The following is a 219,066-nucleotide window of genomic DNA, read 5'->3' as shown; positions in this document are numbered from 1 at the left end:
CTCCATCTTCTTGAGGAGGAAGGGCTTGAAGAGCTCCAGGGCCATGCGCTTGGGCAGGCCGCACTGGTGGAGCTTGAGCTGGGGCCCCACCACGATCACCGAGCGGCCCGAGTAGTCCACCCGCTTGCCCAGGAGGTTCTGGCGGAAGCGGCCCTGCTTGCCGGAGAGGATGTCCGTGAGGCTACGGAGAGGCCGGTCGGAGCCGGGGTTCGTCACCGGGCTTCCCCGGCGGCCGTTGTCCAGGAGGGCGTCCACCGCCTCCTGGAGCATGCGCTTCTCGTTGCGGATGATGATCTCCGGCGCCCCCTGGGCCAGGAGCTTCTTCAGGCGGTTGTTGCGGTTGATGAGGCGGCGGTAGAGGTCGTTGAGGTCGGAGGTGGCGAACCGGCCCCCGTCCACCTGGACCATGGGGCGGAGGTCGGGGGGCAGGACGGGGACGGCCTCGAGGACCATCCATTCCGGCCGGTTGCCGGAGTCCAGGAAGGCCCGGACGACCTCGAGGCGCTTCCTGGCCTTGGCCCGGCGGGCGCGGGAGGGGTGCTTCATCTCCTCCAGTAGCTCCGCCTCCAGCTTCTCCAGGTCCAGCTCCTTCAGAAGGACCTGGATGGCCTCAGCCCCCATGCGGGCGTCGATGTCGTAGGACTCCACCACCCGCACCACGTTGCGCACCAGGTCCACCTCCACCCGGCCGTGGATCTCGCTCTTCACCCGCCCGCCGTCGGCCAGGATGTCCCCGGGGGCCACCCGGTCCCCGGTGGTGACCTCCACGTCGTCCTCGAAGGGGTAGAGGCGGGCCTTCATCACCACGATGCTGGCGGGCTCGTGGAGGTGGACGATGCCCTCCGCCTCGGCGATGACCTCCTCCTCGGGGTCAATGGCCGCCACCACCCTTTCGCCGGGCATCACCCGCGCCCCCTCGGGGACGATGACGTTCATGTGGGGCTCTATGCGGTAGTCCTTGGGCTCCGTCCACTCCAGGAAGAAGGTGAGGTAGACCGTTTCCCCTTCCTCCTCCGCCTCCACCTCCTTAGCGGTCACGTGGCGGGGCATGCGCAGGAGGCCCTTGGCCTCCGCCAGGGGCTGGCCCCGCTCCACCACCTCCCCCTGGACCACCAGGGGCTCGGCCCCCACGGGGAGGAAGTAGCGGGCCACCACCGCATCCTCCTGGCGCAGGAGGAGGAGGTGCCCCTCCTCGCCCAAAGGCAGGACCTCCACCACCCCCTCCTCCTCCGCGCGGAAGAGGTAGGGCTCGGCAAGCTCCGCCAGCACCTCCCCGGGGCGGTAGGCCTCCTTGTCCACCCAGGCGGCCAGGGGAACGCGCAGGCCCGCCCGCTCCTTCTTCAGGTACTCGATGCGCACCCGGCGGGGGAAGCGGTAGAGGGCCACCCCGTCCATGCGGCTCACCACCCCGGGGGCCAGCTCCTGGCCCTTCACCACCTCCTCCCCGTCCTTCACCAGGGCGTCCACCCCGGCGGGGATGGGGTAGGTCTCCTGCTTGCCGTAGCGGAGCTCCCGGTACTCCTCGTCGGTGAGGAGCTGCTTCTTGGCCACGGGGACCCCACCCAGCACGGCCCCCTTGGGGTCTAAGACGATGTACTTGCTGAAGTAGAGGACCTGCTCCAGCTCCGTGGCCGAGAGGTCCAGGAGGGTGCCGATCTTGGAGGGCACGTCCTTCACGTACCAGATGTGGGCCGCAGGGGTGGCGAGCTCAATGTGGCCCATGCGGTAGCGGCGGACGATGCTCTTCGTCACCTCCACCCCGCAGCGCTCGCAGACCTTGCCCTCAAAGCGCTGGCGCTTGTACTTGCCGCAGGCGCACTCGTAGTCCTTGGTGGGCCCGAAGATGCGCTCGTCAAAAAGCCCGTCCCGCTCGGGCTTGAGGGTGCGGTAGTTGATGGTTTCGGGCTTCTCCACCTCCCCGTAGCTCCAGGAACGGATCCTCTCGGGGGAGGCCAGGGCAATGCGGACCTTGCGAACTTCCTTTTTCATCCTTCCTCCTAAGTCCCGCGCCGTTAGCGCTTGGAGGCCAAGCCTTCAAAGATGTCCACGGGGTTGTCCCGTTCGTCCAGGGTTTCCACGTCCAGGGCCAGGGCCTGGAGCTCCTTCACCAGCACGCGGAAGGACTCGGGCACCGAGGGCTCGGGCACGTCCTCGCCCTTGATGATGGCCTCGTAGGCGGCATTGCGGCCCTCGATGTCGTCGGACTTCAGGGTGAGCATCTCCTGGAGGGTGTGGGCCGCCCCGTAGGCCTCGAGGGCCCAGACCTCCATCTCCCCGAAGCGCTGCCCGCCGAACTGGGCCTTCCCCCCCAGGGGCTGCTGGGTGATGAGGGAGTAGGGGCCGGTGGAGCGGGCGTGCATCTTGTCCTCCACCATGTGGTAGAGCTTCATGATGAACATCTGCCCCACCACGATGGGGCCCTCGATGGGCTCCCCGGTGCGGCCGTCGTAGAGGACCACCTTGCCCTGGGTGAAAAGCTCCTTAAGCTGCTCCTCCGGGGAGGCCCCCGCGGTCACCAGGCCGAGCTTCTCCGCCCGGGCCAGGACCTCCTTCTCCCGCTTGTCCACCCCAAAGCCCGCCTCCTTGCGGCGCTGGAAGTAGAGGTCAAAGGCCTCGGCCAGGAGGGCCTTGATCTCCGGCTCCGTGGCCCCGTCAAAGACCGGGGAGATGTAGCGCTGGCCCAGGAAGTAGCCCGCCAGGCCCAGGTGGGTTTCCAGGATCTGCCCCAGGTTCATCCGGCTGGGCACGCCCAGGGGGTTCAGGATGATGTCCACGGGGGTGCCGTCGGGCAGGTGGGGCATGTCCTCCACCGGGAGGATCTTGGCCACCACGCCCTTGTTCCCGTGGCGGTTGGCCAGCTTGTCCCCCACCTGGAGCTTGCGCTTCTGGGCCACATAGACCCGCACCACCTCCCGCACCCCGGGCTTCAGCTCCACCCCGGGGTCGCCCCGGCGCAGGCGCACGGTGCGCACCACGATCCCCCCCTCCCCCGGGGGCACCCGCAGGGAGGTGTCCTTCACGTCCCGGGCCTTCTCGCCGAAGATGGAGCGGAGGAGGCGCTCCTCAGGGCTAGGCTCCTGCTCCCCCTTGAAGCTGGTGCGGCCCACCAGGATGTCCCCGGGCTTCACCTCCGCCCCGATGCGCACCACGCCCTCCTCGTCCAGGTCGCGCAGGGCGGCCTCGGAGAGGTGGGGGATGTCCCGGGTAATGCGCTCGGGGCCCAGCTTGGTGTCCCGGGCCTCGATCTCGTAGCGCTCGATGTGGATGGAGGTGTAGAAATCGCGCTTTAGGAGCTCCTCGCTGATGACGATGGCGTCCTCAAAGTTGTACCCGTCAAAGGGCATGATGGCCACCAGGACGTTCTGCCCCAGGGCCAGGAAGCCCTCCTCGGAGGCGGGGCCGTCCGCCAGGAGGTCCCCCTTCCGCACCCGCTGCCCCACCACCACCCGGGGGCGCTGGTCCAGGGCGGTGCCCTGGTTGGAGCGGACGTAGCGGCGCAAGGGGTACTCCAGGAGGCGGCCATCCTCGTAGCGCACGGCGATGCGGGTGCCGTCCACGGCCACCACCTCCCCGTCCCCTTCCGCGTAGAGGGCGGCCAGGCTGTCCCGCACCACCCGCTCCTCGAGGCCGGTCATCACCACCGGGGCCTGGGCCCGGATGAGGGGCACGGCCTGGGTCTGCATGTTGGACCCCATGAGGGCCCGGTTGGCGTCGTCGTGCTCCAGGAAGGGGATGAGGTTGGTGTTCACGGAGAAGACCTGCTTGGGGGAGACGTCCATGAACTCCACCTCGTCCGGGGAGACGATGACGGGCTCCCCCCGGCGCCGGGCCACCACCCGCTCGGTGGCGATGCGGTCCCCCTCCAGGGGGGTGTTGGCCTGGGCGATGGTGTAGCGGTCCTCCTCCGTGGCGGTCATGTAGACCACCTCGTCCGTGACCACCCCGTCCTTCACCCGGCGGTAGGGGGTGCGGATGAAGCCCAGCTCGTCCACCCGGGCGTAGGCCGCCAGGGAGGTGATGAGGCCGATGTTGGCCCCTTCCGGGGTCTCCACCGGGCAGATGCGGCCGTAGTGGGTGCGGTGGACGTCGCGCACGTCAAACCCCGCCCGCTCCCGGGTGAGGCCCCCGGGGCCCAGGGCGGAGATCCTCCGCTTATGCCGCAGGGAGGAGAGGGGGTTGGTCTCGTCCTTGAACTGGGAAAGCTGGCTCCGGCTGAAGAACTCCCGCAGGGCGGCCTCGAGGGGGCGGCTATTCACCAGCTTGGCGGGGGTCAGGGTATCAGAGGAGCCCATGACCATCCGCTCCTTCACCCCCCGGGCCAGGCGGGAAAGCCCCACCCGGAACTGGTCGGCCATGAGCTCGCCCACGGTGCGGATGCGCCGGTTGCCCAGGTGGTCGATGTCGTCCACCTCGTGCCCCGGCACCCCGGCGGTGAGGGCGAAGAGGTAGCGCAGGGTGGGGAGGAAGACCTCGTCCTTGAACTCCCCGTCCTCAAACCGGGCCAGGGTCCGGCCGGAAAGCCGCACCCCCAGCTTCTCCTCCGCCTTGTACCGGCCCGCCTCCCCCAGGTCGTAGCGCCTGGGGTCGGCCAGGAGGCCGAAGAGGTAGGCCACGGCCTTGTCCTTCTTGGGGGGGTCGCCGGGGCGGAGGAGGGTGAAGAGGCGCACCAGGGCCTCCTCCGGGCGCATGGCCAGGATGGACTCGTCCATGAGGCCCTGGACCAGCTCCCCGTAGGCCCCAAGCTCCCGCCCCAAGGTCTCGGCGTCGTAGCCCAGGACCCGAAGGAGGAGGACCAAGGGGAACTTCCGCTTGTTGATCTTGACGGAGACCACCCCGCCCGTCTCCACCTCCAGGTCAATCCAGGGCCCCCGCTTGGGCAGGGGGATGATGCTGGCCACGTAGCGCCCGGGGCGGGCGGGGTCGGGGGTGAAGTAGACCCCGGGGGAGCGGTGGATCTGGGAGACGATGACCCGGTCGGCCCCGTTGATGATGAAGGAGCCGTCCTCGGTCATCAGGGGGATGTGCCCCAGGAACACCTCATCTTCCTTGATGAGGCCGGTGTCCTTGTGGATGAGCTGGAGGCGGGCGTAGAGGGGGGCTTGGTAGGTGAGGTCCTTCTCCCGGCACTCGTCCTGGGGAAAGGGGGGCTCCCCGATGCGGTACTCCAGGAAGTCCAGGACCATCCCGCCCCGGCCCTTGTCCCCCTCCTCGATGGGGAAGGTCTCCTTGAAGGCCGCCTGGATGCCCACATTCTCCCGCTTGTCCGGGGGAACGTCCATCTGCAGGGCCTTCCTGTAGGATTCCACCTGGATCTCGGTGAGGGGGGGTAGGGGAATAACCTCTCGGATGCGACCGAACCGCTTAATCTCCATGCGTCACCTCAAGGGAAAGCGGGCCGCCCGAGGTAAGCTAACAGGGTTCTTCCGCAAGGGGGCCTCCCCCTTGCGGCGGCTGGCTCTTACCGTGCTCCCTTGGCCCGACCAAAGAGCACAAAGCTTAGCCTAAGGGGTGGCGGGCCCTTTCGTCAATGGGCGCACCACCTCCACCTTGATTTTATAGTTCCCCTTGCGGGTTTCGCCAAGCACCTCCAGGAGTTTCAGGGTCCCGAGGCCTTCGGCCTCGAGGGTGTCCCCCGGGGCCATCTCCGCCTTGGGGGAGGCGGGTTTCCCCTTTAGGCGCACCTTCCCCGCCTTTACCCCTTGGGCGAAGTAGGTGCGGGAAACCCCAAACCCCTTGGCCCCCACCGCGTCCACCCTTAAGGAGGGGACCACCAGGGTGCGCACCCTTTCCTGGGCCGCGCCCAAGGCCCCTTCGGGCGCCGGGAGAACCCGTTCCCCCAGGGCCTTCTTCCCCTCAGGGAGGAGGGCCACCAAAAAGCCCTCCTCCCAGGGCACCACGTCCCCCACGGCCTCCCCCAGCTCCGGGGGCTCCTCCTTGAGGAAGACCACCTCCACGGGGTCGGAAACCTGGGGGATCTCCTCCGGGTACAGCACGGCCACCTTGCGCTCGGCCAGGGGGAAGCCCCCGAAGAAGGCCACCCTGAGCCCCTCCCCCCGGGCCCTTTCCTCCAAAAGGGCCTGGTCCTCGGGGTCTAGGAACCCCGTGCGCACCACCCGCCCCCCCCGGGCCCGCTTCAGGTAGGCGGTGAGGTCGGCCATCAGGCCTCCCCTAGGGCGAAGGTGAGGACCGCCTTCGCCCGCTCCTCCCCTTCCACCAGGGCCCGCACGGCCACCTTGCCGATGCCCCTCCGGAAGAGGAGGAGCTCCCCCTCCAGGATGAGGGTGTCCCCGGGGACCACAGGCTTCCTAAACCGCGCCTCCTCCACCCCGGCCAGGAAGGCCAGGCCCCCCGGCTTGAACCCCGGCTGGCGGGCCACCACGGCCACCGCGGCCTGGGCCATGGCCTCCAGGATCAGCACCCCGGGCATGATGGGCCTCCCCGGGAAGTGCCCCTGGAAGTGGGGCTCGTTGAAGGTGACGTTTTTCAGGACGCGGAAGGTCTTCTCGTCCGCGTGGAGGACGCGGTCGATGAGGAGAAAGGGGTAGCGGTGGGGCAGGAGGGCCAGGATCTCCCCGATCTCCATCCTTTACCTCCTTAAGACGTCGTCGGAGGAGAGGACGGCGTTTTCCAGGACGTGGAGCATCTCCAGGGCCTTCCCCGTGCCCAGGGCCACGGCCTCAATGGGGTTCTCCGCCACCACCACCGGCACCCCCGTGGCCTCCTGCAGGGCGAGGTCCAGGTTCTTGAGGAGGGCCCCGCCCCCCGTGAGGAGGATGCCCCGCTCGTAGATGTCCGCGGCCAGTTCCGGGGGCGTGGTCTCGAGGACGGCCTTCACCCCCTCAAAGATCTTCTCCAGGGGCTCCTTCAGGGCCTCGGCCACGTCCTCCGCGGGGATCTCCGCGGTGCGGGGCAGGCCGGAGACCAGGTCGCGGCCCCGGACCTCGGCCACCTCTTTTTCCTCCCCCGGGAGGACCTTGGCCCGGCCCAGCTGGATCTTGAGCTCCTCCGCGGTGCGCTCGCCGATGAGGAGGTTGTACTTGGTGCGGATGTGGCGGATGATGGCCTGGTCCATCTCGTTCCCCGCGATCCTCAGGCTTTCCGAGCGCACGATGCCCCCTAAGGAGATCACCGCGATGTCCGTGGAGCCCCCGCCGATGTCCACCACCATGCTCCCCGTGGGCTCGGCCACGTTGATCCCCGCCCCGATGGCCGCGGCCAGGGGTTCTTCAATGAGGTAGACCTTCTGGGCCATGGTGGAGACCGCCTGGACCACCGCCCGCCGCTCCACGTCCGTGACCCCCGAGGGCACCCCCACCATGACCCGGGGCTTGAAGAAGCGGCTCATGGGGGAGAGGACCTTCTGCAGGAAGAGGAGGAGCATCCGCTCGGTGAGGGCGTAGTCGGCGATGACCCCGTCTTTGAGGGGCCGCACGGCCACGATGTTCCCCGGGGTGCGGCCCAGCATGCGGTAGGCCTCCGCCCCCACGGCCTTCACCTCCTTCTTCCCCTGGACCACGGCGATCACGGAGGGCTCTTTTAGGACGATGCCCTTCCCCCGCACGTAGATGAGGACGCTGGCCGTCCCCAGGTCAATCCCGATGTCCTCGCCCCTAAACATATCGCCCCATTCTAGCCTACCGGGCGAAGTCCACCGCCCGGGTCTCCCGGACCACCGTGACCTGGACCTGGCCGGGGTAGTTCATCTCCCGCTCAATCCGGCTCGCGATCTCCCGGGCCAGGAGGGTGGCCTTGGCGTCGGTGATCTTGTCCGGCTTGACGATGACCCGGACCTCCCGCCCCGCCTGCACCGCAAAGGCCGTCTCCACCCCGGGGAAGGAGAGGGCGATGCGCTCCAGGGCCTCGAGGCGCTGGAGGTACTCCTCCAAGGACTCCCGCCTGGCCCCCGGGCGGGCGGCGGAAAGGGCGTCCGCCGCGGCCACCAAGACGGCGTAGAGGGTCTCGGCGTTCTCGGGGTCGTGGTGGTGGGCGATGGCGTCGATGACCTCCGGAGGCTCCCCGAAGCGCCGGGCCAGGGCGATGCCGATCTCCACGTGGCTCCCCTCCACCTCCCGGTCCACGCTCTTGCCGATGTCGTGGAGAAGCCCAGCCCTTCTGGCCAGCCCCGCGTCCAGGCCCAGCTCCGCGGCCATGATCCCCGTGAGGTGGGCCACCTGGACGGAGTGCTTGAGGACGTTCTGGCCGTAGCTGGAACGGAAGTGGAGGCGGCCTAGGAGCTGGATGAGGCCGGGCTTTAGCCCCACCACCCCGGCCTCCAGGGCGGCCTCCTCCCCCCGTTCGTAGATGAAGGTCTTCATCTCGTTCTTGGCCTTCTCCACCACCTCCTCGATGCGGCTTGGGTGGATGCGGCCGTCCTTCAAGAGCTCCTCCAGGGCCATGCGGGCGATCTCCCGGCGGATGGGGTTGAAGCTGGAGAGGAGCACCGCCTCCGGGGTGTCGTCGATGATGAGGTCCACCCCCGTGAGGGCCTCAAAGGTGCGGATGTTCCGCCCCTCGCGCCCGATGATCCGGCCCTTCATGGCGTCCGAGGGGAGGGGCACCACGGAAACGGCAAGCTGGGCCGCGGTCTCCGAGGCCTGGCGCTGCATGGCCTGGGCCAGGATCTTCTGGGCCTCCCGCTTGGCCTCGAGGCGGGCCCGCTCCAGGGCAGCCCGCACCCTCTGGGCCTTCTCCTCCTCCAGCTCCTGGTCCAGCTTCTCCAAAACCACGCGCCGGGCCTCCTCGGGGGTGAGGCCCGCCACCTCAAAGAGGCGCCGCTCCACCTCCTTCTCCCGTTCCAGGAGGAGGGATTCCTTCTCCTTGAGGGCCTCCTCCCGCTTGGCCAGGGCCTCCTCCAAGGCGTCCAGGCGGAGGGCCCGGGCATCTAGGGCCTCGCCCCGTTTGGAAAGGCGCTCCGCTTCCCGGCGAAGCTCCTCCCTTTCCTCCTTAAGCCGCTCCCGCTCCCCCTTAAGCTCCGCCTGGAGGGCCAGGAGGCGCTCCCTCTCCCCCCTAAGCTCCTCCCGTTCCGCCCTAAGCCGGGCCTCGGCCTCCTCCAGGCGCCTTCTTGCCTCCTTAGACTCCTCCTCCAGGCGGCGCCTCAGGTCCGCCTCCAGCTCCCGGGCCTTGGCCTCCGCCCCCTCCTTAAGGGCCCGGGCCTCGGCCCGGGCGGCTTCCAGAAGGTCCCTGGCCTCCTTGCGGGCGGCCTCCAGGGCCAGGCGGGCCTCCTCCCGGGCGGCCTCGAGGAGGCGCCTGGCCTCCCCATCCTCCCCCTTGCGGCGGAGGAAAAGGGCCCCGGAGAGGACCAGGACCAAAAGCAAAAGGACCAGGTCCAGAAGGCTCATCTACGCCCCCTCGTCCTCCGAGGCCACCAGGACCACCTCGTTCGCCCGCTCCAGCACCTTGGCCCGGATCTCCTCCAGAAGCTCGGGGCGCTCCCGGAGGTAGTCCGCGGCCTTCTCCTTGCCCTGGCCTAAGCGGCTTTCCCCGTAGGAGAACCAGGAGCCCGCCTTCTCTATGACCCCCGCGGCCACGGCCACGTTCACCAGGTCCATCACCGGGTCCAGGCCCCGGCCGAAGTAGATCTCCAGCTCCGTCTCCCTAAAGGGCGGGGCCAGCTTGTTCTTCACCACCTTCACCTTCACCCGGATGCCCACGGCCTCGTTGCCCACCTTGATGGGCTGGCCGCTTTTGCGCACGTCCAGGCGGACGCTGGAGTAAAACTTGAGCGCCCGGCCCCCGGGGGTGGTCTCGGGGTTGCCGTACATCACCCCCACCTTCTCCCGCACCTGGTTGATGAAGATGGCCGCGGTGTTGCTCTTGGAGAGCACCGCGGTGAGCTTCCTCAGGGCCTGGCTCATGAGCCTTGCCTGGAGGCCCACGTGCTGGTCCCCCATCTCCCCCTCGATCTCCGCCCGGGGCACCAGGGCGGCCACGGAGTCCACCACGATGACGTCCACCGCCCCCGAACGGGCCAGGAGCTCCACGATCTCCAGGGCCTGCTCCCCGGTGTCCGGCTGGGAGACCAGGAGGTCTTCCAGGTTCACCCCGAGCTTGGCGGCGTAAAGGGGATCCAGGGCGTGCTCCGCGTCCACGAAGGCCGCCACCCCTCCCTGCTTCTGGGCCTGGGCGATGATGGTGAGGGCCAAGGTGGTCTTGCCCCCGGACTCGGGGCCGTAGATCTCGATGATCCGCCCCCGGGGAATCCCCCCGATCCCTAGGGCCAGGTCCAGGCCCAAGGAGCCCGTGGGGATCACGTCCACCTGGAGCTTGGGCACCTCCCCCAGGCGCATGACGGCGCCCTTGCCAAAGGTCTTTTCTATGGTCCTAAGCGCGTTCTCTAGGGCCTTCTTCTTCTCCTCGTTCATGGTCACCTCTTAGGGGAAATCTTTCCAGAATGGTGTAGACGGGCCCCTTGCGCCTGAGCTCCGAGCGCACCAGGGCGAACTCCTCCACCGGCCAGGAAAGGGCGAAGACCACGGGGGGCACCCGGGGGGCGGGGCCCTTCTTGCGCGCCAGGGTGATGTGGGGCTTGAAGGGCTTGGGGTCAGGGTCCCCAAGCTCCGCCCTTAGGGCCTCCGCCAGCCAGGTGAAGCCCTCCCCCTCGGCCTTGGCGAACCAGACCCGGGGGGAGCCCTCGTTGGGGAAGTAGCCCGTGCCCCTAAGGTGGGCGGTGAAGGGCGGAGTGGTGCGCCCGAGGCGGTGCCCCAGGGCCAGGAGGTCGTCCAGCTCCCCTTCCGGCCTCTCCCCCAGAAAGAGGAGGGTCAGGTGGAGCTGGTGGGGGGGTGTGGGCTTCCAGCCCTTGAAGGGGGCCACCTTGGCCTGGGCCTCCTTGAGGGCCTCTTGGATCTCTTGGGGTAGGAAGACCGCGTAGAAGAGCCTCATGTCAGGAAGAGGGCCAAGGCGGCGTAGACCGCGCGGAGCCTTACGGTCTCCCGGTCCCCCAGGAAGCGGTAGCGGCGGGCCTCCGTACCCTTGGGCCCCGCCAGGGCCACGTAGACCGTGCCCACGGGCTCGTCCTCCAGGGGGTCCGGCCCCGCCACGCCCGTGGTGGAGAGGGCGTAGGTGGCCCCGAAAAGACCCCGGGCCGCCTCCGCCATGGCCTTGGCGGTTTCCGCGGAGACCGTCTTCTTAAGGAGCTCCTCGGGCACACCGAAGCGGGCCTTGGCCCCTACGGAATAGGATACCACGCCCCCCAGGTACACCCGGCTCGCCCCCGGCACCCGGGTGATCTCCGCGCCCAAAAGCCCCCCGGTGAGGCTTTCCATGGTGGCCAAAGTGGCCCCCTCCAGCTCCAGGCGGCGCTTCACCGCCTCGGCCAAGGTGAGCTCCCCCTCGCCCCAGATCTCCTTTAGGAGTTTTTTCTTCACCTTTTCCGCAAGCTCCACCACCCGGGCCTCCTCCCCCCTTAGGACCACCTCCACCCCGTGGGCCTTGGGGTAGGTGCCCACCTCCAGCCCCTCTTCCCTCACAAAGAGCTCGCCCAGCCGTTCCACGATCTCCGACTCCCCGATGCCCCAGGTCTTGAAAACCCGCTCCGCGTAGGGGCGGCGGGGGATGCCGAGGGCGGGAAGGACCTCCGCCCACATGGGCCGCCACTCGGAAGGGGGCCCGGGCAGGAGGACGAGGTCCTTCCCCTCCTTCCTCACCCACCACCCGGGGGCGGTGCCCCGGGGGTTTTTCAGCCAGCGGGCGGAAGGGATCTTAAGGGCCTGCTTGCGGTTGGCCTCGGGCATGGGGCGGCCCCGGGCCTGGAAAAGGGCCCGGATCTCCGAAAGCACCTCCTCGTCCAGCTCCAAAGGCTCCCCCAGGGCCAGGGCCACCGCCTCCCGGGTCACGTCGTCCGGGGTGGGGCCTAAGCCCCCGGAGAGGACCAAAAGCCGAGCCCTCCCCCAGGCCTCCCGCACCGCCTCCGCCAGGGGGCCCACCTCGTCCACGATCCGCAGCGTCCTTTCCACCTTTAGGGCGTAGGGCTTGAGGGCGCGGGCGATCTCCGCGGTGTTGGTGTCCAGGGTCTCCCCGTAGATGAGCTCCGTGCCCACGCCTAGGATCTCTGCTCGCTCCATGCTTCCCCCCCGAAGGGCCAGGGGAGGAGCCTAAACCGCCCCTCGTCCCCTTCCACCTCCGCCCCGAAGGGCACCTCCTGCCGCACCACCCCCAGGCCCAGAAGGCCGAAGGGCGTGGGGAGGAGGAGCTTGGCCTCCCCCACCGCCCGCCCCTCAAAGGAAAGGGGGCCCAAAGCGGCGGAAGGGCTTAGGGCCTGAAGCCCCACCAGACGGCGGTGCACCGCCTTCCCTTCCGTGCGGGCCATGATCTCCTGGCCCACGTAGCACCCCTTGCCCCGGTCCACCAGGCCCTCGAGGCCCACCGCCTGGGGGAGCTCCCCCCGGATGGCCTCCAAAAGGGGCAGGCCCTTGAGGAGGGCGAAAGGGGGGTAAAGCTCGGAAGGCCAGGCCCCTTCCCCGCTTTCCCCTAGGGCCTCCCGCCTGTCCGCGTAGACCAGGCGGTAAAGGGGAAGCTCCACGAGCTCCACCTGGTCGAACACGATGTAGCGCTTCAGCCGGGCCTTGAGGTCCTCCAGCCTCCCCCAAGGGGCGAGGAGAAAGCCCTCCGTGTGGGGAAAAAGGGTCGCCGCTTCCTCAATCTGGCCCTTGTGGTTCAGGAAAAGGGTCCCCGTGGGCCCCTTTAGGCGGCGCACGTCCCGGGTGGTCTGGCCCTGGAGAAAGGAGGGGGCGTCGGGCCCCCGCACCCAGAGGACCCCGGGGAAGGCGAACACCCCTTCCCCCTTCAGCGCCCTCTCCAAGGCTCCCTCCATGCCTCCCATTATTGACCAAAGGGTCAGCGGGGGGAAGAATGGGGGGCGTGCGCTTTTTCGCTGGCGCCTTCCTGGCCCTTTTCCTGGTGGGGGTCATCGTGGCCCTCCCGGGGGCGGCCCTCCCCCACTGGCGGGCGGCCTACGGGGTGGGGGAGGAGGTTTCGGGCTTTTTCCTAGCCCTCCTTGCGGGCCTCCTCCTCGGCGTGCGCCTGGCCAGGGGGGAAAGGCGGCACCCCCTCCTTCCCGGAGCGCTCCTCCTGGTGGCCCTGGCCTTCTTCGGCCTGGCCCTGGCCCCCTCCTTCCCCGGGGTGGTGGGCCTGGCCTTCTTCCTGGGCCTGGGGGAAGGGGTGATGAACGTCCACGGCAACAGCCTGGTGGGGGAGCTGGACCCCAAGCGGCGGGTGGAGCTCCTAAACCGGGTGAACGTGGGCTTCGGTCTGGGGGCGGTGGCCACCCCCCTCCTCCTCACCTACCTCCCCTACCCCCTGGCCCTGGCCTTAGCGGGCTTTTTGGCCTTGGGGGCGGGCCTCCTCCTCTGGGGCGCCCCCCAGGTGGCGGGCCGGCGGGCGGAAGGGGGCGGGCGGGTCCTCCCCTTTCTCCTCCTGGTGGGGCTCTACACGGGGCTGGAAGGGGCCTTGGCCGCCTGGAACCGGGTCTGGCTGGAGCACCTGGGCCGCCCCACCGCCTTAGGGGGGGTGCTCCTCGGGCTTTACTGGCTGGGCCTCTCCCTGGGGCGGCTCCTTTTGGCCCGGCGGGTGGCGGAGGCGCCCTTGAAGGCCCTAAGGCGCCTCCTCCTCTTGGTGGCCCTCCTCCTCGGCCTAAACCTCCTCCCCCCGGGGGCCTACCTCTTCCCCCTGGTGGGCTTCTTCCTGGGGCCCTTCTTCTCCACCCTCTTCGCGGTGGTGCAGGCCCGCTTCGGCCATCAAGCCCTAGGAGGGCTCTTCTACGCGGGGGCCCTGGGGAGCACCCTGGTCCCCGCCCTCTTCGCCTTCCTACCCCCGTCCGGGATCCCCTTGGGGTTTCTGGCCCTGGTCCTGGCCCTCCTCTCCCTCATCCCCCTGGCGGAGGAACAGCGTGCTTAAGGCCCTCCTCTTTGACCTGGACGGCACCCTGGCGGACACCGACCCCCTGCACCTCCTGGCCTGGCGGGAGGTCCTAAAGCCCTTTGGCCTCGAGGTGGACCCCCTCTTCTACCGAAAGCGGATCTCCGGCCGCCTGAACCCCGAAATCGTGAAAGACCTCCTGGGATGGGAAGGGGAAAGGGCGGAGGCGATCATCGCCCGGAAGGAGGCCCTTTTCCGCACCCTGGCCCAGGGGCTAAGGCCCACCCCCGGGCTCCCGGAACTTCTGGAAAAGGCGAAGGCCAAGGGCCTCCTCTGGGCCGTGGTGACCAACGCCCCTAAGGAGAACGCCCGCCACGTGCTGGAGGCCCTGGGGCTGGAGCCTCCCCTGCTCGTGCTGGCGGAGGAGGTGGGCCGGGGCAAGCCCGACCCCCTCCCCTACCGGGTGGCCCTAAAGCGCCTCGGGGTGGGGCCGGAGGAGGCCCTGGCCTTTGAGGACTCCCCCGCAGGGGTAAGGAGCGCGGTGGGGGCCGGCATCCCCACCTACGCCCTCCTCACGGGCCACCCCAAGGAGGCCCTCCTCGAGGCCGGGGCCAAGGGGGTGCTTAGGGATTTCCGGGAGGTTTCCTTCTAGTACGCGTCCTCCGGGGCCTTGTACACCTCGCCGGTAAGCCAGTAGATCACCCGCTCGGCCACGTTCTCCAGGTGGTCCCCAAGCCGCTCGTAGCTCCGGGCCACCCGCATGAGGGTGAGGGCCTTGGTGATGGTGCGGGGGTCTTCCATCATGTAGGTGATGAGCTCCCGGGTGACCTCCTCGTAAAGCCCGTCCACCGCGTCGTCCAGCTCCAGAACCTTCCGGGCCAGGGCCACGTCCCGCTCGGCCACCGCCTTGGAGAGGACGTCCATCATCTCCTGGAGCCTGCGCCCCATCTCCGGTAGGGTCACGTAGCGCTTCAGGGGAGGCTCCTTGGAGAGGAGAAGGGCGTCCTCCGCCACGTGCATGGCGTAGTCCCCCGCCCGCTCCAGGTCCGTGAGGCTTTTGATCACGGTGAAGATGAGCCTAAGGTCCCGGGCCACGGGCTGGTGGCGGGCGATGACCTTGATGGCCTCATCCTCCACCTTGAGCTCCAGGGCGTCCACCTCCTTGTCCTGTGCGATGACCGCCTGGGCCTTGGCCGCGTCCCCTTCCACCAGGGCCTCCGTGGCCTTCTCGGTCATCTCCCGCACCAGGGAAAGCATCCTGAGGGTTTCCGAAATCAACCCCTCCAGCGCCCGATCCAAGCTCTCGCGCATCTCGCCTCCTCACGTTCAGTCTAGGGGAAAGACCACCCCGAACACGTTCTCCCCGCCCTCCCTCCTGGCGTAGGCCTCCCCCCCCTGGGCCCGGGCCAGGCGGCGCACCAAATAGAGCCCAAGCCCGCTCCCCGCCCCCCCCTGGAAGCCCCGGTGCCGTGGGCGGAAGAGGGCCTCGTAGTCGGAAAGGGGTGGCCCCGCGTCCCGCACCTCCAGGAAGACCCTTCCCCCCTCCTCCCGGCTCCTTAGGCGGATGGGGTCCCGGCCGTACTTGAGGGCGTTGTCCAGAAGGTTCAGGAGGATCTGGAAGGTCCTTTCGGGGTCGGCCCGCACGGGATGGGCCAGGTCCACCTCCACCCGCCGCCCCTCCAAGGGGAGGAGCCGGGCCAGCCTGGGCCAAAGCTCGGAAGGGAAGAAGGTGCGCTTGGGCCCTGGGGCGGTGAGGGAGAGGTCCTGGACCAGGCGGGAGAGGCGCGCCACCTCCCCTTTCAGGAGGGAAAGGACCTCCTCCTCCTGCCGGGTCCTGGGGGTGAGGGCCTCCAGGAGAGGCCCGATGCCCGCCAGGGGGGTGCGGAGCTCGTGGGCCAGGAGGAGGGTGGTCTCCTCCAGCTCGGAAAGCCTCTTCTGGACCTCCGTCTCGTCCAGAAGGTAAAGCCTTCCCGGCAGGGCCTTGGCCCAAAGGTGGCGGCCCCGTACCTCAAAGCGCCGCTCCCCCCCGTGGAGGGCCAAGGCCTCCAGGCGGTGGTCCCTAAGGGCCAGGAGGAGGGGCCCCCCCAGGACCTTCCCCCGGTCCACCCCGAGGAGCTCCGCCGCCCTTGGGTTTAGGTAGACCACCCGCCGGTCTTGGTGGAGGAGAAGGCCTTCCCGCGCCTCCTCCCAGGCCTCCGCCAGGGCCTCCTTCACCCTTCCTCCTTGAAGCGGTACCCCACCCCCCGCACGGTTTCCAAAAAGCGGGGGGCCCTGGGGTCTTCCCCCAGCTTCTCCCGAAGCTGCAGGATGTGCTGGTCCACGGTCCTGGGGGTGCCCAAAAAGTCCTCCCCCCAGACCGCCTCCAAAAGCGCCTCCCGGGTGTAGACCCGGCCCGGATGCTGGGCCAGGAAGGCGAGGAGGTCAAACTCCCGCCGGCTGAGGTCCAGGGGCCTGCCCTCCAGCCGGGCCTCCCGCCTTTCCAGGTCCAAGGCCAAGGGCCCCCGCTTGAGCACCTTGGCGCGCCCGGAGCGGCGGAGGAGGGCCTCGAGGCGGGCCAAAAGCTCCTCCGTGGCGAAGGGCTTGGGGAGGTAGTCGTCCGCCCCCCGCCTCAGGCCCTCCACCCGGTCCCGCACCTCTGCCCGGGCGGTGAGGAGGAGGACGGGAAGCCCCGCGTGAGGCCCCTCCCGGATCCTCTCCAAAAGCCTTATCCCAGGCTCGTCGGGGAGCATCCAGTCCAGCACCACCGCCTCCGCCTCCCCAAGAAGGGGCCAGGCGGAGGCGGCGTCCCCGGCCTCCAGCACCCGGTGCCCCGCCCGCTCCAGGGCCAGGCGCACCCCAAGCCGCACGGCAGGCTCGTCCTCCACCAGGAGCACGGTGGCCACAAGCCCAGTTTAGGGCGGGGCCTGTCAGGGGAGTGTCATTCCACGGTCACGCTCTTGGCCAGGTTCCGGGGCTGGTCCACGTCCCGCCCCAGGAGGACGGCCACCTCGTAGGCCAGGAGCTGGAGGGGCACCACGCTCACGATGGGGGAAAGAAGGGGGTGGACCTCCGGCACGTAGACCACGTCCTGGGCGAGCTTTCGGATCTCCTCGTCCCCCTCGGTGGCGATGGCGATCACCTTCCCCCCCCGGGCCCGCACCTCCTGGATGTTGGAAAGGGTCTTCTCGTAAAGGGGCCCCTTGGTGGCCAGGACCACCACGGGCAGGTGCTCGTCGATGAGGGCGATGGGCCCGTGCTTCATCTCCCCCGCGGGGTAGGCCTCCGCGTGGATGTAGCTGATCTCCTTGAGCTTAAGCGCCCCCTCGTAGGCCGTGGGGGCCTGGACGTGCCGGCCCAGGAAGAGGAAGTCCTGGGCCTGGTGGTACTTCTCGGCGATGTGGGCCACGATGGGCCTTTTCTCCAGGGCCTCCTCCACCAGGCGGGGGAGCTTCTTCATCTCCCGGATGAGGGTCCGGGCCTCCTCCAAGGGGAGGACCCCCCGGGCCCGGGCGAACCACAGGGCCAGGAGGGCCATGGCCGCCAGCATGGCGGTGTAGGCCTTGGTGGAGGCCACCCCGATCTCCGGCCCGGCGTGGATGTAGAGCACCTCCTCCACCTCCCGGGTGATGGAGGAGCCCTTGGCGTTCACCACCCCAAGGGCGCGGGCCCCCTTGCGCCGGGCCTCCCGCAGGGCCTCGAGGGTGTCTATGGTCTCCCCAGACTGGCTGATGGCCACCGCCAGGGTGCGCCCATCCACCACGGGGTCGCGGTAGCGGTACTCGCTGGCCACCTCCCAGTCCGCGGGGAGCTTAGCCAGGCCCTCCAGGAGGTACTTCCCGTACCAGCCGGCGTAGGCCGCGGTGCCGCAGGCGATGAGGTGCACCCGGTCCACCGAAAGGGGGTCCAGCCCTAGGCCCAGCTCCGCCTCCCCCCGCTCCTCCGAAAGCCGCCCCCCCAGGGTGTTCTCCAGGACCCAGGGCTGCTCGTAGATCTCCTTCAGCATGTAGTGGGGAAAGCCCCCCTTCTCCGCGGCCTCCAGGCTCCAGTCCACCTCCTCCACGGGCCGGTCCAGGGGGCGGCCCTCGAGGTCCGTCACCTCCACCCCCTCCCGGGTGAGGCGCACCAGGTCCCCGTCCTGCAGGAAGATCACCCGCCGGGTGTAGGGGAGGAGGGCGGGCACATCCGAGGCCAGGAAGTTCTCCCCTTCCCCTAACCCCACCACCAGGGGGCTCACCGTGCGGGCGGCCACCAGCTCCTCGTGGTCCTGGTGGACCGCCACCACCGCGTAGGCCCCCCGCACCTCCCTCAGGGCCTCCCTAAGGGCCTGGAAGAGGTCCCCCCGGTACTTCTCCTCTATCAGGTGGGCCAGGACCTCGCTGTCCGTCTCCGAACTGAAGCGGTGCCCCCGGGCGAGGAGGGCCTCCTTGAGCTCCAGGTAGTTCTCAATGATGCCGTTGTGGATCACGGCGATCCGCCCGTCCTCCGTGGTGTGGGGGTGGGCGTTGGGGTCCGTGGGGGCCCCGTGGGTGGCCCAGCGGGTGTGGCCGATGCCCAAAGCCCCTTGAAGCCCCTCCCCCTCCAGGACCTCCTCCAGGGCGGAAAGCTTCCCTGAGCGCTTCACCACCCTAAGGCCCCAAGGCGTCCGCACCGCCACCCCCGCGGAGTCGTACCCCCGGTACTCCAGCCGCTTCAGGCCATCCAAAAGCACGTCCGTGGCGTTCCTAAACCCTACGTAGCCCACGATCCCGCACATAACACCCCTTTCCCGGAAGGCCCATGCCTTCCCCAAAGGCCCTCCTCCTAAGGTTGTCCCCCCCTCGCGGGGCTGGCTTTCCCTTGGAGGTCTTCAGGCGGGCGGGGCGGGTCCACCCCGGGCGGCATCCGCGGATCTCCTCGACCTTTCCCAAAAGGCCCTTTGGGCCCCTTGGTTATCCCCTTTCGGGGTCCGCCACCTCGTGAGGCCAATGGCCCCCTGCGCTTCCCGCCTAGAGGGGCAAGCGCCCCAGGGGGAGTATAGAGGAGCCTTCTGGGCTTGACAAGACGTGGATGAGCCTTTTATGATACCTGCGGATGCAAGGTCAAAGTTCTTCCGAGCTCTCTTGACCTTGCGCCCGGGGTTTAAGCGGGGAGGAAACGCGGAAACTCACCCGCCAAAACCCCCGGAGACCTCCAAAGGAGGTGTAGGGGAATATGAAGAAAAGGCTAGTCATGCTTTTGGCCGGGCTTTTGACCGTCCTCTCCATGGGGTTCGGTCTAGCCCAGTTCTCCGACGTGCCCGCTGGGCACTGGGCCAAGGAGGCCGTGGAGGCCCTGGCGGCCAAGGGGCTCGTGGTCGGCTTCCCGGACGGCACCTTCCGGGGCAACGAGACCCTCACCCGCTACCAGGCCGCCCTCATCATCTACCGCCTCCTGCAGCAGATTGAGGCGGAGATGAAGCAGCAGGGCGAGTCCCCCACCATGGAGGCCATGTCCGCTGAGGACCTCGAGGCCCTGAAGAACGCCGTCCAGGAGTTGGCCGCCGAGCTGGCCGCCCTTGGCGTTCGGGTCTCCGCCCTGGAGGACAGCGCCGCCACCAAGGAGGACATCGCCCGCCTCGAGGCCCTCATTGAGGAGCTCAAGGCCCAGCCCGCCCCCGAGCCCGGTATGGACGAGGCCGCCCTCCAGGACCTCGCCGACCGGGTGGAGGCCGCCTCCATCGCCGCGGACACTGCCCTGGCCCAAGCCCAGCAGCTGGCCGAGCAGCTGGAGGCCCTGGCCCAGGACCTGGAAGGCGTGAAGGGCGACGTGGCCGGCCTCCAGACCCAGGTGGAGGCCAACGCCCAGGCCATCCAGGCCCTGAACGAGCTGGCCGTCCTCCTGAACCAGGACGTGCTGGCCCTCCAGGACCGGGTGACCGCCCTGGAGAAGGGCCTCGCCGACCTGCAGGGCGTGGACTTCGAGCAGTTCGCCAGCAAGGAGGACGTGGCCGCGGTCCAGGAGTTCGCCGCCGCCCTGCGTTCCGACCTGGTGGGCCTCTCCGAGAAGGTATCCGCTCTGGAGGGCAAGACCGCTACCCTGGAGGGTAAGCTGGCCGACCTCTCCAAGGTGCAGTACTCCATCTCGGGTAGCCTCTCCGCCACCTACGGCACCGTGGTGACCCAGGGTGGGACCGCCTTTGACATCGACCGCCTCTTCCCGGGGAACGTCTTCTCCAGTGGGGTGTACGGCGCCACAGGCTCCAACGTCCAGAACCCCGACTCCACCCGCGGGAACATCTCCTACGGTGGGGCTTCCCTCACCTTTGGTCTCAAGAACACCGCCCCCTCGGCCCAAGGGGTAGCGGTGAGCGAGGCTAGCGCCACCGTTACCGCAGACGCCTTCACCAGCTCTTTTGCTGTGCCCACCATCCGCTTCAACAACGCCACCGTAAAGGGGACGGTGGATGGCCAAGCCTTCAGCGTAACCTACCACCGGAACACCAGCCTCTTCAAGTTCAACGACTACCTCTTCGCTAACGACCAGGACCAGGGTGATGCTCAAATCGGCCGGGCTAACCCTCGCCAGGGCCTGGTGGCCACCTTCTCCGGCACCAAGTTCCCCTTGGCTCCGGAGGTGACCTTGGTGGCGGGCGTTGCGGGCACCACCGCCTCGGATCCCAATCCTGCTCTCAGTGGGCAATACTTCGGCATCCGTAGCAACTTTAAGCCCCTGAAGGACGTGAACCTGGCCCTGAACTACGCTGACAGCTTAGGCCAAAACCGCTCTGCTGTAGGTGCGGATGGTGGCCTCAACCTGGGCCCCCTTAGCCTGAAAGGCCTGTGGGTTTCCTCTCAGCCCCTCACCAGTCCTGTGTCCGGCTTCTTCGACAACACGCTTTCCGACTGGGCCTACTACGTCCAAGGCGAAGTCAACCTGGGTCCCGTCAAGCTGAGTGCTAACTACCACGCCGTGGACCCAGACTACGCCGATGGGCAGGCGGGGATGTCTGAAAACGAGGACACCAACTGGTACGGTGGGTTTAAATCCTCCGCCCCTTACGGTTCCGACACCCGCGGGCTCGGCGTGGAAGCCAGCGCCGCCTTCGGCCCGGTAAGCGTGAAGGGCTACGCGGAGAGCGAGGGCAACTACGCTTTAGGCGCCGGTACGGTTTACGATGCCCTGGGCGCCGCTGTAACCCTAGGCAACTTCCGGGGCTTCAGCCTGACCGGCTTCTACAATGCTGCCTACACAGGTGGGAGCAACTACTTTGACCTTGCTACCCAGGTAGATGCCATTGCCCCTGGAGGGCTCTTTGTCTACGTAAACGAAAACTTCAAGTACTCCTCCAGCTTCGGGGTGCGGGTCAGCCACGACGGCAAGGCTCAGGATGCCCTGGTGCCTAGCCTCAACCTCACCGCCCAGTACGCCAACTTCTACGTCTCCGGCTACACGGACATCCAGGCCTACGCCACCCTGGCCCAGCCTTTCAAGCTGGCCTTCATCAACCTCAAGCCCGGCTTCCGCTACCACACCTTCCTCCAGGGGGGCACTACCGCCCCCACCGGGGACTACACCACCCTCAAGGGAGGGGTAGAGGTCTCCACCGACCCCATCGCCTTCGGCCTGAGCCTGGATGGGGCCGCCTCCTACCGGCAGACCCAGTACCAGGGCAACGGCTCTGGGGTGACCTCCGCCACCACCGCCTACGAGTTCTACTGGCGGGCCGGGGTCAAGCTCCAGGACTTCCTGGTGCCCAAGCTGAACTTCAGCGTGGCCTACGCTAACTACGAAGGCGACTTGCTTGCCGGGTCGGGTCTTCCCACGGTGGGCTCGGGTAACCAGGCCTTCAACTTCGCCCGCGACCGGATCTACCGGAGCCCCGACCCCATCGCCGCGCCCTGGCTGGCCACGCCCAGCTCCCAGTCGGGCCGGGTGGCGGGCTTCTACGGTGAGATCAAGTACTACGACCTCACCGTGGCCTACGGGGAGTTCGCCATCGGCACCCTCACCAGCTTCACGGACTACGGCCGCGGCTTCAGCATCTCCTACAGCGTGAAGTTCTAAGAAGCTGGTAGCTCAACCCCCGCCCCCCGTGGGCGGGGGTTTCCTTTTCCGGCTACACTAAAGGAGATGTTCCGCTACCACGGCCCCGAGCCCAAGGGGGACCAGCCCAAGGCCATCCGCGAGCTGGTGGAGGCCCTACGGGACGGGGAGCGCTTCGTCACCCTTCTCGGGGCCACGGGTACGGGGAAGACCGTCACCATGGCCAAGGTCATTGAGGCCTTGGGAAGGCCCGCCCTGGTCCTGGCCCCCAACAAGATCCTGGCCGCCCAGCTCGCCGCGGAGTTCCGGGAGCTTTTCCCCGAGAACGCGGTGGAGTACTTCATCAGCTACTACGACTACTACCAGCCCGAGGCCTACGTGCCGGGCCGGGACCTCTACATTGAGAAGGACGCCAGCATCAACCCGGAAATAGAGCGCCTGCGCCACTCCACCACCCGAAGCCTCCTCACCCGCCGGGACGTGATCGTGGTGGCCTCGGTCTCCGCCATCTACGGCCTGGGGGACCCAAGGGAGTACCGGGCGCGGAACCTGGTGGTCCAAAGGGGGGAGCGCCACCCAAGGGAGGCCCTCCTGGAAAGGCTTCTGGACCTGGGCTACCAGCGGAACGACCTGGACCTCACCCCGGGCCGCTTCCGGGCCAAGGGGGAGGTCCTGGAGATCTTCCCCGCCTACGACACGGAGCCCATCCGGGTGGAGCTCTTCGGGGACGAGGTGGAGCGGATCCTCCAGGTGCACCCCCTCACGGGGGAGCGGCTTAGGGAGCTTCCTGGCTTCGTCCTTTTCCCCGCCACCCACTACCTCTCCCCGGAGGGGCTGGAGGAGATCCTGGAGGAGATCAAGAAGGAGCTGGAGGAGCGGGTGCGCTACTTCGAGGAAAGGGGGGAACTCCTCTACGCGCAAAGGCTCAAGGAGCGCACGCTTTACGACCTGGAGATGCTCCGGGTCATGGGCACCTGCCCGGGGGTGGAGAACTACGCCCGCTACTTCACGGGGAAGGCCCCGGGAGAACCCCCCTACACCCTCCTGGACTACTTCCCCGAGGACCTCCTGGTCTTCCTGGACGAGTCCCACGTGACCGTGCCCCAGCTCCAGGGGATGTACCGGGGGGACTACGTGCGCAAGAAGACCCTGGTGGACTACGGCTTCCGCCTGCCCTCCGCCCTGGACAACCGCCCCTTGCGCTTTGAGGAGTTCCTAGAGCACGCCCCCCAGGTGGTCTTCGTCTCCGCCACCCCGGGGGAGTTTGAACTCGGCCACTCGGGTAGGGTGGTGGAGCAGATCATCCGCCCCACGGGGCTTCTGGACCCCCTGGTGCGGGTGAAGCCCACGGAGAACCAGATCCTGGACCTCATGGAGGGGATCCGGGAGCGCGCCAAAAGGGGGGAAAGAACTCTGGTCACCGTGCTCACCGTGCGCATGGCGGAAGAGCTCACGGACTTCCTGGTGGAGCAGGGCATCCGGGCCCGCTACCTGCACCACGAGCTGGACGCCTTTGAACGCCAGGCCCTCATCCGGGACCTGCGGCTTGGGCACTTTGACTGCCTGGTGGGGATCAACCTCCTTCGCGAGGGCCTGGACCTTCCCGAGGTCTCCCTGGTGGCCATCCTGGACGCGGACAAGACGGGCTTCTTGAGGAGCGAGCGGAGCCTCATCCAGACCATCGGCCGGGCGGCCCGGAACGCCAAGGGGGAGGTCTGGCTCTACGCGGACCAGGTGTCGGAGGCCATGGAGAGGGCCATCCGGGAAACCAACCGGAGAAGGGCCATCCAGGAGGCCTACAACCGGGCGCACGGCATCGTGCCCGAAACGGTGCGCAAAGGGGTGCGGGCTGTCATCCGGCCCGAGGGGTACGAGGGGCCTGCCCTGGAGGAGGTGGCCCGGGAGGACCTGAAGGAGCGCATCGCCGAGCTGGAGCTCGCCATGTGGCAGGCGGCGGAGGCCTTGGACTTTGAGCGGGCGGCCCGGATCCGGGACGAGCTTAGGGCCCTCGAGGCCCGCCTGGAGGGCCTTGCCCCCCCGGAGCCCGTGCCGGGCAAGCGGAGGAGGAAGCGGCGTTAGGCCAGGAGCAGGACGGGGTGTTCCAGGTACAGGGCCACCCGCTCCAGAAGCTTCTTGGCCACCTCCCCTTCCATCCCGGAAAGGGCGAGGAGCCCCTCGGGGAGGAGGAAAAGGCTTGGCCGGCCGGTGTGGACCTCCTCTTCCCCGAAGAAGCAGAGGAGGCCCTCCCCCTCCTCCCGCCCTTCCCCCCGGAAGAGGGCCAGGAAGGGGCCTTCGGGCTTGAGGCCCAGGGGGGTTTCCCCCTGCAGGCGGCCCAGGAGGGGCCTTAGGGGAAGCCCCAGCTCCGCCAAGGCCCTCTCCGCCGCCTTGAGGAGGAAGGGCAGGGGGGTTTTGGGCACGCCGAACGCCCGGGCGAAGGCCTCCTCCGCCTCCTCCACCGCCTTCAGGTCCACAGAGCGGCGGAAGACCCTTAGGGCCCTAAACGCCTCCACCGGGGGCAGGGGGACTGGGGCCACGGCCCCCAGGGCGGGGGTCACCTCCTGTTGCAGGTCCTCCTCCAAGGACCCCAGGTCCTCAAGCTCCTCCAGAAGGGGTTCAGGCAGGGCCTCTTCCTCCAAGGAGGCCAGGACAGGCGCTAGGTCTTCCTCCAGCCCCTCTTCCCGCGCCTCCTGGGCGGCCTGGGCCAGGAGGTCCTCCTCCCACTCCTCCAAAACGGGCTCCGGCTGGGCGTCCAAAACGGGCTCGGGCTCCGGCTCTTCCAGGGCCAGGTCCTCCAGGTCGTCCAGGAGGATGGGCTCGAGGTCCAGCTCCTCCTCCCGGATCTCCACCGTGAGGGGCCGGGTGGGGAGGACCTCGGAAAGGTCCACCCCCTCCCGGCCCAGGACCTCCTGGGCCCGCCGCAGGTCGGCCTCCGGCACAGGAGGGGGCGGGGCAGGCTCGGGGGCCGGGGGCAGGTCCACCTCCCCCGCCATCACCTTGGCCAAAAAGGCCAGGACGTCCCGCTCCACGATGGTGCCGTCGGGGCCCGTACCCTTGAGGAGGCGCCAGTCTATCCCGTTCTCTTCCGCGAGGCGCCGGGCCAGGGGCGTAATCTTGGGTTCTTCCATCTTGGTCTTATGATAGCAGGAGTGGAAGCGCGCTTTGCCAGGCTCCTCGCGGACTACTGCCTCGAGGCCCAGGAAGGGGAAACCGTCCTCATAGAGGCGGAAACCCCCGCCCTCCCCCTCCTCCCCCACCTGAAGCGGGCCCTCCTGGAGCGGGGGGCCTACCCCCTCATCCGCCTGGGCTATCCTGGGGAGGCCAAAGACCTCCTCCTCCACGGGGGCAGGTGGCGGACGGAGATCCCCGAGGCCGAACGGGCCCTCTACGAAAGGGCGGATAAGTTCCTGCGCATCCTCTCCCAGGAAAACCCCCTAGAGGGCGCGGAGGTGGACCCGGCCCTCGCCGTGGAGCACGCCCGGGCCTGGCGGCCCCTGGCCGAAGCCCGGCTCAGGAAGCGCTGGACCCTCACCCTCTACCCCACGGTGGGCTACGCGGTGGGGGCGGGGATGGGCACGGAGGCCTTCCGGCGCTACCTGGAACGGGCCCTCTTCCTGGACCAAGAGGACCCGGTGGCGGCCTGGCGGGCCCTCTCCCGCTTCCAGGAAGGCCTCATCGCCAAGCTTAGCCAGGCCAAAACCCTGAGGATCCAGGCCCCGGGCACGGACCTCACCCTCAGCGTGGCGGGGCGCACCTGGATCAACTCCGACGGGAAGCGGAACATGCCCTCGGGGGAGGTCTTCACCGGGCCCCTCGAGGACTCCGCGGAAGGGGAGGTGCGCTTCAACCTCCCGGCCTTCGTGGGGGGGAGGCGGGTGGAGGGGACTTACCTCCGCTTCCAGGGCGGGGCGGTGGTGGAGGCAAGGGCGGAAGCCGGAGAAGACTACCTCCTTTCCGCCCTGGCCACGGACGCGGGGGCCAGAAGGCTGGGGGAAATCGGCATCGGCACCAACTTCGCCCTGGACCGGCCCACGGGCCTCATCCTCCTGGACGAGAAGATGGGGGGCACGGTGCACCTGGCCCTGGGCCGGAGCTACCCGGAAACCGGAGGGAAAAACGAAAGCGCCCTCCACCTGGACCTGGTGCTCTCCCTCAAGGAAGGAAGGCTCCTGGTGGACGGCGAGCCCATCCTGGAGGGGGGACGGTTCAAAGGTCCTTTCGCTCAAAGGTAAGGAGGGCGAGCCCCCCAAACCCCAGGGTGTAGAGGAGGAGGAGGGGAAGCCCGATGGCGGCCGCCTCTGGGCGCAGGTGCAGGTCCAGGTAGGTGGTGAGGAGGAAGGGCGTGAGGGCGGGGAAGGCGACAAGGAGGCGCATGAGGAGGAGGGTGGCCACCGCGGCCAGGGCGCTGGCCGTGGTGGAGAGGAAGACCGTGGCGTAGAGGAGGGCGAGCGCCGCCAAAGGAAGGAGCACCATCCCCGCCAGGAGGTGGGCCTCGAGGAGCTCCCCCAAGGCCGCCCCAGGGGAAAGGTACCCCACCCCGGCAAACCCCCCAGGCCCAAGCCCCGTGCCCCCGAAAAAGCCCCCAAGGCCATGGGGCAGGCCCGCGAGGAGCCCCCCTAGGAAGCTTGCCGAAAGGAGGAGGAAGGGGTAGAGGAGCACCGCGAGGAGCTTGGCGAGGAGGAGGCTATAACGGGGAAAAGGCCTGAGGAGGAGGGTTTTCAGGGTCCCCTGGGCCACCTCCCCCCCCAGGGCCTCGCTGGCGGCCATGACCACCAGGAAGGGGAAGAGGAACTCCATCCCCGCAAGGAGGCTTAAGGCCACCACCTGCCAGCCCGAGGCCAGGACCAGGCCGTAGACCTCCTTCAGCCCGGGGGCCAAAGCCCAGAGAAAAGGGAGCAGGAAGGCCACCACAAGGCCGATCCGCACCGAGCGAAGGTGGAATAGCTTGGACAGCTCCCAGAAGAAAACCCTAAGCATGGTGCACCCTTTCCTGGTAGTAGGCCAGGAGGTCAAAGCGGTGGGGGTGGAAGGCCAGGACCCGGTACCCGTCCTGGAGGAGGGCCCTAAGGGCGGCCTCCGGCTCGCCCTCCAGGAGGATGGCCCTCCCTTGGAGCCTGGCCTCCTTCACCTGGGGCAGGGTCTTGAGGAGGGCCAAGGCCCCTTCCAGGGGCTCCGCCTCCAGGCGGAACAGGCGCCTTTCCCCAAGCCCCACCTCGTCCAGAAGGCGCCCGCCCCCCAGGATCCCCACCCGGTGGGCGTAGGCGGCCACCTCCTGCAGGTGGTGGGTGGAGAGGAAAACCGCCACCCCCTCCTTGGCGAGTTCCCGGAGAAGGGTGTGGACCAGCTCCACCCCCTCGGGGTCCAGGCCGCTGGTGGGCTCGTCCAGCACCAGGACCTTGGGGCGGTGGAGGATGGCCGCGGCCAGGCCGAGCCTTTGGCGCTGGCCCAGGGAGTAAAGGGCCACCTTCTGGTCCGCCACCGAGAGGAGCTTAAGCCGGGCCAGGACCTCCCCTATGCGGGCCTCGTCCTTAAGCCCGGAGAGGTAGGCCTGCATCCGCAGGTTCTCCCGCCCCGTGAGGTGGGGGTAGAAGGCTGCGGGGGCCTCCACCACCGCCCCCAGGTGGCGCCGGGCCCTCGGGTTCTGGTGGACGTCCTCCCCCAGGAGGAAGGCCTTCCCCGCGGTGGGGAAGGCGAGCCCGGTGAGGAGGCGGATGAGGGTGGTCTTGCCGGAACCGTTGGGGCCCGCCAGGGCGTAGACCTCCCCCGGACGCACGGAAAGGGACACGCCCTCCAGGATGGGCTTCCGCCCGTAGCGCTTGCTCAGGCCCTCCACCTTTAAGGCCTCCATGGGTGCTATACTACAAAAGCCCCCGGTCCAGCGCGGCGGTCCGGGCGTGAACCGGGTCAGGTCCGGAAGGAAGCAGCCCTAAGCGCCTCGGGTCGGGCGCCGCTGGGAAGCCGGGGGTGTTTTTTTCCCGTCGCGGCTTGCGCCGCGACGGGGGCCCCTAAAAGGGCTCTTCCCCAACCCATTACGGCCCCTTGACCACCCCTTCCCGAAGGAGCCCCTCCACCTCCTCTTGGGAAAAGCCCGCCTCGAGGAGCACCTCCCGGCTGTGCTGGCCCAGGAGGGGCGGGGGGAGGGTGGGCCTCGCAGGGGTGCGGGAGAGGAAGCGCAAGGGGTTGGCCAGGGTAGGGAGGGCCCCAAGGAGGGGGTGCTCCAGGGTCCAGACCGCCCCCCGGGCCTGGGCCTGGGGGTCAGCGAAGGCCTCGGCGAGGTCGTTCACGGGGGCGGCGGGGATCCCTTCTTTCTGAAAAAGTTCCAACCAGTAAGCCCTGGGGCGGGTCTTGAGGACCTCGGAAAGCGTCCTTTCCACCTCCTCCCGGGCCTCCACCCTCCCCGCGTTTTGGGGGAAGCGCGCATAGAGCCCAGGAAGCCCCAGGAGGCCGCAGAGCCTCCTAAACTGCTCGTCGTTCCCCACCGCGAGCACGAGAAAGCCGTCCGCCGCGGGGAAGGCCCCGTAGGGCACGATCTGGGCGTGGGCGTTCCCAAGCCTTCTTGGGGGCTTGCCCGTGAGGAGGTAGCTTTCCCCAAGGTTGGCCAGGGCGAAGAGGCCCACGTCAAAGAGGGAGAGGTCGATGTGCTGGCCGAGGCCGCTCCTTTCCCGTTCCCACAGGGCGGCGAGGACCGCTAAGGCCCCCATCATCCCCGTCATCACGTCAATCCAGGCCACACCCACCTTCATGGGGGGGCCATGGGGGTCCCCGGTCACGGACATGATGCCGGTGTAGCCCTGGAGGGCAGCGTCGTAGCCTGGCTCCTTGGCCCGGGGGCCGGTCTGGCCGAAGCCGGTGATGGAGAGGTACACGAGCCTGGGGTTAAGGGCCTGGAGGCTTTCGTAGTCCAGCCCGTAGCGGGCCAGGTCCCCGGTCTTGAAGTTCTCCACCAGGACGTCCGCCCGCTCCGCCAGGCGGCGCACCGCCTTCTGGCCCTCGGGGTGCTTGAGGTCCAGGGCGAGGCTCTTTTTCCCGCGGTTCACCGAGAGGAAGTAGGCGCTTTCGCCCTCCACGAAAGGGGGGCCCCAGCCCCGGGTCTCGTCCCCCCAGGGGGGTTCCACCTTCACCACCTCCGCCCCGAGGTCGGCCAGGATCATGGTGCAAAGGGGGCCCGCCAGGACGCGGGAGAGGTCTAAAACCTTAACGCCCGAAAGGGAAGCCACGAGCCCATTCTAAAAGTCGGCTAAGGACTCGTGTCCCTGGACAGGCCCCTTAAGCGCCGGTACCCTTGACGTAGGAGGATAGGGGGTATGAGCTTTCTGCGCAGCGCCCCTTGGCTGGCCGGTCTGGGGTTTATCCTCGGCCTAGCCGGGTACGCGTTCTATCAAGGAAAGGGGTGGTCGTATCTCAGCAACGATCCCCGGGCGTGCGTCAACTGCCACATCATGCGGGATCAGTACGAATCCTGGCAACACTCCAGCCATCGCAACTGGGCCACGTGTAACGATTGCCACATGCCCCACACCTTCTTGGGCAAATGGACCACCAAAGCCGTCAGCGGTCTCCGTCACAGCGTGGCCTTCACCACGGGGCGTTTTCCTGAACCCATCGTCATTACCCCCTGGAACAAGGCCATAGCCCTGGACAACTGCGTGGCCTGCCACCGCCCGGTGGTGGAACAGATGCTCCTCCGGCCGGGGGTTCATGGACCGGAAGATCTCAACTGCACCGCCTGCCACGGCAACGTAGGGCACAGGGCCCTGAAGTGAGGTGAAAGCATGCCGAAAAGGGGATGGAAGGGGTTAGGCATCCTGGTGCTTTTCGGGGTACTAGGGATAGGTGTAGGGTACGTTCTCAGCGTTATCGTCAAACGGCAGGCCGAAGCGAAGCAGTACCCCTTGCGGCTGGTGGAGATCGGGGAGCTGGAGGTGGACCCTGCCGTTTGGGGCCAAAACTTTCCCCTCCACTATGACCGCTTCCTGCGGACCAGGGAGGAGTATGGGCGGACGGCCTATGGGGGTGGGGTCCGCTACGACAAGCTAGCAGAAAAGCCTTTCCTAAAGCTGGCCTGGGCCGGCCACCCCTTCTCCGTAGATTACAAGGAGGACCGGGGCCACCACTACGCCCAGCTGGACCAATACCAAACCAAGCGGACCACGGAATTCAAGCAGCCGGGCGCTTGCTTAAACTGCCACACCGGCGAGTTTGTGAAGCTGGTGGCGGAAATAGGGTGGGACACCCTCAACCGCACCCCTTACAACGAGTTCCGGGAGCGGTTGGCGGCGGGCGGGCACCTCGGGGTTACCTGCGCGGATTGTCACGATCCCAAAACCATGGCCCTACGCATCACCCGGCCCGCTTTGGAAAACGCGCTCAAAGCCCAGGGTAAGGACTGGAGGCAGGCCTCGAGGCAGGAGATGCGCTCCCTGGTCTGCGCCCAGTGCCACGTGGAGTACTACTTCCTAGGTGAAGGGAAAACCCTCACCTTCCCTTGGTCGCGCGGCACCAGCGTGGAGGCCATAGAAGCCCACTACGACGCTTACGGGTTTAAGGACTGGACCCACGCCATCACCCAAGCCCCCATGATCAAGATGCAACACCCGGAGTACGAGCTCTACACCACCAGCGTGCACCACCAGGCGGGCGTGGCCTGCGCGGACTGCCACATGCCCTACATCCGGGTGGGGGGGATGAAGATCAGCGATCACTGGATCCGGAGCCCCCTGACCCAAGTGGCCCAAAGCTGCCAGACCTGCCACCGGGTACCCGAAGCGGAGCTCTTAAACCGGGTCAAGACCATCCAGGACCGGACCAAGGAGCTCGCCACCACCACCGAAAAAGCCTTGGAGGACGCTATCCTAGCCATCCAAAAGGCCATGGAGGCGGGGGTACCGGACGAGGCGCTAGAGGAGGCGCGGAAGCTCCATCGGGCAGCCCAGCTCCGCTGGGACTTCGTTGACGCGGAAAACAGCATGGGGTTCCACAGCCCTCAGGAAGCTGCCCGCATCCTCCTCCACGCCACCGATCTAGCCCGGCAGGCCCAGCTGGCGGCAGAGCGCGCCTTGGCCAAGCGGTAACCTCCCCACACCCAAGCCCCCTCGAGGGGGCTTGGGTGTAAGCCTTTTTGTCCCCAAGCGGTGTAAGGGTTACACGGGTACACTTTTCCACGCTTCCACGGAAACCCCTATCCTCGGGGCATGGTCCAGGTGTACCTGCTTTCGGAGGCCCGGGGGCTCGGCAAGGAGGTCCTAGGGGGGAAGGGGTTTGGCCTGGTGGAGATGGCCCAGGCAGGCTTCCCCGTACCCCCCGCCTTCATCGTCCCCACGGAGGCCTGCCGGGCCTACCTCAAGGAGGGGGCCGTGCCCGGCCTGGAGGAGGCGGTGGCGGCCAAGATGGCGGCCCTCGAGGGCCTAGTAGGGAAGCGCTTCGGCCGGGGGGAGGGGGCCACCCCTCCCCTCCTCGTTTCCGTGCGCAGCGGGGCCCCGGTCTCCATGCCCGGGATGATGGACACCATCCTCAACCTCGGCCTCACCCTGGAGGGGGTAGGGGCCTTGGCCCGGGCCACGGGGAACCCCCGCTTCGCCTGGGACACCTTCCGCCGCCTGGTGCAGATGTACGGGGAGGTGGTCCTGGGGGTGGAGGCCCAGGCCTTTGAGGCCCTTTTGGAGGAGGCCAAGCGGAGAAGGGGCGTGGGGGCGGACAGCGCCCTGGGAGCAGAAGACCTGGAGGAGCTTTCCTTCCGCTTCCTCCGCCTTTTGGAAGAGCGGGGCACCCCCTTCCCCATGGACCCCTGGGCCCAGCTCCAGGGGGCCATAGAGGCGGTCTTCAAGAGCTGGCAGAACCCCCGGGCCAGGGCCTACCGCCGCATCTACGGCATCCCCGAGGAGATGGGCACCGCGGTGGTGGTCCAGGCCATGGTCTTCGGCAACCTGGGGGAGGATTCGGGCACCGGGGTGGGCTTCACCCGCAACCCGGCCACGGGGGAGAAGGGCCTTTACGGGGAGTACCTTCGGAACGCCCAAGGGGAGGACGTGGTGGCGGGGGTGCGCACCCCCGAGCCCCTCGAGGCCCTGAAGGCCTACGCCCCCGGGGTCTACGAGGAGCTAAGGGGGGTGGCCGAGCGCCTGGAGCGCCACTTCCGGGACATGCAGGACTTTGAGTTCACCGTGGAGCGGGGAAGGCTCTTTCTCCTCCAGACCCGAAGCGGCAAGCGCACGGCCAAAGCCGCGGTGCGCATCGCGGTGGAGATGGCGGAAGAGGGCCTCATCTCCCGGGAGGAGGCCCTCCTAAGGGTGGAGGCCAACGCCCTCCCCGGCCTCCTCCGCCCCGAGGTGGACCGGGAAAAGGCCCCCAAACCTCTCCTGAAAGGCCTTCCCGCAAGCCCCGGGGCGGCCATAGGCCACGCGGTCTTCAGCAACGAGGCCGCGGAGCGCTTGAGCGCCCAGGGCCTTCCCACCATCCTGGTGCGGCCCGAGACCACCCCGGAGGACATCACCGGGATGTACCTCTCCCGGGGCATCCTCACCGCCCGGGGCGGCCTCACCTCCCACGCGGCGGTGGTGGCCCGGGGCCTGGGGGTGCCCGCGGTGGTGGGGGCGGAGGCCCTAAGGGTCTTCCCCGAGGCGGGGCGGGCCCTGGTGGACGGGGTGGAGATCCGGGAAGGGGACCTCCTCACCCTGGACGGGGGCACGGGGGAGGTCTTTCTCGGGGCGGTGCCGCTTCTGGAGGAGGGAGACACGGCGCTTTTGGAAAAGCTCCTCGCCTGGGCCGAGCCCCACCGGCGCCTGGGGGTGCGGGCCAACGCGGACACCCCCGAGGACGCCAAGAGGGCCCGGGCCCTGGGGGCGGAGGGGATCGGGCTTTGCCGCACGGAGCACATGTTCTTCGCCCAAGAGCGCCTGCCCTACGTGCAGAGGCTTATCCTGGCGAAGGATGAAGCGGAGGAGGAAGAGGCTTTAAAGCACCTCTTCGCCTTCCAGAAGGAGGACTTCAAGGGGATCCTAAAGGCCATGGACGGCCTCCCCGTCACCGTGCGCCTCCTGGACCCGCCCCTGCACGAGTTCCTGCCCTCGGAGGAGGAGCTTAGGAAGCGGGGGGACGAGGAGGCCAAGGCCCTCTTGGAGCGGGTGGAGGCCCTAAAGGAGGTGAACCCCATGCTGGGCTTCCGGGGGGTCAGGCTCCTCCTCCTCAGGCCCAAGATCTTCCGCATGCAGCTTAGGGCCCTCCTGGAGGCCGCCCGGGAGCTCCGGGAAGAGGGCCTGGACCCCAGGCCTGAGGTCATGGTCCCCCTGGTGGCCGACCCCAAGGAGGTGGAAAGGGCGAGGGCTCTGGCGGAGGAGCTCTTCCAGGAATACGGCCCCATCCCCTTCGGCACCATGCTGGAAACCCCCAGGGCCTGCCTCCTCGCGGGGGAGATCGCCCCTTTGGTGGACTTCTTCAGCTTCGGCACCAACGACCTCACCCAGATGACCTTCGGCCTCTCCCGGGACGACGCGGGCCGCTTCCTGCCCCGCTACCTGGAGGAGGGGCTCTTCCCCTTTGACCCCACGGAGCGCCTGGACGAGAAGGGGGTGGGGCGGCTCCTCCAGCTTGCGGTGGAGGAGGGGCGGCGGGCGAACCCCAGGCTCAAGCTCGGCCTCTGCGGGGAGCACGGGGGGGAGGCGGGGAGCGTGCGCTTCGTGGAACCCCTCCTGGACTACGTCTCCGCCAGCCCCTACCGGGTCCTCACCGCCCGGCTGGCCGCGGCCCAGGCGGGCCTGGAGCGGCCCAGGGTGCCCGTGGGTGTAGAGTAGGGGGGATGGGGTTCCTGCGGCACCTCTTCGTGGCCTTCATCCTCTTCTTTATCCTCCTCCCCTTCCTCTGGATGGCCTACGCCGCCTTCCTCCCCAAGGAGGCGGTCTATAGCGGAGAGCTCTTCCGCCATCTCGGTTTCAGCCTGGAAAACCTCACGGCCCTAAGGGGGGAGGGGTTTTGGGAAAGGCTCCTCTTCTCCTTGGGGCTTTCCGGGGGGGTGGTGGCCCTCCAGCTCCTCACCGCCCTCCTCGCCGCCTACGCCCTTAGGGCTGGGCTTGGCCTTCTGCCCTTTTACCTGGTCCTCATGGCCGTCCCCGCGGAGCTCCTCCTGGTGCCCCTTTACGGGATTCTGAAGGGCCTGGGGCTTCTGGAGACCGTCTGGGCCCTGGTCCTCCCCTTCGCCGCAAGCCCCTTCATCGTCTACCTGGTCTACCAGGCCATGCGCGGGGTGCCGGAGGAGCTCTTGGAGGCGGCCCGGCTGGACGGGGCGGGGCATAGGGTCCTCCTCTTCCGAATCCTCTTCCCCCTGGTGCGGCCCACCCTGGTGGCCGCGGGGGTCCTGGCCTTCGCCGCCCACTGGAACCTGGTCCTCTACCCCCGGGTGGTGGTCTCGGACCCGAGGCTCTGGACGGTGCAGACCTGGCTCACGGACCTCCAGCGCAAGTACCCCACGGACTGGGGCCTCCTCTCCGCGGCGGCCCTCCTCTCCGTCCTCCCCCTGGCCCTCCTCTACCTCCTCTTCGAGCGACGGGTGGTGGCCACCTTTGAGGAGGGGCTTAAGGGGTAAACTAGGGCTAAAGGGGGTGAAAGGATGAGGAGGTGGATCGTCCTGGTCCTTCTCCTTTCGGGGTGCGTGCCCGTGGCCACCCTGAGGACCCCGGAGGCGGCCAGGGGCCCAAGCTTCACCGTGGGGGCCTCCTTGGTGACCAACCCCTTCGCCAACCAGGACCAGTACCCCGTGGCGCCCCTCCCCTACCTGGCCTACGCGGAAGGGGACGGAACCTTGGAGTGGAACCTGAACCTCCAGTGGGGCCTGAGGGGCGGGGCCAAGTGGGCCCTGGCCCCGGGGGCGGCCCTGGACTTCGGCCTCACCCTGCCGCCCCCAAGCCCGGACGCGGACTGGAGCCAGGGGGTACCGGTGGCGGCGGACCTGGGGCTTCTGCTGGGAGGAGGCGGGGTTTACCTCTCCCCCCGGATCCACTTTATAGCGATTCCGGGATGGGGGAGCAGGGCAGGCTGGCTTTTCGGCCTATCCGCAGGGGTCTACGAAAAGGCGTGGATCCTGGAGCTAGGGGCCCTGGCTATAGGGGAAGGGGTTATCCTGAATCTTTCCGGGGCCTGGCGCTTCGGAAACGCGCCCTGAGGGCCTTCAGCCTTTCCCGCACCCGCTCCTCAAAGCCCTCCCCCGTGGCCTCAAAGAGGGTGAGGCCCTCGAGGCCCTCCGGCAGGTAGGCCTGGGCGAAGCTCCCCTCCCGGTCCTCGTGGTAGTAGGCGTACCCCGCCCCGTGGCCCAAGGCCTTCTGGAGGGCGGTGGGCGCGTTCCTAAGGTGGAGGGGCACGGAGGCGCTGGGGTGGGCCTTCAGGGCCTCCTCCGCCCGCTTCCAGGCGGCGTAGAGGCTGTTGGCCTTGGGGGCTAGGGCCAGGTACACCGCGGCCTCCACCAGGGCCAGCTCCCCTTCCGGGCTCCCCAGGGCCTCGTAGGCCGCCTTGGCCGCCACCGCAAGCCGGAGGGCCTGGGGGTCGGCCAGGCCCACGTCCTCCGCGGCGATGCGGATGAGCCGCCGGGCCACATAGAGAGGGTCGGCCCCGCCCAAAAGGAGCCGGGCCAGGTAGTAGAGCGCGGCGTCCACGTGGCTGGCCCGGATGCTCTTGTGCAGGGCCGAGACCAGGTCGTAGAAGAGGTCCCCGCCCCGGTCCAAGGCGGGGAGGAGGGCCCCCAGGGCCTCCCTGGCGCTTTCCTCCGTGACCTGCCCCGCGAGGGCGGCAAGCTCCAAGGCGTTCAGGGCCCGGCGGGCGTCCCCCTGGGCGGCCTGGGCCAGGAGGCGGAGGGCCCCTTCCTCCGCCTCCACCCCGGGCAGGTGGGCCAGGGCCCTTTGGAGGAGGGCAAGGAGGTCCTCCTCCAAAAGGGGCTTCACCGGGAAGAAGCGCAGGCGGGAGCGCAAGGGGGGGGTGAGGGCGAAGGAGGGGTTTTCCGTGGTGGCGCCCACCAGGGTGAGGAGGCCCGATTCCAGGTGGGGGAGGAGGGCGTCCTGCTGGGCCTTGTTGAAGCGGTGGATCTCGTCCAGGAATAGCACCAGCCCCCCCGCCCGCCTGGCCTCCGCCACCGCCTCCCGCACCTCCTTAAGCCCCGCCTCCACCGCGGAGAGGTGGCGGAAGGGACGGCCGAGGCCTTGGGCGAGGAGCCGGGCCAGGGTGGTCTTGCCGCTTCCGGGGGGCCCGAAGAGGACCAGGGAGGGGAGATACCCCCGTTCCAAAAAGCGCCTTAGGGGGCCCTTCGGCCCCACCAGGTGGTCCTGGCCCAGGACCTCGTCCAGGCTTTTCGGGCGGAGGCGCTCGGCCAAAGGACCCATCCCCCTCATCCTACGTGGTAGCCTGGAAGGGCATGCGGGGGCTTTTCCTCCTCCCCTGGCTCTTCTTCCTCCTGGGGCTTTTGCCCCTTACCCTCTTCGCCCCCGAGGGGGAGGTGGGGGAGGGCCTGGGGTTCCTGACGGCGGCCCTCCTCCTGGCGGGGACGGCGAGCCTCTTTTCCCGCTTTCCCCTGGCCCCCCGGGTCCAGTTCGCCCTGGTCCTGGCCCTGGCCCTCTGGACCCTGGACCTGGCCCTGAGAGCCGCCTTCGCCTTTGTGGGCGGGGTGGCCTTCCCGGCCTACCTGGTGCCCATCCTGGGGAGCCTGGCCCTTTTCGCCGCCTTCCTCCTGGGCACCGGGCAGGAGGCCCCCCTCCTCCCGCCCCCCCAGGGGATGGGAGGGCCCGAGGAGCTTAAGCGGATGGCGGGGGCCTTGGAGGGGCTCGCCCTCAGGCGTCCTTTGGTCCTGGTCTACCTCGAGGCCCCCCTGAACCCCGAGCGCCTCCTTTCCGAGCTGAGGCGGGGGGATCTGGCCTTCCGGCTTGGGGAGGGCTTTCTTCTGGTCCTCCAGGGCAGCCGGCCCGAGGACGCGGCGGGCCTCCTCAAGCGCCTCAAGGAGCGCTTCCCCTTAGGGGCCTACGCGGTGGAGCGGTGGCAAGGGGGCAGTTTGGAGGCGGTCCTGGCCCGGCTCAAGGCGGAGGCCATCCTCACGGGGTAGTGTAGCCTCTTCTGGCCTACACCGCCTTTTGGTGTACGGCTTCCCGGCCTAACCCGCTCCCTCCAGCGTGCCCCACCCCTACCCTTAGGCTTAAGGAGGGCACCATGGAGCAGGCCAAGGAAGTAAGCCAGGCGTGGCAGGAAGCCCTGGAAACCTACGGGGAGCGGGAAGAGGAGTAAGGCCTAAAAAGGCGGGTGGGGGGCGGAATGCCCCCCACGCTTTTTTTACCGGGCCACGGCCCGCTTGCGGGCGCTGGGGTCCAGGATCTTCTTGCGCAGGCGGAGGCTTTTCGGGGTCACCTCCAAAAGCTCGTCCTCGGCTAGGAACTCCAGGGCCTCCTCCAGGGAGAGGGGCTTCGGGGGGATGAGGCGGATGTTCTCGTCCGAGCCCGCGGCCCGGATGTTGGTGAGCTTCTTGGCGGTGGTGACGTTCACCTCCAGGTCGTTCTCCCGCACGTGCTCCCCCACGATCATGCCCACGTAGACCTCCGTCCCCGGCTGGATGAAAAACCGCACCCGCTCCTGGAGGCGGTGGAGGCTGTAGGCGGTGGCCACCCCGGCCTCCATGGCCACCGCGCTCCCCGTGGTGCGGGTCTCTATGGGCCCCGCGGGGGGGCCGTAGCCGTGGAAGGTGTGGCCCAGGAGGCCCTCCCCCCCGGTGAGGGAGAGGAAGAGGCTCCGGAAGCCAAAAAGGGCCCGGGCGGGCAGGAGGAACTCCGCCCGCACCCGGCTCCCCACCTCCATGTGCACCATCTCCGCCCGCCGGCGGCCCAGGGCCTCCATCACCGGCCCCAGGCGCTCCTCGGGGACCTCCACCGTGAGGCGCTCGTAGGGCTCGAGGCCGTCTTTGAAGAGGACCCGGGGCTGGCCCACGCTGAACTCGTACCCCTCCCGGCGCATGGTCTCCAGGAGCACCGCCAGGTGGAGCTCCCCCCGGCCCCGAAGCTCAAAGGTCTCCGGGGAAAGCTCCAGCACCTGCAGGGCCACGTTGGTGCGGAGCTCCTTCTCCAGGCGCTCCTTTAGCTTCTGCCCGGTCACGTACCGCCCCTCGCGGCCGGCGAAGGGGGAGGTGTTGGGGGTGAGGGTGAGGGCCACGGTGGGCTCGTCCACCCGCAGGGGGGGCAGGGCCTCGGGGGCCTCGAGGTCCGCCACCGTGTCCCCGATCTCCGCCCCCTCCAGCCCCGCCAGGGCCACGATGTCCCCGGGGGTGGCCTCCTCCACCTCCAGGCGCTCCAGGCCCTGGTGGGTGTAGACCGCGGCCACCTTGGCCTGGAGCTGGCCCTCTGCCTTCAGGATGGCCACCGTCTCCCCCTTGCGCACCCGGCCCCGGGCCACCCGGCCCACCACCACCCGGCCCAGGTAGGGGGAGTGGTCCAGGTTGGCCACCCGGAGCTGGAAAGGGCCCTCCGCCGCCTGGGGCGGGGGGATGTGCTCCAGGATGGCCTGGAAGAGCTCGGACAGGTCCTCCCGGGGGGCCTCCCGCCAGGCCCGCCCCTCCCGGCCCACCGCGTAGAGGTAGGGGAAGTCCAGCTGCTCGTCCGTGGCCCCAAGCTCCACCATGAGGTCAAAGGTGAGGGAGAGGACCTCGTCGGGGCGGGCGTCCTTTTTGTCCACCTTGTTCAGGACCACGATGGGCTTGAGCCCCGCCTCCAGGGCCTTCCGCAGGACGAAGCGGGTCTGGGGCATGGGGCCCTCCGCGGCGTCCACCAGGAGGAGGACCCCCTCCACCAGGGAAAGGGCCCGCTCCACCTCCCCGCCGAAGTCCGCGTGGCCCGGGGTGTCCACGATGTTGATCTTCACGCCCTTCCAGACCACCGCGGTGTTCTTGGCCAGGATGGTGATGCCCCGCTCCCTTTCCAGGTCAAAGGAGTCCAGGATGCGCTCCCCCTCCTCCTTCCCCAGGGCCTTGGCCTGGCGAAGCATGGCGTCCACCAGCGTGGTCTTGCCGTGGTCCACGTGGGCAATGATGGCAATGTTTCTAATCTCCATGGGCACACCCAATCCCCCCACTCTACCACGAACGGGTAGGATAAGGGCATGGAAGGAGCGGTTCGGGGGGCGGGCGGCGTGGTCTTCAACCCCAAAGGCGAGGTCCTCCTCCTCCGGGACCGCATGGGCTTCTGGGTCTTCCCCAAGGGGCACCCGGAACCGGGGGAGGGCCTGGAGGAGGCCGCCGTGCGGGAGGTTCTGGAGGAAACGGGCATCCGGGCCACGGTCCTCCTCCCCCTCTTCCCCACCCGCTACGTGAACCCCAAGGGGGTGGAGCGGGAGGTGCACTGGTTCCTGATGCGGGGGGAGGGGGAGCCCCGCCTCGAGGCCGGCATGGCGGGGGCGGGTTGGTTCAGCCCCGAGGAGGCGCGGGCCCTCCTCGCCTTCCCCGAGGACCTGAGGCTCTTGGAGGTGGCCCTTGAGCGCCTTCCGCTTTGAGGACAAGGCCCCCCGGATCCACCCCACGGCCTTCATCGCCCCCGGGGCCTACGTGGTGGGCCAGGTGGAGGTGGGGGAAGGGGCCTCGGTTTGGTTTGGGGCCGTGGTGCGGGGGGATCTGGAAAAGGTGGTGATCGGCCCCGGCACCAACGTCCAGGACGGGGCGGTGCTGCACGCGGACCCCGGCTTCCCCTGCCTCCTCGGGCCAGAGGTCACCGTGGGGCACCGGGCGGTGGTCCACGGGGCGGTGGTGGAGGAAGGGGCCCTCATCGGCATGGGGGCCGTCGTCCTGAACGGGGCCCGCATCGGGCGGAACGCGGTGGTGGGGGCGGGGGCGGTGGTGCCCCCGGGGATGGAGGTCCCCGAGGGGCAGCTGGCCTTGGGGGTCCCGGCCCGGGTGGTAAAGGCCGTCCCGCCCCCGGAAAACGCCCCCCGCTACCGGGCCCTGGCGGAGCGCTACGCCCGGGGGCTTTTCCCCGTGGAGGCCCCCCGGCGCTACCGCCTCACCCTAAGGGGGCAGGACGCCCTGAACCCCTTCAGCGAGCTCCACCTCCGCCTGAAGCGGCAAAAGGGGCTCCTGGAGACCCTAAAGCGGGCGGCCCAGGGCTTCCCCTTGGCCGAGGAGGAGGCCAAGGGCCTTCTGGAAGAGGGCCTCCTCACCCCCGAGTGAGCCCCCCGCTACACAGGGAAGGGACGGGATAGGGCAGTATGGAACGCAGAATGGTGGAGATTGAAGAAACCGGCCTGAGCTTCGTCACGGAAGTGGACCTGGAGCGCCTGCAGGCCCTTTCCGAGGAGTGGCTCAGGCTCATCGGCGAGGACCCGGAGCGGGAAGGCCTTAAGAAAACCCCGGAGCGGGTGGCCAAGGCCTGGGCCTTCCTCACCCGGGGCTACCGGCAGAGCCTGGAGGAGATCGTCAACGGCGCCATTTTCCAGGCGGAGGGGAGCGAGATGGTGGTGGTCAAGGGGATTGAGTTCTACTCCCTCTGCGAGCACCACATGCTCCCCTTCTTCGGCCAGGTGCACATCGGCTACATCCCCAACCGGAAGATCCTGGGGCTTTCCAAGTTCGCCCGCATCGTGGACATGTTCGCCCGCCGCCTCCAGGTGCAAGAGCGCCTGGCGGTGCAGATCGCGGAGGCCATCCAGGAGGTCCTGGAGCCCCAGGGGGTGGGGGTGGTGGTGGAGGGGGTGCACCTCTGCATGATGATGCGGGGGGTGGAGAAGCAGCACTCCCGCACCGTCACCAGCGCCATGCTGGGGGTGTTCCGGGAAAGCGCCAAAACCCGGGAGGAGTTCCTGGACCACCTCAAGTAAACCCCCGCCGGGAAAGCCCGGCGGGGGTCTTCCCAAAGGCCTATTGGGGCTCGGAAGGCGGCGTGGGGGCCTCGCACCCGGGCACGGCCATCTGCACCGAGAGGGCAGGCTCCACCCGCACGGGGATCCAGGCCTCCCCCACCCCTTCCACGTGGACCCGGATCTCGCCGCTTTCCGCCTCGAGGGGCACCCGGAAGAAGAGGGTGGCCGGGTTTTCGCTTTGGGTGAGCTCCACGGGCTCGGCCTTCACCCCAGGGGGAAAGAGGACGTAGTTCACCCCCGCGTCCCACTCCGCCTGGGTCCCGAAGGCGTTCCCCTTAAGGGCCATCCAGTCCCCCGCCCGCACGGTGCAGCCCGCCACCACGTCCGGGGCCACGGAGAGGATGCGGAGAGCCCCGCTGGTGCGGATGGCCGCGCCGCAGGCCGAAAGCACGCCCGCCAAGACCAAGAGGAGAAGGTGCCTCACCTCCCACCCCCTATTCCGAGCAGTGCCCGGGGCCGACGAGGCCGTTGTTGTAGCTGTCCAGGAGGCTGGCCCAGGCCAGGGCCTGGCTCCTTTGGGTGGAGGTCAAGGCGGTGCTCCCCGCGGGGAGGCCACCGAAGAGGATCTCGGCCCCGCTCAGGGCGTTCATGACCTCAGCTGGCGCAGAAGCCCCGTCCAGAACGTTCAGCTTGGCGGCCATGTACTGGTGGGCCAGGATGTAGTAGGCGTTCCCCCGGGGCGCGGTCCAGAAGACGGCGTACCAGGTCTGGCCCAGGGTGAAGAAGGGGGTGTCCTCCTCCTGGGAGCCCAGGTTCTGCCACGCGGCGTCGTAGGGCGCCGGGCCCTCCCGGGAGTGGGTCTTCCAGTAGCCCTGGGTCAGGGTGCAGCCCTGGCAGGGGACCCGCACCGTCACGCTGGCCTCGGCGTGGGCCTCGGCGCCGGTGTCCGTGGTCTGGAGGTGGGCCCGGTTGTCCACCCGGTAGTTCCCGCACTGGTCGTAGCGGACCTGGTGGGTGTACTCAAAGGCCTGCTGGAAGGCGATGCCGCTGGCGGTGACCGTCCCCAAAGCCCCGCCCAGGGTGTCGTTCAGCTGGGCGGTCTCGTCCACCACCTCCGTGGGGTTGGTAAAGGCGAAGCTGGCCTGGGTCTGGGCGGTATTGGGGAAGCTCGTCCCGTCCGTACCCCAGGCCACCTGGACGGTGTTGGTGCGGTCTTGCCCGTCCGGCAGGTCCTGGGCGTAGGTGCAGGTGAGGCTAGCCCCTGTCGCCAGGGCGTAGGGGAAGCTCACGCCGCAGTCCAGGGCCACGGATTCCCCGGTGGAAAGGGTGTCCGTGGGGGTTTGCAGGTACACGGTGCTGGTGCCGGTGTTCCGGAAGACCACCTGGCCCGTCACCCGGTACCCGCTGTCTTCCGCCTGGGCCCTGGCCACCACCCGGTAGCGGAGGGTGTAGGGCTGGCCCGGGCTCAGGGTGAGTTCGCCGCTTGCGGGGTCCAGCACCCGCTTCTCCAGGGTCCAGCGGTAGGTGCGCCGGAAGTGGGGGACCGCGGTCTTCTCCACCGTGAGGGCCGGCCCCACGGCCACCTGGGGCTTCAGGTCCCCAGAGGGCTGGGAGCAGGCGGCAAGGAGCGCCGCCGCAAACGCTATAGGCCAAATCTTCCTCATGATCGTCTCCTTCTTTTTTAAGGGGCGCCCTCCTGGGCGCTTTCCTTGGGCAGGCGCAGGAGGAGGGGCCCGAGCTCCTCCCCGTCCGCCACCACCTTGAGGGTGTGCTCCCCGGTGAGGGGCAAGGTCCCCTCCCAGGTGTACCCGTCCTTGCTCTTAAGCTCGTAAACCCCTCCCTCCCCCAGAAGGCGCAAAGCCCGGGCCCGGAAACGGAGGACCAAGCGGAGGGGTTGGCTTTCCGCGGTCTGGGGGCTGTAAAGAGGCCCCTGGGCCAGGAGGAGGCCCAAGGGGCTTTCCACCCGTTCCTCGCCCTTCACCGCCCGGAGGGTAAGGGTGTGGTAGCCGGGGGGGAGCCGGAGGCGGAGGCGGCGGGCGAAGTACCCCTCCCCCTGGGGCTCCAGGGCCACGGGGCCTTCGGGGAGGAGGAGGTAGACCGCCTCGGGGGCCCCCTGGGCCAGGGCCCGCACCTCCACCTCCTCCCCGGCCACGGGGGTCAAGGGGGCCACGCTCCCCACCAGGGCCAGGTCCCCCGCCCGGTAGGTGATCTCCACTTCCCGCTTAGGGGGCAAGGCGGTGACCCGCAGGGGGATGGGGGCCGCGGGGGGGGTGACCTGGAGGGTGGCCTCGAGGCCCGGCCCGTACCCCGGGGGCAGGTAGCGGGCGTCGGCCTTCAGGCGGTAGGTGCCCTGGAAAAGGCCAGGGATCAGAGCGCGGCCGCTTTCGTCCGCCCGGGCGCACCGGGTCACAGGCCCCTCGGCGCACACCCCCGCGTAGGCGATGCCGTGTTCCCCCGGGTCTTCCTGTCCGTTGCCGTTCTTGTCGTCCAGAACCCACACCTCCAGGGCCACCGCCGGGGCCACGGGGAGGTCTTGGGCCAGGCGGGCGTTCAGCTCCACCTGGACCGGGGCCTCGGAGAGGAGGGCCAAGGTGGCGGGAAGGCCCTGGAAGGTCCAGGCGTAGCGGCCCACGGGCACCAGGAGGCGGAACCGCCCCTCCCCGTCCGTGGCCTCGCAAACGGAGCCCAGGCAGACCCGAACCCCCGGAAGCCCCTCCTCCCCCGGGTCCGGCTGGCCGTTCAGGTTCCCATCCCGGAAAAGCCGCCCCGCCACCTCCCCGCCCTTCCGGCCCCCGAAGAGGTCCACCACCGGCCTGGGGGTGGGGAAGGTGAGGGCTTGGGTGTAGCCCAGGCTCAGGCTGAAGGCGTGGCGGGGGCCCTCGGGCAGGAGGAGGAGGGCGTACCCCCCGCCCAGGCTCAGGCCCGGAAGGAGGAAGTCCCGCTGGCTTAAGGTTAAGCCGAAGCGGTGCCCCCCCTGGCCCTCCTTCACCTCTCGGCGGTAGAGGAGTTCGCTCACAAGCCCCCCTTCCCAGAGCTGGCTCCAGCTCCCCCCGTAGAGGAGGCTCTGCCCTTCGGGGCTTTCCTTTTGCTGGTAGAGGGCCTGCAGGTAGCCCAGGGCCCCAAGGCTGTAGCGGAGGCCCAAGGAGGCCTCGAGGCTCCTCGCCCCCAGGTCCTTCAGGAGAACCCCCCCGGAGAGGGAGAGCTCCCCCGCGGTTAGGGAAAGGCCCGCCTGGAAGGTCTCGCCCTCCAGCCCCTGGCCCTCCAGGAGGCGGGTCAGGCCGTAGGCCAGGTAGAGGCTGCCCGCGTAGACCCCAGGCTCGGCGAAGGCGGCGGAAAGCCCGGGGGCGAGGCCGAAGGAGCGGCCTTCGGGGGCCTGGCGGTAGGTGCCCCCCAGGCTCAGAAAGGCCCCGGGGACGGGCTGCAGGTAAAGGGTCAGGCCCGACTGCCAAAGCCCCCCCTGGCCGGAAAGCTGGAGGCTGGTCTGGCCCCGGAGGCCCAGGGGGTAGAGGGAGCGGGTTCCCCCGGAAAGGCCAAAGGCGTGGAGCCCCGCGGCGGGCACCCCGGCGTAGGTCTGGGTGAGGTCCAGGTCCTGGGTCTGCCAGGAAAGGCTCTCCTGCAGGGCCAGGGCAAGGGCGTACCCTTCCGCCATCCGCCCCGCCAGGTCCAGCCCCGCCCCCAGGAGGAACCCGCCCCCCAGGGGCAGGCGGTAGCGCACCCCCAGGGCGTCCTGGCGGCCATCGGGCTTGATCTGGGTGGAAAGGCTCCCCTGGAGGTCCAGCCCCGGGTCCTGGCTCACCGCCCCCAGGGCCAGGCTCCAGACCCCCCCCGGCTGGTGGCCCAGGTCCAGGCTGCTCCGCACCGCCCCGGCCCGGAGGGCGCTTTGGAGGCGGTAGCTTCCTCCCCCGTAGGTGCCCCGCACCTCCAGGCCCTCCCCCTTGAGGCTGAACCCCGCGCTCTGGGGGGGGTTCCAGGGGTCCTGCCAGGTGCCGGAAAGGGGGGCGGTCTCCAGGGTGGCCGTGTAGTAGTCGGAAAGGGCGCCGCTCAGGGTGGGGGCCAGGGTGTAGCCCAGGGAGAAGGCGGGGGCGGCCCCCGGGGTTAGGGCCAGGCCCAGGCCCACCCCCATGCGCAGGGCCAGGGTGAGCTCGGGGTCCTTGCCCCGGCCCGAGGCCATCAGGGGATCCATGAAGAGGATGAGGGCCCCCACCTCCCGGGCGGCCTGGGGGGCGGAGCGGGGCTCGGCCCGCAGCTTGAGGTAAAAGGGGTAGCCCGAGCTCACCTCCCCCTGGGGGACCACCGTGACCCGGACGCTCCGGGCCTCCCCCGGGTCCAGGTCCAGGCTCTGGGGGTTCAGGTAGATCTGAAAAACCGCCCCTTCCGCCCGCAGGAATACGGTCTCCTTGTGGTTGGAGGCGTTCACCAGGTAAAGGGGAAACTCAAAGGGGGCCCCCAGGGGGGCCTCGAGGCGCTCCGGAACGGAAAGGCGGAGCTCGGTGCGGGCCAGAACCTCCACCACCCCCTGGCTCCTGGCCACCTCCACCCCGCCCTGGTGGGCCACCACCGCCACCGGGGCCCGGATGCCCGCGGGGGCCTCGGGCACCCTCAGGGTGAAGGCCACCACCCCCTTCCCCTCCAGGAGGGCCTCCCGGGTGTCGGAAAGGGCCTGCCAGCCCTCGGGGAGGAGGAGCCGGAAGCGGACCTCCCCCTGGCCCTCGGCCTCCACGCTCAGGCTGAGGTAGGCCCCCGGGGGGCCTTGGAGGGGGGGCAGGGGGCCCAGGCGCACCTGGGCCAGGGCCAGACCGAGGAGGAGGAGGAGGAGGACGAGGCTTCGCATCTTAAGGCTGCCTTAGGGCGGTGATCAGGGCCTGGACGGCGTAGCGCCCGGCCCGCTCGGTTCCCAAAAGCTCCAGGGCGAACTCCAGCCTGAGTTCCAGCCAGCCCGGGGTGGGCCCCGCTTGGGTGTAGAGGATCTGGGGCGTGCCATCCGCCCGCAGCCAAAGCCCCCCGTTCACCCGGTAGAGGATCTGGCGCGCGGGCAGGACCACCTCCCCGGTGGGGTCCTTGAGGTCGGGGATCTGCAGGAGCAGGCTCCAGACCCCGGGGGCGTTGGCGTAGACCTGGACGGGGAACACCCCTTCAGGGAAGCTCGCCGGGTACTGGGCGGGGAAGCTTTTGGGGGGGTAGTCCTTCAGGTCAAAGGCGATCTCCACCGTGGGGGTGCGGATGGCGATGGTCTCTGGGATCAGGGTCTGGACGATCCAGGTGGCCTGGGCCCAGGCGGAAGAAAGGAGAAGGAGAAGGGCTGGTAGCCTCATGGGGCACCTCCTTGCCCCTCCTGGGGCGCCTTGGGGGCGGCCAGGGGGGTCTTCAGGGTAAAGGGCTGGTCCGCGGCCACGTCCTTGGCGGGGTCGCCGTAGTTCAAGACCACGAGGGCGGTGTAGCTCCCGGGAGGCAGAGGGCCCACTAGGGTCACGGGAAGGACCCGCACCGCCCCGGGGAGGACCACCACCTCCTCTATCTCCACCTGGGCCACGGTGCGCCCCCCCTGGTCCCGGACCTCAAAGCGGCCGGAGAGCTTCTGGGCCGCGTTCCCCGTGTTCTGGTACTGGACGGCGAAGCGGTAGGGGTCCTCCGGGGCCTTGGGGGGGGTGGGCAGGAGGCCCAGGATCCGCCCCCCCTGGCGAATGGGGGGGATGTTCACGTAGAAGACGTGGGCCATGCGCACCTTGAAGACGGCCAGGGGCACCCCGGGCGGGGGGTTGGGGTCCTCCCCTTCCAGGAAGAGCACGCCCCAGTAGGAGCCGGGGGCCATCTCCCTGGGGAGGGTGAGGGTGTAGGTGAGGGTCCCCGAGGCCTTGGCCGCCAGGCTGAGCTCCCCGGGGCTGAAGGCGGCGAAGCGGCTGGCGCTTTCCTTGAGGGTGCCCGGGGGAAGGAACTGGATGTTCCCCAAGGGGTCGTAGGTCCAGTCCCCCAGGCTCACCCGCACCCGCACCGGCCGCACCCCCACGTTGTGCACCTTGAGGTCCAGGGTCAGGGTCTGGCCGGGGGCCGCCTCCCTCAGGGAGACGGGGGGTTCCACCCCTAAGGTGCTCTGGCCCAGGACGGGCCAGGGGAGGAGGAGGAGGGTAAAGAGGATTCGCTTCATGGCGCTTAGGGGTGGGGCCTGGCCCTTTAGGGCCAGGCCCCCCTCGGCCTACCAGGCGGTGGTGGCCAGGGTGTAGGTCAAGTTCGCGGTGCTCTTGCCCCAGAGATCGCTGTTGACCTTGACCGCCACCACGACCAGGTCATCCAGCCAGCTCTTGTAGCCGCACCGCTGGGGGTTGTTGCCGCTCCTTGAGCCCGTGGGGCCCGCCTGCAGGTTCTTGGGCACCAGCTGGAGGCTCGCCCCGTTGGGGAGCTCGTAAAGCCCCGTGGCCGCGCCGAAGGTGTCGCAGGGGTTGTCCTGGATGTAGAGGTGCTGGATCCCTTGCGCGCCCTGGGGGTCGTTGCGGCTCACCTGGAGTTCCCACCTCTTGCCGTTGGAGAACTTCTGCAGGATGAAGGTGCGGTAGCAGACGAAGTGGTTCTTGCTTCCCGGGACCAGCTGTCCGTCCTTGTCCAGCTTGATGGGGGGGTAGGCCGTGACCGGACCGCCGCCGTTGATGGCGATGTAGGGCCACTGGGCCGCAGAGTAGCTGGTGCCCAGGGGGAGGGTCTGGACCTGGTTGTAGAAGTTGTCCCCCAGCTGGGTCTTGACGTCCTGGTCGGTGAGGCCGTAGACGCACACCATCTGGTTGCCGAAGTCCGGCGTGGAGTTGGGCCACTGCGCCCCGTCCAGGCTGGTCAGGTCAAAGGTCAAGGTGGTGACGTCCAGGTGGAGGGCCGTGGCCTTGGGGAGGATGAGCTCAATGACCTGGTTCACCGCCGCGGAGTTCTCGCCCTTCGCGTAGGCGTCGGGGCCGTTCCCCGTGGTGGGGCTCACCTGCTGGGCCAAGGCCAGGGGGGCCAGGGCCAATGCCGCTACCAAAATCTTCCGCATAAATCTCCTCCTTAATCCGCCTTCATGGGGTGGTGGCCCCTGAAGGCGAGATGAGAGTACCCAAAAGGGCGTTACCCGGCCGTTACCGGTGCCCAGACCCTTATGGAAGCACCCCGGGGGTTCTGTGCTAAGATGAGCCCTAAGGCCGTAATGCCTTTTTATTCATGAGTAACACCTGCCTTTACACCCTGCCCCTTTTCGGCCCGCCCCGGCTTTTAAAAGGAGGGCGGCCGGTGCGGGTGCCCCTAAAGGGCCTGGCCCTCCTCTACTACCTGGCCCTGGAAGGCCCCACCACCCGGGTCCTCCTGGCGGACCTCCTTTACGGCCACCCCCAGGGCCTGAACAACCTGCGGGTGGAGCTCCACCGCCTGAAAGCCGCCCTGGGCCGCCCCCTCTTCCCCGAGGGGCAGGACCCCCTGGTCCTTCCGGAGTGGATCGCCCTGGAAACGAAGGGGGAGGGGGAGATCCTGGAGGGCCTCGAGGCCATCCCGGGGTTCGCGGACTGGGTGCTGGAGCGCCGCTTCACCCCCCCGCCCCCGCCCCCCGACCGGGCGGGGCTCCTGAAGGCCCTCTCTGCCCTCCGCCCCCCGGCCCTCTTGGTCCTCCTGGGCTCCCAGGCCTCGGGGCGGAAGGAGTTGGCCCAGGCCCTGGCGGAGGCCCTACGTCTGCCCTTCCACCTGGGGGTGGGGCGGGGGGGCGTGCGCTACCTGGAGGCCCCCTTTCCCGAAGGGGCCGAGGCCATCCTGGGGGACACCAAGACCCTCTACGTCCTGGGGGTGGACCCCGGGGAGGACCCCCGCCTCCTTCTGGAGTTGCGGGCCCGCTACCCCGCGGAGAGGATGCGGGTGGTGGCCCTGAAGCCCCTCACGTTCCAAGAAGCCCAGCAGGGGGTCCTGAGGGGGCTTTCCTTCTCCCAGGCGGGGCGGATCTACCTGGAAGGGGGCGGGGAGCCCGAGGCCCTGCGGGAGCTCCTCCAGGCCCCGGGCATCCCCCAGCGCACCCTGGCCCAGCTCCGGTTCCGGGCCCGCTACCTGAGCCGGCCCGCCCGGGAGGCCCTGGAAAGGCTTGCCATCCAGCCCGGGCCCATCCCCGAACCCCTTCTCCAGGCCCTGGAGGCCCTGCCCCATCTGGAGGAGCTGGAGCGGAAGGGCTGGCTCTGCTACCGGGAGGGGTGGCGCTTCGCCCGGGAGTGGGAGCGGCACCTCCTCTACCAGATCCTCCCCTCCGGCCAGCGGGTCAAGCTCCACGCCCTGGCCGCCCTAACCCTGGCCCTGGCGGGGCTGACCCTTTTGGAGCTCTACCACCGGCAAAGGGGTGGGGGGGAGGTGGGAGACCTCCTCCCCCACCTGCCCAAGGAGGCCCGGCTGGCCCTGGCCCCCGGGCCTCCCCCCCTTGAGCGCCGGGTGGGGCTGGGCCCCGAACGGGCCCTCTGCCCCGAGGGGGAGGAGGGCCTCGAGGCGGAAGGGGAGGGCTGGGTGGCCCCCCTTTTGGAGCCTGGGGAAACCGCCTACCTGGACCTGGGCCTCCTGGAGGAGGGGGTGCTGGTCCTCTCCGGCCAGGCGGCCTTCTTTCAGGAAGGCCCCAAGCCCCGGCTCCGGCTGGAAACCCCCCACGCCCAGGCCCTCCTCTGGGTGGGGGCAGAGGCCACCTCTGAGGGGGGGCTTTTCCTCCTCCCCCTCCTCCCCACCTTCCTCTACCGCTTCCTCCTCCCCCGGGGGCGGGTGCGGCTTAAGGTGGAAGGCCCCGGGGTGGTGGCCTTCCGCCTGGCCCTCCACGCCTTGCGCCCCGGGACCCTTCCCGCCTACCCCCTAGCGGCGGCCCAGGAGGTAGAGGAGGAGGGAAAGGAAAAGGGAGAGGAGGAGGGAGGAGGTTAGGGGGATGTACACCCTTACCCCCTCCCGCTCAATGCGGATATCCCCCGGAAGGTGGCCGAACCAGGCGAAGAGCTTGGGGAAGTAGAGGAGGATAACCCCAAGAAGGGCGAGGAAAAGCCCAAGGACCAAAAGGGCCTTACCGAGCTCCATCCCCCTCAAGATACGCCGTGAGGGCCGCCCCCAGAAGCCCCGCCCGGGCTCCCAAAAGGGCCTTCCGGAGGGGGGGCACCTCCCAGCCCTGAAGGTAATGGCGGTAGGCCCCCTCCAGGGCCTGCCAGTAGCCCTCGGGGGCGTTCAGGGCCACCCCCCCGCCCACCACCACCGCCCCGGGGTCAAAGGCCTTCACCAGGCTGGCCAGGCCCAGGCCTACGTAGCGGGCGGCCTGGAGGAGGATGCGCTCCGCCTTGGGGTCCCCCGCCCCATAGCGGCGGAAGAGCTCGCGGGTGTCCACCAGAAGCCCGTAGGCGTAGCCCGCCTCCCGCTCCAGGGCCCGGCCCGCGGCCAGGGCCTCGAGGCAGCCCTCGAGGCCGCACCCGCAGGCGGGCCCCCCGGGGAGGAGGGTGATGTGGCCGAGCTCCCCCCCCTGCCCCCGCACCCCCCGGAGGACCCGCCCCCCCAGGACCACCCCGCCCCCGATCCCCGTGGACACGGTGAGGTAGAGGGAGCTCTCCTCCCCCCGGGCCGCCCCCAGGTGGTGCTCGGCGAGGGCGGCGGCGTTGGCGTCGTTTTCCAAGTGGACGGGGCGGCCAAGCCTTTCCCTCAGGAGGTCCCGGATGGGGAAGTCCTTAAGGCCCGGGATGTTGGGGGTGAAGCGGATGAGGCCCCTAGCGAAGTCCAAAGGCCCCGGGGTGCCAAGCCCAAAGGCCTCCGCCCGCACCCCGGCCTCGGCCTCCGCCCGTAGGGCGGCCTCCGCCAGAGCCTCCACCACCCGCATCCCCCCCTCCTTGGGGGTGGGGAGGACCACCTCCGAAAGGAGCCTTTCCCCGTCAAAGGCCCCCGCGGCGATCTTGGTCCCCCCCAGGTCCAGCCCCACCACCGTCATGGGATCCCCTCCTCCAAAAGGGCCTCCGCCTCCGCCAAAAGCCCCTCGGGCACCCACAGGGTCACGTCCCCCATGTAGGTGCCCAGGTAGCTTTCGGGGAGGTCGGAAAAGGGGGTTTCCAGGAGCACGGGGATGCCCCCCGCCTCCAGCCTGGCCCTAAGCCCCTCGGCCACGGGCCTGGGGGCGGTGAGGAGCCTGCGGTAAGGGGTACCGGCCACTACGCGGCGTTCCATAAAGCCTCCACCAGGCGGGCGTAGGCCCCCGCGGCCTCCTCCACCGCCTTTAGGGGAATGTGCTCCCTCGGGGTGTGGGCCAGGGCGGGGTCCCCGGGGCCCAAGCCCAAGACGGGGGCCCTGGCCCCCAGGTAGGGGGCGTCGGTGGTGAAGGGCCAAAGCCCCGCCTCCTCCTGGCCGAGAGCCTTGAGAGCCAAAAGGAGGAGGGGGTGGTCCTCCGGCAGGCGGTAGGGGGGCCAGAGGGCGGGGAGGGTAAGGCGCACCTCCCCCGAGGCCCGCTCCTCCTCGGGGATGTAGACGGAGGCCGGGCCCAGGGCCTGGAGGCGGGGGAGGAGGGCCTGGGGGTCGGCCTCGGGCTCGTAGCGCACGTCCAGGTAGAGGCGCACCACCCCCGGGGTCTGGTTGCGGGCCCCGGGGTAGGCCGCCACCCCCGTGGGGGTGAGCTTGAGGCCAGGGGGAAGGGGGAGGTCCTTCAGGGCCAGGAGGTAGTCCGCCAGGTCAAAGAGGGGGTTTTCCGGGCCCGCCAGGGCCGCGTGGGCCTCCTCCCCCTCAAAGTCCACCCAGATCTCCGCCCGCCCCCGGTGGCCCCGCATGAGCCGCCCCATGGAGGGCTCCCCCAGGATGAAGGCCAAGGGGGAAAGCCTTTCTGCGGCGAAGCGGCTCCCCAGGCCCCCCACCTCCTCCTGGACGGTGGCCAGAAAGCGCACCCGCCCCTTAAGGGGCCTCCCCTGGAGGGCCTTCAGGGCCAGGAGCATGGCCACCAGGGCCCCCTTCATGTCCACCGCCCCCCGGCCCCAAAGGGCCTCCCCCACCACGGCCCCCTGGGGGTGGGGCCAGTGGAGGGGGTCCCCCACGGGGACCACGTCCATGTGCCCGGTGAGGACCACCTCGGGCTCCCTTTCCCCAAGAAGGGCCTCCACGTTCCCCGCCTCGTCCAGATGGGCCTCGAGGCCCAGGCCCTTCAGGGCCTCCAGGAGGAGGCCCGCCGCCTCCCCCTCCCCCCCCGGGAGGCTTTCCGCCTGCACCAGGCGGGAGAGAAGCCGCACCCAGTCCATGGGGTTATCCTACACCCCGGGCCTGGCCCACCCCGTAAAGGGCGATGCCCAACGCCACCCCCACGTTCAAGGACTCCGCCTCGGGGCGGATGGGGATGCGGAAGAGCTCGTCGCAACGCTCCCGCACCAGCCGCCGCATCCCCTCCCCCTCCGACCCCGCCACCAGGACCAGGGGCCGGGCGAGGTCCAGCGCCCCCAGGGTCTTCTCCCCCCCCACGTCCAGGCCGTAGACCCAAAGGCCCCGCTCCTTGAGGAGGCCCAGGGCCCGGGGCAGGTTCTTCACCCGGACGATGGGGAGCTTGAAGGCCGCCCCCGCGCTGGCCTTCAGGGCCAGGGGGGAAAGGGGGGCCGAGCGCCGCTCTTCCGAAACCACCCCGTGGGCCCCCAGGGCCAAGGCGGTGCGCAGGATGGCCCCGTAGTTGCGGGGGTCGGTGACCCCATCCAGGGCCACCAGGAGGGGGACCTCCCCCCGGGCCTCGGCGAAGCCCAACGCCTCCTCCAGGGTGGCGTAGCGGGGCTCCTCCACCTCCGCGGCCACCCCCTGGTGGTGGGTGGTCTTGAGGAGCACGTCCAGCTCGATGCGGGGGACCAGGGTGTACTCCGCCCCCAGCCGCGAAAGCTCCTGTAGGAGCCAGCCCTCCACCCCCCTCGCCACCAGGACCCGCCGCGCCCGGCCCTCCTTGAGGGCCTCGAGGACCGGGTTGCGCCCGTAGATCCACATAGGCCCCAGTCTACGCCTTGGGGTATGATGCCCTTAGGAGGAAGCCATGTACGGAAGGATCCTCATGCCCATTGACGGCAGCCCCTGCAGCTTCCAGGCGGTGGGCCACGGCCTGGACCTGGCCAAGGCCTTGGGGGCCAAGGTGCACTTCCTCTACGTCCTGGAAAACCCCGCCCAGGCCATCTGGATCACCCCGGAGAGCGTCCCCTACGGCCTGGAGCTCCTGGAGGACCTCAAGCGGGCGGGGGAGGAGGCCCTGAAGAAGGCGGAGGCCATGGCCGCGGAAAAGGGGGTGGAGGCCACGAGCGAGCTCAAAGAGGGGGTGCCCATCCCCACCATCGTGGAGGCGGCCAAGGGGTTTGACCTAGTGGTCATGGGCACCCACGGGCGCACGGGGCTGGACAAGCTCCTCCTGGGCTCGGTGACGGAGGGGGTCCTCCACCGGGTCTCCGTGCCCGTCTTGGTGGTGCGCTGCCGCTAAATGCGCCTCATCGCCGCCTTCGCCTCCTCCCGCCTCCTGCCGGAAGACCCCCTCTACCGGAAGCTCCACCGCTACGGGGAGGTGCTGGCGGAGGAGGGGTTTGGCCTGGCCTGTGGAGGCTACCAGGGGGGGATGGAGGCCCTGGCCCGGGGCGTGAAGGCCCAGGGGGGGCTGGTGGTGGGGGTCACCGCCCCCGCCCTTTTCCCCGAGCGGAAGGGGCCGAGCGCCTACGTGGACCTGGAGTTCCCCGCGGCCACCCTCCCCCAAAGGATCGCCCGGCTTCTGGACCTGGGCCAAGGCTACCTGGCCTTTCCCGGAGGGGTGGGCACCCTGGCGGAGCTCACCCTGGCCTGGAACCTCCTCTACCTCAGGCGGGGCCTGGGGCGGCCCCTGGGGGTGGACCCCTACTGGCTTTCCCTCCTAAGGCCCCACGGGGAGATCGCCCCCGAGGACCTGGCCCTTCTAAGGCCCATCGGGGACGAGAATGACCTCCGCGCCTTCCTGAGGAGCCTATGACGGAGACCGTGGTGGCGCACGTGCCCGAGATCGCCGAGGCGGTGGGCTTTTACCAGGCCCTGGGCCTGGCCTTGGAGGAGCTCCTCCCCAAAGAGGCCCTCCTCGCCCCCAAGGAAGGCCCCCTCCTCCTCCTGAGGCCGGGGGAGGGGGGCGTGGAGGCGGGCCCCCCCCGGCCCCGGCCCGAGGGGGAGGGGTTCGCCCGGCTTAGGGTGGAGGAGGGGCGGCTCGTCCTCCTGGTGGAAAGCCTCGAGCACGAGAAGGTGCGCCTTTCCAAGTACGGCCTCCCCTTCCAGGAGGCCCCGGGCCAGCTCCTCCTCTTTGACCCCGGGGGGAACCCCGTTCTGGTGCGGGAAGGATGAGGCTCTGGATCCTGGACCTGGACGACACCCTTCTCCAGGACCACGCGGTGAGCCGGGAGGTCCTGGAGGCCTTGGGGGAGGAGGTGGGGGTACATGGCCTCTTCCCCGCGGTGAAGGAAAAGGCGGAGGCCCTCTTCCGCGAAAGCCCCTTCCACCCCTGGGCGGAGGCCATCGGCCACTCGGCTTTGGAAGCCCTTTGGGCCCGCTACAGCACCCCGGGCCTCGAGGCCCTGGCGGCGTGGGCCCCCCGCTTCCGAAAAGGGGTTTTCGCCGAGGCCCTAAAGGCTCTAGGGGGCCCCGTGGAGCGGGCGGAGGAGGTGGCGGAGGCCTTCTTCCAGAGGAGGCGGCGCTACCCCCTCTTCCCGGAGACGGAGGCCTTCCTGAAGGCCCTAAAGGCGCGGGGGGCCCACCTCGCCCTCCTCACCAACGGCGTCCCCGACCTCCAGCGGGAGAAGCTCGTAGGGGCGGGACTTCAGGAAGCCTTTGACCTGGTGTTGGTCTCGGGGGAGATCGGCCTGGGCAAGCCCGACCCCAGGCCCTTCCGCATGGCCCTCTGCGCCTTCGGGGTGGGGCCGGAGGAGGCGGTCATGGTGGGGGATAACCCCGAACGGGACATCCAGGGGGCCCTAAGGGCGGGGGTGCGGGCGGTCTGGGTGGACCGGGGGTATAGGCCTTTTGACCCCCGCTTTCCCCCCCACCAAAGGGTAGAAAACCTCCTGGAGGCCCTCAGCGGAGCCGTTTAAGGGCCTCCTTGATGAGCTCCTGGGCCTTGGCGGAAGGGGCCTTGGAAAGGGCCTCCAGCACCGCCGCCCGGGCCGCCCCCTCGCGGAAGCCCAGGGCCAGGAGGGCGAGGACGGCCTCCTCCACCGCCGCCCCCTGGACCGCCGGGGCGGCCACCGGGGGCACCTTCCCCTTGAGCTCCAAGGCGATCCTTTCCGCCAGCCTCTTCCCCACCCCGCTGGCGGAGGTGAGGAGCTTCACGTCCCCCTCGGAAAGGGCCTGGGCCAAAAGCCTCGGCCCCAGGGCGGAGAGGAGGGCCAGGGCCACCTTGGGCCCCACGCCGGAGACGGAAAGGAGAAGCCCGAAGAGGCGGTGGCTCTCCCCGTCGGGGAAGGCGTAGAGGAAAAGGCCCTCCTCCTTGGCGAGGAGGTGGGTGTGGACGGAAACCTCCTCCCCCTCCCTCACCTCCCGCAGGAAGGGCTCGGGGGCCTGGAGGAAAAACCCCACCCCCCCCACCTCCAGGACGAACCCCCCCTCCTCCTTGAAGAGGACCTTCCCCTTAAGGTGGCGGATCATCGGCCCTGGAAACGGGGCGGGCGCTTCTCCCTAAAGGCCCGCACCCCCTCCTCGTGGTCCAGGGTGCGCCCCGCCTCCCCCTGGAGGACGGCCTCGAGGCCCAAGGCCTCCTCCAGGGAGAGCCGGAAGCTTTCCAGGAGGAGCTTCTTGGTGAGGCCGAGCGCCCGGGTGGGGCCCTCCGCGAGCTCCCGGGCCATCCTAAGGGCCTCCTCCAAGAGGCGCTCCGCAGGCACCACCCGGTGGACGAGGCCCAAGGCCAAAGCCTCCTCCGCGGAGAGCCTGGGGGAGAGGTAGAGGAGCTCCTGGGCCTTGGAAAGCCCCACCAGGCGGGGCAGGAGGAAGCTTAGGCCCGAGTCCGGCACCAGGCCGATGCGCACGAAGGCGGTGGAAAAGGTGGCCCCCGCCGCGGCCAGGCGCAGGTCCCCCCAGAGGGCGAGGCTCATCCCCGCCCCCGCCGCCGCCCCGTTCACCGCCACCACCACGGGCTTCTCCAGGGTGGCGAGGGCCAGGACCACCCGGTTGTATCGGCGGAGGTGGCCCTCGTAGTCGGGCTTCTCCTCCCCAAACTCCCCGAGGTCCTGCCCCGCGGAGAAGGCCCGGCCCGCCCCCGTGAGGAGGAGGGCCCGCACCGCGCCGTCCTCCCGGGCCTCTTCCAGGGCGGCGTAGAGCTCGTCCAGAAGGGCCCCGGTAAGGGCGTTCAGCTTCTCGGGCCGGTTCAGGGTGAGGAGGAGGACCCCCTCGTGCCGCGCTCTCTCCACCATGCCCCCATTGTAAAGGGGCGGGGCCCCTACACCGGTTTTTGGTGTAGTTTAGTGAAGGGGGTATCCCCCCTTGGGAGGCAAGATGGAGCTCACGCTGGAAAGCCAAGGTTACCTGGAGGCCCTCTACCGGGCCTACCTGGAGGACCCCTTCGCCCTTCCGGAAGAGTGGCGGCGGTACTTCTCCAGCCTCACCCTGGAGGACGGACGACGAAGAGAAGCCCCCTCCCCCACCCTGGCGCCGGAGGAGGGGGCCTTCCTCCTAAAGGTGGCCCGCCTGGTGGAGGCCTACCGCACCCAGGGCCACCTGGCGGCCCAGATTGACCCCTTGGGGCGGCCCCGGCCCAGGCCCCGGGCCCTAAGCCTCGAGGCCCACGGCCTGGGCCCCGCCGACCTGGACCGCCCCCTCCCCCCCACCTTCGGCGCCCCCACCCTAAGGGCCCTTCTGGAGAGGCTGGAGGCGGTCTACCTGGGCCCCGTGGGCATAGAGCTCGCCCACGTGGAGCCCGAGGAGGCCGAGTGGCTCCGGGAGGCCCTGGAGGCCCCCTGGCCCAAGCCGGACCCCGAAACCCGGCGCCGCCTCCTGGAGGCCCTCCTCCAGGCCAGCCTCTTTGAGGAGTTCCTGCAGAAGAAGTACCTGGGGGCCAAGACCTTCAGCGCCGAGGGCCTGGAAAGCCTCATCCCCCTCCTCAAGGAAGCGGTCTTGGAGGCCGCCCGGCTTGGGGTGCGGGAGGTGGTCTTAGGGATGGCCCACCGGGGGCGGCTCAACGTCCTGGCCCACGTGGCGGGCAAGCCCCTGGAGCGCATCTTCCGCGAGTTTGAGGAGATCTTCCCCGAGGGCTACGCGGGGGACGTGAAGTACCACCTGGGCTTCTCCTCGGACCAGGAAACCCCCTACGGCCCGGTGCACGTCTCCCTGGCCTTCAACCCCAGCCACCTGGAGTTCGTGAACCCCGTGACCCTGGGAAGGCTTCGCGCCAAGCAGGACCGCTTCGGGGACCGGGAAAGGAAAAAGGGCCTCGCCATCCTGGTCCACGGGGACTCGGCCTTCATCGGGGAGGGGATCGTCCAGGAAACCCTCAACCTCTCCGGCCTGCCCGGCTACCGGGTGGGGGGGACCCTGCACGTGGTGGCCAACAACCAGCTGGGCTTCACCACCCTCCCCTCGGAGTACACCTCCGGCCGCTACCCCACGGACATCGCCAAGATGATCGGGGCCCCCATCTTCCACGTGAACGCCGAGGCCCTGGACGCCCTCTGGTTCATCCTCAGGCTGGCCCTGGCCTACCGCCAGCGCTTCGGCAAGGACGTGGTCCTGGACCTCGTGGGCTACCGCCGCCGGGGGCACAACGAGACGGACGAGCCCACCTTCACCCAGGCCCCCATGTACGCCCTCATCGCCAAAAAGCCCGAACCCTGGAAGGTCTACGCGGAGGTCCTTAAGGGTGAGGGGGTGGTCACGGAGGAGGCCCTAAAGGCCATGCGGGAAGGGTACCTGGAGCGCCTCGAGGCGGAGTTCGCCCGGGTCAAGGCCGAGCCCGGCCCCGTGATCCCCCACGGGCTTTCCGGCATCTGGAAGGGCTACGTAGGGGGGCCGGACCGCCTGGTGCCCGAGGCGGACACCGGGGTGCCCAAGGAAAGGCTGAAGGACCTCTTAAGGCGCCTCACCGCCCTGCCGGAGGGCTTCCGCCTGCACCCCAAGCTCAAGCGCTTCCTGGAGGCCCGCCTGGAGATGGCCGAGGAGAAGCGCCCCCTGGACTGGGCCACGGCGGAGGCCCTGGCCTTCGCCTCCTTGGCGGTGGAGGGGCACCGGGTGCGCCTCACGGGCCAGGACGCCCTAAGGGGCACCTTCACCCAGCGCCACGCCGCCCTCTTTGACTACGAGACCGGCGCCCCCTACCTCCCCCTCCAGCACCTAGAGGCGGGCCAGGCGGAGGTGGAGATCCACAACTCCCCCCTCTCCGAGGCCGGGGTCTTGGGCTTTGAGTACGGCTACAGCCTGGACTACCCCGAGGGCCTCATCCTCTGGGAGGCCCAGTTCGGGGACTTCGTCAACGTGGCCCAGGTGTACATAGACCAGTTCCTGGCCAGCGCGGAGGCCAAGTGGAACCGGCTTTCGGGGCTGGTGCTCCTCCTCCCCCACGGCCTCGAGGGCCAAGGCCCCGAGCACTCCTCCGCCCGCCTGGAGCGCTTCCTCCAGCTTGGGGCCCAGGACAACCTCCAGGTGGCCTACCCCACCACCCCCGCCCAGTACTTCCACCTCCTCCGCCGCCAGGTGAAGCGCCCCCTGCGCAAGCCCCTCATCGTCATGACCCCCAAGGGCCTCCTCCGCCACCCCGAGGCGGTCTCCCCCCTGGAGGAGCTCGCCTCGGGCCGCTTCCAGAAGGTCATCGGGGAGAAGGTGAAGGGGGCGCGGAAGGTCCTCCTCACCTCGGGCAAGGTCTACTACGAACTCCTCGCCAAGCGCCGGGAGCTTGGGGCGGAGGACGTGGCCATCCTCCGGCTGGAGCTCCTCTACCCCTTCCCGGAGGAGGAGCTTAAGGAAGCCCTTTCGCCCTACCCCAAGAAAACCCCCGTAGTCTATGTCCAGGAGGAGCCGGTAAACCAGGGGGCCTGGTGGTACCTCCAGGCCCGCTTCTGCGGGGAGATCTTCGGCCACCCCTTCCGCGTGGTGGCCCGGCCCGAGTCCCCAAGCCCCGCGGTGGGCTCCTCCAAGGTGCACAAGAAGGAGCAGGAAGCCCTCTTGGAAGAGGCCTTTAGGTAAGGAGGTCCTAAGTGAAAGAGCTCGTGGTGCCCTCTGTGGGCGAGTCCATCGTGGAAGTGGAGATCGGCGCTTGGCTCAAGAAGGAGGGCGAGGCCTTCCGGCAGGATGAGCCCTTGGTGGAGCTCATCACCGACAAGGCCACCTTGGAGCTTCCCGCCCCCTTCGCGGGCACGCTGAAGCGGATCTTGAAGCGCACCGGGGAGACGGCCCGGGTGGGGGAGGCCATCGCCCTCCTGGAGGAGGGGGCAGCCCAAAGCGCCCCCGCGCCCAAGCCTGAGGAGGCCCGGGAGGCGGAAGGCCCCCTGGCCATGCCCGCGGCCGAGAGGCTCATGGCGGAAAAGGGCGTGGCCCCCGAGGCGGTCCCCGGCACGGGCCTCGGCGGGCGGATCCTGAAGGAGGACGTCCTCCGCCACCTGGAAACCGCCCCCAGGCCCGAACCCGCCCCGCCCCCGCCACCCCCTGTCCAGACCCCGCCGCCCCCCACCGCACCCCCTGCGGAGAAGCCCTGGCGGGTGGACGAGGCCGTGCCCATGACCCCCCTGCGCCGCCGCATCGCGGAAAGGCTCCTCCAGGCCCGCCAGACCACGGCCATGCTCACCACCTTCAACGAGGCGGACATGTCCGCGGTCATCGCCTTGAGGAAGGAGCTCGGGGAGGCCTTCCAGAAGAAGCACGGGGTGAAGCTGGGCTTCATGAGCTTCTTCGTGAAGGCGGTGGTCCAGGCCCTGAAGGAGATCCCCGAGCTCAACGCGGAGATCCGGGACGGGTACATCGTCTACCACCGCTACTACGACATCGGCATCGCCGTGGGGGGCGGCGAGGGCCTGGTGGTGCCCGTCCTAAGGGACGCGGACCGGCTTTCCTTCGCGGAGATTGAACGGCAGATCGCGGACTTCGCCGAACGGGCCCGCACCAAGAAGCTCAAGCCCGAGGAGCTCATGGGGGGCACCTTCACCATCACCAACGGGGGGATCTACGGCTCCCTCAACTCCACCCCCCTCCTGAACCCGCCCCAGGTGGGCATCCTGGGCATGCACGCCATCCAGGAGCGCCCCGTGGCCCGGGAGGGGCAGGTGGTGATAAGGCCCATGATGTACCTGGCCCTCTCCTACGACCACCGCATCGTGGACGGTCGGGAGGCGGTGACCTTCCTCCGCCGGGTGAAGGAGCTCATCGAAAACCCCGTGCGGCTCCTCCTGGAGGTGTGAGGTGTACGACCTCCTGGTCATCGGGGCCGGCCCCGGGGGGTACGTGGCGGCCATCCGGGCGGCCCAGCTGGGGATGAAGGTGGGGGTGGTGGAGAAGGAGAAGGCCCTGGGGGGGACCTGCCTAAGGGTGGGGTGCATCCCCTCCAAGGCCCTCCTGGAGACCACCGAGCGCATCTACGAGGTGAAAAAGGGCCTTCTTGGGCTCAAGGTGGAGGGCTTCAGCCTAGACCTAGGGGCCCTTCTCGCCCACAAGGACAAGGTGGTCCAGGCCAACACCCAGGGGATTGAGTTCCTCTTCAAGAAAAACGGCATCGCCCGCCACCTGGGCACGGCCCGCTTCCTTTCCGAGAAGAAGGTGGAGGTGGCGGAGACGGGGGAGGTCCTGGAAGGGCGGTACCTCCTCATCGCCACGGGGAGCGCCCCCCTCATCCCCCCCTGGGCGGAGGTGGACTACGAGCGGGTGGTGACCTCCACCGAGGCCCTGAGCTTCCCGGAGGTGCCCGAGCGGTTCGTCGTGGTGGGGGGCGGGGTGATCGGCCTCGAGCTCGGGGTGGTTTGGCACCGGCTCGGGGCCAAGGTCACCGTGCTGGAGTACATGGACCGCATCCTCCCCACCATGGACGCCGAGCTTTCCCGGGCGGCGGAAAAGATCTTCAAGAAGGAGGGCCTGGAGATCCGCACCGGGGTGCGGGTGGTGCGGGTGGCCCCTGAGGGGAAAGGGGCCCGGGTGGAGCTCGAGGGGGGCGAGGCCCTTTGGGCCGACCGGGTCCTCGTGGCCGTGGGGCGGCGGCCCTACACGGACGGCCTTGGCCTGGAGGCGGCGGGGCTTTCCACGGACGAGCGGGGCCGCATCCCCGTGGACGGGCACCTGAGGACCAAACACCCCCACATCTACGCCATCGGGGACGTGATCCGGGGGCCCATGCTGGCCCACAAGGCCAGCGAGGAGGGCATCGCCGCGGTGGAGCACATGGCCACGGGGGTGGGCCACGTGGACTACCTGGCCATCCCCAGCGTGGTCTACACCCACCCCGAGGTGGCGGGGGTGGGGTACACGGAGGAGGAGCTTAAGGCCCAGGGCATCCCCTACAAGGTGGGCCGGTTCCCCTACTCCGCCTCCGGCCGGGCCCGGGCCATGGGGGAGACGGAGGGCTTCGTCAAGGTCCTGGCCCACCGGGACACGGACCGCATCCTGGGGGTCCACGGCATCGGGGCCCGGGTGGGGGACGTGCTGGCGGAGGCCGCTCTAGCTATCTTCTTCAAGGCCAGCGCCGAGGACCTGGGCCGCGCCCCCCACGCCCACCCTTCCCTTTCCGAGATCCTCAAGGAGGCCGCCCTGGCGGCGTGGGAGAGGCCGATTCACCTTTAAGCCCCAAGGTAAAGACCCCGGGGGGAGCGCCCCCGGGGTCCAATCGTTTCCAGGCTAGGGAGCCGACGTACCTTGGAGCTCGAGGCGGTACTTGTTGAAGGGGTTGTTGTCCTCACCGCCTTCGGCGATGGTGTAGCTCGTCACCACCAGATAGTACGTCCCGTCCGCGGGCAGGGTGTAGGTGATCTCGGAATCCGTGATCTGCCCGGGGACAAGGTCATCGTTCTGGGCCAGCACGTTGCCGTTGCCGTCCAGGAGGTAGAGGTAGGAGTCCAGGGTGCCCCCCAGGCTGGAGCGGGCGTACACCCGGGCCCGGATCTGGTCCCCCGCGGTCCCTGTGAAGGCGAAGAAGTCGTAGTCCTGGGGCTGGCCGAAGATGTAGGCCACTTGGGTGGTCTGGCCGTAGGCGATGGGCGCGGCCTGCGCCCGGGTGTCGTTGGGCTCGTAGGGGTCCGTGGGGTTGAGGTCCACCTCCGTGGCCAAGAGGCGCACCGGCTTGTAGTCCGGCTGCCCCGCGCTGGAACCAGGGGTGGCCACCAGGGTGCCCACGAAGATCCCCCGCTCCTCCGGCAGGCCGCCGGTGAGGGCCAGATCCGCGCCGGCCACGTAGATATCGTAGGTACCGGGGGCGATCTCGTAGAACCAGGCCTCTCCGCTCGCGTCCGTCTTGGCCCAGTACATGGGCGTAGGGTCCGTGGGGTCCCCAGGGCGGAGGCCCCGCCCCCGGAGGATCACGTCCGCGAAAAGGCCCGGGAAGGTGCCCCGCTCGTTCTGGTACTCCACCTTGACCCGCACCACCGAGCCCTTCTGGGGCAGGGCGCCGCACCCCTGGGCCAGGAGGTCCGCCAGGTTGCGGGCGTTCAGATGGCCCCAGCCCTTCTCCCGGGTGAAGCGCCGCTCCCAGGTGGTGGTCTCCAGGGCCCGGCGTACCTGGTAGGGGGTGGCCTCGGGGCAGGCCGCCTTCACCAGGGCCGCGGCCGCGGCGGTGTAGGGGCCGGAGAAGGAGGTGCCGGAGATAAGGCCGTACCCGCCCCCAAGCCAGGTGGGGTTGGCAAGGAGCACGTCTAGACCAGGAGCGGCGCTGGAAACGTGGCGGCCGTAGGTGGAGAAATCGGTCTTGTTCCGATTGCCGTCCGCGGCAGCCGAGGCGATGATGCCGGGATAGCCCGCGGGGGTGCGGACCTCGTCCTTGTAGGAGTTCCCAGCGCTGGCCACCACCACCACACTGTTGGCCAGGGCGTAGTCAAAGGCCTCTTTCACCAGGTTCCCGTACCCTAGGCCACCCCAGGAGTTGTTGAGCACCTGGGCCCCCCGGTTCACCGCCCAGACCACCCCCCGGGCCACGTAGAAGTCCCCCACATAGCCCGGCTGGAAGATGGCCACCGGCAGGAACTTGGTCCTGGGGGCCAGCCCGGCAATCCCCTGGCCGTCCTTGGGGGCGCTCACCGTGGAGGCCACAAAGGTGCCGTGGTAGGTCTCCCCCAAAGCCCCTAAGCCCTGGATAAAGTTCAGCCAGTCTTGGGCGGAGGTGTAGGTGGTATCGGTTACCGGGTCATAGGCCCTTCCCGCCCAGTTGGCCGCCAGGTCGGGGTGGGTGACGTCCGCGGGGTCATCAATGATGGCCACCGTCACCCCCTCGCCCATGAAGCCGCGGTCCCAAGCCCCTTTGGCGTCCAGGTGCCGGGGGTCTAGGGCGTACTGGGGAAGCTCGTCAAAGACCTGGTCGGCTGGGTTACCCAAAGGGGCCAAGCTCCCACCCCCGCCAAGCCGCTCCACAGGATCGTCTTTGGGGGCCTGAACCATGGCCAGGTGGGGTTCGGCGTAGCGAAGACCGGGGAGCCCTTTAAGAGCCTGGCTAGCCTTCAAGGCATCGCCAGGCACCTGGAGCAAGGCCGCCTTGAGCTCGGGAATCCGGGCGATTTCCTTTGCCCCTAGCCTACGGATGGCCTCTTGTAGGGCCCCTTCCTCCTGGTAGGCCACCACCACCTGGCCCTGAACGTAGGTCACCCCTTCACGGGAAGCCAGCTCGGGCGCTTGGGCCGGCCCCTGTGGAGCGCGGCCCGTAGGCTGGGTGCAGGCCCCAAGAAGGAGCGCCAAGCCAAGGGTGACCAGCCAAGTCCGCCCATTGGGACGTAGATTCACCTTCCTCATCGTTTCACTCCCCCGTGGTGAACTCAAAGACCTGGGTCCCAGGGCGGCTTAGGCGGATAAAGGAGGTAGAGCTGGGCCAGGTCTGAACGCTGTAGGCGGAGATCCGGTTTTCCTCCGGGTTGTACTTGTAGGCGAAGCTGGCATAAAGCTGCCAAGCATAGGTTCGGTAGGCCTGGAGCTCGGACAAGGAGGCGTAGCCGTCAAAGTTGTAGGGCAGGGTCACGGTGCCCTGGGATACGTTTACGGGTACAAGGTTGGGGTTGTTAGGATCCGTCGTATCCGTGTAAATCGTGGGGACGTTGCCAAGGAATCCGTACACCAGAGCCTCCCCTTGGAGAATCCCATTGCCCTGATCCCCTGTACCGAACTCCACCTGGAGGAGCCCCCCCCCTAAGGTCTGCCAGGCTACCCAGTCCCCGGTGAGGGTGTCCCAGAGGACCAGGTTGTACGCCGCTCCGTCCGCGCCTAAATCCAGCTGCGGATGCCCGATGACAAAGTCTGGGGTTTTAGACACGTCCTTGGCCTCGTCCGCGGGAGCCACGAGGGGGGCGAAGAAGGGGGGCAAAGGGGTGGTGGAGCTGGGGGCGCTCTCCGCCCGGTTGGCACCCCGGGCCACCACCCGGTAGTAGTAGGTCTGGCCGGGGGTGAGGTCTGGAGAGGCATCCCGGAAGTAGAAGGGGCGGTTGAAGGCGTTGCTGGGGCAGCTATTGCTTCGAGAACCCCCCACGGTGCCCACCCGGGTCCAGTTCTGGCCGTCTTCAGAACGCTCAATATCAAAGGCGAAGGGAACCGTGGAAGCCGTGTAGCACCAACGCACCTCCACGTAGAGGTTGCTCCCTTCGGGCGCCGCCAGGGGCATCTCCCCCACCTGACCCTTGCCCAGGGGCACGGTGAGGGTCGTGGGGGCCTTAACGCTGTAGAAGCCTACGGCCTGGGTCAGGGTGATGGCCGTGGCCGCCACCCCAGTAGGGGCGCTTACCGTATTGTTCTGCGCAGAAGCGGTATTGATAAAGGTCAAGGGAAGGATGTAGTGGCTGCGGTTGTTGTTGAAGTCGTAGGCCACCACTTCTAGGTACACCTCCTCGCCGTCCACATCCCCGAAGCCAGCCACTTGGGAACCAGAGAGGGTCTGGTTATCGGTGTCCTCTGTATCGGTAAAGAGGCGCCGGCTGGAGGTGGCGGTTTGGGTCAGGAAGGCCGCGCCCGGCGTGCGGCCCAAGGCCACGTAGATGTAGCGCATGGGCTTCACGTAGTCCTTGGAGGTGTCCACTTGGACCCGGAAGGGGATGGCGTTGGTGAAGGTCTGGCCCTCCAGAGGGTCGGTGCCGTTTTGGGTGACGATCAGGGTAGGTGGGGTGGTGGTGGCGCTTTGGTCAAAGGCCGGCTTCTGGATGACGGTGATGCTGTCCATATCCGGCACACGGATGCCCTCCACCACGCTCCCCGCCATACCGGGCTTTTGGACCTCGAGGCGATAGACCCCCTCGGGGAGCCGGTCAAAGGTGAAGCGCCCTTCCGCATTGGCGCTGGCTGTGCGTAAGAGAAGCCTCTCGAGGTATAGGCGCAAGGTGGTCCCCTGCACCGGAGCCCCAGCTCCCTCGCTCACCACCGCTACGTTTAGGGTGTGGTCACCCGATGGGAGGGCGCTCCTTGGCCCCGGACAGGCCGTGAGAAGCAGGCTTAACCCCATCAAAAGTGGTAAAAAGGCTTTCCTCATAAGGCAACCTCCCCGCAGAACCTTGGATACCTGTAGGCCATAAACAGACCTCCTCGTTTGGCACTTGCGCCGGGGGTTTTCTACTTTCATTCAGGCGATTTCGTCAAGAACCGGGCCCCTAACCTTGTTTTTGATGCGGAAAAGTCGTATACTTATGCACGCCCCCTCGAGGGGCTAGAATGGGGTCGGCATGAAGATCGTCCTGGCATACTCCGGCGGGCTGGACACCAGCATCATCCTCAAGTGGCTGAAGGAAACCTACGGGGCCGAGGTCATCGCCTTCACCGCGGACATCGGCCAGGGGGAGGAGGTGGAGGAGGCCCGCCTCAAGGCCCTAAGGACCGGGGCCTCCAAGGCCATCGCCCTGGACCTACGGGAAGAGTTCGTGCGGGACTTCGTCTTCCCCATGATGCGCGCGGGGGCGGTGTACGAAGGCTACTACCTCCTGGGCACCTCCATCGCCCGGCCCCTCATCGCCAAGTACCTGGTGAAGATCGCCGAGGAGGAAGGGGCAGAGGCCATCGCCCACGGGGCCACGGGCAAGGGGAACGACCAGGTGCGCTTTGAGCTCACCGCCTACGCCTTAAAGCCGGACATCCGGGTCATCGCCCCCTGGCGGGAGTGGAGCTTCCAGGGCCGGCAGGAGATGATGGCCTACGCCGAGGCCCACGGCATCCCCGTGCCCGTGACCCAGGAAAAGCCCTACTCCATGGACGCCAACCTCCTCCACATCTCCTACGAGGGCGGGGTCCTGGAAGACCCCTGGGCCGAGCCCCCTAAGGGGATGTTCCGCATGACCCAAGACCCCGAGGAGGCCCCAGACGAGCCCGAGTACGTGGAGATCGCATTTAAGGCGGGGGACCCGGTGGCGGTGAACGGGGAGAGGCTTTCCCCCGCGGCCCTTCTCCAAAAGCTCAACGAGATCGGGGGCCGGCACGGGGTGGGCCGGGTGGACCTGGTGGAAAACCGCTTCGTGGGGCTAAAGTCCCGCGGGGTCTACGAGACCCCAGGGGGCACCCTCCTCTACCACGCCCGCCGGGCGGTGGAGAGCCTCACCCTGGACCGGGAGGTCCTTCACCAGCGGGACGCCCTCTCCCCCAAGTACGCGGAGCTGGTCTACTACGGCTTCTGGTACGCCCCCGAGCGGGAGGCCCTCCAGGCCTACTTTGACCACGTGGCGAAGGCCGTGACCGGCGTGGCCCGGCTCAAGCTCTACAAGGGGAACGCCTACGTGGTGGGCCGGAAGGCGGAAAAGAGCCTTTACCGAAAGGACCTGGTGTCCTTTGACCAGGCGGGGGGCTACAACCAGAAGGACGCGGAGGGGTTCATCAAGATCCAGGCCCTGCGCCTTAGGGTCAGGGCCCTGGTGGAGGGCAAAGGGCATGGGGCATAGGACCTGGGGCGGCCGCTTCAGCGAGGGGCCGGACGCCCTCGCAGCCCGGTTCAACGCCTCCCTCCCCTTTGACCGGGCCCTTTGGCGGGAAGACCTCTTCCAAAACCGGGTGCACGCCCGCATGCTCCACAAGGTGGGCCTCCTTTCGGAAGCGGAGCTAAAGGCCATCCTCCAGGGCCTGGACCGGATTGAGGAGGAGATTGAAAGGGGCACCTTTCCCTGGCGGGAGGAGCTGGAGGACGTGCACATGAACCTCGAGGCCCGCCTCGTGGAGCTCATCGGCCCCCCTGGGGGCAAGCTCCACACCGCCCGGAGCCGCAACGACCAGGTGGCCACCGACCTACGGCTCTTCCTCCGGGGTGCCCTGGACGAGCTCTTGGAGGAAATCCGGGGCCTAAAGCGGGTTCTGGTGGCGGAGGCGGAGCGGCACCTGGAACCCCTCCATGTCCTCCCCGGCTACACCCACCTGCAACGGGCCCAGCCCATCCTCCTTTCCCACTGGTTTTTGGCCTACTACGAGATGCTCTCCCGGGACGAGGGGCGGCTAAAGGACGCCCGGGAGAGGCTCAACGAAAGCCCCTTGGGGGCCGCGGCCCTGGCGGGGACGGGCTTCCCCATAGACCGGCACTTCACCGCCAAAGAGCTTGGCTTCCGCGCCCCCATGCGGAACTCCCTGGACGCGGTGGCCTCCCGGGACTTCGCCCTCGAGGTCCTCTCCGCCCTAAACATCGGCCAGCTCCACCTGTCGCGCCTTTCGGAAGAGCTCATCCTCTATAGCACCGAGGAGTTCGGCTTCGTGGAGATCCCCGACGCCTTCGCCACCGGGTCTTCCATCATGCCCCAGAAGAAGAACCCGGACATCCTGGAGCTCATCCGGGCCAAGGCGGGAAGGGTTTTGGGGGCGCTGGTGGCCCTCTCCACGGTGGTGAAGGGGCTTCCCCTCACCTACAACAAGGACCTCCAGGAGGACAAGGAGCCCCTTCTGGATGCCCTTTCCACCTACCGGGATAGCCTGAGGCTCCTGAAGGCCCTCCTCCCAGGGCTTAAGTGGAACCGGGCCCGGATGTGGCGGGCGGCGGAGGAGGGGTACGCCCTGGCCACGGAGCTTGCGGACTACCTGGCGGAAAAAGGGCTTCCTTTCCGGGAGGCCCACCACGTGGTGGGGCGGCTGGTGCGGAAGCTTTCCGAGGAGGGGCGCCCCCTGAAGGCCCTCACCCTGGAGGAGCTTAGGGCCCACCACCCCCTCTTCGCCGAGGACGCCCTGCCCCTCCTCCGGCTGGAGACCGCCATCCACCGGAGAGGGTCCTACGGGGGCACGGCCCCGGAGGCGGTGCGGGAACGGGTTTTGGAGGCCAGGAAGGAGGTGGGGCTTGAAGGAGCTTGAACTAAAGGTCTTCCCCCAAAGGGAGAAACCCCCCCAGGAAATGAATCCCCTCCCCGAGGTGCGGCGGGGGGCGGGGGTGGAGCTTAGGAAGGCCCGGCTTTCCGATGTGGACGCCATCTACTGGCTCATCCGCTACTGGGCGGAAAAGGGCCTGATGCTGGTCCGGAGCCACAGCCACCTCTACGAAAACATCCGGGACTTCTTCGTCCTGGAGGACGAGGACGGGCAGATCGTGGGCACAGGGGCCCTGCACGTCCTCTGGCGGGACCTGGGGGAGATCCGGGGCCTCGCCGTCCACCCGGCAAGGCAAGGGGAGGGCCTTGGGCGCTGGCTGGTGCTAGCGGCGGAGCGGGAGGCCCGGGATCTGGGCCTGCCCCGGGTCTTCGCCTGGACCCTGCAGGTGGGCTTCTTCCGGGGCCTCGGCTACCAGGTCACCACCCGGGAGGCCCTGCCCCCCAAGGTGTGGAGCGAGTGCAACGCCTGCCCCTTCTACGAGAACTGCCGGGAGATCGCGGTGGTAAAGTGGCTTTACCCCAGGGAGGCCGACCTCTAGAATGGGTGGGATGGGGCTACATCAGGAGGCCATGGCCTGGGGCCCCTACGAGCCTTTGCAGGACGAGGAGCCCTACCACGGGAAAACCCCGGGGCTTCCCCCTTCGGGGATGCGAAGAGAACCCCCAGGCGGCCCTGGAAGGTTGGGCCCGCCTACATGTAGCCCGGGGAGAGCCCCTACCGGTCTCTTGGCAGGGCTAACGGAGGAAGAATGGCAGGACTAAAGGAGCGCGCGGTTTTGGTGCTGGAAGACGGCACCGTCTACCACGGCTACGCCTTCGGGGCCCGGGGGAAGACGGTGGGGGAAGTGGTCTTCAACACCGCCCAGACGGGCTACCAGGAGATCATGACCGACCCCAGCTACCACGGGCAGATCGTGGTCATGACCTACCCCCACCAGGGGAACTACGGGGTGAACGTCTACGACATGCAGTCCAACCGCCCCTGGGTGCGGGGCTTCGTGGCCAAGGAGTTCAGCCGGGTGGCCTCGAGCCCCCGCGCCCAGCAGACCCTGCAGGAGTTCATGGAGTTCTACGGGGTGGTGGGCCTGGAGGGCATCGACACCCGGGCCCTGGTGCGGAAGATCCGGGAAGGGGGGGTCCTAAAGGGGGTCATCGCCCACGCGAGCCTCTACGGCGCCCCCGACCACGCCTTCACGGAGGAGGAGCTTGGGGCCCTAAAGGAGGAGGCCCGGGCCTGGCGGGACATCGACGGGCGGGACATGACCCCCGAGGTCACCACCCCCCTCCCCTACGCCTGGCCCACCCTGAAAACCGGGCGGCGCATCGTGGTCATGGACTTCGGCATCAAGCACGCCATCGTGGAGAACCTGGCGGCCCAAGGCTTTGAGATCATCGTGGTGCCGGGCAAGACCCCGGCCAGCCAGATCATGGCCCTCGAGCCCCACGGCCTTTTCATCTCCAACGGCCCCGGGGACCCCTCCATGCCCCGCTACGCCCACGAGACCATCTGGAAGCTCATGGGCCTCCTCCCCACCTTCGGCATCTGCCTGGGGCACCAGCTTCTGGCCCTGGCCGCGGGGGGGCGCACCTACAAGATGAAGTTCGGCCACCGCGGGGCCAACCACCCGGTGAAGAACCTGCAGACGGGCAAGATTGAGATCACCAGCCAGAACCACGGCTACGCGGTGGACATCGACTCCCTCAAGGACTTCAAGCCCACCCACGTGAACCTGAACGACGGGACCCTGGAGGGCATGACCCACGTGCGCTACCCCGTCTTCTCCGTGCAGTACCACCCGGAAGCCGCCCCCGGCCCCCACGACGCCCTCTACCTCTTCCGCCGCTTCCTGGAGGAAGTGGAGGCCTTCCACGGGGCCACGGGGCTCCCGGTGGAGAAGCAAAGGGCAGACGGCTTCGGGGTCTAAAGGCCTAGGAAAGCCCGCACCGCCTGGACCTCCTCCTCCAGGCTGAGCCTTTCCGTGTCCAGAAGGAGGGCCCGGGGGTGGCCCTTTAGGAGGCGAAGGGGGCCTTCCGGGTCGTAGTTCCGCTTCTCCTCGGCCACGATCTTGAGCTTGGCCAAGACCTCCTCCAGGGGGGCCAGGGCCAGGGCCTCCTCCAGCTCCTCCGGGGCCAAGACCCCTTCCGCCAGAGCCCGGAGGCGCTCGGCCTCCTCGGGGGCAAGCTCCACCCGGTCAAAGGCGTCCCTCCGGGTGAGGAGGCGCTTTAGGCGGGTGGCCTCCCGGGCGTGAAGGACCACGAACAGGGCCTTGGGGAGGGCCTCCAGGGCGTAGGCCACCTCCCTTTCCCCCCTCAGGCCGTCAAAGAGGAGGGGCCGGGTGGGGGGGGCGTACCCCTGGGCCAGGACCTGGGCCACCCCCCCTGGGAACTCCTCCCGGAAGCGGCGGGTGAGGCGGAAGCGCTCCTCCCGGGGGATGGGGGGCTTCGCCCCGTAGCGGGGGAGGACATAGAGGTCCACCAGCGCCCGCCGGTCGGGGAGGCGGGGAAAGCCTAGGGCCTCCACCAGGGTGCTCTTCCCCACCCCGGTGAGGCCCACCAGGACGAGAAGGGGGAGCTCCCGGAGGGGCACAAGCCCAGGAGCAGCCTCGAGGGCAAAGGGCACCATGGGGGGTATTCTACGGCCTCTGGTAGGATGGGGGGGATATGAAGCGGCTTTTCGGTGCCCTCCTCCTCTTCGCCCTGGCCCTGGCCCAGACCCCCGCCTACCCCGAAACCGCCTTCGGTCTGGGGTACGCCCCCGACCGGGGGGTCTACCTCCAGGGGGGGCTGCTCCTGCCCTTCAGCCCCCTGGGCCTGGACACGGGGCTGGACCTGGAGGTCCTTTTGGACCAGAACCCCCAAGGGGAAGCCCTCTTCAAGGCCAACCTCTTCCCCGGGCTGGTGGTGGAAAGCCTCTACGCCTCCTTGGGGGTGGGGCTGGACCTCCGCTACCCCTTCGGGGCCCACCTGGGGCCCCTCTTCAGCCTGGAGATCCCCGGCGGGGCCCTTTCCGCCCGGCTTGGGCTTGGGTACGAGGGAAGGCTCCACCTGGCCTACGGCCTCGGCCTCAGGCTCTACCTCGAGCCCCTGGCCCTGGAGGCCGCCTTCTCCGACCGCTACCCCTTCCGCCTAAGCCTCCTCTACCTCTTCTAAGCCATGGGCAAACCCTGGAGGCGGCGCCTTCCCCTCATCCTCTTTTCCCTCCCCGCCTTGGGGACCTTGGGGCTTTTCGTCCTCTACCCCTTCTTGGATGTCCTCCGCTTCTCCACCTGGGAGTGGTCCGGGCTTTCCGAGCCCAAGCCCGTGGGGCTTAAGAACTACGCCCACCTCCTCCAGGACCCCGCCTTTTGGGGCAGCCTCTGGGTCACCCTGAAGTTCATGCTCCTCGCCCTCCCCCTCTTCGTGGGGCTTTCCGTGGCCCTGGCCCTGGCCCTGGAGGGGGCGCCCTACGAGCGCCTGGCCAAAAGCCTCCTCTTCCTGCCGGGGCTGGTCACCCTGGGGGGGGCCACCTTGAGCTGGTACACCCTCTTCACCCCGGAGTACGGGGCCCTGGCCCAGTTCCTCCCCGTCCCCCCCTGGGACCGGGAGGGGTTCTGGGCCCTGGCGGTGGTGGTCCTCTTCACCCTCTGGCGGCATCTGGGCTACGGGGTGCTGGTGGCCTCCGCCCGGCTCAAGGCCATCCCCAAGACCCTCCTGGAGGCGGCCTACGTGGACGGGGCGGGGCCCTTTGAGGCCTTCCGCTACGTGACCCTGCCCCTCCTCCGGCCCGCCCTGGCCTTCTTGGTGGTGGTGGGGACGGTCCTCGCCCTCCAGTCCTACAGCGCCGTCTTCCTCCTCACCCGGGGGGGGCCTTTCGGGGCCACCCGGGTCCTGGGCTACTACCTGTACGAGGCGGGGTTTGAGAACTTCCGCCTGGGCTACGCCGCGGCGGTCACCGTGGTCATCCTCCTCCTCACCCTCTTCTTCGCCTACGCCCAGCTCCGGCTTCTCCGCTCGGAGGATTAGCGGTGTAGGGCCAGGTCGCGGAGGTGGCCCTCAAAGTCCGCGTTGAGGAAAAGCCGCCCCTGGGCGTGGAAGAAGTAGAGGTAGGGGCGGCCCCCTTCGTCCTGGCGCTTGGGGCTTAAGACCGCCCGGAGGGCCGCCCGGCCGGGGTTGGCGATGGGCCCCGGGGGGAGGCCCTTGTAGCGGTAGGTGTTGTAGGGGGAGTCCACGGCGAAGTCCCCCGCCTTCCGGTCCAGGGCGGGGAGGGGCTTACCCAGGGCGTAGGCCACGGTGGGGTCCGCCTGGAGGGGCATGCCCCGTTCCAGGCGGTTCAGGAAGACCCCGGCGATGTAGGGCATCTCCGCTTCAGCCCCCGCCTCCTGCTGGACGATGGAGGCCAGGGTCACCCAGGCGTGGACGGAAAGCCCGAGGCGCCCTAGGGCCTCCTCCACCTCGGGGGTGAGCTCCATCCGGAAGCGGTCCAGCATGGCCCGGACCAGCTCCTCGGGGGTGGCGAGGAGGTCAAAGGTGTAGGTGGCGGGGAAGAGGTAGCCCTCGAGGCCCCGCCCCTCCACAAACGGGGGCTTGAGGGGCCCTGGGTCTTCCACCAGCCTCAAGAAGGCCTCCCCGGGCAGCCCCGCCTCCTGAAGCCGCCGGGCGTAGTCCTGGGCGCGGAGGCCCTCGGGGAAGGTGAGGGTCACCGTGAGGGGCCTCACCCCCCCGGTGAGGGCCCGGGCCAGGCGGAAGGCCCCTTCCCCCCTAAGCCGGTAAACCCCGGGGACGAGCTTCCGCGCTTTGCCGGAAAAGCGCAGGTAGGCGGAGAAGGGGTAGGCGGAGCGGACGAGCCCGGCCTCCTCCAGCGTCCGGGCCACCTCCTGGGCCGTGGCCCCTTTGGGGACGCGCACCAGGGCCTCCTTCCCCGTGGGGCCCAAAAGCCAAAGGGCGTAGAGGAGCAGGAGGAGGAAGGTGAGGAAAAGCCCCACCACCCCCCGCCAGAGCCACGCCCTAGGCCCCTCCCGCAAGGTAATCCTCCAGGAGCACCACCGCGGCCATCTCGTCCAGCTTGCCCTTGTCCCGCTTGAGGCGCCTCGGGGCCTCCCTAAGACGGCGCTCCGCCAGCTTGGTGGTGTAGCGCTCGTCCACCAGCACCACCTCCACCCCCCGGGCCCTCAAGGCCTCCACCAGGGCCAAAACCCCCTGGGCCTCCTCGCTCATGGTCCCGTCGGTGCGCAAGGGAAGGCCCACCACGAGCCTTGCCAGGCCCTCCCGGCGCACGAAGTCCAAAAGGGCCTCCACATCCCTCTCCAGCCCTTGCCGCACCAAATACCCCCGGCCGAAGGCGAAGGGCCGCCCCTCCTCCCCCACCGCGAGGCCGATCCTGGCCCGGCCCACGTCAAGCGCGCCCACCCGCATACCGAACGCTCCGGTCCGCCAGGACCACCCCCAGGAAGAGGAGGCCCACCCCCAGGGCCCGGCCCAGCTCCTCCAGGCCCACCACCCCGAAGCGGTTGAGGGTGCTGGTGGAGGCCAGGACCAAGGCGGCGAGGAAGACCAAGGCTGTCCCCTGGGCCCGTAAGGGGTTTTTCCGCCAGAAGAGGGCCGTGGTGTAGAGGGCCACCCCGGCCATGAGGAGGGTGCCCAGGAGGTTAAAGGGGATGGTCCAGAGCCTGGGGGAGGTGAGGCCGGGGGGCGGGAAGGCCGCCCCCGAGGGGGCGTAGGGCGCGGGCAGGCGGGCGAGGTCCAGGGGGGCGGTGAGGACCAAGAAGAGGCCGTAGAGGACGAGGGGAAGGAGAAGGAGGAGAAGCCCCCGCGCCGCCCTCGGGTTCAGGAGGGCCAGGCTCCCCAGGCCCAGGAAGGTCACCCCGTGCATGGCCCCCGTGAGGTACCAGAGGCGGTAGAGGAAGGGGGTCCAGGCCCCCTGGAGCTTGGCCAGGAGCTCCGCGGAAACCGCCAGGGCGAAGAGAAAGAGGCCCAGGCTGTAGAGGGCGTTGTGCCAGGAGGGGCGCCGGGTGTAGCGGGCCAGGGTCAGGCCGAAGAGGGCCCAGGAGAGGAGGGCCGCCAGGAAACCCAGGAGCATGCCCCCAGTTTACCGCGCCGGGGTATTAGAGGAGGTCCTCCAACGCCTTCAAGGCCTTTTCCGGGTCCAGCCCCGCCCCCTGGGCCAAAGCGCCCTTCCCGCCCCCCCGGCCCCCCGCCCGCTCCGCGAGGGCCCGGAAGAGGGCGCCGGCCTCGAGGCCCCTTTCCCGCGCCCGTTCGGAGAGCTTCAGCACCGCCTGCCCCCCGGAGAGGACCAGGGCCACGTCCGCCCCCCTCGCCACCAGGTCGTCCGCCGCCTGGCGGAGCGCAGACCCGTCCAGCCCCGGGAGCTCCGCCCCCCCATACCGGAGGCCCCCCTTCTCCTTCAGGGCCACCCCCTCCCTAAGCTCCGCCCGCACCAGCCGGGCCCGTAGGCTTTGGACCTCCTTCTCCTTGGCCTTGAGCTCGGCCATGAGCTTTTCCAGGCGCTCCTCCAGGGCGGCCTCCCCCACCTCGAGGCGCTCGGAGAGGGCCTTCAGCCGGTTCAAGGCCCCGCGGGCGAAACGGAGGGCCGCCTCCCCGGCCACGGCCTCGATCCGCCTGACCCCCGCGGAGACCGCCTCCTCCCGGGCGATGAGGAAGGCCCCGATCTCCCCCGTGCGGCGCACGTGGGTGCCCCCGCAGAGCTCCTTGGAGGGGCTCCCCTCCACGGTCACCACCCGCACCACCTCCCCGTACTTCTCCCCGAAGAGGGCCATGGCCCCCTCCCGCCTGGCCTCCTCCAGGGGGAGGTAGCGCCAGGTCACGGGGAAGTCCGCCATGATCCAGCGGTTCACCAAAAGCTCTATCCGCTCAAGCTCCTCCGGGGTCAGGGCCTCGGGGTGGGTGAAGTCAAAGCGGAGCCTATCGGGGGCCACCAGGCTCCCCGCCTGGCGCACGTGGGGGCCGAGCACGGCCCGTAGGGCGGCGTGGAGGAGGTGGGTGGCGGTGTGGTGGCGCTCCGTGTCCCGCCGTTTGGGGTCCACCACCGCCCGCACCTTCTCGCCTACCCGGAGGACCCCCTCCTCCACCTTAGCCCGGTGGAGGAAGAGGCCCTTCTCCGTCTTGTGCACGGTCTCCACCCGGGCCCGGCCGCCTGTCCACTCCAAAAGGCCAAAGTCCCCGATCTGCCCGCCCCCTTCCGCGTAGAAGGGGGTGCGGTCCAAGACCACCTGGACCTCCGTGCCGGGGCCGGCCTCGGAAAGGGCCTGGTCCCCGGCCAGGAGGAGGAGGACCTCCCCCTCCCCCTCCAGGGTGGTGTAGCCCAGAAACTCCGTGGCCCCCCGCTCCGCGTAGAGCTCCTCCAGGGCCTCCGCGCTCCGCTTGAAGATCTCCCGTTCAAAGGCCATGTGGGCCCTCGAGCGCTCCTGCTGCTCGGCCATGGCCTTCTGGAAGCCCTCGGTGTCCACCCCGAAGCCCCTTTCGGCGGCGATCTCCACCGTGAGGTCCAAGGGGAAGCCGTAGGTGTCGTAAAGGCGGAAGGCCTCCCTTCCCGGAAGCACCTCCCCCGGCTTCAGGCCGGAAAGGAGGGTCTCTAGCCGCTTCAGGCCCCCCTCCAGGGTCTCCAGGAAGCGCTCCTCCTCCAGCCGCACCTGGCGCACCGTGGCCTCCAGGTGCTCCCGCATCTCCGGGTAGAAGTCCCCAAGGAGCTCCGCCACCAAGGGCGCGAGGCGGTGGAGGAAGGGCTCGGAAAGCCCCAGGAGGTAGCCGTAGCGCAGGGCCCGGCGGAGGAGGCGGCGCACCACGTAGCCCCGCCCCGTATTGGAGAAGGTCACCCCGTCGGAAAGGGCCGCCACCACCGCTCGGATGTGGTCGGCGATGACCCGGTGGGGCACGGAGGCCTTCCCCTCGTAGGGGCGGCCGCTTAAGCGCACCACCTCTTCTATGAGGGGGAAGAAGGTGTCCGTGCGGTAGAAGTCCTCCACCCCCTGGAGGATGGCCGCCATGCGGTAAAGGCCCATGCCGGTGTCGATGTTCTTCTGGGGGAGGGGCTTCAGGATCCCGGGCCCCGGGATGGGCCCCTGGCGGTCGTACTGGGTGAAGACCAGGTTCCAGACCTCCACGAACCGGTCCCCACTCCCCGTGTTGGGGCCGGTCTCGTCCGGGGTGCCGAACTCGGGGCCCCGGTCGTAGAAGATCTCCGAACAGGGGCCACTAGGCCCGTTCGGCCCATGGGTGATGGCCCCCCCCGGCCAGTAGTTCTCCTCCTCCCCGAAGCGGCCGATCCTTTCTTCGGGAACCCCCACCAGGTCGCGCCAGATGGCGTAGGCCTCGTCGTCGTCCTGGAAGACCGTGACCCAAAGCCGGTTCGGGTCCAAACGGAGGCGCTCCGTGAGGAACTCCCAGGCCCAGAGGATGGCCTCCTTCTTGAAGTAGTCCCCGAAGGAGAAGTTGCCCAGCATCTCAAAGTAGGTGTTGTGCCGGGCGGTGCGCCCCACGTTCTCAATGTCCCCCACCCTTAGGCACTCCTGGCAGGTGGTGACCCGCCGCCACTCCTTGCCCCCGAAGATGGGGCGTTCCCCCAGGAAGTAGGGCTTTAGGGGGGCCATCCCGGCGGAGGTGAAGAGGAGGGAGGGGTCGTTCTCCGGCACCAGGCTGAAGGAGGGCAGGCGCAGGTGGCCCTTTTCCTCAAAAAAGGAGAGGTAGGCTTCCCGGATCTCGGCGGTGCGCATGGAGCCCATTATAAAAGCCCCGGAGGGGCCTGAAGGCCCCCCCGGAAACAAGCCCAACGGAGCTACTTCACCTGGACGGTGCCGGTGGCGAAGGCAGGGTTGCCACCGGTGTCGATGGCGCCTACCACCACACCCAGGGTAGCGGCGTAGTTGGGGGCGGTAACAGATGCAGAGTACTGGTTGTTGCTCCCGACAGTAGTAGGGGTCGGACCATCAAGGTAGTACTCCGCGCCCCCGGCCACGGCCTGGAGCAGGTAGATGCCCACACCATTGCCATACAAAGCCACGTTGTCGCTGGCGGTACCCGAAACGGTGAAGCTAGTACTGTTGCTCGGGGGCGTGGAGGGCAGGGTCACCGTCACGCTGGGCGGGGTGGTGTCGGTGGAACCGGTGGAGTAGCTCACACCCGAGGGCTGGTCCACGAAGCCGAAGTTCCCAGCCTGATCCACCGCCAGGAGACGGTACCGGGCACCGTTAGCAACAATGATGTTAGTAATGCTATCGTTGGAACCACTGTTGCTTTGATCGTCCTTTACCACCAAAACGAACTTGCCCGAGGTAGCGGGGATCAAAACGTAGTAGGTCAAGGACCCCACAGGGTTGCCGCCGACGTTGATGTTGATGATGTCAAAGGTGTTCGCGGTTCCGCCCGGGCCGAAGTTGGCGTTCACAGTAAGGGTGCGGTCCTCTTGCTGGACGGTGGGGGGGGTGGAGGGGAAAGGCTGATTACTGGTGTTGCCAAGAGCATCCGAAGCAGCGATGACACCAACGTTGTAGGGAATGCCAGCAGTCAGACCCAAGCTGGCCCAGGTCACACCGGCGCTTGGGGCATCAGGAAGATCCTTATCAATGTTGTTGGAGCCGACGTTAAAGCGAACCTTGTAGGTGATGCCGCCTACGCCAGCAGTGCCGTCGTTAGCCCCACTGCCACGGAAGAGCGTGGAACCAGCAATTTGCTGGGTTCCGGACAAGCCAACGAAGTCCTTGTCAAGCAGAGGACGGCGCACCTGCACCGTGGCAGAAGAGATGTCAGGAGCAACGTTATCCAGACCAAAAGAAGTCTGGACAACAACGTTGCTGTTGTTGTCTTGGACCTCTACAGTAACCTCCTCGCTGATAGTAAGGTTAGCGCTCTTAGCAAAGAGTACGGCGGGCTGCCCAGTCACAGGGGAGCCACTGGCAACAGGAGGTGTTACCACTACCTTGTACCCCGAGAGCTGGCCCGTGGTGCCACCGCTCGCCACGAGGTTGAAGGAGGGGCCGTTCCCCTGGAGGCTGTAGGTGGCCCCGCTGTAGCTCACGATCCCGACGGAAACCGTGACGTTCCCGTTCCCGTACCACTTAGTGTTCCCCACGGTCACGGGGGCGTTGGGGTTGTCCGTCTGGGAGACGGTGAGGCCCACCACCCGGTCCTGGTTCTGGAAGGTGGCCTGGATGGAGGCCGTCTTGGTGTTGCCCTGGACGTCGGTAACCTCGGCGCTCAGGGTGCGCTGGCCGTTGGGGAACTTGGGCTGGAGGGTGTTCGGGTCGTAGGCGGCGGTGTCAAAGGTGAGGGTGTACTCCACCGCCTGGGGGCGCAGGCCCTGGCTGGTGATGCGGGATACCTCCTGGCCGTCCACCTTAAGGACGATGCGCTGAATGCGTGCCCCTTCGTTGACCGTGATCTTCACCTGGGCAATGCCCGAGAGGACACCGTCGTTATAGGTAGGGGCAATGCCCACGGAGGTCACGGCACCGTCCCCGGTACCGCCGCCCCCTGTGCCGCCCTGCTGGCCGCAACCCGCAAAGAGCAGGGCCAGGGCAGCGGCCGTGGCCAAGACGAAGAACCTCTTTCCCTTCATAGCTCCATTCACCTCCTGCTGGATTCCGGCCCTTTGGGACTGTACCCCCGCGAGGGTTTCCAGCGGTTTCCCCCCGGGTGGGGGATGCAGCGGCAGGGCCTTGGAACCGTCAGCATCCAATGGGGATTCTAAAGGGAAGGCCCCCGGTTGTCAAGGGAAACTTCGGCCCAGGATTAAGAAAACCTAAAGGGGCTAAACTGGGCCCATGGTGCAGATGCGCCGCTACACCCTGAAGGAGGGGGCCAAGGAGGCCTTCCAGGAGGTCTTCTTGGGGGTCATCGTCCCCTTGAGGCGGGCTTTGGGGTTTAAGGTGCTCGGGGCCTACTGGCTTTCGGAAAGGGAGTTCTTGTGGTTCGTGGCCCACGAGAACTTTGAGGAGGCGGAAAAGGCCTACTACGAGCACCCCGAACGGAAGAAGGTGAACCCCGCCCAGTACATCGAGGCCATGGAGACCCGGTTCGTGGAGGCCCTGCCCCTTTAGGTACCCCGCCGAAGCGAAAGCTTCGGCGGGGGCCCCAGAGGAGGAGCCCGGTGCGCGCTTTCCTCTAAGGCTGGTGGGGACTGTTCACCGCAAGGGCACTTAGGGACATCCGCCCCCCTGGGGGTATGGGAGAATACCCCCATGGGTACGCGTCTAGTGGTGGTGGGGGGCGTGGCGGGAGGGGCTTCCGCCGCGGCCAAGGCCAAGCGGGAAAACCCCGAGCTGGAGGTGGTGGTCTACGAGAAGTCCGGCTGGGTGTCCTACGGGGCCTGCGGCCTGCCCTATGTGCTTTCGGGGGAGATCCCGAGCCTGGAGGCCCTGGTGGCCCGCACCCCCGAGGCCTTCCGCAAGGGGGGGGTCCTGGTCTATCCCCGGCACGAGGTGGTGGACGTGGACTACGCCTTGCGCACCCTCACGGTCTACAGCCACGAGGAGGGGCGCACCTTCCAGGAGCGGTTTGACCACCTGGTCCTGGCCACGGGGGCGAGGCCCGTGGTCCCTCCCGTGCCCGGGGTGGAGCAGGAAGGGGTCTACACCCTAAGGAGCATGGAGGACGGGGCGGCCCTCCTCGAGGCCCTGAAGGGGGCAAAAAGGGCCGCCATCCTGGGGGCGGGGTACATCGGCCTCGAGGTGGCGGAGGCCTTCCGCAAGCGGGGCCTGGAGGTGACCCTCCTGGAGGCCCAAGACCGCCCCCTCCCCCAGTGGGACCCGGAGGTGAGCGCCCTGGTGCGGGAGGAGCTCTCCCGGCACGGGGTGGAGGTCTGGACGGGGGTCCGGGCCCTGGCCCTCCGGGGGGCGGGCCGGGTGGAGGCGGTGGAGACCACGGAAGGGGTGGTGCCCGCGGATCTCGTGCTCCTGGCGGTGGGGGTGCGGCCCAACACCGCCTTAGCCCAGGCCATGGGGGTGGCCCTGGGGCCCACGGGGGCCATCGCCACGGACGAGCGGATGCGGACGAACCTAGAAGGGGTCTACGCCGCGGGGGACGTGGCGGAAAGCCGCCACCTCCTCCTAGGGAGGCCCTACTGGCTCCCCTTGGGGGACGTGGCCAACAAGCACGGGCGCACCGCGGGGGCGGTCATCGCCGGCAAGGAGGCCCGCTTCGCCGGGGTGGTGGGGACCGCGGTCTTCAAGGTCTTCGGGCTGGGGGTGGCCACCACCGGGCTTTCCCTGGAGCGGGCCCTTTCCGAGGGCTTCCGGGCGAAGAAGGTCTTCATCCGCGCGGAGGACAGCGCCCACTACTGGCCCGAGCACGCCCCCCTTTGGGTGGAGCTCGTGTACGAGGAGGGGACGGGCCGCCTCCTGGGCGGGGCGGTGGTGGGCCGGGGCCAGGCGGTGAAGCGCATAGACGTCCTGGCGGCCCTCCTCCACCAAAAGGGCACGGTGGAGGACCTCATGGGGCTGGACCTGGCCTACGCCCCCCCCTTCAGCCCCGTGTGGGACCCCCTCCTCATCGCCGCCCAGCAGGCCCGGGGCTAGGGCCGGGCCTTTTTGTGTAACTCTTTTGCCTTCACACTCCCCCGCCGTGTGGGAGGCTGGGCTTTACACCCTACACCAAAACCCCGCCCAGCCCAAACTGGGTCTTGGGAGGTGGAGGCATGGAACCCCTGAAGGTGCTCTCCCCGGAGATGCAGAAGGAAGCCGAGGCCCTGAAGAAGGAGTGGGCGGAAAACCCCCGCTGGAAGGGGGTGAGGCGGGACTACACCGCGGAGGACGTGGTGCGGCTCCGCCCCTCCGTCCAGGTGGAGTACACCCTGGCCAAGCGAGGAGCGGAGAAGCTCTGGCAGCTCCTCCACGAAAGGCCCTACGTGCACACCTTCGGGGCCTACACCGGGGCCATGGCGGTGGAGATGGTGCGGGCGGGCCTCGAGGCCATCTACCTTTCCGGCTGGCAGGTGGCCGCGGACGCCAACCTGGCCTGGCAGACCTACCCCGACCAGTCCCTCTACCCGGCCAACTCCGTGCCCCAAATCGTGAAGCGGATCAACAACGCCCTCATGCGGGCGGACATGATCGAGCGCTCCGAGGGCAAGGTGACCCGGGACTGGTACGTGCCCATCGTGGCCGACGCGGAGGCGGGCTTCGGAGGCGCCTTAAACGTCTTTGAGCTCACCCGGGCCATGATCGAGGCCGGGGCCGCGGGGATCCACTACGAGGACCAGCTGGCCAGCGAGAAGAAGTGCGGCCACCTGGGGGGGAAGGTCCTGGTGCCCACCGCCCAGCACATCCGCACCCTCCAGGCCGCCCGCCTGGCCGCGGACATCATGGGCGTGCCCACGGTGATCATCGCCCGCACCGACGCGGAGGCCGCCACCCTCATCACCAGCGGCATCGACGAGCGGGACCGGCCCTTCATCCTGAAAGGGGAGCGCACCCCCGAGGGCTTTTACCGGGTGAAGAACGGGATCGAGGCGGGGATCGCCCGCGCCCTGGCCTACGCCCCCTACGCGGACGTGCTCTGGATGGAGACCTCCAAACCCGACCTGGAGGAGGCGAGGAGGTTCGCCGAGGCCGTGAAGCGGGAGTTCCCGGACAAGCTTTTGGCCTACAACCTCTCCCCCTCCTTCAACTGGAAGAAGTTCCTGGACGAGGAGACCATCGCCAAGTTCAACCGGGAGCTGGGGGCCATGGGCTACAAGTTCCAGTTCATCACCCTGGCGGGCTGGCACACCCTGAACTACTACACCTGGGAGCTGGCCAAGGGGTACAAGGCCCGGGGGATGCCGGCCTTTGTGGAGCTCCAGGAGAAGGAGTTCCTGGCCCAGGCCCAGGGCTTCACCGCGGTGAAGCACCAGCGGGAGGTGGGGGCGGGCTACTTTGACGAGGTGGTCCTGGCCCTCACCCAGGGGGAGGCCTCCACCCTGGCCCTGAAGGGCTCCACCGAGGAGGCCCAGTTCAACGAGCCCGTGCACTGAGCACCCTCCAAGGCATGGAAGCCGCCCCAAGGGGCGGCTTTCTTTACACCTTGATATAGCGTTCTAGCAAAGCCTTTGCTACAGTGTAGGCAAGATGACATCCAGGTCTTCGGAACCTACACCCTGGCTGCGCTACCTGGAGGACCTCCGCCCCTACCTCAAGGGGAAGGACCACCGGGGGAAACGGGGCTCCCTGCGCTGGCTCGAGGCCCTCATGAGCGAGCGGGGGGGCCGGGCGGGGACGGTGCGGAACATCCTCTACAAGGACCTGGGGAGCCTGGAGGAAAAGGAAAGGCTTTACGGCCTCCTGGCCGACCTCTACCGGGAGGTGGGCCTGAAGCCCCCACCCCCCCCGGGGGAGCTCTTCCTGGAAAGCGCCCGCCGCGCCCTCGGGCGGGACAAAAGGCGCATCTTCCGCCGCTTCTTGAGGGAGCTGGAGCTTGGGGGCCGGCCCCAACTGGTGGTGGTGGGGGGGCCGGCCACGGGGAAGGGGGTGCTCCTCTCCGCGGTGCAAAGGGCCCTTTCCGCCCTGCCGGAGGAGCCCTTTTTCCTCAACCTGGGGGGGGAGCTGGCCCAGGCCCTCATCCCCCTGGCGGAGGCCTTAGGGGTGGAGGTCCAGGGCCTCCTCTCCCAGCTCTCCCCCACCCAGCCCTACCTCCTCCAGGGGGCCCTGCAGGGGGAGGTGCTCCAGGCCCTGGCCCAGGGCCTGAACCGCGCGGGCCGGCCCCTTCTCCTCCGGGCGGAGGCGGAGGGCAGCCTGGAGGGCCTCCCCCTAAGGGGTCCCGACGGGGTGCAGAAGGGGCTTTCCGCCTGGCTGGAGCCTTTCCTCAAGGCCCTGAGGATCCCCTACCTGGCCGCCCTCTCCGAGCCCCCCCCCACCCTCCCCTACCAGCCCCTCTCCCCCCCGAGCCGGGAGGAGGCCCGGCGCTTCGTGCGGGAACGGCTTCCCCACCTGCCCCCCGAGCGGGTGGAGGCCCTGGTGAACCAGGCGGGGCGGAACTTCGGGGAGCTTTCCCGGCTGGTGCTCCTGGAGGCCGCCAAGCACGACCCCAAGACCCCCCTCCAGGAAGACCCGGCCCTGAGGCCCCTCCTCCTGGCCCTCGCCGCCTTCAGCCCCGAGGCCGACCCCGCCTTCCCCGCGGCGCTGCTGGAAAAGGCCTTGGGCCGCCCCCTGGAAAAGCTCTCCCAGGCGGAGCGGGCCCTTCTGGAGTGGGTGGGGGATGGGCTGGTGCGCCCCGCGCTTCGGAGCCTCCTCCCCGAGGAGGCCCCCAAGGAACTCCACCTCCTGGCCCTGAGCTTCTTCCCGGAGGAGAACCTCTTCCGCCGCCTCTACCACGCCCGCAAGGGGGGGGCCTGGGCGGAGCTCCTTAGGGCTTTGGAGGAAGACCCCGCCCGGCTCGCCCTCCTCCCCGGCCTCTGGGTGGAGGCCCAAACCTGGCCCAAGGAGGCCCGGGAGGCCCTGGCCGCGGTGGTGGTGCGCTACCGGGCGGTCCTGGGCCAGTACGCCCACCCCGAGGCGGAGGAGGCCCTTTCGGTCCTGAGGGAGGCGGAAAACCCGGCCCTAAGGGCCTGGGCCCGCATCAAGGCCGCGGAGGCCAAGGCGGACGCGGCGCTTTACAAGGAGGCGGAGGAGCTCCTGCCCCCCTTGGAAGACCTGAACCTCCTGGACGAGACGGGGCGGGCGGAGGGGCTTCTCGTCATGGCCGCGGTGGAGCGCTGGAAGGGGGACTACGAACGGGCGGCCTCCTACGCGGAGGCCGCGGAACGCCTCCCCGTGGCCCCTTTCCTAAAGGACCGGGTGCAGCTTTGGCGGGGCCTGGTGGCCAAGGACCTGGGCCGCTACGAGGAGGCCCTGGCCGCCCTGGAAAAGGTGGGGCACGACCCCCTTCTCCTGGGGCGGGCCCGCTACCAGATGGGGGACCTCCTCATGCGCCTGGGGCGCCTCGAGGCCAAGGCCCGCATGGAGGAGGGCCTGAAGGCCCTGGAAGAGGCCGGGGCCCCCAAGGACGAGGTGGCCCGGGTCCGGGCCCGCTACGGGACGCTCCTCAGGCGGCTTGGGCTTTACGAGGAGGCGGAAAAGGCCCTCCTCCAGGCCCTCTCCGAGGCGGAAGACCCCTTCACCCGGGCCCGGGTGGAAAGCGAGGCCGGGATCCTGGAGGCCGCCCGGGGCCGGCCTTTTGAGGCCCTGGCCTACCTGGAGGCCGCGGAGCGCTACTTCCGCACCACCTCGGAAAGGCCCAAGGAGGCCCGCTACCGCCACCTGCGCACCCTCTTCCGCCTGGGGGCGGCCTACCTCCTCCTGGAGGCGGGCCAGCCCTACCGCCCGCCCTTCCTGGGGGGGCTTAGGGCGGAGGAGGCGGGAAGGCTCCTAGAGGCCCTCCTCACCGCCATCCCCGAGGAGGCCACGGACCGGTACACCGCCCTCAGGCTGGACACGGCCAGCCTCCTCGCCCTCCTCCTCCCCCCCGAGGAGGGGCTTGGCCTCCTAAGGCCCTTCCTGGGCCTGGAAAACCCCTACCTCCGGGCCCAGGCCCGGCTGGGCTACGCGGAGATCCTGGCCCGCAAGGGGGCCTACGGGGAGGCCCTGGCCCAGGTGGTGGCCCTCCCCCCCCTGGAGGACCCTGGCCTCTGGGCCCAGGCCCGGGCGGTGGAGGTCCTGGCCCTCCTGGGCCTGGGGGAACGGGAGGCCGCCTGGGCCAAGGTGCGGGAGGCCGCCCAAGGGGGCCTTCCCCGCCCCTTCCGCTTCCAGCTGGGCCGGGCCCTGGGCCGCTTCTGCCCGGAGCTCAAGGCGCGGCTTCCCCAAGGCCCCCTGGCCCTCCCCGAGGCCCTGGGCTTCGCCCTGGCAAATCCTGACTAAATCACTAGACTTTCTTGGGGCAGGGGGCTATACTCTTATTGCAAGTGGGTCGCAACTAGGGCGGCCCCGAGGAGGCAGATGGGCATGAACCAGCTGGAAATCCGCGATCTCTGGGCTTCCATTGACGGCGAGACCATCCTCAAAGGGGTGAACCTGGTGGTGCCCAAAGGCCAGGTCCACGCCCTTATGGGCCCCAACGGGGCGGGGAAGAGCACCCTGGGCAAGATCCTGGCCGGCGACCCCGAGTACACGGTGGAGCGGGGGGAGATCCTGTTGGACGGGGAGAACATCCTGGAGCTCTCCCCGGACGAAAGGGCCCGCAAGGGGCTCTTCCTGGCCTTCCAGTACCCGGTGGAGGTCCCCGGGGTGACCATCGCCAACTTCCTGCGCCTGGCCCTGCAGGCCCGGCTGGGGCGGGAGGTGGGGGTGGCGGAGTTCTGGACCAAGGTGAAGCGGGCCCTGGAGCTTTTGGACTGGGACGAGAGCTACCTCTCCCGTTACCTCAACGAGGGCTTCTCCGGCGGGGAGAAGAAGCGGAACGAGATCCTGCAGCTTCTGGTCCTCGAGCCCACCTACGCGGTCCTGGACGAGACGGACTCGGGGCTGGACATCGACGCGCTAAAGGTGGTGGCCCGGGGGGTGAACGCCATGCGGGGACCCAACTTCGGGGCCCTGGTCATCACCCACTACCAGCGCCTTCTCAACTACATCGTCCCCGACCGGGTCCACGTGATGATGGACGGCCGGGTGGTGGCCGAGGGCGGCCCCGAGCTGGCCCTGGAGCTCGAGGCCAAGGGGTACGAGTGGCTTAGGGAGAAGGTCAAGGAGGGGGCATGAGCGAGCTGGAGCTTAAGAGCATCGGGGAGGAGTACAAGTACCACTTCGTGGACGAGATCCGCCCCGTGTACGTGGCCGAGCGGGGCCTCACCAAGAAGGTCATCGAGGCCATCAGCTACCACAAGGGCGAGCCCGAGTGGATGCTGAAGTTCCGCCTCCGGGCCTTTGAGATCTTCCAGAAGAAGCCCATGCCCACCTGGGGCCCGGACCTCTCGGGGCTGGACCTGGAGGACCTGGTCTACTACGTGAAGCCCGCGGAGGTGCGGGACGCCAAAAGCTGGGAGGAGATCCCGGAGGAGATCCGCAGGACCTACGAAAGGCTCGGCATCCCCGAGGCGGAGCGCAAGGTCCTGGCCGGGGTGGGGGCCCAGTACGACTCGGAGATGGTCTACCACCGGGTGAAGGAGGAGCTGGAGCGGCAAGGGGTCATCTTCGTGGCCATCGAGGAGGGGATGAAGAAGTACGAGGACCTCTTCCGCGAGTACTTCGCCAAGGTGGTCCCCCCCGAGGACAACAAGTTCGCCGCCCTGAACTCCGCCGCCTGGTCCGGGGGTTCCTTCGTCTACATCCCCCCCGGGGTCAAGGTGGAGCTCCCCTTGCAGGCCTACTTCCGGGTGAACACCCCCGAGTTCGGCCAGTTTGAGCGCACCCTCATCATCGTGGACGAAGGGGCCGAGGTGCACTACATCGAGGGGTGCACCGCCCCCATGTACTCCACCGAGAGCCTCCACACCGGGGTCATCGAGATCGTGGTGAAGCGGGGGGCCAGGAGCCGCTACACCACCATCCAGAACTGGTCCACCAACATGTACAACCTGGTGACCCAGCGGGCCCTGGTCTACGGGGAGGCCTTCCACGAGTGGGTGGACGGGAACCTGGGCTCCAAGGTCACCATGAAGTACCCCTCCAGCTACCTCCTGGAGCCGGGGGCCCGCACGGAGATCCTCTCCATCGCCTTCGCCAAGACGGGCCAGCACCAGGACACCGGGGGGAAGATCATCCTGGCCGCCCCCCACACCTCGGGCACCATCGTGTCCAAGAGCATCTCCAAGGGGGAGGGCCGGGCCAGCTACCGGGGGCTGGTGAAGGTTATGGAGGGGGCCCGCCACGCCAAGGTGAACGTGGAGTGCGACGCCCTCCTCATCGACGAGGAAAGCCGCACGGACACCTACCCCTACATCGAGATCCAGGAGGAAACCGCCCACGTGGGCCACGAGGCCACGGTCTCCAAGATCAACGACGAGCAGATCTTCTACCTGCAGACCCGGGGCCTCAAGGAGGACGAGGCCGCGGCCCTGATCGTCCGGGGCTTCATCGAGCCCATCGCCAAGGAGCTCCCTCTGGAGTACGCGGTGGAGCTCAACAAGCTCATTGAGCTGGAGATGGAGGGCTCGGTGGGCTAAAGGCCCCCTTTCCCCCGCCCCCTTGGGGGCGGGGGCTCTTCTGGAGGCAGCATGCAGGTTCTGGACAAAAGCGCCCTAGAAACCCTTTCCCAAAGGCTTAACGAGCCCAAGTGGCTTCTGGAGGCGAGGCTAAAGGCCCTGGAGGCCTTCCACCGCCTCCCCTACCCTTCCCGCAAGGACGAGGCCTGGCGGTACACCGACCTCTCCGAGGCCCCCTTGGAGGCGGCCCTCGAGGCCCCCCAGGGGCTCAAGCTCTCCCGGGACGAGCTCCCCGAGGCGGTGAAAAGGCGGCTGGAGAAGACGGACGCCGCCGCCTTCCTGGTCTTCGTGGGGCCGGATCTGGTCTACGCCGAGGTCCCGGAGGAGCTCAAGGAGAAGGGCCTGGTCTTCACCTCCCTGGCCGAGGCCTTGAAAACCCATCCCGAGAAGGTGGAGGGGGCCCTTTTCCAGGCGGTGTTCACCGAGGACAAGTTCGCGGCCCAAAACGCCGCCTTCTTCACTCACGGGGCCTTCCTCTACGTGCCCGCGGGGCTGGAGGTGGACCGGCCCCTAGGGGTCTTCAAGTACCTAGAGGGGGGCGTGGCCTCCGCGGGCCGGACCCTCATCGTCCTGGAGGACAACGCCAAGGCCGCCTACATTGAGGAGTACCTCTCGGAGGACCTCCCCCCCACCCTGCACCTCTCCGCCACGGAGATGCTCCTCCGCCCAGGGTCTAGGCTCCGCCACGCCCACGTGGAGACCTTCGGCCACGGGGTCTGGCACTTCCACCGGCAAAGGGCCCTTCTGGAGCGGGACGCGGGGCTCAACGACCTGGTGGCGAACCTGGGGGGGCGGTACGCCCGGAGCGAGGTGGCCTCGGAGCTTTTGGGCCCGGGGGCGGAAAGCGAGATGCTGGGGCTTTACTTCGCCCACGGGGACCAGCAGTTTGACCACTACACCCTCCAGCACCACGTGGCCCACCACACCCGCTCCGACCTCCTCTACAAGGGCGCGGTGAAGGACGACGCCCGCGCGGTCTTCTCCGGCCTCATCCGCCTGGAGAAGGGGGCCCAGAAGACGGACGCCTACCAGGCCAACCGCAACCTCCTCCTCTCCCCCACCGCCCGGGTGGACTCCATCCCCCAGCTGGAGATCGGGGCCAACGACGTGCGCTGCACCCACGGGAGCACCACCGCCCCCGTGGACGAGATGCAGCTCTTCTACCTCCAGTCCCGGGGCCTGCCCAAGGCCCTGGCCCAGGAGCTTCTGGTGAAGGCCCACCTGGGGGATGTCCTCTCCCGCATCCCCTTGAAGGCCCTGAGGGCCCACCTGGAGGCGGTGATCGAGGAGAAGGTGCGCTTCTAAAGGGTGGTTATGTGGACCCCTGTGGCCCGGCTCTCCGAGTTCCGCGAAGGCCGCCTGGTGGTGCGTCGGCCCGAGCACAAGCGGCCCATCCTCCTCCTCCACACGGGGGAGGAGGTCTTCGCCCTGGAGGACCTCTGCACCCACGACGACGGCCCCCTGCACGAGGGGGAGGTGGAGGAGGGGGCCATCGTCTGCCCCCGGCACGGGGCGCGGTTTGACCTGAGGACCGGCCGGGGCACCCTGCCCGCCCCCCGGCCGGTGAAGGTCTTCCCCGTGCGGGTGGAAGGAGAGGTGGTCTACCTGGACCTCTAAAGGCGCACCCCGCCGAAGCGTCCGCCTCGGCGGGGGCCCCAGAAGGAAGGGCCGCTACAGGGCCCTTTCTTCCTTTTTGCCGTAGAAGATGCGCATCAGGGTGTAGGAGAGGAAGAAGGTGAGGAGGGGACCCCCTAGGACCAGGGTCCAGAGCACGGCGTTGTTCCCCAGGAGGGAGCCCTGCTGCTGGAAGTCGATCTTGTACCCCGCCAGGGTGCTCATGAGGAAGAAGACCAGGAGGGCCAGGATGACGCTGGTGCGCACGGGGTGCTCCGAGGGGAGCTCGAGGTAGCGCATCTTGTCCTTGCGGGTGTCCACGAAGGGGAGGAGAAGGCCCACCAGGCCCAGGAGGCCGGGGACGATCGCCCCCCCGATGAACTCCGGCCCGATGGTGGCCCCGAAGAGGTGGAACTCCCAGCTGGAGGGGATGATCTGCAGGATGCCGTAGATCCAGAGGAAGTACCAGTCGGGCTTCACCGCAGGGGTGTTGGGGGTGGGGGGCCCGAAGGCCTCGATGGGGTGGGCCAGGAAGGCCCCGGCGATGATGGTCATGAGGCCCACGTAGAGGGCGAAGAGGATGCCCATCATGACCATCTGCTGGGGGTACATGGGCACGCCCAGGATCTTCCCCGGGGCCACGCGCTCGGCGTAGCGGGGCTGGGTATGCTTCTGCTTCATCATCACCAGGAGGTGGAGGCCGATGAGGGCCATGAGGGCCAGGGGAAGCCAGAGCACATGCAGGCTATAGAGCCTGGGGATGGACTTCTCCGAGCCCGGGAACTCCCCTCCGAACATGATCTGGGCCAGGCCCTCCCCGATCCAGGGGATGGAGGTGGCGATGCCGTAGCCGATGCGGGTGGCGGTCACCGCGTAGTTGTCGTAGGGCAGGGCGTAGCCGGTGAAGGCGGTGACCACGGAAAGGCCGAGGAGGGCAAGCCCCACCAGGTAGTTGAGCTCCCGGGGCTTCTTGTAGGCCCCGGAGAGGAGGATGCGGAGCATGTGGAGGAAGGCCGCGGCGATCATCACGTGGGCCGACCAGTGGTGGAGGCTCCGGATCACCGCCCCGAAGGGGAGGCTGTCGATGTAGAGGACGCTCCCGTAGGCCGCGGGCACCGTGCGTCCGTCGGGGAGCTTCACCTCCCGGATGGAGGGCTCGTAGTTCAGGGTGAGGAAGATCCCGGTGAGCACCAGCACGATGAAGGCGAAGAGGGTGATCTCCCCCAGGAAGAAGCTATGGTGCACGGGGAAGGCCTTGCGGAGGACCTTTTGGTAAAGCCCCGAGAGGTCTAGGCGTTCGTCCAGCCACTTGTACATGGCGCTTTCCCTCCTACACCAGGCGGCAGCTTCCAGCGGAAGCCTGCACGCCCACCGGACCCAAGAACTCCCCGGCGGCCACCAAGACCCCCCCTTCCACCTTGAGGGGGAGCTGGGGGATGGGCCTGGGCGGGGGGCCGGCCACGATGCGGGCCCCCGTCTTCAGGTCAAAGGTGCCGCCGTGGCAGGGGCAGAGGGCCGCCCCCTTGTCCGCCACCCACTGGCTCACGATGCACCCCAGGTGGGTGCAGACCGCGGAGTAGGCCACGATCCCGTCCACCGCGTGCTCTGCGGTTTCCGGGGACAGCTCCTCTGGAGGGTAGCGGACCACGAGGAGGGTGTTCTTGGCCTCCCCGCTCTTCACCACCTGGGTCTTGGGGTCCATGGGGTAGGCCAGGATGAAGGGGTCGCCGGGCTTCAGGTCCTCCGGGCGTATGGGCTTCCCCTGGCCTCCCCCTTGGGCGAAGACCAGGATGTCCCCCGGCTTTAAGGGCTCCTTGTCGGGGGTGACCACCACCTTGGGCCGGAGGCTCGCCCCCACGTAGAAGGCCGAAACCAGGGAAACCCCGATGCCCGTGCCGATGGCCGCCTTGAGGAAGAGGCGGCGCCTCGAGGTGCGTAGACGGATCTCGCGCTCGTCCATGGTGCTCCTTTACCAGGGAAAGCCGCTCTTCTCCTCCTCGGTGATGACCTCTTCCCGGCCGAAGAAGCGCCGGTAAACGCCGAGGAGGGCCGCCACCACCAGGCTCATGCCCCCGAAGACGAGGCCCTGGAGCCAGGTGGGGTTGTGCCCCGTCTGGGCGGAGTAGACGATGAGGCGCACGAAGAAGCCGGAAAGGGCGGTGAGGAGGAGGGCCAGGATCACGCCCGCGGCCACCGGGGCGGTGGCGGGGGTGGGGAAGTGCCGGCCCGGGCGGAGCTCTAGGCCTTCCAACCAGTAGGAGATGAGGCCCATGAGGCCGTAGAGGAGGAGGACCGCCCCGAAGGCCATGAGGCCGATCTGGCCCACGGAAAGCTCCTCGGGGGTGTGGCCCAAGAGCCTGGCGATGTAGAGGCCATCCAGGTAGGCCGCGTAGAAGAGGCCCAGGGCCAGGATGAGGCTAAAGGTGGGGAGAACGGGATCGTTCCGGTACATCCTCTCACTCCACGGGGCCGAAGCTGTTGCCCCAGCTGTTGCGGATGTAGGTGGCCACCGCCTTGAGCTCCTCCTCGCTGAAGGCCGCCCCCACCGCGGGCATGGCCCCCCGGCCGTTCTTGATGACGTTCAGGACCATGGCCGCGTCCTGCAGGTTGGCGTTCCCCGCCAGGGCCGGGAAGGCCGGGGGCATCCCCTGGCCCGTGGCCTGGTGGCAGGCGGCGCAGTGGGCCTCGTAGATGGCCTTGCCCTTCTCCATGAGGGCGGGGTCCACGCCCGCGGCGGGCTGGACCGCCCCCTCCCCGTGGGCGGCCTCCTGGGCCGGAGGGGCCACCTCGGCCACGATCTTCTCCGCGGCGGGGGAAAGGGCGAAGTAGCTCCAGATCCCCCCCAGGACCACCACCGTGGCCACCACGTACCAGAGGGGGTTAACGCGCACGGGCTCCACCGGGAGGTCGGGCTCCCCCACGGAAAGGCGCAGTTCCACCGTGCCCGAGACCTCCCCCCCCTCGTCCACCCCCAGGACCAGGACGTCGGGGTAGTTGTTTACGGTGAAGGGGACCTCCCGCACCTCCTGCCCCCCTCCCCGGAAGTGGGTGACGATGCGTAGCCGGTGCTCGCCGTCGGGGATCTTGCGGGTGTCCAGGTGGAGCCGATACGGGGGCTCCTTGAGGACGGCTAGGGGTTCCTTCGCCTCGTCCAGGTAGACTTCCATGCGGTCTACGACCATTGCGCCTCCCTATTCGTGAAGAGGGGTACAAAACCCCACTCCACCACTATAAGCCCCCAGCGCCAAGGACATATGTCCCAGCTTAAGGGTGGGCCCGGAGGCGCAGGAGGCTCCGCCTCACCCCCTCCTTCCCACCCCCCACCTCGAGGGCGGCGGTGCCGGAGAAGCCCTGCAAGAAGCCCTTTAACCCCTCCCAGGGCACCCGGCCCGCCCCCACCGGGAGGTGGTCGTCCCGTGCCCCGTGGTTGTCGTGGAGGTGAAGGTGGAGGAGGCGGTTTCCGAGGGCCTCGAGGTAGCGGAAGGGCCCCGTGGGCCCAAGCTCCACCAGGGCGTGGCCCACGTCCAGGCAGAAGCCGTACTGGGGGAAGCGGTCCAGGAGGGCCTTGAGCTCCTCGGGGCCTTGGATGAGGTCCTCGGGGAAGAGGGCCAGGTTCTCCAGGGCCACGGGGAAGGGGAGGGGGAGGAGGGCGGAAAGGGTCCTCTCCAGGGCCTCCCGGGCCAGGGCCAGGGCCATGGGGTGGCGGAGGGGCACCTGGCCCGTGTGCAGGACCCCCACCTTAGCCCCCAAGGCCTCCCCAAACTCCAGGGCCCGCTTTAGGCGGTCCTCGGAAAGCTGGCGAACCGTGGGGATGAGGCTTGCGGGGTTCACCTCCACGAAGGGCAGGTGCAGGGTAAAGCCCACCCCCAAGGCCTCCCCCGTGGCCCTTAAGGCCTTGGCCTCGGGCAGGGGGAGGACCTCGTGCAGGTCGTAGGCCACCTCCAGGTCCACCCCCTCCTCCGCCGCCAGGCGGAAGGCCTCCTCGTAGCCCATCTCCGCGTTAAAGGGGCTGAAGCCTAGCCTCACCGCACGGCCTCCGCCTTGCGCTGGGCCTCCTCCAGGGCCCGCTCAGGGGCCAGACCCCCTTTTAGGGCCTTCTCCAGGGCCTCCGCCAGGAAGGAGGCCCAGGTGGAGAACTGGGGGAGGCGGGGCCTTTCTTGGGCAAAGGCGATCTGCTCAAAGGCCACCTTGCGGAAGGGGTTTTCCCGGTAGAAGCCCTCCAGGAGGGGAAGGGCGCTCTTCCTCACGGGAACATAGTAGCTGGCCTGGACCCAGCGCACCACGTTCTCCGGCTCCATGAGGTGGCGCCAGAAGGCGATGGCCCCCTGGACCTGGGCCTCCGTGGCCCCCCTTAGGACCACCAGCTGGGCCCCGCCCAGGGGCACCTTCCCCCCGGGCTCCCGGGGCACGGGGGCCACCCCCAGGGTGAAGGCGAAGGAGTAGTTCTCCGCCGCCGGCCAGTTGGCGATGGAGGCCATGACCATCATCCCCTTGGTGCGCACGAAGTCCAGCTGGGCGAAGGTGGACTCGGCCATGCTCCGGGCGGAGAGGGCCCCCCTGTCCTGGAGGCGCTTCAGCATCCTTAGGGCCTCGAGGGCCTCCGGGGCGGTGAAGTTAGGGCGGCCGTCCTTCACCAGGCTCCCCCCCCGGCTGGTCACCATGGCCTCAAAAAGCCAGGCCTGGGGGTCGGTGACGAAGATGAAGCCCCGGGCGTTTCTGCTGGTGAGGGCCAGGGCCACCCGCTCAAACTCCTTCCAGTCCTTAGGGGGCTTCAGCCCCTTGGCCCGGAAGGCGTCCAGGTTGTAGAAGAGGACCGGGGTGGAGGTGTTGAAGGGAAGGCCATACCGCCGGCCCTCCACCACCCCGTAGGCCCAGGCGGGCTCAAAAAGGTCCTCCAGGAAGGCCCGCTCCAGGTTCAGGTAGGGGTCCAGGGCCAAGGCCCGCCCCTCCCCCACCAGCCTGGGGAAGAAGGAGAGCTCCGCCTGGAAGAGGACCGGCGCCCCCCCCGTGCGCAGGGCAGCCACCAGCCGGGTCTCCGCCTCCCGGTAGTCCCCCACGTACTGGGGCAGGACCCGGTAGCGGCTTTGCGCGGCGTTGAACTCCCGGGCAAAGGCCTGGATCTCCCGGCCCGCGGGGCCATCCATGGCGTGCCAGAAGGGGATGTCCACCTGGGCTAAGGCCGGCACAAGGCTAAGGAGAAGGGCGATCCACCGCTTGGGCATGGCCCCATGCTACCAGCTCTTTCTGGAAAAAGGGCTGACCGAGGCTTGACACAAAAGGGTAGGGGGATAGGATGGAAGAGGTTCCACGGAGGGGATATGCGCGCGCTTCTCATGCTCCTCGGCCTCTTAACCGGCCTGGCCCTGGCCATCCCGGTGGAGTTCCGCTACGAGCCGCCGGAGGGCCTCAAGGTCCAGAGCGTCAGCCTCAGGGGCAGCTTCAACGGCTGGGGGGAGACCCCCATGGCCCCCGTGGAGGGCGGCTTCGCCGTGACCCTGGACCTACGCCCTGGGGAGTACACCTACAAGTTCTTCATCAACGGCACCTGGCCCAAGGACATGTGCTACGACCCCACCTTCGGCCGCCCCCCGGAGTACAAGGTGGACCCCCGGGCCCAGGATTGCGTGGACGACGGCTTCGGGGGACGGAACGCCCTCATTCTGGTGGGCGCACCCCCCAAGGAAGAGGGGGAAGCCGCCCCTCTGGACTTCGCCCACGAGCCGGAGAACCCCGCCCACGTGTCCTTCACCGACGGGGGGGTGGTGGTCCGCTTCCAGGCGGGGGAGAGGAGCGTGCGCAAGGCCACCCTCCTTTGGGGGGAAGGGGAGGTTCCCATGCACCTCCAGCTCCGCTACCCCGGGGCGGAGGTCTGGCGGGCCAAGGCGGAAGGGGCCCCCAGGGCCTACCGGATCCGCGTGGAAACGGCGGAAGGGGTGGAGGTCTTCGGCCCCTTCACCCCGCCCGAGGCCCTCTTCCAGGAAGTGGCGTGGGTGGGGGAAGGGGTGGGGTACCAGGTCTTCCCCGACCGGTTCCATAACGGGGACCCAAAGAACGACGCCCTGGCCCTCCTTTCGGACGAGTACCGCTTCAACCGCCTCTGGTCGGGCCCAGCCCCCCTTGTGTCCTCCTGGACGGACCCGCCCCACGTTCACCACTGCTGCCACCAGTACTACGGGGGCGACCTCCAAGGCCTTCTGGAAAAGCTCCCCCACCTGAAGGCCCTCGGGGTTACCCTCCTTTACCTGAACCCCATCTTCCTCTCGGGCTCCGCCCACGGGTACGACACCCACGACTACCTGGAGGTGGCCCCCAGGCTCGGGGACAAGGCCCTTTTGAAGCGGGTGCTGGAGGAGGCCCACCGCCAGGGGATCCGGGTGCTCTTTGACTTCGTGCCCAACCACACCGGCCTGGGCTTCTGGGCCTTCCAGGACGTGGTGCGAAGGGGTCCAGCCTCCCCCTACTGGAACTGGTACTTCATCCGCACCTGGCCCTTTACCCCCGGCGACCCCAAGGCCTACGAGGGCTGGTGGGGCTTGGGAAGCCTCCCCAAGCTGAACACCGGAAACCCCGGGGTACGGCGCTACCTCCTGGAGGTGGCCAAGTACTGGGTGCGCTTTGGGTTTGACGGGGTGCGGGTGGACGTGCCCGGGGACCTCATCGACGCCCACGGCTTCTTCAAGGAGTTTAGAAAAGAGCTCAAGGCCATCCGCCCGGACGCCTACCTGGTGGGGGAGATCTGGCAGAAGGACCCCTCCTGGCTCCAGGGGGACGAGTTTGACAGCCTGATGAACTACGCCCTGGGGCGGGACATCCTCCTGCGCTACGCCCGCGGGAACGCCCTCTACCCCGCCGGCCGGGCCGCGGCCGACCTGGCCCGCTTCTTTGCCGACTACCCCGAGGCGGTGGCCGGCATGGGCTTCAACCTGGTGGGCTCCCACGATACGGAGCGCATCCTCACCGCCTTGGGAGGCGGGGGGCTTAGGGACACCCCAGGCCCGGAGGCCCGGGCCCGCCAGCGCCTCCTCGCCGCCCTCCTCTACGCCCTCCCCGGGGTGCCCGTGACCTTCCAGGGGGACGAGTGCGGCTTCACCGGGGAGAAGCCCTCCGAACCCCCCTACGACCTCCACCGCTACCCCCTGCAGTGGGACCGGTGCCACGGGGAAACCCTGGTCTTTTACCAGGCCCTGGGGCGGCTCAGGGCGGAGCTTCCCGCCCTGCGCTCCTCCCTTTACCGGAGCTATGTGGGGGAGGGCTTCCTCCTGGCCTTCCTCCGGGGGGAGCCGGGGGCGGAGGAGGTGCTGGCCGCCTTCAACAGCGGGAAGGAAGGGGCCGTCCTGCCCTTGCCTCCGGGGCGCTGGCGCGACCCCCTGGAGGGCCGGGCCTACCGGGGGGAGGTGGAGGTGGAGCCCCTGGGCTTCCGCTACTTGGTGCGGCTCCCCTGAGCCTCCTCCACCTTTAGAAGCCGCCCGCCCTTTAGGTAGAGCCGCCTCTCCGCGCGGGCGGCGAGCTCGAGGTCATGGGTGACGAGGACCAGGGTCCGATCCCGGCCCGCCTGGAAGAGGAGGCGGGCCACCTCCTCCCGGGACTCCGCGTCCAGGTTGCCCGTGGGCTCGTCGGCGAAGAGGACCTCGGGTTCCAGGGCCAGGGCCCGGGCCAGGGCCACCCGCTGCTGCTCCCCCCCGGAGAGCCTCGAGGGGGGATGGTCCGCCCGCCCCAAGAGGCCCACCGCCTCCAAAAGCTCCAGGGCCCTGGCCCGCCGCTTCGCGAGGGGCCAGCCCGCAAGGAGGAGGGGAAAGGCCACGTTCTCCCAGGCGGTGAGGGTGGGGATGAGGTTCCACTGCTGGAAGACGAAGCCCATGTGCCGGAGGCGGAGCAGGGCCCGCTCGTCCTCGGAAAGGCGGTGGAGGGCGGTCTCCCCCAGGTACACCCCGCCCTCCGTGGGCAGGTCAAGCCCCGCGAGGAGGTTTAAGAGGGTGGTCTTCCCCGAGCCCGAGGGCCCCACGATGGCCGTGGCCCCGGCAGGGAAGGCGTAGGTGAAGCCCTGGAGGGCCACCACCTCCTTCTCCCCTTGCCGGTAACGCTTGGTGAGGCCTTCCGCGCGGAGCATCAGGCCCTCCCCAAGGCCTCCACCACGGGGAGGCGGCTGGCCATCTGGGCGGGCAGGAGGCCCGAGAGGAGCCCCAAGGCGAGGGCCACCCCCAGGCTGAAGAGGGCAAGCCTAGGGGTCACGGCGGAGAGGGCCAGGCCCACCTCCCCTTGGGTGTAGAGGTTGATGGCGGAGGACCCCACCGCGCCGAGGAGAAGCCCCCCAACCCCCCCGAGGAGGGCGAGGAGGAGGGCCTCCAGGAGCACCAGGCGGAAGATGAAGGCCCGCCTAGCCCCCAGGGCGCGCATAACCCCGAACTCGCGGATCCTTTCGTAGACGGACATCATCACCGTGTTGGCCACCAGAAGCCCCCCCACGAAAAGGGCCACCAGGCTGATGCCGAAGCGCACCAGGTCGCTGATCCTTAGGGCCCGTTCCGCAAAGCGGAGGACCTCCCCTTGGGTCTCCACCTTCAGGCCCTCCACCCTTGCCTCCAGGGCCCGGGCCACCCCTTCCGCCTCCAGCCCCGGGGGGAGGAGGACGAAGAGGGCGCTATAGTTCTCCGTGCCCAGGACCTTCTGCAGGGGCCCTAGGGGGGTGAAGATGAGGTTGTCCGCAAGCCCCCCCGTGGGGGCCAAAACCCCCTCCACCTTAAGCCGGACCTCGGGGGAAAGGCGCAAGGAGGCCCCCAGGGAAAGACCCTGGCGCTCGGCCACCTTGGCCCCGAGGACCGCCCCCCTGGGGGAAGGGACGAGGCTTCCCTGCGCCGCCTCCAGGCCCGGGTACAGGGCCTCCGGGCTCACCCCTTCGGGGAGGCCCTGGAAGAGAAAGCTGGTGCCCGGATCAAACCCCCCCCGCACCAGGAAGACGCTGGGGATGACCCCGGTAGCCCCAAGGGCCCGGGCCGCCTCCTCCAGGGCCCGGGCCTGCTCCGGGGTAATCCCGGGGTAGCCCCCGAAGGCGAAGCCCTCCACCCCCTCGGGGAGGACCTGGAGGGCGGGGCCCACCCGGGAAAGCTCCTGGAAAAGGGCCCGCCTTAGGCCCTCCCCAAAGGAGAGGAAGAGGACCATGCTGGCGGTGGCCACCAGGACCCCGAGGAGGGTGAGGAGGCTCCGCACGGGGCGGGCGAGGAGGTTTTTCAGGGCCAGGTGGAGAAGGTCCACGGGGAAAGCCTACCCCAAACGGCGCCCTAGACTGTGCCCTGGGCCAAGGGGGGGCGGAAGCCCCTAAGGCGCAGGGAGTTGGTGAGGACGAAGAGGCTGGAGAGGCTCATGGCCGCGGCGGCCAGCATGGGGTTCAGGAGGAGGCCGAAGAAGGGGTAGAGGGCCCCCGCGGCCACGGGGATGAGGAGGACGTTGTAGGCGTAGGCCCAGAAGAAGTTCAGGTAGACCGTGCGCAGGGTCTTACGGGCCAGGAGGATGGCCGCGGGGAGGCCCCTCAGGTCCCGCAATAGGACCACGTCCCCGGCCTCGAGGGCGATGTCCGTGCCGCTCGCCAGGGCCACCCCCACGTCCGCCTGGGCCAGGGCGGCCGCGTCGTTGATCCCGTCCCCCACGAAGACCACCTTCCGCCCCTCCCCTTGGAGAAGGCGGATGGCCTCCAGCTTCCCCTCCGGGCGCACCCCGGCCAGGACCTCCCCGATCCCCAAGGCCTCCGCCACCTTCCGGGCGGGGGCGGGGTGGTCCCCGGTGAGGAGGACCACCCTTAGGCCCAGGGCCTTCAGAGCCGCCACCGCCTCCTTGGCCTCGGGCTTAGGGGGATCGGAGACGGCAAAGGCCGCAAGGAGCCTCCCCTCCTCCGCCAGATAAAGCGGCGTGAAGCCCCCCTCCGGCAGGGCCCGGGCCTCCTGGGGGAGGGCCACCGAAAGCCGTTCCATCAGGGCTGGCCCCCCCACGAAGAGCCTCCGCCCCTCCACCACCCCCTCCACCCCCTCCCCGGGCAGGGCCCTGACCCCTTCCGCCTGGGGGAGGGAAAGCCCTTGGGCGGCCTCCAGGAGGGCCCGGGCCAAGGGGTGCTCGCTTCCCCGCTCCAGGGCGGCGGCCAGGCGGAGGGCCTCTTCCCTTTCCAGGCCGAAGGGCAGGACCTCGGCCAGGACGGGCCGGCCCAGGGTGAGGGTCCCGGTCTTGTCCAGAAGGGCGGTGTCCGCCCGGGCCAGGGCCTCGAGGGCCGTCCCCTTCCGGAAGAGCACCCCGAGCTGGGCGGCCCGCCCCGTGGCCACCGCGACCGCCGCGGGGGTGGCCAGGCCCATGGCGCAGGGGCAGGCGATGAGGAGGACGGAAAGGGTGGCCACAAAGGCGTGGGAAAGCCCGGGGCCAAGGAGGAGCCAGCCCAAAAAGGTGAGGAGGGCCACCCCGAGGACGATGGGCACGAACACCGCGGCGATGCGGTCCGCCACCTCCTGCACCTGGGGCTTGTGCCCCTGGGCCTCCTCCACCATGCGGGCCATCTGGGCGAGGAAGGTGGCCTCCCCCACCCGGACCACCCGCACCAGGAGGGCCCCTTCCCCGTTCACCGCACCCCCCACCACCTCGTCCCCCGGCCCCTTGGCCTTGGGGATGGGCTCCCCGGTGAGCATGGACTCGTCCACGTGGCTAAAGCCCTCCACCACCACCCCGTCCGCGGGGATCCTTTCCCCGGGAAGGACCCGGACCAGGTCCCCGGGGATGAGGGCCTCCGCGGGGAGCTCCTTCTCCTCCCCGTCCTGGAGGAGGCGGGCCCGCTTGGGGGTGAGGGCGAGGAGCCTGCGGATGGCCTCCGAGGCCCGGCCCTTGGCCCCCTCCTCCAGGTGCTTGCCCAGGAGGATGAGGGCCAGGATCACCGCCCCCGCCTCAAAGTAGAGGTGGCGGGCCGCCTCGGGGAAAAGACGAGGGGCGAGGAGGACCAGGAAGGAGTAGAGGTAGGCGCTCCCCGCCCCCAGGGCCACCAGGGTGCTCATGCCCAAGGCGCGGTGGCGCACCTCGGAGAGGGCCTGGCGGAAGAAGCGCCGCCCGGCGTAGAGAGGGGGGAGGGCCAGGAGGGCCTGGAGCCAGGGGGGGGCGTGGGGCAGGGGAAGGGCCATGGGCCCCATGGCGAGGAGGAGGAGAAGGAAGGCGAAGGGCAGGGCCAGGAGGAGGTCCTGGCGGTAGGTGGGGGCCTCCTTCCGGGAGGCCTCCTCCGTTTCCAAAGGCTCGTAGCCCGCCTCCCGGATGGCCTGGCGGATGCGGGCGAGGCTTAGGGTCTCCGGGAGGTACTCCACGAAGGCCTTCTCCGTGGCCAGGTTCACCTGGGCGGAAAGCACCCCCGGCAGGGCGCGGAGGGCCCGCTCCACCCGGGCCACGCAGGCGGCGCAGGTCATGCCCTTCACGGGGATCTCGGCCCGGGCGGTCACGGGGGTGTAGCCCGCCTCCTCCACCCGCTTCAGGACCTCCTTCAGGTCCACCCCCTCCGCAAGGCGCAAGAAGGCCTCCTCCGTGGTGAGGTTCACCCGGGCCTCCGCCACCCCCTCCGCAGCCCGAAGGGCCCGCTCCACCCGCGCCACGCAGGCGGCGCAGGTCATGCCCTTGACCCCCAGGCGGACTTCCTTCAGCGAAGAAGCCATAGGCGGAACCGGTGGATCTCCTCCGTCTGGGCCAGGGCGATGGCCTTGGCCAGGTTCAGGACCTCCGTATCCCGTCCGGAAAGGAGGACCTCGAGGGCCATCTCCACCGCCCCCTTGTGGTGGAGGAGCATGAGCTCCACAAAGGCCCGCTCCCGGTCCTGGGCCGCGCGGAGCCGGGCCAGCAGGTCCACCATCTCCCCCCGCATGGCCTGGTAGGCCCCCCCGTCCAGGCCCCCGAAGCGGGGGAGGAGGGCGCGCATGGCGCGGATCTCCCCCTCCTGTTCCTTAAGGATGGACTCCGCCCAGGCCTTCACCTCGGGGTCCTTCAGGGCGGGTAGGGCCAGCCTGGCCATCTCCAAGGCCCCCTCGTGGTGGGCGATCATGCCCGAGAGGAAGGCCCTTTCCGGGCTGGATTGGGAAGGGCTTCCGTGTTGGTGCTGGGCCAGGGCCAGGCCCAGGGCCAGGATGAACGCCAGAATACGCGCCATTTCCACCTCCTTAGCGGTACTTGAGGGCCTCCATGAGCTCCTCCACGATCTCCTCCACATCCCCCCGCGCCTGGGCGGTGGCCACGTGGTCCCTTAGGTGGGCCCTTAAGACCATCTCCCCCACCCGGTCTAAGGCCCCCTGGACGGCCTTCAGCTGCTTCAGGACATCCACGCAGTACACCCCTTCGTCCTCCAGCATGCGAAGGATGCCCTCCAGGTGGCCCTTGGCGGAAAGGAGCCTCTTTCTCGCCTCCTCCCGCACCTTGGGGTCTAGGTGAAGGTGGCCCCTCATGCCACCTGGGCCCGGTACCCCTCAGCCTCCACCGCCTGGACCAGGGCCTTGGGATCGGCCTGGCCCTCCACCAGGGCCTCGCCCTTTTCTAAGGACACCTCGGCCCTCTCCACGCCGGGGACCTTCATGAGGGCCTTCTTCACCGCCATCACGCAGTGGTTGCAGGTCATGCCTTCCACCTTCAGCCGGAGCATGGGTTCACCTCCGACCCCACCCCCCCTGGGGTGGGGTACGGGGCCATCCTACCCCTGGGGCTTCCCCAGGTCAAGGCCGGAGGCTACCTTTACCGAAGCTTTACCCTCGGGGTCTAGAGTAAAAGGGGAGGTGGACCATGATGGGCTACTGGTACGGCCCCTGCGGCTTTGGCGGCTGGGGGATCCTGTGGGGCTTTCTTTGGATCGCCCTTGTGGCCCTGGGCTTTTACCTCCTCTTCCGGGCCCTCAGCCCCAAGGAGGAGGACCGGGCCCTTAAGCTTCTTAGGGAGCGCTACGCCAAGGGGGAGATTGACCGGGAAACCTTTGAACGGATGAAGCGGGACCTCTCGTGAAGGTGCTCCTGGTGGACGACGATCCGGCCATCCTCGAGGTCCTGGAGGGCTACCTTAAGGGGGCGGGCTTCCAGGTCCTGAAGGCCGAGGACGGGGCGGAGGCCCTGGCCCTCTTCCCCCAGGCGGACCTGGTGGTCCTGGACCTCATGCTGCCCAAGGTGGACGGCTTCCAGGTGGCCCAGGCCATCCGCCAGGCCCGGCCCGAACTCCCCCTCCTCCTCCTCACCGCCCGGGGGGAGGAGGAGGACCGGGTGCGGGGGCTGGAGCTGGGGGCGGACGACTACGTGGTGAAGCCCTTCAGCCCCCGGGAGGTGGTGGCCCGGGTGAAGGCCCTCCTGCGCCGGGCTGGGCTTAAGGAGGAGCTCCGCTACGGCCCCTTGCGCCTTTTGCCCAAGAAGCGGGAGGCCTACCTGGGGGAGGAGCCCCTCCCCCTAAGCCGCCTGGAGTTCGACCTCCTCCTCACCTTAGCCCAGCACCCGGGGGTGGTCTTCAGCCGGGAGAGGCTTCTGGAAAAGGTCTGGGGGCCGGACTTCCCGGGGGTGGACCGGGTGGTGGACGTGCACATCGCCGCCTTAAGGAGAAAACTGGGGGACGACGCGGAAAACCCCCGCTTCATAGAAACGGTGCGGGGGGTGGGCTACCGCTTCCGGGAGGGGGATGCGCCTTTTTCTTAAGCTCTGCCTGAGCCACTTTTTGGTGGCGCTCCTCGCGCTATTCCTCCTCTTCCTCCTGGCCGAGGCCCTGGCCCCCAGCTTCTACCGGGGGCACGTGGCCCGCATGGCCCACGCCCTGGCCATGATGGGGGGCGGGGCCATGGCCGAGGCCCTAAGGGCGGACCTCGAGGCCGGCCTCCGCGCCACCCTGACCTCCGCCCTTCTCGCCGCCCTGCCCCTTTCCGCCTTAGGGGCGGCCCTGGTGGCCCTGGTGCCGAGCCTCCGCTTAGCCCGCACCGCCCGGCTTCTCGCCCAGGGGAGCCGGGCCATGGCCGAGGGGAACTACGGGCTCCGCCTCCCCCCTTTGGAAGGGGATGAGCTGGGGGAGCTGGCCCTCCACTTCAACCGCCTGGCCGAGGCCCTGGACAAGGTGGAGAAAACCCGGGCGGAGCTCATCGGCACCGTGGCCCACGAGCTCAGGACCCCCCTCTCCGCCCTCCAGGGGTACGCGGAGGGGCTTTCGGACGGGGTGCTAACCCCGGAACGGGCCGCGGAGGGGATCCTAAGGGAGGTGCGGGCCCTGAAGCGCCTGGTGGAGGACCTGGCCCTGGTCTCCCGGGTGGAGGCGCAGCGGGTGGAGATCCGCCTCGAGGCCCTTTCCCCCAAGGCCCTCCTGGAGGAGGCCTACCAACGCTTCCTGCCCGCGTTTCAGAGCAAGGGGGTGGCCCTGGGGCTGGCCCCCATCCCTCCCCTTCCTCCCGTCCTGGCGGACCGGGAAAGGGCCCTCCAGGTCCTGGCCAACCTCCTCCACAACGCCCTCCGCTTCACCCCGGAAGGGGGCCGGGCCACCCTGGGGGCCTATCCCTTGGAAGGGCAGGTGGCCTTCTTCGTAGAGGACACGGGGGTGGGCATCCCCGAGGAGCACCTGCCCCACATCTTCAAGCGCTTCTACCGGGTGGACCGGGCCAGGAGCCGGAAGGACGGAGGCACGGGGGTGGGCCTCACCGTGGCCAAGGGGTTGGTGGAGGCCATGGGGGGGCGGGTCTGGGCGGAAAGCCAGGTGGGGGTGGGAAGCCGCTTCACCTTCACCCTGCCCCTTTATCGGGGCTTTACAGAAGGCGGGTAGCCTGGGGGCATGAAAAGGCACCTGTGGTGGATCTTCCTTCTCGGAGCGGCGCTTGGGCAGACGGCGAAGGACCTCCAGGGCCTCGGGCCCGAGGAGGCCATGGCGCTGGCAAAGCGCTGGCGCCAGGCGGGGGTCCAGGCGGTGAGCTACCTGACCCAGGAGGCGGTGGTCTTTGAGGTGGGGGGGAGCAGGGTGGCCATCCCCCTGCCCAAGGACCGGATGGCCCTGGCCATCGCCCCCTACCGCACCTTCACCCACCCCTGCACCATCCACTACTTCTCCAGCTGCCGGGGGGAACTGGTGGGGGAGCGCTTCCGGGTACGGGTGTACCGGGAAGGGAAGCTCCTTCTGGACAAGGAGGTGGAGGCGGGGCCGGACGGGTTCTTTGAGCTCTGGCTTCCCCGCAACGGCCGGTTCACCGTGGAAATCCAGCAGGGCACCTGGGTGGCCCAGGGCTCGGTGGCCACCTTCAAGGACAGCCCCACCTGCCTCACGGGGTTTAGGCTGGCCGCCCGCTAGGGGCCTTGAAGGCCAGCCCCGCCACGTGGGGCGCCACCACGGGCAGGGGAAGGGCGAAGGCCTCCGCCTCCACCCGGGGAAAGCGGGCGCGGATGAGGGCCAGGGTCTCCCGGTTGGGGTGGCACCCGTCCCCAAAGAGGGCGAAGAGGGGGGTGGCCGCCTCCTGGAGGAGGCGGTAGGGCCCCCCAGGGGCGGCCACGTGCTCCAGGAACAGGAAGGCCCCGCCGGGGCGGAGCACCCGGTGGACCTCCGCCACCGCCTTAAGGGGGTCCTCCACGGAGCAGAGGACCAGGGTCCCCACCACCAGGTCCACATGCTCGGCGGGCAGGGGGATGGCCTCGGCCCGGCCCAAGAGGAGGGTGAGGCCAAGGCCCAACGCCTCGGCCCTCCGCCGGAGGGCTTGGTGGAAAAAGGGGTTGGGCTCGAGGGCCAGGTACTCCACCCCGGGGGGCAGGTGGGCCAGGTTGGGGCCCGGCCCAGGGCCGATCTCCAAGACCCGCCTGGGCCCAAGGGCCAAGGCGCGCCGGAAAAGCGCCCGCTTCCGCTCCTCCACCAAGGCCTCGTGCCGGGCGGAGAGACCGGGGTACACCCAGGCGAAAAGCCGCTTCCTCAGCATCAAAGCCCCCAGTAGACCGCGGTGTCCAAAAGCCCCGCCCCCGCCAGGCGGGTGGCCCACCCCCAGAAGGAGGGTGTCTGGCCCAGGAGGAAGGCCGGAAGCCCGGGGAAAAGGCGCCCTCCGTCCCCCAAGGCCCCGGCCCCGGTGGTCGCCTGGCAAGGCGCGAAGGCGGCCAAAACCCCAAGGAGGAAAGCGGAGACCGCCGGCAGGTCCAGGGCGTCCAGGGGTGGGGCCAAGGCGCCCATCCCCCGGTAAAGCCCCTGGGAACCCTCTCCCCCCAAGGCCAAAACCGCCCCCAGCCCCAAAACGCCAAGGAGAAGGGCCGCCCCGCGCACGGGCTCAGGATAGGCGCCCCAGGTTAAGCCCGGGTAAAACCGGCCCTTTATCGGCGCTTAACAGTACGGGGTTAGGGTAAGGGTGGAGGTGGGAAATGAAAGGCCACCAAGCGGTTTTGGGGATCTTGGGCCTGCTCCTTTTGGGCCTGGCCCTTACCCAGGGCATGATGGGCGGGTTTGGGCCGGGCTACGGCGCCCTGGGCCCTGGGATGATGGGCATGGGCCACGGCATGATGGCGGTCTACCCGCCCCAGGCCAGGCCCATCCCCGAGGAGGTGGCCCGGGCCCGGATGGAGGCCTACGCCCAACGGGTGGCGCCCGGGGCGCGCCTTCAGGACTTCATGGCCTTCAGCCAAACCTACTACGCCCAGGTGGTGGACGCAGGGGGGCAGGGGCTTTTTGAGCTCATCGTGGACCGGTACACCGGGGCGGTGGCCCCCGAACCCGGGCCCAGCAGGATGTGGAACACCCGCTACGGGATGATGGCCGCCCCCCTCCAGGCCCCGCCCCGCTACGGCCTTTCCGAGGCCAAGCGCCTGGCCGAAGCCTTCCTCAAGGGCTTCCTCCCCGGGGCCCGGGTCATAGAGGAGGGCGCCTTCCCCGGGTACTACACCTTTGACTTCGGCCGAAAAGAGGTAGAGGGGATGCTTTCCGTGAACGCCTACACCGGGGAGGTCTGGGTCCACACCTGGCACGGCCCCTTCCTCGGCGGGCACGAGGAGTAGCCTATAGGGGTAGGAGGTATCCATGACCGGGATGCGCAAGACCCTAAAGGCCACCCTTTCCGAGGCCCGCGCCCAGGTGGAGGCCGCCCTCAAGGAGGAGGGCTTCGGGATCCTGACCGAGATTGACGTGGCCGCCACCCTAAAGGCCAGGCTCGGCCTGGAAAGGCCCCCCTACCTGATCCTCGGAGCCTGCAACCCCCACCTGGCGGCGCGGGCCCTGGAGGCCCTTCCGGAGATCGGCCTCCTCCTCCCCTGCAACGTGGTGCTCCGGGAGGCCGAGGAGGGGGTGGAGGTCCTAATCCAGGACCCCAAGGAGATGTTCCGGGTCCTCCCCGAGGCCACCCAAAGGGCCCTCGCCCCCGTGGCCGAAGAAGCCCGCACCAGGCTCTCCCGGGCCCTGGCCCGGCTTTAGGGGCTTTACGCGCCCTTAACACTTCCCCTCTAGCCTAAAGAGCATGCTGGCGCGCAGGAGCTTTCTCCAAGCGGCGGCGGGCAGTCTGGTCCTGGGCCTGGCCCGGGCCCAAGGCCCTTCCTTCCCCGAGCCCAAGGTGGTGCGGAGCCAGGGCGGCCTCCTCTCCCTGAAGCTTTCTGCCACCCCCACCCCGCTTGCCCTGGCGGGGCAAAGGGCCACCCTCCTCACCTACGGGGGGAGCTTTCCCGGGCCCACCCTCCGGGTCCGCCCCAGGGACACGGTGCGCCTCACCCTGGAAAACCGCCTTCCCGAGCCCACCAACCTCCACTGGCACGGCCTGCCCATCTCCCCTAAGGTGGACGACCCCTTCCTGGAGATCCCCCCGGGGGAGAGCTGGACCTACGAGTTCGCTGTTCCCAAGGAGCTGGCAGGTACCTTCTGGTACCACCCCCACCTGCACGGCCGGGTAGCCCCCCAGCTCTTTGCCGGCCTCCTGGGAGCCCTCGTGGTGGAAAGCTCCCTGGACGCCATCCCCGAGCTCAGGGAGGCGGAGGAGCACCTCCTCGTCCTGAAGGACCTGGCCCTCCAGGGCGGGCGCCCGGCGCCGCACACCCCCATGGACTGGATGAACGGGAAGGAGGGCGACCTGGTCCTGGTGAACGGGGCCCTGCGGCCCACCCTGGTGGCCCAGAAGGCCACCCTGAGGCTTCGCCTCCTCAACGCCTCCAACGCCCGCTACTACCGCCTGGCCCTGCAGGACCACCCCCTTTACCTCATCGCCGCCGATGGGGGCTTCCTGGAAGAGCCCCTGGAGGTGTCCGAGCTCCTCCTGGCCCCAGGAGAGCGGGCCGAGGTCCTGGTGCGCTTGCGGAAAGAGGGCCGCTTCCTCCTCCAGGCCCTGCCCTACGACCGCGGGGCCATGGGCATGATGGACATGGGGGGCATGGCCCACGCCATGCCCCAAGGGCCAAGCCGGCCCGAAACCCTTCTTTACCTCATCGCCCCCAAGAACCCCAAGCCCTTACCCCTGCCCAAGGCCCTAAGCCCCTTCCCCACCCTGCCCGCCCCCGTGGTCACCCGCCGCCTGGTCCTCACCGAGGACATGATGGCCGCCCGCTTCTTCATCAACGGCCAGGTCTTTGACCACAGGCGGGTGGACCTGAAGGGGCAGGCCCAGACGGTGGAGGTCTGGGAGGTGGAAAACCAGGGGGACATGGACCACCCCTTCCACCTCCACGTCCACCCCTTCCAGGTCCTCTCCGTGGGCGGGAGGCCTTTCCCCTACCGGGCCTGGAAGGATGTGGTCAACCTGAAGGCGGGCGAGGTGGCCAGGCTTCTGGTTCCCTTGAGGGAAAAGGGCCGGACCGTTTTTCACTGCCACATCGTGGAGCACGAGGACCGGGGGATGATGGGAGTCCTCGAGGTGGGTTAGGGCTTCCTTCCCGGCACGAGGCCGGACCTTCCACCCCCCCCTCCTGGGGAAGGGTATATGCTTGGAAATAAGGAGGCGCTCGGATGAAGCACGAGAACCCTCACCACAAGCACTCCCACCCCCATTCCGAACCCCAGCACGCGCACCCCTCTGGGGGGCACGCTGCCCACACGGGCCACGACAAGCACGCCGGGCACACCCCGGAGATGTTCCGGGACCGCTTTTTCGTAAGCCTCCTCCTCACCCTCCCCATCCTCTACTTCTCCGAACACCTCCAAGATTGGTTCGGCTACCGGGCAGCCCAGTTCCCGGGAAGCGCCTGGGTGAACCCCGTCTTGGGGACGATCCTCTACTTCTACGGCGGCCTGGTCTTCCTAAAGGGGGCGCTTCGCGAGCTTCGGGCGCGCACCCCCGGGATGATGACCCTCATCGCCCTGGGGATCACCGCGGCCTACGGCTACAGCCTGGCCGTCTCCTTGGGCCTTCCGGGAAAGCCCTTTTACTGGGAGCTGGCCACGCTCATTGACGTGATGCTCCTCGGGCACTGGCTGGAGATGGCCTCGGTGCAGGCAGCAAGCCGGGCCCTGGAGGAACTCTCCAAGCTCATGCCCACCACCGCCCACCGGATCTTGGGCGACCGCATAGAAGACATACCCGTCTCCGCCCTCAAAGAGGGGGACCTGATCCTTATCCGCCCCGGGGAGCAGGTGCCGGCGGACGGGGTGGTGGTGGAGGGCGCTTCCACGATGAACGAGGCCTTCCTCACCGGGGAGTCCCGGCCCGTGCCCAAAGAACCGGGAGACGAGGTGATAGCCGGGGCGGTGAACGGGGAGGGCGCCCTCAAGGTCCGGGTCACCCGCACCGGGGAGGCCACCACCCTAAGCCAGATCCTGCGACTGGTACAGGAAGCCCAAGCCTCCCGGAGCCGCTTCCAGGCCCTGGCAGACCGGGTTGCGGGGTGGCTCTTCTACATCGCCCTTACCCTCGGCACCCTCACCTTCCTCGTCTGGCTCGCCCTGGGACGGGACTTCAACTTCGCCCTCTCCCTGGCAGTAACCGTGGTGGTCATCGCCTGCCCCCACGCCCTAGGCCTCGCCATCCCCCTGGTCATGGTGAACGCCACGGCCCTGGCTGCCCGGCACGGCATCCTGGTCCGGAACCGGGAAGCCTTTGAACGCGCCCGGGAGATCCGCTTCGTGGCCTTGGACAAGACCGGGACCCTCACCGAGGGGCGCTTCGCCGTTCGGGCAATATACGCTGAGGAGTTTTCCGAGGAAGAGGTGCTTTCCCTAGCTGCGGCCCTCGAGGCCCTCTCGGAACACCCCTTGGCCCAGGCCATCGTGGAAGCGGCGGAAGGCAAGGGGCTTCCCCGCCCTGAGGTCCGGGACTTCCAGGCGGTCCCCGGCAAAGGCGTGGAGGGCACCCTCGAGGGTAAACGCTACCGGGTGGGCCGGCCCGAGTGGGCGGAGGAGCTTGGGCTAAGGGTGTCCGAAGCCCTAAAGCGAGGCCTCCGGGAGGCCGAAGGCCGGGGGGAAAGCGCCGTTGCCCTCATGGACGAGGAGCGGGTTTTGGCCTACTTCGCTTTGGCCGACCGCATCCGTCCCTCCGCCAAGGAAGCCGTCCAACGGCTGAAGGCCATGGGCCTCACCCCCGTGATGATCACGGGGGACGCCGAGGCCGTGGCCAAAACCGTGGCCCAGGAGCTGGGAATTGAGCGGTACCACGCCCGGGTCCTACCCCAGGACAAAGCCCGGATCGTACGCGAGCTCAAGACCCAAGGCCCCACCGCCTTCGTCGGCGACGGCATTAACGACGCCCCCGCTCTCCTCGAGGCCGACCTGGGCATCGCCATCGGGGCGGGGACCAACGTGGCCATAGAGGCGGCGGATCTCGTTCTGGTGGAAAGCGACCCCCTGGACGTGGTCCGCGCCCTCCTCCTCGCCCGGGCCACCTACGCCAAGATGGTGCAGAACCTCTTCTGGGCCACGGGCTACAACGCCATCGCCCTGCCCCTGGCCGCCGGGGTGGCCTACCCCTTGGGGATCGTCCTTTCTCCGGCGGTGGGAGCGCTTTTTATGAGCCTCTCCACGGTGATCGTGGCCCTAAACGCCACGCTCCTCAGACGGGTGCGCCTAGACTAGACTGAGGGCATGGACCTAAGCACCTTAAGGGTGGACTTCCCCCTGATCGCTGGGCGGCCCGACTTCGTCTATCTGGACTCCGCCGCCACGAGCCAAAAGCCAAGGCGCGTCATTGAGTCCCTGAAGCGCTTCTACGAGACCCTGAACGCCAACGTCCACCGGGGGGCCTACCGGCTTTCCGCCGAGGCCACCGAGGCCTACGAGGAGGCCCGCAAAAGGCTTGCCCGCTTCCTGAACGCAAACCCCCAGGAGATCGTCTTTGTGCGCAACACTACCGAGGCCATGAACCTGGTGGCCTACGCCTGGGGTTTGAGAAACCTTAAGGAAGGGGACGAGGTCCTGGTCACGGAGATGGAGCACCATGCGGGCCTCGTCCCCTGGCACCTGGTGGCGGGCCTCACCGGGGCGAAGGTGAAGGCCATCCCCCTCACGGAGGAGGGAAGGCTGGACCTCTCCGCCCTGGACCGCCTCCTCACCGAGAGGACCAAGGTGGTTTCCCTGGTGCACATGTCCAACGTCCTCGGGACCATCAACCCGGTGGCGGAGATCGCCCGAAAAGCCAAGGAGGCGGGGGCCCTGGTGGTGGTGGACGGGGCCCAGTCCGCCCCCCACCTCCCCGTGGACGTGAAGGCCCTGGGGGCCGACTTCTTCGCCCTCTCCGGGCACAAGATGCTGGGGCCCACGGGGGCTGGGGTCCTTTGGGGGCGGTACGAGGTCCTGGAGGGGATGATGCCCTTTTTGGGGGGCGGGGAGATGATCCTCGAGGTCCACGTGGACCGCTCCACCTACGCCCCCCCGCCCCAGCGCTTTGAGGCGGGCACCCCCCCCATCGCCGAGGCCATCGCCCTGGGGGAGGCCGCCTGCTACCTCATGGAGGTGGGGATGGAAAAGGTCTTCGCCCACGACCGGGCCCTTCTGGAGTACGCCCTAAAACGCCTGGAAGAGGTGCCGCGCCTCCGGGTCTACGGGCCTAGGGGCGAGGACCGGGGCGGGGTCATCCCCTTCACCTTAGGCCGCCTCCACGCCCACGACCTCGCCACCTTCCTGGACCAGGAGGGGATCGCCGTGAGGGCGGGCCACCACTGCGCCCAGCCCCTCCACCGGAAGCTCGGCCTTGCGGCCACGGCCCGGGCGAGCTTCTACCTCTACAACACGAAGGAAGAGGTGGACCGCTTCGTGGAAGCCCTTCTAAGGATAGAGGCCAAGTACCGGGCCTGGCTATAATGGACCAATGAGCGTCCTTGACGAGCTTTACCGGGAAATCCTCCTGGACCACTACCAGAGCCCCAGGAACTTCGGGGTCCTGCCCCAGGCCACCAGGCAGGCCGGGGGGATGAACCCCTCCTGCGGGGACCAGGTGGAGGTGATGGTGCTCCTGGAAGGGGACACCATCGCCGACATCCGCTTCCAGGGCCAGGGGTGCGCCATCAGCACGGCGAGCGCCTCCCTCATGACCGAGGCGGTGAAGGGCAAAAAGGTGGCGGAGGCCCTGGAGCTTTCCCGCAAGTTCCAGGCCATGGTGGTGGAGGGCGCCCCCCCGGACCCCACCTTGGGCGACCTCCTCGCCCTCCAGGGGGTGGCCAAGCTCCCCGCCCGGGTGAAGTGCGCCACCCTGGCCTGGCACGCCCTGGAGGAGGCCCTAAGGTGAAGCGCTACCCGGCCCACAAGGTGACCCCCCTCCTGGTGGCGCACCCCGACCTCATGGAGGCCTGGAAGGAGGCGGCCCAGGAGGGCAGGATCCGGGCCAAGACCCTGGGGCGGGAGAACGTGGTCATCGTGGAGGACCCCGCCCTCATCGCCCGGCTTAGGGCCCTGGGGCTGGAGGGCGAACCCACGGAGGGGAACTGATGCGCGGGCTGGTATTCCTCCACGCCTTCCCCTACGGCCCCCGGATGTGGGAGGGGGAGGCGGCCTATTTCCGCGGGCGGCTTCCCGTCCTCGCCCCGGACTACCTGGGGCTTTCCCTGAGGGAGGCCGCGGAAAAGGTCCTAAGGGAGATGGACGAGGGGGGCCTCGAGGAGGCGGTCTTCGTGGGGCTTTCCATGGGGGGCTACCTCATCTTTGAGCTCTGGCGGCGGGCGAGGGAGCGCTTTTTGGGCTTCGTCCTCGCGGACACCCGCGCAGGAGGGGACACGGAGGAGGGGAAGAAAAACCGCTACGCCCTAAGGGAGCGGGTCCTTAGAGAGGGGGTGGGCTTCCTCCCCGAGGCCCTCCTCCCCACCCACCTGGGGGCCACCACCTTGCGGGAAAAGCCCGGGGTGGTGGAAAAGGCCAAGGCCCTCATCCTGGAGGCGAGGCCGGAGGCGGTGGCGGCAAGCCTCCTGGCCCTGGCGGAGCGCCCCGACTCCACCCCCCTCCTCCCCGAGATGGGCCGGCCGGCCTTGGTCCTGGTGGGGGAGGAGGACGCCCTCACCCCCCCGGAGGAGGCCAAGCGCCTGGCCAAAGCCCTCCCCGAGGCCCGGGCCCTCATCCTCCCCGAGGCGGGGCACCTCTCCAACCTGGAAAACCCCAAGGCCTTCCGCACCGCCCTCCTCGGGTTTCTGGCCGAGATCCTATGAGTCTGGAGGAACTCCAAGGGCTTCTCCCCGGCAAGGTGGACCTCTCGGAGAGCGAGCGGGCCCGCCACGGGAAGGACGAGGGCTACCCTGAAGCCCGCCCCGTCCTGGCGGTGGTCTACCCCGAGGGGGTGGAGGACATCCAAAAGGCCCTGGACTGGGCGCGAAAGGTGGGGGTGGCGGTCATCCCCTACGGGGCGGGGACCAGCCTCGAGGGCCACCTCTACCCCGTGCGGGAGGCCATCAGCCTGGACCTCTCCCGCATGGACCGGATCCTGGAGGTCCACCCGGAAGACTTCTACTGCGTGGTGGAGCCGGGCCTCACCCGCAAGCGCCTGAACGAGGCCTTAAAGGGCACGGGGCTCTTCTTCCCCGTGGACCCGGGGGCGGACGCCTCCCTTGGGGGCATGGCGGCCACGAACGCGAGCGGCACCACCACGGTGCGCTACGGGGGGATGCGGCAAAACGTCCTCGCCCTCCAGGTGGTCCTGGCGAACGGGGAGGTCTTAGAGCTCGGCCGGCCGGTGCGGAAGACCAGCGCGGGCTACGACCTGAAAGACCTCTTCATCGGCTCGGAAGGCACCCTGGGGATCATCACCCGCCTCACCCTGAAGCTCCACCCCCTCCCAGCCCACGTCCTCACCCTTAGGGCCTTCTTCCCCGGGGTGGAGGAGGCGGTAAGGGCGAGCCTCGGGGTCATGGCCCTAGGGGGCGGCGTGGCCCGGCTGGAACTGTTGGACGAGCTCGCCCTGAAGGCCCTGAACCGCCACCTGGGGGCGGGCTTCCCCGAGCGGCCCGCCCTTTTCCTGGAGTTCCATAGCCCCACCAGGGAGGCCCTGGAGGCCGAAGGGGCCCTGGCGGAGGAGGTCCTAAGGGAGGCCGGGGCCTTCGCCCTGGAAACGGCCCGGACGGAGGAGGAGCGGAGGGCCCAGTGGGAGGCCCGCCACCAGGCCTACTGGGCCCTGGTGCACCTCTTCCCCGGGCACCGCTTCATGATCACCGACGTGGCCGTGCCCCTCTCCCGCCTGCCCGAGGCGGTGCGCTTCGCCCAGAGGCTTCTTTCGGAGCTTGGCCTCACGGGGAACATCCTGGGCCACGTGGGGGACGGGAACTTCCACACCCTCGTCCCCGTCCTCCCCGAGGACTACCCCCGGGCGGAGGCCTTTGCGGAACGCCTGGTGGAAAAGGCCCTGGCCCTGGGGGGCACCTGCACCGCGGAGCACGGGGTGGGCCTGAGGAAACGGAAATACCTGGGAAAGGAGCACGGGCCCGCCCTGGAGTGGATGCGGAGGCTCAAGGCCCTCCTGGACCCGGAGGGACTTTTGAACCCCGGAAAGGTGGTGTAATAGGGGCATGGAAAGCCTAGCCTGGATGGAACAAAAGCTTCCCCAACTCCTCAAGGACCTCGAGGCCTTCGTCCGCCGGGAGTCCCCCTCGGGGGACCTGGAGGGGCTTAAGGGGGCCGCAGGCTTCCTGGAGGAGGCCTTCCGTCCCCTGGAGGGCACCCTCGCCCGCAAGGACACCCCCTCGGGGCCCATCCTCCTCCTCCGGCGGGGGGAAGGGGACAGGCCCGTCCTGGTCCTCACCCACTACGACACCGTCCACCCCAAGGGGAGCTTTCCCGAGCCCTTCCGGATAGAGCGGGAAAAGGCCATCGGCCCCGGGGTCTACGACATGAAGGGGGGGATCATCGCCCTCCTCTACGCCCTGCGCTACGCGGAGGAAAAGGGCCTTCCCCTGCCTCCTCTGGAGGTCCTCTTCACCCCAGACGAGGAGACGGGCTCGCGGGAAAGCCGCCCCCTCATCGAGGCCGCGGCCAAAAAGGCCCGGGCCGCCCTGGTGCTGGAGCCTCCCACCGCGGAAGGGGACCTCAAGGTGGCCCGGAAAGGGGTGGGGCTTTACCGGCTAAGGGCCCTGGGCAAGGCGGCCCACCAGGGGGTGGAGCCGGAAAAGGGGGTGAACGCCATCCTGGAGCTCGCCCACCAGATCCCCAAGGTGGCGGCCCTGGAGGACCGGGAAAGGGGCACCACCTTAGGCCCGAACCGCATCGGAGGGGGCACGGCCACCAACGTGGTGGCGGAGGAGGCCTGGGTGGACATAGACCTCAGGGCCTGGACCCTGGAGGAGGTGGAGCGGGTGGAACGGGGCCTAAAGGCCCTTTCCCCCGTCCTCCCTGGGGCCCGGCTGGAGCTCACCGGGGGCCTCAACCGCCCCCCCATGGAGCCCACCCCGGAAAGCCTGGCCCTCTTTGAGAAGGCGAAGGCCATCGGGGAGGCCCTGGGCCTGAGGCTCGGCCCGGGCCGGGTGGGGGGCGGGTCCGACGGGAACTTCACCGCCCACCTGGGGGTCCCCACCCTGGACGGGCTTGGGCTTTTCGGGGGGGACGCCCACCAGAGGACGGAGTACGTGGTGGTGCCGGAGATCCCCCGCCGGGCCGCCCTCCTCGCGGAACTCCTCCTAAGGCTATGACCCTCTCCCCTTCCGCCAAGAGGGTGCAGGCCATCCTGGAAGAACGGGGCTTTCCCCACCTAAAGGTGGTGGAGCTAGAGGCCTCCACCCGCACGGCCCAGGAGGCGGCAGAAGCCGTGGGGGCGGAGGTGGGGCAGATCGTGAAGAGCCTGGTCTTCGTGGGGGAGCGGGGGGCCTATCTCTTCCTGGTGAGCGGGAAGAACCGGCTGGACCCCAAGAAGGTGGCAAGGGCCCTGGGGGAAGCCCTGAGGCAGGCCACCCCCGAGGAGGTCAAGGCCCTCACCGGCTTCGCCATCGGGGGCGTGCCCCCCGTGGCCCCCCTCTCCGCCTTCTTGGACGAGGACCTCCTCGCCTACCCCCGCCTCTGGGCCGCGGGGGGGACCCCGAGGGCCCTCTTCGCCCTCACCCCAGAGGAGCTCCTACGGCTCACCGGGGCCAGGCCCCTGGACCTCAAGGAGGCCTAAGGTGTGGCCCTTCCGCCAAGACCCCCACCTGAAGCCCGACGGCCCCCTGGCCTTCCGGGTGCGGGTGCGGCTTAGGGGGGGCGAGGTGGTGGAGCTCAGGCTTTCCAAAAGCATGGAGATCGCCCCCACGGAAGGGGGGTACTACGTGCGCAAGGTGGTGGTGGGGCCCAAGAGCCTGGAGCGGGCGGTGCTGGAGATCTGGTTTGACCGCCGCTACCGGCCTGTGAGAAAGCAGGTGGAGGGCGGGGAGCTTATACCCTTGCGGGAGTGGGCTTAAGGGTATTCTGGACCGGAGCGTATATAATGGGGCCATGGAAAAGGTCTTCCTCCTCCTAGGCCTTCTCCTCATGGCCTATAACGTCCTCTACGGCCTGAAGCTCCGGCGGGCCATCCCCGGCGGGGTCATGGGGGAACGGGGCGGGCAGATGCTCTTTCTCATCTTCTTCTTCGCCCTGGCCTACCTGGTCGTCCTCCTCCTCACCTGGGGCGAGCCCCAAAGCCTCCTCCTCCTTCTCCTCTCCCTCATCCTCCTCCTGGGGGCGGTCTTCGTCTACCTCGTCCTAAGGCTCGTGGACGCCATCGTGGCCTCCCTTTAGCCCATGGTCTTCCGCCGCAACCCCAACCCACCCCCCCAGGACTGGCACCCCACCCCCGAGGAGTGGCGGGTCTACACCCTCTGCGACGGGCGCCGCACGGAGGAGGAGGTGGTGCGGGAAAGCGGCCTGGGGGAGGAGGCCTACCGCCTCCTGGCGGGGCTTTTGAAAAAGGGCCTGATCCTGCCCGTGGAAAGCCCCAAGGAGCTTTGCCAAAGGCTTTCAGATTTCCTAAAAGCCCGCCTGGGGGAAAGGGCCACCCCCTTTCTAAAGAGCCTTCAGGGGTGCGAAACCCGCGAGGCCCTGGAGGAGGTGGCCCTGAAGGTGGCGGTGCGCGTGAAGCTCACCCTGGACAAGAGGGCGGGGGAGGAGCTGGAGCGCATGGTGCGGGAGCTATTCCACTAACCACCTCACCCAAGCGTTGGGGTGGACCCCAGCAGGGGTTTTCTGCGCCCGGGGGCTTGGGCCTAGTCCCTGGGGGGAATCCAGGGCTCGCCCCGGAAGAAGCCCTGGACCAGCCGGGCCACCACCCCGCCCAAGAGGACCAGGCCGATGAGGTTGGGGATGGCCATGAGGCCGTTTAGGGTGTCGGAAACCGCCAGGAAGGCCTCGAGGCCCCCCAAGGGCCCCACGAAGGCCAAAACGGCGAAGGCCAGGCGGTAGGGCCAGCGGATCCCCTCCCCGAAGAGGTAGGCCGCGGCCTCCTCCCCGTAAAACCCCCAGGCCACCATGGTGCCCAAGGCGAAGACCGCCACGGTGAGGGCCAGGATGAGCCCCCCCAAGGGGTGGGCGGAAAAGAGGGCGCTTGCGGCCTCCGAGGCGCTTCCCCCCCTTTGCCAGAGGCCCGAGGCCAGGAAGGTGAGGGCGGTGAGGGAGGTGACCAGGAAGCTTACGAACATCTCCGTCACCCCCCAGAACCCCTGGCGCACGGGGTGGTCCACCTGAGCCTGGGCGTGGGCGATGGCCGCGGAGCCCAGGCCGGCCTCGTTGGCGAAGATCCCCCGGCCAAGCCCGGCGTTGAGGGCGGCAAGGAGGCTATACCCCGCCGCCCCCCCCAAGGCGGCCTCCGGGGTGAAGGCCGCCTGGAAGACCAGGGCCAAGGCCTCGGGGATCCTCCCCGCGTAGAGGACGAGCAGGGGCAAAAAGGCCGCGAGGAAGAAGATGAGCTTTAAGGGCACCACCACCTGGGCAAACCGGGCCACGCGCGCGATGCCCCCACCCAGGATCACTCCCACCAGAAGGGCCAGGCCCAGCCCCACCAGGGCCGGGGGAAGGCCCAAAGGGGCCAGGGCCCCCCCCACGGCCCCCGCCTGGGCCAGGTTGCCGATGCCGAAAGCGGCCACCGCGGCGAAGAGGGCGAAAAGGGCCCCCAGAAAGCGGAAGCGGGGCAGGCCCCGGGAAAGGTAGTACATGGGCCCGCCCGCCACCGAACCGTCGGCGTACCGACGGCGGTAGTGCACGGCCAAGGTCGCCTCGGCAAACTTGGAGCCTGTGCCGAAAAAGTAGCCCAGCCACATCCAGAAGACCGCCCCAGGCCCCCCCAAAAGGATCGCCGCCAACATGCCCAGGAGGTGGCCCGTGCCCACCGTGGCGGAGAGGGCCACCATGGTGGCCTGGAAGGGGGTGATCTGGCCGCCGAAGCCGTAGGTCCGCTCCCGGATGGCCCCCAGGGTCTCGCTGAAGGAAACCCGCATCATCCGAAGGGGGGCGGAGAACCAGCGGATGCGGAAGACCACCAGATAAGCCCCCACCAGGAGGAAGACCAGCTTCATGGGGAGGCCGTAGACGATGCGGTTCAGGTATTCGTTCAGGGTCAGGATGTCCATGGCTACACCTCCGGCACCACCTCTACCCTATCCCCCCGGCGGAGGCGCAGGCGCTTAAGGTCCTCCTCCAAAAGGCCAAGCCGCCCTGGGATGTTGGGCCTAGGGCGCACCTCCAGGACCTGGTCCGGGGACTTCAGCCTCAGGCGGAAACCGTGGCGGATGGCCCGGGCCCACTCCGCGTAAAGGGCCTCGTCCACGTAGACCGTGCCGCTCCCCGGGCCGTAGATGGGGAGGACCAGGAGGGCCACCGGGGGCAGGTCCACCTGGGGCACCGCCTCCAAAGCCCCCATCTGGAGGAGGGTGTGGAGGATGCGGGCCAGGCGCAAAGGGGCAGGCTGAAGGAGGACCTCCACCACCCGCTTCCCCTCCACCTGGGCCAGGACCCTAAGGGCCTCCCCGGGCAGGTCCTGCACCGTCCCCGACTGCGGGAGGCGCAGGCGGTAGCTCCAGTCCGAAGGAAGGGAAAGCCCCTCCCAGACCTTCCCCGCCTCCGCCAGCCGGGCGGGCACGGCCAGCCCCCCGAGCAGGGTGGTGCGGGGGGAGGCCACCTCCGGAAGGAAGCGGAAGGGGGCCCGCTTAAGCCCCACCAGGAGATCCAGGGCCTCCTCCCCCTCGAGGGCCCCCCCCTCCGGGGCGGCCACCCGGGCGTGGACCACCTGCCCCCCCTGGAGGTAGACCTCCCCCTCCAAAAAGGGCGCCTGGAGGAGAAGCCGCCCCGTACGCCCCGCGCTCATCAAGGCCCCCACCAAGGAGGCAAAGGGAAACTCCGCTAGGTTGCCCTCCAGAACCCCGCGCTCGCCAAGCATTCCCCCCTTTTTTACCACACCCCTCCCCGGGCGTCCAGGCTGGGAACCGACCCTTTTTACGGAAAGCCTGGGAAAAGCCATTTACAAGTGATAATCACTTGCACTAAGATAGGGGCCATGGACGCCCTTTCCGTATCCCCCTGGACGGTCTTCCTCTACGCCCTCCTCACCGCGGTGGCCACGGGGCTTGGGGCCCTGCCCTTCCTCTTCACCCGCGCCGTGGCCCAGGAGCACCTGGGCCTGGCCAACGCCGCCGCCGCGGGGCTTATGCTTTCCGCCAGCTTCGGCCTGGTCTACGAAGGGGTGGGGTACAGCCTGGGCCGCACCCTCCTGGGGGTGCTCCTGGGCTTGGGCTTTATCCTCCTGGCCCACCGCTACCTCCAGGGGCGGGAGGTGTCCTTTGGGGAGCTTTCGGGCCTGGATGCCCGCAAGGCCCTCATGGTGGTGGGCATCATGACCCTCCACTCCTTCGCGGAAGGGGTGGGGGTGGGGGTGTCCTTCGGTGGGGGGGAGGCCTTAGGGATCTTCATCACCCTGGCCATCGCCGTGCACAACATCCCCGAGGGCCTGGCCATCAGCCTGGTCCTGGTGCCCCGGGGGGTAAGCGTCCTCATGGCCGCCTTTTGGAGCGTCTTCTCCAGCCTGCCCCAGCCCCTCATGGCCGTTCCCGCCTTCCTCTTTGTGGAACTCTTCCGCCCCGCCCTGCCCGTGGGCCTGGGCTTCGCCGCGGGGGCCATGATCTGGATGGCCGTGGCCGAGATCCTCCCCGACGCCCTGAAGGAGGCCCGTGCGGAAGGGGTGGCCACGGTCCTCACCCTCTCCGTGGCCCTCATGGTGGCCTTCCAGGTGCTCATCGGAGGGTAGCCCAAGGGAGTTCCCCTTCCACCTCCAGGGCCTTTAGGGTGGGCCGCACCCGGTAGGCCAGGAGCCTGACCCCGCTTTGGCGGGCCTCCTCCGCCGCCTCCACCAGGGCTTGGTCCATGGGGTCCAGAGCGAAGGCCTGGGCCAAGGGGTGCTGGACGGTCCAGACGGCAAAGGCCCCATGGCCCTCCCGGGCTAAGGCGGCGAGAAGGCGCAGGTGCCGGGCCCCCCGGAGGGTGGGGGCGTCGGGGAAGAGGGCCAGCCCCCCCTCCACCCGGTTGCAGTTCTTGGCCTCCAGGAAGACCTCCTTCCCCCCAATGCGGGCGCGGAAGTCCAGCCGTTCCCCCCCTACGGGCACCTCCTTCCGAAGAGCCTCCAGGGGACCGAAGACCCCCTCCCTCAGAAGGAGCTCCAAGAGCTTGTTGGCCAGGGCCGCGTCCACCCCCACCAGGACCCCTTCCGCCTCCACCAGGACCAGGCGGCCTAGGGTCTTTTGGGTAGGCCGGGGGAGGTAATGGCAGGGGGCGCCGGGGCGGAGGAGCTCTGCCATCCGCCCGGAGTTGGGGAGGTGCAGAGGGCCCACGTCCGCCTCCACCAGGAAGCGGTTCCTCCGCCGGAGGAGGCGGCAGGGGCTTAAGGGGGGTAGGGGAAGCCGAAGCATATAGGGAAGGGCCCGGCCAAGGACCGGGCCCCTTTGGCGGAGAGGGCGGGATTCGAACCCGCGGCACCGGTTTTCCCGGTGCAACACCTTAGCAGGGTGCCGCCTTAGACCACTCGGCCACCTCTCCAAGCCGCTGGCGGAGGGTGAGGGATTCGAACCCCCGGTGGGCTCGAGGCCCACAGCGGTTTTCAAGACCGCCGCCTTCAACCGCTCGGCCAACCCTCCAGGACTGGCCGCACCCTACACTATGCCCAAAGGGCCCCGGGGTGTCAAGGGCGCAGCCAATAGAGGAGGAACCGCTCCGCCTGGGCCTCCATGGCGGGGATGACCGCGTGGTGCAGGTCGGGGAAGAGGATGAGGTGGTCTTCTCCCAAAGGGCCAAACCCCGTGGGTCTCAGGCAGGCCCGGCCCTTGGTGAGGGGGCCGGTCCAGGGGGCCCCCTCCCGGGTGAGGGCCACCTGGTGGACGCGCCGCCCCGTGGCCTCCCGGAGGTCCCTGAGGCGGCAGGCCTGGGTGGGGGGGATCAGGGGGTCGTTCCCCGACTGGAGGACAAGGAGGGGGGCCCGCAGGCGGGCCGCGTGGGGCAGGGGGCTTTGGCGGGCGAGGTCCTCCCCAAAGACCTCCCGCCAGCGGGCGAGGGCCTCGGACCGGGTCCTTTCCAGGATCCGGGCCTGCTCCTCAAAGTCCACCGGCCCGATGGCGAAGACCACCCCCGAGCTTCCCCCCTCCAGGGCCGCGGCCTTCAGGGCCACGCAGGCCCCCAGGGAGTAGCCCAGGTAGGCGTGCCGGCGCACCCCCAGCCGGGGGAGGAAGCGGGCCAGGTGGGCCAGGTCCTCCCCTTCCTCCAAACAACCCGTGATCCGCCCTCCGCTCCCGCCCCGGCCCCGGAGGTGGGGGACCACCCCCAGGAAGCCCCGCTCGGCCCAGGCCCGGCAGCGCTCGGCCATGGTGGGGTTGGGGGGGCCGAACCCCCCGGGCACCAGCAGGACGGCCCCCCTAGGGGCTCCCCGGGGGCGGCAGAGCTCGGCGAAAAGCCCCACCCCTTGCCGAAGGTAGGCCACCCCGCCGGCCTCGAGGCGGAAACCCCCCTCTTGGACCTGGCGGAGGGCCCAAAGGAGCACCCCCAAAAGGAAAACCCCGACAAGGACCCCCTTCATCGCCCAAAGAGGAGGGGCGAAAGTCGGGCCCGAACCAGGAGATGAGCAAGGAGGAGAGGGAGGAAGAGGGCCAGAACCAGGTAGATGAGGAAGGCCGGCTTAAGCCCAAGAGGCTCGGGAAAGGTGGGATCCCGCTCCAAAAGGCGGATGACCATGGGATGGAGAAGGTAAATCTGCAGGGAATACCGGCCCAGGAAGGCCAAGGGGGCCCGGAGGGGCCCTCCGGCCAGGCGGTGGGCCAGGAAGAGGAGGAGGAAGGCCACGGCCGTGGTGTAGAGCCAGTGGAAGGCCTGGTAGTGGAAGGTGTTCACCGGGCGCCCCTGGAAGGCCTCCAGGGCCAGGGGGAGATAGCCCCCAAGCCCCACCAGGGCCAAGAGGAGGGCCATAGGCCAGAAGCGGAGGAGGCGGGGGAGGTCCTCTATGCGGCTCGCCACGTACAAGCCCAAGGCCACCGCGGGGACGTACCAAAGGAGGGTGCTGGCCGGGTAGGGCAGGCGGTACAGGTAGCGGTTGGCGAAGTAGACCAGCAGGGTGAGGCCCACCCCGAAGAGGAGGAACCAGGCCCCGTGGGGCCTCCGCCGCACCAGGGGGGCCAGGAGGGGCAGGACCAGGGCTAGCTCCAGGGCCACCAGCAGGAAGTAGAGGTGGTAGTAGGCCTTGCCCCAGAGGAGCTGGTGGGGGATCCGTTCCGGCTGGAAGGCCCCGTGGTCCAGAAAGCGGAAGAGGAGGTACACCCCGCTCCAAAGGAGGTAGGGCCAAAGAAGCCTCAGGACGCGGTTCTGGAAGTAGCGGCCCAGGGCCATCCCCCGCCCCAGGGCCACCCCCAGGACCACCGTGGTCATGAAGAGGAAAGCGGGGACGGCAAAGTGCAGGGTGCGGTTCAGGGCCAGGATCCCAAGCCACAAGGGGGTTTCCGGGGGGACCTCCCGTAGGAAACGCCCTAGGAGGTGGTGGAGGACCACCTCCAGGATGGCCAGCCCCCGGAAGACCTCCACCCAGGGGAAGCGTTCCACCCCCCCATTCTCCCCTAGGAAGATGAGAGGGGGGCGAGCTCCTCCCAAAGGGCCCGCCGCCTGGGGTAGAGGGCCTTTAAGTCCCGCAAGAAGCCCTCCACCCGCTTCCCGTCCAGGGTCTTGGCCCGCCCTAAGAGGCGGGCGGCCTCCCGGTAGCGGGCCCTTCCGCCCTTCTCTATGAGGCCTCGAGCCGCTTCCAGGTAGAGCCTCGAGGCCTCCCCCGGAAGCCGCTCCTCCAAGGCCTCGGCCAGGGCGGGGTAGGCCTCTGGGGGGGCGCGCTGGAGGAGGCGGTCTAGGGCCTTCCAGTCCTCCTCCAGGAGGTGGATCCGGGCGAGAAGGGCGGGGTCCTTCACGGCCTTGAGGAGGCTGGGCCTCTCCTCCCTGAAGCGGGGGCCGAGAAGGGCCTTGAGGGCGGCGTAGTCCGAAAGGTTCGGGCGCAGGTGGAAGCGGCGGAGGAGGTCCTCGGGGAGGCCCCTTTGGCTTGCTAGGAGGTCCGCCAGGGGGAAAAGCCGGGGGTCCTTGCCGAACCAGTTCAGGGCCTCCTCCGCGTAGAAGAGAGCCTCTTCCTTCCGCCCCAGGGCGAGGAGGCGGTCCACCAGGGCCAGGTAGTCCTCAGGGGCCTCGAGGCGGGCCTTCATGAGCGCCAGGGCCTCTTCCTCCCGCCCCAGGGCGAAGAGGAGCTCCCGCCTCAGGGCCTCCTTCAAGGGGTCCCTCCCCTCCAGGAGGGGCAGGGCCTCCTCGGGGCGGGCCTTGGCCATCTCCAGGAAGCCCCGGACCAGCTCGGGCAGGGGGTGGCGGAGGAGGAGGGCGAGGAGGGGCTTTAGGGGGCCTTTGAGCTCCCCGTAGCGGGCGAGGAGGGGGCCCAGGTAGGGGCCGGGGTCCTTGGGGGCCTGGAGCAGGGCCTCCAGGAGCTTAAGGAGGGGTTCCGGCCGCTCCACCTTGGGAAGCCGCAGGAGGAGGGCCTCCAGGGCCTCCTCGGGCCAAAGCCCCAGGCGGAAGGCGGCCTTGAGCTCCCGAACCTCCTCTTCCAGGGCCCTTTCCGGGAAGAGGGCCTCCAGGAGAAGCCCCCCCACCCGGGGCAGGGCGGCAAGGGCCAGGAGGAGGGCCTTGGCCTCCTCGGGGGAGAGGGCCTCCAGGGCCTCCTTGAGGTCCCTTCCCCCCCGTTCCAGGTAGGCGTAGAGGAGGGCCGCCGCGTGCTTGCAGGGAAAGCCCGGGTAGGGGCAGGTGCACCCCCCCGAAAGCCCCGGGCCCACCTCCACCCGGTAAGGGACCCCCTCCGAGCCCAGCACCTCCCCAAGAAGCCTTTCCCCCAGCCGGTAGACCCTCAGGACCCGCCCCTCGCGGGCGTAGGCCAGGCCCCGCCTCAGGACCTCCTCGGGGAAGAAGGGGGCGAAGTCCTCCTCCTTTTCCGGGGGAAAGGGCTTCACGAAGCTTAGTGTAGCGCGCTACAATCAGGGGTGAAGGCTATGGAATGACCGCGGCCTTAAGGGAAGCCGATCTGGTCCGTCCCCTGCCCAAGGGCTTTGTCCAGTGCCGGGCCTGCGCCCACTACTGCGCCATCCCCCAGGGGGGCGCGGGGAAGTGCGGGGTGCGCCGGAACCTGGGGGGGCGGCTTTACCTGGCCACCTACGGCAAGGCGGCGGCCCTGCACGTGGACCCCGTGGAGAAGAAGCCCCTCTTCCACTTCCACCCGGGGGAGGGGATCCTCTCCTTGGGCACCGTGGGGTGCAACCTCTTCTGCGCCTTCTGCCAGAACTGGACCATCAGCCAGTTCCGGGACTTCCCCTTCGGCGAAGGGGGCGCGGGGGCCTACCTGGGAGAGGACTTCCCCCCAGAACGGGTGGTGGCCGCGGCGGAGGCCTTGGGGGTGCGGCTCCTCGCCTTCACCTACAACGAGCCCGCGGTCTTCGTAGAGTACGCCCGGGACACGGCCCTTCTGGCCAAGGAACGGGGCATGAAGACCGTCTTCGTGACCAGCGGTTTTGAGACGAAGGAGGCCTGGGCCTACATCCGCCCCTACCTGGACGCGGCCAATGTGGACCTCAAGGGCTTCCGCGAGGCCTTCTACCGGGAGATCTGCGGGGCCCGGCTGAAGCCGGTGCTGGAGAGCCTCGAGCACCTGGTGGCCCAGGGGGTCTGGGTGGAGGTGACCACCCTCCTCCTGGAGGGGTACAACACGGAGGAAGGGGAGCTTCGCGCCATGGCCCGCTTCCTCAAAGGGCTTTCCCCGGAGATCCCCTGGCACCTCACCGCCGCCCACCCGGACTACCGCATGCCCCACCTCACCCCCACCCGGCGGGAAACCCTGCTTAAGGCCTACGAGATCGCCAAGGAGGAGGGGATGCGCTTCGTCTATCTGGGCAACATCCTGGACGAGGAGCGGAGCTCCACCCGCTGCCCGGACTGCGGCCGCCTCCTCCTGAAGCGGCGGGGCTACCGGGTGGAGGCCCTGTGGACGGACCCCGGGGTCTGCCCGGGGTGCGGCCGGAGGATCCCCGGGGTATGGAGCTGGTGAGGCGGGAGGCGGCGGCGGGGGTCTTCTACCCCCGGGAGGGGGAAACCCTCCGGCGGGAGGTGGAGGGCCTTCTGGAAGCGGCCCGCACGCCCCCCCTTCCCGGGGTCCGGGGGGCCCTGGCCCCCCACGCGGGCTACCTCTACTCCGGCCGGGTGGCGGCGGAGGCCTTCCGGGCCCTTTCCGCCTGGAAGGGGCGGGCCCGGAGGGTCCTCCTCCTGGGCCCGAGCCACTTCGTCCCCTTCCTGGGGGTGGCCTTCCACCCCTACCGGGCCTGGCGCACCCCTTTGGGGGAAACCCCCGTGGACCTGGAAGGGGGGAGGAGGCTCCTCGCCCGGGGCCACCCCTTCCGAGCCCTGGAGGAACCCTTCCGGGAGGAGCATAGCCTGGAGGTCCTCCTCCCCTTCCTCCAGGTGGTCCTGCCCCAAACCCCCATCCTCCCCCTCCTCTTTGGGGAGGTGGACCCCCTGGGGGTGGCCGAGGCCCTGGGGGAGGAGCTCGGGCCCCGGGACCTGGTGGTGGCCAGCAGCGACCTCTCCCACTACCACCCCGAGCCCGTGGCCCGGGCGCGGGACGGGAAGACCCTGGAGAAGGCCCTGGCCCTAGACCCCCTGGCCCTGGCCGAAAGCGAGGCCTGCGGCCGCCTCCCCTGGGCGAGCCTCACCGCCTTGGCCCGGGGCTTAGGGTGGCGGCCCAGGCTCCTGGCCTACGCCACCAGCGCCGAGGCCAAGGGGGAGCGGGCGCGGGTGGTGGGGTACGCGGCGGTGGCCTACCTAGAGGCGGAGGAGGGGCCGGAACCAGGGGATGGAAAGGAGGAGGACGAGGAGGCTTAGGGCGAAGAGGAGGCGCGCCCCCTGCCCCTTTCGCGCCCGGGCGAGGCCCGCGTGGGCGAGGCCCAGGGCCAAAAGCCCCCCCACCCAGTGCTCGGCCACGAAGTAGCGGGGCTCGCCCCCAGCACGCATCACCTCCCCCAGGGCGGCCAGGGCCCCTTGGAAGAGGGGGCTAACGAAGGCCAGGAGGAGGCCCAGGACCACCTGGAGGGTGAGGGCGTGGGCGAAGAAGGCCCCGGGGCGGGGCTCGGGCCGGAGGAGGGCCCAGAGGCCGAAAAGGAGCACGAACCAGCGCAGGAGGTTGTGGAGAAGGAGGAGAACCTCGTACATGCTCTAAAGCCTAAGGGAAGGGAGGAAAGGCAGGGTGCGCCTCCCCACCTTTTAGGGGAAGCTCCAAACGCGCCCGGAGGCCCGTGGGGGCGTTGGGCTGGAGGGAAAGCCTCCCCCCATGGGCCTCGGCCACCTTCTTGGCCACGGAAAGCCCAAGCCCCTCCCCCGGTTGGCTCGAGGCCCGGAAGAAGGGGCGGCCCACCTCCTCCCAGGCCCCTTGGGGCAGCCCGGGGCCCTGGTCCGCCACCTCGAGGAAGGCCCATCCCCCCTCCACCCCCACCCGCACCCGCACCCCCCGCCCCTCCCCGTGGAGGAAGGCGTTTTGCAGGAGGTTCCTCAGGGCCTGGGCCAGGAGGAGGGGGTCGCCCCGGTAGGGAAGGCTTTCCGGACCCTCGTAGGCCGCCCCGAAGCGCCGGGCCTCCTCCTCGGCCAGCCGGGCCAGGTCCAGGTCCACCCGCTCCACCCGCCCTTCCCGGGCCAGGAGGAGGAGGGCCTCCACCAGGCGCTTGAGGCGGAGGAGCTCCGCCTTGGCCTCGGAAAGGGCCTCCTCCTTGGGCAGGTACCCGGCCTCCGCCGCCTCCAGCTGGGCCAGGGCCGCGGCCAGGGGGGTCCTGAGCTCGTGGGCCGCGTCCCGGGTGAAGCGCCGCTCCCGCTCCCAAAAGGCTTGGAGCCGGTCCAGCATGTGGTTGAAGCTCTCCGCCAGGGCCTTAAGCTCCCCCCCGCCCCGCACCTCCACCCGCCGGGCCAGGTCCTGGGCCTCGGCCACCTCCCGGGCCACCTCCGTGAGGCGGGCCAGGGGCCTGAGGGCGCTTCCCGCAAGGCGGTAGGCGAGGAGGGCGGCAAGGAGGGCGAGAAAGGCCCCGGAACCCAAAAGGGCCAGGCGGAAGCGGCCCAGGGCGGAGGCCGCCCCCGGCTCGTAGCGGGCCAGGGTCAGGGTGCCCCCGGGCACGGGAAAGACCACCACCCGCCACCCCTCCCGCCAGTACCGGCCCGGGGGGAGGGGGGGGAGGTCGGGGAAGCCCGGGCTCCTTTCCTCGTGGTCCGCAAGGAGCCGGTAGGCGAACTCCCCCCTGGGGGGGCGGCGCCCCTCGGTGAGGGCCTCGAGGTAGAGGAAAAGGGAGCGGTCCATGTCCCGCTCAATGAGGCCCTTGAAGGCCGCGTAGCTCAAAACCCCCTGGGCCAGGAGGGCACCCCCCACCGCCAGGAGGAGGAAGAGGGCCAGCCTACCCCTAAGGGTCATACCCCAACCGGTACCCCCCGGGGACGGTGCGGATGACCTCCGGGCCCAGCTTCTGCCTCAGGTAGTGGACGTAGACCTTCACCGCCCCCACCTTCTCCCCGTCCCCGAAGACCCGCTCCGCCACCTCCTCCGGGGGGAAAAGCCGCCCGGGGTGCAGGGCCAAAAGCTCCAGGAGGGCGAACTCCCTGGGGGAAAGGTCCACCCGCTGGCCCTCCCGATGCACGGCCCGCCCCGAGAGGTCCACCTCCAAAGGCCCCAGGACGAGCCGTCCCGTCTTCACCTCCGCCGATCGGCGGAGAAGGGCCCGCACCCGGGCCAAGAACTCCTCCAGGGCGAAGGGCTTCACCAGGTAGTCGTCCCCGCCCAGGTCCAGGCCATAGACCCGGTCCGCCAGGGTGTCCCGGGCGGTGAGGAAGAGGATGGCCCCCTTGTAGCCCGCCCTCCGCACCTCCTCCGCCAGGCGGAACCCCCCGTCCTCGTCTTCGGGCAGGCGCACGTCCAGGACCATGAGGTCGGGCTCGGCCTCGAGGAAGGCCTCCCGCGCCCCCTCCAGCCCCTTCGCCCAGACCACGCTCCACCCCTGGGCGGAAAGGGTCCGCTCCAGGGCCCGGCCCAGGCGGGGCTCGTCCTCCAAAAGGAGGATGCGCATGCCCCCAGTATGCGCCAGGAGGGGTTAGGCAGAGGTTACTGGCCTCGGTGCCCGGTATTTAACGCCCGCCTAACCGCCCGCCCCTACCCTTTAGGGCATGGGCCGGCACGGGGTCAGGTGGGAAGGGGTGCTGGGAAGCCACCTGGAGGTCCAGCTCCTCGCCCCCCCTTGGGCGGCCCGGCGGGCCCTAAGGGCCATCCAGGAGGAGGTCGTCCGCCTGGAAGGCCTCTTCAGCCGCCACCGGGAGAGCGAGCTCACCCGGCTTTTGGCCCAAGGAGGAGGGGAAGTGAGCCCGGAGATGGGCTTCCTCCTGGAGGAGGCCCTGAGGCTCATGGAGGCCACCCAAGGGGCCTTCCACCCCGCCCCCCGCCATGGGGGGGTGCCCTACCACCTTGCGGGGAACCGGGTGGAGCTTTTCGCCCCCATAGACCTGGACGGGCTGGCCAAGGGCTACATCGCCGACCGGGCGGCGGCCAAGGCCAAGGCCCTGGGGGCCCGGGCCGTCCTGGTGAACCTCGGGGGGGACCTGGCCCGCCTGGGGCTGGGGGAAGCCCTGGTGGCCCTGGAAGACCCCCTGGGCCCGGACAACGCCCCCCCCGCCCACACCCTCCGCCTGGGGGAAGGGGGCGTGGCCACCAGCGGGGTCCGCCACCGGGGGGCCCACCTCCTGGACCCCAGGACGGGGAGGCCCGCGGCGGGGCTCCAGGCCACGGTCCTGGCGGGAAGCGCCCTCCTGGCGGAGGCCCTGGCCAAGGCCCTCTTCGTGCTGAAGGAGGAGGCCTGGCCCATCCTGAAGGCCCATGGGGCCCAAGGGGTGCTCTTCACCGGGGAAGGCCCCAAGGCCGGCCCATAAAGGGAGGGAAGGATGCTGAAGCGCTACTACAGCCGGAGGTCGTTTTTTCGCCGGGTGATGGGGATGATGGCCCTAGGCCTCGCCCGGGCGCAAGGGGCCCCCTGGCCGCAGGGCATGGAGCTGGAGGTGGCCTTCGCCTACCAGGGCGGGGGGTTCCGCTACCGGGCCCCCTACGTGGCCTGCTACGTGGAGGACGAGCGGGGCAACCTGGTGCGCACCCTGGCCCTTTTCCTCATGCCGGGGAAAGGGGAAAGGTGGTGGAACGAGCTCCGGCGCTACTTCCTGCAAAGCACGCCGGAAAGGATGCGCACCCTCTCCGGCCCCACCCGCCCCCCCGGGCGGTACCGGGTGGTCTGGGACGGGAAGGACGAGGCGGGGCGGCCCGTGGCCCAGGGGCGCTACCACATCTGCGTGGAGTACGCCCGGGAGCACGGGCCCTACGAGCTTTTCCGGGAAGCGGTGGAGATCGGCCCCAAACCCTTCAAGAAGACCTACACCCTGAAGGGGGAGCTTTCGGAGGTGGCCCTTGACTACCGCAAGGCCTAGGGCAAAGCTGGCCCGGGCGCGGCTTTACGGCTTTGCCCGCACCCTGCACCTCTACCTCTCCCTCCTGGCCCTTTTGGCCCTCCTCTTCTTCGCGGCCACCGGCCTCACCCTGAACCACCCGGAGTGGTTTGGGGAAGGCCGCACCCGCCGCCTCCAGGGCACCCTGCAGGGGCCCTACCTCCAGGGGGAGGCGGTGGACTGGCTCCGCCTGGCGGAGGACCTCCGGGCCCTAGGCCTAAGAGGGCGGGTGGCGGAGTACGGGGAAAGCGGGGGGGAGGCCTGGCTTTCCTTCCGCGCCCCCGGCTACGCCGCGGACGCCCAGGTGGACCTCCGTAGCGGGGCCTACCGCCTAAGCGTCACCGAAGCGGGGCTTGTGGGGGTGCTGAACGACCTTCACAAGGGCCGGGACACCCCGGGGGCCTGGCGATGGGCCCTGGACCTCTTTGCCCTCTTCCTGGCCCTGGTGAGCCTTACCGGGCTGGCCCTGGGCCTCCTCATGCTGAGGACCCGAAGGGCGGCCCTCTTCACCGTGGGCCTTGGGAGCCTCCTTTTCCTCCTCCTGGCCCTATGGGCGAGCCGCTAGGGGCTAAAGCTCGTCCAGGGCCTCCCGGGGGGCCTTTTTCAGGCCCAGATACCCCCCCTCCCTTAGGAAGAGGGGGAACAAGCGCTCCAGAGGGCCTTCCACCAGGGCCAGGGCCTCCCCCCGGAGGACCCTAAGCCCCTCCGCCTCCCCCTCGAGGCCAAAGGGGAGGAGGAGGAGGGCCTCCCCCTCCGGGCTCCCCTCCCCCCGGTCCAGAAAGCGCCCCTCCGGGACCAGGAAGCCCAGCATGCGGGTGCGGTGGAGCTCCTTCTGCAGGAGGGGGAAGGCCCGGGGGTCTTCCGCCTGCTGGAAGAGGAGGAGGTCCGCCTCGCCGGAAAACCCCACCAGGCTGTAAAGGGCAATCCCCCGCCCACCCCAGCGCTCCAAGAGGGCGGAAAGCTCGTCCTTCAGGTGCTCCTGGACCTCCGCCTCCAGGCGGCGGAACTCGGGGAGGAGGCGGAAGGCGGTGAAGGCCCAGTACATCACACCTCCAGGAAGCGGGCCAGGGCCTCCGGGGAGAGGTGGCGGCCCACATAGAAGGGCCCAAACTCCCCATAGCGGGCGGAGACCTCGTCAAAGCGCATCTCGTAGACGATCTTCTTGAACTGGATGGGGTCCTCGCTGAAGAGGTCCACCCCCCATTCCCAGTCGTCCAGGCCCTGGGCCCCGCTGATGACCTGCAGGACCTTCCCCTGGTACTTCCTTCCCGTCTCCCCGTGGGCCTTCATGAGCTCGGCCCTTTCCTTGGCGGGGAGCAGGTACCAGTTGTCCGCCCCCTGGCGGCGCTTGTTCATGGGGTAGAAGCAGACGTACCCCCCCTCGGGCACCCTGGGGCGGAGGCGGGGCTTGATGTAGGGGGCCTCGGGGTCCAAGGGGCCGGTCTGGCTCCCCAGCTCCACCACGGAGTAGAAGCCGTAGGCCGGGCGGAGAAAGCGGGCCAGGCGGCTCTTGTTGAGCTTTTCTTCCGCCTCCAAAAGGGCGTCCAGGTCCTCCCGGAAGTGGAGGAAGAGGAGGTCCGCCTTCGTGGTCACCACCTGGTAGACCCGGGAAAGGCCAAGGCCCCTTTCCTCCAGGGCCCGCCAGGCCCCTAGGAGGCCCTTCAGCTCCTCCCAGGCCGCCGCCCGCTCCTCCTTGGGGGCGGCCATCCAGGCGGGGAAGTCCAGGGTGCGGAAGTCGTGGAGGACCTGCCAGCCCTCGAGGGTAAAGGTGGGCTCCGGCGCGTGGCGCTCCATGCCCCCACTATACTGAACCCCGTGGCGGCCCTTCACCTCCTCCTGGCCCTGGCGGCGGTGGTCCTCCTGGGGCGTCTGGGAGGGAGGCTCTTCCGGGCCCTGGCCCAGGCCATCCCCGGGGAGCGGGACGACGCCCTTTTCCGCCTCCTGGCCTGGGGCTGGTGGGGCTTCCTCCTCCTCCTGGCCCTGGCCTACCTGGCCCACGCCCTGGGGCTTCCCTACGAGCCCCTTCGGAGCTGGGGGGAGGCCCTGGTGGCCTGGGTGGGGGGGCGGGGCCTGGCCGCCCTCGGGGTCTTAGCCCTCACCTACCTGGGCTACCGCCTCCTCCCCCGTCTCCTAAGCCGCCTGCCCGAACCGGAGGGGACGGAACTCACCCGGGAGGCGGTGCGGCGGAAGACCCTGAGGGCGGTGTCCGAATCCTTCCTCAAGGGGGTGGTCCTGGTGGTGGGGGGGCTTTTCCTCCTCTCCAACCTGGGCCTCAACGTCACCGCCCTCCTGGCGGGGGCGGGGGTGGCGGGACTGGCCATCAGCTTCGCCGCGCAGAACCTCATCCGGGACTTCATCAACGGCTTCTTCATCCTCCTGGAGGACCAGTACGGGGTGGGGGACATCGTCCAGATCGGGGGCGTGGGGGGGCAGGTGGAGCGGTTCAACCTGCGCCTCACCGTCTTAAGGGACCTGGAGGGCCGGGTGCACTTCATCCCCAACTCCCAGGTGCAGCAGGTCACCGTCCTCACCCAGGAGTGGAGTCGGGCGGTGGTGGACGTGAGCGTGGCCTACAAGGAGGACCTGGACCGGGTCCTTGGGGTCTTCCGGGACGAGGTGGAGGCCTTCCACCGGGACCCCGAGTGGCAGGACGCCTTCACCGAGCCCCCGGAGGTCTTAGGGGTGCAGAACCTGGCGGACTCGGGGGTGGTCATCCGGGTGCTCTTCAGCACCAAGCCCGCCCAGCAGTGGGCCGTGGCCCGGGAGTTCCGCCGCCGCATCAAGAACCGCCTGGACCGGGAGGGGATAGAGATCCCCTACCCCCACCTGAAGCTCTACCTGGGGGAGCCCTTAAGGCTGGAAAAAGGGGTATAGTCTAGGGGATGCCCGAGGTCCACCAGGTCATCCTGGAGGCCGTCCAGCCCCATCTGGGCCAGAGGGCCCAGGTGGTCTTGGAAGAAGGCCTCAAGCGGCTCGGCAAGACCCCGAAGGAGCTCACCCCCGAGGACGGGGAGGCCCTCCTAAAAGGGCCCTTCTTCCGGGAACTCCAGGCGAGGCTTAGGCCCGAGGAGGCCCGCCGGGTGGTGGAGGAGGCCCTGAAGCGCCTCAAAACCCCCGAGGGGCTCAAGGCCCTGGAGGAGGGCCTTAGGCGCTTCCAGCTCTACCTGGACTGGCCGGAGGTGGGAAGGCTTAGGGCCCTTTACAACCGCCTCCGCCAGGGGGAGGACCCCGCCCTCTTGGCGGAGGGGCTTAGGCTTCTGGAGGCCCTGGAGGAGAAGCTGGAGGAGGCCCTTCTCCGCCAGGCCCGGGACCTGGCCCACCTGGAGGAGACCCTAGAAAGGGTGCGGCACCTGGGGGGAGCCAAGGTCCGCCGCCTGGAAAGCCTGGTGGGCACCATCCGGCAGGCCCACGGGGAGGGCACCCTGGCCCAGGGGGAGGTGGAGCGGGCTCGGGCCTTGGCCCTGGAGCTGAGGAAGCTTCTGGAGTCCAGCGCCGTCCGCGCCCCCACCCTGCCGGAGATCGTCTTCCAGACGGAGGAGGCCGAGCCCGAGGTCTACGTCACCGTGGAGGACGCCTCGGAGCTGGAAGGGGAGCTGGTCATTGACCTCGAGGCCCTCCCCGAGGAGGCGGCGGAGCGCATCCAGGCCATGGTGGTGGAGGAGGAAAGGCGGAAGCTAAAGGACCTCCTGGCCCGCCACGCCCCCCTCCTGGAGCGGGCCACGGTGAGCCCCCTTCTCGCCGAGGTGGAGGCCCTCCTGGAGGCGGGAAGCCCCGCGGGGGAGAAGCTCCAGGCCCTGGAGGCGGCCTTCAAAGAGGCCGAGGCCAACCTGAAGGCGGAAAAGCGGGCCCGGCTCATCCAGCTGGAAGAGGCCCTAAGGCGCCTTCCCCTTCCCCCCGAGGCCAAGGCCCCCCTGGAAGCGGCCCTAAGGCTGGCGGAGGAAACCCTCAAGGAAGGGGGCTTCCCCGACCTCCTCCCCCTGGAGGAGAGCCTTAAGGCCCTGGAGGAGGAGGCGAGGCGCCTTAGGGAGGAAAAGGAGGCCCTCCTCAGGGAGCTTGCCGCCAAAGGGGAGGCCTTTAGACCCCTTCTGGAGGAGCTCAAGGCCACCCCGGAGGAGCGCTTGGGGGAGGCCCTCCCCGCCCTCAGGGCCCGCTACGCGGAGCTTTTGAAAAAGGCGGGGGAGGAGGCGGCCCTAAAGGAGAAGCTCCAGGAAGCGGAGGCGGCCCTCAAGGCCCTGGAGGGGGAGGCCCGGGCCCTGGGGCTTGGGGAGGCCTGGGCGGGCCTCCTGGGCGAGGTGGCCCAGGGCCGCCTGCCCGACCTGGAGGGCTTCAGGAAGCGCCTGGCCGAGGCCAAGGCGGAGAGGCGGCAAAGGGCCTTGGAGGAGCTCGCCCGCCTCGAGGCCCTGGCGGAGCGCTTCCGCGCCTTCGGGGGCGAGGCCGTCTTAAGGGCCATCGCCGAGGAAAAGGCCAAGCCCCTCCCCGACCCCACCCCCATCGCCCGGGCCCTCCAGGCCCTAAGGCGCAAGCTGGAGGCCCGGCGCTCCGAGCTCACCACCCGCCTGGCCGCCTTCCTCAGGGGCTACGCCCGGGTCCAGGACCTGAAGAGCGAGACCACGGGCCGGCTCAAACCCCTGGCGGAGTTCCTGGAGGCCGCCTGGGATAGGCTCGCCCGGCTGGGGCCCGCGGGGGTCTTGGAGGTGGAAAGGGCCCTGGAGGAAGCGGAACGGCTCCTCAAGGAGGCCGAGCGGGAGAAGGAGGCGGCCCAGGCGGTGCTCAAGGAGATCGGGAGCGCAGATGTGGAGGCCCTTTTCGGAGCCCTGGCCGGGGAAGACCCCTTAAAGCCCCTCCGCCTCCCCGGGGTGGAGGCCCTGGGCCTCCTGGAGGAGGGCCCCCTTCCCCTCCCCCGCCCGCCCCTGGAGGCTTTCCAGAAGGCTCTGGACCTCCTGGACGCGGGGCTTAAGGAGAAGAGAAAAGCGGCGGTGGTCCTCCTGGGCCCCAAGGCCCTGGTCCTGGCCCCAAGGGAGGGGAAAACCCTGGCCGCCCTTCTGGAGCGAAGCGCCCTTTCCGCCTTCCTGCAGGAGCTTGGCCTTCTCCTCTAGGTGCTACACTGGAAGGTGGTGGCCCTAGAAGCCGACCTCTGGTCCCAACTCAGACCCCATCTGGCCTACCTCTCGGAGGAGGAGGTGGCCCAGGTGGAGGCCGCCTACCGCTTCGCCGAGGCCGCCCACGCGGGGCAAAGGAGGCGGAGCGGGGAGCCCTACATCACCCACCCCGTGGCGGTGGCCGAGATCCTGGCCTCCTTGCGCATGGACGCGGAGACGGTCATGGCGGGCCTCCTCCACGACGTGGTGGAGGACTGCGGGGTGGCCCCCGAGGAGCTTGAGAGGCGCTTCGGCGCTGGGGTGCGGCGCATCGTGGAGGGGGAGACCAAGGTCAGCAAGCTCTACAAGATGGCCAACCTCGAGGGCGAGGAGCGCCGGGCGGAGGACCTCCGCCAGATGTTCATCGCCATGGCGGAGGACGTGCGGATCATCATCGTGAAGCTGGCGGACCGCCTGCATAACCTCCGCACCTTAGAGCACATGCCGCCCGAAAAGCAGCGGCGCATCGCCCAGGAAACCCTGGAGATCTACGCCCCCCTGGCCCACCGCTTGGGTATGGGCCAGATCAAGTGGGAGCTGGAAGACCTCTCCTTCCGCTACCTCCACCCCGAGGCCTACCAGAGCCTCCTGGAAAGGCTGAAAGAGGGCCAGGAGGCCCGGGAAAAGCTGGTGGAAAGGGCCATGGCCCGGCTGAAGGAGGCCCTGGAGAAGGACGAGCTCCTCCAGGCCCAGATCCAGGGCTTTGAGGTCACGGGGCGCCCCAAGCACCTCTACTCCATCTGGAAGAAGATGGAGCGGGAGGGGAAGGCCCTGGAGCAGATCTACGACCTCCTGGCGGTGCGGGTCATCCTGGACCCCAAGCCGAGCGCCACGGAGGAGGCGAGGAGCCTCAGGGAAAAGCAGGTCTGCTACCACGTCCTGGGCCTGGTCCACGCCCTCTGGCAGCCCATCCCCGGGCGGGTGAAGGACTACATCGCCGTGCCCAAACCCAACGGCTACCAGAGCCTCCACACCACGGTCATCGCCCTGGAGGGCCTCCCCTTAGAGGTCCAGATCCGCACCCGGGAGATGCACAAGGTGGCGGAGTACGGCATCGCCGCCCACTGGCTCTACAAGGAGGGCCTCACCGACCCCGAGGAGGTGAAGCGCCGGGTTTCCTGGCTCAAGAGCATCCAGGAGTGGCAGCAGGAGTTTTCTAGCTCCCGGGAGTTCGTGGAGGCGGTGACCAAAGACCTCCTGGGGGGGCGGGTCTTCGTCTTCACCCCCAAGGGGCGGATCATCAACCTGCCCAAAGGGGCCACCCCCGTGGACTTCGCCTACCACATCCACACCGAGGTGGGCCACCACATGGTGGGGGCCAAGGTGAACGGGCGCATCGTCCCCCTCTCCTACGAGCTCCAGAACGGGGAGATGGTGGAGATCCTCACCGCCAAAAACGCCCACCCCTCCAAGGGCTGGCTGGAGTTCGCCAAGACCCGGAGCGCCAAGAGCAAGATCCGCCAGTACTTCCGCGCCTTAGAGCGCCAGGAAACCCTGGAGAAGGGCCAGGCCCTCCTGGAGCGCTACCTCAAGCGCCGGGGCCTCCCCAAGCCCACGGACAGCCAGCTGGAGGAGGCGGCCAAGCGCCTGGGCCTCCCCCCTTCCCCGGAGGAGCTCTACCTGGCCCTGGCCCTGAACCGCACCACCCCCAAGGCGGTGGCCGAACTCCTCTACCCCAAGGCCCTGGCCAGGCCCGAAAAGCCCAAACCCGTCCCCAAGAACGAGTGGGGCATCCGCCTGGAGCAGGACCTCCAGGCCCCCATCCGCCTGGCCTCCTGCTGCGAGCCCATGAAGGGGGACAGCATCCTGGGCTTCGTCACCCGGGGGCGGGGGGTGACGGTCCACCGGGCGGACTGCCCCAACCTGCGCCGCATCCTCCAGGGCCCGGAGGCGGACCGGGTCATCGGGGCCTACTGGGAGGGGGTGGGGGGGAAGGTGGCCACCCTCGAGGTCCTGGCCCAGGACCGCACCGGCCTCCTCCGGGACGTGATGCAGGTGGTGGCCGAGGCGGGCAAAAGCGCCCTGGGCTCGGAAACCCGGATCCTGGGCCCCAAGGCCCGGATCCGCCTCCGGCTCCCCATCCAGGACGGGGAGCGGGAAAGCCTCCAGAAGGCCATCGCCGGGGTGCGGGGGGTGGAGGCCGTGCGCTGGGTGTAGCCCAGGGCCAGATTGCCCCCAGGCCAGAGGGTAGACTTTGGCCCATATGCGGGCCATCGTCATCGGAAGCGGCGTAGGGGGGCTTTCCGCGGCCATCCGGCTTGCGGCCATGGGCCTCGAGGTCCTGGTCCTGGAAAAGCTCCCCGACCCCGGGGGGCGGGCCCGGGTGCACCGGGCGGAGGGCTTCACCTTTGACATGGGGCCCACGGTGATCACCGTCCCCCCCTTCCTGGAGGACCTCTTCGCCACCGCACCAGGGGAACCCCGGCTCTACCCGGACTTCCCCCAATGGGAAGGCCTCCCCCACACGGAGCGCTACGTGAAGCTCGTCCCCCTGGACCCCTTCTACCGCATCCACTTCCCGGACGGCACCCACTTTGACTACAACAACGACCGGGACCACCTCCTCTCCGAGATCCGCCGCCTGGCCCCGGAGGACGAGGCCGGCTACCTGCGGTTTGAGGAGGCCGCCCGGCGGATCTTCCAGCGGGGCTTCCTGGAACTGGGCTTCACCCACTTTGGAAGCCTCTTAGACCTCCTCCGGGTGGCCCCGGACCTCCTCCGGCTAGACGCGGTGCGCCCCCTCTTCTCCTTCGTGAAGAAGTACTTCCAGAACCCCAAGATGCGCCGGGTCTTCTCCTTTGAAAGCCTCCTCATCGGGGGGAACCCCCTCTCCGTGCCCGCCATCTACGCCATGATCCACTTCGTGGAGCGGAACTGGGGGGTCCACTTCGCCCTGGGGGGCACGGGGGCCTTGGTGCGGGGCCTCATCCGCAAGCTGGAGGAGCTCGGGGGGAAGGTACGGCTAGGGGCCCCGGTGCGCCGCATCCTGGTGCGGGGCGGGCGGGTGAAGGGGGTGGTGCTGGAGGACGGGGAGGTCCTGAAGGCGGACCTGGTGGTGTCCAACGCGGACTACGTGCACACCTACGGCGAGCTCCTGGCCCCAGAGGACCGCTTCTGGCATAGCGACCTGCGCCTAAAGCGCACCCGGCTTTCCATGAGCCTCTTCGTGGCCTACTTCGGCTTCAAGGCGGAAGGGGACGAGGGGAGGCGGCTTAAGCACCACAACGTCCTCCTCTCCGAGCGCTACGAAGACCTTCTCAAGGACATCTTCGTGCGCAAGGCCCTCCCGCCGGACATGGCCCACTACCTCCACCTCCCCACCCTCACCGACCCCTCCCTGGCCCCCCCGGGCCACCACGCGGCCTACACCCTGGTGCCCGTGCCCCACAACGGAAGCGGCCTGGACTGGGGGGCGCTTGGGCCAACGTACCTGGAGCGGGCCCTCGGGTACCTGGAGGAGGCGGGGTACCTGCCCGGGCTTCGGGAGCGGCTGGTCTACACCCACTTCATCACCCCGGACTACTTCCAGTGGACCCTGAATAGCCACCTGGGGAACGCCTTCGGCCCCGAGCCCGTCTTGTGGCAGACGGCAAGCCTTCGCCCCCACAACCGCTCGGAGGACGTCAAGGGGCTTTACCTGGTGGGGGCGAGCTACCAGCCGGGGGCGGGGCTTCCCAGCGTGATGATGTCCGGCAAGATGACCGCGCGCCTCATCGCCCAGGACCTGGGCTTTTTCAAAAAGCCCAAGGAGGCCTTCGCGTGAGCACCGCGGAGAGGAAGCGGAAGCACCTCCAGGCCTGCCTCGAGGGGGAGGTGGCCTACCAGAGGACCACCACCGGGTTTGAGCGCTACCGCCTCCGCTACCAGGCCCTTTCGGGCCTGGCCCTTTCCGAGGTGGACCTCACCACCCCCTTCCTGGGCAAGACCCTGAAGGCCCCCTTCCTCATCGGGGCCATGACGGGGGGGGTGGAGCTTGGGGGGCGGATCAACCGCGCCCTGGCGGAGGCCGCGGAGGCCTTAGGGGTGGGGATGGTCCTGGGCTCGGGGCGCGTCCTCCTGGAAGACCCCTCGGCCCTCCCCTCCTTCCGGGTGCGCCCCCTGGCCCCAAAGGCCCTCCTCCTCGCCAACCTGGGCCTGGTCCAGCTCCGCCGCTACGGGCGGGAGGACCTCCTAAGGCTGGTGGAGCTCCTGGGGGCGGACGGCCTCGTCCTCCACGTAAACCCCCTGCAGGAGGCGGTGCAGAAGGGGGACACGGACTTCCGAGGCCTCCTGGAAAGGCTTTCGGAGCTCCTTCCCCTCCCCTTCCCCGTCCTCCTCAAGGAGGTGGGGCACGGCCTGGGGCGGGAGGCGGCCCTCCGGGTGAGGGGCCTCCCCCTGGCCGGCCTGGAGGTGGCGGGGGCCGGGGGGACCAGCTGGGCCCGGGTGGAGGAGTGGGTGCGCTACGGGGAGGTGCGCCACCCCGAGCTTTGCGAGATCGGCCTCCCCACCGCGGAGGCCATCCGGGAGGTTAGGGCCGTCCTCCCCGAAACCCCCCTCGTCGCCTCGGGAGGGGTCTACACGGGTACGGACGCGGCCAAGGCCCTGGCCCTGGGGGCGGACCTGGTGGCCGTAGCCCGGCCCCTCCTGAGGCCCGCCCTCGAGGGGCCCGAAGCGGTGGTGGCCTTCATCCAGGACTACCTCTGGGAGCTCCGGGTGGCCCTCTTCGCCGCGGGGGCCCGCACGCCCAAGGAGGCGCGGGGGCGGGCGGAGCCGGTGGGAGGTGGGGGATGAAGGATCCAGAAGCTTGGGGCCCAGGTCTTTGGGGTAAGCCAGGACGGGGCTGAGCTCCTCTGCCGCTTCGGCCTCCGCACCCCCACGGAACCCTGGCCCGGGCCTTCGGGATGGCGCGGCGGGACACCCTGGTCCTGCCGGGTGGCCGGGGTGAACCCCCTCACCGACCTGGCCTTCCTGCACCGCGCCTTGGGGAAAAAAACACCGGATAACGCCAAACCCCCCTCGCTTCCGAGGGGGGTAGCGTTGTGTCCTGGAGCTGGTGGGCGGCGTAGGACTTGAACCTACGACCTCTCGCTTGTAAGGCGAGCGCTCTGGCCAGCTGAGCTAGCCGCCCGTGGTGACCCCAGGGGGAATCGAACCCCCGTTTCGGCCTTGAGAGGGCCGCGTCCTGACCGCTAGACGATGGGGCCATTGGTGGGCCGTGCAGGATTCGAACCTGCGACCTACCGATTAAAAGTCGGTTGCTCTGCCAGCTGAGCTAACGGCCCCAAAGCCTTTGTGATTATAGGGGAAGCCCCGCGGCTTGTCCAGGGTGTATAATCCTCCCTCAAGAGCACAGGGGGTATTAAAGGGAGGGCTTATGCACAAGTTGGCCTTGGCTTTGGCCCTCGTCCTCATGGTGTTGGCGGCCATGGGGCTAGCCCTTTTTCGGCCCTGGTGGTTCACCCCCCTAGCCTCCAACTGGGGCGCCTTGGACAGGCTTATCGTCTTTTCCCTCGCCGTAACCGGCCTGGCCTACCTGGGAATCAACCTCTTCTTGGCCTACGTTCTCGCCCAACGTGCCCCAGGCCGAGCGGCCTACCTTACGGACGATCGCCGCCTCGAGGGCGGCCTTATCACCCTCACCACCCTGGGCATCGTCCTCCTCCTCGCCCCGGGGCTCTACTACTACGCCCAGCTGGTGGCTCCACCTAGGTCCGCCCTCCAGGTAGAGGTCCTGGGCCAGCAGTGGATCTGGGCCTACCGGTACCCCGGCCCCGACGGGCGCCTGGGCCGGGGGGAGGCTCGTTTGGCTTCCCCCGCCAACCCCTTCGGTGTAGATCCCAGGGATCCGGCAGCCTTGGACGACGTGGTGGTCCTCGGAGGCCCCCTCCACCTTCCCCTGAACCAGCCCGTCCTCCTCCTTTTAAGGGCCAACGATGCGATCCATAACTTCTACGTCCCCGAGTTCCGGGTAAAGATGGACGCCGTCCCCGGGATGGTGACCCGGATCTGGTTCACCCCCACGAGGCCGGGTTCCTTCCAGGTCCTCTGCGCTGAATACTGCGGCCTCGGGCATTCCCGAATGGTGGGCCAGGTCCAGGTAGAACCCCCCGAGGCCTTCGCCGCTTGGCTCGAGGCCCAACCCACCGTGGCCCAGCTGATGGGCCAGTAAAGGAAGGTGTGGGATGGAACACAAGAGCTACCACGACCACCGGATCGGCCCCGAACCCAGGAGCTTTTGGACCCGTTACGTCTTCAGCCAAGACCATAAGGTCATCGCCATCCAGTACATGGTTACGGCCCTCCTGGTGGGGGCCCTTGGCATGGCCCTCTCCTGGGCCATGCGCCTGGAACTGGCCTTCCCGGGGACCCTGGACGCCGGGCAGTACTACCAAGCCATGACCCTCCACGGGATGATCATGGTCATCTACCTCCTCACCGCCCTTCTCCTGGGGGGCTTCGGCAACTACCTGATCCCCCTCATGCTGGGGGCCCGGGACATGGCCTATCCCTTTGTCAACATGCTCTCCTACTGGGTTTACCTGCTCTCCGTCCTGGTGCTCCTTGCTTCCTTCTTCGTCCCTGGAGGGCCCACAGGGGCGGGCTGGACCCTCTACCCCCCCCAGGCCATCACCCGGGGCACCCCAGGGTACGATTGGGGGATCGTCCTCATGCTGGTTTCCTTGCTTCTCTTCATCGCCGCCGCCACCATGGGCGGCCTGAACTACGTGACCACCGTCCTTCAGCTCAGGACCAGGGGCATGACCCTTATGCGCATGCCCCTTGCGGTCTGGGGCATCTTCATCGCCTCCGTCATGGCCCTTCTCGCCTTCCCTGCTCTTTTCGTAGGGTGCGTGATGATGCTCCTGGACCGCACCCTACACACGAGCTTCTTCATGCCCGCCCTCCTCCAGTTCGGGCAACGCTTGCCCTATGAAGGGGGAAGCCCCCTTCTTTGGCAACACCTCTTCTGGTACTTCGGCCACCCCGAAGTCTACATCGTCATCCTGCCCGCTATGGGGATCATCTCCGAGCTGGTTTCCGTTCATGCCCGCAAGCCCATCTTCGGCTACCGGATGATGGTCCTTTCCCTGGTGGCCATCGCCGCCCTCTCCTTCGTGGTCTGGGCCCACCACATGTACACCAGCGGAATGAACCCTTACCTGGGCTTCTTCTTCGCCATCACCACCCTGATCGTGGCCATCCCCTCGGCCATCAAGACCTACAACTGGCTCCTCACCCTCTACAAAGGGCGGATCCGCCTCACGGTGCCCATGCTCTTCGCCATAGGCTTCCTCAACACCTTCGTGGTGGGGGGTCTTACAGGACTCCTCCTGGGTAACGCGATCGTGGACTTCCCCCTCCAGGACACCTACTTCGTGGTGGCCCACTTCCACATGGTCATGGGGGTGGCGGCCATTATGGCCATCTTTGGAGGGATCTACCACTGGTACCCCAAGGCCACGGGCCGGATGCTGAATGAAACCCTGGGGCGGATCCACTTCTGGGCCACCTTCGTGGGCACCTTCCTCATCTTTTTCCCCATGCACTTCCTGGGCCTCATGGGGGTACCGAGGCGCTACGCCACCCTCGAGGGCCTGAACTTCGTACCCCCCTCGGCCCACATGCTGAACGAGTTCATCACCGCCATAGCCCTCTTGGTGGGCGTGGCTCAGCTTCTCTTTGGCTTCAATCTGGTCTACTCCTACTTCCGGGGGACCAAGGCCCCGGACAACCCCTGGGGGGCGGCCACCCTGGAGTGGCAAACCCCCTCCCCGCCTCCCCATGGCAACTGGGGCCCTGAGCCCCCCCCGGTGGTCTACCGCTGGCCCTACGAGTACAGCCCTCCAGACCACGAGGCCGACTTCATTCCCCAAAACGCCCCGCCCGTTCTGAGCGGGGGGGCTGAGGAGGGAGAAGATGCCTAGGTTGATCGAACCTCCCCCCACTCCCCCAAAGGACCTCGGAGGTGGGGGGGAAGGTGGGGAGCGCTTCCTCTTACCCACGGGTCTTGTGGGGCTTCTCGTTCTCCTGGGGGTGGTGACCAGCCTCTTCGCCGCCCTCCTCAGCGCCTACCTGGTGCGGATGGGCTTCCCGGATTGGCAGAGCCTGCCCAAACCCCCCCTCCTTTTCCTCAACACCCTCCTCCTCGGCCTGGCCTCTTGGGCCCTGGAAGGGGCCTCGAGGCGGGCCCAGCTCGGCTGGGCCCTGGGGGAGGGCTGGGCCTATAGCGGCCTTGGCCTAGGGTTCGCCTTTATTCTGGGGCAACTTGGGGCCTGGCAGCTCCTCCTCAGCCTAGGCTATGCCCCGGCCGAAAGCCCAGCGGGGGCCTTTTTCTATCTGGCCACCGGGCTCCATGGCCTCCACCTCCTTGGGGGGACGGTTGCCCTAGGAGTAGCCCTGGGGCGGCGCGAGCCTGTCCTTCTCCGGTTCACCGCCCTTTACTGGCACTACCTCTTTGGCGTTTGGCTTGTTCTCCTCACCCTGTTGCTTTGGAGTTAGGAGGGAGGTATGCAAGGACCCATCGGCCTCTTCCGCAGCCTAGCCCAGGACTGGGGAGCCGACCTTCAGGCTTTCCGCGTGGTCTGGGCTAAGGCCATGATGTGGATCTTCCTGGTTTCCGACAGCTTCATCTTCGGCTCTTTCCTGGCGGGCTACGCCGCGGCCCGCCTAGCCGCCACTGAGCCCTGGCCCGAACCCGCTAAGGTCTTCGCCCTCCACCTGGGGGAGAGGGAGATCCCCCTCCTCCTCATCGCCATCATGACCGTGGTCCTCATCAGCTCCAGCGGCACCATGGCCATTGCCGTGTACCACGCCTACAACAAAAACCGGCCCTACACCGCCTTTTTCCTGAGCCTGACCGTCCTCCTCGGCCTCACCTTCGTGAGCATGCAGGCCTACGAGTGGATCCATCTCATCCGCGATTTGGGCTTCCGGCCCTGGGGCAACCCCATGGGGGCCCCCCAGTTTGGGGCGGCCTTCTTTACCATCACGGGCTTTCACGGCTTGCACGTGACCATAGGGGCCATCTACCTTGCCGCGGTGGCCATCCGCGTCCTCCAGGGCATCTACGACCGGACGGGGAGCTACGTGGGGGTGGAAGTGGCCGGGCTTTACTGGCACTTTGTGGACCTGGTCTGGGTTTTCATCTTCGCCTTCTTCTACCTCTTCTGAGGGAGGTTGGCATGGAACACGGTTCGGAAAACCTGACCCACCGGGGCGAGCAGCACCAGCCCATCGGGGTCTACCTCCTCGTCTGGGGCCTCCTCTTCGTTCTGAGCGCCCTTTCCTACCTTCTGGACTACTTTGAGGTCCACCCCTTGGCCCTGAGGCGGTTTCTCATCGCCGCTTTTGCCTTCCTTAAAGCGGGGCTTATCGTGGCCTACTTCATGCACCTCCGCTTTGAACGAGTGGGGCTCGTCTACGCCGTCCTCCTTCCGCCGCTCCTCCTTCTGGCCCTCGTGGCCATCCTCCTTCCTGAAGGGCAGTATGTGGCCGAAGTTCGTAGGCTTCTCCTGGGCCGCTAGCCTGGCTCTAGCCCAGGACCTCTCCCTGCCCGGGGCCTGGTGCGGCCTGCCGGCCCACACGGGGGGCGGGCCGGGCTGGATCGGGGTGGCCCTTCTCGTTCCCCTGCCCTACCTCCTGGTGGGGGCCCTCGCGTGGTACCTGGGAAAGCATGCGGGCCGCACCCCTAAGGGCCCTGGAGGCGGCGGCTGCCGCACAGGCCCTGAAAGCGGGAGGGGTCAACGGGGCCTGGGTCCATGACCCCTAAGGGCTTCCAGGATCCAAAGGCCTAGGGCCTCCCCTTCCACGCGCCGCTTCAGGGCTTTAAGGTCAAAAGGGCGGGGCGAAAGGGGTTCCAGGGCCTCCTTGGAGAGAGGAGCCGCCTCCAGAAAGCGGAAGAAGGCCCCGTCCGCCCAAGGCGGGACCCAGGCCCCGCTGCGGCAGAGGAAGGCCCGGTGGAACACCCCCTCCACCTTCCCCCCGGGGTCCAGGGCCCGCTCCAGGGGCACCTGGGACTCGGGCTCCTGGGCGGGGTCCCGCCAGGGGGGGTAGAAGACCTTAAGCGCCACCCCTTGCCGGGCGTAGAAGACCATCCAGTCGTCGCAGGCGGGTTCCTCCCCCAAGGGGCGGTAGCCCGCGTCGTGGTGGGCGTCAAAGAGGACCACCTCCTCCACCCCCTCCCGCACCCGGGGGTGGAAGGCCAGGGCGTTGGAGTCCGCGTAGAAAAGGCGCGCCCCCGGAGCAAAGGAAAACCTATCCCAAAACCCCTCCCACCCCCGGGCCTCCGGAAGGGGAATCCCCCGCAGGAGAAAGGCCAACGCCCGCCCCTCCCACGCCTCCCCCAGGTGGTAGGGGGTTTCAAAGTGGGCCCAGGCAAAGAGGGGGGCCAGGGGGTCTTCCCGCCTTTGAGGCACGGGGAAAAAGTAGTCAAAGTCCACCACCAGAAGGCGCATACCTCAAGAAATAGCAAACCCCCCACCCGCGGGTGGGGGGCCGAGAAGCGAGGCCCTACCAGATGTAGAAGATGGTGACGATGAAAAGCCAGACCGCATCCACCAGGTGCCAGTACATGCTGGCGGCCTCGAGGGTGCCGTGGTTGTGCAGGGTGATCTTCCCCCTTAAGGCTTGCAGGTAGGCCAGGATGAGGCCGAAACCCCCAATGACCACGTGCAGGCCGTGGAGGCCCACGATGGTGAAGAAGGCCGCGGTCCAGAGGTTCTCCTGCCAGCTGGAGTGGTGGTGGAACTGGTAGAACTCCCAGGCCTGGAAGAGGAAGAAGAGCACGCCCAGGAGGATGGTGATGAGGAGGCCGAAGCGGAAGGGGTTGAAGCGGCCCCGGCGGAGGTCGTGGTGGGCAAAGTGCACGGTGAAGGAGGAGCTCACCAGGAAGAAGGTGTTGAGGAGGGCAAGCCAGAGGGCGGGCCGCTCCTCAGGAGGGGTGGCCGCCCCCGTGAGGCGCAGGTAGAGGTAGCCCGCGATGAGGATGGCGAAGAGGCCCACTTCCGAGACGATGAACCAGGCCATCCCCATCCAGGCGTTGGACTTGCCGGAAAGGGTGTGGTGCTCCACGGGGTGGCTGTACTCGTCCTCCAGGGCCCAGCGGATGAGACCGTAGGCGAAGAGGGCGAGAAAAAGCCACATCCAGACGTTGGGCACCGGAAGGGCGGCCACGGAAACGAAGAAGGCGAAGAGGGTGGCCGCGGAGTAGAAGGGCCAGAAGGAGCTATTGGGCAGGTGGATGTGGCTGGGGTCTTCCGCTTTGAGCTCCACCCCCTTCTTGGCCCAGTCGTAAAGGGGCCTTTCGGAAGGGAACTCCTTGGGCAGGGCCACGTCAAAGTTGTGGGCCTTGGGCGGGGAGTCCGTAAGCCACTCCAGGGTGTACCCGCCCCAGGGGTTGGCGGGGGCCTTCTCCCCGGAGCGGAGGCTCTTCCACATGTTGTAGACCCACACCAGCCCCCCAAGGCCCAGGATGAAGGCGCCCACGGTGGAGATGAAGTTCAGCTCAGGCCACCCGGCGATGTCCGCGTTGTAGGTGTAGTAGCGCCGGGGCATGCCCAGGAAGCCCAGGGCGTACTGGGGGAGGAAGGTGACCAAATAGCCCACCAGGAAGAGCCAGAAGTGGAGGCGGCCCAGGCGCTCGTCGTACATGCGCCCGGTCATCTTGGGCCACCAGTAGTAAAGCCCGGCGAAGGCCCCAAAAGCGGAGCCCGCCATAAGGACGTTGTGGAAGTGGGCCACCACGAAGTAGGAATCGTGGAACTGGTAGTCCAGGGGGGTCATGGAGAGCATGACCCCGGTGATCCCCCCCAGGAGGAAGTTGAAGATGAAGCCCAGCACCCAGTAGAGGGGGGTCTTCATCTGGAGGTGGCCGCCCCAGAGGGTGCCGATGAGGTTGAAGAGCTTAACCCCCGTGGGCACGGCGATGAGGGCGGTAAAGAAGGCGAAGGCGATCTGGAAGACGGTGGACTCCCCCACGGCGAACATGTGGTGGGCCCAGACCATGGTCCCCAGGACCACGATGCCCATCTGGGCCCAGACCATCTGCTTGTAGCCGAAGAGGGGCTTGCGGGCAAAGGTGGAGGCCACCTCAGCGAGGATCCCCAGGTAGGGCAAAAGCATCACGTACACCGTGGGGTGGGAGTAGAACCAGAAGAACTGCTGGAAGAGGACGGGGTCCCCCCCGATCTCCGGGTTGAACCAGGAGAGGCCGATCTTCCTCTCCAAAAGGACAAGGAGGGTCGCCGAGGTGAGCCCGGCGAGGCTAAAGAGGTTGAGGACGCTGGCGGCGAAGACGCTCCACACGTACATGGGCATCTTCCACATGCTCATCCCCTGGGCCCGCAGGTTGTAGATGGTGGCGATGAAGTTGGCGTTGCCCAAGAGGCTGGAAAAGCCCAGGAGCAGGATGGCGGCCATGTAGAAGTCCACCCCGCTACCCGACTGCACGGAGAAGGGGTAGTAGAAGGTCCAGCCCACCGCGGGGGCCCCGCCGGGGAAGAAGAAGCTCATGAGGGCCAGGAGGATGGCCCCCAGGAAGGCCCAGTAGCTGAAGGCGTTCACCCGGGGCAGGGCCACGTCCCGGGCCCCCAGCATGAGGGGCACCACGAAGTTGCCGAAGCCCGTGAGGCCGGCCTGGATGATGAAGAAGAAGAGCATGGTGGCCCCGTGAAGGGTGAGGATCTGGTTGTACTGCTCCCCCGTGAGGAGGCCGGCGTTGGGCACGGCCAGCTGGGCCCTGATGAGGAGGGAGAAGACCCCCGCCAGGGCGAAGGCGAAGAAGGCCGTGGCCGTGTAGAGGAGGCCGATCTTCTTGTGGTCTACCGTGGTGAGGAGGTCCCAGAGGACCGCCCACACCGTGCTCTTGGGACGTGCGCTGATGGCCATCTCAACCCCTCCTAGAACTTGGGCAGGGCCTTCAGGTCCAGGCCCTCCACCTTAAGCCCCTCCAGGTAGCGGACCAGGGCGTCCAGGTCCTCCTCGGAAAGCTGGGGGAAGCCGGGCATCTTCACCCCCGGCTTCATGGACGCGGGGTCCCGGATCCAGGCCTTCAGGTTCTCCGGGGTGTTCTCCACGATGCCCGCCCCCAGGCTCACCCGGTTGCCCATAAAGCCCAGCTCCGGCCCGATGACCGCGGGGGGCATCTGCCCCTGGACGGCGTGGCAGGCCATGCAGTTCTGCTGGAAGACCTGCTGCCCCTGGGCGTCGGCCACCGGGGGGGTGTAGGCCTTGGCGGCCTCCACGAAGCGCTCAAACTCCTCCTTGGGGACCACCAGGACCCTAAAGAGCATGCGGGCGTGGCTCGGCCCGCAGAGCTCCGCGCAGAAGCCGTAGTAGTTGCCCGGGGTCTCGGGTGTGAAATGGATAAGAGTCTTTTGTCCCGGAATGGCGTCCCGCTTGCCCACAAGGCCCGGCACCCAGAAGGAGTGGATCACGTCCTTGGAGGTGACCTCCAGGGTTACGGGGACCCCCGCGGGGAGGATGAGCTCGTTGGAGTTCCTGAAGCCCAGGTCCGCGTAGTGGAAGTCCCACCAGAACTGGTAGCCCGTGACCTCCACCTTCAGGGCCCCGGGGATGGGTTTGTTGACCAGGATGAGGGCCCGGGCGGTGAGGCCAAAGAGAACCAGGATGATGGCCAAGGGGATGAGGGTCCAAACCACCTCCAGGCGGTCGTTCCCGTGCACCTGGGGCGGCTCCCCCGTCTGGCCGGGCCTGGCCCGGAACTTTAGGGTGATGTAGGCCAAAGACCCCGCCACCACCCCGAAGATCAGCACGGAAAAGGCCAGGACCCATAGGAGAAGCCCGTTGGTCTCCCGGTTTATGGGAGAGGTGGGGTGGGTGATGGCCACCCGGTGGGCCTCCTGGGCCAGGGCCAGACCCCAAAGACCGATGACCGCAAGCGTTCCTCTCATCTTCCCTCCCTATAGCGCCCGATCCACCGCCATGCCCACGAACAAGAGGGCGAGATAGAGCATGGAGTATTTATACAGGGAAACCGCCGCCTTTCGCTCGGGGTGGCGGTAGAGGGCCAGGCTCTTAAGGATAAGCAACCCGTTAAGGATAAGGCTGAAGGCCAGGTAGGTGGGGCCAAGCTCCCCCAGGAGAAGGGGCATCAGGGAGATGAGGGCCGTGAGGACCGCGTAGAGGGCGATCTGGAGCACCGTGACCCTTTCCCCTAAGACCACGGGGAGCATGGGCACCCCCACCGCCCGGTAGTCGTCCTGGATCATGAGGGCCAGGGCCCAGAAGTGCACGGGGGTCCAGAAGAAGATGAGGGCGAAGAGGTACCAGGCGAAGAGGTTAAGGTCCCCCGTCACCGCGGCGTAGCCCACAAGAGGCGGGAAGGCCCCCGCGGCCCCCCCGATGACGATGTTGTGCCAGGTGCGGCGCTTGAGGTAGAGGGTGTAGACCAGGACGTACCAGATGAGCCCCATGAGGGCCAGGGTGGCCGAAAGGAGGTTCGCCCCCCACCAGAGGATGAGGAAGGCGAGAAGGGCCAGGGAGAAGGCGAAGAGGAGGGCATCCCGGCTGGAGATCCTCTGGGTGACCGTGGGCCGCCTCGAGGTCCGCTTCATCCGGGCATCGATGTCCCGGTCCACCACCATGTTGATGGCGTTGGCCGCCCCCGCCATCATGTACCCCCCGAGGGCCACCACCAGGAAGAGCTTGAGCCCAGGCCAGCCCCGGGCGGCGATGAGGGTGGCAAAGAGGGCGGTGAAGAGGAGGAGGCTGATGACCCGGGGCTTGGTGAGGGCCAGGTAGTCCTTCCAGGTGGCCCCCCCCGTGCCCCGGTGGACCTCGCCGCCCCCCTCCCCGAGCTCCACCCGCCGGGCCCCCTGGGCCAAGGCGGCCGCGGACAGGAAGAGGAAGAGGAGCCAGACCCCGTAGGCCAGGAGGAGGTGGAGGAGCTGCATCCAGACCGGGGCCTTCAGCCAGACGTTCACCAGGCCCGCCAGGAGCTGGACCCCGTAGAGGTAGGCCAGGGCGTGGGCCAGGGTGCGGGTGAGGGGGGAGGGCCGGAGGTAGGCCACCAGGTACCCGGCGAAGACCACGTAAAGCCCCACGCTCACCGCGATCAGGGGGTGGAGGACCCGGAGGCGCACCAGGAAGTGCTCCCCGGGGGTGAGGGAGCGCTCCAGGGCCTCGAGGGTGCTCCGCACCGGGAAGAGGAGGTCCCCCAGGGCGGTCACCGCCCCGCTCATCCCCAGGAAGAGGAGGGCCAGGAAGCCAAGAAGAAGGGCACCCCCCACCGCCCCCTGCCCCCTAAGGCGCAAGGGGGCCCCCCCGGAGGCCCACCAGGCGGTGAGGGCCAAGGCGGCCAGGAGGAAGTAGGTGTTGGCCAGGTGGACCATCTGGACCACGGCCCTCTCCGCGCTCACGTTATGAGCGGTCCAGCCGAAGAGGACCAGGGAGGCCCCCACCAGGCTTTCCGTGACCATGAAAAGGAGGGAAAGCCCCGCCCCGAAGCGGGCCGGGTGGCCTTTGGGCAACGCCCTTAGGGCCAGGAGGAAAAGGGCCAAGACGGAAAGGAAGGCCAGGCCGGAGGTGGCCCGGTGGGTGAACTCGATGAGGGTTTCCACCTGGGGCGCGCGGGGGATGATGGCCCCGTTGCAGGTGGGCCAGTGGGCGCCGCACCCGGCCCCCGCCCCGGTGGCCCGCACGTAGGCCCCGAAGAGGGCCACCAGAACGTTCCAGACCAGCACACCCCAGGCGTAAGGTACCATCGCGCGGTTTCTCATAGGATCCCATCCCCCGCCACGGCAGTACCTACCATTCTGCCAAAGGGGCGGCTCTGGGGGGCAAGTACATTTGTCCCTATCACGTAGGCCACCCAGGGGGAAGCCTAATACCCCTTGCCCCTATTTGGCAAGGGGTGGCCTGGCCTACTCCACCTTTGGCCCCGCCTTCCGCACCGCCTCCGGCACCCCGTCCGCGTACTTGGCGAAGTTTTCCTGGAAAAGGTGGGCGAGCTTCCGGGCCTGCCGGTCGTAGGCCTCGGGGTCGGCCCAGGTGGCCCTGGGGTCCAGAAGCTCGGCGGGCACCCCGGGGACCTCGAGGGGCACCTCAAAGCCGAACACCGGGTCCTTCCGGTAGGGCACCCCCTCCAGGACCCCGGAGAGGGCGGCCCGGAGGAGGGCCCGGGTCACGGGCAGGGGGAAGCGGCGGCCCACCCCGTAGGGCCCCCCGGTCCAGCCGGTGTTCACCAGGTAGACCCGGGGGCGGTGGCGGCGGAGCTTCTCCCCCAGCATCTCCGCGTAGACCCCAGGGTGGAGGGGGAGGAAGGGGGCCCCGAAGCAGGCGGAGAAGGTGGCCTTGGGCTCCGTCACCCCCCGCTCGGTGCCCGCCACCCGGGCGGTGTAGCCGGAGATGAAGTAGTACATGGCCTCTTCGGGGGAAAGCCGGGCGATGGGGGGGAGGACCCCGTAGGCGTCCGCGGAGAGGAAGAAGATGGCCTTGGGGTGGCCCGCCACCCCGGACTCCACCACGTTCTCCAGGTGGGCGATGGGGTAGGAGGCGCGGGTGTTTTCCGTCTTGGAATCGTCGTCCCACTCCACCCGGCGGCTTTCCGGGTTCAGCACCACGTTCTCCAGGATGGCCTCAAACTGGTTGGAGGCCTTGTAGATAAGGGGCTCGTACTCGGGGGAGAGGCGGATGACCTTGGCGTAGCACCCCCCCTCGAAGTTGAAGACCCCTTCCTCGCTCCAGCCGTGCTCGTCGTCCCCGATGAGGGGGCGTTCGGGGTCGGTGGAGAGGGTGGTCTTGCCGGTGCCGGAAAGCCCGAAGAAGACCGCCACGTCCCCCTCCTTGCCCACGTTGGCGGAGGCGTGCATGGGGAAGACGCCCTTCTTGGGCATGAGGTAGTTCATCACGGTGAAGATGCTCTTCTTGATCTCCCCCGCGTAGCGGGTGCCCACGATGAGAACCACCCGCTTCCGGAAGCTGATGCCCACGAAGACCTCGCTCCGGGTGCCGTCCCGCTCGGGGTCGGCCAGGAAGTAGGGGGCGTGGACCACGGTGAAGCCGGGGGTGAAGCGCTCCACCTCGTCGTCCTCGGGGAAGCGGCGGGGGAGGATGAACATGTTGCGGGCGAAGAGGGCGTGCCAGGGGCTTTCCGTCACCACCCGTACCGCCAGGCGGTGGCGCCGGTCGGCCCCCGCGTAGAGGTCCTGGACGTAGAGGTCCCGCTCGGAAAGGTAGGCGGTGGCCCGGGCGTAGAGGGCCTCAAAGGCCTCGGGGGGGAAGGGCTGGTTCACCTCCCCCCACCAGATCTCCCCCTCCACCTCGGGGTCTTTCACCACGAACTTGTCCTTGGGGCTTCTGCCCGTGTAGGGGGTGGTGTCCACCACCAAGGATCCCTTGTGGGCCAAAACCCCCTCCCCCCGGGCCAGGGTGTGCTCCACCAGGATGGGGGAAACCGTGTTCCAAAAAACCTGCTTTTTTGGATATATACCAAGGGGCTCCAGGCGCTCCATGCCAGCCTCCTTATGTTTAAGGTATCACAAACTTATTTCCACGCTTCCATTTAGCCCAGGAGGGCCCGGGTCAGGGCCTTGCCCAGCTCCACCCCCGGCTGGTCAAAGGCGTTCACCCCCCAAAGCTCCCCCAGGAGGGCGGTCTGCCACATGAGGTGCTGGAGGAGCCAGCCCACCCCGTAGGGGTCCACCCGTTCCAGGTACAGGGCGTAGACCCGCTGGTCGGCCTCGGCCAGGGCCTGGTAGGTGGCCTCGGCCTCGGCCCTGAGGAGGCGGTGGAAGGTCTTGCCCTGGAGGTAGGCCGCGGCCTCGAGGCCCTCCGCCTTGGGGATCTCCAGGTCCTCCACCGGGTGTTCCGGGATCACCAGGGCGATGAGCTTGTCCGGGGGGCCTTCCCGGAAAAGCTGCACCTGGGCGTGCTGGTCCTGGGGGCCTAGGGCGGGAAGGGCGGTGGTGCCCACCCTCCTCCCCTCCCGATCCCGCTTGCCCAGGGACTCGCTGTGGAGCTGGACGAACCAGAAGGGGAGGTGCTTGAGCCTTTCCGAGTAGACCATGAAGACGCTGATGGGCCGCTCCCTATGGAGGTCCTGGAGGAGGGCGGTGTGGAGGGGAAGGGCCTCCTCCAGCGGCCCTTGGGCCTGGGCGTTGGCCTTCCTGGCCCCCGCGAGGAGGGCCTCCAGGTCCACCCCGGCGAAGGCCAGGGGGAGGAGGCCCACCGGGGAGAGGACGGAGAACCGCCCCCCCACCTCCTCGGGGATGGGGAAGCTCGCAAGGCCCTCCCGTTCGGCAAAGGCCCGCAAGGGGCCCTTCTGGGGATCGGTGGTCACGGCCACGTGGCGGCGCCACCCCTCTCCCAGGGCCTCCTCCAACCAGCGGAGGAAGAGGAGGAAGGCGGCCAGGGTCTCGGCGGTGGCGCCGGACTTGGAAACCACGTTCACCAGGGTTTTCCCGGGGTCCAGCCGGGCGAGGAGGGCCCGTAGGGGCTCGGGCTCCACGTGGTCCACGAAGTGGAAGCGCACCCTCCCGTCCCCGAAGGCGGCCTCCAGGGCCTTGGGGCCAAGGGCGCTTCCCCCGATCCCGATGTGCACGAAGTCCTCCACCCAGGGGTTCGCCTCCCGGTAGCGGCGGATGAGCCTTAGGGTTTCCGTGTCCTCGGGGAGGTCCAGCCAACCGAGCATCGCCCCGGGCTCCCCTTTTCGGGCCAAGAGGGCGGAGCGGGCCTCGAGGAGGCGGGGGGTGTTTTGGCGGAGGGCCTCCCCGAAGCCCGGGAGGAAGCGGGTGTCCAGGCGCAGCATGGGGGTATGTTACCAGCACCGCCAGGCCATCCGGGCCCTTCCTTTATCCTTAAGGCCGTGGGTCCCCAGCTCCTCCGGGCGTTCGCCCTCGCCCTGGGCGGGGGAATCCTGGCCCTGGGGCTCGGCCTGGGGGCGTTTCCCCTCGCCCTCGGGCTTGGCCTCCTCCTCTTCGGAAAGAGGCTTTACCCGGGGGGCTTCCTCTGGCTCGCCTTCCTGCCGGGCTTCCTCCACGCCCCCGGGGCGGGCTGGCCCCTCCTTTGGGCCAAGACCAGCCTGGGCCTTCTCCTCTTGGGGCTCTACCTGGACCGGAGGGAGGGGCTTTGGGCGAGCTTTTTCCTCCTCCCCCCGGCCCTCCCCTTAGGGGCGGCGGGCCTGGGCCTCTTCGGGGCCTTCCACGGCCTCCACCTCCTGGCCCTCGCGGGGCAGCGGGGGTTCTTAAGCCCCTTGGGGGCCCTCCTGCCCCTCCTTTTCGGGGCCATGGGCCTAGCCCTCGCCCACCTCCCCTGGCCCGCCCTCCCCCTCCCCGCCCTTCCCCGCCCTACCCCTTTAGCCCCAAGGCCCCCAGGCCTCCCCGGCGAAGGCGGGGTGGTCTACGCCCCGCCGGAAGGGGGCTTCCCCCCCTGGGTGCCCCTCCTGGACCGGGCCCTGGGGTACGCCCTGCCCCTCGCCCTCCTCCTCCTGCTCCTCACCGGGGCCCTCCTCCTCGGGAGGGGGCGGGGGCCAGCCCTAAGGGGGGTCCACCTCCTCCCCCTCCTCCTCGCCCTGCCCGCCCTCCTGGGGCTCTTCGCCTTTTTGGGAAGCCTGGGGGGTGAGGGCGGGGCGGGAGGGGGGAGCGCGTTGGGGGGCCTGGGGGGCCTCGAGGCCGGGGAACCCCCCAGGGTGGAGCCCGGCCCCCGGGCCCTGGGGGAGGCGGGGGTGGCTCTGGCCGCCCTTTCCGCCTCCCTCACCCTGGCCCTCCTCGCCCTCCTCCTCCTTTTCGCCTGGCGGGCCAGGGGGAAGGAGGCGGGAGGGGAAAAGGAGGAAAAGAGGGGGAGAGGAGGGATTCCCCAAAGGGAGGCCCTGCCCCAAGACCGGGTGCGCCGGGCCTACGCCCTGGCCTTGAAGGCCCTGAAGGCGGAAGGGCTTCCCCGCTTCCCCTTTGAGGGCCCCTTGGCCTACCAGGCCCGTATAGCCCGGGCGCTTCCGGAAGTGGCCCCGGACCTGGCCCGGCTCACCGGGCTTTACCTCCCCGTGCGCTACGGGGGAGAGGTGGGGGAAGAATGCGCCGGGGAAGCGGAAGAAGCCTTGAAGGGTATCCTGAGCGTATGTTCTACGAACGGGTCCGGGAAAGCCTAGCCGGGCGGGTCCTCGTAGGGGAGGAGACCCTCAAGCTCGCCCTCGCCGCCCTCCTCTCGGGGGGGCACCTCCTCCTGGAGGACGTGCCGGGCACCGGCAAGACCACCTTCGCCAAGGCCCTGGCCCGCGCCTTGGGCCTGGCCTTCGGCCGCATCCAGATGACCCCCGACCTCCTGCCCCAGGACCTCACGGGGACCTACCTCCTTCGGGAAGGGAGCCTGGTCTGGGAAAAGGGCCCCCTCTTCGCCCAGGTCCTCCTGGTGGACGAGCTCAACCGGGCCACCCCCAGGACCCAGTCCGCCCTCCTGGAGGCCATGGCCGAGGGGCAGGTGACCCTGGAGGGGAAGACCCACCCCCTCCCGAAGCCCTTCTTCGTCCTGGCCACCCAGAACCCGGTGGAGGAGGAGGGCACCTTTCCCCTCCCCGTGGCCCAGCGGGACCGCTTCGCCGCCCGGCTGGCCCTGGGCTACCCGGACGAAAAGGCCCTGCTCAAGGCCCTTAGGGGCAAGGACCCCCTGGAGGGCCTCACCCCCGTGGCGGGGGCGGAGGAGATCCTAGACCTAAGGCGGCGGGTGGCGGAGGTGAGGGTTTCGGAGGAGCTTTTGGACTACCTCCTGGCCCTTTCCGCCTGGCTCAGGGGACGGGGGGAGGTGCGGCTTGGCCCCTCGCCCCGGGCCCTTCTCCAGGTGGAGCGGCTGGCCCAGGGCCTCGCCCTCCTGGAGGGGCGGGCCTACCTGGTCCCCGAGGACCTGCAGCGGGCCTTCCGGGCGGCCATCCCCCACCGCCTCCTCCTGAGGCTGGAGGCGGAGCTTTCCGGCCTGACCCCCGAGGGCCTGGTGGAGGAGGCCCTTAGGGCGGTGCCCGTTCCGGTGGAAGCGGCGTGAGCCTTCTCCTTCTCCTCGCCCTCCTCTTTGCCCTTTTCCTCGCCCCAAGCCTCCTCCGGGCTCGGGCCCAAGGGGTGGGGCTTCCCGTGGGCTTCCCCGGGGCGGAGGGGGAGGCACGGGTGGAGGTGGAGCTCCTCGCCCCCCTGCCGGTCCTCCTCCGGGGGGAGGTGCCCCCTTGTGCCCCCCTCGGCACCCCGCCTTTACGCCTAGGGGGCCTGGCCTGGGGGCGGCACCGCCTCACCCTCCCCCTCCCCTACCGCCTTCGCCGCCGGGGGGCCCACGCCCTGGCCTTGGGCCTCGAGGCCACGGGCCTCCTGGGCCTCCCCCGAAGGACCCTCCTCCTCCCCTTGGGGGAGGCCCTGGTCTACCCTGCCCTGAGGCCCCTCCCCCCTTTCCGCCCCGCCCCTGGCTTCTTCCTGGAAGGCCTAAGGACCCCAAGGGGTCTTCCCGACCCCCTGGAGGCCAAAGGCCTCCGCCCCTACCGGCCCGGGGACCCCCCGAGGCTTCTTGCCCGGAAGGCCACCTTGCGCCGGGGGGAGCCCTTGGTGCGGGAGCCCGAGCGCAGGATGCAGGGGGCCCTTTTCCTCCACCTGGACGGCCAAAGCCTCCACCCCGCCTACCCGGACCACGCGGCGAGCCTGGCCGCCTGGCTCCTCCTCCAGGCGGAGCGGGAGGGGATGGCCTTCGGGCTTTCCCTGGGAGGGGGGAGGCTTCCCCTGGGCCGGGGCCGGGCCCACCTCCAAAGGGCCCTCGCCCTCCTCGCCCGCTTCGCCCCAAGCCCCACCCCCACCCCCCCGCCCCCCGCGCCCCCGGGGAGCACCTACCTCCTGATCACCCAGGCCGCGGAACGGGCCTTCCTGGAAGGGGCCCTCAAGGGGGCCAAAAGGGCCCGGGAGGGGCTTCTCCTCCTCCTCCCCGAGGGCTATTTCCTCTTCCCGGGGGAGAGGGGGCGGAAGGCCTTCGGCGTCCCCCCGGGGCTCCAGCGGGCCCTGGCGCTCAAAGGGGTCCTCCTGGCCCACGGCCTCCGCCTCCAGGTGGTGCGGGGGCACGAACCCCTGCGCTTTGGGGGAGAATAGGGGCATGGGCTACGTGCCCCCGCCCACCCCCCAGCACGGCCTCGAGGAGGGCCCCGTCCTCCTCAAGGACGGCCGCACCGCCCTCCTCCGCCGGGCCACCCCCAAGGACAAACCCCTTTTCGTGGAGTTCCTAAGCCGGCTCTCCCCGGAAACCCTAAGGATGCGCTTCTTCTCCCCCATCAGCCCCGAGAAGGCCGCGGAGCTCCTCCTCTCCGCCCGCCCCGACGAGGAGAAGGTGACCCTCATCGTCCTGGCCGGGGACCCCCCCAGGATCGTGGCCACGGGGGAGTACGTGCGGGGGAAGGGGGAGGACAAGGCGGAGGTGGCCTTCCTGGTGGACGAGGCCTACCAGGGGAAGGGCCTCGGCACCCTCCTCCTGGAGAGGCTCGCCCTCATCGCCGCCAAAAGGGGGGTGCGCCTCTTCCAGGCCTTCACCCTGGCGGAGAACCAGAAGATGCTCTCCGTTTTCCAGGAAAGCGGCTTCCAGGTGGAGGCCCACCGGGAGGGGGGGGAGGTGGAGGTGCGCTTCCCCATCCTCATGGAGGAGAAAGCGGCGGAGCGCTTTGAGTGGCGGGAGAAGGTCTCCACCATCGCCAGCCTCCACCCCTTCTTCTTCCCCCGGGGGGTGGCGGTGGTGGGGGCGAGCCGCGACCCCGAAAGCATCGGCTACCGGGTGCTGGAGCACCTGGTCTTAGGCCGCTTCCAGGGGCCGGTCTTCCCGGTGAACGAGGCCATCGGACCCGGGGGCACGGTGGGGCCCCTGCTCGCCTACCCCAACCTGGAAAGCCTCCCCCTCCCCGTGGACCTGGCGGTGATCGCGGTGCCCAAGGAGCGGGTGGCCTCCGCCCTCAGGGCTGCGGGCAGGCGGGGGGTGCGGGCGGCCATCGTCCTCACCACCGGCTTCAGCCCAAAGGAGGGGGCGGAGCTTTCGGAGCTCGCCCGGCGGCACGGGATGCGCCTCTTGGGGCCGGGCTCCTTGGGCCTCGTCCACACCCACCCCGAGGTGCGGCTGGCCGCGGGGCTCGTCCCCCTGCCCAAAGCGGGGGGGCTTGCCATCTCCAGCCAGTCCGGCACCCTGGGGCGGGCGGTCATGGCCTACGCGGAGGGGATGGGGCTTGGGGTGTCCGCCTTCGTCTCCTTAGGGGCCAAGGCGGACGTCTCCTCCAACGACCTCCTCCAGTTCTGGGAGGAGGACGAGCGCACGGGCCTCATCCTCCTCTACCTGGAAAGCTTCGGGAACCCCCGGCGCTTCTCCCGCCTGGCCCGGCGGATCGGGAAGAAGAAGCCCATCCTGGCCGTCCACCCCTCCCGCGACCCCCTGGTGCGGGCCCTCTTCGCCCAGGCGGGGGTGATCCGGGCCAACAGCCTCGAGGAGGCCTTTGACGTGGCCGCCCTCCTGGCCTCGGGGAAACTCCCCAGAAACGAGCGGGTCCGCCTCATCGCCAACGCCTCCGGGCCCTCCAACCTGGCCCTGGAGGCCCTAAAGGAGGGGGGGCTTTCCGTGGAGGTCGTGGACCTGGGCTCCACCGCCAAAGGGGAGGACTACGAAAAGGCGGTGGCCGAGGCCCTTTCCTCGGAGGCGGGCACGGTCTTCCTCCTCCACGTGCCCATGGGCTTCGCCTCGGGGGAGGAGGCCCTAAGGCCCCTCTTCCAGGCCCAGGGGGGGGAGAAGCTCCTCATGGCCTGCGTCATGGGGGAGGCGGGCATCCGGGCCCGGGTTCAGGGGGAGATCCCCCTCTACCGCTTCCCCGAGTCCGCGGCCATCGCCCTGGCCCGGGCCTGGGGGTACGCCCGCTGGCGGGCCGAGCCCCTCCACTTCCCCGACTTCCCGGACCTCCAGGTGGAACGGGCCCGGAAGCTCCTGGAAGGCCCCTTGGCGGAAGGGGAGCTCCTAAAGGCCTTCGGCCTCCCCTTGGGGGAAGGGGAGGGCCTCCACCTGAAGCTCAGGGCGGAGCCCCACCCCCTCTTCGGCCCCGTCCTCACCCTCCTCCTCCCCACGCCCCTGGGGGACCAGCCCCTGGGCCAGCGCCTCTCCCCCCTTACGGAAAAGGACGCGGAGGAGCTCCTTGGGCCCCTCAAGGCCGCGGGGGTGGACCCCGGCCCTTACCGGGAGATCCTCCTCCGCCTCTCCCGGCTTTTGGAAGAGCTCCCGGAGGTGGAGCGCGTGGACCTCGAGCTTAAGGGTCCCAGGATCGCCCAGTATGCCCTCCGTCTTAGAAATCGCTAGCCCCAAGAACCCCCGGGTGAAGGCCCTGGCCGAGCTCAAAGAGCGGCGGGGCCGAAAGGAGCAGGGCCTTTTCCTGGTGGAGGGCCTGAGGGAAGTGGAGCGGGCCCTTTCCGCGGGGCTTAGGCCCAAGGTCCTGGTCCTCGGCCCCCAGGCGGGGCCGGAGGGGAAGGCCCTCATGGGGGAGGCGGAGGAGGTCCTCCTCCTCTCCCAAAGGGCCTTGGAGCGGGTTTCCACCCGGGAAAACCCCGCCCAGGTCCTGGCCGCCTTCCCCATCCCCCAAAGGCGCCTTTCCGAGGTGCGCCTGCCCGAAAACCCCCTGGTCCTGGCGGCCATCGGGGTGGAGAAGCCGGGGAACCTGGGGGCCATCCTGAGGAGCGCGGACGCGGCCGGGGCCCACCTGGTCCTGGTGGCCGGGGGGGTGGACCCCTATAGCCCCCAGGTGGTCCACAACGCCACCGGGGTCCTCTTCCACCTCCCCGTCCTCCCGGTTTCCGAGGAGGAGCTGGCCCGGTTCTTAAGGGAACGGGGCCTGAAGACCGTGGCCGCAAGCCCCAGGGGGGAGCGGCTTTACTGGGAGGAGGACTACCGGGGCGGGGTGGCCTTCCTGGTGGGGTCGGAGGACCGGGGCCTAGGCGAGGCCTGGCTGGAGGGGGCAAGGGCGCGGGTGCGGATCCCCATGCGGGGCGTGGCGGACAGCCTCAACGTCTCCGTGGCCGCGGCCCTCCTCCTCTACGAAGCCTTAAGGCAGCGGGGTTTATAAGGGAAGCCTCAACCCCCTTGACAGACCCTAAGGGGCTCCGGAATAATGACCCTTGGCTTGACACTCTCACCCTTTGAGCGTCAAAGGAGGGAGTGGGTATGGCGGAGGTGAAGACCGTGATCAAACCCCTAGGCGACCGCGTGGTGGTCAAGCGGATTGAAGAGGAGCCCAAGACCAAGGGCGGCATCGTCCTGCCCGACACCGCCAAGGAGAAGCCCCAGAAGGGCAAGGTGATCGCGGTGGGCACGGGCCGCGTCCTGGAGAACGGCCAGAAGGTGCCCCTCGAGGTCAAGGAGGGGGACATCGTGGTCTTCGCCAAGTACGGCGGCACGGAGATCGAGATTGACGGCGAGGAGTACGTGATCCTCTCCGAGCGGGACCTCTTGGCGGTCCTTTCCTAAGGAGGTGAGGCATGGCGAAGATCCTGGTGTTTGACGAGGCGGCGCGCCGGGCGCTGGAGCGCGGCGTCAACGCGGTGGCCGATGCGGTGAAGGTGACCCTGGGCCCCCGGGGCCGGAACGTGGTCCTGGAGAAGAAGTTCGGCTCCCCCACCATCACCAAAGACGGGGTGACGGTGGCCAAGGAGATCGAGCTGGAGAACCACCTGGAGAACATCGGGGCCCAGCTCCTCAAGGAGGTGGCCTCCAAGACCAACGACGTGGCCGGCGACGGCACCACCACCGCCACCGTCCTGGCCCAGGCCATCGTGCGGGAGGGCCTGAAGAACGTGGCCGCGGGGGCCAACCCCCTGGCCCTCAAGCGGGGCATTGAGAAGGCCGTGGAGGCCGCGGTGGAGAAGATCCGCTCCTTGGCCATCCCCGTGGAGGACCGGAAGGCCATCGAGGAGGTGGCCACCATCTCCGCCAACGACCCCGACGTGGGCAAGCTCATCGCCGACGCCATGGAGAAGGTGGGCAAGGAGGGGATCATCACCGTTGAGGAGTCCAAGAGCCTGGAGACCGAGCTGAAGTTCGTGGAGGGGTACCAGTTTGACAAGGGGTACATCTCCCCCTACTTCGTCACCAACCCCGAGGCCATGGAGGCGGTCCTGGAGGACGCCTTCATCCTCATCGTGGAGAAGAAGGTCTCCAACGTGCGCGAGCTCCTGCCCGTCCTGGAGCAGGTGGCCCAGACAGGCAAGCCCCTCCTCCTGATCGCCGAGGACGTGGAGGGCGAGGCCCTCGCCACCCTGGTGGTGAACAAGCTCCGGGGCACGCTGAACGTGGCCGCGGTGAAGGCCCCCGGCTTCGGTGACCGCCGCAAGGAGATGCTCAAGGACATCGCCGCGGTCACCGGCGGCACGGTGATCTCCGAGGAGCTCGGCTTCAAGCTGGAGAACGCCACCCTCTCCATGCTGGGCCGGGCCGAGCGGGTGCGGATCACCAAGGACGAGACCACCATCGTGGGCGGCAAGGGCAAGAAGGAGGACATCGAGGCCCGCATCAACGGCATCAAGAAGGAGCTGGAGACCACCGACAGCGAGTACGCCAAGGAGAAGCTCCAGGAGCGGCTGGCCAAGCTGGCGGGCGGCGTGGCGGTGATCCGGGTGGGCGCGGCCACCGAGACCGAGCTCAAGGAGAAGAAGCACCGCTTTGAGGACGCCCTCTCCGCCACCCGGGCCGCGGTGGAGGAGGGCATCGTCCCCGGCGGCGGCGTGACCCTCCTTCGGGCCATCAGCGCGGTGGAGGAGCTCATCGCCAAGCTGGAGGGGGACGAGGCCACCGGGGCCAAGATCGTGCGCCGGGCCCTGGAGGAGCCCGCCCGCCAGATCGCGGAGAACGCCGGTTACGAGGGCTCCGTCATCGTGCAGAAGATCCTCTCCGAGACCAAGAACCCCCGCTACGGCTTCAACGCCGCCACCGGGGAGTTCGTGGACATGGTGGAGGCGGGCATCGTGGACCCCGCCAAGGTGACCCGCTCCGCCCTGCAGAACGCCTCCTCCATCGGCGCCCTCATCCTCACCACCGAGGCGGTGGTGGCGGAGAAGCCCGAGAAGAAGGAGTCCACCCCTGCCCCCGCGGGCGCCGGGGACATGGACTTCTAAGGCCTAGAAGGCTAACCCCCCGGGAAGTTCCCGGGGGGTTTTTTATGCCCCGCCGAGGGGCCCAAAGACTAAAGGCCGTAGAGGGCGCGGTACTTGGCCTCGAGGTAGTCCAGGAAGGCCCGGGCGGAAGGGGGTTCCCCGGTGACCTTTTCCACCAGGGCCCGGGGGCGGAGGCGGCTCCCCTCCTGGTGGATGTTCCTGCGGGTCCAGTCCAAAAAGGGCCGGAACTCCCCCCGGGCGAACAGGGGCTCCAGGGGGCCGAGGTCGGCCTCGGCCTTCTTGAAGAACTGGGCGGCGTAGAGGTTCCCCAGGGTGTAGGTGGGGAAGTAGCCGAAAAGCCCCCCGGACCAGTGCACGTCCTGCATAACCCCGTCCTTGTAGTCCTTGGGGGCCACGCCTAGGTAGGCCCGGTACTTTTCCGCCCAGGCCCCGGGGAGGTCCTCCAGGGCGAGCTCCCCCCGGAAAAGGGCCAGCTCCAGCTCCAGCCGCACCAGGATGTGGAGGTTGTAAGTGACCTCGTCCGCCTCCACCCGGATGAGGGATGGCTCCACCGCGTTGATGGCGAAGTGGAACTGGTCCAGAGAAACGTCCGCCAGGCTAGCGAAGACCTCCTTGGCCCGGGGGAAGAACCGCTCCCAGAAGCCCCGGGAGCGGCCCACCAGGTTCTCCCAGGTGCGGCTTTGGGACTCGTGGACCCCCAAGGAGACCGCCTCCCCCCGGGGGGTGCCCCAGTGCGCCTTGGGCAGGCCCTGCTCGTAGAGGGCGTGGCCCATCTCGTGCAGGGTGCCGAAAATCCCCGCGTTGAAGAAGTCCTCAAAGTAGCGGGTGGTGATGCGCACGTCCCCGGGGCCGATGGCGATCTCAAAGGGGTGGGCGGTGGGGTCCAGGCGGCCGGCCTCGAGGTCGTAGCCGCAGGCCTCCAGGAGCTCCAGGGCGAAGGCCCGCTGGGCCTCCTTGGGGTAGGGGCGGTGGAGGAGGGCGGTGTCGGGGCGCCTGGGGCTTCCCAGGATGCGGTCCAGAAGCCCCCTTAGCCCCCCCTCCAGCTCCCGGAAAAGGGGTTCTAACTCCCGAACCCGCATCCCCGGCTCGTACCCGTCCAGGAGGGCATCGTAAAGCTCCCCGTAAGGGGGGTCCCCGGGGGCGGGGGGGAGGGCGAAGAGGACCTCCGCCTTCTCCTTGGTGAGGCTAAAGACCCGGCGGAGGTAGGGCAGAAAGCCCTGCCAGTCGTCCCTGGGCCGGGCCTCCTCCCAGAAGCTTTCCGCCTCGCTCTCCGCCTCGGCGAGCTCCACCGCAAGCCTTTCGGGGATGGCCCGCATCCTCTCGTAGGCCTGGCGCCACTCCCGCACGTTCACCGCCGGGTCGGAGAGGGGGTCCTGGACCAGGGGGCTTCCCTCCACCTTCTCCAGCCACTCCCCGACGCGGGGGTCGGTGGAGCGCTGGTGGAGGAGGCGGGCCAGGGCGGCCATCTGCCGGGCCCGGTGCTCGTGGCCCTTCTTGGGGATCATGGTCCGCTGGTCCCAGGCGGCCAGGGCCCCCAAGGAGGCCAGGTAGGCGGTCTCCTTGTGCCAGGTGAGGAGGGCCTGATAGGCGTCTTCCGGTTTCACGGAGCCATCCTACCAGAGGGGCCCCTCGAGGACCCTAACCTTCCCCCCAAAGGGGCCTACCCTCCCAACCCCCCCACGCGGCGGAAGGGCGCCGCCCACCACCCCCCCTTTTGGGGCTCCCAGCGAAACACACGCCCCGGCGGGGTACCTAGACCCTGACCCCCGGCACGCCCCAGCCCCCGTAGGCGTAAAACCGCCCCCGTTCCCCCTTGAGGTAGCCCATGAGGGGCTCAAACAGGGGGAGGTGGCCCTTCAGCCTAGCCTCCACCTCCTCCGGGGCGTAAAAGCGGGCCTCCACGATGTGGCCGTCGGGGTCTTTGGGGTTCAAAAGCCCCTCGTAGGAGGCCCGGAAGGCCATGGCCAGGGTGCGCTCGTTCTTGCGCCGGTCCTCCACCTGGACCACGTAGGCCAGGTGCTCTATGGCCTTCACCCTAAGGCCCGTCTCCTCCCGCACCTCCCGCACCAGGGCTTCCAGCGCCGTCTCCCCCGCCTCCACCGTGCCCCCCGGGAGGGTGTAGCGCACCTGGCCCCGCCGCCCCCAGTCGTTCCCCACCAGGAGCACCCGCCCCTGGCGGTCCAGGAGGATGGCCGCCACCACCAGGATCTCGCGGCGCATCACGCTTCGGTCATGGCCTCCAGCTGGCGCTCCTGGTCCGCCTTCTTGAGGGCCTCCAGGAGGGGCTGGAGGCGGCCCGAGAGGACCCCCTCGAGGTCGTGGGTGGTGAAGCCGATGCGGTGGTCCGTGACCCGGGACTGGGGGAAGTTGTAGGTGCGGATCTTCTCCGCCCGCTCCCCGGTGCCGATCTGGGCCAGCCGGGTCTGCCTTAGCTTTTCCGCCTCCTCCTGGCGCTTCATCTCCAGGAGGCGGCTCCGCAGGATCATGAGGGCCTTCTCCCGGTTCTTGATCTGGCTGCGGGAGTCCTGGCAGGTGACCATGATCCCCGTGGGCAGGTGGACCACCCGCACGGCGCTATCCGTGGTGTTCACCCCCTGGCCCCCGGGGCCCGAGGCCCGCATCACGTCAATGCGGATCTCGTCCATGTTGAGCTGGAAGTCGGACTCCTCCGCCTTGGGCAGGACGGCCACCGTGGCCGTGGAGGTGTGGATGCGCCCCTGGGTCTCGGTGGCGGGCACCCGCTGCACCCGGTGCACCCCGCTCTCGTACTTCAGGGTGCCGTAGGCCCCGGGGCCGCGGATCTCCACCACCACCTTGGAAAACCCGCCAAGGCCGGTGGGGTTGGAGTCCAGGATCTCCGTCTGGAAGCCCATCTCCTCGGCAAAGCGAAGGTACATCTCCAAGAGGTCCCGGGCAAAAAGGGCCGCCTCCTCCCCCCCGGTGCCGGCCCGGATCTCCAGGATGGCGTCCTTCTCGTCCAAGGGGTCCTTGGGGAGCAGGTGGCGCTCCAGCTCCTTCTCCAGCCGGGCCTTCTCCGCAAGAAGGGCCTCCCGTTCCGCCTTGGCCACCTCTTTGAGCTCGGGGTCCTCGAGGAGGCTTTCCGCCCCCTCCAGGTCCTCCAGGACCTTGCGGTAGGCGCGGATCAAGGCGATGACCTCCCCCATCTCCGCGTACCGCCGGGAAAGGGCCTGGTAGCGCGCGGGGTCTTTTAGGACCTCGGGGTCCGCCAGGCGCGCTTCCAGCTCCCGGTACTCCTCTTCTAGGCGCGCAAGCTTGTCCAGCATACCTACCCTCAGGATACCCCAAAGGGGGCTTTACCCGGTTTTTAGGTTTGCCTAAAATAGGGGCATGGACCCGATCCTCTACGCCCTCCTCGGGGGGCTCTTCACCTGGGGCCTCACCGCGGTGGGGGCGGCCAGCGTCTTCCTCACCAAGGAGCCCAGCCGCAAGCTCCTGGACGGGATGCTGGGCTTTACCGCTGGGGTGATGCTGGCGGCCAGCGTCTTCTCCCTCCTCCTCCCCGGCATGGAGGCCGCGGAGGCCCAGGGGATGAACCCCCTGGTGCCCGCCATCCTGGGCTTCCTCCTGGGGGGCGGGCTGATCCGGCTTCTGGACGCGGTCTTGCCCCACCTCCACCTGGGCGAGCCCCGGGAGGCCGCGGAGGGCCCCAAGACCCCCTGGCGGCGCACCACCCTGCTCATCCTGGCCATCACCCTGCACAACTTCCCCGAGGGCCTGGCGGTGGGGGTGGCCTTCGGGGCCGTGGGGGCCGACCCCACGGGGGCGGCCACCCTGGGCGGGGCCATCGCCCTGGCCCTGGGGATCGGCATCCAAAACGTCCCCGAGGGCCTGGCGGTGGCCTGGCCCCTGAGGCGGGCCGGGGTGAGCCCGGGGGTGGCCTGGTTTTACGGCCAGCTTTCCGCCCTTCTAGAGCCCCTGGCCGCCCTCCTGGGGGCCGCCCTGGTGGCCCACATGATGGCCCTCCTCCCCTACTTCATGGCCCTGGCCGCGGGGGCCATGGTCTACGTTATCGTGGAGGAGGTCATCCCGGAAAGCCAGAAGGAAAGCGGGGACATCTCCACCTTGGGGGCCATGCTGGGCTTCGCCGTCATGATGGCCCTGGACGTGGCCCTGGGCTAAAGGAGCGCCTTGAGATCGGCCACCACCTTGTCCGTCTCCTCCACCTTGTCGGGGCTGAAGAGGAGGACGAGCTTCCCGCCCTGGACCACAAAGGTGGTGGCCGTGTGGTCCACCAGGTAGTCCTCCGGGGAGCGGTACTGGCTTATCTGGTAGTAGACCCCAAAGGTCTGAGCGGTCTGGCGCACGGCCTCCTCGCTACCGGAAAGCCCCAGGAAACGGGGGTTAAAGGCCTTGGCGTACTGGTCGGCCACCTGGGGAGAATCCCTCTTGGGGTCCACGCTGACGAAGATCACCTGTACCCTTTCCTGTTCCCCTGGGGAAAGCCCCTCATAGGCCCGCTTCAGGGCCAGCATGGTGGTGGGGCAGACGTCGGGGCAGTGGACGTAGCCGAAGAAGAGGAGGACCAGCTTGTCCCCAAGCTCGGAAAGGCGCACCGGGCCTTCCGGCCCCTCCAGGACGAAGTCCACGGGCTTGGGGTTGAGGAGCCGGGTGCCGTGGAACGCGTGGCCCCCTTTGGGAAGGAGGAGGTACCCCAGGAGGAGAAGCCCGGCCACGATGAGGAAAGGCAAGACCCGCTTCATCGCATCTCCACAGGGAGCAAGACCTTGACCCTAAGCCCCCCCTGGAAGACCAGGGTGAGCTCCACCTTCTCCCCCGCCTCCAGGGGGCGCTTCAGGCCCTCCAACATGAGGTGGTACCCCCCGGGCTTGAGCTCCACCCGCCCCCCGGGGGGCAGGTCCAGGTGGGGAACGGGGCGCATGCCCATCACCGTCTGCCCTTCCCGCTGGAGGTGGTAGGTCTCGTGCAGGGAAACCCGCTCGGCCACCGGGGTTTCCGCCCCGAGGAGGCGGAGGGGCTTATCCCCCCGGTTCACCAGGGTGAGGTAGGCCGCGGTGGTCTTGGCCGTGGGGGAAAGGAGCCGGACCCAGCCGGGCAGGACCTCCACCTGGGCCAAGGCCAACAGCACAAAGGGCATCAGCAAGACCAGGCGCCGCATGGGCTTAGGGTACCCGGGGGAAGGGGGACATTTGTACTGCCCTCTTGGGAGGGGGTAGGCTTGGGGCATGCGGCTTCCCGCCCTTCTATTCATCCTCCCCTTCTTCCTCCAGCTCCTGGGGTTTGGGGATACCCCCCTGGGCGGCGGGCTTTGCGGGGAGGTCTTCCGGCTTAAGGACCCCGCCTTGGCCCTTAGGACCCCGGGCTTCTGGTACGGCCTCCTCTTCATGGTCCTCCTGGCCCTGGAGCTCGGCTACGGCCTAAGCCTCCTTCTCCTGCCCCTCCTGGAGGTGCGCCTGGGGGCGGGGTGGGTGCGGGCTGGGCGGTACCTGGCGGGGACGCTCTTCCTCCTCTTCCTCCTCACCCGCACCACGGGGCTCCCCGCTCCGGGCCCTGGGGGGTGGGTGCTGGAGCCCGCCCCCCTGGACCCCTTAAGCCTCCTCTTGGTGGGCCTCTCCCTCCTCGGGGCCCTCCTCTTAAGGGAGAATGGGGGGCATGGAACGCCTGCTTGAGGTGATGCGCCGCCTAAGAGGCCCCGGAGGGTGCCCCTGGGACCGGGTCCAGACCCACGAAAGCCTGGTCCCCTACCTCCTGGAGGAGGCCGCGGAGGCCGCGGACGCCCTCCTTTCGGGGGATTCCGAGGCCATGGCGGAGGAGCTCGGGGATGTCCTCCTCCAGGTGGCCTTCCACAGCGTCATCGCCGAGGAGGAGGGCCGCTTCACCTACAGCGACGTGGAAAAGGCCATCGTGGAAAAGCTCATCCGCCGGCACCCCCACGTCTTCGGGGAAGGGGAGGCGAAGACGGCGGAGGAGGTGAAGGCCCGCTGGGAGGACCTGAAGGCCCAGGAGGGCAAGCGGGAGGACCCCTGCGGCCTGCCCAAGGGCCTGCCCACCCTCCTTAGGGCCTACGAGCTCCAGAAAAAGGGCGTGGACCCAGGCTCGGAGGAGGGGCTGAAAAGGGCCCTGGAAGCGGGCGACCTGGAGGAAGCGCTTTGGAACCTGGTGGGGCTTTTCGCCAAGAAGGGCCTGGACCCCGAGAGCGCCTTAAGGCGGCGCTCCCTCAGGGCCTGCCGGAGCTAGAGCCCCCTAGGGGCTTCCGGCTCGCCGCGGTGGCCGTGCCCCTTTTGGGGACGCACCTCCTCCTCACCCGACGGAGCCCCCACCTCCCCACCCACGCGGGGCAGGTGGCCTTCCCCGGGGGGGTGGTGGAGGCCGGGGAAGGGGTGGTGGAGGCCGCCCTAAGGGAGGCGGAGGAGGAGGTGGGGCTTAGGGGGGTGGAGCCTTTGGGCTTCCTCTCCCCCACCCTCTCCCCCCAGGGCTTCCTGGTCCAGCCGGTGGTGGTCTACCGGGAGGACCTCCCTCCCCTCCGCCCAAACCCCAAGGAGGTGGCCGAGCTCCTCCTCGCCCCCCTGGAGGAACTCCTCCTGATCAGGCCCTGGAGCGAGGAGCGGCTTGGGCGCAGGGTCTGGCACTACCCCTGGCGGGGGGTGGACATCTGGGGGGTGACGGGGAATATCCTGAGGGAGTTCCTGGAGGTGTGGCGTGGAGCCCATCGGGATTCTCCTGGCGGACCTTTTTGACGAACGGGAGTTCATCTACCCCTACTACCGGGTCCTCGAGGCCGGGTACACCCCCCTGGTCATCGGACCCGAGGAGCGGACCTACCAGGCCAAGTCGGGCTTCGCCTGGAAGGCGGAGGTGGCCGCGGAAAAGGCCCCGCCCCTTTCCGGCCTTCTCATCCCCGGGGGGTTCGCCCCCGACTACCTGCGCCGAAGCCCGGGGGTCCTGGCCCTGGTGCGGCGGGTGGCGGAGGAGGGAAAGCCCCTGGGGGCCATCTGCCACGCGGGCTGGGTGCTCATCAGCGCGGGGCTCGTGCGGGGGAAGAGGGTCACGGGGTTTTTCTCCATCCGGGCGGACCTGGAAAACGCCGGGGGGCTTTACCAGGAAGAGGGGGTGGTGGTGGACGGCGCCCTGGTCACCGCCCAGGGGCCCAAGGACCTCCCCGGCTTCATGCGGGCCTTCCTGGGGCTTCTAAGGTGAACCGCGTCCCCGCCTCTCCCCCAAGGACCCGCGAAAGCACCCCAGGCCCCCCCCGGGCGATGGCCGCCCAAGGGGCCCCCGCCTCCAGGGCCTTTAGGGCCGCCTCCACCTTGGGGATCATCCCCCCCTGGAGGACCCCTTCCGCCTTCAGGGCCAGGGCCTCCGCCCGGGTCAGGTGGGGGAGGCGGCTAGCGGGGTCCTTGGGGTCCCGGTAGACCCCCTCCACGTCGGTGAGGAAGACCACGGGCCAGCCCAAGGCCCCCGCCACCGCCCCCGCGGCGGTGTCCGCGTTCACGTTCAAGGGGCCCGCCTCGTCCAGGGCGATGGGGGCGAGGAGGGGGGTGTAGCCGGCCTCGAGGAGGGCAAGCAGGGGCCTCACCTCCACCCCCACCACCTCCCCCACCCGCCCCAGGTGGGGCAGGGCCCGGCCCCTTAGGAGAAGGGCGTCCCGCCCGCTTAGGGCGAGGGCCGGGCGGCCCCTCTGGCTTAGCCCCTGGGCGAGCTCCTTCCCCACCAGGGTGAGGACCATCTCCACGGCCTCCATCTGCTCCGGGGGGGTGACCCTCAGGCCCCCCTCAAAGCGGGTGGGGAAGCCAAGCCGTTCCAAAAAGGCCCCGATGCGGGGCCCGCCCCCGTGGACCAGGACCAGGGGGCCGGGGTAACAGGCGAGCTCCTCCAAAAGGGCCTCCGCCCCCTTCAGGCTCCCCCCCACCTTGACCAAAAGGGGTTCACTCAAGGTAGACCACCTCCTCAGGAAGCCCCTCTTCCTCCTCCGCCTCCAAGAGGTCCAGAAAGCCGAGGGCGGCGTGGTCCGGATGGAGGCCGAAGGCCTGGGCCAGGGCCAAGGCGGCGGAAAGGGGAGGGAGGGCCTTCGCCCGGGAGAACACCCCCTCCAGGCCCCCTGGGGCCAGGAAGGCCTCCCCGAGCTCCGGGCCCTTCCGGATCTCGCCCAGAACCCGCCCCCCCTCCGCCTGGAGGAAGAGGAGGTTCTCCTCCTCCACCACCAAAAAGGCCAGGGCGGGGCCTAGACGGGAGAGGTCCTGGAGGAAGGCCCGAAGGGCCTCTGGGTCCTCCCCCGCCTCGAGGGCCTCGTGGTAGAGGCTCGTCCAGGGGGGGTCGGGGAGGAGGTAGACCCCCGCCCCCAGGGTCCGCCCCTCGGCCCAGGGGCGGACCGCCTCCAAGGGCGCATTCACGTGAAGGGAAAGAAAGCTCCGCACCCCCTCTATACTAGCCCTTGTGAGCGCCCTCTACCGCTCCTTCCGCCCCCTCACCTTTGAGGAGGTGGTGGGCCAGGAGCACGTGAAGGAGCCCCTGAAGCGGGCCATCCGCGAGGGACGGCTGGCCCAGGCCTACCTCTTCTCCGGGCCCCGGGGGGTGGGGAAGACCACCACCGCCAGGCTCCTGGCCATGGCCGTGGGGTGCACGGGAGGGGGGGAGCGCCCCTGCGGGGTCTGTTCCCACTGCCGGGCCGTGGCCCAGGGGAGCCACCCCGACGTCCTGGAGATGGACGCGGCCAGCAACAACTCCGTGGAGGACGTGCGGGAGCTGAGGGAGAGGATCCACCTGGCCCCCCTTTCCGCCCCCAGGAAGGTCTTCATCCTGGACGAGGCCCACATGCTCTCCAAAAGCGCCTTCAACGCCCTCCTGAAAACCCTCGAGGAGCCCCCGCCCCACGTCCTCTTCGTCTTCGCCACCACCGAGCCCGAACGCATGCCCCCCACCATCCTCTCCCGCACCCAGCACTTCCGCTTCCGCCGCCTGAAGGAGGAGGAGATCGTGGCCAAACTGCGGCGGATCCTAAAGGAGGTGGGCCGGGAGGCGGAGGAGGAGGCCTTGAGGCTCGTGGCCCGGCTGGCGGACGGGGCCATGCGGGACGCGGAAAGCCTCCTAGACCGCCTCCTCCTCCTGGAGGAGATCACCTTGGCCCGGGTGGAGGAGGCCTTAGGCCTTCCCCCCAAGGAGGGGCTGGAGGGCCTGGCGGAGGCCCTCTTCCAGGGGGATACGGGAAGGGCCCTGGCCCTGGCCCGCGCCCTCTACGCCCAGGGCTTCGCCCCGAGGAGCCTGGTGGGGGGGCTTCTGGAGGTGCTGCGGGGGCACCTTTACGCCAAGGTGGAAGGGGGTAAAGGCCCCTCCGAGGTGGCCCTCATCGCGGCCATGAAGGCCCTGGACGAGGGGCTAGAAAGGCTTTCCCGCCGCTCGGACGCCTTGGGCCTCGAGGTGGTCCTCCTGGAGGCGGGCTTCCCCTTCCGCACCGAAGGAACCCCCGCTCCCCCACCCCCCAAGGCGGAGGCCAGGCCCCTTGAACCCCCCAAGGACCCCGCTCCCCCAGCCCAGGAGGCCCCGCCGGTGCGGGCCTTCCTGGACGCCCTAAAGCCCACCCTCCGGGCCTTCGTGCGGGAGGCGGAGATCGCCCTGGAGGGGGACACCCTCTACCTCCGCTTCCCCGAGGCCAAGGCCTTCCACCACCAAAAAGCCCTGGAGCACCGGGCGGCCCTCCTCCCCGTGGCCGCCCAGGTCTTCGGGGTGCGGGCCTTGGAGATCCAGAAAGGGGAAGGGGCGGAAAAAAAAAGCCCCCTGACCGCCCCTGAATCCACCAAAAAGGCAAGCCCGCCGCGGGGCCTGAGGGAAGAGCTCCCCCCAAGCCAAAGCCCCCCTCCCCCGCCCAGGGAGGAGGCCAAGGACCCCCTTCCCGAAGCCCCGGAAGACCCCGAAACCCTCCTACGGCACCTGGCCCGCCGCCTGGGGGGGAGGCTCCTTTGGGTGCGGAAGCCCAGGGCGGAGGAGGCCGAGGAACCCTTAAGCGAGGACGAGATAGGGGGTAATGGTATATAATGCCCCCATGACCCGGACCACCGATCTCGGGAACGAAACCGTGGAGAACATCCTCAAGCGGCTACGGCGCATCGAGGGCCAGGTGCGGGGCCTGCAGAAGATGGTGGCGGAGGGCCGTCCTTGCGACGAGGTCCTGACCCAGATGACCGCCACCAAGAAGGCCATGGAGGCCGCGGCCACCCTCATCCTGCACGAGTTCTTAAACGTCTGCGCCGCGGAGGTCTCCGAGGGGAAGGTGGACCCCAGGAAGCCGGAAGAGATCGCCAACATGCTGAAGAAGTTCGTCTAGGGGTGAAAAAGCGCCTAAAGCGCCTCCTCAAGGCCTTCTTCCCGCACCTCGCCCGCCCCGACGACGCCTTCGCCCTAAGCCTCCTAAAGGGGGAGGAGCGGGCGCTTTACCTCGCCATGGACCCCCGGGACCGGGAGCACGGGGTGCGGGTGGCCCGCCGCCTCCTCAAGGCCCACCCCGAGGCCCCCCCCTATGTCCTCCGGGCGGCCCTCCTCCACGACGCGGGCAAGGCCCTGAGGCCCTACCGCCCCCTGGAAAGGATCCTCACCGGCCTCTTCGCCCCTCCCCTCCCCCCCTACCCCGTGCGGGGGGGGCTTCTCGGGGCCTTCCAGGTGCGCCGCCACCACCCCCTCTACCTGGCCGAGCGCCTGGAAGACCCCGAGGTGCGGGCCCTGGTCCTGGAGCACCATGCCCCCCGAAGCCTCTGGGGCCGGAGGCTCCACCAGGCCGACCGGGAGGAGTAGGCCCCGCTTGTACAAATGCCCCTAGCCAAGGCCTGGGGGTTAGGGGTAAGTTATGCGGGAAAAGGAGGGTCCTTATGGATGACTTCACCTGGCGGGTGGGAGGGCCCCAAGGGGGCGGCATAGAGACCGCGGCCACCCTCTTCGCCCGGGCGGTGGGCAAGGGGGGGTGGTGGGTGGCCACCAGGCGGGAGTACCACTCCAACATCATGGGGCGGCACTCCTACCTGGACGTGAGACTGGGGCGAAAACCGGTCCAGGCCTTCCGGGAAGGGGTGGACATGCTGGTGGCCCTGGACGGGGAAACCCTGGTGCGCCACCTGGGGGAGGTGCGGGCCGGGGGGGTGCTCCTCTACGACCCCCGGGTGCTGGAGCTAAGCCTGCACAAGCTCCCCATGCTGGACCACCGCCTGGCGGAGGCGGTGGAGGAGCGGCTTGGGAAGAGGGACCCAAGCCTCAAGGAGATCCTTTCGGCCCACGTGGAAGCGGGGGTCCAGCCCCTCCCCTACCCCTACGAGGAGGTGGCGGAACGGATCGGGAGCGCCCTCGGGGTGCCCTCCCTCCAGGCCCGGCGCACCCTGAACACCATCGCCGTGGCCGCAAGCCTCCACCTCCTGGACTACCCCTTGGAGCCCTTGCTGGAGGCGCTGGCCCTGCAGTTCAGGGGGAAGGTGCTGGAGCTCAACCGGGCGGTGGCCGAGGCGGTGTACCGGGAGGAGGTGCCCAAGCTCCCCTTCCGCCTCCACCTAAACGGCTACGAGCCCGGCCGGGTCTACCTCACCGGGGCCCAGGCGGCGGCCTTGGGGAAGCTCGCCGGGGGGCTTCGCTTCCAGACCTACTACCCCATCAGCCCGGCCACGGACGAGTCCACCTACCTCGAGGCCCACACCGCCTTCAAGGGGGCGGACGTGGCCGTGGTCCAGACGGAGGACGAGATCGCCGCGGTGACCATGGCCATCGGGGCGGCCCTCACGGGGGCCAGGGCGGCCACCGCCACCAGCGGCCCCGGCTTCAGCCTCATGGCCGAGGGGATGGGCTTCGCGGGGATGATCGAGGCCCCCCTGGTGGTGACCCTCTACCAGCGGGGCGGGCCCTCCACGGGCCTGCCCACCCGCACGGAGCAGGGGGACCTCCACTTCGCCCTACGGGGCGGGCACGGGGAGTACCCCCGCCTGGTCCTGGCCTCGGGGGACATCCTGGACGCCTTCCTGGACGCCCAGAAGGCCCTGGCCTGGGCCTGGCGCTACCAGACGGTGGTGGTCCACCTCCTGGACAAGTTCCTGGCTTCCAGCGCCCAGAGCCTCCCCAAGGAGGCCCTGAGGGTCCTCCGGCTGGATGGGGAGAAACGCCTGCCGCCCCAAGAGGGGTTCGGGCCCTACGCCCGCTACGCCCACGAAGGGGACGGGATCTCCCCCTTCATCCCCCTGGGCACCCCCGGGGGCTTCTACTGGATGACCTCGGACGAGCACGACCTCGAGGGCCACATCACCGAAGACCCCGTCCTCCGGGAGTACCAGATGGAAAAGCGCATGCAAAAGCTAAAGACCGCCCTGGAGGAGATCCCCGAAGAGGACCAGTACACCCTTTTCCGGGACGGGGAGGTCCTGGTCCTGGGGTGGGGCTCGGTGAAGGGGACGGTCCTGGAGGCCCTGGAGGAGCTTCCCGGGGTGGGCTACCTCCACCTCAGGCTCCTCTGGCCCTTCCCCCGGATCGCCCACCTCCTGGAGGGCAGAAGGCTCGTCACCCTGGAGCACAACTACTCCGGCCAGCTGGCCGACCTGGTGCAGGGGGAAACCCTGAAAAAGGTCCACCACCGGGTGGTGAAGTACAACGGCCGCCCCATCGCCCTGGAGGAGGCGGTGGCGGCCCTCAAGGCCATCCTGAAGGGGGATGCCCCCGAGCGGGTCGTCCTCAGGAAAGGGGTTTAGCATGGTGGAGCTCAAGCTTGCGGACTACAAGGCGGAAAAGCAACCCGACTGGTGCCCGGGCTGCGGGGACTACGGCATCCTCTCTGCCCTGCAGATGGCCCTCTTTGAGCTGAAGAAGGACCCCACGAAGACCGCGGTCTTCTCCGGCATCGGCTGCTCGGCCAAGACCCCCCATTACCTGAACCTCTACGGGGTCCACACCCTCCACGGCCGCGTCCTCCCCGTGGCCCAAGGGGCGAAACTCGCCAACCCCCACCTCACGGTGGTGGCCGTGGGGGGGGATGGGGACGGGCTCGGCATCGGGGCCGGGCACTTCGTGGCCGCGGGCAGGCGGAACGTGGACCTCCTCTACATCCTCTACGACAACGAGGTCTACGGCCTCACCAAGGGGCAGGCGGGGCCCACCTTGGGCCTGGGGGAGAAGACCAAAAGCCTCCCCAAGCCCAACCCCCAGGGCCGCATCAACCCCCTCCTCCTGGCCTTCGCCTCGGGGTACACCTTCATCGCCCGGGGGTACGCCTACGACGTGAAGGGGCTCAAAGAGCTCATCAAGGCGGGGATAGAGCATAAGGGCCTGGCCTTCCTCCACGTCCTCCAGCCCTGCCCCACCTACAACGACCTCCACACCAAGGAGTGGTTCGCCCCCAGGCTCTACCGGCTGGAGGAGGAGGGGTACGATCCCTTCGTCCCCGAGGGCCTGCCCCCGGAGGTCCTGGAGGAAAAGATGACCCGCTTCCAAGAAAAGGCCCTGGAGTGGGGGGAGAGGATCCCCGTGGGCCTCTTCTGGAAGGCGGAGCTCCCCACCTTTGAGGAAAGGCTCCAGGCCTTCCTCCCCCGCTACCCCGGGGTCTACCCCGCGCAGGGGCCCACGGAGCCTTTGGACCTCGAGGGCCTCCTAGGGGAGTTCGCCCTATAGCTCCGGCTTGGGCTCCCGCCCCATGAGGGCGAGAAGGGCCTTCATGGGGTCCAGCCCCTCGTAGACCACCCGGTGGACCGCCTCGGCGATGGGGAGCTCCGCCCCTTCCGCCTTGGCCCAGGCCATGAGGGCCCGCACCGCGTAAAGCCCCTCCACCACCCCCCGGACCTCCAGGGCCTCCAAGGGGGTCCCCCGCACCAGGGCCTCCCCCGCCCCGCGGTTGCGGGAGTGGCGGCTGTAGGCGGTGGCCAGGAGGTCCCCCAGGCCCGAAAGCCCGTAAAAGGTGGCCTCCTCCCCCCCCATGGCCACCCCGAAGCGCACCATCTCCCTAAGACCCCGGGTGAGGAGGGCGGCCTTGGCGTTGTCCCCCAGGCCCAACCCATCCACCATCCCCGCGGCCAGGGCCAGGACGTTCTTCATCCCGCCCCCCAGCTCCACCCCCCGCCGGTCCCGGCTGGTGTAGACCCGGAAAGTGGGCCCCGAGAAGAGGGCCTGCACCCGCTCCGCCCTAGGCCCCGCGGCCACGCTGGCCGTGGGCAGGAAGCGGGCCACCTCCTCCGCGTGGTTGGGGCCGGAGAGGACGGCCGCCTCCCGCTCCGTTATGGCCTCCACCAGCTCCGCCGGGGTGAAAAGCCGCCCTTCCCGGAAGAAAAACCCCTTGGCGGTGGAGAGGTACCAGGGGGCCTTGGGAAGGGTCTTGAGCGCCTCCTCCAGGCCCTTGGTGGGGATGGCCAGGACGGCGAACTCCGCCCCCGCCAGGGCCTCCTCGGGGTCGGGGGTGGGGTAGAGGTAGGCGGGGAGGGGCACCCCCGGGAGGTGTTCCCGGTTCTCCCGCGCCTGCCTTAGGGCCTCGGCCTGCTCCTTCCTCCGGGCCCAAAGGGCCACGGGAATCCCCTTGGAGGCCAGGACCACGCCCAGGGCCGTGCCCCAGGCCCCCGCGCCTAGGATGGCCACCTTCATAGCAGGAAGCCTACCTCAAAGGCCTCGTACCAGGCGGCGAGGAGGAGGAAAAAGGCCCCCAGGTAAAAGGAAAGGAGGAGGTCCTTAAGCCCCCTCCTGTACCCCTCCCCCCGGACCACCCGGAGGAGGAGGCTAAGCCCCCCAAAGGTCACCAGGATGTAGGCCTGGAGCTCCAGGAGGAGGGTGGGCAGGTGGAGGAGGAAGACCCCCCCCAAAAGGGCCGGGGAGAGGGCGAAGCCGAAGACGAGGTAGCGGAGGGCGTTGAGGAGGAGGACCGGCCACCCCAGGAGAAGGGCCGGGAGGAGGCCGGTGAGGAAGAGGCCCTGGGTGAAGTTCCAGCTGAAGATGACCCCCGCCAGGGCGAAGACCCCCGCCTCCGCCGCCCGGCCCAGCCCCAAGGCCTCCAGGGCCCCCCCGAGGAGGGCCTGGACCCCTCCGGCAAGCCCAGGAAGGGCGTAGGCGAGAAGGGCCCCCAGGGCGAAGAGGCCGTAGAGGAGGGCGTTCGTGAAAAGGTAAAGCCCCCGCCTTTCCTTGAGGAGGGCCAAGGCCTCCAAGAAGCGGGCGCGAAAGGGGCTCGGGGTGAGGAGGAGGTAGGCCCAGAGGAGGCTTAGGAGGAGGAAGCCGAGCCCCGCCCCCGGGGTGAAGAGGTAGGCCGGGGGGCCCGCCCCTTCCGGCCGGTAGAAGACCCGCACCGCCCGCCCCCCCTCCAGGACCACCCCCACCTCCCCCACCTCCTCCCCCCGGGCGGCGGGGAAGTAGACCCGGTTCCCCTCCAGGCGGGGCTCTTTCCGGTTCACCTCCAGGCCCGGAGGGGGCGGGGGAAACTGGGCGTAGCGCCGGAGGAACTCCGGGGCCTCCTCGGGGGAGGCCCGGAGGAGGTCCTCCAGCGTCGGGGAAAGCGCCCCCCTAAGCCAGGCCTCCAGGGCCTCCTGGGCCGCTTGGACCTCGGGGGAGGCCAGGGCGCTTCCCCAAAGGAGGAGAAGGGCGAAAAGGACCCTCATACCTCTTCCAGGGGCAGGCCCGCCCGGCACAAGGGGCAGGCCTCGGGGGGGTACTGGGGGACCTCGAGGCGGGCCAGGGCTTTAAAGGGCACGCCAAAGGCCACCTTCCCCCCGCTCCGGTCCACGATGGTCCCCACGCCCACCAGGACCCCGCCCCGCTCCTCCGCCGCCCGGATGGCCTTCCGGACGCTTTCCCCCGTGGTCACCACGTCCTCCACCGCCAGGAAGCGGTCCCCGGGGTTTACGGTGAGCCCCTTCCGCAGGGTCATCTCCCCAGAGGGGGTCTTCTCCGCAAAAAGGGCCCGGGCCCCCAGGGCCCTCGCCACCACGAAGGAGAGGACCACGCCCCCCAGGGCGGGCCCCACCACGAAGTCCACCCCCTCCTCCTCAAAGAGCCGGCCCAAGGCCTCCCCCACCGCCTCCGCGTAGAGGGGGTGCTGGAGGAGGGCCGCGGACTGGAGGAAAAGGGGGGAGTGGAGGCCCGAGCGCAGGAGGAAGTGGCCCTCCAGCAGGGCCCCCGTCTTGCGGTAAAGCCCAAGGACGTCCATCCCTCCTACTCTACCAGGGCCTTCAGGAGCTCGGCCTGGGCCTTTAGGGCGGCCTCCAGGTCCGGCCTCCCCCCGGGGTAGAAGAGGGCGCGGCTGGCGGCGTTCAGGAGGCCAGGGCCCCTCAAGGGCTTCCCCCCTTGGGCCCCCACCCCGGGGAGGAGGAGGGGGGCCCTGGGGGCCACGGCCCGCACCCCGGCCACCGCCTCGGGGTAGGTGGCCCCCACCACCATCCCCACCCGGCCGAACCCCTCCCCATCCCCCTCCCAACGGGCCAGGGCCTCCGCCAGGTGGAGGTAGAGGGGCCGCCCCTCCACGGGGAGGTCCTGGAGGAAGCCCGAGCCCGGGTTGGAGGTCTTCACCAGGACGAAAAGGGCCCCCCCATGGGCCCGGGCCGCCTCCAGAAAGGGGGCAAGGGCGTCCAGGCCCAGGTAGGGGTTCACGGTGAGGGCGCTGCCCGGAAAGCGCACCAGGTAGGCCTCCGCGTAGGCCCTGGCGGTGGAGCCCACATCCCCCCGCTTGCCGTCAAAGATCACCGGGAGGCCGAACACCCGCGCGGCGGCCGCAAGCTCAAGGAGAAGCCCCACCCCCTCCGCCCCCAGGGCCTCAAAGAAGGCCAGCTGGAACTTCACCGCGCATAGCCCCGGGGCCAGGGCCTCCATGGCCTCGAGGGCGTAGCGCCGGATGTCCGCCAAGGGGTCTTTCCCGTGGAGCTCGGGCCTCGGATCCACCCCCAGGACCAGGGGGGGGCGTTCCAGGGCGAGGAGGAAGTCCATGCCCCCCACTATAGGCCTTGACGCCCCCGCCCCCCGGGCCCTAGACTGGCCGGCGTACACCAAGGGAGGCGGTATGCGCAAATGGGCGATCTTTTTGGGGCTTTTCCTCCTGGCGGCCTGCCAGAACGCCGTAAAGACCCCCGAGACCCTTAGGCCCCTGGCCGGCGAGGGGGGCACCTACATCGCCCTCCTCAAGCCCGGGGCGGCGGCGGAGGCCCTGGCCCGGGACCATGGGCTCGCGGTGGCCGCGGAGGACCGGCTGGAGGCCTTGGGCATGGTGGTCCTGAGAAACCTCCCCCCGGGCCTGGCCCAGCGCCTGGCCCAGGACCCCCGCGTGCAAAGCCTCACCCCCGACCGGCCCGTCCAGGCCTACGCCCAGACCGTCCCCTGGGGGGTGGAGCGCATCGGGGCCCCCACCACCCAGGCCAAGGGGGGGAACGTGTCCGTCTACGTGCTGGACACGGGGATCAAGGTGGGCCACGAGGACCTGACCAACCTCAAAGGGGGCTACGCGGTGGTGAAGTGCCGGGGGCGGTGCAAGGCGGCCTACGACGACGACAACGGCCACGGCACCCACGTGGCGGGCACCATCGCCGCGGTGAACAACGCGGTGGGGGTCTTGGGGGTGGCCCCCGCGGCGGAGCTTTACGCGGTGAAGGTGCTCTCAGGCTCGGGCTCGGGGAGCATCAGCGGCATCGTCCAGGGCCTCAACTGGGTCATCGCCCACAACAACGGGGGCAAACCCAAGGTGGTGAACATGAGCCTGGGGGGTGCGGGGACCGACGACCAAGACGGCCAGTACTGCCCCAGCGTCCGCTCCCGGGATGCCCTCCACAACGCCATCCAGAAGGCGGTGTGCGACCACGCCATCACCGTGGTGGTGGCCGCGGGGAACGAGGGGGACGACGCGGCCAACCACACCCCCGCGGCCTACGACGAGGCCATCACCGTGAGCGCCACCAACAGCCGAGACGACTGGCCCTCCTGGTCCAACTACGGCCCCGACGTGGACCTGGCGGCCCCCGGGGTGGGCATCCTCTCCACCTGGCACACCTCCACCACGGCCTACAACACCATCAGCGGCACCTCCATGGCCACGCCCCACGTGGCCGGGGCCGCGGCCCTGGTCCTCTCCCGCTACCCGGGCCACACCCCGGCCCAGGTGAAGGCCGCCCTCTTGCAAAACGCCGAGAGCACCGCGGGCTGGACCAACACCTCGGGCCACCCCCACCCGGAGCCCTTCCTGAACGTGAGGGGCTTCTAAAGGCGTAGCTCCGAAGGCTTTTTTGGGCCCCCGCCCAAGCTTTGGCGGGGGTATTTAACCCACCCGCTCCACCCGGAGGAGGTTGGTGGTTCCCCGCACCCCGAAGGGCACCCCCGCGGCGATGACCACCCGGTCCCCGATCTGGGCCAGCCCTTCCTCCTTCACCGCCCTTAGGGCAATCCGGACCATATCGTCCGTGTCCTTGGGGTCGGGGGCCAGCCTGGGGCAGACCCCCCAGACCAGGGCCAGCTGGTGGACCACCTCGGGGTTCGGGGTGAGGGCCAGGATGGGCACCTGGGGCCGGGTGCGGGCGATGCGGCGGGCGGAGCTCCCCGTGGCGGTGAAGACCACGATGGCCCGGGCCCCCACCGCCTCCACCACGTCGTCCGCCGCCTGGGCGATGGCGTCCTGGGTGGTGGGGGTGGGGTGGGGCCTTAGGACGTTGAGCTTCTGGAGGAACTCCGGGGAAGCCTCCACCGCCCGGGCGATGCGGGCCATCATGGCCACCGCCTCCACCGGGTAGGCCCCCGTGGCGGTTTCCGCGGAGAGCATCACCGCGTCCGTGCCGTCAAAGATGGCGTTGGCCACGTCCGAGGCCTCGGCCCGGGTGGGGCTGGGGTTCGCCACCATGGACTCCAGCATCTGGGTGGCGGTGATCACCGGCTTCCCCGCGGCGATGGCCCGCAGGATGAGGCGCTTTTGCACGATGGGGACCTCCTCCAGGGGCATCTCCACCCCCAGGTCCCCCCGGGCCACCATGATCCCGTCGGCCTCCTCCAGGATCTCCTCAAAGCGGGCCACGGCGGAGGGCTTCTCAACCTTGGCCATGAGCTTGGCGGGGGAGCCGTAGCGGGCCAGGTAGTGGCGGGCCAGGAGGAGGTCGTCCCGGGTGCGCACGAAGGAGACCGCCACCCAGTCCACCCCGATCTCCGCCCCCAGGGCCAGGTCCTGGATGTCCTTTTCCGAAAGGGCGGGGATGGAGAGGTCGGAGCCGGGGATGTTGATGCCCTTGTGGTCGGAGAGGACCCCCCCCACCTCCACCTGGGTGTGGATCTCCGGCCCTTGAACCGCTTCCACCCTCAGGCGAATCCGGCCGTCGTCTAGGAGGAGGACCTGCCCCGGGCGCACGTCCTCGGGGAGGCCCTTGTAGCTCACGGAAACCCCCTCCTCGTCCCCCTCCCGGGGCTCGGCGGTGAGGAGGAAGCGCTGCCCCGGCTTAAGCTCCACCCGCCCTCCCCTGAAGCGCCCCACCCGGATCTTGGGCCCCTGGAGGTCCTGAAGGAGGGCCAGGGGCCGGCCCAGGGCCCTGGCCACCTCCCGCACCAAGGCGGCCCGGGCCCGGTGGTCCTCGGGGGTGCCGTGGCTGAAGTTCAGGCGGAACACGTCGGCCCCCGCCTCGGCCAGGGCCCGGATGGCCTCCTCCGTGGAGGTGGCCGGGCCCAGGGTGGCCACGATCTTGGTGCGCTTAAAAGGCCCCATAGCCCAGGTAGCGCGCCGCCGGCCCCAGCTCCTCCTCAATCCGGAGGAGCTGGTTGTACTTGGAAAGCCGATCGGAGCGGGAAAGGGAGCCCGTCTTGATCTGGCCCGCGTTCACCGCCACGGCGAGGTCGGCGATGAAGGGGTCCTCCGTCTCCCCGGAGCGGTGGCTCACCACCGCCCGGTACCCCGCCCGCTGGGCCAGGCGGATGGCCTCGAGGGTCTCGGAGAGGGTGCCGATCTGGTTCACCTTGACCAGGATGGCGTTGGCCACCCCGCGCTCAATCCCCTCCTTGAGCCTTGCGGGGTTGGTGACGAAGAGGTCGTCCCCCACCAGCTGGATCTTCCCCCCGAGGCGTTCGGTGAGGAGGCGCCAGCCCCCCCAGTCGTCCTCCGCCAGGCCGTCCTCCAAGGAGACGATGGGGTAGCGCTCCGCCCAGGAGGCCCAGAGCTCCACCATCTCCTCCGCGGAGAGGACCCTTCCTTCCCCATCCAGGTGGTAGCGGCCCTCCCGGTAGAGCTCGCTGGCCGCCGCGTCCAGGGCCAGGCTCACCTCCTTTCCCGGGGTGTAGCCCGCCCGCTCAATGGAAAGGAGGAGGAGCTCTATGGCCTCCTCGTTGGCCTTGAGCTCGGGGGCAAAGCCCCCCTCGTCCCCCACGTTGGTGCTGTACCCCCGCTCCTTCAGGACCCCCTTGAGGGTGTGGAAGACCTCCGCCCCTATCTGGAGGGCCTCGGAGAAGCGCTCCGCCCCCGCGGGCACCAGCATGAACTCCTGGAAGTCCAGGCGGTTGTCCGCGTGCTTGCCCCCGTTGATGACGTTCATGAGGGGGACGGGCAGGGTCACCCCCTGAACCCCGCCCAGGTAGCGGTAAAGGGGCAGGCCCAGGGCCTCCGCCGCCGCCCGGGCGGTGGCCAGGGAGACGGAGAGGATGGCGTTGGCCCCCAGGTTGGCCTTGTTGGGGGTGCCGTCCAGCTCCAGCATGGCCCGGTCCACCCCTTCCTGGTCCAGGGCGTCCCGGCCGATGAGCTCGGGGGCGATGCGCTCGTTCACCGCGGCCACCGCCCGGGTCACCCCCTTGCCCAGGTAGCGCCGCCCTCCGTCCCGGAGCTCCAGGGCCTCGTGGGTTCCGGTGGAGGCCCCAGAGGGGACCATGGCCCGGGCCCGCACCCCGCCTTCCAGCTCCACCTCGGCCTCGAGGGTGGGGAAGCCCCGGGAGTCCAGCACCTCGCGCGCGCGTACGCCCACAATGGTGGTCATGCCAGCACCTCGCTTTACGAGCTTACACCCTCAAGGGGGCCACCACCGCCCGGTAGCCGCCCCCCGCCTGGAGGAGGCTGGGGGAGGTGGGGCCGGAGATGAGAAGCTCCACCCCGCCCTCCACCGGCCCCAGGGCCTCCAGGAGGTGGCGGGCGTTGTAGGCCACGAGGAGGGGGGTCCCCTCAAAGGCCACGGAGAGCTCCTCCTGGCTCCGGCCGTAATCCCCTTCCGCGGAGAGGAGGAGCTTGCTGCCTTCGGTGAAGAGGAGGTCCACCCGGTGGTTTTGCCGGTCCGAAAGGACGCTCACCCGCCTCAAAGCCTCCCGGAAGGGGTCGGCCTCGAGGGCCACCTTCAGGGCGAACTCCTTGGGCACCACCCGCTCGTAGTCCGGGAACTCCCCCTCCATGAGCCGGGCCGCCATGCGCACGGAAAGGCCCCCCTCCGCCCCTCCGGAAACCCCGATCATCCCAGGCCCTAAGGCCAGGTGCACCTCCCCCGCCTCCTGTACCCCCCGAAGGGCCCGGACCATCTCGTCCACGCTCCGGGCGGGCACCACCGCCTTCCGCTCAAAGGGTTGGGGTTCGGCAAGGTCGTAGAGGGCGAGCCGGTACCCGTCGGAGGCCACGGCCCGCACCCCCTTGGAGCCGAACTCCAGCTGGACCCCCCGGAAGATGGCCCGGTACTCCTCGTTGCTGGCCGCGTAGCGCACGTGGGCCAGGGCCTTTAAGAACTCCCCTAGGGGCAGTTGGGTGCGGACGGGAAAGGGCCCCTCCCCGCCCTTCGTGGGCTCGGGGAAGAGGAGTTCCGGGTACCCCTCCACGGGGGCCAGCCCCAGGCGGGTCTGGAACGACCCCGAGGAGAGGAGGAGTTCCTGGGCGAAGGAGGCCTCCACCCCCTCCCCGGGAAGGCTCCGCACGATCTGGAAGAAGGGCTGGGCGGGGACCAGGGCCCGTCCCTCCCCTTCCCCGTCCGCGGGCAGGCGCACCTCCAGGTCCACCTCCCCGTTGGTGCCGAAGAGGACCAGGGCCTGGGGCCGGACCTCGAGGCCCAGGTAGGTGAAAAGCGGGTTGGCGCTGCGGCTGGGGATAACCCGCTCCAGAAGGCTTATCCCCTCCGAAAGGGTCTTTCTTGGAATGAACACCCTCATTCTTCCTTGCCTCCTTTACTGTTACTACGGGTTTTTCTTTTTAAAGATCTTAAAAACCCGTAGTCGTAGTAGTAGGGCCTGTGGATATGTGGATAACGGGGGGAAAACCTGCTCCCAGACGGCAAAGGGCTTGTGGATAACCCCTGTGGATAACCCCCGCTTCCCTGTGGATAACGTGTGGAAAACCGGCCAGTTATCCACAGCCCCCAGACCCCCCCGGGTTTTCCACAGGTTATCCACAGGGTTATCCACAGGCCAAGCCCAGTTATCCACAGGGTTATCCACAGGTTATCCACAGGGGTCATAGGAGCTCCTCCTTGAGGTTCCGGAGGAGGGCCTGGACTTCCCGGTCGCTTTCGGAGAGCTCCTGCACCTTCTGGATGGCGTACAGCACCGTGGTGTGGTCCCGCCCCCCGAAGAGCTGGCCGATCTCGGGGAGGGAGGCCCGGGTGAGCTCCCGCACCAGGTACATGGCCACCTGCCGGGGGAGGACCACCTCCTTGCGGCGGCCGCTGCCCGTGAGCTCCTCGGGCTTTAGGGCGAAGCGCTCCGCCACCTTGCGCACGATCTCCAAGGGGTCCACCTCCACCTCCCGGGGGGCGAAGATGTCGGAAAGGGCCTTGGCGGCCACGGCCCGGGTGAGCTCCACCCCGTTTAGGGAGGCGTAGGCGATGGTGCGCATGAGGGCCCCTTCCAGCTCGCGGATGTTGGAGGTCACCTGGCGGGCGATGTACTCCAGGACATCCTCCCCAATCCGCAGCCCCCGCTGCTCCGCGTTCATCTTCAGGATGGCGATGCGGGTCTCCAGGTCGGGGGGCTGGATGTCGGTGATGAGGCCCCACTCAAAGCGGCTCCGGAGCCGGGCCTCCAGGGTCAGGATGTCCTTGGGGGGGCGGTCGGAGGAGAGGATGATCTGCTTGTGGGCCTCGTAGAGGGCGTTGAAGGTGTGGAAGAACTCCTCCTGGGTGCGCTCCTTGCCCGCGATGAACTGGATGTCGTCCACCAGGAGCAGGTCCACGGACCGGTAGCGCTCCCGGAACTCCGTCATCCGGTCCTCCCGGATGGCGTTGATGAGCTCGTTGGTGAAGGTCTCCGTGGACACGTACTCGATCTTCAGGTGGGGAAAGCGCTTGGCCACGGAGTGGCCCACCGCGTGCATGAGGTGGGTCTTCCCCAGGCCCACCCCCCCGTAGATGAACAGGGGGTTGTAGGCCCGCCCCGGGGATTCGGCCACGGCCACCGCGGCCGCGTGGGCCATGGAGTTGTTGGGCCCCACCACGAAGTTCTCGAAGGTGTACTTGGGGTTCAGCTTGGGCTGGGGGACCTCGGGCTTTTGGGCCTGGAAGATGTCCTCCTGCACGGGGGTGCTGGGGACCACCCGGAGCTCAAACCGGGGGGCCTGGGCCCCCAGGAGGGCCAGGGCCTCCTGGATGAGGCCCGCGTAGTGGCGGCGGATCCAGTCCAGGGCGAAGGAGGTGGGCACGGCGAGTTCCAGCACCCCTTCGTGGATCCCCAGGGGGCGGATCCGTTCAAACCAGGTGTGGAACTCCACCTCGGTGATGTTGCGGCGGATGTGCTCCAGGACGTGTTGCCAGACCGCCTCGTGGGTCAAGGTCCCTCCCTCCCTAGCCCCTAGGGCCACCTGGGCTATTTTAAGCCAGACCCTTAAGGGGTTGGGTAAAGTAAGGGGATGAGGGCCTACGACGTGGTGGTGGTGGGGGGAGGCCACGCGGGCCTCGAGGCCGCCTGGGCGGCGAGCGCCTTGGGGGTCCGGGTGGCCCTGGTCACCGTGAACCCCGAGCGCATCGGGGCCATGCCCTGCAACCCCGCGGTGGGGGGGCCGGGGAAGAGCCAGCTGGTGGCGGAGGTGGTGGCCCTGGGGGGGCTCATGGGCCGGGCCGCGGACGCCGCCGCCATCCACACCCGGGTCCTCAACCGCTCCAAGGGCCCCGCGGTCCAGAGCCTCCGCCTGCAGACGGACCGGGACCTCTACGCCCTGAAGGCCCAGGAGATCCTGGCGGAGAGGCCCATAGAGGTGGTCCGGGGGGAGGTGGCCGCCCTCCTGGTGGAGGGGGGTAGGCTCCAGGGGGTGCGCACGGTGGACGGCCGCACCCTCCCCGCCCGGGCGGTGGTGGTGGCCGGGGGGACCTTCCTCCAGGGGGTGGTCTGGTACGGCCGCAAGGCCCGCCCCGCGGGGCGCCAGGGGGAGCCCCCGGCCCGCTTCCTCTCCCAAAGCCTAAAGGAGGTGGGCCACCGCCTCCTCCGCTTCAAGACCGGCACCCCGCCCAGGATCCGCGCGGACAGCGTGGACTTTGCCCTCCTGGAGGAGGTGCCCCCCGAGGTTCCCCCCGGAAGTTTCACGGGAAACCCCGGGCCCCACGCCGCCCGCCTGCCCACCTGGCAGACCCGGACCACGGGGAGGACCCACCGGCTCATCCTGGAGAACCTCCACCTCTCCCCTCTCTACGCGGGGGACATCCAGGGCATCGGCCCCCGGTACTGCCCCTCCATTGAGGACAAGGTGGTGCGCTTCCGGGACAAGGAGAGCCACCTCCTCTTCGTGGAGCCGGACGGCCTGGAGACCAGCGAGGTCTACCTCCAGGGCTTTTCCTCCAGCCTTCCGCCGGAGCTCCAGGAGGCCATGGTGCAAAGCCTCCCCGGCTTTGAGCGGGCGGTGATCCAGCGCTACGCCTACGCGGTGGAGTACGACGCGGTGGACCCCACGGGCCTCACCCACGGCCTCCAGTCCCGCTTCCTTCCCGGCCTCTTCACCGCGGGCCAGGTGAACGGCACCTCCGGCTACGAGGAGGCCGCGGCCCAGGGGCTTTTGGCGGGCCTCAACGCCGCCCGCTTCGCCCTGGGCCTTCCCGAGGTGCACCTGGAGCGCAGCCAGGGGTACATCGGGGTGATGGTGGACGACCTGGTGGGCCGGGGGGTGGACGAGCCCTACCGCATGATGACCTCCCGGGTGGAGCTCCGCCTCCTCTGCCGGGCGGACAACGCGGACGAGCGCCTGGTGCCCCTGGCGGTGGAGTGGGGCCTGAGGCCCAAGGAGGACCTGGAGCGGGTCCGGGCCAAGTACGCCCGGGTGGAGGCGGAGCTTGGGCGCCTCGAGGCCCTACGGGTGGAGGGGGTGAGCGGCCTCCAGTGGCTTCGCCGCCCCGAGAACACCTACCAGGCCTTGGCCGAGCGCTTCCCCCCGCCGGAGCCCCTTTCCCGGGAGGAGAGGGAGCAGGTGGAGATCCGGGCCAAGTACGCGGGCTACATCGAGCGGCAGGAGCGGCTTAGGGAAAAGCTCAAGGACCTGGAGGCCCACCGCCTTCCCGAGGGCCTGGACTACCCCCGGGTGCCCGGCCTTTCCCGGGAGGCGGTGGAGAAGCTCTCCCGCGCGCGGCCCCGCACCCTGGCCGAGGCGGCCCGGGTTCCGGGGGTCCGGGACTCCGACCTCACCGCCCTCCTGGTCCACCTCAGGCGGCTGTGAGGGGGTCGGTGTTTCCCGTGAAACAAGGAGGACGGGCGTGCCCCTAAGCCCCCAAGGCCAGGCCCTCCTCCTCCGGGGGGGGGAGGCCCTAGGCCTGGACCTTGCGCCCCACCTGGAGGCCTTTTCCCGCCTTTACGACCTCCTCCTGGAGGGGAACCGGAAGGCCAGCCTCACCGCCCTCCGCACGGAGGAAGAGATCGTCCTCAAGCACTTTCTGGACTCCCTGACCCTCCTCCGCCTGCCCCTTTGGGAGGGCCCCTTAAGGGTCCTGGACCTGGGGACGGGCCCCGGCTTCCCCGGCCTCCCCCTCAAGATCGTCAGGCCCGAGCTGGAGATGGTCCTCCTGGACGCCACGCGGAAGAAGGTGGCCTTCGTGGAGGAGGCCATCGCCGCGCTGGGGCTTAGGGGGGCCCGGGCCCTTTGGGGGCGGGCGGAGGTCCTGGCCCACGCCCCCGAGCACCGGGAGGCCTACGGGCGGGTGGTGGCCCGGGCGGTGGCCCCCCTTTGCGTCCTGGCGGAACTCGGCCTCCCCTTCCTGGCCCCGGAAGGGGTCATGGTGGCCCAGAAGGGCCCCCGGGTGGAGGAGGAGCTTTCCGGGCTTCCGGAGGCCCTCGAGGTCCTGGGGGGTGCCCTCCTGGGCGTGGAGACCTTCCCCCTCCCCTTTTCGGGGGAGGGGCGGAGCCTGGTCCTCCTCAAGAAGGCCCACCCCACCCCTTCCCGCTACCCCAGGAGGCCTGGGGTCCCCGAACGGAATCCGTTATGCTAGGGGGCGAGGTGCGCCGCATCGCCCTGGTGAACCAGAAAGGAGGGGTGGGGAAGACCACCACCGCCATCAACCTGGCCGCCTACCTGGCCCGGATGGGGAAAAGGGTCCTCCTGGTGGACCTGGACCCCCAGGCCAACGCCACGGCGGGCCTGGGGGTGCGGCCTGGGCGGGGGGTGTACCACCTCCTCCAGGGGGAGCCCCTGGAGGAGCTTCTCGTGCCCGCGGACGGGTTCTTCCTCCTTCCCGCCACGGCGGACCTGGTGGGGGCCACGGTGGAGCTCGCCGAGGCCCCCACCGCCCTGGCGGAGGCCCTAAGGGACGAGGCCTTTGACCTGGTCCTCCTGGACGCCCCCCCAAGCCTCTCCCCCCTCACCCTGAACGCCCTGGCCGCGGCGGAAGGGGTGTTGGCCCCCGTGCAGGCGGAGTACTACGCCCTGGAGGGGGTGGCGGGGCTTCTTTCCACCCTGGAGGAGGTGCGGGCCCGGCTTAACCCCAGGCTCCGCCTCCTCGGCATCCTCGTCACCATGTACGACGGCCGTACCCTCCTGGCCCAGCAGGTGGAGGCCCAGCTTAGGGCCCATTTCGGTCCCAAGGTCTTCTGGACGGTGGTGCCCCGGAACGTGCGCCTGGCGGAGGCCCCGAGCTTCGGCCGCACCATCGCCCAGCACGCCCCCACGTCCCCGGGGGCCCACGCCTACCGGCGTCTGGCGGAGGAGGTGATCGCCCGTGTCCAGGAAAGCTAGCGGCCTGGGGCGGGGCCTCGAGGCCCTGCTCCCCAAGGGGGGTGGGGGGGTGGTGCGCCTGCCCCTCTCCGCCCTTAAGCCCAACCCCCACCAGCCTAGGCGGCGCTTTTCCGAGGAGAGCCTAAGGGAGCTTGCGGACTCCATCCGGGAAAAGGGCCTCCTCCAGCCCCTTCTGGTCCGCCCCAAGGGGGAGGGGTACGAGGTGGTGGCGGGGGAAAGGCGCTACCGGGCGGCCCTCCTCGCGGGGCTTACGGAGGTCCCCGCCCTGGTGCGGGACCTCACGGACCAGGAGGCCCTGGAGATCGCCCTAGTGGAGAACCTCCAGCGGGAGGACCTCTCCCCGGTGGAGGAGGCCCGGGGCTACCAGGCCCTCCTCGGGATGGGCCTCACCCAGGAGGAGGTGGCCCGGCGGGTGGGGAAGGCCAGGCCCACGGTGGCCAACGCCCTGAGGCTCCTCCAGCTTCCCGAGGAGGTCCTAGAGGCCCTGGAGGAGGGGCGGATCAGCGCGGGCCACGCCCGGGCCCTCCTCATGCTCCCGGAGGAAAAGCGGCTTTGGGGGCTTAGGGAGATTCTGGAAAAGGGGCTTTCCGTGCGCCAGGCGGAGGCCCTGAAGGAGCGGCTTAAGGAGAAGGCCCCTAAGGAGCCTTCCCCGCTTTCCCTGGAGCTTTCCCGCCACCTGGGCCTTCCCGTGCGGGTGGTGGGGGGGAAAAGGGGCCGGGTGGTCATCCACTACCGCTCCCTGGAAGAGTTGGAGGCCCTCTTGGAGCGCCTGGGCTACCAGGCGTAGCCGAAGAGGACCCGCACCGCCCCGTCCCGGTCCGTGCGGTAGACCCGCACCCCATGGGACTTTAGCCGCTCCAGCACCTCAGGGTGGGGGTGGCCGTGGGGGTTTTTCCCCACCCCGATGAGGGCCACCTTGGGTCGGGCCTGCTCCAAAAGCCGTAGGCTCGTGCCCGTGCGGGAACCGTGATGGCTCACCTTGAGGACCTCCACCGGGGGGGCCTCCAGGGCCTCTTCGGCCTCCTGGGGCAGGTCGGCGAGGAGGAGGGCCTTACCCTTGCCGAAGCCCAGGAGGAGGGCCAGGCCGTCCCGGTTCTCCTCCCCGCTTAAGGTCTCCGGCCAGAGGACCTCTACCGTGCCCCTTCCCACCCGTAGGCGCGTCCCCGCCCCCGGCCGCAGGGTGGGGATCCCCTTCTCCTTTAGGGCCCTCGCCAGGGGATCTTCCTCCCCAAAAGCGGGGGAGAGGAGGGCGAGGCCCACCGGGACCTCCTCCACCACCTTAAGGAGCCCCCCCGCATGGTCGGCGTCGGGGTGGGTGGCCACCAGGACCTCTAGGGCCTCCACCCCGAGGGCCCTAAGGGCCCGCACCACCCTCTCCCCCATCTCGGGCCGCCCCCCGTCCACCAGGACCTCGGCCCCGCCCAGCCGGGCCAGGAAGGCGTCCCCCTGGCCCACGTCCAGGGCCCAGAGGTCCAGGGGCTTGGGCCAGGCCTGGAGGAGGCTCAGAAGGGTGGGGAAGGAGGCCAGGAAGAGGGCCTTCCCCCAGGGAAGGCGGCCGTGGAGGGCGAGGAGAGGGGGGAGGAGGGCTAGGTAGTAGAAGGCGAAGCCCAGAGGGGCGATCTCCCCCATGCGGAGAAGGGGGCCCCGGCTTCCCCCCTCGGCCAGGGCCAGGAGCCCTTGGGCCAGGGGCTCCGCCAGGGGGGCAAGGGGGGCCCCGAGGAAGAGCTTCAGGAACCCCAGGGGCACCAGGAGGGCGGCCAGGGGCAGGGCCAGGAGGTTGGTGAGGGGGCTTAGGAGGGGCAGGAGGTGGAAATGGTGGAGGAGGAGGGGGAGGAGGAGGCTTTGGGCCGCCAGGGTGGCGGCGAGGCCCCCCAGGACCCACCCCCAGGGCCCCGGAGGCGGCCTCAGGGCGGGAAGGACCAGGGCCATGCCGAGGACGGCCAAATGGGAGAGCTGGAAGCCGAGGCCCAAGACCGCCTCCGGCCGGAGGAGGAGCTGGAGGAAGAGGGCCACCCCCAGCCCCTGGAGCACCCCCGCCCGCCCCAGGCCCAGGAGGAGCCCCAGGAGGGAAAGCCCCCCCATGAGGCTCGCCCGCACCAAAGAGGGGCTCGGCCCGGCCAGGAGCAGGTAAAAGCCCAGGGCCAGAAGGGCGAGGAGGAAGCGCGCCCTTCCCAAGGGGTAGAGGAGGAGGAAGGCCCCGAGGAGGAGGCCCACATGGAGCCCGGAAAGGGCCAGGAGGTGGGCAAGCCCCGCCTTCTGGAAAAGAGGGTAGAGCTCCTCCAGGCCCCGTTTCTCCCCCAGGACGAGGCCTTCCAGGACCTCCTTGGTCTCGGGGGAAAGCCCTTGGGCGAGCCGCTTTCGGAAGGCCTCCCCAAAGCCTCCCATTCCCCCTACCCTTTCCGCCTCTTCCGCCTTCAGGACCCCTTTGGACCCCTGGGAAAGGAGCCAGGCCCGCTGGTCCAGCCCCCCGGGGTTGGTCCGCCCCTCTGGGGGGGCGATGTACCCCCGTAGCCGGTAAAGCCCGTCCTCCAAAGGAGGGTAGTGGGCCACCCAAAGGCGGTGGCCTTCCCACCCCGTAAACCCCCCTTCCACCCGGAAGACCCCCTCCACCCGCACCCCGTAAGGGGGCTCGGGGAGGGGGAGGAGGACCCCGCGCCCCAGGACGAGGAGGAAGCCCAGGAGGAAGGGAAGGCGGAGGAGGGGAAGGCCAAGAAGCCCCAGGGCCCAGAGGGGGTGGAGGAGGGCGAGGGCTCCTAAAAGCCCCCCCAGGCCAAGGCCGATGCCGACGGACTTCATGGCCGCACGTAGGGCCTAAGCCGCTCCAGGGTCTTGGGGCCGATCCCCTTCACCTGGAGGAGGTCCTCCACCTCTCGGTAGGGGCGGCCCTCCAGGATCCTCTGGGCCAGGGCGGGCCCCACCCCGGGCAGGGCCAGGAGCTCCTCGTAGCTGGCCTCGTTGAGGCTCACCGGGGCGGGGGGAAGGGGGGTGAAAGCCACCTTCCCCAGGGCCTCCACCCGCACGGGGGCGGGATGGGGGAAGACCTTGGGCCAGAGGGCTGAAAGGCCCAGGAGGGCTACCGCGAGGAGGTAGAGGCGGACCAGGCGGTGAGGGCTAGGCCAAGCCCCCCAAGCGCCGCCCCCATCTGGGCCCAGGGGTCGGCCCCCGGGTTCAGGGCCAGGAAGGCCACGGCGTAGGCCAGGCTCAGGAGGGCCACCAGGCGCAAGGGGAGGGCCAAAGGGTTCCGCCCCCCTGGGGCTGGTGGGGCGGCGGGCGCCGGCTGGGGTGGGGTTGGGGCCGGTTCCGGGGCCAGCTCCACGGAAGGGGGCTTGGCTGCGGGTGGGGGCGGTTCTTCCTCCCACACCGGCTTGGGGGGTTCGGGGGGCTTGGGGGGCGGGGCCTGGGTGGATTTGCGCGCCCGGGCCACGTGGGGCTTGAGCCCCTCCAGAAAGCCCTTGAGCTCCTCCACGGGGAAGGCCTTAAGGGGGATGTCTAAGAAGGCCTCCTCCCCTTGGACCCGCACCACCCCCCCTTCCGCCCGGGCCACCCGGCGGATCTGGGCCAAGGCCAGGCGCCTCACCCCTCCTTCGTCCAGCAACAGGAGTTCCCGCTCCGTCACCGCCAGAAGACCCCCAGGACCCTCCAGCTTCAGGAGGGGGGACTCCCCCAGGCGGGCGAGCTCGGCTTCATACTTGCCCATGGCCCCATTGTATACTCCCCCCATGCCCCTCCGTCTGGGCCACCGGGGCGCACCCCTAAAGGCCAAAGAGAACACCCTGGAAGCCTTCGCCCTGGCCCTCGAGGCCGGGCTGGACGGGTTTGAGCTGGACGTGCAGTTCACGGAAGACGGGGTCTTGGTGGTGCACCACGACTTCACCCTGGAGGGCGTGCCCGTCCGGGCCCTAAAGCGGGAGGACCTTCCCCCCTACGTGCCCACCCTGGAAGAGGTCTTGAAGGCCTTCCCGGAGGCCTGGATCAACGTGGAGCTCAAGAGCATCCCCGGGGAGACGGACGGCCGGGAGGAGGCCCTGGCCCGGCTCCTGGGCCGCCACCCCTCCCCCAGGGTCTGGGTGAGCTCCTTTGACCCCCTGGCCCTCCTGCGCCTGAAGCGGCTTGGGGTCAGGCCCCTGGGCTTTCTCTACAGCGTACGGGAGGCGGAGGAGCTGGCCCCGTGCCTGGGGGTGGAATGGCTCCACCCCGAGGAGCGCCTCCTCACCCCAGAAGGGGTGGCCCGGCTCAAGGCCCAGGGCTACCGCCTCCTGGCCTGGACGGTGAACAGCCGCGCCCGGGCGGAGGAGCTAGTCCGGATGGGGGTGGACGCCCTGGTGGGGGACCGGCCGGAGGCCCTCGTATAATGGGGGGGCTATGGCGAACCTGAAGAGCCTGCCCGTGGGGAAAAAGGCGCCCGAGGTGGTCCACATGGTCATCGAGGTGCCCAAGGGCTCGGGCAACAAGTACGAGTACGACCCCGAGCTCGGGGCCATCAAGCTGGACCGGGTCCTGCCTGGGGCCCAGTTCTACCCTGGGGACTACGGCTTCATCCCCTCCACCCTAAGCGAGGACGGGGACCCCCTGGACGGGCTCATCCTCTCCACCTACCCCTTCCTGCCCGGGGTGGTGGTGGAGGTCCGGCCCGTGGGCCTCCTCCTCATGGAGGACGAGAAGGGGCAGGACGCCAAGATCCTGGGGGTGGTGGCCGAGGACCAAAGGCTGGACCACATCCAGGACATCGGGGACGTGCCCGAGGGGGTGAAGCAGGAGATCCAGCACTTCTTTGAGACCTACAAGGCCCTCGAGGCCAAGAAGGGCAAGTGGGTCAAGGTCACGGGCTGGCGGGGCCGGGAGGAGGCCTTGGCGGAGATCCGCGCCTCCATGGCCCGCTACGGGGGCTAGGCCCCTTTTCCCGGGCGTAGAATCCCCTTAGGAGGGCGGGTATGGTCTGTCCGGTGTGCGGGGAAGCCTTGGACCTGGAGGGGGTAAAGCCCGGGGAGATCCTGGACTGCGAGGCCTGCGGGGCGGTGCTGAAGCTCCTCTCCGACGGCACCCTGGAGGTGGTGGAGCCCCCGGCGGAAGGGGAGGTCCTCTTCGGCCTCGAGGCCTTCGGCGAGGGAGAGGAGGTGGTCTTACGCTTCAGCGACGGGACCCTGGAGGAGGAGGTGCGGGTCCTTAGGGCGGAGCTCAAGGAGGCCCTGGCCCGCCTGGAGGAGGGGGTGGGGGAGGAGCCCCCGAAGGAGGCGGAGGACGAGCCCAACCTGGAGCCCGACTACCTCACCGTCCACGTGGAGGGCCAGGAAGGGCCCCTCGCCCTGCGCCGCATCCTCTTCCAGGGGGCGGAGGACCTTTTGGAGTTCTCCCTGCCCTCGGGCTCCTTGTACCAGCTCCCCTTCCGCAAGGCCCTGGAGTACCTCAGGCCCATCCTCCTGTAGCGTGCGCCTGGTCCTGGTCCCCACCCCCATCGGCCACCTCAAGGACATCACCCTAAGGGCCCTGGAGGTCCTGAAGGAGGCGGAGGTGGTGGCCTGCGAGGACACCCGGCGCACGGGCCTCCTCCTCCGCCACTACGGGATCCCTACCCCCACCCTGCGCCTGGACCAGCACACGGTGGGGCGGGCCAAGGAGGTCCTCGCCCCTTACCGCTACGTGGCCTACGCCACGGACGCGGGCACCCCGGGGATCTCCGACCCCGGGGCGGAGCTGGTCCGGTTGGCCTTAGAATGGGGGTGGCGAGTGGAAGCGCTTCCTGGTCCCACCGCCCTCATCCCCGCCCTGGTGGTCTCCGGCCTCCCCACCCACCGCTTCACCTTTGAGGGCTTCCTGCCCAAGGGGGGGAAGGAGCGGAGGGCCCGCCTCGAGGCCCTGGCCCGGGAGGGGCGGACCGCGGTGCTCTACGAGAGCCCCCACCGCCTCAGGAAGACCCTGGAGGACCTCCTCGAGGTCTACGGCCCCCATCACCCCGTGGCGGTGGCCCGGGAGCTCACCAAGCTTCACGAGGAGGTCTACCGGGGCACCCTGGAAGGGGCCCTGGCCCACTTCCAGGAGCCCAGGGGGGAGTTCGTCTTGGTCCTGGCGCCCAAGGAGGAGGCCCCCCCGGAGGGCCGGGCCCTCCTGGAGGCCTTAAAGGGGGAGGGGCTAAGGGGAAAAGCGCTCGTTAAGGCGCTCATGGAGCGGGGTCTTTCCCGGAACGAGGCCTATCGCCTGGCCATGGAGGAGGAATGAAGCGGATTGGGGTTTTCACCAGCGGCGGGGACGCCCCGGGCATGAACGCGGCCATCCGGGCCGTGGTGCGCCAGGCCTACGCCCTGGGGGTGGAGGTCATCGGCATACGGCGGGGCTACGCGGGCATGGTCCTGGGGGAGATGCTCCCCTTGGGCGTGCGGGACGTGGCCAACATCCTCCAGCGGGGGGGGACCATCCTCCTCACCGCACGAAGCCAGGAGTTCATGACCGAGGAGGGCCGGGCCAAGGCGGCGGAGAAGCTTAGGGCCGCAGGGATAGAGGGCCTGGTGGCCATCGGGGGGGACGGGACCTTCCGGGGGGCCATGCGCCTTCTGGAGGAGCACCGCATCCCCGTGGTGGGGGTCCCGGGCACCATTGACAACGACCTCTACGGCACGGACTACACCATCGGCTTTGACACCGCGGTGAACACCGCCCTCGAGGCCATCGACCGCATCCGGGACACCGCGGCCAGCCACGAGCGGGTCTTCTTCATCGAGGTCATGGGCCGGCACGCGGGCTTCATCGCCCTGGACGTGGGGCTCGCGGGGGGGGCGGAGGTCATCGCCCTGCCCGAGGAGCCCGTGGACCCCAAGGCCGTGGCCGAAACCCTCCTGGCCTCCCAGGCCCGGGGCAAGACCAGCTCCATCGTGGTGGTGGCGGAAGGGGCCTACCCCGGGGGGGCCGCGGGGCTTCTAGAGGCCATCCGGGCCCACATGGCCCTGGAGGCCCGGGTGACGGTCCTGGGCCACATCCAGCGGGGGGGCGCCCCCACGGCCAAGGACCGGGTGCTGGCGAGCCGCCTGGGGGCCGCGGCGGTGGAGGCCCTCACGGGGGGGGCCAGCGGGGTCATGGTGGGGGAGGTGGAGGGGGAGGTGGAGATCACCCCCCTCAAGGAGGCGGTGGAGCGCAGGAAGGACATCCGCCGGGACCTCCTCGCCCTCTCCCGGGTCCTGGCCCTCTAGGGGCGGCGTTCCAGCCCAAGGGCCCTTCTGGCCCAAGGGGTTTCCCAGGCCCAGCGGAAGGCGGCCCGGGCGAAGGGGCTCTGCCCCACCCCCTCGTACACCGGGGTGGGGAGGCGGAGGCTCGGGTAGCGCACCCCCGCCCCGGGCAGGACCTCAAAGGGGAAGCCCGTCCAGAGGACCAGGGCCAGGAAGAGGCCCACCACCCCCCCGCCCAGGCCCCCGAGGGCCCGCTCCCACAAGGGGCTTAAGGGGGGGAGGGGGAGGGTTTTGAAAAGCACCCCCAGGAGGAGGCCAAGCCCCAGGGCCCACCCCCAGCCCGTCATCCCCCCTGCGGCCAGGAGGAGGTAGAGGACGACCCCAAGCCCCGCCCCCAGGAAGGGGAGGCCCACCCGGACCCCCAAGGCCAGGGCCAGGCTCAGGCTCAAGAGGGCCAGGAGGTCCACCCAGGTGAGCATGGCCCCATCTTACCCCCGGATGTCCAGCCCCCGGGCCCGTAAGGTGGCCACGATGCGCCCCATAACCTCCTCCACCTCCTCGTCCCTAAGGGTGCGCTCGGGGTGGCGGAAGCGCAGGTGGAAGGCCAGGCTCTTGGTGCCCTCCTTGAGGGGTGGGCCCTGGTAGAGGTCAAAGAGGGCAAGCGCCTCCAGGTACGCCCCCGCGGCCTCCTTGAGGATCCCCTCCACCTCCCGGTAAGGGGTTTCCTCCGGGGCCACCACCGCCAGGTCCCGGAAGGCGGGGGGGTAGCGGGAGGGGTCCTGGAAGCGGAAGGGCCGTTCGGGGAGGGGGAGGGTGAGCTCAAAGAGGTGGACCGGGGGAAGCTCCAGGGCCTTCTGGATGGCGGGGTGGAGGGTGCCGATGAACCCCACCCCTTGGCCCTCCACCAAAACCCGCCCCGAGACCCCGGGGTGGAGGAAGGGGAAGGGGTGGGGCTCCACCTCCAGGGCCAGGCCCAGGCGGTTTAAGAGGGCCTCGAGGTACCCCTTCAGGAGGGGGTACCCCTTGAGGCCCTCCTTCCAGGGAAGCCCCACCCCCTCCCCCAGGAGGAGGCCCGCCAGGTGGGTCTTCTCCTCCTCCTGGAAGACCCGGCCCAGCTCAAAGACCAGGGCCCTTTCCGCCCGGTCCAGGTCCAGGTTGGCCTTAAGGGTCCGCACCAGCCCCGGGAAAAGGTAGTTCCTCAGGGCGGCCTTCTCCGGGGCCAGGGGGTTTTTGAGGTGCAAGGGGGGCGGGGGGAGGCGGAAGAGGGCGGCGTCCTTCGGGTCCATGAAGCTATAGGTGTAGACCTCCTGGAAGCCCAGGCCCGAAAGGAGGTCCCTTAGGGCCTCCTCCTTCCGGTAAGGCCCCTCCACCCCCCGGTTGTCCGGGGCGGGGAAGAAGGCGGGGAGGGCCATGGGGATGGTCTCGTACCCTTTGAGCCGGGCCACCTCTTCTATAAGGTCCTCCTCCCCCTTGAGGTCCAGCCGCCAGCTTGGAGGGGTGACCCTATAGGGGCCCTCTCCCTCCACGAGGCAGCCCAGCCGCCTTAGGGCCGCAAGCTGCTCCGCTTCCGGGTAGCTGGTGCCCAGGAGCCGGTTCGCCCGCTCCGGGCTAAAGGGGATGGGGCTTGGGGCCTCCTCCCGCCCCGCCTCCAGCAGCTTTTCCGCCACCCGGGCCCCGGCGAGGGCCTGGAGGAGGCCCAGGGCCCGCCGCTGGGCCAGGGTCTGGCCCATGGGGTCCACCCCCCGCTCAAAGCGGTGGCTGGCCTCCGTGCGCAGGCCGTGGCGGCGGGCGGTCTTGCGGATGGCAAGGGGGTGGAAGCGGGCCACCTCCAGGGCGATGGCCTCCGTGTCCGGCCGCACCTCGCTCTCCTCCCCGCCCATGACCCCGGCGAGGCCGATGGGCCAGCTCTCCTCCCCCCGGTAGGCGGCGATGACCAGGTCCTCGGGGTGGAGGGTCCGCTCCACCCCGTCCAGGGTCCTAAGCCGCTCCCCCGGCCGGGCCCTCCGCACCAGGATCCCCTCCCCGATCGTGCGCAGGTCAAAGGCGTGCATGGGCTGGGCAAGCTCCAGCATGAGGTAGTTGGTCACGTCCACCGCGTTGAGAAGCGGGCGCATCCCCGCGGCGAAGAGGCGGCGCTGGAGCCAGAGGGGGCTTGGCCCCACCTTGAGGCCGAAGGCGTAGCCCAGGGTGAAGCGGGGGGCCCCTTCGGGGTCCTCCACCTTGAGGCCGAAGGGGATGGGAACCGGTTCCGCCCTTAAGGGGTACTCGGGGACCTCCAGGGCGTAGCCCAGGGCGTGGAGGTCCCGGGCGAGGCCTAAGAGCCCAAGGGCGTCCGGGCGGTTTGGGGTGACCTCTAGTTCCAGTACGGTCTCCTCGGGCCAGGCCTCGGCCAGGGGGGTCCCGGGGGGAAGGGCGTCCGGGGGGAGCTCCAGCAGCCCCCCGCTGTACTCCCCCACCCCAAGCTCCTTGGGGGAGAGGGCCATGCCGTGGGAGCGCACCCCCTGGATGGTCCGCTCCCCGATGGAGAGGCCCCCCACCTCCGTTCCGGGAAGGGCCAGGGCCACCCCGATCCCCGCACGGGCGTTCTCCGCCCCCGAGACCACTTCCACCGCCCGCCCCGCGTCCAGGAGGAGGCGCTTTAAGTGGGTGCCGGGGATGGGGTGGGCCTCGAGGACCCGGGCGAAGACCACCCCCTTAGGGGGGGCGGGGAGGCGTTCCATCCGGTCCGTCTCAAACCCTAAGCCCGCAAGGCGCTCCTCCAGGACCTCGGGGCTTTCCAGCTCGGGCAGGTATTCCTTGAGCCAGGAGAAGGGCACCCTCATAGAACCCCCCGGAAGGCTTCCAGAAACTTAAGCCTACCCCCGAAGAAGTAGCGGATGTCGGGGATGCCGTAGCGGAGCATGGCGAGCCTTTCCACCCCAAGCCCGAAGGCGAAGCCCGTGACCCCCTCGTAGGCCGGGGGGAGGCCCAGCCCTTTCCGGTAGGTGTCCACCGCCTGGAAGACCTTGGGGTGGACCATCCCCGCGCCCCCCAGCTCCAGCCACTTCCCCCCCTCGGGCCACCAGAGGGCGAACTGGGCCCCGGGCTCCACGAAGGGGAAGTAGACGGGCTGGAAGCGCACCTTGGAGTCTGGGCCAAAGAGGGCCTGGGCCAGCTCGTAGATGGCCCCCTTGAGGTGGGCCATGGTGATCCCCTCCCCCACCACCAGGCCCTCCAGCTGGTGGAAGACCGCCTCGTGGGTGGCGTCCGTCTGCTCAAAGCGGAAGACCCGCCCCGGCACCACGATGCGGAAAGGGGGGGTGTGGGCCACCATGTAGCGCACCTGCATGGGGGAGGTGTGGGTGCGGAGGAGGAGCCGCCCTTTTGCCTCCTCCCCTATGGGGCCTTTCAGGGTGAAGCCCTCCGCGGGCTCCAGCCAGAAGGTGTCCCACATGTCCCGGGCGGGGTGGTGCTCGGGGATGTTCAGGGCGTCAAAGTTGAAGAACTCGCTCTCCACCTCGGGCCCGGCCACCGCCTGGTACCCTAGGGCGCGGAAGATGGCAAGGAGCTCCCGGGTGATGAGGGTGATGGGGTGAAGCCCCCCGGCGAAGAGGCGCACCCCGGGAAGGGTCACGTCCTGGCGCTCCCCCCTAAGGGCCTCCTCCAAGGCCCTTTCCTCCAGGGCCTTCTCCCGCTCCTCCAGGGCCTTTTCCAGGGCCTCTTTTAGGGCGTTGAGCTCCTGCCCCCTTCGCCGTTTCTCCTCCAGGGGGAGGTGGGCGAGCTCCTTTAGGGCCTGGGTGAGGAGGCCCTTCTTGCCCAGGTAGCGGGCCCTTAGGGCCTTGAGGGCCTCGAGGTCCTGGGCGTTTTGGATGGCGGAAAGCGCTTCCTCCAGCATCGTCCCCCTCTTCCCCAAGAGGATACCGGAGCGCCCTCCCCTTGCAAAGACCGGCGCGCCCTCCCTTTCTGGAGCACCTAAAACCGCAAAAGCCGGTGGGGGGTGGCGAGGAGCTGGACCCTCCGCTCGGGTTCCACGGGGAGCCTGGGGTAGACCATGACCGGGTGGGCCAGGGTGGCGAAGGGGGCCTCCACCTTTAGCCAGCTTTGGGGGAAGCCGTAGCCTTTGCCCAGCCAGCCCCCCTCCTCGTCCACCGCCACCGCCCCGATGAGGACCAGGTCTATGGGCGCGTTCTCCAACGCCACCGCTTCCCCGTACCGGTAGGCCTCCCGCACCCGCTTGAGCCGCCTCGGGTCCAGCCCCTCGAGGCGCAGGAAGACCCCCGGCCGGTCGGGGTGGGGGAGGAGGAGGGCCTTGCCCGCTCTTAGGGCGGCCTCCCGTAGGGGCTTTAGGACGGCGTCCATCCCCGAGAGGACCACCCTCGCCCGTTGGAACTCCGGGGTTTTCAATAGGAGCTCCGCCGCCCGGCGCGCCCCCTTGAAGTTGGGGTGGTGACCGTGGGGCGGGGTGGGGTGGAGGGCCAGGTCGTGGCGGGCCAGGAAGTTCCAGACCTCTTCCCGCAGTTCGCCTGGGGTCATGGCCCGAGGAGGTTCAGGGCTACCCCAGAAAGAAGCCCCTGGGCCTGGCCCTCCAGGGCTTTCTGGTAAAGCCGCCGGTCCGCGGTCCAAAAGGCCCCCCGGAACCCCTCTGCTAGGGCTAGGTAGTGGGCATCGTAGGCCGCCTTGAGGCCCAGGGCGCGGGCTAGCTCCAGGGCCCGGGTGTGGAGCCAAGGCTCCTGGAAGAAGCGGATCCCCAGCCGTAGGCCCTGGCCCAAGAGGGTTTCCGCCTCCTCCAGGGTCAAGACCTCGGCCAGGGCGTAGCGGTGGAGGGCGTTGGTGGCTTCGTACAGGGCCAGGCTGGGGGCGGCCAAGGGGGTACGTTCCGCTCTCCAGGTCCGGTAGAGCCGCACCGGAAGGGCCTCCCCGCTTTCGGAAAGGAGGAGGTGGAGGAGGAAACTAGCGTCCAGGACCACCCAGCTCACGGTTCCGCTCCTCCCTTAGGGTTTGCAGAACCTCCTCTGGCGGGGGTAGGGGCTCCCTTCGGCGGGCGCGGATGGCCCGGTTGAGGTCCAGGATGACCTCCAAGGGGTCCTCTCCCTGGCCCTCGAGGCGGGCGTAGGCCTCGGGGGAGAGGATGACGGCCTGGGGCCGGCCCCGCCCCACCACCACCACCACCTCCCCCTCCCCCACCCGCCTCAGAACCTCGCCGAAGTGGATGCGGGCCTCGGTGGCGCTTAAGGTTCGTTTCCGATGCATCATTGCATGGATTAGTTTATCTCCTCGCCGGGGCTAGGGCAACGGTAGACTGGAAGGGTATGGGCCAAAAGCTCCGCTTCGCCCACCTCCACCAGCACACCCAGTACTCCCTCCTGGATGGGGCGGCCAAGCTCTCCGACCTCCTCAAGTGGGTGAAGGAGGTCTCCCCCGAGGACCCCGCCCTGGCCATGACGGACCATGGCAACCTCTTCGGGGCCCTGGAGTTTTACAAGAAGGCCACGGCCATGGGCGTGAAGCCCATCATCGGCTACGAGGCCTACGTGGCCGCGGAAAGCCGCTTTGACCGTAAAAGGGGGAAGGGCCTGGACGGGGGCTACTTCCACCTCACCCTGCTGGCCAAGGACTTCACGGGGTACCAAAACCTGGTGCGCCTGGCCAGCCGGGCTTACCTGGAAGGCTTTTACGAAAAACCCCGGATAGACCGGGAGATCCTCCGCGAGCACTCGGAGGGGCTCATCGCCCTCTCGGGGTGCCTGGGGGCGGAGATCCCCCAGTTCATCCTCCAGGACCGCCTGGACCTGGCGGAGGCCCGGCTGAACGAGTACCTTTCCATCTTTGGCGACCGCTTCTTCATTGAGATCCAGAACCACGGCCTTCCCGAGCAAAAGAAGGTGAACGCGGTCCTGAAGGAGTTCGCCCGCAAGTACGGCCTGGGGATGGTGGCCACCAACGACGGCCACTACGTGCGCAAGGAGGACGCCCGGGCCCACGAGGTGCTCCTGGCCATCCAGTCCAAGGCCACCCTGGACGACGAGGACCGCTGGCGCTTCCCCTGCGACGAGTTCTACGTGAAGACCCCCGAGGAGATGCGGGCCATGCTCCCCGAGGAGGAGTGGGGGGACGAGCCCTTCGACAACACGGTGGAGATCGCCCGCATGTGCAACGTGGACCTCCCCATCGGGGACAAGATGGTCTACCGCATCCCCCGCTACCCCCTTCCCGAGGGGCGCACGGAGGCCCAGTACCTGATGGAGCTCACCCTAAAGGGCCTCCTTAGGCGCTACCCCGACCGCATCACCGAGGCCTTCTACCGGGAGGTCTTCCGGAGGCTCGGCCAGCTTCCCCCCCATGGGGAGGGGGAGGCCCTGGCGGAGGCCCTAGCCCAGGTGGGGTGGGGGGCGTGGGAGGGGCTCATGGCCGGGCTCCCCCCCCTCGAGGGCGTGAAGGAGTGGACGGCGGAGGCCATCCTCCACCGGGCCCTGTATGAGCTGTCCGTCATTGAGAAGATGGGCTTTCCCGGCTACTTCCTCATCGTGCAGGACTACATCAACTGGGCCCGGGAAAACGGGATCTCCGTGGGCCCCGGCCGGGGCAGCGCCGCGGGGAGCCTGGTGGCCTACGCGGTGGGGATCACCAACATAGACCCCCTGCGCTTCGGCCTCCTCTTTGAGCGCTTCTTAAACCCCGAGCGGGTCTCCATGCCCGACATCGACACGGACTTCTCCGACCGGGAGCGGGACCGGGTGATCCAGTACGTGAAGGCCCGCTACGGGGAGGACAAGGTGGCCCAGATCGGCACCCTGGGGACCCTGGCCTCCAAGGCGGCCCTCAAGGACGTGGCCCGGGTCTACGGGATCCCTCATAAAAGGGCGGAGGAGCTCGCCAAGCTCATCCCCGTGCAGTTCGGCAAGCCCAAGCCCCTGCAGGAGGCCATCCAGGCGGTGCCCGAGCTCAGGGCGGAGATGGAGAAGGACCCCAAGGTGCGGGAGGTGCTGGAGGTGGCCATGCGCCTGGAGGGCCTGAACCGCCACGCCTCCGTGCACGCCGCCGGGGTGGTCATCGCCGCGGAGCCCCTCACGGACCTGGTCCCCCTCATGCGGGACACCAGCGGCCAGGGCGTGGTGACCCAGTACGACATGGGGGCGGTGGAGGCCTTGGGCCTCCTGAAGATGGACTTCCTGGGCCTAAGGACCCTCACCTTCCTGGACGAGGCCAAGCGCATCGTGAAGGAGTCCAAGGGGGTGGAGCTGGACTACGACCGCCTGCCCCTGGACGACCCCAAGACCTTCGCCCTCCTGGCCCGGGGGGAGACCAAGGGGGTGTTCCAGCTGGAGTCCGGGGGGATGACGGCCACGGTGCGGGGGCTTAAGCCGAGGAGGTTGGAGGACATCATCGCCCTGGTTTCCCTCTACCGCCCGGGGCCCATGGAGCACATCCCCACCTACATCCGCCGCCACCACGGCCAGGAGCCGGTGAACTACGCGGAGTTCCCCCACGCGGAGAAGTACCTGAGGCCCATCCTGGACGAGACCTACGGCATCCCCGTCTACCAGGAGCAGATCATGCAGATCGCCGCCCAGGTAGCGGGCTACTCCCTGGGGGAGGCGGACCTCCTCCGGAGGGCCATGGGGAAGAAGAAGGTGGAGGAGATGCAGAAGCACCGGGCGCGCTTCGTCCAGGGGGCGGCGGAGCGGGGGGTGCCCGAGGAGGAGGCCCACCGGCTTTTTGACATGCTGGAGGCCTTCGCCAACTATGGGTTTAACAAGAGCCACGCCGCCGCCTACTCCCTCCTCTCCTACCAGACCGCCTACGTGAAGGCCCACTACCCGGTGGAGTTCATGGCCGCCCTCCTCTCCGTGGAGCGGCACGACTCCGACAAGGTGGCGGAGTACATCCGGGACGCCCGGGCCATGGGCATCCCCGTCCTGCCCCCCGATGTGAACCGCTCGGGCTTTGACTTCAAGGTGGTGGGGGAGGAGATCCTCTTCGGGCTTTCCGCGGTGAAGAACGTGGGGGAGGCCGCGGCCCGGGCCATCCTGGAGGAGAGGGAGCGGGGCGGGCCCTACCGGAGCCTGGGGGACTTCTTAAAGCGCCTCCCCGAGCAGGTGGTGAACAAGCGGGCCCTGGAGTCCTTGGTGAAGGCCGGGGCCCTGGACGCCTTCGGGGACCGGGCAAGGCTTCTTGCCTCCCTCGAGCCCCTCTTAAAGTGGGCGGCGGAGGAGCGGGAGAGGGTTCGCTCGGGGATGATGGGCCTCTTCCAGGAGGTGGAGGAGCCCCCCCTCCTCCCCGTTCCCCCCCTGGACGAGATCACCCGCCTGCGCTACGAGAAGGAGGCCCTAGGGATCTACGTTTCCGGCCACCCCGTGCTCCGCTACCCGGGCCTTAGGGAGACCGCCACCTGCACCCTGGAGGAGCTTCCTGAGTTCGCCCAGGGCCCGGGGCGGCCCAGGCTCCTCCTTGCGGGCATGGTGGAGGAGGTGGTGCGCAAGCCCACCCGCTCTGGGGGGATGATGGTCCGCTTCACCCTCTCCGACGAGACGGGGGCCCAGGAGGTGGTCTCCTTCGGCCGCTTCTACGAGGCCGTCTCCCCCAAGCTCAAGGAGGACCTCCCCGTCTTGGTGCTGGCGGAGGTGGAGCGCACGGAGGAGAACCTCCGGGTGGTGGCCCTGGCGGTCTGGCCTTACGAGGAGCTCCAGGAGATGCCCAAGGCCTTGGAGGTGGAGGCGGACCACGCCCTTTTGGACGACCGGGGCATCGCCCACCTCAAAAGCCTCCTGGACGAGCACCCCGGCGAGCTTCCCCTTTACCTTAGGGTCCAGGGGCCCTTTGGGGAGGCGGTCTTCGCCCTCAGGGAGACGCGGGTTTCCGAGGCGGCCCTGCCCCTCCTCGAGGCCGAGGGCTTCCGGGCCTACCTCCTCCCCGACCGGGAGCACCTCCTCCAGGGGCCAAACGGCGGCCCCAAGGAGGAGGCGGTGCCCTTTTGAGTACGTGGGCTTCGCTGGGACCCCAAGGGAACGGTTGGGCGGGCGGCCTTCGGATCTTTCCCGCACCGGGTTCCCCCGCGACCCAGCCCTGCCGGTCTTGTACTATGGGAAAGTATGCGCGTCATCGTGGTGGGAACCCGGGGGAGCGCCCTGGCCCTGGCCCAGACCCGCTTCGTGGTGGAGCGCCTGAAGGAGAGCTGGCCCGAGGCGGAGTTCAAGGTGAAGACCATCAAGACCCGTGGGGACCAGGGGGCAAGCCCAAAGGAGCAGGCCATCTTCGTGAAGGAGCTGCAGGAGGCCCTGCTCGCCCGGGAGATCGACATCGCCGTCCACTCCCTCAAAGACCTGCCCACGGAGGAGCCCCCGGGGCTCAAGATCGCCGCGGTGCCCCGCCGCCAGGACCCCCGGGACGTCTTCCTGGGCAAGGCCTACAAGCGCCTGGAGGACCTGCCCAAGGGGGCGGTGGTGGGCACCAGCTCCGTGCGCCGCAAGGCCCAGCTCCTCGCCTACCGCCCGGACCTGGAGGTGCGGCCCCTGAGGGGCAACGTGGACACCCGCCTGGCCGCCCTCGGCAACGGGGAGTACGACGGCATCGTCCTGGCGGCGGCGGGCCTCATCCGCCTGGACCTCAGGAACCGCATCGACCAGTTCCTGGACCCCGAGGTCATGCTCCCCGCCCCCGGCCAGGGGGCCCTGGCCCTGGAGGTGCGCCAGGGGGACGATCTGGCGGAGGAGTTCGTCTACGCCCTCCACCACCACCCCTCCTACGACCGGGTGCGGGCGGAGCGGGCCTTTTTGAAGGGCCTGGGGGCGGGCTGCCTGGCCCCGGTGGGGGCCTTGGCCCAGGTGGAGGAGGACGGGCTTTTGCGCCTGGAGGGCATCCTCCTCTCCCCCGACGGCAAGAGCTTCCTGCGGGCGGAGATCGAGGGCGAGGCCTCCGAGGCGGAGGAGCTCGGGTTGGAGCTGGCCCGGGACGTGCTGGAGCAGGGGGGGCGGGAGATCCTGGCCAAAAGCCTTTAACCCCAAAAGGCGAGCGGTTCACTGGAGTTTTGCCCCCGGTTGGGGTATAGTGGCCGGTAGATGGCGCTGAAGCGCTTGACCCGCCAACGCAAGGCCGTCCTCGAGGTGGTGCAGAAGGCCCAGCACCACCCCGACGCCGCCTGGATCTACCAGGAGGTGCGCAAGCTGGTGCCCCACGTGAGCCTGGGGACCATCTACCGCACCCTCGAGGCCCTGGTGGAGGAGGGGTACCTCATCCCCATCACCCGGGCGGGGGAGGCCACCCGGTACGACGCCCGCCTCCACCCCCACCACCACCTGGTCTGCGAGCGCTGCGGGGAGATCGTGGACCTGGAGGTGGACCTCCCCGACCTCCTGGGCCCCGTGCAGGCGGCCTACCCCGGGCTTGAGGTCCGGGGGGCGGAGGTGGTCTACCGGGGCCTCTGCCCCGCCTGCCGGAAGGCCCTCCAGGGCTGATGGACCCCCTGGCCTGGCTCTACGCCCGGCAAACCCTTTTCAGCCCGGGCCTGGAGCGCGTCCGGGCCCTCCTCGCCCGCCTGGGGGACCCCCAAAGGGCCTACCCCGTGGCCCTCGTGGGGGGGACCAACGGCAAGGGGAGCGCCGCCCGGGCCCTGGCGGCCATCCTGGAGGAGGCCGGGCTCAAGGTGGGGCTTTACACCAGCCCCCACCTGGTGGACTTCCGCGAGCGCATCGCCGTCCAGGGGGCCTGGATCCCCCAAGCGCGCCTCCTCGCCCTCCTGGAGGAGGTCCGTCCCCACGCGGAGGAGGTGGGGGCGAGCTTTTTTGAGGTCGCCACCGCCATTGCCCTCCTCCACTTCGCCCGGGAGGGGGTGGGGTTCGCCGTCTTAGAGGTGGGGCTTGGGGGAAGGCTGGACGCCACCAACGCGGCGGAGCCCGTGCTCTCCATCGTCACCAACATCGGCCACGACCACCTGGAGGTCTTAGGCCCCACCCTGAAGGACGTGGCCCGGGAGAAGGCGGGGGTCTTCCGAAGGGGGGTGCCCGCCCTCACCGCCGCCCGGGGGGAGGGGCTTCTCGTCCTTAAGGAGGAGGCCCGGGCCCGGGGCACCCCCTTACACGTTCTAGGGGAGGACTTTTTCGTGGAGGGGGTGCGCCCCCTTCCGGAGGGCCTGGCCTTCACCCTGGCCCTGGGGGAGGGGCGCCTTCCCCTAAGGACCCCCCTCCTCGGCCCCCACCAGGGGGAGAACCTGGCCCTGGCCGCCCTTGGGGGGCTCCTCCTGGGGGCGGACCGGGAGGCGGTGGCCCGGGGGGTGGCCCGGGTGGAAAACCCGGGGCGGCTCCAGCGCCTTTTCTTGGGGGAGGGGAGGGAGGTGGTTCTGGACGGGGCCCACAACCCGGAAGGGGCCTGGGCCCTGAGGGCGGCCCTCCTGGCCCACGGCCTCCTCCCTTCGGCCTTGGTCCTCGGCTTCTCCCGGGATAAGGACCACCCCGCCATGGCCGAGGCCCTGGGGGACCTGGGCCCCGTGGTCCTCACCCGCTATAGCTCCCCGAGGGGCCAGGACCCTAAAGCCCTCCTCCCCCTCTTCCCGGGGGCCACCGTGGAGGAGGAGCCCCTGAAGGCCCTGGAAAAGGCCCTGGCCCTGGCCCCCCGGGCGGTGGTGGCGGGGAGCCTCTACCTGGTGGGGGAGGTCTTGAGGGGCCTCAAGGGGCTTCCCCCCGAGGCGCGCTGGCAGTAAGGACCCGATGGATGGCTTCCGCCGCCTGGAGAAGCTCGGCCTCGGGGCGCACCAGGGCCAGGCGGATGAACCCCCGCCCCCCGGGTCCAAACCCCCGGCCCGGGGCCACGGCCACCCCCTCCTCCAGGAGCCTCAGGGCGAAGTCCAGGTCGTCCACCCCCTCTGGAAGCCTGCCCCAGAGGTACATAGTGGCCCTAGGGGGAAGGAGGTCCAGGGTGCCCGTTAAGGCCTCCGCCAGGGCCAGGGCCCGCCCCCGGTAGACCTCGGCGTAGCCCTGGAGGACCTCCCTGGGGGTGTTGAGGGCCGCCACCCCCATGCGCAGAATGCCCGCGTAGGCGTTGAAGTCGATGACCCCCTTCACCCGTTCCAAAAGGGCCATGGCCTCCGCGCTCCCCAGGGCGAAGCCCAGGCGGAAGCCCGCCAGGTGGTAGCTCTTGGAGAGGGAGAAGAGCTCCACCACCCGCCCCCTGGCTCCCGGCAGGGCCAAGGGGGAGGGGGCCTCGCCCTCGTAAACCTGGTCCACGTAAGGGTTGTCGTGGACCAGCCAGAGGCCGTACCGCTCCGCCAGGGCCAAGGCCTCCTCAAAGTAGCCCCAGTCCGCCACGGCCCCCGTGGGGTTGTTGGGGTAGTTCAGGAGGAGGACCTTGGCCCGCCTTAGGGCCGCCTCGGGGATGGCCTTTAGGTCCGCAAGCCCGTCGGGGCGTAAAGGTATGTAGAAACAATCTAGAGAGGCCACCTTAGCCGCCCCGAAGTAGCTGGGGTAGGCCACCTCGGGGAGGAGGAGGAGGTCATGGGGGTCGGTGAGGGCCAGGAGGAGGTGGGCCAGGCCCTCTTGGCTGCCGATCAGGGCCAGGGCCTCCCGCCTGGGGTCCAGGTCCACCCCGTAGCGCGCCCGGTACCAGGAGGTGGCGGCCTCGAGGAAGGGCAGGGTGCAGGCCTTGAGGCAGTAGCCGTAGGTGGTGGGGTCCTCCAGGGCCTCCCTTAGGGCCTCCAAGGGGGCCTTGGGCGGGGGGAGGTCGGTGGAGCCGATGGAGAGGTCCAGGACCCGTAGGCCCCTTTCCCGGGCCCGTTTTTTGGCCTCGTCCAAGAGAAGGAAGACCGAGGGCTCGGGGACCCTACTCATGGTGCCCCTCCCGCCAGGGCTTGCCCGTGAGGAGGCTTAGGGCGTGGGGCAGGAGGGGGAGGAGGGCCTCCAGGGACTCCCGCGCCCCCCTGGGGCTTCCCGGAAGGTTCACGATGAGGGTCTTCCCCCTCACCCCCGCCACCCCCCGGGAAAGGGCGGCCATGGGGGTCTTCTCCAGGCCCCTTAGGCGCATGAGCTCAGGAAGCCCCGGCACCTCCCGTTCCAGCACCTCCCGGGTGGCCTCGGGGGTGCGGTCCCGGGGGCTAAGGCCCGTGCCCCCGTTGGTCAGGATGAGGTCCAGCCCCTCCCGGTCCGCCCAAAGCCTCAGGACCTTCTTGATGAGGGGGGGTTCGTCGGGGACGATCTCGTAGGCCACCACCTGATAGGGCCCCCCCTCCAGGGCCTCCCGCAAGGCCAGGTGGGTGGTGTCCGCCCGCTCCCCCCGGGCGCCCTTGTCGGAAACGGTAAGGATGCCTACCCGGAACATTTCCCCCAACGTACCAGACCCCCGCCCCCTTGGCCAGGGGCGGGGGCCCCGGGAAGGGCTTACTTCAGCTTGGAAAGCTCCTGCCGGGCCCGCTCCTGGTCGTAGCGGTCCGCGGCGGTTTTGGCGGGGAGGGAGAGGGCCACCTCCAGCTGCTTTTTGGCCTCCTCCTTCTTGCCCCAGGCCGCCAAGACCTTGGCGTACTCCACCCGGTGGATGATGACCTCGGGCTCCAGGGCGATGGCCTTTTTCATGAGGGGCTCCACCTGGTTCCCGTCCGCCCCCTGGGTGGCCGCCACCAGCCAGCCCTTCTGCACCAGCTCAAAGTGCCAAAGGGCCAGGGCCACCATGGCCCCCGCGTGGTCGGGCTTGAGCTTCAGGGTCTTTTCCAGATCCCCCCGGATCCTGGGGGCGAGGCCCTCCCTTAGGGCCTCGAGGATCCCCTTGTACTGGGAAAGCCGCCCCAGGGCCCGGGCCCGTTCAAAGTACCCCTCGGGGTAGCCCGGATCCTTGGCGATGGCCTGGCTCGCCGCCTTCTCCCCCTTCTCAAACCAGGCCCGCTTCTCCCCCTCGGGGGCCTGGTAGAGGGCGTAGAAGGTGGCCGCCTTGGCCGCCAGGGCCAGGGCCTCCGCGGTGCCCGCCTTCAGGCCCGCCTCGTAGGCTTCCGGGTACTTGCCCGCGTCCAAAAGGCCGCCGATGGAGCCCTGGGCTAGGGCCAGGGTCAGGAGGACGAAAAGCAAAGACCAACGCTTCATGGGGTTCACCCGGGCGGGATTATACCAGGTCCAAGCCTAAAAGGGCTGTAGACTGGGGGCCATGAAAGCCCTTTGGGCGATGGGGGTGGTCCTGGGCCTGGCCCTCGCCCAGACCGCCCAGGAGTATTCCGCGCGCTGCCTGCGGTTTTACCAAACGGGCGCCCTGGAAAGCGCCCGCGCCACCTGCGAGCTGGCCCTGGTGAGCGAGCCCGAGTTCAAGCCCGCCCTACGGCTTCTCGTGCGCATCCACCTGGAGGAGGGGAACCTGGCGGAGGCCCGGGCCTACCTGGAGCGCCTGGGGGAGGACCCCGAGGCCCCCCTCCTCCGGGGGCGGCTTTACCTCCTGGAGGGGCGGTTTCGGGACGTGCTCGGCCTTTCCCTCCCCGAAACCCCCGAGGGGCGCTTCCTAAAGGCCCGCGCCCTGGAGGGCCTGGGCCGCTACGAGGAGGCCCTGAGGGAGGTGGAGGGGCTTCCCCCCACGGGGGAGGTCCGCCTCCTCGCCGCCCGGCTCCTCCTGGCCCTAGGCCGGCCCGAGGAGGCGTTGGGCCGGCTTGGGGGGGGCCTGGAGGAGGAGGCCCTGCGGGGGCGGCTCCTCTTCCTCCTGGGCCGGCCCAAGGAGGCGGCGGAGCTCTTGGAGGGCCTCCTTCCCCGCCTCACCCAAAGCCCGGCCCTCTACCGGGAGGCCCTCGCCACCCTCACCCAGGCCTATTTGGGCCAGGGGGACTGGGGCCGGGGCCTCGCCGCCTTGGGCCAACTCGCCCGGGTGGTGAACCTGCCCGCCCTTTTTCTGGCCAAGGCCTGGCCCTGGCTTTTGGTCCTCCTCCTCTTCCTCGTCCTGGTCCTTTACGGGGAAAGCCGGATTGAGCCCCTGCGCACGGTGGAGATCGTCCCCGAGGCCTGGCCGGGCCCCGGGACCCTCCTCCTCCAGGCCCTTTTTGCCCTGGCCCTGGCCCTGGCCGTGGCCCTCTTCTGGGGCAAGAGCGTCTACGGGAACCTCTTCGCCCTGGCCACCCCCCACCAAGGGGGGGAGGTGCTGCCCCTTTTCTACCTGGCCTACGGCCTCTTCCTCCTGGGCGCGGTGCTCCTCTTCCACCGCTCCTTTCTTTCCCGCATTCTGGGGCCCTGGCCCTCCTGGACGGAGGGGTTTCCCGTGGGGGTTCTGCTCCTCCTCGCCCTCCTCCTCTTCGGCCTGGTGCGCCCCTACCTGGGCCTTCCCACCCTGCCCCTCCACCTCCTCACCTTCCTGGGCCTGGCCCTCATGGAGCCCTTCTTCCGGGGGCTCGTGCCCCAGGCCTACCGGGAGCGCTACCGGGAGCTTGGGCCCTACCTCTCCGCCCTCCTCTACCCCCTCCTCCTCCCGGGGCCCACGGTGCTCCTCCTCCTCTTGAGCGCGGGGCTCCTGTGGCTCAGGGCGCGGGCCCAGGGGACCTTGGGCCTGGGGCTGGGCTTCGTGGTGGCGGGGGTGGTCCTGGCCCTTCTGCCCCCACCGTGGCTCCGGCGCCTTTAGCCCATGCGCCCGGTCTTCTTCCTTTCGGACTTCGGCCTGGAAGACCCCTACGCGGGGGTGGTGGAGGCGGTCCTTAGGGCGCGGGCCCCGGGGGTGCGAGTGATCCACCTGGCCCACGGCCTCCCCCCGGGGGACCTGCGCCGGGCGGCCTACGCCCTCTTTGAGGCCCTGCCCTACCTCCCGGAAGGGGCGGTGGTCCTGGCGGTGGTGGACCCGGGGGTGGGGACCTCGAGGCGGGCCATCGCCGCCCTGGGAAGGCGCATGTACGTGGGGCCCGACAACGGCCTCTTCACCCTGGCCTGGCTCCTGGACCCGCCCCGGAGGGCCTATGGCCTCGAGGGGGTGCGCCCCCCCCGGCCCCAGGGGGTGGACCCCTTGCCGGGCTGGGCCCCCGGGGGGCACACCTTCCACGGCCGCGACCGCTTCGCCCCCGCCGCGGCCCACCTGGCCCTGGGCCTCCCCCCGGAGGCCTTGGGGCCGGAGGTGGCGGTGGGGGCGCTGGTGCGCCTGCCCCTGGTCTTAGGCCCGGGGCCTAAGGGCGAGGTCCTCACCTTTGACCGCTTCGGGAACGCCATCGCCACCCTCACCCAGGCCCCCTTGGGGGGGTGGGTGCGGGTGGGGGGGCATAGGGTCCCCATCCGCCGCACCTTCGGGGACGTGCCCGTGGGCCAGGCGGTGGCCTACCTGGGAAGCGGGGGGCTTTTGGAGATCGCCCTTAACCGGGGAAGCGCCCGGGAGGCCTTAGGCCTAAAGGAGGGGATGGAGGTCCGCCTCGAGGCGCTCCCTCCAGGCGGCGAGCCCCTCTAGGACCCCGTAGGCGGTGAAGTCCAGGCTCACGGGGGTGAGGGAGATGTACCCCCGCCGCACGGCAAAGAGGTCCGTCCCCTCCTCCTCCTCCCCCACCGGGGTCCCGGCGATCCAGTAGTAGGGCCGCCCCTCGGGGTCCAGCCGCTCCACCACCGTGTCCTCGTAGCGGTGGGTGGAAAGCCGGGTGACCATGACCCCTTTGGGCTTCCCGGGGGGGAAGTTCACGTTGAGGAGCACCCCCTTAGGAAGCCCCTCCTCCGCCACCAGCCGGGCGATGCGCACCGCCCAGCGGGCGGCCTCCGTGAAGTCCAGCTCCTCCCCGGAGGTGTCCAGGCTGAAGGCGAGGGAGGGGATCCCCAGGGAGGTCCCCTCCAAGGCCGCGGCCACGGTGCCGGAGTGGGTGAGGTCCAGCCCCAGGTTCACCCCGATGTTGATCCCCGAGACCAAAAGGTCCGGCCGGCCCAGGAGGTGCACCCCCAGGACCACGCAGTCCGCGGGGGTGCCGTCCACGCGGTAGGCGGGGATCTCCCCGAAGCCCGCGCTTTGGGTGTGCTTGAAGCGCAAGGGGCGCCGCACGGTGATGCCGTGGCCCACCGCGGACTGCTCCACGTCCGGGGCCACCACATAGACCTCCCCAAGGGCGGCCATGGCCAGCCCCAGGGCCTTGATGCCGGGGGAGAAGATCCCGTCGTCGTTGGTCACCAGGATGCGCATGCCCTAAGCCTATAACGCAAAACCCGCGGGGACGGGCCCCGCGGGCGGAAGGGCTCCTTTAGATGCGGCGGACCTTCTTGGCCTGGGGGCCCTTGCCGCCCCGGCCCGGCTCCACCTCAAACTCCACCCGTTCACCTTCATTCAGCGTGCGGAAGCCCTCGGCTTCAATGGCGCTGAAGTGCACGAACACATCGGGCCCTTCTTCCTGCTGGATGAACCCATACCCCTTTTCCGCGTTGAACCACTTGACGGTACCCTTCTTCATGCTTCTCCTTCGTCCGCAAAAACCCTTCGGGTTTTGGGGGACTCCTTACTATGGCATGGAAAAGAAAAAAGGTCAAGCCCTAGGCTTGACCTCGGCCGGGCCTAAAGGGCTAGTGGTGGTGCCCGCCCTCGTGCACGTGCCCGTGGAGGAGCTCCTCGGGGGTGGCCTCCCGGACCTTCACCACCTCCACCTGGAAGTCCAGGTCCTTGCCCGCCAGGGGGTGGTTGAAGTCAATGGTGACCTCCTCCCCCTGGACCTCCACCACGGTGAGGGGCATGGGGTTGCCCTCCATGTCCTGGGCGTAGAACTGGGCCCCGGGGACCACCTCCGCGTCCTTGGGGAAGGCGGAAAGGGGGACCACCTGGACCCCCTCGGGGTCGTGCGGGCCGTAGGCCTTCTCCGCGGGCACCTGGACCGAGAGCTTCGCCCCCTCCTCCTGGCCTTCCAAGGCCTCCTCGAGGCCCCGGATCAGGTTGCCGTGGCCGTGGAGGTAGGCGAGCTCCCCCTGGTCCAAAACCTCACCCTCCACCTGGAGGGTGTAGCGGATGGTGACGACCTTGTCCTGTTCAACCTTCATCGCGCTTCCTTTCGCAAGCGTAGGCTTGCTCCTCCCATTTTACCAGACCTTGGGGGTCTATAGTGGGGGCATGCGGGTGGAGGAGGTCATCGGCAAGACCCCTGTGGTGCGCCTTTCCCGGGTGGTGGAGCCCGGGATGGCCGAGGTGTGGGTGAAGTTGGAGGGCCTAAACCCCGGGGGCTCCATCAAGGACCGGCCCGCCTGGTACATGATCAAGGACGCGGAGGAACGGGGCCTCCTAAGGCCCGGCTCGGGCCAGGTCATCGTGGAGCCCACCAGCGGCAACACCGGCATCGGCCTGGCCATGATCGCCGCCAGCCGCGGCTACCGCCTCATCCTCACCATGCCCGCCCAGATGTCGGAGGAGAGGAAGCGCACCTTAAGGGCCTTCGGGGCGGAGCTCGTCCTCACCGACCCCGAGAGGCGGATGCTGGCCGCCCGGGAGGAGGCCCTAAGGATCAAGGAGGAGCTTGGGGCCTTCATGCCCGACCAGTTCGCCAATCCGGCCAACGTCCGCGCCCACTACGAGACCACGGGGCCGGAGCTCTACGAGGCCCTAGGGGGGCGGATCGACGCCTTCGTCTACGGCTCGGGCACGGGGGGGACCATCAGCGGCGTGGGGCGCTACCTGAAAGAGCGCATCCCCGGGGTGAAGGTCTACGCGGTGGAGCCCGCCCGCTCCAACGTGCTCTCCGGGGGGAAGATGGGCCAGCACCAGTTCCAGGGCATGGGGCCGGGCTTCATCCCCGAGAACCTGGACCTAAGCCTCCTGGACGGGGTCATCCAGGTGTGGGAGGAGGACGCCTTCCCCCTGGCCCGCAGGCTGGCCCGGGAGGAGGGGCTTTTCCTGGGGATGAGCTCAGGGGGGATCATCTGGGCCGCGCTCCAGGTGGCGAGGGCCCTTGGCCCCGGGAAGCGGGTGGCCTGCATCAGCCCGGACGGGGGGTGGAAGTACCTCACCACCCCCCTCTACGCGGAAGGGTAGGGCCACCTTAGCGCCGCACCACCTGGGCGTCCTTGGGGTAGCGCTTCAGGTCCTGGGCCCTTAAGGGGGTCTTCTTGAAGTTCACCACCCTGAGGTCGGCCAGGGTCTTCCCCCCCTCGTCCCGGAAGAGGAAGCGGAGGGGCCTGGGGTCCGACTTCAGCACGTAGAGGACCACCTCCTTAAAGCCCAGGCGTTCCTTGGCCCTGCCCCGAAGCCGCCAGGCCACCCCCTCGGGGAGGGCCTCCTCCCCCTCCAGGGTGAAGGCCACCTTTTCCGAAAGGGCCTTCAGGTCGCCGAAGGCCTGGGGGCTGAAGCCCAGGTTCTGGACCTGGGCCTTCTCCTTGGGGGCGATGATGAGCTGGTTGGTGAGGTAGAGGTAGTTCCAGACCTCCTTCTCCGTGACCACGGTGAAGTTGCCCTCGAGGCTGCCGGGCTTCAGGAACTCGATGCGATAGACCCCTTCCTGGGGCACCGCGTAGACCCGGGCCCTGAGGGTTTCCTCCCCGGAAGGGCCCTGGATCTGGCCTTGGACCTCCGCCTGCCAGGGGGTGGAGAGGTTTTTCGTCACCGCCTCCAGGATGGCCTCGGGGTTTTGCGCCCAGGCCAGGGCCGAAAGGACGAGGAGCCACCAGGTTCTTCTCATTCCGTCCACCTCCAGACGTAGCGGACCCAGAGGTACGGGGCCCCCTTGTACCCCGCCTCCACCCCCAGGTCCCCTACCCACGCGGAAAGGCTACCCCGCCAAGGGTAGGCCAGGGTGAGGGCCAGGCTAAGGTCCGTGAGGAAAAGCCGGGCCTCCACCTGGTTCACCCCCCCGAGGCGAAAGGCCAGGTCCAGCACGTCCAGGCCCTCCCCCACCTCCCCCTTCCAGCCCAGGAGGAGGTAGGGCCCCGTGGTGGAAAGCCCCGCCCCCAGGGTGTAGGTGGCCTCCCGGCGGAGGGCGTAGCTCCCCTCCAGGCGGGAAACCTCCCCTTTCTCCAGGAGGGCGCTATAGACCCCAGGCCCCTCCCGGTAGCGGAAAGCCGCCCTTCCGAAAACCCCTTCCTCGGGAAAAAGAGGCGGGTGGGCTAGAGGCCGGTAGCCGAGCCGTAAGGCGAGGGCCACAGGCCCCGCGCCCCCTTCCGCGTGGAGGAGGCCCCCCAGGCCCAGGCCCCCTTCCAGCCGGCCCCCATAGCCCACGTACCCCAGGGGTCCTAAGGCCAGGCCCCCTTCCAGGCCCACCCCCAGCCAGGGCCACTGGGCGAGGAGGCTTAGGTGGACCTCCCCCAGGCGTTCCTCCAGGGCCAGGGTGGGGGTGCCCCCCCCGGGGGCCAGGTACCCTCCGGCCTCGAGGCTCCCCGCCAGGGCCACGCCCCAAAGGACCAGTCCCCAAACCAGCCTCCGCATGGCCACCCCCTACACCGCCACCTGGCGGCGGAAGCGATGGGCCGCCAGGAAGAGCACCAGCCCCGAGAAGAGGAGGAGGGCGAGGAGGTGGGGCCACAGGACCCCAAGCCCCTGGCCCTTGAGGAGCACCCCCCTCAAGGTCTCTATGAGGTAGCGGGCGGGCACCAGGTAGGAGAGGAGGCGGAAGAAGGCCGGCATCCCCTCAATGGGAAAGACGAAGCCCGAGAGGAAGATGGTGGGGAAGGCGTAGGCGAAGGTGCCGAACACCGCCTGCACCTGGGTGCGGGCCAGGGTGGAGATGAGGACCCCCACCGCCAAGGAGCCCAGGACGAAGAGGAACATGCCCATGAGGAGCACCCCCAGGCTACCCTGCACCGGCACCCCGAAGACCCAGTGCCCCAGGAGGAGGACCAAAAGGGCCACGGAGAAGGCGATGCCCAGGTAGGGCAGGACCTTGCCCAGCACCACCTCGTGGGGGCGCAGGGGGGAGGCCAGGAGGGCCTCCATCATGCGGCTTTCCTCCTCCCGCACGATGGAAAGGGCGGTGAGGAGGACGGTGAACTGGGTGAGGATGAGGCCGATGATCCCGGGGATCATGAACCAGGCCGTCTTGTTCTCGGGGTTGTAGAGGGTGTGGAGGACGGGGCTTAAAGGGGGGAGCACCGCCTCCCCCGAAAGGGCCCGGCCCATGAGGACGCGGGCGTTCACCTCCTGGACGGCCCGGCGCAGGAGGGCCTGGGCCTGGAAGGCGAAGTTGGGGTCGCTGCCGTCCAGGTAGATCTCCAGCTGGACCGTTTCCCCGGCCCGCACCCTCTCCAGGGCCCCGGGGGGGATGACCACCCCCACCCGGGCCTGGCCCCGGTCCAGGCTTTCCCGGACCTCCTCCGGGGTGGCCGCCCGAAGGGCCACGCGGAACCGGTCCTCCCGGGTGAGCTCCCCTAGAAGGGTCTCGCTGATGCGGTCCTGGGAGCCGTCGTAGACGCTTAAGGGGATCCCCGTGAGGGTGAAGTTGATGGCGTAGCCGAAGAGGAGGAGCATCAGGGTGGGGAGGAGGACGATGAGCCGCGGCAGGACCTTGTCCCGCCGGATCTCCAGGAGCTCTTTTTCCGCCAGGGCCAGGATCCGGTTCATGCCGCCTCCTGGGTGAGGAGGAGGAAGACCTCCTCCAGGCTGGGGAAGGCCCGCTCGCCCCGCGGGACGGGGGTTCCCTTCCGGACCGTGATCCGCACGCCCTCGCCGCTGGGCCAGGCGTCCAGCACCCCCTTCCAGGCCCGGACCTCCTCCAGGGGGGCCTGGACGAAGTAGAAGTCGGCCCGCTCCTGGGCCAGGGCCTTGAGGGTCTTGGGGGTGCCCTCCGCCAGGACCCGGCCCCGGTGGAGGAGGGCCAGGCGGTGGCAGCGCTCCGCCTCGTCCATGTAGTGGGTGGTGACCAGGACCGTGGCCCCCCGCTGGGCCTCGAGGTGGATGAGGTCCCAGATGGCCCGCCGGGAAAGGGGGTCCAGCCCCGTGGTGGGCTCGTCCAGGAGGAGGACCTCGGGCCGGTGGACCACCGCCTGGGCCAGGGCCAGGCGCTGCCGCCACCCCCCGGAGAGGTGGCCGGCCAGGGCCTGGGCGTAGGGAAGAAGCCCGAACCGCTCCAGGGCCTCCTCCGCCAGGGCCCTGGCCTCCTTTCCCCGGTACAGGCGGGCCCGGAAGAGGAGGTTTTCCCAGACGGTGAGGGTGCGGTAGAGGCTTTGCTCCTGGGTGGCGTAGCCGATCCGGGCCTTGACCTTGTCGGGGTCTTTCCCCACGTCCAGGCCCGCCACCAGGACCCGCCCCCCATCGGGCTTAAGCACCCCGGTGAGGATGCGCACCAGGGTGGTCTTGCCCGCCCCGTTGGGCCCCAGGAGGCCGAAGACCTCCCCCGGCCTCACGGAAAGGCTCACCCCCTCCAGGGCCCTCACGGGGCCGAAGCTCCGGCTAACCTCTTCGGCGTGGACCATGTCTGCCCTCCAGATAGCCCCGAACGTAGGCCTTGGGGTCCAGGGGGAAGCGCACCCCCAGGACCTCCCCCAGGAGGAAGCGGGCGAAGAGGGGCCCCACGAAGGCCAGGGCCAGCTCCTCCGGGGGCTCGTCCTTTCGCAGTTCCCCCGCCTCCTGCTTGGCCCGGAAGAACCCCACCACCCGCCCCAGGGCCTCCGCCATCCCCTCCGGCACCCCCTCCCCCCGGAGCTCGGGGTGGCGCAGGAGCTCGGAAAGGAGCTTGGGCAGGAAGGCCCGGTTGGCCTCGAGGAGGCCCAGATACCCCTCCAGAAGCCCCAGGAGCCCCTCCTCCAGGGGGGCGTTGGGGTCAGGGGGGGAGAGGGGCGGGGCCAGGCCCCTCAGGGCCTCCCGGAGGAGGGCCCCTTTGGAGCGGAAGCGGCGGAACAGGGTGACCTCGCTCACCCCCGCCCGCTCCGCGATGGCCCGGGTGGTGGCCCCCCGGTAGCCCCGCTCCGCCAGGAGCTCCAAGGCGGCCTGGAGAAGGCGGCGCCGGGTGGGGTCCCCCTCGGTAAGCAAGTGCATACTTACAGGGCCAGTCTACCCCCGTTCCCCGGCGGGGGTCAAGGGTATGCTGGGGGCCATGCGCGCCCTTCTGGCCCGCCTCCTCCTCAACACCCTGGCCCTTTGGCTGGTGGCCGGCCTCTACTCCGGGGTCTACTTCGCCCAGGGGGCCGGCCTTCTGGACTACCTGGTGGCGGGGGCCCTTTGGGGCTTGGCCAACGCCCTCCTCCGCCCCCTCCTCCTCTTCCTCACCCTGCCCCTCAACCTCCTCACCCTCGGGCTTTTCACCCTGGTGGTGAACGCCTTCGTCCTCTACCTGGTGGCCCAGGCCACGGCCCTGGAGGTCCAGGGCTTCGCCGGGGCCTTCTTCGGGGCCCTCCTCCTCTCCCTCCTAAGCCTCCTCCTGAGCTGGCTCTTTCGGGACTAGGGGGCTTAGCGGTTTTCGCTCACGTAGCGGGCAAGCTCCTGGATGAGCACCCCCTGCTCGGTGATGATGGCCTTCACCGCGTCCCCGATGGAGACCACCCCCACCACCCTTCCCCCCTCCAGCACGGGCAGGTGGCGGACCCGGTGCTCCGTCATGAGGCGCATGGCCTCTTCCAGGTCCGTCTCCGGGGTCACGGTGATGGGGTTTTCCGTCATCACCTCCCGCACCAGGGTGTCCTTGGAAAAGCGCCCCAGGAGGACCAGCTTCCGGGCGTAGTCCCGCTCGGAGAAGATCCCGAGGAGCCTGTCCCCCTCCATGACCAAAAGGGCCCCGACGTCGTGGCGGGCGAGCTCCTTAAGGGCCTCCAGCACCGTGGCCTCGGGGTGGATGCGGTACACCGCGCCCCCTTTACGCAAGAGCAGCTGGCGAACGGTCATGCCCTCCCCCTTTCCTTTAGGGGAAGATT

General features: G+C 69.2%; 214 protein-coding genes, 5 tRNA genes and 1 other RNA gene (1 of these 220 running past the window's edge). 107 read left to right on the top strand and 113 right to left on the bottom strand.

The window, feature by feature from the left end; all coding sequences use genetic code 11:
* The 10 genes from rpoC to B043_RS0103930 form a co-directional block, all read right to left on the bottom strand.
* On the bottom strand, positions 1-1,989 hold the beginning of the coding sequence (gene rpoC / locus B043_RS0103975; RefSeq protein WP_018461026.1) for a DNA-directed RNA polymerase subunit beta'. Its footprint begins 2,586 nt before the window's first position; the window shows 1,989 of its 4,575 coding nt (coding positions 1-1,989); its start codon is at positions 1,987-1,989; its stop codon lies beyond the left edge, outside the window.
* 23 nt (positions 1,990-2,012) lie between these two features.
* Positions 2,013-5,372 (bottom strand): DNA-directed RNA polymerase subunit beta, encoded by a 3,360-nt coding sequence (gene rpoB / locus B043_RS0103970; protein ID WP_018461025.1) that lies wholly within the window; start codon positions 5,370-5,372, stop codon positions 2,013-2,015.
* Between the two features lie 129 nt (positions 5,373-5,501).
* Positions 5,502-6,158 (bottom strand): RNA-binding protein, encoded by a 657-nt coding sequence (locus tag B043_RS0103965; protein WP_018461024.1) that lies wholly within the window; start codon positions 6,156-6,158, stop codon positions 5,502-5,504.
* The gene (gene fabZ / locus B043_RS0103960; protein WP_018461023.1) at positions 6,158-6,583 is read right to left on the bottom strand and encodes a 3-hydroxyacyl-ACP dehydratase FabZ; all 426 of its coding nucleotides are present in this window, start codon (positions 6,581-6,583) and stop codon (positions 6,158-6,160) included. Before fabZ ends, B043_RS0103965 begins: the two co-directional genes overlap by 1 nt.
* A gap of 3 nt (positions 6,584-6,586) precedes the next feature.
* Complete coding sequence (gene mreB / locus B043_RS0103955; protein WP_016328464.1) at positions 6,587-7,618, bottom strand: rod shape-determining protein; 1,032 nt, start codon at positions 7,616-7,618, stop codon at positions 6,587-6,589.
* Between the two features lie 16 nt (positions 7,619-7,634).
* Positions 7,635-9,338 carry a ribonuclease Y gene (rny, locus tag B043_RS0103950; protein ID WP_018461022.1) on the bottom strand — a complete coding sequence of 568 codons (1,704 nt, stop codon included), beginning with the start codon at positions 9,336-9,338 and terminating at the stop codon, positions 7,635-7,637.
* On the bottom strand, positions 9,339-10,361 hold the full coding sequence (gene recA, locus B043_RS0103945; protein WP_018461021.1) for a recombinase RecA: 1,023 nt from the start codon (positions 10,359-10,361) through the stop codon (positions 9,339-9,341). It lies immediately after the preceding gene.
* Complete coding sequence (thpR, locus tag B043_RS0103940; protein ID WP_016328461.1) at positions 10,321-10,878, bottom strand: RNA 2',3'-cyclic phosphodiesterase; 558 nt, start codon at positions 10,876-10,878, stop codon at positions 10,321-10,323. The genes recA and thpR overlap by 41 nt, the downstream gene beginning before the upstream one ends.
* The gene (locus tag B043_RS0103935; protein WP_018461020.1) at positions 10,875-12,059 is read right to left on the bottom strand and encodes a CinA family nicotinamide mononucleotide deamidase-related protein; all 1,185 of its coding nucleotides are present in this window, start codon (positions 12,057-12,059) and stop codon (positions 10,875-10,877) included. The genes thpR and B043_RS0103935 overlap by 4 nt, the downstream gene beginning before the upstream one ends.
* Entirely contained in the window at positions 12,038-12,808 is a 771-nt protein-coding gene (locus B043_RS0103930) for a YgfZ family protein (protein ID WP_016328459.1), read from the bottom strand. Before B043_RS0103930 ends, B043_RS0103935 begins: the two co-directional genes overlap by 22 nt.
* A gap of 38 nt (positions 12,809-12,846) precedes the next feature.
* On the opposite strand from B043_RS0103930, the gene B043_RS0103925 reads away from it, so the two are divergent.
* Both B043_RS0103925 and B043_RS0103920 read left to right on the top strand, forming a co-directional pair.
* Positions 12,847-13,890: an MFS transporter gene (locus B043_RS0103925; protein WP_018461019.1), complete on the top strand. Its 1,044-nt coding sequence runs from the start codon at positions 12,847-12,849 to the stop codon at positions 13,888-13,890.
* Positions 13,883-14,503, top strand: a complete 621-nt coding sequence (locus B043_RS0103920) for an HAD family hydrolase (RefSeq protein WP_016328457.1) — start codon at positions 13,883-13,885, stop codon at positions 14,501-14,503. The genes B043_RS0103925 and B043_RS0103920 overlap by 8 nt, the downstream gene beginning before the upstream one ends.
* Here the strand turns inward: B043_RS0103920 and phoU are convergent.
* Genes phoU through glmS form a run of 4 tightly spaced genes read right to left on the bottom strand, consistent with a single transcriptional unit; the run spans position 14,500 to position 18,583 of the window.
* Positions 14,500-15,162: a phosphate signaling complex protein PhoU gene (gene phoU, locus B043_RS0103915; RefSeq protein ID WP_016328456.1), complete on the bottom strand. Its 663-nt coding sequence runs from the start codon at positions 15,160-15,162 to the stop codon at positions 14,500-14,502. The genes B043_RS0103920 and phoU overlap by 4 nt on opposite strands.
* 15 nt (positions 15,163-15,177) lie before the next feature.
* Positions 15,178-16,065 carry a PAS domain-containing sensor histidine kinase gene (locus tag B043_RS0103910; protein WP_016328455.1) on the bottom strand — a complete coding sequence of 296 codons (888 nt, stop codon included), beginning with the start codon at positions 16,063-16,065 and terminating at the stop codon, positions 15,178-15,180.
* Complete coding sequence (locus B043_RS0103905) at positions 16,062-16,733, bottom strand: response regulator transcription factor (RefSeq protein WP_016328454.1); 672 nt, start codon at positions 16,731-16,733, stop codon at positions 16,062-16,064. The genes B043_RS0103910 and B043_RS0103905 overlap by 4 nt, the downstream gene beginning before the upstream one ends.
* A gap of 35 nt (positions 16,734-16,768) precedes the next feature.
* A complete protein-coding gene (gene glmS, locus B043_RS0103900) occupies positions 16,769-18,583 on the bottom strand; it encodes a glutamine--fructose-6-phosphate transaminase (isomerizing) (protein WP_018461018.1) in 1,815 nt (604 codons plus the stop codon).
* A 437-nt stretch (positions 18,584-19,020) separates the two neighbouring features.
* Between glmS and B043_RS0103890 the strand changes: the two genes are divergently transcribed.
* Both B043_RS0103890 and uvrB read left to right on the top strand, forming a co-directional pair.
* Positions 19,021-21,852, top strand: a complete 2,832-nt coding sequence (locus tag B043_RS0103890; RefSeq protein ID WP_026234120.1) for an S-layer homology domain-containing protein — start codon at positions 19,021-19,023, stop codon at positions 21,850-21,852.
* A 66-nt stretch (positions 21,853-21,918) separates the two neighbouring features.
* Positions 21,919-23,910 carry an excinuclease ABC subunit UvrB gene (gene uvrB / locus B043_RS0103885; protein WP_018461015.1) on the top strand — a complete coding sequence of 664 codons (1,992 nt, stop codon included), beginning with the start codon at positions 21,919-21,921 and terminating at the stop codon, positions 23,908-23,910.
* On the opposite strand, the gene B043_RS0103880 is transcribed toward uvrB, so the two are convergent.
* Positions 23,907-24,956, bottom strand: a complete 1,050-nt coding sequence (locus B043_RS0103880) for an E3 binding domain-containing protein (RefSeq protein ID WP_026234119.1) — start codon at positions 24,954-24,956, stop codon at positions 23,907-23,909. The two genes, uvrB and B043_RS0103880, sit on opposite strands and share 4 nt — an antisense overlap.
* Before the next feature lie 21 nt (positions 24,957-24,977).
* Between B043_RS0103880 and B043_RS0103875 the strand changes: the two genes are divergently transcribed.
* Positions 24,978-26,060, top strand: a complete 1,083-nt coding sequence (locus tag B043_RS0103875; RefSeq protein WP_018461013.1) for an aminopeptidase — start codon at positions 24,978-24,980, stop codon at positions 26,058-26,060.
* Here B043_RS0103875 and B043_RS0103870 read toward each other — a convergent pair.
* Together B043_RS0103870 and B043_RS0103865 are read right to left on the bottom strand one after the other, a co-directional pair.
* Positions 26,035-26,805 carry an ABC transporter permease gene (locus tag B043_RS0103870; protein ID WP_016328448.1) on the bottom strand — a complete coding sequence of 257 codons (771 nt, stop codon included), beginning with the start codon at positions 26,803-26,805 and terminating at the stop codon, positions 26,035-26,037. The genes B043_RS0103875 and B043_RS0103870 overlap by 26 nt on opposite strands.
* Positions 26,798-27,676 carry an ABC transporter ATP-binding protein gene (locus B043_RS0103865; RefSeq protein ID WP_018461012.1) on the bottom strand — a complete coding sequence of 293 codons (879 nt, stop codon included), beginning with the start codon at positions 27,674-27,676 and terminating at the stop codon, positions 26,798-26,800. The genes B043_RS0103870 and B043_RS0103865 overlap by 8 nt, the downstream gene beginning before the upstream one ends.
* A gap of 19 nt (positions 27,677-27,695) precedes the next feature.
* On the opposite strand from B043_RS0103865, the gene ffs reads away from it, so the two are divergent.
* Positions 27,696-27,796: signal recognition particle sRNA small type (gene ffs / locus B043_RS12565), an RNA gene on the top strand.
* Positions 27,797-27,857: 61 nt separating this feature from the next.
* On the opposite strand, the gene B043_RS0103860 is transcribed toward ffs, so the two are convergent.
* Positions 27,858-29,045 (bottom strand): CaiB/BaiF CoA transferase family protein, encoded by a 1,188-nt coding sequence (locus B043_RS0103860; protein WP_018461011.1) that lies wholly within the window; start codon positions 29,043-29,045, stop codon positions 27,858-27,860.
* An 87-nt stretch (positions 29,046-29,132) separates the two neighbouring features.
* Between B043_RS0103860 and nrfH the strand changes: the two genes are divergently transcribed.
* The 5 genes from nrfH to B043_RS0103835 all read left to right on the top strand — a co-directional run bounded on the left by nrfH (position 29,133) and on the right by B043_RS0103835 (position 34,978).
* Positions 29,133-29,591 (top strand): cytochrome c nitrite reductase small subunit, encoded by a 459-nt coding sequence (gene nrfH / locus B043_RS0103855; protein WP_018461010.1) that lies wholly within the window; start codon positions 29,133-29,135, stop codon positions 29,589-29,591.
* A 138-nt stretch (positions 29,592-29,729) separates the two neighbouring features.
* Positions 29,730-30,899 (top strand): ammonia-forming cytochrome c nitrite reductase subunit c552, encoded by a 1,170-nt coding sequence (locus tag B043_RS0103850; protein WP_245538876.1) that lies wholly within the window; start codon positions 29,730-29,732, stop codon positions 30,897-30,899.
* A 120-nt stretch (positions 30,900-31,019) separates the two neighbouring features.
* Positions 31,020-33,614 carry a pyruvate, phosphate dikinase gene (ppdK, locus tag B043_RS0103845; RefSeq protein WP_018461009.1) on the top strand — a complete coding sequence of 865 codons (2,595 nt, stop codon included), beginning with the start codon at positions 31,020-31,022 and terminating at the stop codon, positions 33,612-33,614.
* A 5-nt stretch (positions 33,615-33,619) separates the two neighbouring features.
* Positions 33,620-34,402 carry a carbohydrate ABC transporter permease gene (locus tag B043_RS0103840; protein ID WP_018461008.1) on the top strand — a complete coding sequence of 261 codons (783 nt, stop codon included), beginning with the start codon at positions 33,620-33,622 and terminating at the stop codon, positions 34,400-34,402.
* A 24-nt stretch (positions 34,403-34,426) separates the two neighbouring features.
* A complete protein-coding gene (locus B043_RS0103835) occupies positions 34,427-34,978 on the top strand; it encodes a hypothetical protein (protein ID WP_018461007.1) in 552 nt (183 codons plus the stop codon).
* Here B043_RS0103835 and B043_RS0103830 read toward each other — a convergent pair.
* The gene (locus B043_RS0103830; protein WP_026234118.1) at positions 34,932-36,194 is read right to left on the bottom strand and encodes a replication-associated recombination protein A; all 1,263 of its coding nucleotides are present in this window, start codon (positions 36,192-36,194) and stop codon (positions 34,932-34,934) included. The two genes, B043_RS0103835 and B043_RS0103830, sit on opposite strands and share 47 nt — an antisense overlap.
* Positions 36,195-36,217: 23 nt before the next feature.
* On the opposite strand from B043_RS0103830, the gene B043_RS0103825 reads away from it, so the two are divergent.
* A complete protein-coding gene (locus B043_RS0103825; protein ID WP_018461005.1) occupies positions 36,218-36,898 on the top strand; it encodes a nucleotidyl cyclase domain-containing protein in 681 nt (226 codons plus the stop codon).
* 224 nt (positions 36,899-37,122) lie between these two features.
* Here B043_RS0103825 and typA read toward each other — a convergent pair whose 3' ends face one another.
* Positions 37,123-38,886, bottom strand: coding sequence for a translational GTPase TypA (gene typA, locus B043_RS0103820; RefSeq protein WP_026234117.1), 1,764 nt, complete (start codon positions 38,884-38,886; stop codon positions 37,123-37,125).
* Positions 38,887-38,934: 48 nt separating this feature from the next.
* Here typA and B043_RS0103815 point away from each other — a divergent pair, with 48 nt between their 5' ends.
* The 3 genes from B043_RS0103815 to folE are packed head-to-tail and all read left to right on the top strand — an operon-like array spanning position 38,935 to position 40,641.
* The gene (locus B043_RS0103815) at positions 38,935-39,324 is read left to right on the top strand and encodes an NUDIX hydrolase (RefSeq protein ID WP_016328437.1); all 390 of its coding nucleotides are present in this window, start codon (positions 38,935-38,937) and stop codon (positions 39,322-39,324) included.
* A complete protein-coding gene (locus B043_RS0103810) occupies positions 39,305-39,994 on the top strand; it encodes a gamma carbonic anhydrase family protein (RefSeq protein ID WP_016328436.1) in 690 nt (229 codons plus the stop codon). Before B043_RS0103815 ends, B043_RS0103810 begins: the two co-directional genes overlap by 20 nt.
* A gap of 38 nt (positions 39,995-40,032) precedes the next feature.
* A complete protein-coding gene (folE, locus tag B043_RS0103805) occupies positions 40,033-40,641 on the top strand; it encodes a GTP cyclohydrolase I FolE (protein ID WP_026234116.1) in 609 nt (202 codons plus the stop codon).
* 40 nt (positions 40,642-40,681) lie between these two features.
* Here folE and B043_RS0103800 read toward each other — a convergent pair whose 3' ends face one another.
* From B043_RS0103800 to B043_RS0103775, 6 genes are read right to left on the bottom strand one after another with little or no spacing between them, the layout of a single operon-like run.
* Positions 40,682-41,107: a hypothetical protein gene (locus B043_RS0103800; protein ID WP_018461002.1), complete on the bottom strand. Its 426-nt coding sequence runs from the start codon at positions 41,105-41,107 to the stop codon at positions 40,682-40,684.
* Between the two features lie 10 nt (positions 41,108-41,117).
* Positions 41,118-42,287: a hypothetical protein gene (locus tag B043_RS0103795; protein WP_018461001.1), complete on the bottom strand. Its 1,170-nt coding sequence runs from the start codon at positions 42,285-42,287 to the stop codon at positions 41,118-41,120.
* Between the two features lie 17 nt (positions 42,288-42,304).
* Positions 42,305-45,454, bottom strand: coding sequence for a hypothetical protein (locus tag B043_RS0103790; RefSeq protein WP_018461000.1), 3,150 nt, complete (start codon positions 45,452-45,454; stop codon positions 42,305-42,307).
* Position 45,455: 1 nt separating this feature from the next.
* On the bottom strand, positions 45,456-45,935 hold the full coding sequence (locus B043_RS0103785; protein WP_016328431.1) for a hypothetical protein: 480 nt from the start codon (positions 45,933-45,935) through the stop codon (positions 45,456-45,458).
* A complete protein-coding gene (locus B043_RS0103780; protein ID WP_018460999.1) occupies positions 45,932-46,765 on the bottom strand; it encodes a hypothetical protein in 834 nt (277 codons plus the stop codon). Before B043_RS0103780 ends, B043_RS0103785 begins: the two co-directional genes overlap by 4 nt.
* Positions 46,766-46,813: 48 nt before the next feature.
* The gene (locus B043_RS0103775) at positions 46,814-47,638 is read right to left on the bottom strand and encodes a hypothetical protein (RefSeq protein ID WP_026234115.1); all 825 of its coding nucleotides are present in this window, start codon (positions 47,636-47,638) and stop codon (positions 46,814-46,816) included.
* Between the two features lie 164 nt (positions 47,639-47,802).
* Between B043_RS0103775 and B043_RS0103770 the strand changes: the two genes are divergently transcribed.
* A complete protein-coding gene (locus B043_RS0103770; protein WP_018460997.1) occupies positions 47,803-49,512 on the top strand; it encodes a hypothetical protein in 1,710 nt (569 codons plus the stop codon).
* Here the strand turns inward: B043_RS0103770 and B043_RS0103765 are convergent.
* The 5 genes from B043_RS0103765 to rlmB are packed head-to-tail and all read right to left on the bottom strand — an operon-like array spanning position 49,447 to position 52,563.
* Entirely contained in the window at positions 49,447-49,662 is a 216-nt protein-coding gene (locus B043_RS0103765) for a DUF2905 domain-containing protein (RefSeq protein ID WP_018460996.1), read from the bottom strand. The genes B043_RS0103770 and B043_RS0103765 overlap by 66 nt on opposite strands.
* Positions 49,649-50,554 carry a glucokinase gene (locus tag B043_RS0103760; RefSeq protein WP_018460995.1) on the bottom strand — a complete coding sequence of 302 codons (906 nt, stop codon included), beginning with the start codon at positions 50,552-50,554 and terminating at the stop codon, positions 49,649-49,651. The genes B043_RS0103765 and B043_RS0103760 overlap by 14 nt, the downstream gene beginning before the upstream one ends.
* Positions 50,551-50,787, bottom strand: a complete 237-nt coding sequence (locus tag B043_RS0103755; RefSeq protein ID WP_016328425.1) for a hypothetical protein — start codon at positions 50,785-50,787, stop codon at positions 50,551-50,553. Before B043_RS0103755 ends, B043_RS0103760 begins: the two co-directional genes overlap by 4 nt.
* On the bottom strand, positions 50,772-51,842 hold the full coding sequence (locus B043_RS0103750) for a M20 family metallopeptidase (protein ID WP_018460993.1): 1,071 nt from the start codon (positions 51,840-51,842) through the stop codon (positions 50,772-50,774). Before B043_RS0103750 ends, B043_RS0103755 begins: the two co-directional genes overlap by 16 nt.
* Before the next feature lie 4 nt (positions 51,843-51,846).
* On the bottom strand, positions 51,847-52,563 hold the full coding sequence (rlmB, locus tag B043_RS0103745; protein ID WP_018460992.1) for a 23S rRNA (guanosine(2251)-2'-O)-methyltransferase RlmB: 717 nt from the start codon (positions 52,561-52,563) through the stop codon (positions 51,847-51,849).
* A 46-nt stretch (positions 52,564-52,609) separates the two neighbouring features.
* Here rlmB and B043_RS0103740 point away from each other — a divergent pair, with 46 nt between their 5' ends.
* The 4 genes from B043_RS0103740 to B043_RS0103725 are packed head-to-tail and all read left to right on the top strand — an operon-like array spanning position 52,610 to position 54,662.
* The gene (locus B043_RS0103740) at positions 52,610-53,044 is read left to right on the top strand and encodes a universal stress protein (protein WP_018460991.1); all 435 of its coding nucleotides are present in this window, start codon (positions 52,610-52,612) and stop codon (positions 53,042-53,044) included.
* The gene (locus tag B043_RS0103735) at positions 53,045-53,560 is read left to right on the top strand and encodes an LOG family protein (RefSeq protein ID WP_018460990.1); all 516 of its coding nucleotides are present in this window, start codon (positions 53,045-53,047) and stop codon (positions 53,558-53,560) included.
* Positions 53,557-53,919, top strand: coding sequence for a hypothetical protein (locus B043_RS0103730; protein ID WP_016328420.1), 363 nt, complete (start codon positions 53,557-53,559; stop codon positions 53,917-53,919). Before B043_RS0103735 ends, B043_RS0103730 begins: the two co-directional genes overlap by 4 nt.
* Positions 53,916-54,662: an HAD family hydrolase gene (locus tag B043_RS0103725; protein WP_018460989.1), complete on the top strand. Its 747-nt coding sequence runs from the start codon at positions 53,916-53,918 to the stop codon at positions 54,660-54,662. The genes B043_RS0103730 and B043_RS0103725 overlap by 4 nt, the downstream gene beginning before the upstream one ends.
* Here the strand turns inward: B043_RS0103725 and ruvA are convergent.
* Positions 54,646-55,215, bottom strand: a complete 570-nt coding sequence (ruvA, locus tag B043_RS0103720; protein WP_016328418.1) for a Holliday junction branch migration protein RuvA — start codon at positions 55,213-55,215, stop codon at positions 54,646-54,648. The two genes, B043_RS0103725 and ruvA, sit on opposite strands and share 17 nt — an antisense overlap.
* Positions 55,212-55,976, bottom strand: a complete 765-nt coding sequence (locus B043_RS0103715; RefSeq protein WP_016328417.1) for an enoyl-CoA hydratase-related protein — start codon at positions 55,974-55,976, stop codon at positions 55,212-55,214. The genes ruvA and B043_RS0103715 overlap by 4 nt, the downstream gene beginning before the upstream one ends.
* Positions 55,977-56,058: 82 nt before the next feature.
* On the opposite strand from B043_RS0103715, the gene B043_RS0103710 reads away from it, so the two are divergent.
* Genes B043_RS0103710 through lpdA form a run of 3 tightly spaced genes read left to right on the top strand, consistent with a single transcriptional unit; the run spans position 56,059 to position 61,314 of the window.
* A complete protein-coding gene (locus B043_RS0103710) occupies positions 56,059-58,737 on the top strand; it encodes a 2-oxoglutarate dehydrogenase E1 component (protein WP_016328416.1) in 2,679 nt (892 codons plus the stop codon).
* A gap of 11 nt (positions 58,738-58,748) precedes the next feature.
* Positions 58,749-59,945: a 2-oxoglutarate dehydrogenase complex dihydrolipoyllysine-residue succinyltransferase gene (gene odhB / locus B043_RS0103705; protein WP_018460988.1), complete on the top strand. Its 1,197-nt coding sequence runs from the start codon at positions 58,749-58,751 to the stop codon at positions 59,943-59,945.
* Between the two features lies 1 nt (position 59,946).
* Positions 59,947-61,314, top strand: coding sequence for a dihydrolipoyl dehydrogenase (gene lpdA, locus B043_RS0103700; protein ID WP_018460987.1), 1,368 nt, complete (start codon positions 59,947-59,949; stop codon positions 61,312-61,314).
* 54 nt (positions 61,315-61,368) lie between these two features.
* On the opposite strand, the gene B043_RS0103695 is transcribed toward lpdA, so the two are convergent.
* Together B043_RS0103695 and B043_RS0103690 are read right to left on the bottom strand one after the other, a co-directional pair.
* Complete coding sequence (locus tag B043_RS0103695; protein WP_026234114.1) at positions 61,369-63,465, bottom strand: S8 family serine peptidase; 2,097 nt, start codon at positions 63,463-63,465, stop codon at positions 61,369-61,371.
* A gap of 4 nt (positions 63,466-63,469) precedes the next feature.
* Complete coding sequence (locus tag B043_RS0103690) at positions 63,470-65,155, bottom strand: carboxypeptidase-like regulatory domain-containing protein (protein ID WP_245538870.1); 1,686 nt, start codon at positions 65,153-65,155, stop codon at positions 63,470-63,472.
* Between the two features lie 217 nt (positions 65,156-65,372).
* On the opposite strand from B043_RS0103690, the gene B043_RS0103685 reads away from it, so the two are divergent.
* The 4 genes from B043_RS0103685 to carA all read left to right on the top strand — a co-directional run bounded on the left by B043_RS0103685 (position 65,373) and on the right by carA (position 69,898).
* A complete protein-coding gene (locus tag B043_RS0103685; protein WP_018460984.1) occupies positions 65,373-66,575 on the top strand; it encodes an argininosuccinate synthase in 1,203 nt (400 codons plus the stop codon).
* Positions 66,565-67,959, top strand: coding sequence for an argininosuccinate lyase (argH, locus tag B043_RS0103680; RefSeq protein WP_018460983.1), 1,395 nt, complete (start codon positions 66,565-66,567; stop codon positions 67,957-67,959). Before B043_RS0103685 ends, argH begins: the two co-directional genes overlap by 11 nt.
* 40 nt (positions 67,960-67,999) lie before the next feature.
* Entirely contained in the window at positions 68,000-68,512 is a 513-nt protein-coding gene (locus B043_RS0103675; RefSeq protein ID WP_026234112.1) for an N-acetyltransferase, read from the top strand.
* Positions 68,513-68,722: 210 nt separating this feature from the next.
* The gene (carA, locus tag B043_RS0103670; RefSeq protein WP_018460981.1) at positions 68,723-69,898 is read left to right on the top strand and encodes a glutamine-hydrolyzing carbamoyl-phosphate synthase small subunit; all 1,176 of its coding nucleotides are present in this window, start codon (positions 68,723-68,725) and stop codon (positions 69,896-69,898) included.
* On the opposite strand, the gene B043_RS0103665 is transcribed toward carA, so the two are convergent.
* The gene (locus B043_RS0103665; RefSeq protein WP_018460980.1) at positions 69,895-70,596 is read right to left on the bottom strand and encodes a DEAD/DEAH box helicase family protein; all 702 of its coding nucleotides are present in this window, start codon (positions 70,594-70,596) and stop codon (positions 69,895-69,897) included. The two genes, carA and B043_RS0103665, sit on opposite strands and share 4 nt — an antisense overlap.
* 38 nt (positions 70,597-70,634) lie before the next feature.
* Here B043_RS0103665 and B043_RS0103660 point away from each other — a divergent pair, with 38 nt between their 5' ends.
* Both B043_RS0103660 and B043_RS0103655 read left to right on the top strand, forming a co-directional pair.
* The gene (locus B043_RS0103660) at positions 70,635-71,123 is read left to right on the top strand and encodes a hypothetical protein (RefSeq protein ID WP_018460979.1); all 489 of its coding nucleotides are present in this window, start codon (positions 70,635-70,637) and stop codon (positions 71,121-71,123) included.
* A gap of 3 nt (positions 71,124-71,126) precedes the next feature.
* Complete coding sequence (locus tag B043_RS0103655) at positions 71,127-71,975, top strand: carbohydrate ABC transporter permease (RefSeq protein ID WP_018460978.1); 849 nt, start codon at positions 71,127-71,129, stop codon at positions 71,973-71,975.
* Here the strand turns inward: B043_RS0103655 and mltG are convergent.
* The 5 genes from mltG to B043_RS0103630 all read right to left on the bottom strand — a co-directional run bounded on the left by mltG (position 71,972) and on the right by B043_RS0103630 (position 78,519).
* Complete coding sequence (gene mltG / locus B043_RS0103650) at positions 71,972-72,973, bottom strand: endolytic transglycosylase MltG (protein WP_018460977.1); 1,002 nt, start codon at positions 72,971-72,973, stop codon at positions 71,972-71,974. The two genes, B043_RS0103655 and mltG, sit on opposite strands and share 4 nt — an antisense overlap.
* The gene (gene ruvX / locus B043_RS0103645; RefSeq protein WP_016328403.1) at positions 72,957-73,364 is read right to left on the bottom strand and encodes a Holliday junction resolvase RuvX; all 408 of its coding nucleotides are present in this window, start codon (positions 73,362-73,364) and stop codon (positions 72,957-72,959) included. The genes mltG and ruvX overlap by 17 nt, the downstream gene beginning before the upstream one ends.
* A complete protein-coding gene (locus tag B043_RS0103640) occupies positions 73,345-74,028 on the bottom strand; it encodes a hypothetical protein (RefSeq protein ID WP_018460976.1) in 684 nt (227 codons plus the stop codon). Before B043_RS0103640 ends, ruvX begins: the two co-directional genes overlap by 20 nt.
* Positions 74,029-74,053: 25 nt before the next feature.
* Complete coding sequence (alaS, locus tag B043_RS0103635) at positions 74,054-76,678, bottom strand: alanine--tRNA ligase (RefSeq protein ID WP_018460975.1); 2,625 nt, start codon at positions 76,676-76,678, stop codon at positions 74,054-74,056.
* A 62-nt stretch (positions 76,679-76,740) separates the two neighbouring features.
* Positions 76,741-78,519 carry a hypothetical protein gene (locus B043_RS0103630; RefSeq protein ID WP_018460974.1) on the bottom strand — a complete coding sequence of 593 codons (1,779 nt, stop codon included), beginning with the start codon at positions 78,517-78,519 and terminating at the stop codon, positions 76,741-76,743.
* A gap of 205 nt (positions 78,520-78,724) precedes the next feature.
* Between B043_RS0103630 and B043_RS0103625 the strand changes: the two genes are divergently transcribed.
* From B043_RS0103625 to B043_RS0103590, 8 genes are all read left to right on the top strand, one after another.
* Complete coding sequence (locus B043_RS0103625) at positions 78,725-79,000, top strand: NIPSNAP family protein (protein WP_018460973.1); 276 nt, start codon at positions 78,725-78,727, stop codon at positions 78,998-79,000.
* A gap of 141 nt (positions 79,001-79,141) precedes the next feature.
* On the top strand, positions 79,142-80,476 hold the full coding sequence (locus B043_RS0103620) for an FAD-dependent oxidoreductase (RefSeq protein ID WP_026234111.1): 1,335 nt from the start codon (positions 79,142-79,144) through the stop codon (positions 80,474-80,476).
* A 119-nt stretch (positions 80,477-80,595) separates the two neighbouring features.
* Positions 80,596-81,912 carry an isocitrate lyase gene (gene aceA / locus B043_RS0103615; protein ID WP_018460971.1) on the top strand — a complete coding sequence of 439 codons (1,317 nt, stop codon included), beginning with the start codon at positions 80,596-80,598 and terminating at the stop codon, positions 81,910-81,912.
* A 94-nt stretch (positions 81,913-82,006) separates the two neighbouring features.
* Complete coding sequence (locus B043_RS0103610) at positions 82,007-84,769, top strand: tetratricopeptide repeat protein (protein ID WP_018460970.1); 2,763 nt, start codon at positions 82,007-82,009, stop codon at positions 84,767-84,769.
* Positions 84,770-84,853: 84 nt separating this feature from the next.
* Entirely contained in the window at positions 84,854-85,606 is a 753-nt protein-coding gene (gene sufC, locus B043_RS0103605) for a Fe-S cluster assembly ATPase SufC (protein ID WP_026234110.1), read from the top strand.
* Complete coding sequence (gene sufB / locus B043_RS0103600; protein WP_018460968.1) at positions 85,603-87,009, top strand: Fe-S cluster assembly protein SufB; 1,407 nt, start codon at positions 85,603-85,605, stop codon at positions 87,007-87,009. The genes sufC and sufB overlap by 4 nt, the downstream gene beginning before the upstream one ends.
* Before the next feature lie 51 nt (positions 87,010-87,060).
* Positions 87,061-88,353 (top strand): Fe-S cluster assembly protein SufD, encoded by a 1,293-nt coding sequence (gene sufD, locus B043_RS0103595; RefSeq protein ID WP_018460967.1) that lies wholly within the window; start codon positions 87,061-87,063, stop codon positions 88,351-88,353.
* Between the two features lie 9 nt (positions 88,354-88,362).
* Entirely contained in the window at positions 88,363-88,665 is a 303-nt protein-coding gene (locus B043_RS0103590) for a Rieske (2Fe-2S) protein (protein WP_016328393.1), read from the top strand.
* A gap of 54 nt (positions 88,666-88,719) precedes the next feature.
* On the opposite strand, the gene B043_RS0103585 is transcribed toward B043_RS0103590, so the two are convergent.
* The 6 genes from B043_RS0103585 to B043_RS0103560 form a co-directional block, all read right to left on the bottom strand.
* A complete protein-coding gene (locus tag B043_RS0103585) occupies positions 88,720-89,979 on the bottom strand; it encodes a cytochrome b (protein WP_016328392.1) in 1,260 nt (419 codons plus the stop codon).
* Positions 89,980-89,992: 13 nt separating this feature from the next.
* Positions 89,993-90,622, bottom strand: a complete 630-nt coding sequence (locus B043_RS0103580) for a QcrA and Rieske domain-containing protein (RefSeq protein WP_016328391.1) — start codon at positions 90,620-90,622, stop codon at positions 89,993-89,995.
* Positions 90,623-90,631: 9 nt separating this feature from the next.
* The gene (locus B043_RS0103575) at positions 90,632-91,114 is read right to left on the bottom strand and encodes a DUF1129 domain-containing protein (protein ID WP_018460966.1); all 483 of its coding nucleotides are present in this window, start codon (positions 91,112-91,114) and stop codon (positions 90,632-90,634) included.
* Positions 91,115-91,118: 4 nt separating this feature from the next.
* On the bottom strand, positions 91,119-91,844 hold the full coding sequence (locus B043_RS0103570) for a c-type cytochrome (protein WP_018460965.1): 726 nt from the start codon (positions 91,842-91,844) through the stop codon (positions 91,119-91,121).
* Positions 91,845-91,926: 82 nt separating this feature from the next.
* Positions 91,927-92,688, bottom strand: a complete 762-nt coding sequence (locus tag B043_RS0103565; protein ID WP_016328388.1) for a sugar phosphate isomerase/epimerase family protein — start codon at positions 92,686-92,688, stop codon at positions 91,927-91,929.
* Positions 92,685-93,884, bottom strand: coding sequence for an ABC transporter substrate-binding protein (locus B043_RS0103560; protein ID WP_018460964.1), 1,200 nt, complete (start codon positions 93,882-93,884; stop codon positions 92,685-92,687). The genes B043_RS0103565 and B043_RS0103560 overlap by 4 nt, the downstream gene beginning before the upstream one ends.
* A gap of 96 nt (positions 93,885-93,980) precedes the next feature.
* On the opposite strand from B043_RS0103560, the gene B043_RS0103555 reads away from it, so the two are divergent.
* Positions 93,981-96,104, top strand: coding sequence for an alpha-amylase family glycosyl hydrolase (locus B043_RS0103555; RefSeq protein ID WP_026234109.1), 2,124 nt, complete (start codon positions 93,981-93,983; stop codon positions 96,102-96,104).
* On the opposite strand, the gene B043_RS0103550 is transcribed toward B043_RS0103555, so the two are convergent.
* From B043_RS0103550 to B043_RS0103525, 6 genes are read right to left on the bottom strand one after another with little or no spacing between them, the layout of a single operon-like run.
* Positions 96,083-96,769 carry an ABC transporter ATP-binding protein gene (locus B043_RS0103550; RefSeq protein ID WP_018460962.1) on the bottom strand — a complete coding sequence of 229 codons (687 nt, stop codon included), beginning with the start codon at positions 96,767-96,769 and terminating at the stop codon, positions 96,083-96,085. The two genes, B043_RS0103555 and B043_RS0103550, sit on opposite strands and share 22 nt — an antisense overlap.
* Positions 96,769-97,911, bottom strand: a complete 1,143-nt coding sequence (locus tag B043_RS0103545; protein WP_018460961.1) for an ABC transporter permease — start codon at positions 97,909-97,911, stop codon at positions 96,769-96,771. The genes B043_RS0103550 and B043_RS0103545 overlap by 1 nt, the downstream gene beginning before the upstream one ends.
* Positions 97,912-97,937: 26 nt before the next feature.
* Entirely contained in the window at positions 97,938-100,325 is a 2,388-nt protein-coding gene (locus tag B043_RS0103540; protein ID WP_155987385.1) for a heavy metal translocating P-type ATPase, read from the bottom strand.
* Positions 100,310-100,813, bottom strand: coding sequence for a DUF305 domain-containing protein (locus B043_RS0103535; protein WP_016328382.1), 504 nt, complete (start codon positions 100,811-100,813; stop codon positions 100,310-100,312). The genes B043_RS0103540 and B043_RS0103535 overlap by 16 nt, the downstream gene beginning before the upstream one ends.
* A 10-nt stretch (positions 100,814-100,823) precedes the next feature.
* Positions 100,824-101,105: a metal-sensitive transcriptional regulator gene (locus tag B043_RS0103530; protein ID WP_016328381.1), complete on the bottom strand. Its 282-nt coding sequence runs from the start codon at positions 101,103-101,105 to the stop codon at positions 100,824-100,826.
* Positions 101,102-101,299 carry a CopZ family metallochaperone gene (locus tag B043_RS0103525; RefSeq protein ID WP_016328380.1) on the bottom strand — a complete coding sequence of 66 codons (198 nt, stop codon included), beginning with the start codon at positions 101,297-101,299 and terminating at the stop codon, positions 101,102-101,104. The genes B043_RS0103530 and B043_RS0103525 overlap by 4 nt, the downstream gene beginning before the upstream one ends.
* Positions 101,300-101,436: 137 nt before the next feature.
* Between B043_RS0103525 and B043_RS0103515 the strand changes: the two genes are divergently transcribed.
* Genes B043_RS0103515 through B043_RS0103500 form a run of 4 tightly spaced genes read left to right on the top strand, consistent with a single transcriptional unit; the run spans position 101,437 to position 103,950 of the window.
* Complete coding sequence (locus tag B043_RS0103515) at positions 101,437-101,652, top strand: SHOCT domain-containing protein (protein WP_016328379.1); 216 nt, start codon at positions 101,437-101,439, stop codon at positions 101,650-101,652.
* Positions 101,649-102,326: a response regulator transcription factor gene (locus tag B043_RS0103510; protein WP_016328378.1), complete on the top strand. Its 678-nt coding sequence runs from the start codon at positions 101,649-101,651 to the stop codon at positions 102,324-102,326. The genes B043_RS0103515 and B043_RS0103510 overlap by 4 nt, the downstream gene beginning before the upstream one ends.
* A complete protein-coding gene (locus B043_RS0103505; protein ID WP_016328377.1) occupies positions 102,310-103,431 on the top strand; it encodes a sensor histidine kinase in 1,122 nt (373 codons plus the stop codon). Before B043_RS0103510 ends, B043_RS0103505 begins: the two co-directional genes overlap by 17 nt.
* A gap of 9 nt (positions 103,432-103,440) precedes the next feature.
* Positions 103,441-103,950 (top strand): CueP family metal-binding protein, encoded by a 510-nt coding sequence (locus tag B043_RS0103500; RefSeq protein WP_016328376.1) that lies wholly within the window; start codon positions 103,441-103,443, stop codon positions 103,948-103,950.
* Here the strand turns inward: B043_RS0103500 and B043_RS0103495 are convergent.
* A complete protein-coding gene (locus B043_RS0103495) occupies positions 103,931-104,566 on the bottom strand; it encodes a class I SAM-dependent methyltransferase (RefSeq protein WP_016328375.1) in 636 nt (211 codons plus the stop codon). The two genes, B043_RS0103500 and B043_RS0103495, sit on opposite strands and share 20 nt — an antisense overlap.
* Positions 104,566-104,901 carry a hypothetical protein gene (locus B043_RS0103490; protein ID WP_016328374.1) on the bottom strand — a complete coding sequence of 112 codons (336 nt, stop codon included), beginning with the start codon at positions 104,899-104,901 and terminating at the stop codon, positions 104,566-104,568. Before B043_RS0103490 ends, B043_RS0103495 begins: the two co-directional genes overlap by 1 nt.
* Positions 104,902-104,996: 95 nt before the next feature.
* On the opposite strand from B043_RS0103490, the gene B043_RS0103485 reads away from it, so the two are divergent.
* The 14 genes from B043_RS0103485 to B043_RS0103420 all read left to right on the top strand — a co-directional run bounded on the left by B043_RS0103485 (position 104,997) and on the right by B043_RS0103420 (position 116,097).
* Positions 104,997-105,626 carry a hypothetical protein gene (locus tag B043_RS0103485; protein WP_018460959.1) on the top strand — a complete coding sequence of 210 codons (630 nt, stop codon included), beginning with the start codon at positions 104,997-104,999 and terminating at the stop codon, positions 105,624-105,626.
* Between the two features lie 22 nt (positions 105,627-105,648).
* Positions 105,649-106,038, top strand: coding sequence for a DUF302 domain-containing protein (locus tag B043_RS0103480; RefSeq protein WP_016328372.1), 390 nt, complete (start codon positions 105,649-105,651; stop codon positions 106,036-106,038).
* A 43-nt stretch (positions 106,039-106,081) separates the two neighbouring features.
* Entirely contained in the window at positions 106,082-107,470 is a 1,389-nt protein-coding gene (locus B043_RS0103475; RefSeq protein WP_016328371.1) for a multicopper oxidase family protein, read from the top strand.
* A gap of 83 nt (positions 107,471-107,553) precedes the next feature.
* Complete coding sequence (locus tag B043_RS0103470) at positions 107,554-109,611, top strand: heavy metal translocating P-type ATPase (protein ID WP_016328370.1); 2,058 nt, start codon at positions 107,554-107,556, stop codon at positions 109,609-109,611.
* A gap of 9 nt (positions 109,612-109,620) precedes the next feature.
* Entirely contained in the window at positions 109,621-110,835 is a 1,215-nt protein-coding gene (locus B043_RS0103465) for an aminotransferase class V-fold PLP-dependent enzyme (protein WP_016328369.1), read from the top strand.
* 7 nt (positions 110,836-110,842) lie between these two features.
* Entirely contained in the window at positions 110,843-111,259 is a 417-nt protein-coding gene (gene sufU / locus B043_RS0103460) for a Fe-S cluster assembly sulfur transfer protein SufU (RefSeq protein WP_011173758.1), read from the top strand.
* The gene (locus B043_RS0103455; protein WP_016328367.1) at positions 111,256-111,459 is read left to right on the top strand and encodes a hypothetical protein; all 204 of its coding nucleotides are present in this window, start codon (positions 111,256-111,258) and stop codon (positions 111,457-111,459) included. The genes sufU and B043_RS0103455 overlap by 4 nt, the downstream gene beginning before the upstream one ends.
* Positions 111,459-112,169 carry an alpha/beta fold hydrolase gene (locus B043_RS0103450; protein WP_016328366.1) on the top strand — a complete coding sequence of 237 codons (711 nt, stop codon included), beginning with the start codon at positions 111,459-111,461 and terminating at the stop codon, positions 112,167-112,169. Before B043_RS0103455 ends, B043_RS0103450 begins: the two co-directional genes overlap by 1 nt.
* A complete protein-coding gene (locus B043_RS0103445) occupies positions 112,166-113,512 on the top strand; it encodes an FAD-binding oxidoreductase (RefSeq protein ID WP_018460958.1) in 1,347 nt (448 codons plus the stop codon). The genes B043_RS0103450 and B043_RS0103445 overlap by 4 nt, the downstream gene beginning before the upstream one ends.
* A 7-nt stretch (positions 113,513-113,519) precedes the next feature.
* A complete protein-coding gene (locus tag B043_RS0103440) occupies positions 113,520-114,635 on the top strand; it encodes a M20 family metallopeptidase (RefSeq protein WP_018460957.1) in 1,116 nt (371 codons plus the stop codon).
* Complete coding sequence (locus B043_RS0103435; protein WP_018460956.1) at positions 114,632-115,099, top strand: YbaK/EbsC family protein; 468 nt, start codon at positions 114,632-114,634, stop codon at positions 115,097-115,099. The genes B043_RS0103440 and B043_RS0103435 overlap by 4 nt, the downstream gene beginning before the upstream one ends.
* 1 nt (position 115,100) lies before the next feature.
* Positions 115,101-115,376, top strand: a complete 276-nt coding sequence (locus B043_RS0103430) for a hypothetical protein (RefSeq protein ID WP_016328362.1) — start codon at positions 115,101-115,103, stop codon at positions 115,374-115,376.
* 34 nt (positions 115,377-115,410) lie between these two features.
* The gene (locus B043_RS0103425) at positions 115,411-115,695 is read left to right on the top strand and encodes a hypothetical protein (protein WP_018460955.1); all 285 of its coding nucleotides are present in this window, start codon (positions 115,411-115,413) and stop codon (positions 115,693-115,695) included.
* A 3-nt stretch (positions 115,696-115,698) separates the two neighbouring features.
* The gene (locus B043_RS0103420; protein WP_016328359.1) at positions 115,699-116,097 is read left to right on the top strand and encodes a hypothetical protein; all 399 of its coding nucleotides are present in this window, start codon (positions 115,699-115,701) and stop codon (positions 116,095-116,097) included.
* A gap of 62 nt (positions 116,098-116,159) precedes the next feature.
* Here B043_RS0103420 and B043_RS0103415 read toward each other — a convergent pair whose 3' ends face one another.
* A complete protein-coding gene (locus B043_RS0103415; RefSeq protein ID WP_018460954.1) occupies positions 116,160-117,518 on the bottom strand; it encodes an alanine/glycine:cation symporter family protein in 1,359 nt (452 codons plus the stop codon).
* Positions 117,519-117,520: 2 nt separating this feature from the next.
* Positions 117,521-118,324, bottom strand: a complete 804-nt coding sequence (locus B043_RS0103410) for a DUF4388 domain-containing protein (RefSeq protein ID WP_018460953.1) — start codon at positions 118,322-118,324, stop codon at positions 117,521-117,523.
* 117 nt (positions 118,325-118,441) lie between these two features.
* Between B043_RS0103410 and B043_RS0103405 the strand changes: the two genes are divergently transcribed.
* On the top strand, positions 118,442-119,188 hold the full coding sequence (locus B043_RS0103405) for a ZIP family metal transporter (RefSeq protein ID WP_018460952.1): 747 nt from the start codon (positions 118,442-118,444) through the stop codon (positions 119,186-119,188).
* Here the strand turns inward: B043_RS0103405 and B043_RS13290 are convergent.
* The 6 genes from B043_RS13290 to B043_RS0103375 form a co-directional block, all read right to left on the bottom strand.
* On the bottom strand, positions 119,175-119,846 hold the full coding sequence (locus tag B043_RS13290) for a DNA/RNA nuclease SfsA (RefSeq protein WP_018460951.1): 672 nt from the start codon (positions 119,844-119,846) through the stop codon (positions 119,175-119,177). The genes B043_RS0103405 and B043_RS13290 overlap by 14 nt on opposite strands.
* A 34-nt stretch (positions 119,847-119,880) precedes the next feature.
* Positions 119,881-119,973, bottom strand: a tRNA-Ser gene (locus B043_RS0103395).
* A gap of 7 nt (positions 119,974-119,980) precedes the next feature.
* Positions 119,981-120,071: transfer RNA gene (locus B043_RS0103390), tRNA-Ser, on the bottom strand.
* 44 nt (positions 120,072-120,115) lie between these two features.
* Positions 120,116-121,003: an alpha/beta hydrolase family protein gene (locus tag B043_RS0103385; RefSeq protein ID WP_018460950.1), complete on the bottom strand. Its 888-nt coding sequence runs from the start codon at positions 121,001-121,003 to the stop codon at positions 120,116-120,118.
* Entirely contained in the window at positions 121,000-122,016 is a 1,017-nt protein-coding gene (locus B043_RS0103380; protein ID WP_018460949.1) for an acyltransferase family protein, read from the bottom strand. Before B043_RS0103380 ends, B043_RS0103385 begins: the two co-directional genes overlap by 4 nt.
* A 14-nt stretch (positions 122,017-122,030) precedes the next feature.
* Positions 122,031-123,443: an SWIM zinc finger family protein gene (locus B043_RS0103375; RefSeq protein ID WP_018460948.1), complete on the bottom strand. Its 1,413-nt coding sequence runs from the start codon at positions 123,441-123,443 to the stop codon at positions 122,031-122,033.
* Between the two features lie 44 nt (positions 123,444-123,487).
* On the opposite strand from B043_RS0103375, the gene amrS reads away from it, so the two are divergent.
* Positions 123,488-124,531, top strand: coding sequence for an AmmeMemoRadiSam system radical SAM enzyme (amrS, locus tag B043_RS0103370; protein ID WP_018460947.1), 1,044 nt, complete (start codon positions 123,488-123,490; stop codon positions 124,529-124,531).
* Positions 124,519-125,361, top strand: coding sequence for an AmmeMemoRadiSam system protein B (amrB, locus tag B043_RS0103365; protein WP_038036775.1), 843 nt, complete (start codon positions 124,519-124,521; stop codon positions 125,359-125,361). The genes amrS and amrB overlap by 13 nt, the downstream gene beginning before the upstream one ends.
* On the opposite strand, the gene B043_RS0103360 is transcribed toward amrB, so the two are convergent.
* Genes B043_RS0103360 through B043_RS0103350 form a run of 3 tightly spaced genes read right to left on the bottom strand, consistent with a single transcriptional unit; the run spans position 125,302 to position 127,577 of the window.
* Complete coding sequence (locus B043_RS0103360; RefSeq protein WP_016328349.1) at positions 125,302-125,688, bottom strand: hypothetical protein; 387 nt, start codon at positions 125,686-125,688, stop codon at positions 125,302-125,304. The genes amrB and B043_RS0103360 overlap by 60 nt on opposite strands.
* A gap of 10 nt (positions 125,689-125,698) precedes the next feature.
* A complete protein-coding gene (locus B043_RS0103355; protein WP_018460945.1) occupies positions 125,699-126,928 on the bottom strand; it encodes a sensor histidine kinase in 1,230 nt (409 codons plus the stop codon).
* On the bottom strand, positions 126,918-127,577 hold the full coding sequence (locus tag B043_RS0103350) for a response regulator transcription factor (RefSeq protein ID WP_016328347.1): 660 nt from the start codon (positions 127,575-127,577) through the stop codon (positions 126,918-126,920). Before B043_RS0103350 ends, B043_RS0103355 begins: the two co-directional genes overlap by 11 nt.
* 97 nt (positions 127,578-127,674) lie before the next feature.
* On the opposite strand from B043_RS0103350, the gene B043_RS0103345 reads away from it, so the two are divergent.
* Genes B043_RS0103345 through B043_RS0103335 form a run of 3 tightly spaced genes read left to right on the top strand, consistent with a single transcriptional unit; the run spans position 127,675 to position 129,559 of the window.
* Positions 127,675-128,430 (top strand): FAD:protein FMN transferase, encoded by a 756-nt coding sequence (locus tag B043_RS0103345; RefSeq protein ID WP_016328346.1) that lies wholly within the window; start codon positions 127,675-127,677, stop codon positions 128,428-128,430.
* Between the two features lie 12 nt (positions 128,431-128,442).
* Entirely contained in the window at positions 128,443-128,976 is a 534-nt protein-coding gene (locus B043_RS0103340; protein WP_016328345.1) for a DUF2271 domain-containing protein, read from the top strand.
* On the top strand, positions 128,957-129,559 hold the full coding sequence (locus tag B043_RS0103335) for a PepSY-associated TM helix domain-containing protein (protein ID WP_018460944.1): 603 nt from the start codon (positions 128,957-128,959) through the stop codon (positions 129,557-129,559). Before B043_RS0103340 ends, B043_RS0103335 begins: the two co-directional genes overlap by 20 nt.
* A gap of 3 nt (positions 129,560-129,562) precedes the next feature.
* On the opposite strand, the gene B043_RS0103330 is transcribed toward B043_RS0103335, so the two are convergent.
* Together B043_RS0103330 and hemQ are read right to left on the bottom strand one after the other, a co-directional pair.
* Positions 129,563-130,039, bottom strand: coding sequence for a hypothetical protein (locus B043_RS0103330; RefSeq protein ID WP_018460943.1), 477 nt, complete (start codon positions 130,037-130,039; stop codon positions 129,563-129,565).
* Positions 130,039-130,788 (bottom strand): hydrogen peroxide-dependent heme synthase, encoded by a 750-nt coding sequence (hemQ, locus tag B043_RS0103325; protein WP_018460942.1) that lies wholly within the window; start codon positions 130,786-130,788, stop codon positions 130,039-130,041. The genes B043_RS0103330 and hemQ overlap by 1 nt, the downstream gene beginning before the upstream one ends.
* Before the next feature lie 21 nt (positions 130,789-130,809).
* On the opposite strand from hemQ, the gene B043_RS0103320 reads away from it, so the two are divergent.
* Genes B043_RS0103320 through fni form a run of 5 tightly spaced genes read left to right on the top strand, consistent with a single transcriptional unit; the run spans position 130,810 to position 138,902 of the window.
* Positions 130,810-131,868, top strand: a complete 1,059-nt coding sequence (locus tag B043_RS0103320; protein ID WP_016328341.1) for a mechanosensitive ion channel family protein — start codon at positions 130,810-130,812, stop codon at positions 131,866-131,868.
* An 8-nt stretch (positions 131,869-131,876) separates the two neighbouring features.
* On the top strand, positions 131,877-134,090 hold the full coding sequence (locus tag B043_RS0103315; RefSeq protein ID WP_018460941.1) for a hypothetical protein: 2,214 nt from the start codon (positions 131,877-131,879) through the stop codon (positions 134,088-134,090).
* Positions 134,091-136,289, top strand: coding sequence for a RelA/SpoT family protein (locus tag B043_RS0103310; protein ID WP_016328339.1), 2,199 nt, complete (start codon positions 134,091-134,093; stop codon positions 136,287-136,289).
* A gap of 46 nt (positions 136,290-136,335) precedes the next feature.
* A complete protein-coding gene (crtI, locus tag B043_RS0103305) occupies positions 136,336-137,895 on the top strand; it encodes a phytoene desaturase family protein (protein WP_018460940.1) in 1,560 nt (519 codons plus the stop codon).
* The gene (gene fni, locus B043_RS0103300) at positions 137,892-138,902 is read left to right on the top strand and encodes a type 2 isopentenyl-diphosphate Delta-isomerase (protein WP_018460939.1); all 1,011 of its coding nucleotides are present in this window, start codon (positions 137,892-137,894) and stop codon (positions 138,900-138,902) included. Before crtI ends, fni begins: the two co-directional genes overlap by 4 nt.
* A 260-nt stretch (positions 138,903-139,162) precedes the next feature.
* On the opposite strand, the gene B043_RS0103295 is transcribed toward fni, so the two are convergent.
* From B043_RS0103295 to B043_RS0103285, 3 genes are all read right to left on the bottom strand, one after another.
* Positions 139,163-139,239, bottom strand: a tRNA-Val gene (locus tag B043_RS0103295).
* Between the two features lies 1 nt (position 139,240).
* Positions 139,241-139,315 (bottom strand) — tRNA-Glu (locus B043_RS0103290).
* 2 nt (positions 139,316-139,317) lie between these two features.
* Positions 139,318-139,393 (bottom strand) — tRNA-Lys (locus B043_RS0103285).
* A 92-nt stretch (positions 139,394-139,485) separates the two neighbouring features.
* Between B043_RS0103285 and B043_RS0103280 the strand changes: the two genes are divergently transcribed.
* Genes B043_RS0103280 through B043_RS0103260 form a run of 5 tightly spaced genes read left to right on the top strand, consistent with a single transcriptional unit; the run spans position 139,486 to position 143,635 of the window.
* Positions 139,486-140,280 carry a cytochrome c oxidase subunit II gene (locus B043_RS0103280; protein ID WP_018460938.1) on the top strand — a complete coding sequence of 265 codons (795 nt, stop codon included), beginning with the start codon at positions 139,486-139,488 and terminating at the stop codon, positions 140,278-140,280.
* 13 nt (positions 140,281-140,293) lie between these two features.
* Positions 140,294-142,036, top strand: a complete 1,743-nt coding sequence (locus B043_RS0103275) for a cytochrome c oxidase subunit I (protein WP_018460937.1) — start codon at positions 140,294-140,296, stop codon at positions 142,034-142,036.
* Positions 142,029-142,610, top strand: a complete 582-nt coding sequence (locus tag B043_RS0103270) for a cytochrome c oxidase subunit 3 (RefSeq protein ID WP_018460936.1) — start codon at positions 142,029-142,031, stop codon at positions 142,608-142,610. The genes B043_RS0103275 and B043_RS0103270 overlap by 8 nt, the downstream gene beginning before the upstream one ends.
* A 9-nt stretch (positions 142,611-142,619) precedes the next feature.
* Complete coding sequence (locus B043_RS0103265; protein WP_018460935.1) at positions 142,620-143,282, top strand: cytochrome c oxidase subunit 3; 663 nt, start codon at positions 142,620-142,622, stop codon at positions 143,280-143,282.
* Between the two features lie 11 nt (positions 143,283-143,293).
* The gene (locus tag B043_RS0103260; RefSeq protein WP_018460934.1) at positions 143,294-143,635 is read left to right on the top strand and encodes a cytochrome C oxidase subunit IV family protein; all 342 of its coding nucleotides are present in this window, start codon (positions 143,294-143,296) and stop codon (positions 143,633-143,635) included.
* Between the two features lie 216 nt (positions 143,636-143,851).
* On the opposite strand, the gene B043_RS0103255 is transcribed toward B043_RS0103260, so the two are convergent.
* From B043_RS0103255 to B043_RS0103230, 6 genes are all read right to left on the bottom strand, one after another.
* Entirely contained in the window at positions 143,852-144,565 is a 714-nt protein-coding gene (locus B043_RS0103255; protein WP_018460933.1) for a hypothetical protein, read from the bottom strand.
* A gap of 55 nt (positions 144,566-144,620) precedes the next feature.
* Positions 144,621-146,996, bottom strand: coding sequence for a cytochrome c oxidase subunit I (ctaD, locus tag B043_RS0103250; RefSeq protein WP_018460932.1), 2,376 nt, complete (start codon positions 146,994-146,996; stop codon positions 144,621-144,623).
* Between the two features lie 11 nt (positions 146,997-147,007).
* On the bottom strand, positions 147,008-148,021 hold the full coding sequence (gene coxB, locus B043_RS0103245) for a cytochrome c oxidase subunit II (protein ID WP_016328324.1): 1,014 nt from the start codon (positions 148,019-148,021) through the stop codon (positions 147,008-147,010).
* A 9-nt stretch (positions 148,022-148,030) separates the two neighbouring features.
* The gene (locus tag B043_RS0103240) at positions 148,031-149,848 is read right to left on the bottom strand and encodes a heme o synthase (protein ID WP_026234107.1); all 1,818 of its coding nucleotides are present in this window, start codon (positions 149,846-149,848) and stop codon (positions 148,031-148,033) included.
* A gap of 144 nt (positions 149,849-149,992) precedes the next feature.
* Entirely contained in the window at positions 149,993-151,582 is a 1,590-nt protein-coding gene (gene pckA / locus B043_RS0103235) for a phosphoenolpyruvate carboxykinase (ATP) (protein WP_018460930.1), read from the bottom strand.
* Positions 151,583-151,632: 50 nt separating this feature from the next.
* Entirely contained in the window at positions 151,633-152,877 is a 1,245-nt protein-coding gene (locus tag B043_RS0103230; protein WP_018460929.1) for a hypothetical protein, read from the bottom strand.
* A gap of 57 nt (positions 152,878-152,934) precedes the next feature.
* Between B043_RS0103230 and B043_RS0103225 the strand changes: the two genes are divergently transcribed.
* The 7 genes from B043_RS0103225 (at position 152,935) to groL (ending at position 161,203) form a co-directional block, all read left to right on the top strand.
* On the top strand, positions 152,935-154,212 hold the full coding sequence (locus B043_RS0103225; RefSeq protein ID WP_245538869.1) for a DUF4129 domain-containing protein: 1,278 nt from the start codon (positions 152,935-152,937) through the stop codon (positions 154,210-154,212).
* On the top strand, positions 154,182-155,096 hold the full coding sequence (locus tag B043_RS0103220; protein WP_018460928.1) for an AAA family ATPase: 915 nt from the start codon (positions 154,182-154,184) through the stop codon (positions 155,094-155,096). The genes B043_RS0103225 and B043_RS0103220 overlap by 31 nt, the downstream gene beginning before the upstream one ends.
* A complete protein-coding gene (locus B043_RS0103215; RefSeq protein ID WP_018460927.1) occupies positions 155,093-156,172 on the top strand; it encodes a DUF58 domain-containing protein in 1,080 nt (359 codons plus the stop codon). Before B043_RS0103220 ends, B043_RS0103215 begins: the two co-directional genes overlap by 4 nt.
* 4 nt (positions 156,173-156,176) lie before the next feature.
* Entirely contained in the window at positions 156,177-158,399 is a 2,223-nt protein-coding gene (locus B043_RS0103210; protein ID WP_018460926.1) for a GNAT family N-acetyltransferase, read from the top strand.
* Positions 158,374-159,159 (top strand): TrmH family RNA methyltransferase, encoded by a 786-nt coding sequence (locus B043_RS0103205; protein ID WP_016328318.1) that lies wholly within the window; start codon positions 158,374-158,376, stop codon positions 159,157-159,159. Before B043_RS0103210 ends, B043_RS0103205 begins: the two co-directional genes overlap by 26 nt.
* 98 nt (positions 159,160-159,257) lie before the next feature.
* A complete protein-coding gene (groES, locus tag B043_RS0103200; RefSeq protein ID WP_016328317.1) occupies positions 159,258-159,560 on the top strand; it encodes a co-chaperone GroES in 303 nt (100 codons plus the stop codon).
* Between the two features lie 11 nt (positions 159,561-159,571).
* Complete coding sequence (gene groL, locus B043_RS0103195; protein WP_016328316.1) at positions 159,572-161,203, top strand: chaperonin GroEL; 1,632 nt, start codon at positions 159,572-159,574, stop codon at positions 161,201-161,203.
* Positions 161,204-161,271: 68 nt separating this feature from the next.
* On the opposite strand, the gene B043_RS0103190 is transcribed toward groL, so the two are convergent.
* From B043_RS0103190 to prfA, 3 genes are all read right to left on the bottom strand, one after another.
* Positions 161,272-162,807 carry a carboxypeptidase M32 gene (locus tag B043_RS0103190; protein WP_016328315.1) on the bottom strand — a complete coding sequence of 512 codons (1,536 nt, stop codon included), beginning with the start codon at positions 162,805-162,807 and terminating at the stop codon, positions 161,272-161,274.
* A gap of 148 nt (positions 162,808-162,955) precedes the next feature.
* Entirely contained in the window at positions 162,956-163,423 is a 468-nt protein-coding gene (locus B043_RS0103185) for an NUDIX hydrolase (RefSeq protein ID WP_016328314.1), read from the bottom strand.
* Positions 163,423-164,487 carry a peptide chain release factor 1 gene (gene prfA / locus B043_RS0103180; protein WP_018460925.1) on the bottom strand — a complete coding sequence of 355 codons (1,065 nt, stop codon included), beginning with the start codon at positions 164,485-164,487 and terminating at the stop codon, positions 163,423-163,425. Before prfA ends, B043_RS0103185 begins: the two co-directional genes overlap by 1 nt.
* Before the next feature lie 64 nt (positions 164,488-164,551).
* Here prfA and B043_RS0103175 point away from each other — a divergent pair, with 64 nt between their 5' ends.
* Positions 164,552-165,343: a ZIP family metal transporter gene (locus tag B043_RS0103175; RefSeq protein WP_018460924.1), complete on the top strand. Its 792-nt coding sequence runs from the start codon at positions 164,552-164,554 to the stop codon at positions 165,341-165,343.
* Here B043_RS0103175 and B043_RS0103170 read toward each other — a convergent pair.
* Positions 165,340-165,924: an SCO family protein gene (locus B043_RS0103170; RefSeq protein WP_016328311.1), complete on the bottom strand. Its 585-nt coding sequence runs from the start codon at positions 165,922-165,924 to the stop codon at positions 165,340-165,342. The two genes, B043_RS0103175 and B043_RS0103170, sit on opposite strands and share 4 nt — an antisense overlap.
* A complete protein-coding gene (locus B043_RS0103165) occupies positions 165,921-166,340 on the bottom strand; it encodes a copper chaperone PCu(A)C (RefSeq protein WP_026234105.1) in 420 nt (139 codons plus the stop codon). The genes B043_RS0103170 and B043_RS0103165 overlap by 4 nt, the downstream gene beginning before the upstream one ends.
* A 67-nt stretch (positions 166,341-166,407) precedes the next feature.
* Here B043_RS0103165 and B043_RS0103160 point away from each other — a divergent pair, with 67 nt between their 5' ends.
* The 4 genes from B043_RS0103160 to B043_RS0103145 are packed head-to-tail and all read left to right on the top strand — an operon-like array spanning position 166,408 to position 168,379.
* Positions 166,408-166,851: a hypothetical protein gene (locus tag B043_RS0103160; protein ID WP_018460922.1), complete on the top strand. Its 444-nt coding sequence runs from the start codon at positions 166,408-166,410 to the stop codon at positions 166,849-166,851.
* On the top strand, positions 166,826-167,419 hold the full coding sequence (locus tag B043_RS0103155; RefSeq protein ID WP_018460921.1) for a MazG family protein: 594 nt from the start codon (positions 166,826-166,828) through the stop codon (positions 167,417-167,419). The genes B043_RS0103160 and B043_RS0103155 overlap by 26 nt, the downstream gene beginning before the upstream one ends.
* A 29-nt stretch (positions 167,420-167,448) precedes the next feature.
* A complete protein-coding gene (locus B043_RS0103150; RefSeq protein WP_018460920.1) occupies positions 167,449-167,919 on the top strand; it encodes an NUDIX hydrolase in 471 nt (156 codons plus the stop codon).
* The gene (locus tag B043_RS0103145) at positions 167,882-168,379 is read left to right on the top strand and encodes a type 1 glutamine amidotransferase domain-containing protein (protein WP_018460919.1); all 498 of its coding nucleotides are present in this window, start codon (positions 167,882-167,884) and stop codon (positions 168,377-168,379) included. The genes B043_RS0103150 and B043_RS0103145 overlap by 38 nt, the downstream gene beginning before the upstream one ends.
* On the opposite strand, the gene argB is transcribed toward B043_RS0103145, so the two are convergent.
* Entirely contained in the window at positions 168,348-169,115 is a 768-nt protein-coding gene (gene argB / locus B043_RS0103140; protein ID WP_026234104.1) for an acetylglutamate kinase, read from the bottom strand. The two genes, B043_RS0103145 and argB, sit on opposite strands and share 32 nt — an antisense overlap.
* Positions 169,108-169,596 (bottom strand): hypothetical protein, encoded by a 489-nt coding sequence (locus tag B043_RS0103135; protein ID WP_018460917.1) that lies wholly within the window; start codon positions 169,594-169,596, stop codon positions 169,108-169,110. The genes argB and B043_RS0103135 overlap by 8 nt, the downstream gene beginning before the upstream one ends.
* A gap of 19 nt (positions 169,597-169,615) precedes the next feature.
* Between B043_RS0103135 and dnaX the strand changes: the two genes are divergently transcribed.
* From dnaX to B043_RS0103110, 5 genes are all read left to right on the top strand, one after another.
* On the top strand, positions 169,616-171,211 hold the full coding sequence (gene dnaX / locus B043_RS0103130) for a DNA polymerase III subunit gamma/tau (protein ID WP_018460916.1): 1,596 nt from the start codon (positions 169,616-169,618) through the stop codon (positions 171,209-171,211).
* 7 nt (positions 171,212-171,218) lie between these two features.
* Positions 171,219-171,500 (top strand): metal-sensitive transcriptional regulator, encoded by a 282-nt coding sequence (locus B043_RS0103125; RefSeq protein ID WP_016328302.1) that lies wholly within the window; start codon positions 171,219-171,221, stop codon positions 171,498-171,500.
* A 2-nt stretch (positions 171,501-171,502) separates the two neighbouring features.
* On the top strand, positions 171,503-171,964 hold the full coding sequence (locus tag B043_RS0103120; protein WP_018460915.1) for a hypothetical protein: 462 nt from the start codon (positions 171,503-171,505) through the stop codon (positions 171,962-171,964).
* Positions 171,965-172,038: 74 nt separating this feature from the next.
* Positions 172,039-173,889 (top strand): 2-oxoacid:acceptor oxidoreductase subunit alpha, encoded by a 1,851-nt coding sequence (locus B043_RS0103115; protein WP_018460914.1) that lies wholly within the window; start codon positions 172,039-172,041, stop codon positions 173,887-173,889.
* 1 nt (position 173,890) lies between these two features.
* Complete coding sequence (locus tag B043_RS0103110; protein ID WP_018460913.1) at positions 173,891-174,805, top strand: 2-oxoacid:ferredoxin oxidoreductase subunit beta; 915 nt, start codon at positions 173,891-173,893, stop codon at positions 174,803-174,805.
* Here the strand turns inward: B043_RS0103110 and B043_RS0103105 are convergent.
* The 4 genes from B043_RS0103105 to pyrF are packed head-to-tail and all read right to left on the bottom strand — an operon-like array spanning position 174,800 to position 178,087.
* Positions 174,800-175,765: an NAD(P)H-dependent glycerol-3-phosphate dehydrogenase gene (locus B043_RS0103105; RefSeq protein ID WP_016328298.1), complete on the bottom strand. Its 966-nt coding sequence runs from the start codon at positions 175,763-175,765 to the stop codon at positions 174,800-174,802. The two genes, B043_RS0103110 and B043_RS0103105, sit on opposite strands and share 6 nt — an antisense overlap.
* A complete protein-coding gene (locus B043_RS0103100) occupies positions 175,762-176,766 on the bottom strand; it encodes a hypothetical protein (protein ID WP_018460912.1) in 1,005 nt (334 codons plus the stop codon). The genes B043_RS0103105 and B043_RS0103100 overlap by 4 nt, the downstream gene beginning before the upstream one ends.
* The gene (gene pyrE / locus B043_RS0103095; RefSeq protein ID WP_016328296.1) at positions 176,763-177,314 is read right to left on the bottom strand and encodes an orotate phosphoribosyltransferase; all 552 of its coding nucleotides are present in this window, start codon (positions 177,312-177,314) and stop codon (positions 176,763-176,765) included. Before pyrE ends, B043_RS0103100 begins: the two co-directional genes overlap by 4 nt.
* Positions 177,315-177,319: 5 nt before the next feature.
* Entirely contained in the window at positions 177,320-178,087 is a 768-nt protein-coding gene (pyrF, locus tag B043_RS0103090) for an orotidine-5'-phosphate decarboxylase (protein WP_016328295.1), read from the bottom strand.
* Positions 178,088-178,160: 73 nt separating this feature from the next.
* On the opposite strand from pyrF, the gene B043_RS0103085 reads away from it, so the two are divergent.
* Positions 178,161-179,351, top strand: coding sequence for a S8 family peptidase (locus B043_RS0103085; RefSeq protein ID WP_016328294.1), 1,191 nt, complete (start codon positions 178,161-178,163; stop codon positions 179,349-179,351).
* Positions 179,352-179,405: 54 nt separating this feature from the next.
* On the opposite strand, the gene pyk is transcribed toward B043_RS0103085, so the two are convergent.
* The 4 genes from pyk to dnaA all read right to left on the bottom strand — a co-directional run bounded on the left by pyk (position 179,406) and on the right by dnaA (position 184,844).
* Complete coding sequence (gene pyk / locus B043_RS0103080; RefSeq protein ID WP_016328293.1) at positions 179,406-180,830, bottom strand: pyruvate kinase; 1,425 nt, start codon at positions 180,828-180,830, stop codon at positions 179,406-179,408.
* Entirely contained in the window at positions 180,817-182,085 is a 1,269-nt protein-coding gene (eno, locus tag B043_RS0103075) for a phosphopyruvate hydratase (RefSeq protein WP_016328292.1), read from the bottom strand. Before eno ends, pyk begins: the two co-directional genes overlap by 14 nt.
* 22 nt (positions 182,086-182,107) lie before the next feature.
* Positions 182,108-183,232, bottom strand: coding sequence for a DNA polymerase III subunit beta (gene dnaN / locus B043_RS0103070; protein WP_018460911.1), 1,125 nt, complete (start codon positions 183,230-183,232; stop codon positions 182,108-182,110).
* 301 nt (positions 183,233-183,533) lie between these two features.
* A complete protein-coding gene (gene dnaA / locus B043_RS0103065; RefSeq protein WP_026234103.1) occupies positions 183,534-184,844 on the bottom strand; it encodes a chromosomal replication initiator protein DnaA in 1,311 nt (436 codons plus the stop codon).
* A gap of 78 nt (positions 184,845-184,922) precedes the next feature.
* On the opposite strand from dnaA, the gene mnmG reads away from it, so the two are divergent.
* From mnmG to B043_RS0103045, 4 genes are read left to right on the top strand one after another with little or no spacing between them, the layout of a single operon-like run.
* Entirely contained in the window at positions 184,923-186,713 is a 1,791-nt protein-coding gene (mnmG, locus tag B043_RS0103060) for a tRNA uridine-5-carboxymethylaminomethyl(34) synthesis enzyme MnmG (RefSeq protein WP_018460910.1), read from the top strand.
* A gap of 37 nt (positions 186,714-186,750) precedes the next feature.
* Complete coding sequence (gene rsmG, locus B043_RS0103055; protein ID WP_018460909.1) at positions 186,751-187,479, top strand: 16S rRNA (guanine(527)-N(7))-methyltransferase RsmG; 729 nt, start codon at positions 186,751-186,753, stop codon at positions 187,477-187,479.
* Entirely contained in the window at positions 187,473-188,222 is a 750-nt protein-coding gene (soj, locus tag B043_RS0103050; protein WP_018460908.1) for a chromosome-partitioning ATPase Soj, read from the top strand. Before rsmG ends, soj begins: the two co-directional genes overlap by 7 nt.
* Positions 188,206-189,009: a ParB/RepB/Spo0J family partition protein gene (locus B043_RS0103045; protein WP_018460907.1), complete on the top strand. Its 804-nt coding sequence runs from the start codon at positions 188,206-188,208 to the stop codon at positions 189,007-189,009. Before soj ends, B043_RS0103045 begins: the two co-directional genes overlap by 17 nt.
* Here the strand turns inward: B043_RS0103045 and B043_RS0103040 are convergent.
* From B043_RS0103040 to B043_RS0103030, 3 genes are read right to left on the bottom strand one after another with little or no spacing between them, the layout of a single operon-like run.
* Positions 188,997-191,018, bottom strand: a complete 2,022-nt coding sequence (locus B043_RS0103040; RefSeq protein WP_018460906.1) for a ComEC/Rec2 family competence protein — start codon at positions 191,016-191,018, stop codon at positions 188,997-188,999. The two genes, B043_RS0103045 and B043_RS0103040, sit on opposite strands and share 13 nt — an antisense overlap.
* A complete protein-coding gene (locus tag B043_RS0103035) occupies positions 191,015-191,323 on the bottom strand; it encodes a ComEA family DNA-binding protein (protein ID WP_026234102.1) in 309 nt (102 codons plus the stop codon). The genes B043_RS0103040 and B043_RS0103035 overlap by 4 nt, the downstream gene beginning before the upstream one ends.
* Positions 191,296-191,919, bottom strand: a complete 624-nt coding sequence (locus B043_RS0103030; RefSeq protein WP_016330364.1) for a hypothetical protein — start codon at positions 191,917-191,919, stop codon at positions 191,296-191,298. The genes B043_RS0103035 and B043_RS0103030 overlap by 28 nt, the downstream gene beginning before the upstream one ends.
* A gap of 22 nt (positions 191,920-191,941) precedes the next feature.
* On the opposite strand from B043_RS0103030, the gene B043_RS0103025 reads away from it, so the two are divergent.
* From B043_RS0103025 to pfkA, 5 genes are read left to right on the top strand one after another with little or no spacing between them, the layout of a single operon-like run.
* Positions 191,942-192,574, top strand: coding sequence for a glycerophosphodiester phosphodiesterase (locus B043_RS0103025; RefSeq protein ID WP_018460904.1), 633 nt, complete (start codon positions 191,942-191,944; stop codon positions 192,572-192,574).
* A gap of 10 nt (positions 192,575-192,584) precedes the next feature.
* Complete coding sequence (locus tag B043_RS0103020; protein WP_018460903.1) at positions 192,585-193,112, top strand: inorganic diphosphatase; 528 nt, start codon at positions 192,585-192,587, stop codon at positions 193,110-193,112.
* 41 nt (positions 193,113-193,153) lie between these two features.
* Positions 193,154-193,645: a hypothetical protein gene (locus B043_RS0103015; RefSeq protein WP_016330361.1), complete on the top strand. Its 492-nt coding sequence runs from the start codon at positions 193,154-193,156 to the stop codon at positions 193,643-193,645.
* 1 nt (position 193,646) lies between these two features.
* Positions 193,647-194,435 (top strand): 16S rRNA (cytidine(1402)-2'-O)-methyltransferase, encoded by a 789-nt coding sequence (gene rsmI, locus B043_RS0103010; protein WP_016330360.1) that lies wholly within the window; start codon positions 193,647-193,649, stop codon positions 194,433-194,435.
* Complete coding sequence (gene pfkA, locus B043_RS0103005; protein WP_018460901.1) at positions 194,432-195,400, top strand: 6-phosphofructokinase; 969 nt, start codon at positions 194,432-194,434, stop codon at positions 195,398-195,400. The genes rsmI and pfkA overlap by 4 nt, the downstream gene beginning before the upstream one ends.
* Here pfkA and B043_RS0103000 read toward each other — a convergent pair.
* The 6 genes from B043_RS0103000 to B043_RS0102975 all read right to left on the bottom strand — a co-directional run bounded on the left by B043_RS0103000 (position 195,397) and on the right by B043_RS0102975 (position 200,605).
* On the bottom strand, positions 195,397-195,855 hold the full coding sequence (locus B043_RS0103000; RefSeq protein ID WP_018460900.1) for a hypothetical protein: 459 nt from the start codon (positions 195,853-195,855) through the stop codon (positions 195,397-195,399). The genes pfkA and B043_RS0103000 overlap by 4 nt on opposite strands.
* Before the next feature lie 9 nt (positions 195,856-195,864).
* A complete protein-coding gene (gene pheT / locus B043_RS0102995) occupies positions 195,865-198,198 on the bottom strand; it encodes a phenylalanine--tRNA ligase subunit beta (RefSeq protein WP_018460899.1) in 2,334 nt (777 codons plus the stop codon).
* Positions 198,195-199,250, bottom strand: coding sequence for a phenylalanine--tRNA ligase subunit alpha (pheS, locus tag B043_RS0102990; RefSeq protein WP_018460898.1), 1,056 nt, complete (start codon positions 199,248-199,250; stop codon positions 198,195-198,197). The genes pheT and pheS overlap by 4 nt, the downstream gene beginning before the upstream one ends.
* A 77-nt stretch (positions 199,251-199,327) precedes the next feature.
* Positions 199,328-199,888, bottom strand: coding sequence for a 5-formyltetrahydrofolate cyclo-ligase (locus tag B043_RS0102985; RefSeq protein WP_018460897.1), 561 nt, complete (start codon positions 199,886-199,888; stop codon positions 199,328-199,330).
* Entirely contained in the window at positions 199,885-200,331 is a 447-nt protein-coding gene (locus B043_RS0102980; RefSeq protein ID WP_016330354.1) for a type II toxin-antitoxin system VapC family toxin, read from the bottom strand. The genes B043_RS0102985 and B043_RS0102980 overlap by 4 nt, the downstream gene beginning before the upstream one ends.
* Positions 200,306-200,605 (bottom strand): type II toxin-antitoxin system prevent-host-death family antitoxin, encoded by a 300-nt coding sequence (locus tag B043_RS0102975; protein WP_245538868.1) that lies wholly within the window; start codon positions 200,603-200,605, stop codon positions 200,306-200,308. Before B043_RS0102975 ends, B043_RS0102980 begins: the two co-directional genes overlap by 26 nt.
* 59 nt (positions 200,606-200,664) lie before the next feature.
* Between B043_RS0102975 and dnaE the strand changes: the two genes are divergently transcribed.
* The 4 genes from dnaE to B043_RS0102955 all read left to right on the top strand — a co-directional run bounded on the left by dnaE (position 200,665) and on the right by B043_RS0102955 (position 207,047).
* Entirely contained in the window at positions 200,665-204,330 is a 3,666-nt protein-coding gene (dnaE, locus tag B043_RS0102970) for a DNA polymerase III subunit alpha (RefSeq protein ID WP_018460896.1), read from the top strand.
* A 114-nt stretch (positions 204,331-204,444) separates the two neighbouring features.
* Positions 204,445-205,350 (top strand): hydroxymethylbilane synthase, encoded by a 906-nt coding sequence (gene hemC / locus B043_RS0102965; RefSeq protein ID WP_016330351.1) that lies wholly within the window; start codon positions 204,445-204,447, stop codon positions 205,348-205,350.
* Positions 205,351-205,410: 60 nt separating this feature from the next.
* Positions 205,411-205,806: a manganese-dependent transcriptional regulator PerR gene (perR, locus tag B043_RS0102960; protein ID WP_018460895.1), complete on the top strand. Its 396-nt coding sequence runs from the start codon at positions 205,411-205,413 to the stop codon at positions 205,804-205,806.
* Positions 205,806-207,047, top strand: a complete 1,242-nt coding sequence (locus B043_RS0102955; protein ID WP_018460894.1) for a bifunctional folylpolyglutamate synthase/dihydrofolate synthase — start codon at positions 205,806-205,808, stop codon at positions 207,045-207,047. The genes perR and B043_RS0102955 overlap by 1 nt, the downstream gene beginning before the upstream one ends.
* Here the strand turns inward: B043_RS0102955 and B043_RS0102950 are convergent.
* From B043_RS0102950 to B043_RS0102940, 3 genes are read right to left on the bottom strand one after another with little or no spacing between them, the layout of a single operon-like run.
* A complete protein-coding gene (locus B043_RS0102950; protein WP_018460893.1) occupies positions 207,013-208,170 on the bottom strand; it encodes an aminotransferase class I/II-fold pyridoxal phosphate-dependent enzyme in 1,158 nt (385 codons plus the stop codon). The genes B043_RS0102955 and B043_RS0102950 overlap by 35 nt on opposite strands.
* Positions 208,163-208,657: a MogA/MoaB family molybdenum cofactor biosynthesis protein gene (locus B043_RS0102945; RefSeq protein ID WP_016330347.1), complete on the bottom strand. Its 495-nt coding sequence runs from the start codon at positions 208,655-208,657 to the stop codon at positions 208,163-208,165. The genes B043_RS0102950 and B043_RS0102945 overlap by 8 nt, the downstream gene beginning before the upstream one ends.
* 59 nt (positions 208,658-208,716) lie before the next feature.
* Positions 208,717-209,409 (bottom strand): tetratricopeptide repeat protein, encoded by a 693-nt coding sequence (locus B043_RS0102940; RefSeq protein ID WP_026234101.1) that lies wholly within the window; start codon positions 209,407-209,409, stop codon positions 208,717-208,719.
* A gap of 61 nt (positions 209,410-209,470) precedes the next feature.
* Between B043_RS0102940 and B043_RS0102935 the strand changes: the two genes are divergently transcribed.
* Entirely contained in the window at positions 209,471-210,916 is a 1,446-nt protein-coding gene (locus tag B043_RS0102935) for a tetratricopeptide repeat protein (RefSeq protein WP_018460891.1), read from the top strand.
* A 3-nt stretch (positions 210,917-210,919) separates the two neighbouring features.
* Complete coding sequence (locus B043_RS0102930) at positions 210,920-211,723, top strand: SAM hydrolase/SAM-dependent halogenase family protein (protein WP_018460890.1); 804 nt, start codon at positions 210,920-210,922, stop codon at positions 211,721-211,723.
* On the opposite strand, the gene surE is transcribed toward B043_RS0102930, so the two are convergent.
* From surE to B043_RS0102915, 3 genes are all read right to left on the bottom strand, one after another.
* Entirely contained in the window at positions 211,664-212,437 is a 774-nt protein-coding gene (surE, locus tag B043_RS0102925; RefSeq protein WP_018460889.1) for a 5'/3'-nucleotidase SurE, read from the bottom strand. The genes B043_RS0102930 and surE overlap by 60 nt on opposite strands.
* Before the next feature lie 58 nt (positions 212,438-212,495).
* Positions 212,496-212,702: a cold-shock protein gene (locus B043_RS0102920; RefSeq protein WP_016330342.1), complete on the bottom strand. Its 207-nt coding sequence runs from the start codon at positions 212,700-212,702 to the stop codon at positions 212,496-212,498.
* Positions 212,703-212,811: 109 nt separating this feature from the next.
* Positions 212,812-213,279 carry an FKBP-type peptidyl-prolyl cis-trans isomerase gene (locus B043_RS0102915; protein ID WP_018460888.1) on the bottom strand — a complete coding sequence of 156 codons (468 nt, stop codon included), beginning with the start codon at positions 213,277-213,279 and terminating at the stop codon, positions 212,812-212,814.
* 70 nt (positions 213,280-213,349) lie between these two features.
* On the opposite strand from B043_RS0102915, the gene cysK reads away from it, so the two are divergent.
* Positions 213,350-214,264 (top strand): cysteine synthase A, encoded by a 915-nt coding sequence (gene cysK / locus B043_RS0102910; RefSeq protein WP_018460887.1) that lies wholly within the window; start codon positions 213,350-213,352, stop codon positions 214,262-214,264.
* Between the two features lie 7 nt (positions 214,265-214,271).
* Here the strand turns inward: cysK and B043_RS0102905 are convergent, their stop codons facing one another.
* From B043_RS0102905 to B043_RS0102885, 5 genes are read right to left on the bottom strand one after another with little or no spacing between them, the layout of a single operon-like run.
* On the bottom strand, positions 214,272-214,907 hold the full coding sequence (locus B043_RS0102905; protein WP_018460886.1) for an outer membrane lipoprotein carrier protein LolA: 636 nt from the start codon (positions 214,905-214,907) through the stop codon (positions 214,272-214,274).
* The gene (locus B043_RS0102900) at positions 214,904-215,650 is read right to left on the bottom strand and encodes a hypothetical protein (RefSeq protein WP_018460885.1); all 747 of its coding nucleotides are present in this window, start codon (positions 215,648-215,650) and stop codon (positions 214,904-214,906) included. The genes B043_RS0102905 and B043_RS0102900 overlap by 4 nt, the downstream gene beginning before the upstream one ends.
* Before the next feature lie 9 nt (positions 215,651-215,659).
* A complete protein-coding gene (locus B043_RS0102895) occupies positions 215,660-216,781 on the bottom strand; it encodes an ABC transporter permease (RefSeq protein WP_018460884.1) in 1,122 nt (373 codons plus the stop codon).
* Entirely contained in the window at positions 216,778-217,632 is an 855-nt protein-coding gene (gene ccmA, locus B043_RS0102890) for a heme ABC exporter ATP-binding protein CcmA (RefSeq protein WP_018460883.1), read from the bottom strand. Before ccmA ends, B043_RS0102895 begins: the two co-directional genes overlap by 4 nt.
* Positions 217,610-218,194 (bottom strand): TetR/AcrR family transcriptional regulator, encoded by a 585-nt coding sequence (locus B043_RS0102885; protein WP_016330335.1) that lies wholly within the window; start codon positions 218,192-218,194, stop codon positions 217,610-217,612. The genes ccmA and B043_RS0102885 overlap by 23 nt, the downstream gene beginning before the upstream one ends.
* 58 nt (positions 218,195-218,252) lie before the next feature.
* On the opposite strand from B043_RS0102885, the gene B043_RS0102880 reads away from it, so the two are divergent.
* The gene (locus B043_RS0102880) at positions 218,253-218,600 is read left to right on the top strand and encodes a phage holin family protein (protein WP_026234100.1); all 348 of its coding nucleotides are present in this window, start codon (positions 218,253-218,255) and stop codon (positions 218,598-218,600) included.
* 5 nt (positions 218,601-218,605) lie between these two features.
* Here B043_RS0102880 and B043_RS0102875 read toward each other — a convergent pair whose 3' ends face one another.
* Positions 218,606-219,037, bottom strand: a complete 432-nt coding sequence (locus B043_RS0102875; RefSeq protein ID WP_026234099.1) for a CBS domain-containing protein — start codon at positions 219,035-219,037, stop codon at positions 218,606-218,608.
* Positions 219,038-219,066 lie beyond the last annotated feature (29 nt).

It is taken from the genome of Thermus oshimai DSM 12092 (assembly GCF_000373145.1).
Classification (GTDB): Bacteria; Deinococcota; Deinococci; order Deinococcales; family Thermaceae; genus Thermus; species Thermus oshimai.
This window is presented reverse-complemented; position numbering and strand designations above follow the sequence as displayed.

Bases quoted from the DNA above. Each gene is read 5' to 3' on its own strand.
- B043_RS0103205 (WP_016328318.1), top strand. From the start codon at position 158,374: ATGCCCTCCGTCTTAGAAATCGCTAGCCCCAAGAACCCCCGGGTGAAG.
- B043_RS0103105 (WP_016328298.1), bottom strand. From the start codon at position 175,765: ATGAAGGTGGCCATCCTAGGCGCGGGGGCCTGGGGCACGGCCCTGGGC.
- B043_RS0103415 (WP_018460954.1), bottom strand. From the start codon at position 117,518: ATGGACATCCTGACCCTGAACGAATACCTGAACCGCATCGTCTACGGC.
- sufC (WP_026234110.1), top strand. From the start codon at position 84,854: ATGAACCAGCTGGAAATCCGCGATCTCTGGGCTTCCATTGACGGCGAG.
- B043_RS0103630 (WP_018460974.1), bottom strand. From the start codon at position 78,519: ATGAAGGGAAAGAGGTTCTTCGTCTTGGCCACGGCCGCTGCCCTGGCC.
- B043_RS0103260 (WP_018460934.1), top strand. From the start codon at position 143,294: ATGGAACACGGTTCGGAAAACCTGACCCACCGGGGCGAGCAGCACCAG.
- B043_RS0103815 (WP_016328437.1), top strand. From the start codon at position 38,935: ATGGAAGGAGCGGTTCGGGGGGCGGGCGGCGTGGTCTTCAACCCCAAA.
- B043_RS0103750 (WP_018460993.1), bottom strand. From the start codon at position 51,842: ATGGACTGGGTGCGGCTTCTCTCCCGCCTGGTGCAGGCGGAAAGCCTC.
- B043_RS0103280 (WP_018460938.1), top strand. From the start codon at position 139,486: ATGCACAAGTTGGCCTTGGCTTTGGCCCTCGTCCTCATGGTGTTGGCG.
- B043_RS0102905 (WP_018460886.1), bottom strand. From the start codon at position 214,907: ATGAGAAGAACCTGGTGGCTCCTCGTCCTTTCGGCCCTGGCCTGGGCG.
- B043_RS0103160 (WP_018460922.1), top strand. From the start codon at position 166,408: ATGCGGCTTCCCGCCCTTCTATTCATCCTCCCCTTCTTCCTCCAGCTC.
- B043_RS0103965 (WP_018461024.1), bottom strand. From the start codon at position 6,158: ATGGCCGACCTCACCGCCTACCTGAAGCGGGCCCGGGGGGGGCGGGTG.
- hemQ (WP_018460942.1), bottom strand. From the start codon at position 130,788: ATGGAGCGCCACGCGCCGGAGCCCACCTTTACCCTCGAGGGCTGGCAG.
- B043_RS0103675 (WP_026234112.1), top strand. From the start codon at position 68,000: ATGAATCCCCTCCCCGAGGTGCGGCGGGGGGCGGGGGTGGAGCTTAGG.
- folE (WP_026234116.1), top strand. From the start codon at position 40,033: ATGGAACGCAGAATGGTGGAGATTGAAGAAACCGGCCTGAGCTTCGTC.
- pyrF (WP_016328295.1), bottom strand. From the start codon at position 178,087: ATGGACTTCCTCCTCGCCCTGGAACGCCCCCCCCTGGTCCTGGGGGTG.
- B043_RS0103505 (WP_016328377.1), top strand. From the start codon at position 102,310: ATGCGCCTTTTTCTTAAGCTCTGCCTGAGCCACTTTTTGGTGGCGCTC.
- B043_RS0103785 (WP_016328431.1), bottom strand. From the start codon at position 45,935: ATGAGGCTACCAGCCCTTCTCCTTCTCCTTTCTTCCGCCTGGGCCCAG.
- perR (WP_018460895.1), top strand. From the start codon at position 205,411: ATGGCGCTGAAGCGCTTGACCCGCCAACGCAAGGCCGTCCTCGAGGTG.
- B043_RS0103555 (WP_026234109.1), top strand. From the start codon at position 93,981: ATGCGCGCGCTTCTCATGCTCCTCGGCCTCTTAACCGGCCTGGCCCTG.
- B043_RS0103525 (WP_016328380.1), bottom strand. From the start codon at position 101,299: ATGCTCCGGCTGAAGGTGGAAGGCATGACCTGCAACCACTGCGTGATG.
- B043_RS0103100 (WP_018460912.1), bottom strand. From the start codon at position 176,766: ATGAGGGTCCTTTTCGCCCTTCTCCTCCTTTGGGGAAGCGCCCTGGCC.
- B043_RS0102940 (WP_026234101.1), bottom strand. From the start codon at position 209,409: ATGAAGCGTTGGTCTTTGCTTTTCGTCCTCCTGACCCTGGCCCTAGCC.
- B043_RS0103020 (WP_018460903.1), top strand. From the start codon at position 192,585: ATGGCGAACCTGAAGAGCCTGCCCGTGGGGAAAAAGGCGCCCGAGGTG.
- ctaD (WP_018460932.1), bottom strand. From the start codon at position 146,996: ATGGCCATCAGCGCACGTCCCAAGAGCACGGTGTGGGCGGTCCTCTGG.
- B043_RS0103350 (WP_016328347.1), bottom strand. From the start codon at position 127,577: ATGCGCATCCTCCTTTTGGAGGACGAGCCCCGCCTGGGCCGGGCCCTG.
- B043_RS0103835 (WP_018461007.1), top strand. From the start codon at position 34,427: ATGAGGAGGTGGATCGTCCTGGTCCTTCTCCTTTCGGGGTGCGTGCCC.
- B043_RS0103690 (WP_245538870.1), bottom strand. From the start codon at position 65,155: ATGGGGTTAAGCCTGCTTCTCACGGCCTGTCCGGGGCCAAGGAGCGCC.
- B043_RS0103865 (WP_018461012.1), bottom strand. From the start codon at position 27,676: ATGGAGGCCTTAAAGGTGGAGGGCCTGAGCAAGCGCTACGGGCGGAAG.
- B043_RS0103475 (WP_016328371.1), top strand. From the start codon at position 106,082: ATGCTGGCGCGCAGGAGCTTTCTCCAAGCGGCGGCGGGCAGTCTGGTC.
- crtI (WP_018460940.1), top strand. From the start codon at position 136,336: ATGCGGGCCATCGTCATCGGAAGCGGCGTAGGGGGGCTTTCCGCGGCC.
- B043_RS0103825 (WP_018461005.1), top strand. From the start codon at position 36,218: ATGCGGGGGCTTTTCCTCCTCCCCTGGCTCTTCTTCCTCCTGGGGCTT.
- B043_RS0103530 (WP_016328381.1), bottom strand. From the start codon at position 101,105: ATGAGGGGCCACCTTCACCTAGACCCCAAGGTGCGGGAGGAGGCGAGA.
- rny (WP_018461022.1), bottom strand. From the start codon at position 9,338: ATGAGCCTTCTGGACCTGGTCCTTTTGCTTTTGGTCCTGGTCCTCTCC.
- B043_RS0103870 (WP_016328448.1), bottom strand. From the start codon at position 26,805: ATGCTTAGGGTTTTCTTCTGGGAGCTGTCCAAGCTATTCCACCTTCGC.
- B043_RS0102915 (WP_018460888.1), bottom strand. From the start codon at position 213,279: ATGAAGGTTGAACAGGACAAGGTCGTCACCATCCGCTACACCCTCCAG.
- sufU (WP_011173758.1), top strand. From the start codon at position 110,843: ATGAGCGTCCTTGACGAGCTTTACCGGGAAATCCTCCTGGACCACTAC.
- B043_RS0102885 (WP_016330335.1), bottom strand. From the start codon at position 218,194: ATGCACTTGCTTACCGAGGGGGACCCCACCCGGCGCCGCCTTCTCCAG.
- dnaE (WP_018460896.1), top strand. From the start codon at position 200,665: ATGGGCCAAAAGCTCCGCTTCGCCCACCTCCACCAGCACACCCAGTAC.
- B043_RS0103440 (WP_018460957.1), top strand. From the start codon at position 113,520: ATGGAAAGCCTAGCCTGGATGGAACAAAAGCTTCCCCAACTCCTCAAG.
- B043_RS0103270 (WP_018460936.1), top strand. From the start codon at position 142,029: ATGCCTAGGTTGATCGAACCTCCCCCCACTCCCCCAAAGGACCTCGGA.
- groL (WP_016328316.1), top strand. From the start codon at position 159,572: ATGGCGAAGATCCTGGTGTTTGACGAGGCGGCGCGCCGGGCGCTGGAG.
- B043_RS0103570 (WP_018460965.1), bottom strand. From the start codon at position 91,844: ATGGTCGTAGACCGCATGGAAGTCTACCTGGACGAGGCGAAGGAACCC.
- argH (WP_018460983.1), top strand. From the start codon at position 66,565: ATGGGGCATAGGACCTGGGGCGGCCGCTTCAGCGAGGGGCCGGACGCC.
- typA (WP_026234117.1), bottom strand. From the start codon at position 38,886: ATGGAGATTAGAAACATTGCCATCATTGCCCACGTGGACCACGGCAAG.
- sufB (WP_018460968.1), top strand. From the start codon at position 85,603: ATGAGCGAGCTGGAGCTTAAGAGCATCGGGGAGGAGTACAAGTACCAC.
- B043_RS0103185 (WP_016328314.1), bottom strand. From the start codon at position 163,423: ATGCGCCGCGAGATCCTGGTGGTGGCGGCCATCCTCCTGGACCGCCAG.
- B043_RS0103165 (WP_026234105.1), bottom strand. From the start codon at position 166,340: ATGCGGCGCCTGGTCTTGCTGATGCCCTTTGTGCTGTTGGCCTTGGCC.
- B043_RS0103580 (WP_016328391.1), bottom strand. From the start codon at position 90,622: ATGGACGAGCGCGAGATCCGTCTACGCACCTCGAGGCGCCGCCTCTTC.
- B043_RS0103025 (WP_018460904.1), top strand. From the start codon at position 191,942: ATGCCCCTCCGTCTGGGCCACCGGGGCGCACCCCTAAAGGCCAAAGAG.
- B043_RS0103930 (WP_016328459.1), bottom strand. From the start codon at position 12,808: ATGGAGGGAGCCTTGGAGAGGGCGCTGAAGGGGGAAGGGGTGTTCGCC.
- B043_RS0103470 (WP_016328370.1), top strand. From the start codon at position 107,554: ATGAAGCACGAGAACCCTCACCACAAGCACTCCCACCCCCATTCCGAA.
- B043_RS0103655 (WP_018460978.1), top strand. From the start codon at position 71,127: ATGGGCAAACCCTGGAGGCGGCGCCTTCCCCTCATCCTCTTTTCCCTC.
- B043_RS0103085 (WP_016328294.1), top strand. From the start codon at position 178,161: ATGCGCAAATGGGCGATCTTTTTGGGGCTTTTCCTCCTGGCGGCCTGC.
- pfkA (WP_018460901.1), top strand. From the start codon at position 194,432: ATGAAGCGGATTGGGGTTTTCACCAGCGGCGGGGACGCCCCGGGCATG.
- dnaN (WP_018460911.1), bottom strand. From the start codon at position 183,232: ATGAGGGTGTTCATTCCAAGAAAGACCCTTTCGGAGGGGATAAGCCTT.
- phoU (WP_016328456.1), bottom strand. From the start codon at position 15,162: ATGCGCGAGAGCTTGGATCGGGCGCTGGAGGGGTTGATTTCGGAAACC.
- B043_RS0103710 (WP_016328416.1), top strand. From the start codon at position 56,059: ATGGAGCTCACGCTGGAAAGCCAAGGTTACCTGGAGGCCCTCTACCGG.
- B043_RS0102985 (WP_018460897.1), bottom strand. From the start codon at position 199,888: ATGACCCCAGGCGAACTGCGGGAAGAGGTCTGGAACTTCCTGGCCCGC.
- B043_RS0103385 (WP_018460950.1), bottom strand. From the start codon at position 121,003: ATGAAGGGGGTCCTTGTCGGGGTTTTCCTTTTGGGGGTGCTCCTTTGG.
- B043_RS0102935 (WP_018460891.1), top strand. From the start codon at position 209,471: ATGAAAGCCCTTTGGGCGATGGGGGTGGTCCTGGGCCTGGCCCTCGCC.
- alaS (WP_018460975.1), bottom strand. From the start codon at position 76,678: ATGCGCACCGCCGAGATCCGGGAAGCCTACCTCTCCTTTTTTGAGGAA.
- B043_RS0103890 (WP_026234120.1), top strand. From the start codon at position 19,021: ATGAAGAAAAGGCTAGTCATGCTTTTGGCCGGGCTTTTGACCGTCCTC.
- amrS (WP_018460947.1), top strand. From the start codon at position 123,488: ATGACCGCGGCCTTAAGGGAAGCCGATCTGGTCCGTCCCCTGCCCAAG.
- B043_RS0103585 (WP_016328392.1), bottom strand. From the start codon at position 89,979: ATGTACAAGTGGCTGGACGAACGCCTAGACCTCTCGGGGCTTTACCAA.
- B043_RS0103685 (WP_018460984.1), top strand. From the start codon at position 65,373: ATGAAGATCGTCCTGGCATACTCCGGCGGGCTGGACACCAGCATCATC.
- B043_RS0103000 (WP_018460900.1), bottom strand. From the start codon at position 195,855: ATGCTCACCTGGGTGGACCTCCTGGCCCTCTTGAGCCTGAGCCTGGCC.
- B043_RS0103220 (WP_018460928.1), top strand. From the start codon at position 154,182: ATGTTCTACGAACGGGTCCGGGAAAGCCTAGCCGGGCGGGTCCTCGTA.
- B043_RS0103765 (WP_018460996.1), bottom strand. From the start codon at position 49,662: ATGGAGCTCGGTAAGGCCCTTTTGGTCCTTGGGCTTTTCCTCGCCCTT.
- rpoB (WP_018461025.1), bottom strand. From the start codon at position 5,372: ATGGAGATTAAGCGGTTCGGTCGCATCCGAGAGGTTATTCCCCTACCC.
- B043_RS0103775 (WP_026234115.1), bottom strand. From the start codon at position 47,638: ATGCGGAAGATTTTGGTAGCGGCATTGGCCCTGGCCCCCCTGGCCTTG.
- B043_RS0103830 (WP_026234118.1), bottom strand. From the start codon at position 36,194: ATGAGGGGGATGGGTCCTTTGGCCGAGCGCCTCCGCCCGAAAAGCCTG.
- B043_RS0103255 (WP_018460933.1), bottom strand. From the start codon at position 144,565: ATGCGCCTTCTGGTGGTGGACTTTGACTACTTTTTCCCCGTGCCTCAA.
- B043_RS0103030 (WP_016330364.1), bottom strand. From the start codon at position 191,919: ATGGGCAAGTATGAAGCCGAGCTCGCCCGCCTGGGGGAGTCCCCCCTC.
- coxB (WP_016328324.1), bottom strand. From the start codon at position 148,021: ATGAGAGGAACGCTTGCGGTCATCGGTCTTTGGGGTCTGGCCCTGGCC.
- B043_RS0103175 (WP_018460924.1), top strand. From the start codon at position 164,552: ATGGACCCGATCCTCTACGCCCTCCTCGGGGGGCTCTTCACCTGGGGC.
- pheS (WP_018460898.1), bottom strand. From the start codon at position 199,250: ATGCTGGAGGAAGCGCTTTCCGCCATCCAAAACGCCCAGGACCTCGAG.
- aceA (WP_018460971.1), top strand. From the start codon at position 80,596: ATGGAACCCCTGAAGGTGCTCTCCCCGGAGATGCAGAAGGAAGCCGAG.
- B043_RS0103480 (WP_016328372.1), top strand. From the start codon at position 105,649: ATGACCGGGATGCGCAAGACCCTAAAGGCCACCCTTTCCGAGGCCCGC.
- B043_RS0103935 (WP_018461020.1), bottom strand. From the start codon at position 12,059: ATGGAGCGAGCAGAGATCCTAGGCGTGGGCACGGAGCTCATCTACGGG.
- B043_RS0102920 (WP_016330342.1), bottom strand. From the start codon at position 212,702: ATGAAGAAGGGTACCGTCAAGTGGTTCAACGCGGAAAAGGGGTATGGG.
- B043_RS0103925 (WP_018461019.1), top strand. From the start codon at position 12,847: ATGGGGGGCGTGCGCTTTTTCGCTGGCGCCTTCCTGGCCCTTTTCCTG.
- B043_RS0103760 (WP_018460995.1), bottom strand. From the start codon at position 50,554: ATGACGGTGGTGGGGCTGGACCTGGGGGGGACCAAGATCGCCGCGGGG.
- B043_RS0102955 (WP_018460894.1), top strand. From the start codon at position 205,806: ATGGACCCCCTGGCCTGGCTCTACGCCCGGCAAACCCTTTTCAGCCCG.
- eno (WP_016328292.1), bottom strand. From the start codon at position 182,085: ATGACCACCATTGTGGGCGTACGCGCGCGCGAGGTGCTGGACTCCCGG.
- soj (WP_018460908.1), top strand. From the start codon at position 187,473: ATGCTAGGGGGCGAGGTGCGCCGCATCGCCCTGGTGAACCAGAAAGGA.
- B043_RS0103345 (WP_016328346.1), top strand. From the start codon at position 127,675: ATGGGCCGGCACGGGGTCAGGTGGGAAGGGGTGCTGGGAAGCCACCTG.
- B043_RS0103715 (WP_016328417.1), bottom strand. From the start codon at position 55,976: ATGGTGGAGAGAGCGCGGCACGAGGGGGTCCTCCTCCTCACCCTGAAC.
- B043_RS0103275 (WP_018460937.1), top strand. From the start codon at position 140,294: ATGGAACACAAGAGCTACCACGACCACCGGATCGGCCCCGAACCCAGG.
- B043_RS0103770 (WP_018460997.1), top strand. From the start codon at position 47,803: ATGAGTAACACCTGCCTTTACACCCTGCCCCTTTTCGGCCCGCCCCGG.
- B043_RS0103550 (WP_018460962.1), bottom strand. From the start codon at position 96,769: ATGCTCCGCGCGGAAGGCCTCACCAAGCGTTACCGGCAAGGGGAGAAG.
- B043_RS0103230 (WP_018460929.1), bottom strand. From the start codon at position 152,877: ATGCTGCGCCTGGACACCCGCTTCCTCCCGGGCTTCGGGGAGGCCCTC.
- carA (WP_018460981.1), top strand. From the start codon at position 68,723: ATGGCAGGACTAAAGGAGCGCGCGGTTTTGGTGCTGGAAGACGGCACC.
- B043_RS0103465 (WP_016328369.1), top strand. From the start codon at position 109,621: ATGGACCTAAGCACCTTAAGGGTGGACTTCCCCCTGATCGCTGGGCGG.
- B043_RS0102950 (WP_018460893.1), bottom strand. From the start codon at position 208,170: ATGAGTAGGGTCCCCGAGCCCTCGGTCTTCCTTCTCTTGGACGAGGCC.
- pheT (WP_018460899.1), bottom strand. From the start codon at position 198,198: ATGAGGGTGCCCTTCTCCTGGCTCAAGGAATACCTGCCCGAGCTGGAA.
- recA (WP_018461021.1), bottom strand. From the start codon at position 10,361: ATGAACGAGGAGAAGAAGAAGGCCCTAGAGAACGCGCTTAGGACCATA.
- surE (WP_018460889.1), bottom strand. From the start codon at position 212,437: ATGCGCATCCTGGTGACCAACGACGACGGGATCTTCTCCCCCGGCATC.
- B043_RS0103155 (WP_018460921.1), top strand. From the start codon at position 166,826: ATGGGGGGCATGGAACGCCTGCTTGAGGTGATGCGCCGCCTAAGAGGC.
- B043_RS0103170 (WP_016328311.1), bottom strand. From the start codon at position 165,924: ATGAAGCGGGTCTTGCCTTTCCTCATCGTGGCCGGGCTTCTCCTCCTG.
- B043_RS0103330 (WP_018460943.1), bottom strand. From the start codon at position 130,039: ATGTACTGGGCCTTCACCGCCTTCCGCCTCCTCCCCGAGTTCCGCCGC.
- B043_RS0103125 (WP_016328302.1), top strand. From the start codon at position 171,219: ATGACCCGGACCACCGATCTCGGGAACGAAACCGTGGAGAACATCCTC.
- cysK (WP_018460887.1), top strand. From the start codon at position 213,350: ATGCGGGTGGAGGAGGTCATCGGCAAGACCCCTGTGGTGCGCCTTTCC.
- B043_RS0103790 (WP_018461000.1), bottom strand. From the start codon at position 45,454: ATGCGAAGCCTCGTCCTCCTCCTCCTCCTCCTCGGTCTGGCCCTGGCC.
- B043_RS0103410 (WP_018460953.1), bottom strand. From the start codon at position 118,324: ATGCTTGGCGAGCGCGGGGTTCTGGAGGGCAACCTAGCGGAGTTTCCC.
- B043_RS0103640 (WP_018460976.1), bottom strand. From the start codon at position 74,028: ATGCTCCTGGGTTTCCTGGCGGCCCTCCTCTCCTGGGCCCTCTTCGGC.
- sufD (WP_018460967.1), top strand. From the start codon at position 87,061: ATGCAGGTTCTGGACAAAAGCGCCCTAGAAACCCTTTCCCAAAGGCTT.
- B043_RS0103535 (WP_016328382.1), bottom strand. From the start codon at position 100,813: ATGGCGCGTATTCTGGCGTTCATCCTGGCCCTGGGCCTGGCCCTGGCC.
- B043_RS0103425 (WP_018460955.1), top strand. From the start codon at position 115,411: ATGGAAAAGGTCTTCCTCCTCCTAGGCCTTCTCCTCATGGCCTATAAC.
- B043_RS0102945 (WP_016330347.1), bottom strand. From the start codon at position 208,657: ATGTTCCGGGTAGGCATCCTTACCGTTTCCGACAAGGGCGCCCGGGGG.
- B043_RS0102895 (WP_018460884.1), bottom strand. From the start codon at position 216,781: ATGAACCGGATCCTGGCCCTGGCGGAAAAAGAGCTCCTGGAGATCCGG.
- thpR (WP_016328461.1), bottom strand. From the start codon at position 10,878: ATGAGGCTCTTCTACGCGGTCTTCCTACCCCAAGAGATCCAAGAGGCC.
- B043_RS0102975 (WP_245538868.1), bottom strand. From the start codon at position 200,605: ATGCATCGGAAACGAACCTTAAGCGCCACCGAGGCCCGCATCCACTTC.
- B043_RS0103110 (WP_018460913.1), top strand. From the start codon at position 173,891: ATGGTGGAGCTCAAGCTTGCGGACTACAAGGCGGAAAAGCAACCCGAC.
- pyk (WP_016328293.1), bottom strand. From the start codon at position 180,830: ATGGGGCCTTTTAAGCGCACCAAGATCGTGGCCACCCTGGGCCCGGCC.
- rlmB (WP_018460992.1), bottom strand. From the start codon at position 52,563: ATGTGGATCTACGGGCGCAACCCGGTCCTCGAGGCCCTCAAGGAGGGC.
- pyrE (WP_016328296.1), bottom strand. From the start codon at position 177,314: ATGGACGTCCTTGGGCTTTACCGCAAGACGGGGGCCCTGCTGGAGGGC.
- B043_RS0103315 (WP_018460941.1), top strand. From the start codon at position 131,877: ATGCCCGAGGTCCACCAGGTCATCCTGGAGGCCGTCCAGCCCCATCTG.
- B043_RS0103590 (WP_016328393.1), top strand. From the start codon at position 88,363: ATGTGGACCCCTGTGGCCCGGCTCTCCGAGTTCCGCGAAGGCCGCCTG.
- B043_RS0102900 (WP_018460885.1), bottom strand. From the start codon at position 215,650: ATGCGGAGGCTGGTTTGGGGACTGGTCCTTTGGGGCGTGGCCCTGGCG.
- B043_RS0103485 (WP_018460959.1), top strand. From the start codon at position 104,997: ATGAAAGGCCACCAAGCGGTTTTGGGGATCTTGGGCCTGCTCCTTTTG.
- B043_RS0103560 (WP_018460964.1), bottom strand. From the start codon at position 93,884: ATGCCCAAGCGGTGGATCGCCCTTCTCCTTAGCCTTGTGCCGGCCTTA.
- B043_RS0103660 (WP_018460979.1), top strand. From the start codon at position 70,635: ATGAAGCGGCTTTTCGGTGCCCTCCTCCTCTTCGCCCTGGCCCTGGCC.
- B043_RS0102930 (WP_018460890.1), top strand. From the start codon at position 210,920: ATGCGCCCGGTCTTCTTCCTTTCGGACTTCGGCCTGGAAGACCCCTAC.
- B043_RS0103725 (WP_018460989.1), top strand. From the start codon at position 53,916: ATGAGGCTCTGGATCCTGGACCTGGACGACACCCTTCTCCAGGACCAC.
- B043_RS0103735 (WP_018460990.1), top strand. From the start codon at position 53,045: ATGCGCCTCATCGCCGCCTTCGCCTCCTCCCGCCTCCTGCCGGAAGAC.
- B043_RS0103210 (WP_018460926.1), top strand. From the start codon at position 156,177: ATGGGCTACGTGCCCCCGCCCACCCCCCAGCACGGCCTCGAGGAGGGC.
- B043_RS0102880 (WP_026234100.1), top strand. From the start codon at position 218,253: ATGCGCGCCCTTCTGGCCCGCCTCCTCCTCAACACCCTGGCCCTTTGG.
- B043_RS0103795 (WP_018461001.1), bottom strand. From the start codon at position 42,287: ATGAGGAAGATTTGGCCTATAGCGTTTGCGGCGGCGCTCCTTGCCGCC.
- B043_RS0103340 (WP_016328345.1), top strand. From the start codon at position 128,443: ATGCTGAAGCGCTACTACAGCCGGAGGTCGTTTTTTCGCCGGGTGATG.
- B043_RS0103040 (WP_018460906.1), bottom strand. From the start codon at position 191,018: ATGAAGTCCGTCGGCATCGGCCTTGGCCTGGGGGGGCTTTTAGGAGCC.
- B043_RS0103730 (WP_016328420.1), top strand. From the start codon at position 53,557: ATGACGGAGACCGTGGTGGCGCACGTGCCCGAGATCGCCGAGGCGGTG.
- B043_RS0103625 (WP_018460973.1), top strand. From the start codon at position 78,725: ATGGTGCAGATGCGCCGCTACACCCTGAAGGAGGGGGCCAAGGAGGCC.
- B043_RS0103740 (WP_018460991.1), top strand. From the start codon at position 52,610: ATGTACGGAAGGATCCTCATGCCCATTGACGGCAGCCCCTGCAGCTTC.
- ccmA (WP_018460883.1), bottom strand. From the start codon at position 217,632: ATGGTCCACGCCGAAGAGGTTAGCCGGAGCTTCGGCCCCGTGAGGGCC.
- pckA (WP_018460930.1), bottom strand. From the start codon at position 151,582: ATGGAGCGCCTGGAGCCCCTTGGTATATATCCAAAAAAGCAGGTTTTT.
- B043_RS0103420 (WP_016328359.1), top strand. From the start codon at position 115,699: ATGGTCTTCCGCCGCAACCCCAACCCACCCCCCCAGGACTGGCACCCC.
- B043_RS0103015 (WP_016330361.1), top strand. From the start codon at position 193,154: ATGGTCTGTCCGGTGTGCGGGGAAGCCTTGGACCTGGAGGGGGTAAAG.
- uvrB (WP_018461015.1), top strand. From the start codon at position 21,919: ATGTTCCGCTACCACGGCCCCGAGCCCAAGGGGGACCAGCCCAAGGCC.
- groES (WP_016328317.1), top strand. From the start codon at position 159,258: ATGGCGGAGGTGAAGACCGTGATCAAACCCCTAGGCGACCGCGTGGTG.
- B043_RS0103445 (WP_018460958.1), top strand. From the start codon at position 112,166: ATGAGTCTGGAGGAACTCCAAGGGCTTCTCCCCGGCAAGGTGGACCTC.
- ppdK (WP_018461009.1), top strand. From the start codon at position 31,020: ATGGTCCAGGTGTACCTGCTTTCGGAGGCCCGGGGGCTCGGCAAGGAG.
- glmS (WP_018461018.1), bottom strand. From the start codon at position 18,583: ATGTGCGGGATCGTGGGCTACGTAGGGTTTAGGAACGCCACGGACGTG.
- B043_RS0103495 (WP_016328375.1), bottom strand. From the start codon at position 104,566: ATGCTGAGGAAGCGGCTTTTCGCCTGGGTGTACCCCGGTCTCTCCGCC.
- B043_RS0103840 (WP_018461008.1), top strand. From the start codon at position 33,620: ATGGGGTTCCTGCGGCACCTCTTCGTGGCCTTCATCCTCTTCTTTATC.
- B043_RS13290 (WP_018460951.1), bottom strand. From the start codon at position 119,846: ATGCTTCGGCTTCCCCTACCCCCCTTAAGCCCCTGCCGCCTCCTCCGG.
- B043_RS0103515 (WP_016328379.1), top strand. From the start codon at position 101,437: ATGATGGGCTACTGGTACGGCCCCTGCGGCTTTGGCGGCTGGGGGATC.
- B043_RS0103540 (WP_155987385.1), bottom strand. From the start codon at position 100,325: ATGGCTTCTTCGCTGAAGGAAGTCCGCCTGGGGGTCAAGGGCATGACC.
- mnmG (WP_018460910.1), top strand. From the start codon at position 184,923: ATGAGGGCCTACGACGTGGTGGTGGTGGGGGGAGGCCACGCGGGCCTC.
- B043_RS0103500 (WP_016328376.1), top strand. From the start codon at position 103,441: ATGAAAAGGCACCTGTGGTGGATCTTCCTTCTCGGAGCGGCGCTTGGG.
- amrB (WP_038036775.1), top strand. From the start codon at position 124,519: ATGGAGCTGGTGAGGCGGGAGGCGGCGGCGGGGGTCTTCTACCCCCGG.
- B043_RS0103620 (WP_026234111.1), top strand. From the start codon at position 79,142: ATGGGTACGCGTCTAGTGGTGGTGGGGGGCGTGGCGGGAGGGGCTTCC.
- B043_RS0103435 (WP_018460956.1), top strand. From the start codon at position 114,632: ATGACCCTCTCCCCTTCCGCCAAGAGGGTGCAGGCCATCCTGGAAGAA.
- B043_RS0103880 (WP_026234119.1), bottom strand. From the start codon at position 24,956: ATGGAAGAACCCAAGATTACGCCCCTGGCCCGGCGCCTCGCGGAAGAG.
- B043_RS0103780 (WP_018460999.1), bottom strand. From the start codon at position 46,765: ATGAAGCGAATCCTCTTTACCCTCCTCCTCCTCCCCTGGCCCGTCCTG.
- B043_RS0103360 (WP_016328349.1), bottom strand. From the start codon at position 125,688: ATGTACGAGGTTCTCCTCCTTCTCCACAACCTCCTGCGCTGGTTCGTG.
- hemC (WP_016330351.1), top strand. From the start codon at position 204,445: ATGCGCGTCATCGTGGTGGGAACCCGGGGGAGCGCCCTGGCCCTGGCC.
- mreB (WP_016328464.1), bottom strand. From the start codon at position 7,618: ATGTTTAGGGGCGAGGACATCGGGATTGACCTGGGGACGGCCAGCGTC.
- B043_RS0103665 (WP_018460980.1), bottom strand. From the start codon at position 70,596: ATGGTGCCCTTTGCCCTCGAGGCTGCTCCTGGGCTTGTGCCCCTCCGG.
- B043_RS0103450 (WP_016328366.1), top strand. From the start codon at position 111,459: ATGCGCGGGCTGGTATTCCTCCACGCCTTCCCCTACGGCCCCCGGATG.
- B043_RS0103405 (WP_018460952.1), top strand. From the start codon at position 118,442: ATGGACGCCCTTTCCGTATCCCCCTGGACGGTCTTCCTCTACGCCCTC.
- fabZ (WP_018461023.1), bottom strand. From the start codon at position 6,583: ATGGAGATCGGGGAGATCCTGGCCCTCCTGCCCCACCGCTACCCCTTT.
- B043_RS0103610 (WP_018460970.1), top strand. From the start codon at position 82,007: ATGACATCCAGGTCTTCGGAACCTACACCCTGGCTGCGCTACCTGGAG.
- B043_RS0102875 (WP_026234099.1), bottom strand. From the start codon at position 219,037: ATGACCGTTCGCCAGCTGCTCTTGCGTAAAGGGGGCGCGGTGTACCGC.
- ruvA (WP_016328418.1), bottom strand. From the start codon at position 55,215: ATGATCCGCCACCTTAAGGGGAAGGTCCTCTTCAAGGAGGAGGGGGGG.
- ruvX (WP_016328403.1), bottom strand. From the start codon at position 73,364: ATGCGGGTGGGCGCGCTTGACGTGGGCCGGGCCAGGATCGGCCTCGCG.
- B043_RS0103575 (WP_018460966.1), bottom strand. From the start codon at position 91,114: ATGTACCGGAACGATCCCGTTCTCCCCACCTTTAGCCTCATCCTGGCC.
- B043_RS0103695 (WP_026234114.1), bottom strand. From the start codon at position 63,465: ATGAGGAAGGTGAATCTACGTCCCAATGGGCGGACTTGGCTGGTCACC.
- B043_RS0103265 (WP_018460935.1), top strand. From the start codon at position 142,620: ATGCAAGGACCCATCGGCCTCTTCCGCAGCCTAGCCCAGGACTGGGGA.
- prfA (WP_018460925.1), bottom strand. From the start codon at position 164,487: ATGCTGGACAAGCTTGCGCGCCTAGAAGAGGAGTACCGGGAGCTGGAA.
- B043_RS0103240 (WP_026234107.1), bottom strand. From the start codon at position 149,848: ATGAGAAACCGCGCGATGGTACCTTACGCCTGGGGTGTGCTGGTCTGG.
- B043_RS0103755 (WP_016328425.1), bottom strand. From the start codon at position 50,787: ATGGAACGCCGCGTAGTGGCCGGTACCCCTTACCGCAGGCTCCTCACC.
- B043_RS0103355 (WP_018460945.1), bottom strand. From the start codon at position 126,928: ATGACCCTTAGGGGTAGGCTGGCCCTCTTCCTCCTCCTGGCGGTGGGG.
- B043_RS0103115 (WP_018460914.1), top strand. From the start codon at position 172,039: ATGGATGACTTCACCTGGCGGGTGGGAGGGCCCCAAGGGGGCGGCATA.
- nrfH (WP_018461010.1), top strand. From the start codon at position 29,133: ATGAGCTTTCTGCGCAGCGCCCCTTGGCTGGCCGGTCTGGGGTTTATC.